At 71.6% G+C, this 226281-nt stretch carries 227 protein-coding genes, 1 tRNA gene, 1 pseudogene and 2 riboswitches (2 of these 231 running past the window's edge); of the genes and pseudogenes, 133 read left to right on the top strand and 96 right to left on the bottom strand.

Going from position 1 to position 226281, the window contains the following annotated elements:
* From FHR37_RS11560 to aroB, 11 genes are all read left to right on the top strand, one after another.
* On the top strand, positions 1–707 hold the 3' portion of the coding sequence (locus tag FHR37_RS11560) for a replication-associated recombination protein A (protein ID WP_237768715.1). 592 nt of this gene lie to the left of the window's left edge; only the last 707 of its 1299 coding nucleotides appear in the window; its start codon lies beyond the left edge, outside the window; it ends in the stop codon at positions 705–707.
* A gap of 159 nt (positions 708–866) precedes the next feature.
* A complete protein-coding gene (locus FHR37_RS11555) occupies positions 867–1286 on the top strand; it encodes a DUF948 domain-containing protein (protein ID WP_092882743.1) in 420 nt (139 codons plus the stop codon).
* Positions 1283–1582, top strand: a complete 300-nt coding sequence (locus FHR37_RS11550; protein ID WP_175542446.1) for a DUF6167 family protein — start codon at positions 1283–1285, stop codon at positions 1580–1582. The genes FHR37_RS11555 and FHR37_RS11550 overlap by 4 nt, the downstream gene beginning before the upstream one ends.
* Complete coding sequence (gene alaS, locus FHR37_RS11545; protein WP_092882744.1) at positions 1582–4260, top strand: alanine--tRNA ligase; 2679 nt, start codon at positions 1582–1584, stop codon at positions 4258–4260. The genes FHR37_RS11550 and alaS overlap by 1 nt, the downstream gene beginning before the upstream one ends.
* Positions 4261–4275: 15 nt before the next feature.
* On the top strand, positions 4276–4743 hold the full coding sequence (gene ruvX / locus FHR37_RS11540) for a Holliday junction resolvase RuvX (protein ID WP_092882745.1): 468 nt from the start codon (positions 4276–4278) through the stop codon (positions 4741–4743).
* Positions 4736–5839, top strand: coding sequence for an endolytic transglycosylase MltG (gene mltG, locus FHR37_RS11535; protein WP_092882746.1), 1104 nt, complete (start codon positions 4736–4738; stop codon positions 5837–5839). The genes ruvX and mltG overlap by 8 nt, the downstream gene beginning before the upstream one ends.
* Before the next feature lie 4 nt (positions 5840–5843).
* The gene (locus tag FHR37_RS11530) at positions 5844–6686 is read left to right on the top strand and encodes a shikimate dehydrogenase (protein WP_092882747.1); all 843 of its coding nucleotides are present in this window, start codon (positions 5844–5846) and stop codon (positions 6684–6686) included.
* Between the two features lie 55 nt (positions 6687–6741).
* Positions 6742–7461 (top strand): prepilin peptidase, encoded by a 720-nt coding sequence (locus tag FHR37_RS31480; protein WP_092882748.1) that lies wholly within the window; start codon positions 6742–6744, stop codon positions 7459–7461.
* Between the two features lie 30 nt (positions 7462–7491).
* Complete coding sequence (aroC, locus tag FHR37_RS11520) at positions 7492–8670, top strand: chorismate synthase (protein WP_092882749.1); 1179 nt, start codon at positions 7492–7494, stop codon at positions 8668–8670.
* The gene (locus FHR37_RS11515; protein ID WP_092882750.1) at positions 8667–9200 is read left to right on the top strand and encodes a shikimate kinase; all 534 of its coding nucleotides are present in this window, start codon (positions 8667–8669) and stop codon (positions 9198–9200) included. The genes aroC and FHR37_RS11515 overlap by 4 nt, the downstream gene beginning before the upstream one ends.
* On the top strand, positions 9197–10297 hold the full coding sequence (aroB, locus tag FHR37_RS11510) for a 3-dehydroquinate synthase (RefSeq protein WP_092882751.1): 1101 nt from the start codon (positions 9197–9199) through the stop codon (positions 10295–10297). Before FHR37_RS11515 ends, aroB begins: the two co-directional genes overlap by 4 nt.
* A 34-nt stretch (positions 10298–10331) precedes the next feature.
* Here the strand turns inward: aroB and FHR37_RS11505 are convergent, their stop codons facing one another.
* The 3 genes from FHR37_RS11505 to FHR37_RS33070 form a co-directional block, all read right to left on the bottom strand.
* On the bottom strand, positions 10332–10592 hold the full coding sequence (locus tag FHR37_RS11505; protein WP_092882752.1) for a Prokaryotic metallothionein: 261 nt from the start codon (positions 10590–10592) through the stop codon (positions 10332–10334).
* A 41-nt stretch (positions 10593–10633) separates the two neighbouring features.
* Positions 10634–11026, bottom strand: coding sequence for a MerR family transcriptional regulator (locus tag FHR37_RS11500; RefSeq protein ID WP_092882753.1), 393 nt, complete (start codon positions 11024–11026; stop codon positions 10634–10636).
* Positions 11027–11101: 75 nt separating this feature from the next.
* Positions 11102–11758 (bottom strand): ribosomal protein L7/L12, encoded by a 657-nt coding sequence (locus FHR37_RS33070; RefSeq protein ID WP_092882754.1) that lies wholly within the window; start codon positions 11756–11758, stop codon positions 11102–11104.
* A gap of 99 nt (positions 11759–11857) precedes the next feature.
* Between FHR37_RS33070 and aroQ the strand changes: the two genes are divergently transcribed.
* The 8 genes from aroQ to FHR37_RS11455 all read left to right on the top strand — a co-directional run bounded on the left by aroQ (position 11858) and on the right by FHR37_RS11455 (position 18819).
* Positions 11858–12292 (top strand): type II 3-dehydroquinate dehydratase, encoded by a 435-nt coding sequence (gene aroQ, locus FHR37_RS11490; protein WP_092882755.1) that lies wholly within the window; start codon positions 11858–11860, stop codon positions 12290–12292.
* A 110-nt stretch (positions 12293–12402) separates the two neighbouring features.
* Positions 12403–13503, top strand: coding sequence for a M24 family metallopeptidase (locus FHR37_RS11485; RefSeq protein WP_092882756.1), 1101 nt, complete (start codon positions 12403–12405; stop codon positions 13501–13503).
* A 101-nt stretch (positions 13504–13604) separates the two neighbouring features.
* Positions 13605–14162: an elongation factor P gene (efp, locus tag FHR37_RS11480; protein ID WP_092882757.1), complete on the top strand. Its 558-nt coding sequence runs from the start codon at positions 13605–13607 to the stop codon at positions 14160–14162.
* Complete coding sequence (nusB, locus tag FHR37_RS11475; protein WP_092882758.1) at positions 14162–14572, top strand: transcription antitermination factor NusB; 411 nt, start codon at positions 14162–14164, stop codon at positions 14570–14572. The genes efp and nusB overlap by 1 nt, the downstream gene beginning before the upstream one ends.
* A 443-nt stretch (positions 14573–15015) precedes the next feature.
* The gene (locus tag FHR37_RS11470; RefSeq protein ID WP_202818004.1) at positions 15016–15663 is read left to right on the top strand and encodes an ABC transporter permease; all 648 of its coding nucleotides are present in this window, start codon (positions 15016–15018) and stop codon (positions 15661–15663) included.
* On the top strand, positions 15656–16987 hold the full coding sequence (locus FHR37_RS11465) for an ABC transporter ATP-binding protein (RefSeq protein ID WP_092882759.1): 1332 nt from the start codon (positions 15656–15658) through the stop codon (positions 16985–16987). The genes FHR37_RS11470 and FHR37_RS11465 overlap by 8 nt, the downstream gene beginning before the upstream one ends.
* Entirely contained in the window at positions 16984–17763 is a 780-nt protein-coding gene (locus tag FHR37_RS11460; RefSeq protein ID WP_237768701.1) for an ABC transporter permease, read from the top strand. The genes FHR37_RS11465 and FHR37_RS11460 overlap by 4 nt, the downstream gene beginning before the upstream one ends.
* 15 nt (positions 17764–17778) lie before the next feature.
* Complete coding sequence (locus FHR37_RS11455) at positions 17779–18819, top strand: glycine betaine ABC transporter substrate-binding protein (RefSeq protein WP_092882760.1); 1041 nt, start codon at positions 17779–17781, stop codon at positions 18817–18819.
* A 248-nt stretch (positions 18820–19067) separates the two neighbouring features.
* Here the strand turns inward: FHR37_RS11455 and bldD are convergent, their stop codons facing one another.
* On the bottom strand, positions 19068–19571 hold the full coding sequence (gene bldD / locus FHR37_RS11450) for a transcriptional regulator BldD (protein ID WP_092882761.1): 504 nt from the start codon (positions 19569–19571) through the stop codon (positions 19068–19070).
* Between the two features lie 363 nt (positions 19572–19934).
* Between bldD and pyrR the strand changes: the two genes are divergently transcribed.
* The 16 genes from pyrR to FHR37_RS11370 all read left to right on the top strand — a co-directional run bounded on the left by pyrR (position 19935) and on the right by FHR37_RS11370 (position 37738).
* Positions 19935–20552, top strand: a complete 618-nt coding sequence (gene pyrR / locus FHR37_RS11445; RefSeq protein WP_092882762.1) for a bifunctional pyr operon transcriptional regulator/uracil phosphoribosyltransferase PyrR — start codon at positions 19935–19937, stop codon at positions 20550–20552.
* Positions 20549–21514, top strand: a complete 966-nt coding sequence (locus tag FHR37_RS11440) for an aspartate carbamoyltransferase catalytic subunit (RefSeq protein ID WP_175542447.1) — start codon at positions 20549–20551, stop codon at positions 21512–21514. The genes pyrR and FHR37_RS11440 overlap by 4 nt, the downstream gene beginning before the upstream one ends.
* Positions 21511–22800, top strand: coding sequence for a dihydroorotase (locus FHR37_RS11435; protein ID WP_092882763.1), 1290 nt, complete (start codon positions 21511–21513; stop codon positions 22798–22800). The genes FHR37_RS11440 and FHR37_RS11435 overlap by 4 nt, the downstream gene beginning before the upstream one ends.
* Before the next feature lie 49 nt (positions 22801–22849).
* On the top strand, positions 22850–24109 hold the full coding sequence (gene carA / locus FHR37_RS11430) for a glutamine-hydrolyzing carbamoyl-phosphate synthase small subunit (RefSeq protein WP_092882764.1): 1260 nt from the start codon (positions 22850–22852) through the stop codon (positions 24107–24109).
* Positions 24109–27444, top strand: coding sequence for a carbamoyl-phosphate synthase large subunit (gene carB, locus FHR37_RS11425; RefSeq protein WP_092882765.1), 3336 nt, complete (start codon positions 24109–24111; stop codon positions 27442–27444). Before carA ends, carB begins: the two co-directional genes overlap by 1 nt.
* Before the next feature lies 1 nt (position 27445).
* Positions 27446–28288, top strand: a complete 843-nt coding sequence (gene pyrF, locus FHR37_RS11420; RefSeq protein WP_092882766.1) for an orotidine-5'-phosphate decarboxylase — start codon at positions 27446–27448, stop codon at positions 28286–28288.
* Between the two features lie 42 nt (positions 28289–28330).
* On the top strand, positions 28331–29188 hold the full coding sequence (gene cysQ / locus FHR37_RS11415) for a 3'(2'),5'-bisphosphate nucleotidase CysQ (protein WP_092882767.1): 858 nt from the start codon (positions 28331–28333) through the stop codon (positions 29186–29188).
* A 169-nt stretch (positions 29189–29357) separates the two neighbouring features.
* The gene (gene mihF, locus FHR37_RS11410; protein WP_092655221.1) at positions 29358–29678 is read left to right on the top strand and encodes an integration host factor, actinobacterial type; all 321 of its coding nucleotides are present in this window, start codon (positions 29358–29360) and stop codon (positions 29676–29678) included.
* A gap of 4 nt (positions 29679–29682) precedes the next feature.
* Positions 29683–30291, top strand: a complete 609-nt coding sequence (gmk, locus tag FHR37_RS11405; RefSeq protein WP_092882768.1) for a guanylate kinase — start codon at positions 29683–29685, stop codon at positions 30289–30291.
* A 2-nt stretch (positions 30292–30293) separates the two neighbouring features.
* Entirely contained in the window at positions 30294–30587 is a 294-nt protein-coding gene (gene rpoZ / locus FHR37_RS11400; RefSeq protein WP_092655223.1) for a DNA-directed RNA polymerase subunit omega, read from the top strand.
* Between the two features lie 107 nt (positions 30588–30694).
* On the top strand, positions 30695–31954 hold the full coding sequence (gene coaBC / locus FHR37_RS11395; protein ID WP_092882769.1) for a bifunctional phosphopantothenoylcysteine decarboxylase/phosphopantothenate--cysteine ligase CoaBC: 1260 nt from the start codon (positions 30695–30697) through the stop codon (positions 31952–31954).
* A gap of 118 nt (positions 31955–32072) precedes the next feature.
* Entirely contained in the window at positions 32073–32294 is a 222-nt protein-coding gene (locus FHR37_RS11390) for a hypothetical protein (protein ID WP_092882770.1), read from the top strand.
* Between the two features lie 82 nt (positions 32295–32376).
* Positions 32377–33408 carry an Rv2578c family radical SAM protein gene (locus tag FHR37_RS11385; protein WP_092882771.1) on the top strand — a complete coding sequence of 344 codons (1032 nt, stop codon included), beginning with the start codon at positions 32377–32379 and terminating at the stop codon, positions 33406–33408.
* A 136-nt stretch (positions 33409–33544) separates the two neighbouring features.
* Positions 33545–34741 (top strand): methionine adenosyltransferase, encoded by a 1197-nt coding sequence (gene metK, locus FHR37_RS11380; RefSeq protein WP_092882877.1) that lies wholly within the window; start codon positions 33545–33547, stop codon positions 34739–34741.
* Between the two features lie 60 nt (positions 34742–34801).
* Entirely contained in the window at positions 34802–36997 is a 2196-nt protein-coding gene (locus tag FHR37_RS11375; protein ID WP_092882772.1) for a primosomal protein N', read from the top strand.
* Positions 36998–37036: 39 nt separating this feature from the next.
* Positions 37037–37738 carry an HAD family hydrolase gene (locus tag FHR37_RS11370; protein WP_092882773.1) on the top strand — a complete coding sequence of 234 codons (702 nt, stop codon included), beginning with the start codon at positions 37037–37039 and terminating at the stop codon, positions 37736–37738.
* A gap of 26 nt (positions 37739–37764) precedes the next feature.
* Here the strand turns inward: FHR37_RS11370 and FHR37_RS11365 are convergent, their stop codons facing one another.
* Positions 37765–38346, bottom strand: coding sequence for an NUDIX hydrolase (locus tag FHR37_RS11365; protein WP_092882774.1), 582 nt, complete (start codon positions 38344–38346; stop codon positions 37765–37767).
* 138 nt (positions 38347–38484) lie between these two features.
* On the opposite strand from FHR37_RS11365, the gene def reads away from it, so the two are divergent.
* The 10 genes from def to FHR37_RS11315 all read left to right on the top strand — a co-directional run bounded on the left by def (position 38485) and on the right by FHR37_RS11315 (position 47014).
* Positions 38485–39030 (top strand): peptide deformylase, encoded by a 546-nt coding sequence (def, locus tag FHR37_RS11360; RefSeq protein ID WP_237768702.1) that lies wholly within the window; start codon positions 38485–38487, stop codon positions 39028–39030.
* Positions 39031–39080: 50 nt separating this feature from the next.
* Positions 39081–40007 carry a methionyl-tRNA formyltransferase gene (gene fmt / locus FHR37_RS11355; protein WP_092882878.1) on the top strand — a complete coding sequence of 309 codons (927 nt, stop codon included), beginning with the start codon at positions 39081–39083 and terminating at the stop codon, positions 40005–40007.
* A 203-nt stretch (positions 40008–40210) separates the two neighbouring features.
* On the top strand, positions 40211–41650 hold the full coding sequence (locus tag FHR37_RS11350) for an RsmB/NOP family class I SAM-dependent RNA methyltransferase (protein WP_237768703.1): 1440 nt from the start codon (positions 40211–40213) through the stop codon (positions 41648–41650).
* A 13-nt stretch (positions 41651–41663) separates the two neighbouring features.
* Entirely contained in the window at positions 41664–42335 is a 672-nt protein-coding gene (gene rpe / locus FHR37_RS11345) for a ribulose-phosphate 3-epimerase (RefSeq protein ID WP_092882777.1), read from the top strand.
* A gap of 9 nt (positions 42336–42344) precedes the next feature.
* Positions 42345–42854, top strand: a complete 510-nt coding sequence (locus tag FHR37_RS11340; RefSeq protein ID WP_092882778.1) for a cupin domain-containing protein — start codon at positions 42345–42347, stop codon at positions 42852–42854.
* A gap of 120 nt (positions 42855–42974) precedes the next feature.
* A riboswitch (FMN riboswitch) is annotated at positions 42975–43116 on the top strand.
* A 128-nt stretch (positions 43117–43244) separates the two neighbouring features.
* Positions 43245–43931 carry a riboflavin synthase gene (locus tag FHR37_RS11335; RefSeq protein ID WP_092882779.1) on the top strand — a complete coding sequence of 229 codons (687 nt, stop codon included), beginning with the start codon at positions 43245–43247 and terminating at the stop codon, positions 43929–43931.
* Complete coding sequence (pnuC, locus tag FHR37_RS11330; protein WP_092882780.1) at positions 43928–44620, top strand: nicotinamide riboside transporter PnuC; 693 nt, start codon at positions 43928–43930, stop codon at positions 44618–44620. Before FHR37_RS11335 ends, pnuC begins: the two co-directional genes overlap by 4 nt.
* Positions 44617–45876: a bifunctional 3,4-dihydroxy-2-butanone-4-phosphate synthase/GTP cyclohydrolase II gene (locus tag FHR37_RS11325; protein WP_092882781.1), complete on the top strand. Its 1260-nt coding sequence runs from the start codon at positions 44617–44619 to the stop codon at positions 45874–45876. The genes pnuC and FHR37_RS11325 overlap by 4 nt, the downstream gene beginning before the upstream one ends.
* Entirely contained in the window at positions 45873–46394 is a 522-nt protein-coding gene (gene ribH, locus FHR37_RS11320) for a 6,7-dimethyl-8-ribityllumazine synthase (protein ID WP_092882782.1), read from the top strand. Before FHR37_RS11325 ends, ribH begins: the two co-directional genes overlap by 4 nt.
* A gap of 2 nt (positions 46395–46396) precedes the next feature.
* On the top strand, positions 46397–47014 hold the full coding sequence (locus tag FHR37_RS11315) for a SixA phosphatase family protein (protein ID WP_092882783.1): 618 nt from the start codon (positions 46397–46399) through the stop codon (positions 47012–47014).
* Between the two features lie 99 nt (positions 47015–47113).
* Here the strand turns inward: FHR37_RS11315 and FHR37_RS11310 are convergent, their stop codons facing one another.
* The 5 genes from FHR37_RS11310 to FHR37_RS11290 all read right to left on the bottom strand — a co-directional run bounded on the left by FHR37_RS11310 (position 47114) and on the right by FHR37_RS11290 (position 52189).
* Entirely contained in the window at positions 47114–47971 is an 858-nt protein-coding gene (locus FHR37_RS11310; protein WP_092882784.1) for an ABC transporter permease, read from the bottom strand.
* Complete coding sequence (locus tag FHR37_RS11305; RefSeq protein WP_092882785.1) at positions 47968–49044, bottom strand: ABC transporter ATP-binding protein; 1077 nt, start codon at positions 49042–49044, stop codon at positions 47968–47970. Before FHR37_RS11305 ends, FHR37_RS11310 begins: the two co-directional genes overlap by 4 nt.
* Positions 49045–49296: 252 nt before the next feature.
* Positions 49297–49980: a PadR family transcriptional regulator gene (locus FHR37_RS11300; RefSeq protein WP_092882786.1), complete on the bottom strand. Its 684-nt coding sequence runs from the start codon at positions 49978–49980 to the stop codon at positions 49297–49299.
* A gap of 94 nt (positions 49981–50074) precedes the next feature.
* A complete protein-coding gene (gene serB / locus FHR37_RS11295; RefSeq protein ID WP_092882787.1) occupies positions 50075–51295 on the bottom strand; it encodes a phosphoserine phosphatase SerB in 1221 nt (406 codons plus the stop codon).
* A gap of 57 nt (positions 51296–51352) precedes the next feature.
* A complete protein-coding gene (locus tag FHR37_RS11290; protein WP_092882788.1) occupies positions 51353–52189 on the bottom strand; it encodes an SDR family oxidoreductase in 837 nt (278 codons plus the stop codon).
* A gap of 133 nt (positions 52190–52322) precedes the next feature.
* Between FHR37_RS11290 and melA the strand changes: the two genes are divergently transcribed.
* Complete coding sequence (melA, locus tag FHR37_RS11285; protein WP_092882789.1) at positions 52323–53876, top strand: alpha-glucosidase/alpha-galactosidase; 1554 nt, start codon at positions 52323–52325, stop codon at positions 53874–53876.
* Between the two features lie 99 nt (positions 53877–53975).
* On the opposite strand, the gene FHR37_RS11280 is transcribed toward melA, so the two are convergent.
* Entirely contained in the window at positions 53976–54713 is a 738-nt protein-coding gene (locus FHR37_RS11280) for a hypothetical protein (RefSeq protein WP_237768704.1), read from the bottom strand.
* Between the two features lie 132 nt (positions 54714–54845).
* On the opposite strand from FHR37_RS11280, the gene FHR37_RS11275 reads away from it, so the two are divergent.
* The 6 genes from FHR37_RS11275 to FHR37_RS11250 all read left to right on the top strand — a co-directional run bounded on the left by FHR37_RS11275 (position 54846) and on the right by FHR37_RS11250 (position 59898).
* The gene (locus tag FHR37_RS11275; RefSeq protein WP_092882790.1) at positions 54846–55631 is read left to right on the top strand and encodes an ABC transporter ATP-binding protein; all 786 of its coding nucleotides are present in this window, start codon (positions 54846–54848) and stop codon (positions 55629–55631) included.
* 185 nt (positions 55632–55816) lie between these two features.
* Positions 55817–56299 (top strand): SPFH domain-containing protein, encoded by a 483-nt coding sequence (locus FHR37_RS11270; protein WP_202884514.1) that lies wholly within the window; start codon positions 55817–55819, stop codon positions 56297–56299.
* A 70-nt stretch (positions 56300–56369) separates the two neighbouring features.
* The gene (locus FHR37_RS11265) at positions 56370–56843 is read left to right on the top strand and encodes an NfeD family protein (protein ID WP_092882791.1); all 474 of its coding nucleotides are present in this window, start codon (positions 56370–56372) and stop codon (positions 56841–56843) included.
* The gene (locus tag FHR37_RS11260; RefSeq protein ID WP_092882792.1) at positions 56831–57994 is read left to right on the top strand and encodes an SPFH domain-containing protein; all 1164 of its coding nucleotides are present in this window, start codon (positions 56831–56833) and stop codon (positions 57992–57994) included. The genes FHR37_RS11265 and FHR37_RS11260 overlap by 13 nt, the downstream gene beginning before the upstream one ends.
* Positions 57991–58752 (top strand): sulfite exporter TauE/SafE family protein, encoded by a 762-nt coding sequence (locus tag FHR37_RS11255; protein WP_092882793.1) that lies wholly within the window; start codon positions 57991–57993, stop codon positions 58750–58752. Before FHR37_RS11260 ends, FHR37_RS11255 begins: the two co-directional genes overlap by 4 nt.
* Before the next feature lie 111 nt (positions 58753–58863).
* Positions 58864–59898, top strand: a complete 1035-nt coding sequence (locus FHR37_RS11250; RefSeq protein WP_092882794.1) for a M48 family metallopeptidase — start codon at positions 58864–58866, stop codon at positions 59896–59898.
* 48 nt (positions 59899–59946) lie between these two features.
* Here FHR37_RS11250 and FHR37_RS11245 read toward each other — a convergent pair whose 3' ends face one another.
* Entirely contained in the window at positions 59947–60510 is a 564-nt protein-coding gene (locus FHR37_RS11245) for a YbaK/EbsC family protein (RefSeq protein WP_092882795.1), read from the bottom strand.
* 165 nt (positions 60511–60675) lie between these two features.
* Here FHR37_RS11245 and FHR37_RS11240 point away from each other — a divergent pair, with 165 nt between their 5' ends.
* Together FHR37_RS11240 and FHR37_RS11235 are read left to right on the top strand one after the other, a co-directional pair.
* Positions 60676–61668 (top strand): DNA glycosylase AlkZ-like family protein, encoded by a 993-nt coding sequence (locus FHR37_RS11240; protein WP_175542449.1) that lies wholly within the window; start codon positions 60676–60678, stop codon positions 61666–61668.
* Positions 61669–61840: 172 nt separating this feature from the next.
* Positions 61841–63028: an MFS transporter gene (locus tag FHR37_RS11235; RefSeq protein WP_202818006.1), complete on the top strand. Its 1188-nt coding sequence runs from the start codon at positions 61841–61843 to the stop codon at positions 63026–63028.
* A 28-nt stretch (positions 63029–63056) separates the two neighbouring features.
* Here FHR37_RS11235 and FHR37_RS11230 read toward each other — a convergent pair whose 3' ends face one another.
* The 5 genes from FHR37_RS11230 to FHR37_RS11210 all read right to left on the bottom strand — a co-directional run bounded on the left by FHR37_RS11230 (position 63057) and on the right by FHR37_RS11210 (position 66493).
* Entirely contained in the window at positions 63057–63707 is a 651-nt protein-coding gene (locus FHR37_RS11230; protein ID WP_092882798.1) for a hypothetical protein, read from the bottom strand.
* Between the two features lie 40 nt (positions 63708–63747).
* Positions 63748–64596 carry a sugar nucleotide-binding protein gene (locus tag FHR37_RS11225; RefSeq protein ID WP_237768705.1) on the bottom strand — a complete coding sequence of 283 codons (849 nt, stop codon included), beginning with the start codon at positions 64594–64596 and terminating at the stop codon, positions 63748–63750.
* Entirely contained in the window at positions 64593–65531 is a 939-nt protein-coding gene (locus FHR37_RS11220; protein ID WP_139238889.1) for a phosphotransferase family protein, read from the bottom strand. The genes FHR37_RS11225 and FHR37_RS11220 overlap by 4 nt, the downstream gene beginning before the upstream one ends.
* On the bottom strand, positions 65528–66034 hold the full coding sequence (locus FHR37_RS11215) for a DinB family protein (protein WP_092882800.1): 507 nt from the start codon (positions 66032–66034) through the stop codon (positions 65528–65530). The genes FHR37_RS11220 and FHR37_RS11215 overlap by 4 nt, the downstream gene beginning before the upstream one ends.
* A gap of 87 nt (positions 66035–66121) precedes the next feature.
* Positions 66122–66493: a VOC family protein gene (locus FHR37_RS11210; RefSeq protein ID WP_202818007.1), complete on the bottom strand. Its 372-nt coding sequence runs from the start codon at positions 66491–66493 to the stop codon at positions 66122–66124.
* A gap of 103 nt (positions 66494–66596) precedes the next feature.
* Between FHR37_RS11210 and FHR37_RS11205 the strand changes: the two genes are divergently transcribed.
* Together FHR37_RS11205 and FHR37_RS11200 are read left to right on the top strand one after the other, a co-directional pair.
* A complete protein-coding gene (locus tag FHR37_RS11205; RefSeq protein WP_092882801.1) occupies positions 66597–68054 on the top strand; it encodes an amidase in 1458 nt (485 codons plus the stop codon).
* A gap of 125 nt (positions 68055–68179) precedes the next feature.
* A complete protein-coding gene (locus tag FHR37_RS11200; protein WP_092882802.1) occupies positions 68180–68602 on the top strand; it encodes a VOC family protein in 423 nt (140 codons plus the stop codon).
* Here FHR37_RS11200 and FHR37_RS11195 read toward each other — a convergent pair.
* Together FHR37_RS11195 and FHR37_RS11190 are read right to left on the bottom strand one after the other, a co-directional pair.
* Entirely contained in the window at positions 68589–69026 is a 438-nt protein-coding gene (locus FHR37_RS11195) for a DoxX family protein (RefSeq protein ID WP_092882803.1), read from the bottom strand. The genes FHR37_RS11200 and FHR37_RS11195 overlap by 14 nt on opposite strands.
* A gap of 159 nt (positions 69027–69185) precedes the next feature.
* On the bottom strand, positions 69186–70121 hold the full coding sequence (locus FHR37_RS11190; protein WP_092882804.1) for an RNA polymerase sigma-70 factor: 936 nt from the start codon (positions 70119–70121) through the stop codon (positions 69186–69188).
* A 260-nt stretch (positions 70122–70381) separates the two neighbouring features.
* Here FHR37_RS11190 and FHR37_RS11185 point away from each other — a divergent pair, with 260 nt between their 5' ends.
* The 4 genes from FHR37_RS11185 to FHR37_RS11170 all read left to right on the top strand — a co-directional run bounded on the left by FHR37_RS11185 (position 70382) and on the right by FHR37_RS11170 (position 72793).
* Complete coding sequence (locus tag FHR37_RS11185; RefSeq protein ID WP_092882805.1) at positions 70382–71149, top strand: SDR family oxidoreductase; 768 nt, start codon at positions 70382–70384, stop codon at positions 71147–71149.
* Between the two features lie 146 nt (positions 71150–71295).
* The gene (locus FHR37_RS11180) at positions 71296–71781 is read left to right on the top strand and encodes a carboxymuconolactone decarboxylase family protein (protein ID WP_092882883.1); all 486 of its coding nucleotides are present in this window, start codon (positions 71296–71298) and stop codon (positions 71779–71781) included.
* A gap of 161 nt (positions 71782–71942) precedes the next feature.
* Positions 71943–72413 carry a GNAT family N-acetyltransferase gene (locus tag FHR37_RS11175; protein ID WP_092882806.1) on the top strand — a complete coding sequence of 157 codons (471 nt, stop codon included), beginning with the start codon at positions 71943–71945 and terminating at the stop codon, positions 72411–72413.
* 71 nt (positions 72414–72484) lie between these two features.
* Entirely contained in the window at positions 72485–72793 is a 309-nt protein-coding gene (locus FHR37_RS11170; RefSeq protein WP_092882807.1) for a hypothetical protein, read from the top strand.
* 129 nt (positions 72794–72922) lie between these two features.
* Here the strand turns inward: FHR37_RS11170 and FHR37_RS11165 are convergent, their stop codons facing one another.
* On the bottom strand, positions 72923–74164 hold the full coding sequence (locus FHR37_RS11165; RefSeq protein WP_378079765.1) for an RNA polymerase sigma factor: 1242 nt from the start codon (positions 74162–74164) through the stop codon (positions 72923–72925).
* Positions 74165–74187: 23 nt separating this feature from the next.
* Positions 74188–74511 (bottom strand): YciI family protein, encoded by a 324-nt coding sequence (locus FHR37_RS11160; protein ID WP_092882884.1) that lies wholly within the window; start codon positions 74509–74511, stop codon positions 74188–74190.
* A 682-nt stretch (positions 74512–75193) separates the two neighbouring features.
* On the opposite strand from FHR37_RS11160, the gene FHR37_RS11155 reads away from it, so the two are divergent.
* Together FHR37_RS11155 and FHR37_RS11150 are read left to right on the top strand one after the other, a co-directional pair.
* Positions 75194–76078, top strand: coding sequence for a GNAT family N-acetyltransferase (locus FHR37_RS11155; RefSeq protein WP_092882809.1), 885 nt, complete (start codon positions 75194–75196; stop codon positions 76076–76078).
* Between the two features lie 607 nt (positions 76079–76685).
* Complete coding sequence (locus FHR37_RS11150; RefSeq protein ID WP_092882810.1) at positions 76686–77747, top strand: tyrosine-type recombinase/integrase; 1062 nt, start codon at positions 76686–76688, stop codon at positions 77745–77747.
* Positions 77748–77760: 13 nt separating this feature from the next.
* Here FHR37_RS11150 and FHR37_RS11145 read toward each other — a convergent pair whose 3' ends face one another.
* Positions 77761–78672 carry an alpha/beta fold hydrolase gene (locus FHR37_RS11145; protein ID WP_092882885.1) on the bottom strand — a complete coding sequence of 304 codons (912 nt, stop codon included), beginning with the start codon at positions 78670–78672 and terminating at the stop codon, positions 77761–77763.
* An 89-nt stretch (positions 78673–78761) separates the two neighbouring features.
* On the opposite strand from FHR37_RS11145, the gene FHR37_RS11140 reads away from it, so the two are divergent.
* Complete coding sequence (locus FHR37_RS11140; protein ID WP_092882811.1) at positions 78762–79439, top strand: TetR/AcrR family transcriptional regulator; 678 nt, start codon at positions 78762–78764, stop codon at positions 79437–79439.
* 60 nt (positions 79440–79499) lie between these two features.
* On the opposite strand, the gene FHR37_RS11135 is transcribed toward FHR37_RS11140, so the two are convergent.
* From FHR37_RS11135 to FHR37_RS11115, 5 genes are all read right to left on the bottom strand, one after another.
* Positions 79500–80114 carry a VOC family protein gene (locus tag FHR37_RS11135; RefSeq protein ID WP_092882812.1) on the bottom strand — a complete coding sequence of 205 codons (615 nt, stop codon included), beginning with the start codon at positions 80112–80114 and terminating at the stop codon, positions 79500–79502.
* Between the two features lies 1 nt (position 80115).
* On the bottom strand, positions 80116–80526 hold the full coding sequence (locus tag FHR37_RS11130; RefSeq protein WP_092882886.1) for a VOC family protein: 411 nt from the start codon (positions 80524–80526) through the stop codon (positions 80116–80118).
* A 5-nt stretch (positions 80527–80531) separates the two neighbouring features.
* Entirely contained in the window at positions 80532–80978 is a 447-nt protein-coding gene (locus tag FHR37_RS11125; RefSeq protein ID WP_092882813.1) for a helix-turn-helix transcriptional regulator, read from the bottom strand.
* Between the two features lie 132 nt (positions 80979–81110).
* Positions 81111–82469: a GNAT family N-acetyltransferase gene (locus tag FHR37_RS11120; protein WP_092882814.1), complete on the bottom strand. Its 1359-nt coding sequence runs from the start codon at positions 82467–82469 to the stop codon at positions 81111–81113.
* Between the two features lie 98 nt (positions 82470–82567).
* Positions 82568–83152, bottom strand: coding sequence for an NUDIX hydrolase (locus FHR37_RS11115; RefSeq protein ID WP_175542450.1), 585 nt, complete (start codon positions 83150–83152; stop codon positions 82568–82570).
* Positions 83153–83349: 197 nt separating this feature from the next.
* Between FHR37_RS11115 and FHR37_RS11110 the strand changes: the two genes are divergently transcribed.
* The 6 genes from FHR37_RS11110 to pip all read left to right on the top strand — a co-directional run bounded on the left by FHR37_RS11110 (position 83350) and on the right by pip (position 91591).
* Entirely contained in the window at positions 83350–84531 is a 1182-nt protein-coding gene (locus FHR37_RS11110; RefSeq protein WP_456237019.1) for a thiolase family protein, read from the top strand.
* Between the two features lie 129 nt (positions 84532–84660).
* Positions 84661–85284, top strand: coding sequence for a PadR family transcriptional regulator (locus tag FHR37_RS11105; RefSeq protein WP_092882816.1), 624 nt, complete (start codon positions 84661–84663; stop codon positions 85282–85284).
* Positions 85281–86519: an FAD-dependent oxidoreductase gene (locus tag FHR37_RS11100; protein WP_202818008.1), complete on the top strand. Its 1239-nt coding sequence runs from the start codon at positions 85281–85283 to the stop codon at positions 86517–86519. The genes FHR37_RS11105 and FHR37_RS11100 overlap by 4 nt, the downstream gene beginning before the upstream one ends.
* Before the next feature lie 104 nt (positions 86520–86623).
* The gene (locus FHR37_RS11095) at positions 86624–88540 is read left to right on the top strand and encodes an ABC transporter ATP-binding protein (RefSeq protein WP_092882817.1); all 1917 of its coding nucleotides are present in this window, start codon (positions 86624–86626) and stop codon (positions 88538–88540) included.
* A 10-nt stretch (positions 88541–88550) separates the two neighbouring features.
* The gene (locus tag FHR37_RS11090) at positions 88551–90614 is read left to right on the top strand and encodes a S9 family peptidase (protein WP_092882818.1); all 2064 of its coding nucleotides are present in this window, start codon (positions 88551–88553) and stop codon (positions 90612–90614) included.
* 32 nt (positions 90615–90646) lie between these two features.
* A complete protein-coding gene (gene pip / locus FHR37_RS11085; RefSeq protein WP_092882819.1) occupies positions 90647–91591 on the top strand; it encodes a prolyl aminopeptidase in 945 nt (314 codons plus the stop codon).
* 39 nt (positions 91592–91630) lie between these two features.
* Here the strand turns inward: pip and FHR37_RS11080 are convergent, their stop codons facing one another.
* The gene (locus FHR37_RS11080; protein WP_175542451.1) at positions 91631–92359 is read right to left on the bottom strand and encodes a carbon-nitrogen hydrolase family protein; all 729 of its coding nucleotides are present in this window, start codon (positions 92357–92359) and stop codon (positions 91631–91633) included.
* Between the two features lie 176 nt (positions 92360–92535).
* Here FHR37_RS11080 and FHR37_RS11075 point away from each other — a divergent pair, with 176 nt between their 5' ends.
* Positions 92536–93273 (top strand): putative glycolipid-binding domain-containing protein, encoded by a 738-nt coding sequence (locus tag FHR37_RS11075; RefSeq protein WP_092882821.1) that lies wholly within the window; start codon positions 92536–92538, stop codon positions 93271–93273.
* 71 nt (positions 93274–93344) lie between these two features.
* Here the strand turns inward: FHR37_RS11075 and FHR37_RS11070 are convergent, their stop codons facing one another.
* Positions 93345–93986 (bottom strand): hypothetical protein, encoded by a 642-nt coding sequence (locus FHR37_RS11070; RefSeq protein ID WP_139238890.1) that lies wholly within the window; start codon positions 93984–93986, stop codon positions 93345–93347.
* 234 nt (positions 93987–94220) lie between these two features.
* Between FHR37_RS11070 and FHR37_RS11065 the strand changes: the two genes are divergently transcribed.
* Positions 94221–95060 carry an alpha/beta fold hydrolase gene (locus tag FHR37_RS11065; RefSeq protein WP_175542452.1) on the top strand — a complete coding sequence of 280 codons (840 nt, stop codon included), beginning with the start codon at positions 94221–94223 and terminating at the stop codon, positions 95058–95060.
* A gap of 11 nt (positions 95061–95071) precedes the next feature.
* Here the strand turns inward: FHR37_RS11065 and FHR37_RS11060 are convergent, their stop codons facing one another.
* The 4 genes from FHR37_RS11060 to FHR37_RS11045 all read right to left on the bottom strand — a co-directional run bounded on the left by FHR37_RS11060 (position 95072) and on the right by FHR37_RS11045 (position 99494).
* On the bottom strand, positions 95072–96637 hold the full coding sequence (locus FHR37_RS11060) for an FGGY-family carbohydrate kinase (RefSeq protein ID WP_237768706.1): 1566 nt from the start codon (positions 96635–96637) through the stop codon (positions 95072–95074).
* A 3-nt stretch (positions 96638–96640) separates the two neighbouring features.
* Positions 96641–97684 carry a 2-hydroxyacid dehydrogenase gene (locus tag FHR37_RS11055; RefSeq protein WP_092882825.1) on the bottom strand — a complete coding sequence of 348 codons (1044 nt, stop codon included), beginning with the start codon at positions 97682–97684 and terminating at the stop codon, positions 96641–96643.
* An 80-nt stretch (positions 97685–97764) separates the two neighbouring features.
* Positions 97765–98682, bottom strand: a complete 918-nt coding sequence (locus FHR37_RS11050; protein WP_202818009.1) for a 1-phosphofructokinase family hexose kinase — start codon at positions 98680–98682, stop codon at positions 97765–97767.
* Positions 98679–99494 carry a DeoR/GlpR family DNA-binding transcription regulator gene (locus FHR37_RS11045; RefSeq protein ID WP_237768707.1) on the bottom strand — a complete coding sequence of 272 codons (816 nt, stop codon included), beginning with the start codon at positions 99492–99494 and terminating at the stop codon, positions 98679–98681. Before FHR37_RS11045 ends, FHR37_RS11050 begins: the two co-directional genes overlap by 4 nt.
* A gap of 163 nt (positions 99495–99657) precedes the next feature.
* On the opposite strand from FHR37_RS11045, the gene FHR37_RS11040 reads away from it, so the two are divergent.
* The 5 genes from FHR37_RS11040 to FHR37_RS33065 all read left to right on the top strand — a co-directional run bounded on the left by FHR37_RS11040 (position 99658) and on the right by FHR37_RS33065 (position 105084).
* A complete protein-coding gene (locus FHR37_RS11040) occupies positions 99658–101148 on the top strand; it encodes an ABC transporter substrate-binding protein (RefSeq protein WP_175542453.1) in 1491 nt (496 codons plus the stop codon).
* 1 nt (position 101149) lies between these two features.
* A complete protein-coding gene (locus tag FHR37_RS11035; protein WP_092882827.1) occupies positions 101150–102073 on the top strand; it encodes a carbohydrate ABC transporter permease in 924 nt (307 codons plus the stop codon).
* Positions 102070–102930: a carbohydrate ABC transporter permease gene (locus tag FHR37_RS11030; RefSeq protein WP_092882828.1), complete on the top strand. Its 861-nt coding sequence runs from the start codon at positions 102070–102072 to the stop codon at positions 102928–102930. The genes FHR37_RS11035 and FHR37_RS11030 overlap by 4 nt, the downstream gene beginning before the upstream one ends.
* Before the next feature lie 57 nt (positions 102931–102987).
* Positions 102988–104025, top strand: coding sequence for an NAD(P)-dependent alcohol dehydrogenase (locus FHR37_RS11025; protein WP_092882829.1), 1038 nt, complete (start codon positions 102988–102990; stop codon positions 104023–104025).
* 63 nt (positions 104026–104088) lie between these two features.
* On the top strand, positions 104089–105084 hold the full coding sequence (locus FHR37_RS33065) for a zinc-dependent alcohol dehydrogenase family protein (protein ID WP_092882830.1): 996 nt from the start codon (positions 104089–104091) through the stop codon (positions 105082–105084).
* A gap of 116 nt (positions 105085–105200) precedes the next feature.
* On the opposite strand, the gene FHR37_RS11015 is transcribed toward FHR37_RS33065, so the two are convergent.
* Positions 105201–107792 (bottom strand): glycoside hydrolase family 2 protein, encoded by a 2592-nt coding sequence (locus FHR37_RS11015; protein WP_092882831.1) that lies wholly within the window; start codon positions 107790–107792, stop codon positions 105201–105203.
* A 251-nt stretch (positions 107793–108043) separates the two neighbouring features.
* On the opposite strand from FHR37_RS11015, the gene FHR37_RS11010 reads away from it, so the two are divergent.
* The 7 genes from FHR37_RS11010 to FHR37_RS10980 all read left to right on the top strand — a co-directional run bounded on the left by FHR37_RS11010 (position 108044) and on the right by FHR37_RS10980 (position 115116).
* Positions 108044–109024: a hypothetical protein gene (locus FHR37_RS11010; protein ID WP_139238891.1), complete on the top strand. Its 981-nt coding sequence runs from the start codon at positions 108044–108046 to the stop codon at positions 109022–109024.
* Positions 109021–109425: a GntR family transcriptional regulator gene (locus tag FHR37_RS32410; protein WP_202818011.1), complete on the top strand. Its 405-nt coding sequence runs from the start codon at positions 109021–109023 to the stop codon at positions 109423–109425. Before FHR37_RS11010 ends, FHR37_RS32410 begins: the two co-directional genes overlap by 4 nt.
* Positions 109426–109430: 5 nt before the next feature.
* Entirely contained in the window at positions 109431–110342 is a 912-nt protein-coding gene (locus FHR37_RS11000; RefSeq protein WP_092882833.1) for a serine hydrolase, read from the top strand.
* A gap of 375 nt (positions 110343–110717) precedes the next feature.
* The gene (locus tag FHR37_RS33060) at positions 110718–112835 is read left to right on the top strand and encodes a lanthionine synthetase LanC family protein (RefSeq protein WP_139238892.1); all 2118 of its coding nucleotides are present in this window, start codon (positions 110718–110720) and stop codon (positions 112833–112835) included.
* A gap of 76 nt (positions 112836–112911) precedes the next feature.
* Positions 112912–113340, top strand: coding sequence for a PPOX class F420-dependent oxidoreductase (locus FHR37_RS10990; protein WP_092882835.1), 429 nt, complete (start codon positions 112912–112914; stop codon positions 113338–113340).
* 91 nt (positions 113341–113431) lie between these two features.
* Complete coding sequence (locus tag FHR37_RS10985) at positions 113432–114124, top strand: endonuclease V (RefSeq protein WP_237768708.1); 693 nt, start codon at positions 113432–113434, stop codon at positions 114122–114124.
* Between the two features lie 5 nt (positions 114125–114129).
* Positions 114130–115116 (top strand): C40 family peptidase, encoded by a 987-nt coding sequence (locus FHR37_RS10980; protein WP_139238893.1) that lies wholly within the window; start codon positions 114130–114132, stop codon positions 115114–115116.
* Positions 115117–115163: 47 nt separating this feature from the next.
* On the opposite strand, the gene FHR37_RS10975 is transcribed toward FHR37_RS10980, so the two are convergent.
* Entirely contained in the window at positions 115164–116183 is a 1020-nt protein-coding gene (locus FHR37_RS10975; protein WP_092882837.1) for a TerC family protein, read from the bottom strand.
* 237 nt (positions 116184–116420) lie between these two features.
* Here FHR37_RS10975 and sppA point away from each other — a divergent pair, with 237 nt between their 5' ends.
* Positions 116421–118148, top strand: coding sequence for a signal peptide peptidase SppA (gene sppA / locus FHR37_RS10970; protein ID WP_092882838.1), 1728 nt, complete (start codon positions 116421–116423; stop codon positions 118146–118148).
* 194 nt (positions 118149–118342) lie between these two features.
* Complete coding sequence (gene typA, locus FHR37_RS10965) at positions 118343–120208, top strand: translational GTPase TypA (RefSeq protein WP_092882839.1); 1866 nt, start codon at positions 118343–118345, stop codon at positions 120206–120208.
* Positions 120209–120359: 151 nt separating this feature from the next.
* Here typA and FHR37_RS10960 read toward each other — a convergent pair whose 3' ends face one another.
* The 4 genes from FHR37_RS10960 to FHR37_RS10945 all read right to left on the bottom strand — a co-directional run bounded on the left by FHR37_RS10960 (position 120360) and on the right by FHR37_RS10945 (position 122907).
* Positions 120360–121106 carry a DsbA family protein gene (locus FHR37_RS10960; protein ID WP_092882840.1) on the bottom strand — a complete coding sequence of 249 codons (747 nt, stop codon included), beginning with the start codon at positions 121104–121106 and terminating at the stop codon, positions 120360–120362.
* Positions 121007–121669, bottom strand: a complete 663-nt coding sequence (locus FHR37_RS10955; protein ID WP_175542454.1) for a hypothetical protein — start codon at positions 121667–121669, stop codon at positions 121007–121009. Before FHR37_RS10955 ends, FHR37_RS10960 begins: the two co-directional genes overlap by 100 nt.
* Before the next feature lie 111 nt (positions 121670–121780).
* Positions 121781–122575 carry a cation transporter gene (locus FHR37_RS10950; protein WP_092882893.1) on the bottom strand — a complete coding sequence of 265 codons (795 nt, stop codon included), beginning with the start codon at positions 122573–122575 and terminating at the stop codon, positions 121781–121783.
* Entirely contained in the window at positions 122575–122907 is a 333-nt protein-coding gene (locus FHR37_RS10945; protein WP_092882842.1) for an ArsR/SmtB family transcription factor, read from the bottom strand. The genes FHR37_RS10950 and FHR37_RS10945 overlap by 1 nt, the downstream gene beginning before the upstream one ends.
* A 200-nt stretch (positions 122908–123107) precedes the next feature.
* Here FHR37_RS10945 and FHR37_RS10940 point away from each other — a divergent pair, with 200 nt between their 5' ends.
* Positions 123108–123998: a hypothetical protein gene (locus FHR37_RS10940; RefSeq protein ID WP_139238895.1), complete on the top strand. Its 891-nt coding sequence runs from the start codon at positions 123108–123110 to the stop codon at positions 123996–123998.
* Positions 123999–124070: 72 nt separating this feature from the next.
* Here the strand turns inward: FHR37_RS10940 and FHR37_RS10935 are convergent, their stop codons facing one another.
* From FHR37_RS10935 to FHR37_RS10920, 4 genes are all read right to left on the bottom strand, one after another.
* On the bottom strand, positions 124071–126050 hold the full coding sequence (locus FHR37_RS10935) for a DUF222 domain-containing protein (RefSeq protein WP_330831781.1): 1980 nt from the start codon (positions 126048–126050) through the stop codon (positions 124071–124073).
* Positions 126051–126065: 15 nt separating this feature from the next.
* Positions 126066–126281: a hypothetical protein gene (locus FHR37_RS10930; RefSeq protein ID WP_092884328.1), complete on the bottom strand. Its 216-nt coding sequence runs from the start codon at positions 126279–126281 to the stop codon at positions 126066–126068.
* Between the two features lie 142 nt (positions 126282–126423).
* Positions 126424–127308, bottom strand: a complete 885-nt coding sequence (locus FHR37_RS10925) for a universal stress protein (RefSeq protein WP_092884594.1) — start codon at positions 127306–127308, stop codon at positions 126424–126426.
* A 5-nt stretch (positions 127309–127313) separates the two neighbouring features.
* On the bottom strand, positions 127314–128399 hold the full coding sequence (locus FHR37_RS10920) for an Acg family FMN-binding oxidoreductase (RefSeq protein ID WP_092884330.1): 1086 nt from the start codon (positions 128397–128399) through the stop codon (positions 127314–127316).
* A 140-nt stretch (positions 128400–128539) separates the two neighbouring features.
* On the opposite strand from FHR37_RS10920, the gene FHR37_RS10915 reads away from it, so the two are divergent.
* The 3 genes from FHR37_RS10915 to FHR37_RS10905 are packed head-to-tail and all read left to right on the top strand — an operon-like array spanning position 128540 to position 132889.
* Entirely contained in the window at positions 128540–129343 is an 804-nt protein-coding gene (locus FHR37_RS10915) for an HAD family hydrolase (protein ID WP_092884596.1), read from the top strand.
* Positions 129344–129393: 50 nt separating this feature from the next.
* Positions 129394–130284, top strand: coding sequence for an HAD family hydrolase (locus tag FHR37_RS10910; RefSeq protein WP_092884332.1), 891 nt, complete (start codon positions 129394–129396; stop codon positions 130282–130284).
* Complete coding sequence (locus tag FHR37_RS10905; protein ID WP_092884334.1) at positions 130259–132889, top strand: glycoside hydrolase family 65 protein; 2631 nt, start codon at positions 130259–130261, stop codon at positions 132887–132889. The genes FHR37_RS10910 and FHR37_RS10905 overlap by 26 nt, the downstream gene beginning before the upstream one ends.
* Here FHR37_RS10905 and FHR37_RS10900 read toward each other — a convergent pair.
* Positions 132807–133793 (bottom strand): Acg family FMN-binding oxidoreductase, encoded by a 987-nt coding sequence (locus FHR37_RS10900; protein WP_092884336.1) that lies wholly within the window; start codon positions 133791–133793, stop codon positions 132807–132809. The two genes, FHR37_RS10905 and FHR37_RS10900, sit on opposite strands and share 83 nt — an antisense overlap.
* 24 nt (positions 133794–133817) lie before the next feature.
* Positions 133818–134429, bottom strand: coding sequence for an Rv1733c family protein (locus FHR37_RS10895; protein ID WP_139239024.1), 612 nt, complete (start codon positions 134427–134429; stop codon positions 133818–133820).
* A gap of 315 nt (positions 134430–134744) precedes the next feature.
* On the opposite strand from FHR37_RS10895, the gene FHR37_RS10890 reads away from it, so the two are divergent.
* From FHR37_RS10890 to FHR37_RS10875, 4 genes are all read left to right on the top strand, one after another.
* Positions 134745–135677: a universal stress protein gene (locus tag FHR37_RS10890; RefSeq protein WP_092884340.1), complete on the top strand. Its 933-nt coding sequence runs from the start codon at positions 134745–134747 to the stop codon at positions 135675–135677.
* Positions 135678–135877: 200 nt separating this feature from the next.
* Positions 135878–136375: a pyridoxamine 5'-phosphate oxidase family protein gene (locus FHR37_RS10885; protein WP_092884342.1), complete on the top strand. Its 498-nt coding sequence runs from the start codon at positions 135878–135880 to the stop codon at positions 136373–136375.
* Between the two features lie 190 nt (positions 136376–136565).
* The gene (locus FHR37_RS10880) at positions 136566–136973 is read left to right on the top strand and encodes a YciI family protein (RefSeq protein WP_237768871.1); all 408 of its coding nucleotides are present in this window, start codon (positions 136566–136568) and stop codon (positions 136971–136973) included.
* A 52-nt stretch (positions 136974–137025) separates the two neighbouring features.
* Positions 137026–138171, top strand: coding sequence for an RNA polymerase sigma factor (locus FHR37_RS10875; RefSeq protein ID WP_092884600.1), 1146 nt, complete (start codon positions 137026–137028; stop codon positions 138169–138171).
* Positions 138172–138185: 14 nt separating this feature from the next.
* On the opposite strand, the gene FHR37_RS10870 is transcribed toward FHR37_RS10875, so the two are convergent.
* The 4 genes from FHR37_RS10870 to FHR37_RS10855 all read right to left on the bottom strand — a co-directional run bounded on the left by FHR37_RS10870 (position 138186) and on the right by FHR37_RS10855 (position 142074).
* On the bottom strand, positions 138186–139364 hold the full coding sequence (locus FHR37_RS10870) for a baeRF10 domain-containing protein (protein ID WP_092884344.1): 1179 nt from the start codon (positions 139362–139364) through the stop codon (positions 138186–138188).
* A 67-nt stretch (positions 139365–139431) separates the two neighbouring features.
* The gene (locus tag FHR37_RS10865; protein WP_092884346.1) at positions 139432–140325 is read right to left on the bottom strand and encodes a class I fructose-bisphosphate aldolase; all 894 of its coding nucleotides are present in this window, start codon (positions 140323–140325) and stop codon (positions 139432–139434) included.
* A gap of 193 nt (positions 140326–140518) precedes the next feature.
* Entirely contained in the window at positions 140519–141337 is an 819-nt protein-coding gene (locus tag FHR37_RS10860; protein ID WP_092884348.1) for a DUF4389 domain-containing protein, read from the bottom strand.
* On the bottom strand, positions 141337–142074 hold the full coding sequence (locus FHR37_RS10855) for a hypothetical protein (protein WP_139239025.1): 738 nt from the start codon (positions 142072–142074) through the stop codon (positions 141337–141339). The genes FHR37_RS10860 and FHR37_RS10855 overlap by 1 nt, the downstream gene beginning before the upstream one ends.
* A gap of 226 nt (positions 142075–142300) precedes the next feature.
* Here FHR37_RS10855 and FHR37_RS10850 point away from each other — a divergent pair, with 226 nt between their 5' ends.
* The gene (locus tag FHR37_RS10850) at positions 142301–142999 is read left to right on the top strand and encodes a hypothetical protein (RefSeq protein ID WP_092884352.1); all 699 of its coding nucleotides are present in this window, start codon (positions 142301–142303) and stop codon (positions 142997–142999) included.
* Positions 143000–143003: 4 nt separating this feature from the next.
* Entirely contained in the window at positions 143004–143819 is an 816-nt protein-coding gene (locus tag FHR37_RS32405) for a class F sortase (RefSeq protein WP_202818152.1), read from the top strand.
* Between the two features lie 80 nt (positions 143820–143899).
* On the opposite strand, the gene FHR37_RS10840 is transcribed toward FHR37_RS32405, so the two are convergent.
* The 8 genes from FHR37_RS10840 to FHR37_RS10805 form a co-directional block, all read right to left on the bottom strand.
* Positions 143900–144184, bottom strand: a complete 285-nt coding sequence (locus FHR37_RS10840) for a DUF1876 domain-containing protein (protein WP_092884602.1) — start codon at positions 144182–144184, stop codon at positions 143900–143902.
* A gap of 144 nt (positions 144185–144328) precedes the next feature.
* The gene (locus FHR37_RS10835; protein ID WP_092884356.1) at positions 144329–144775 is read right to left on the bottom strand and encodes an Hsp20/alpha crystallin family protein; all 447 of its coding nucleotides are present in this window, start codon (positions 144773–144775) and stop codon (positions 144329–144331) included.
* 117 nt (positions 144776–144892) lie between these two features.
* A complete protein-coding gene (locus FHR37_RS10830) occupies positions 144893–147493 on the bottom strand; it encodes a Kae1-like domain-containing protein (protein WP_092884358.1) in 2601 nt (866 codons plus the stop codon).
* Positions 147494–147660: 167 nt separating this feature from the next.
* Positions 147661–148626, bottom strand: a complete 966-nt coding sequence (locus tag FHR37_RS10825; RefSeq protein ID WP_139239026.1) for an Acg family FMN-binding oxidoreductase — start codon at positions 148624–148626, stop codon at positions 147661–147663.
* A gap of 101 nt (positions 148627–148727) precedes the next feature.
* Positions 148728–149237, bottom strand: a complete 510-nt coding sequence (locus tag FHR37_RS10820) for a hemerythrin domain-containing protein (protein WP_175542582.1) — start codon at positions 149235–149237, stop codon at positions 148728–148730.
* Positions 149238–149475: 238 nt separating this feature from the next.
* Complete coding sequence (locus tag FHR37_RS10815) at positions 149476–150342, bottom strand: universal stress protein (RefSeq protein ID WP_092884364.1); 867 nt, start codon at positions 150340–150342, stop codon at positions 149476–149478.
* A gap of 73 nt (positions 150343–150415) precedes the next feature.
* Complete coding sequence (locus FHR37_RS10810) at positions 150416–151084, bottom strand: response regulator (RefSeq protein ID WP_092884366.1); 669 nt, start codon at positions 151082–151084, stop codon at positions 150416–150418.
* Positions 151081–152085: an adenine nucleotide alpha hydrolase family protein gene (locus tag FHR37_RS10805; RefSeq protein ID WP_092884368.1), complete on the bottom strand. Its 1005-nt coding sequence runs from the start codon at positions 152083–152085 to the stop codon at positions 151081–151083. Before FHR37_RS10805 ends, FHR37_RS10810 begins: the two co-directional genes overlap by 4 nt.
* A gap of 393 nt (positions 152086–152478) precedes the next feature.
* On the opposite strand from FHR37_RS10805, the gene FHR37_RS10800 reads away from it, so the two are divergent.
* A complete protein-coding gene (locus FHR37_RS10800) occupies positions 152479–152955 on the top strand; it encodes a pyridoxamine 5'-phosphate oxidase family protein (RefSeq protein WP_092884604.1) in 477 nt (158 codons plus the stop codon).
* Between the two features lie 90 nt (positions 152956–153045).
* Here the strand turns inward: FHR37_RS10800 and FHR37_RS10795 are convergent, their stop codons facing one another.
* Positions 153046–153471 (bottom strand): hypothetical protein, encoded by a 426-nt coding sequence (locus tag FHR37_RS10795; RefSeq protein ID WP_092884370.1) that lies wholly within the window; start codon positions 153469–153471, stop codon positions 153046–153048.
* 902 nt (positions 153472–154373) lie between these two features.
* On the opposite strand from FHR37_RS10795, the gene FHR37_RS10790 reads away from it, so the two are divergent.
* Positions 154374–156140 carry a GAF domain-containing sensor histidine kinase gene (locus tag FHR37_RS10790; protein WP_092884372.1) on the top strand — a complete coding sequence of 589 codons (1767 nt, stop codon included), beginning with the start codon at positions 154374–154376 and terminating at the stop codon, positions 156138–156140.
* Positions 156141–156148: 8 nt separating this feature from the next.
* Here the strand turns inward: FHR37_RS10790 and FHR37_RS10785 are convergent, their stop codons facing one another.
* Complete coding sequence (locus FHR37_RS10785; RefSeq protein WP_092884374.1) at positions 156149–156673, bottom strand: universal stress protein; 525 nt, start codon at positions 156671–156673, stop codon at positions 156149–156151.
* A 672-nt stretch (positions 156674–157345) separates the two neighbouring features.
* Between FHR37_RS10785 and FHR37_RS10780 the strand changes: the two genes are divergently transcribed.
* The 5 genes from FHR37_RS10780 to FHR37_RS10760 are packed head-to-tail and all read left to right on the top strand — an operon-like array spanning position 157346 to position 163196.
* Positions 157346–158974, top strand: a complete 1629-nt coding sequence (locus FHR37_RS10780; RefSeq protein ID WP_175542583.1) for an ABC transporter substrate-binding protein — start codon at positions 157346–157348, stop codon at positions 158972–158974.
* Positions 158975–159029: 55 nt separating this feature from the next.
* Entirely contained in the window at positions 159030–160124 is a 1095-nt protein-coding gene (locus FHR37_RS10775; protein WP_092884378.1) for an ABC transporter ATP-binding protein, read from the top strand.
* Between the two features lie 8 nt (positions 160125–160132).
* The gene (locus FHR37_RS10770) at positions 160133–161272 is read left to right on the top strand and encodes an ABC transporter ATP-binding protein (RefSeq protein WP_092884380.1); all 1140 of its coding nucleotides are present in this window, start codon (positions 160133–160135) and stop codon (positions 161270–161272) included.
* A complete protein-coding gene (locus FHR37_RS10765; protein WP_092884382.1) occupies positions 161269–162234 on the top strand; it encodes an ABC transporter permease in 966 nt (321 codons plus the stop codon). Before FHR37_RS10770 ends, FHR37_RS10765 begins: the two co-directional genes overlap by 4 nt.
* Positions 162235–162236: 2 nt before the next feature.
* On the top strand, positions 162237–163196 hold the full coding sequence (locus tag FHR37_RS10760) for an ABC transporter permease (RefSeq protein ID WP_092884384.1): 960 nt from the start codon (positions 162237–162239) through the stop codon (positions 163194–163196).
* A gap of 52 nt (positions 163197–163248) precedes the next feature.
* On the opposite strand, the gene FHR37_RS10755 is transcribed toward FHR37_RS10760, so the two are convergent.
* On the bottom strand, positions 163249–164250 hold the full coding sequence (locus FHR37_RS10755; RefSeq protein WP_092884386.1) for a hypothetical protein: 1002 nt from the start codon (positions 164248–164250) through the stop codon (positions 163249–163251).
* A 479-nt stretch (positions 164251–164729) separates the two neighbouring features.
* Between FHR37_RS10755 and FHR37_RS10750 the strand changes: the two genes are divergently transcribed.
* On the top strand, positions 164730–165176 hold the full coding sequence (locus FHR37_RS10750) for an NfeD family protein (protein ID WP_092884388.1): 447 nt from the start codon (positions 164730–164732) through the stop codon (positions 165174–165176).
* A 35-nt stretch (positions 165177–165211) separates the two neighbouring features.
* On the opposite strand, the gene FHR37_RS10745 is transcribed toward FHR37_RS10750, so the two are convergent.
* Entirely contained in the window at positions 165212–165739 is a 528-nt protein-coding gene (locus FHR37_RS10745; RefSeq protein ID WP_092884390.1) for a hypothetical protein, read from the bottom strand.
* A gap of 190 nt (positions 165740–165929) precedes the next feature.
* On the opposite strand from FHR37_RS10745, the gene FHR37_RS10740 reads away from it, so the two are divergent.
* Positions 165930–167108, top strand: a complete 1179-nt coding sequence (locus tag FHR37_RS10740) for an acyl-CoA dehydrogenase family protein (protein ID WP_092884392.1) — start codon at positions 165930–165932, stop codon at positions 167106–167108.
* A gap of 34 nt (positions 167109–167142) precedes the next feature.
* On the opposite strand, the gene FHR37_RS10735 is transcribed toward FHR37_RS10740, so the two are convergent.
* Positions 167143–168126, bottom strand: coding sequence for an aldo/keto reductase (locus FHR37_RS10735; protein WP_092884395.1), 984 nt, complete (start codon positions 168124–168126; stop codon positions 167143–167145).
* Between the two features lie 177 nt (positions 168127–168303).
* On the opposite strand from FHR37_RS10735, the gene FHR37_RS10730 reads away from it, so the two are divergent.
* From FHR37_RS10730 to egtD, 5 genes are all read left to right on the top strand, one after another.
* A complete protein-coding gene (locus FHR37_RS10730) occupies positions 168304–169113 on the top strand; it encodes a hypothetical protein (protein ID WP_139239027.1) in 810 nt (269 codons plus the stop codon).
* A 281-nt stretch (positions 169114–169394) separates the two neighbouring features.
* The gene (locus tag FHR37_RS10725; protein ID WP_092884399.1) at positions 169395–170708 is read left to right on the top strand and encodes a glutamate-cysteine ligase family protein; all 1314 of its coding nucleotides are present in this window, start codon (positions 169395–169397) and stop codon (positions 170706–170708) included.
* Positions 170705–172078: an ergothioneine biosynthesis protein EgtB gene (gene egtB / locus FHR37_RS10720; protein ID WP_092884401.1), complete on the top strand. Its 1374-nt coding sequence runs from the start codon at positions 170705–170707 to the stop codon at positions 172076–172078. The genes FHR37_RS10725 and egtB overlap by 4 nt, the downstream gene beginning before the upstream one ends.
* 12 nt (positions 172079–172090) lie before the next feature.
* Positions 172091–172819 (top strand): ergothioneine biosynthesis protein EgtC, encoded by a 729-nt coding sequence (egtC, locus tag FHR37_RS10715; RefSeq protein ID WP_092884403.1) that lies wholly within the window; start codon positions 172091–172093, stop codon positions 172817–172819.
* A 186-nt stretch (positions 172820–173005) separates the two neighbouring features.
* Positions 173006–173989 carry an L-histidine N(alpha)-methyltransferase gene (egtD, locus tag FHR37_RS10710; RefSeq protein WP_237768872.1) on the top strand — a complete coding sequence of 328 codons (984 nt, stop codon included), beginning with the start codon at positions 173006–173008 and terminating at the stop codon, positions 173987–173989.
* 88 nt (positions 173990–174077) lie between these two features.
* Here egtD and FHR37_RS10705 read toward each other — a convergent pair whose 3' ends face one another.
* On the bottom strand, positions 174078–175178 hold the full coding sequence (locus tag FHR37_RS10705) for a CobW family GTP-binding protein (protein ID WP_139239028.1): 1101 nt from the start codon (positions 175176–175178) through the stop codon (positions 174078–174080).
* Between the two features lie 145 nt (positions 175179–175323).
* Between FHR37_RS10705 and FHR37_RS10700 the strand changes: the two genes are divergently transcribed.
* Positions 175324–176244, top strand: a complete 921-nt coding sequence (locus FHR37_RS10700) for a hypothetical protein (RefSeq protein ID WP_202818153.1) — start codon at positions 175324–175326, stop codon at positions 176242–176244.
* Between the two features lie 145 nt (positions 176245–176389).
* Here the strand turns inward: FHR37_RS10700 and FHR37_RS10695 are convergent, their stop codons facing one another.
* The 4 genes from FHR37_RS10695 to FHR37_RS10685 are packed head-to-tail and all read right to left on the bottom strand — an operon-like array spanning position 176390 to position 179944.
* Complete coding sequence (locus FHR37_RS10695) at positions 176390–178060, bottom strand: extracellular solute-binding protein (protein ID WP_092884409.1); 1671 nt, start codon at positions 178058–178060, stop codon at positions 176390–176392.
* A gap of 10 nt (positions 178061–178070) precedes the next feature.
* Complete coding sequence (locus tag FHR37_RS10690; RefSeq protein ID WP_237768873.1) at positions 178071–178973, bottom strand: carbohydrate ABC transporter permease; 903 nt, start codon at positions 178971–178973, stop codon at positions 178071–178073.
* On the bottom strand, positions 178974–179291 hold the full coding sequence (locus FHR37_RS33055) for a hypothetical protein (RefSeq protein ID WP_330831733.1): 318 nt from the start codon (positions 179289–179291) through the stop codon (positions 178974–178976). It lies immediately after the preceding gene.
* On the bottom strand, positions 179210–179944 hold the full coding sequence (locus tag FHR37_RS10685; RefSeq protein WP_237768875.1) for a hypothetical protein: 735 nt from the start codon (positions 179942–179944) through the stop codon (positions 179210–179212). The genes FHR37_RS33055 and FHR37_RS10685 overlap by 82 nt, the downstream gene beginning before the upstream one ends.
* A 241-nt stretch (positions 179945–180185) precedes the next feature.
* On the opposite strand from FHR37_RS10685, the gene FHR37_RS10680 reads away from it, so the two are divergent.
* Positions 180186–180818: a class I SAM-dependent DNA methyltransferase gene (locus FHR37_RS10680; RefSeq protein ID WP_237768876.1), complete on the top strand. Its 633-nt coding sequence runs from the start codon at positions 180186–180188 to the stop codon at positions 180816–180818.
* Between the two features lie 9 nt (positions 180819–180827).
* Here FHR37_RS10680 and FHR37_RS10675 read toward each other — a convergent pair whose 3' ends face one another.
* The 6 genes from FHR37_RS10675 to FHR37_RS10650 all read right to left on the bottom strand — a co-directional run bounded on the left by FHR37_RS10675 (position 180828) and on the right by FHR37_RS10650 (position 188033).
* Positions 180828–181364, bottom strand: coding sequence for an LOG family protein (locus FHR37_RS10675; protein WP_092884416.1), 537 nt, complete (start codon positions 181362–181364; stop codon positions 180828–180830).
* A 57-nt stretch (positions 181365–181421) separates the two neighbouring features.
* On the bottom strand, positions 181422–182129 hold the full coding sequence (locus FHR37_RS10670) for a type 1 glutamine amidotransferase domain-containing protein (protein ID WP_092884418.1): 708 nt from the start codon (positions 182127–182129) through the stop codon (positions 181422–181424).
* A 115-nt stretch (positions 182130–182244) separates the two neighbouring features.
* Positions 182245–185592 carry a glycosyl hydrolase gene (locus FHR37_RS10665; protein WP_092884420.1) on the bottom strand — a complete coding sequence of 1116 codons (3348 nt, stop codon included), beginning with the start codon at positions 185590–185592 and terminating at the stop codon, positions 182245–182247.
* A gap of 86 nt (positions 185593–185678) precedes the next feature.
* The gene (locus FHR37_RS10660) at positions 185679–186512 is read right to left on the bottom strand and encodes a phytanoyl-CoA dioxygenase family protein (RefSeq protein WP_092884422.1); all 834 of its coding nucleotides are present in this window, start codon (positions 186510–186512) and stop codon (positions 185679–185681) included.
* Between the two features lie 166 nt (positions 186513–186678).
* Positions 186679–187560 carry an NAD(+)/NADH kinase gene (locus FHR37_RS10655; protein WP_092884424.1) on the bottom strand — a complete coding sequence of 294 codons (882 nt, stop codon included), beginning with the start codon at positions 187558–187560 and terminating at the stop codon, positions 186679–186681.
* Between the two features lie 38 nt (positions 187561–187598).
* Positions 187599–188033, bottom strand: coding sequence for a nitroreductase family deazaflavin-dependent oxidoreductase (locus tag FHR37_RS10650; protein WP_275936397.1), 435 nt, complete (start codon positions 188031–188033; stop codon positions 187599–187601).
* A gap of 284 nt (positions 188034–188317) precedes the next feature.
* On the opposite strand from FHR37_RS10650, the gene FHR37_RS10645 reads away from it, so the two are divergent.
* The 7 genes from FHR37_RS10645 (at position 188318) to FHR37_RS10615 (ending at position 194818) form a co-directional block, all read left to right on the top strand.
* Positions 188318–190348 (top strand): elongation factor G, encoded by a 2031-nt coding sequence (locus FHR37_RS10645; RefSeq protein ID WP_092884428.1) that lies wholly within the window; start codon positions 188318–188320, stop codon positions 190346–190348.
* Positions 190349–190376: 28 nt separating this feature from the next.
* The gene (locus tag FHR37_RS10640) at positions 190377–190772 is read left to right on the top strand and encodes a PPOX class F420-dependent oxidoreductase (protein ID WP_092884430.1); all 396 of its coding nucleotides are present in this window, start codon (positions 190377–190379) and stop codon (positions 190770–190772) included.
* 120 nt (positions 190773–190892) lie between these two features.
* A riboswitch (TPP riboswitch) is annotated at positions 190893–191003 on the top strand.
* A 3-nt stretch (positions 191004–191006) separates the two neighbouring features.
* A complete protein-coding gene (thiO, locus tag FHR37_RS10635) occupies positions 191007–192173 on the top strand; it encodes a glycine oxidase ThiO (protein ID WP_092884606.1) in 1167 nt (388 codons plus the stop codon).
* Positions 192146–192346: a sulfur carrier protein ThiS gene (gene thiS, locus FHR37_RS10630; protein WP_092884432.1), complete on the top strand. Its 201-nt coding sequence runs from the start codon at positions 192146–192148 to the stop codon at positions 192344–192346. Before thiO ends, thiS begins: the two co-directional genes overlap by 28 nt.
* A gap of 10 nt (positions 192347–192356) precedes the next feature.
* The gene (locus FHR37_RS10625) at positions 192357–193163 is read left to right on the top strand and encodes a thiazole synthase (RefSeq protein ID WP_092884608.1); all 807 of its coding nucleotides are present in this window, start codon (positions 192357–192359) and stop codon (positions 193161–193163) included.
* The gene (locus FHR37_RS10620) at positions 193160–193816 is read left to right on the top strand and encodes a thiamine phosphate synthase (protein ID WP_092884434.1); all 657 of its coding nucleotides are present in this window, start codon (positions 193160–193162) and stop codon (positions 193814–193816) included. Before FHR37_RS10625 ends, FHR37_RS10620 begins: the two co-directional genes overlap by 4 nt.
* Before the next feature lie 39 nt (positions 193817–193855).
* Entirely contained in the window at positions 193856–194818 is a 963-nt protein-coding gene (locus tag FHR37_RS10615) for an NAD(P)H-dependent flavin oxidoreductase (RefSeq protein WP_092884610.1), read from the top strand.
* Positions 194819–194910: 92 nt separating this feature from the next.
* On the opposite strand, the gene FHR37_RS10610 is transcribed toward FHR37_RS10615, so the two are convergent.
* A complete protein-coding gene (locus tag FHR37_RS10610) occupies positions 194911–195474 on the bottom strand; it encodes a GrpB family protein (protein ID WP_092884436.1) in 564 nt (187 codons plus the stop codon).
* Positions 195475–195531: 57 nt separating this feature from the next.
* Positions 195532–197070, bottom strand: a complete 1539-nt coding sequence (locus FHR37_RS10605; protein WP_092884438.1) for a glycosyltransferase family 2 protein — start codon at positions 197068–197070, stop codon at positions 195532–195534.
* Between the two features lie 134 nt (positions 197071–197204).
* Between FHR37_RS10605 and FHR37_RS10600 the strand changes: the two genes are divergently transcribed.
* Positions 197205–197780 (top strand): TetR/AcrR family transcriptional regulator, encoded by a 576-nt coding sequence (locus FHR37_RS10600; RefSeq protein ID WP_092884612.1) that lies wholly within the window; start codon positions 197205–197207, stop codon positions 197778–197780.
* Between the two features lie 2 nt (positions 197781–197782).
* Positions 197783–198988 carry an SGNH/GDSL hydrolase family protein gene (locus FHR37_RS10595; RefSeq protein ID WP_237768877.1) on the top strand — a complete coding sequence of 402 codons (1206 nt, stop codon included), beginning with the start codon at positions 197783–197785 and terminating at the stop codon, positions 198986–198988.
* 51 nt (positions 198989–199039) lie between these two features.
* On the opposite strand, the gene FHR37_RS10590 is transcribed toward FHR37_RS10595, so the two are convergent.
* Together FHR37_RS10590 and FHR37_RS10585 are read right to left on the bottom strand one after the other, a co-directional pair.
* Complete coding sequence (locus FHR37_RS10590; RefSeq protein WP_092884440.1) at positions 199040–200266, bottom strand: RNA polymerase sigma factor; 1227 nt, start codon at positions 200264–200266, stop codon at positions 199040–199042.
* A complete protein-coding gene (locus FHR37_RS10585; RefSeq protein WP_092884442.1) occupies positions 200263–200634 on the bottom strand; it encodes a YciI family protein in 372 nt (123 codons plus the stop codon). Before FHR37_RS10585 ends, FHR37_RS10590 begins: the two co-directional genes overlap by 4 nt.
* Positions 200635–200750: 116 nt before the next feature.
* Between FHR37_RS10585 and FHR37_RS10580 the strand changes: the two are divergent.
* Positions 200751–202118 (top strand): annotated as a pseudogene (locus FHR37_RS10580) (MFS transporter); the annotation flags it as partial.
* A gap of 196 nt (positions 202119–202314) precedes the next feature.
* Here the strand turns inward: FHR37_RS10580 and FHR37_RS33435 are convergent.
* The 5 genes from FHR37_RS33435 to FHR37_RS10555 form a co-directional block, all read right to left on the bottom strand.
* Positions 202315–203061 (bottom strand): class I SAM-dependent methyltransferase, encoded by a 747-nt coding sequence (locus tag FHR37_RS33435; protein ID WP_092884444.1) that lies wholly within the window; start codon positions 203059–203061, stop codon positions 202315–202317.
* 81 nt (positions 203062–203142) lie between these two features.
* Positions 203143–203493 (bottom strand): VOC family protein, encoded by a 351-nt coding sequence (locus FHR37_RS10570; RefSeq protein WP_092884446.1) that lies wholly within the window; start codon positions 203491–203493, stop codon positions 203143–203145.
* Between the two features lie 80 nt (positions 203494–203573).
* A complete protein-coding gene (locus FHR37_RS10565) occupies positions 203574–204467 on the bottom strand; it encodes a carboxymuconolactone decarboxylase family protein (protein ID WP_092884448.1) in 894 nt (297 codons plus the stop codon).
* On the bottom strand, positions 204464–205735 hold the full coding sequence (locus FHR37_RS10560) for an RNA polymerase sigma factor (RefSeq protein WP_092884450.1): 1272 nt from the start codon (positions 205733–205735) through the stop codon (positions 204464–204466). The genes FHR37_RS10565 and FHR37_RS10560 overlap by 4 nt, the downstream gene beginning before the upstream one ends.
* Positions 205732–206118 carry a YciI family protein gene (locus tag FHR37_RS10555; RefSeq protein WP_092884452.1) on the bottom strand — a complete coding sequence of 129 codons (387 nt, stop codon included), beginning with the start codon at positions 206116–206118 and terminating at the stop codon, positions 205732–205734. The genes FHR37_RS10560 and FHR37_RS10555 overlap by 4 nt, the downstream gene beginning before the upstream one ends.
* Before the next feature lie 205 nt (positions 206119–206323).
* Here FHR37_RS10555 and FHR37_RS10550 point away from each other — a divergent pair, with 205 nt between their 5' ends.
* The gene (locus tag FHR37_RS10550; RefSeq protein WP_175542584.1) at positions 206324–206893 is read left to right on the top strand and encodes a GNAT family N-acetyltransferase; all 570 of its coding nucleotides are present in this window, start codon (positions 206324–206326) and stop codon (positions 206891–206893) included.
* A 164-nt stretch (positions 206894–207057) separates the two neighbouring features.
* Complete coding sequence (locus FHR37_RS10545) at positions 207058–208068, top strand: NAD(P)/FAD-dependent oxidoreductase (RefSeq protein ID WP_092884456.1); 1011 nt, start codon at positions 207058–207060, stop codon at positions 208066–208068.
* A gap of 136 nt (positions 208069–208204) precedes the next feature.
* On the opposite strand, the gene FHR37_RS10540 is transcribed toward FHR37_RS10545, so the two are convergent.
* The 4 genes from FHR37_RS10540 to FHR37_RS10525 all read right to left on the bottom strand — a co-directional run bounded on the left by FHR37_RS10540 (position 208205) and on the right by FHR37_RS10525 (position 211502).
* Positions 208205–208768 carry a hypothetical protein gene (locus tag FHR37_RS10540; protein WP_139239030.1) on the bottom strand — a complete coding sequence of 188 codons (564 nt, stop codon included), beginning with the start codon at positions 208766–208768 and terminating at the stop codon, positions 208205–208207.
* A gap of 198 nt (positions 208769–208966) precedes the next feature.
* Positions 208967–209143, bottom strand: coding sequence for a 50S ribosomal protein L32 (gene rpmF / locus FHR37_RS10535; RefSeq protein ID WP_092884460.1), 177 nt, complete (start codon positions 209141–209143; stop codon positions 208967–208969).
* A 239-nt stretch (positions 209144–209382) separates the two neighbouring features.
* Complete coding sequence (locus FHR37_RS10530; RefSeq protein WP_092884462.1) at positions 209383–209991, bottom strand: TetR/AcrR family transcriptional regulator; 609 nt, start codon at positions 209989–209991, stop codon at positions 209383–209385.
* A complete protein-coding gene (locus tag FHR37_RS10525) occupies positions 209988–211502 on the bottom strand; it encodes an FAD-dependent monooxygenase (RefSeq protein WP_092884464.1) in 1515 nt (504 codons plus the stop codon). Before FHR37_RS10525 ends, FHR37_RS10530 begins: the two co-directional genes overlap by 4 nt.
* A 105-nt stretch (positions 211503–211607) precedes the next feature.
* Here FHR37_RS10525 and FHR37_RS30865 point away from each other — a divergent pair, with 105 nt between their 5' ends.
* The 4 genes from FHR37_RS30865 (at position 211608) to FHR37_RS10510 (ending at position 213749) form a co-directional block, all read left to right on the top strand.
* Positions 211608–212015, top strand: a complete 408-nt coding sequence (locus FHR37_RS30865; protein ID WP_202884511.1) for a hypothetical protein — start codon at positions 211608–211610, stop codon at positions 212013–212015.
* Positions 211958–212266, top strand: a complete 309-nt coding sequence (locus FHR37_RS30860; protein WP_202884510.1) for a hypothetical protein — start codon at positions 211958–211960, stop codon at positions 212264–212266. The genes FHR37_RS30865 and FHR37_RS30860 overlap by 58 nt, the downstream gene beginning before the upstream one ends.
* 132 nt (positions 212267–212398) lie before the next feature.
* Positions 212399–213082, top strand: coding sequence for an alpha/beta hydrolase (locus FHR37_RS10515; protein WP_175542585.1), 684 nt, complete (start codon positions 212399–212401; stop codon positions 213080–213082).
* A gap of 238 nt (positions 213083–213320) precedes the next feature.
* Complete coding sequence (locus FHR37_RS10510) at positions 213321–213749, top strand: anthrone oxygenase family protein (RefSeq protein ID WP_092884468.1); 429 nt, start codon at positions 213321–213323, stop codon at positions 213747–213749.
* A gap of 4 nt (positions 213750–213753) precedes the next feature.
* On the opposite strand, the gene FHR37_RS10505 is transcribed toward FHR37_RS10510, so the two are convergent.
* Positions 213754–214224 carry a hypothetical protein gene (locus FHR37_RS10505; protein WP_139239031.1) on the bottom strand — a complete coding sequence of 157 codons (471 nt, stop codon included), beginning with the start codon at positions 214222–214224 and terminating at the stop codon, positions 213754–213756.
* A 284-nt stretch (positions 214225–214508) separates the two neighbouring features.
* Between FHR37_RS10505 and FHR37_RS10500 the strand changes: the two genes are divergently transcribed.
* Positions 214509–215741: an MFS transporter gene (locus tag FHR37_RS10500; RefSeq protein ID WP_139239032.1), complete on the top strand. Its 1233-nt coding sequence runs from the start codon at positions 214509–214511 to the stop codon at positions 215739–215741.
* 85 nt (positions 215742–215826) lie between these two features.
* Entirely contained in the window at positions 215827–216693 is an 867-nt protein-coding gene (locus tag FHR37_RS10495; RefSeq protein WP_202818157.1) for an aminoglycoside phosphotransferase/kinase family protein, read from the top strand.
* Positions 216694–216756: 63 nt separating this feature from the next.
* Here FHR37_RS10495 and FHR37_RS33050 read toward each other — a convergent pair whose 3' ends face one another.
* Both FHR37_RS33050 and FHR37_RS10485 read right to left on the bottom strand, forming a co-directional pair.
* Entirely contained in the window at positions 216757–217017 is a 261-nt protein-coding gene (locus FHR37_RS33050; RefSeq protein ID WP_330831780.1) for a nucleotidyltransferase family protein, read from the bottom strand.
* A 171-nt stretch (positions 217018–217188) separates the two neighbouring features.
* The gene (locus tag FHR37_RS10485) at positions 217189–217977 is read right to left on the bottom strand and encodes a nucleotidyltransferase domain-containing protein (RefSeq protein ID WP_092884476.1); all 789 of its coding nucleotides are present in this window, start codon (positions 217975–217977) and stop codon (positions 217189–217191) included.
* 184 nt (positions 217978–218161) lie between these two features.
* Between FHR37_RS10485 and FHR37_RS10480 the strand changes: the two genes are divergently transcribed.
* Positions 218162–218509: a VOC family protein gene (locus tag FHR37_RS10480; RefSeq protein WP_092884478.1), complete on the top strand. Its 348-nt coding sequence runs from the start codon at positions 218162–218164 to the stop codon at positions 218507–218509.
* Positions 218510–218589: 80 nt separating this feature from the next.
* Here FHR37_RS10480 and FHR37_RS10475 read toward each other — a convergent pair whose 3' ends face one another.
* Positions 218590–218970, bottom strand: coding sequence for a hypothetical protein (locus tag FHR37_RS10475; protein WP_092884480.1), 381 nt, complete (start codon positions 218968–218970; stop codon positions 218590–218592).
* 399 nt (positions 218971–219369) lie between these two features.
* Between FHR37_RS10475 and FHR37_RS10470 the strand changes: the two genes are divergently transcribed.
* From FHR37_RS10470 to FHR37_RS10460, 3 genes are all read left to right on the top strand, one after another.
* Positions 219370–219843 (top strand): P-loop NTPase family protein, encoded by a 474-nt coding sequence (locus tag FHR37_RS10470; protein WP_092884482.1) that lies wholly within the window; start codon positions 219370–219372, stop codon positions 219841–219843.
* A 93-nt stretch (positions 219844–219936) separates the two neighbouring features.
* Positions 219937–220599: a hypothetical protein gene (locus FHR37_RS10465; RefSeq protein WP_202818160.1), complete on the top strand. Its 663-nt coding sequence runs from the start codon at positions 219937–219939 to the stop codon at positions 220597–220599.
* 115 nt (positions 220600–220714) lie between these two features.
* Complete coding sequence (locus tag FHR37_RS10460; protein ID WP_092884484.1) at positions 220715–221620, top strand: aminoglycoside phosphotransferase family protein; 906 nt, start codon at positions 220715–220717, stop codon at positions 221618–221620.
* Between the two features lie 61 nt (positions 221621–221681).
* Here the strand turns inward: FHR37_RS10460 and FHR37_RS10455 are convergent.
* The 6 genes from FHR37_RS10455 to aroH form a co-directional block, all read right to left on the bottom strand.
* Positions 221682–221755, bottom strand: a tRNA-Pro gene (locus tag FHR37_RS10455).
* Between the two features lie 136 nt (positions 221756–221891).
* Positions 221892–223310, bottom strand: a complete 1419-nt coding sequence (gene der, locus FHR37_RS10450) for a ribosome biogenesis GTPase Der (protein ID WP_092884486.1) — start codon at positions 223308–223310, stop codon at positions 221892–221894.
* A 166-nt stretch (positions 223311–223476) separates the two neighbouring features.
* Entirely contained in the window at positions 223477–224211 is a 735-nt protein-coding gene (locus tag FHR37_RS10445) for a lysophospholipid acyltransferase family protein (protein WP_092884488.1), read from the bottom strand.
* Positions 224212–224260: 49 nt separating this feature from the next.
* Entirely contained in the window at positions 224261–224995 is a 735-nt protein-coding gene (cmk, locus tag FHR37_RS10440; protein ID WP_092884490.1) for a (d)CMP kinase, read from the bottom strand.
* Positions 224996–225027: 32 nt separating this feature from the next.
* Positions 225028–226146, bottom strand: a complete 1119-nt coding sequence (locus FHR37_RS10435) for a prephenate dehydrogenase (protein ID WP_092884492.1) — start codon at positions 226144–226146, stop codon at positions 225028–225030.
* Positions 226143–226281, bottom strand: partial view of a chorismate mutase gene (aroH, locus tag FHR37_RS10430; protein WP_092655379.1) — the 3' portion only. 254 nt of this gene lie beyond the right edge of the window; the window shows 139 of its 393 coding nt (coding positions 255–393); its start codon lies beyond the right edge, outside the window; its stop codon occupies positions 226143–226145. Before aroH ends, FHR37_RS10435 begins: the two co-directional genes overlap by 4 nt.

The following is a 226281-nucleotide window of genomic DNA, read 5'->3' as shown; positions in this document are numbered from 1 at the left end:
GCGGCGACGCCCGGCGCGCGCTGACCTACCTCGAGGCCGCCGGCGGCGCCGCGCAGGCCAAGGACTCCCGCGAGGTCGACCTGGCCACGCTGGAGACGGCGGTCGACCGGGCCGCGGTCCGCTACGACCGCGACGGCGACCAGCACTACGACGTCGCCAGCGCGCTGATCAAGTCGATCCGGGGCAGCGACGTGGACGCCGCGCTGCACTACCTCGCCCGGATGGTCGAGGCGGGGGAGGACCCACGCTTCGTCGCCCGCCGCCTGGTCATCTCGGCCAGCGAGGACATCGGGATGGCCGACCCGACGGCACTCGGTGTCGCGGTGGCCGCGCACCAGGCCACCCAGTTCGTCGGCCTGCCCGAGGCCGCGATCAACCTCGCCCAGGCCGTCATCCACCTCGCCCTGGCGCCGAAGTCCAACGCCGTGGTCACCGCGATCGGGGCGGCCCAGGCCGACGTACGCTCGGGCCGGATCGGCCGGGTGCCGGCGCACCTGCGCGACGCGCACTACGGCGGGGCCAAGAAGCTCGGCCACGGCGCCAGTTACCGCTACGCCCACGACGACCCGCGCGGGATCGTCGCCCAGCAGTACGCACCCGACGAGATAGCCGGCCGGGCCTACTACCAGCCCACCAACCGGGGCGCCGAGGGTGCCGCGGCACAGCGCCTGGAGCGGATCCGGCGCATCCTCGCCGGCGACGAGTGAGCGCCCTGGCCGCTCCCGCGACCGGCCTGTCCTACCGCCCGTCCGTCCGCACTCCTGGGCCGGCGGAAACCTCCGGGCAAACCGTGCCATGTCGACACCACGACACGGCAGCCAGGGGCGGCGCGCGCCGCGCTGTCAACCGTTATAGGTTTGGTCGCCATGACTGCCGGTGAAATCGCGGGCTTGATCGCGGCCGCGGCGCTGCTGCTGCTCGTGGGGCTCCTCGCCTACCCCATCCTCAAGCTCGGCAAGGTGCTGGACGAGACCCGTCTGCTCGTCCGGGGCGTCTCCGACGAGAGCGTACCTTTGCTGGGTGAGGTCACCACGACGGTGACGACCACCAACGCCCAGCTCGAACGCGTCGACGCGATCACCTCGAGTGTCCAGACCGTCTCCGACAACGTCGCCGGCATGAGCTCGCTGTTCGCGGCCACGCTCGGCGGCCCGCTGGTGAAGGCGGCCGCCTTCTCCTACGGCGTCCGCCGGGCGATCGCCGCCCGCGGCCGCCGCGACGTGGAGCGCCAGGTGCGTTCGCAGATGCGCGGTGGCCGGCGCCGTAAGGAGGCCGACGTCGCATGAGGCGATTGGTGTGGGTCGTCGTGGGCGCCACCGTCGGCGTGGTCGTCGTCCGCAAGCTGTCCCAGCAGGCGGAGAACTTCAGCCCCCAGGGCCTGGCCAGGCAGCTGGGCGGGCTCGGCGACGCCGTACGCGCGTTCGGCGAGGAGATCCGGGCCGGCATGGACGCCCGCGAGCAGGAGCTGCGCACCGCGCTCGCGCTGGACGCGCCCGAGCCGAACGGACACGCGGGTCTGGACGCCGAGGCCGCCGCGCGCCTCGCCCGTGACCCGAACTCGAGCTGGAGGGACGGAAACTGATGGACACGGCGGAGATTCGCCGGCGCTACCTGCGCTTCTTCGGGGAGCGCGGCCACACCGTCGTTCCATCGGCCTCCCTGCTGCTCGACGACCCCAACCTGCTGTTCGTCAACGCGGGCATGGTGCCGTTCAAGCCCTACCTCCTCGGCCAGGAGAACCCGCCCTACCCGCGGGCGTCCAGCGTGCAGAAGTGCGTGCGCACCGGTGACATCGAAGAGGTCGGCAAGACCACCCGGCACGGCACGTTCTTCCAGATGAACGGCAACTTCTCCTTCGGCGACTACTTCAAGGAACAGGCGATCGAGTACGCCTGGGAGCTGATCACCCGCCCGGTCGCCGACGGCGGCTTCGGCCTGCCGGAGTCCCGCATCTGGGTGACCGTCTACCACGAGGACGACGAGGCCGCCGGCATCTGGCAGCACCTCATCGGGCTGCCCGAGCACCGCATCGTGCGCCGCGGGATGACCGACAACCTGTGGTCGATGGGCGTGCCCGGCCCGTGCGGACCGTGCAGCGAGCTCTACATCGACCGCGGCCCGGAGTACGGCCCCGAGGGGGGACCGGAGGTCGACGAGGACCGCTACCTGGAGTTCTGGAACCTCGTCTTCATGCAGTGGATCCGCGGCGAGGGCCCGGCCAAGGAGGGCTACGAGCTGCTCGGCGACCTGCCGGCCAAGAACATCGACACCGGCATGGGCCTGGAGCGAATGGCCGCGCTGCTGCAGGGCGTGGACAACATCTACGAGAACGACGAGATCCGGCCGGTCCTCGACCGCGCGACGGAGCTGAGCGGACGTTCCTACGGCGCCGACCACCAGACCGACGTACGCCTGCGGGTCGTGGCCGACCACGTGCGCTCGGCGCTGATGATCGTCAGCGACGGCATCTCGCCCGGCAACGAGGGACGCGGCTACGTGCTGCGCCGGATCATCCGCCGGGCCGTCAACCAGATGCGGCTGCTCGGCGTCGACGAGGCGACGATGCCCGCGCTGCTGCCGGTCAGCCAGTCGCGGATGAAGCTGTCCTACCCCGAGCTGGAGACCGACTGGCAGCGGATCAGCTCGGTCGTCTACGCCGAGGAGGAGACCTTCCTCGGCACGCTGAAGACCGGCGCCCAGATCTTCGACCTCGCGGCGACCGAGACCACCAAGTCCGGTGGTTCGGTGCTGGCCGGGGCGAGGGCGTTCCAGCTGCACGACACCTACGGCTTCCCGTTCGACCTCACCATGGAGATGGCGGCCGAGCGCGGCCTGTCGGTGGACGAGGAGGGCTTCCGCCGGCTGATGGCCGAGCAGCGCACCCGCGCGAAGCAGGACGCCGCCTCCCGCAAGACCGCACACGCCGACCTGTCCGCCTACCGCTCGGTCGCCGACACCCTGGGCCGCTCGGTGGAGTTCACCGGGTACGACGAGGTGAGGTCGGAAGGCCGCGTGGCCGGCCTGCTGGTGGGCGGTGAGCCGGTCACCTCCGCCCGCGAGGGCGAGACCGTCGAGCTGGTGCTGGACCGTACGCCGTTCTACGCCGAGTCCGGTGGTCAGCTGGCCGACGAGGGCGTGGTCGAGCTGGCCAACGGCGCGCGGCTGGTCGTGCACGACGTCCAGTCGCCGCTGTCGGGCCTGATCGTGCACCAGGCGAAGGTGCTCGAGGGCGAGGTCGTGGCGGGCACCGTCGCACAGGCGCTGGTCGACGTGGAGCGCCGGCGGGCGATCTCTCGCGCGCACACCGCGACCCACATGGTGCACAAGGCGTTCCGGGAGGCGCTCGGGGAGACCGCCGCGCAGGCGGGCTCGGAGAACGCCCCCGGCCGGTTCCGGTTCGACTTCACCTCCACCGGCCCGGTGCCGGAGAGCGTGCTGGCCGAGGCCGAGGAGCGGGTCAACGACCTGTTGCTCGCCGACCTGCCGGTGACCGCGGAGGAGATGCCGCTGGTCGACGCGCGCCAGGCCGGCGCGATGGCGTTGTTCGGCGAGAAGTACCCCGACGTGGTGCGGGTGATCTCGGTCGGTGACTGGGCACGTGAGCTGTGCGGCGGCACGCATGCCGGCCGTTCCGGCCAGCTGGGCGTGGTCAAGCTGCTGACCGAGTCCTCGATCGGCGCCGGTATCCGCCGGGTCGAGGCACTGGTCGGCGCGGACGCCTACCGCTTCCTCGCCCGCGAGCACGTGCTGCTCGGTCAGCTCGCCGAGGCGGTCAAGGCCCGCCCGGAGGAGCTTCCCGAGCGGGTGGCCGGCATCATCGACCGGCTGCGCACCGCCGAGAAGGAGCTGGAACGCATCCGGGTGCAGCAGGTGCTCGCCGCGGCCGGCCAGCTCGCGGCCAACCCCAAGGACGTGTTCGGGGTCGCGCTGGTCGCCCACCGGGTGGACGGCGCCTCGGCCGGTGACCTGCGCAAGCTGGCGCTGGACGTACGCGGCCGGATGCCGTCCGACCGGCCGGCCGTGGTCGCCGTCGTCGGCGCCAGCGGCGGGCGGCCCTCGGTCGTGGTCGCGGTCAACGACGAGGCCCGCAACTGGCGGCTCTCGGCCGGCGCACTGGTCAAGATCGCCGCCGGCGTGCTCGGCGGTGGCGGCGGGGGCAAGGACGACGTCGCGCAGGGCGGCGGCACCGACCCCGGTCAGGCCGACGAGGCCCTCCGCGAGGTCGAGTACGCCGTCGGCACCCGGGTCACGAGCAGCTGAGCGCGGACGGCGACGATGCGCGGCGGCGTACGGCTGGGTGTCGACGTTGGCGACGTCCGAATTGGCGTGGCACGATGCGACCCGTCCGGATTTCTGGCCGTTCCGGTGGAGACGGTCCGGCGCGGCGCGGGTGACTTCGATCGGCTGGCCGCGCTGGCCGAGGAGTCGGAGGCGGTCGAGGTCGTCGTCGGACTGCCGGTGTCGCTGTCGGGCCGGGAGGGGCCCGCCGCCGCGAAGGCGCGCGAGTTCGCCGGTGAGCTCGCCGAACGGCTCGCACCGGTCCCGGTGCGGCTGTTCGACGAACGCCTGTCGACGGTGGGTGCACAGCAGGGGTTCCGGGCGCAGGGGCGGTCCACCAAGAGCACCAGGGACCGCATCGACCAGGCAGCGGCAGCGGTCATCCTGCAGAACGCGCTCGACACCGAGCGTTCCACCGGAAAGCCGCCGGGCTCGACCGTAAGGAGAAGGACCGCCAGTGAGTGAGCTCGGGTTCCAGACCTCCGGCCGCGTACGCCACCGCCGTGGGCGCGGCTGTATCGCCGTTCTGCTCGCCATCGCGGTGATCGGCGGGCTGGGGGCGTTCGCGGTGGTCAAGGGCCGCGCCATGCTGTCGGACGTGTTCAGCGTCCCGGACTACTCCGGTTCCGGCGACGGCGAGGTCGTCGTCCAGATCGAGCAGGGGGAGTCCAGCACCGACATCGCCGACACGCTGGAGCGCAAGGACGTGGTGAAGAGCGCCGAGGCGTTCACCCGGGCGGCCCGCAACGACTCCAGGGCGCTGTCGATCCAGCCCGGCTACTACCGGCTGCGGGAGCAGATGGCGGCGAAGAACGCGCTGGGCCTGCTGCTCGACCCGGACGCCAGGATCATGGAACGCGTGACCGTGCCCGAGGGCCGGCGCGTCTCCCAGATCGTGTCGATCCTCTCCGACAAGACGAAGATCCCGAAGTCGGAGTTCGACAAGGCGCTGAAGGACCCGTCCTCGCTGGGGCTGCCGAAGTACGCCAAGGACAAGCCGGAGGGGATGCTGTTCCCCGCGACCTACGACATCGACCCGGGGACCACGGCCGCCTCGCTGCTCAGCGACATGGCCAGGCGGCACAGCCAGGTGAGCGGGCAGCTCGGCCTGACCGACAGCACCGCGCAGTCCGACTTCGACCCGCTGCAGGTGGTCACGGTCGCCAGCCTGGTCGAGGCCGAGGCCCGCCGGCCCGCGGACTTCCCGAAGGTCGCCCGGGTGATCTACAACCGGGTGGCGAAGAACCAGCGGCTGCAGCTGGACTCGACCGTCCACTACGCGATCAACCGGTACGACACCCCCTCGACCACTCGTGCCGAGCGCGCCAACCGTTCGCCGTACAACACCTACGTGCACGCGGGCCTGCCGCCGGGCCCGATCAACTCACCCGGTGAGCGGGCGCTGAAGGCGGCGATCCATCCCGCCGAGGGCCCGTGGATGTACTTCGTGACCGTCAACCCCGACACCGGTGAGACGAAGTTCGCCACCACGCTCGCCGAGCACGAGAGGTACGTCCGGCAGTTCCAGAGCTGGTGCCGTACGCACTCCGACCGGTGCTGACGCCGTGAGACCCGAGGAGCACGTACGCCGCTGCGCGGTGCTCGGCTCACCGATCGGGCACTCGTTGTCGCCGGTGCTGCACCGCGCGGCGTACGCCGAGCTGGGCCTGCCGTGGCGCTACGACGCGTTCGAGGTGGACGAGGAGGGACTGCCCGCCTTCCTCGAAGGCCTGGACGCGTCCTGGCGCGGCCTGTCCCTGACCATGCCGCTCAAGCGGGCCGTGATCCCGCTGTGCGACGAGGTGGCCGAGCCCGCCCGGCTGGTCGGCGCGGTCAACACCGTGCTGCTGGCCGGCGGCCGGCGTACCGGCACGAACACCGACGTGCCCGGCGTGATCGAGGCACTGCGCGAGCGCGGCGTCACGTCCGTCCGCGAGGTCCTGCTGGTCGGTGTGGGCGCCACCGCCTCCTCCGCCCTCGCCGCCGCGGCGGCGATGGACGCGAGCCGGGTGTGGGCGCTGGCCCGCGACCCCGCCCGCGCCCAGGACCTGCACCGGCTCGCGGCCGAGCTCGGCGTCGACCTGCGCGTCGTCGCGTGGGACGACGCGGTGGCCGGCCTGCCGGCGGGGGTGGACCTCGCGGTGTCCACCGTCCCCGACGAGGCGGCGGCACCGGTCGCCGCCGAGGTCGCCCGGCGGGCCGAGGTGGTCTTCGACGCGCTGTACGACCCGTGGCCGACCCGGCTGGCCGAGGCCGCCGGTCGGGCCGGGCGCGTGGTGGTCGGCGGGCTCGACCTGCTGGTCCACCAGGCCGCGCTGCAGGTGGAGCAGATGACCGGGAAGACGTCGATCCCGGTGGCCACGATGCGCGCCGCCGGCGAGGAGGCCCTGCGCGACCGGGCCGGTTGACCACCCCTGTGGACAACCGGCCGCGACCCCGCGCCGGCCGCTAGGCTCCGTCACCGTGACGGCATGGGACATCGCGTTCGTGGCGGGTTGCGTCGCGGTCGGCGGTGCCGCCGGGGCGCTGGTGCCGGCCTGGGTGGCGCGCCTGCCCGATCCGGCCCGGCTGGACGACGAGCCGGACGGCGAGGAACCCGTCTCCTACGCCGAGCTCGCCCGCTGGCCGGCGCTGCCGGTGGTGGCCGCCGTCACGACCGGCCTGACCTGGGGACTGCTGGGCTGGCGGCTGGGACCCGACGCGGCCCTGCCGGCCGTTCTCTACCTCGCCGTGGCCGGGATCCTGCTCGGCTACGTCGACCTGCGGGTGCGGCTGCTGCCCAACGCCGTGGTCCTGCCGTCGTACGCCGTGGTGGTGGCGCTGCTCGGCGGCGCGGCGCTGGTCACCGGCGCCTGGTCGCGGCTGGCCTGGGCGCTGGTCGGCGGGGCGGCCCTGTGGCTGTTCCTGGCGTTGCTGGGGATGCTCACGCCGTCCGGGCTCGGCTTCGGTGACGTCAAGCTGGCCGGGGTGCTCGGGGTCGGCCTGGGATGGTTCGGCCTGCCGTACGTCCTGGTCGGCACGTTCGCCGCATTCGTGCTCGGCGGGCTGGTGAGCCTCGGCCTGGTCGTGGCCGGCCGCGCGCACCGCAAGACCGCGATCCCGTTCGGGCCGTTCCTGCTGGCGGGTTTCCTGCTCACGGTGATGTACGGCGATCCCGTGCTCGGCTGGTACCTCACGCGCTGAGCCGACAGGCGCCGTGAAAGACTTTCCGGCATGCTTCGGTGGCTCACCGCGGGCGAGTCGCACGGCCCCGCCCTGGTCGCAATTCTCGAAGGACTGCCGGCAGGCGTCCAGATCACCACTGACGACGTCAGCCGCCAGCTGGCCCGTCGGCGACTCGGCTACGGCCGCGGCGCCCGGATGTCGTTCGAACGTGACGAGCTGGACTTCCTCGGCGGCGTCCGGCACGGCCGCACGCTCGGCGGGCCGGTCGCGGTGCGCGTCGGCAACAGCGAGTGGCCCAAGTGGGAGCAGGTGATGGCCGCCGACCCGGTGGACCCCGACGAGCTCGCCAGCCTGGCCCGCAACGCCCCGCTGACCCGGCCACGTCCCGGGCACGCCGACCTGGTGGGGATGCAGAAGTACGGCTTCGACGAGGCCCGCCCGATCCTGGAGCGCGCCAGCGCCCGGGAGACCGCGGCCCGGGTCGCGCTCGGATCGGTCGCCACGGCGTTCCTGCGCCAGACCCTGGACGCGACGGTGCTCAGCCACGTCGTCGAGCTGGGCACGGTGCGCGCCGAGGCGGGCAGCGTCCCGTCGGCGGGTGACCTGGAGCGGATCGACGCCGACCCGGTGCGCTGCCTGGACCCCGCGACCAGCCAGGCGATGGTGGCCGAGGTGGACACCGCGCACAAGGAGGGCGACACCCTCGGCGGCGTCGTCGAGGTCGTCGTGTGGGGACTGCCGCCCGGACTCGGCAGCCACGTGCACTGGGACCGGCGGCTGGACGCCCGGCTCGCGGCCGCGCTGATGGGCATCCAGGCGATCAAGGGGGTCGAGGTCGGCGACGGGTTCGAGCTGGCCAGGACCCGGGGGTCGGCCGCCCAGGACGAGATCGAACGCGGTGCCGACGGCCTGCGCCGCACCTCCGGCCGCTCCGGCGGGACCGAGGGCGGCATGTCGACCGGTGAGCTGCTGCGGGTACGCGCGGCGATGAAGCCGATCTCCACCGTGCCGCGTGCCCTGCGGACTGTCGACGTGGCCACCGGCGAGGAGGCCCGCGCCCACCACCAGCGTTCCGACGTGTGCGCGGTGCCGGCCGCCGGGGTGGTCGCCGAGGCGATGGTGGCGCTGGTCGTCGCCGACGCCGTACTCGAGAAGTTCGGCGGCGACTCGGTGCCGGAGACCCGGCGCAACGTCGCCGCCTACCTCGACCAGCTGAGCATCCGGTGACCGCGCCCAAGGTCGTCCTCATCGGCCCGCCCGGAGCCGGCAAGAGCACCGTGGGCACGCTGGTCGCCGAACTCCTCGGCGTGACGTTCCGCGACACCGACACCGACGTGGAGACCGAGACCGGATCGGTGATCGCGGACCTCTTCGTCGACCAGGGCGAGGCGGCGTTCCGCCGGCTGGAACGCGCCGCCGTCCGCCGGGCGCTGACAGAGCATCCCGGCGTACTCGCTCTGGGCGGCGGTGCCGTCCTGGACGCCGACACCCGCCGCGACCTGTGCAGCCAGCACGTGGTGTTCCTGGACGTCTCGCTCACCGACGCGGCCCGCCGGGTCGGCCTGGACACCTCCCGGCCGCTGCTGCTCGGCAACGTCCGCGGCCGGCTCAAGCAGCTGATGGACGCCCGGCGGCCGCTCTACGGCGAGGTCGCCTCGGTGGTGATCTCCACCGACGGGCGCGAGCCCGCCGACATCGCCGGCGAGGTGCTCCGCACCCTGCCGGGCACCGGCCCGGCGGGGGAGTGCCGGCCGTGACCGAGTCCGTCCGGATCCCGGTACGCACCGCCCGGCCCTACGACGTCGTCGTCGGTACGAACGTGCTCGACGAACTGCCCGCCCTGCTCGGCGACGGCGTACGCAAGGTCGCCGTCGTGCACCAGCAGGCGCTGACCGCCACCGGCGAGCGGATCCGCGACCTGCTCACCGGGCGCGGCTTCACGGCCTACCTGCTGCAGGTGCCCGACGCCGAGCAGTCCAAGACCGCGGAGGTCGCCGCCCGCTGCTGGTCCGCGCTCGGCGAGTGGGGCTTCACCCGGTCCGACGCCCTCGTCGGGGTCGGCGGGGGAGCGACCACCGACCTCGCCGGGTTCGTCGCGGCCACCTGGCTGCGCGGCGTGGCGGTCGTACAGGTGCCGACCACGTTGCTCGGCATGGTCGACGCGGCCGTCGGCGGCAAGACCGGCATCAACACCGCCGAGGGAAAGAACCTCGTCGGCGCCTTCCACGAGCCGGCCGGCGTCCTGTGCGACCTCGCCTCCCTGCGCACACTGCCGGCACCCGACTACGTGAGCGGCCTGGCCGAGGTGGTCAAGTGCGGGTTCATCGCCGACCCGGTGATCCTGGACCTGATCGAGGCCGACCCCGCTGCCGCCGCCGACCCGGCCGGCCACCTCACCGCCGAACTCGTCGAACGCTCGGTCCGGATCAAGGCCGGCGTCGTCGCCGACGACCTCACCGAGACCTCGGCCACCGCCGGCGGCGGCATCGGCCGCGAGGTGCTCAACTACGGGCACACCATGGGACACGCGATCGAGCGGGCCGAGCACTACCGCTGGCGGCACGGCGCCGCGGTCTCGGTCGGCCTGGTCTACGTCGCCGAACTCGCCCGGCTCGCCGGGCGCCTGGACGAGCACACCGCGCGCCGGCACCGGGACCTGCTGGGCAGGCTCGGGCTGCCGACCACCTACCGCGGCGCCGACTGGCCGGCCCTGCTGGCCGGGATGCGGCTGGACAAGAAGGCCCGCGGCGACCTCGTCCGCTTCGTCGTCCTCGACGGCCTGGCCAAGCCGGGCCTGCTGGAAGGACCCGACACCGGGCTGATGCGCTCGGCGTACGACACGATCGCGGGCTGAACCCCCGCGAGACCCGGCTCGGTCGGCCGGCCGCTCAGCCGGGGCGTACTCCCGCGGCGTCCCTGATCTCCTTGCCGTGCGCGGCACCGGAGCCACGGGCGCAGTGGGCGCAGCAGAAGAACCTGCCGTCGACCTCCACCCCGTGCCCGATGATCCGGCAGCGGCACTGCTCGCACACCGGAGCCAGCCGCTGTACCGCGCACTCGAATGAGTCGAACGTGTGCACCGCACCGCTCCCGGTGTGTACCTCGAACGACATCCAGTAGTCGTTGCCGCAGACCTCGCAGGCGCTCATGGCTGAAAGACTTCCCGGCCGCGCGCACCGGCACACCAGGGTCAGGCGTTCCGGCCCGCCTCCGGTCGCGAATCGGGTCGCGGTTCGGGAGCCGCGGACAGCACGTGGTCCAGCATCTCCCGCGAGGTGGCGAGCTCGTCGATGGCGCGGCTGATGCGCTCGCGTTCCCGGTGAAGCCGGGCGACCAGATCGGGGCAGGTGGGGACGAGCCGGTCGTCGTCGGTGCGTACGCACGGCAGCACCTGGGCGATGGTGGCGGTCGGCAGGCCGGCGGCCAGCAGGCAGCGGATCCGCCGGACGGCCTCCACGTCGGTCTCGCTGTAGACCCGGTAGCCGCTCGGCAGCCGGTCGGGGGCGAGCAGCCCCTGCTGCTCGTAGTAGCGCAGCAGGCGCTCGTGCACCCCGGTGCGCGCCACCATCTCCTTCATCCGCATCAGCGGGGCACCTCCGGTCGACGACTCGTGCGGCTCGTTTGGGCTCGTGGGGATGCGCCGAACGTGGGTTCGGGTTCAGCCGAGCGCGCGGACGAACCGCTGCGCGTCGGCCAGGCCCATTCCGGTCTCGGCCCGGACCAGCTGGACCGCCTCGTTCTCCAGGCCCTGCGACCGCAGCGACCGGGCGCGTCCGGCCAGGTCCGCCGGCGACGGGCCCGGTGACTCCTGTGACCCGCGTGACCCGTGCGGGCCCCGGGCCGCGGTGGGCGGGGTGACGTCGACCGCGTCGCCGCGCAGCACGACCGTGGGCGGGCGGTGCCCGGCGGCGATCGCCTCGACCAGCGCCTTGGCGTCGGCGAGGCCCAGCCGGGTCGAGTCGCGCAGCTCCTTGACGGCCTTGACCTTCTTGTTCTGGCCGACCAGCGCCACCACCACGGCCACCACCATCGGGTCGACGGGCTGGTTCAGGATCCGCGCGGTGCCCGTCCGGGCGGGCTGCCCGGACGCCGCGGACCGGACATCCTGCCCGGTTTCCGAGGCGTGCCCCGGCTCGCCGGACTGCCCGGCCTGGCGGGCCTGCCCAGGCTGGCCCGGCTGCCCGGGGAGGCCGGATCCCGCGTACGGCCGGCCGCCCGGCACGGCCCGGTCTTCCCCGGGCCCGCGTCGCCGGAAGAGCACCATCCCCACGAGGACGGCGAGTCCGGCGAGGATCACCAGCAGGACGTCGTTCACGTGAGGATGCTAATGCCGTACGCACAGTCCGTCAGCCCTGGCCACGGATGCGCGGCGGCCGGGCGGGGAGACGGCCCGCGGATGCCCTAGCCTGACCGGGTGCGTGTTCTCGTCCTGAACGGCCCCAACCTCGGCCGCCTCGGTTCGCGCGAGCCGGACGTCTACGGCTCCACGTCGTACGCCGACCTGGTGGCCTCCTGCGCCAAGACCGGTGCCGAGCTCGGCCTGGAGGTGGAGGTCCGCCAGACCGACCAGGAGTCTGAGCTGGTGGGCTGGCTGCACGAGGCCGCCGACGCCTCGACGCCGGTGGTGCTGAACCCCGCCGCGTTCACCCACTACTCCTACGCCGTACGCGACGCCTGCGCCCAGCTCACGGCTCCGCTGATCGAGGTGCACCTGACCAACCCGGCCCGGCGGGAGGAGTTCCGGCACACCAGCGTGGTGGCCGGGGTGGCGACCGGGACGATCGCGGGCTTCGGGTTCGAGTCGTACCGCCTGGCGCTGTCGGCGGTGGCGGCCACCCACCGTCCCTGAGGCACGGCCGGCTCCGCACCGTCCCCGAGGCAGGTCCGGTCCGAGGCACGTCCAGGACGTGATCACCTCCGGGGCTTGCCCCGGGCGGGCCGGGGCGCAAGGGTGGAGCGGTGCCTGACATCCACGCCGCCCGCCGGGCCCGGTTGCGCGACCTGCTCGCCGCCAGGGACGTTCCCGCCGCCCTGATCACCCATCTCGTCAACGTCCGGTACCTCTCCGGGTTCACCGGCTCCAACGCCGCCCTGCTGGTCCGCGCCGACGGCACCGAGGGCGACGACGCCGCGGTGCTGGCCACCGACGGCCGGTACGCCGACCAGTCCGCGGCTCAGTGCCCGGACCTGGAGATCGTCGTCGACCGGCAGTTGCTGGCGGCACTGGCCCGACGCGCGGCCGCGTGGGGCGTGTCCCGGCTCGGTGTGGAGACGCACTCGCTCACCGTCGACGCGCTGGAGTCGCTTCCTTCGCTCGAGTCCGGCCTCGCGCCGGGCTCGCTGCACCGGGCGGTGGAGGGCCTGCGGGTGGACAAGGACAGTGTCGAGCTCGACCACCTGCGGCAGGCCTGCGCGGTGTCCACGAAGGCGCTGGCCGAGCTGTTCGCCGGCCGGCTCGTGGGCCGGTCCGAGCGCGAGATCGCCCGCGACCTGGAGGCGCGGATGTTCGCCGCCGGGGCCGAGGCGGTGGCGTTCGACACGATCGTCGCGGGCGGTGAGCACTCGGCCATTCCGCACCACCAGCCGACCGACCGGCTGCTCGCGCCGGGTGACTTCCTGAAGATCGACTTCGGCGCCCGCTACGAGGGATACCACGCCGACTGCACCCGGACCGTCGTCGTGGGGGCCGCGCCGGCGGACTGGCAGCGCGAGATCCACGACGTCGTCCGTGCCGCCCAGCGAGCGGGCCGGCACGCGCTGGCACCCGGGGTCGCGCTGTCGGACGTGGACGCGGCGGCCAGGGACGTGATCGCCGCCGCGGGCTACGGCGAGCGGTTCACCCACGGCCTGGGGCACGGGGTCGGGCTGGAGATCCACGAGGACCCGTTCTTCGCCCAGATCGCGGAGGGTAAACTCGGCCCTCGCACTCCTGTCACCATCGAGCCGGGCATCTACCTGCCGGGCCGCGGTGGTGTCCGCATCGAGGACACGTTGATCGTCCACGACGGCGAGGTGGAGGTGCTCACCAAGGCCGACAGGGACCTCCTCGTCCTGGCCTGACGGGAAGCGGCTCCGGCTGGTTCCCGCCAGGCGCGCCGGCCGGCTCCGCCCGAACGGGTCGAAGCGACACGAAACGCAGCAGCTGAGAGGCGAATACCGCAGTGGCAACCACGAACGACCTCAAGAACGGCATGGTGCTCAACCTCGACGGCCAGCTCTGGGGCGTGGTGTGGTTCCAGCACCACAAGCCCGGCAAGGGCGGCGCGGTCGTGCGCACCAAGCTGAAGAACGTGCTGTCGGGCAAGGTGGTCGACAAGACGTTCAACGCCGACGTGAAGGTCGACGTCGCCACGGTCGACAAGCGCGAGATGACCTACCTCTACAACGACGGCGACTCCTACGTCTTCATGGACGCCACGACCTACGACCAGCTGCCGATCTCCGCCGAGACCGTGGGCGACGCGGCCCACTTCATGCTGGAGAACCAGACCGCCACGGTCGCGGTGCACGAGGACCTGCCGCTGTACGTCGAGCTGCCGGCGTCGGTCGAGCTGACCATCGAGTACACCGAGCCGGGCCTGCAGGGCGACCGGTCGACCGGCGGCACCAAGCCGGCCCGGCTGGAGACCGGCTACGAGATCGCGGTGCCGTTGTTCATCACCACCGGCGAGAAGGTCAAGGTCGACACCCGCTCCGGCGACTACCTCGGACGGGTGTAGTGCCCGCACGATCGAAGGCACGCAAGCGGGCGGTCGACGTTCTCTACGAGTCCGAGCTGCGCGACCGCGCCCCGCTGACCACCCTCGCCGACCGGATCGAGCTGGCCGACCCCCCGGTGCCGGACTACACCGCGCGGCTGGTGGAGGGTGTGGTCGAGCACGCCGAGCGGCTGGACGAGCTGCTGGCGGCGCACTCGCAGGGGTGGAGCCTGGAACGCATGGCGCCGGTCGACCGCAACATCCTGCGGCTCGGTGCGTACGAACTCCTCTACGCCGAGGACGTGCCCGACGCGGTGGCGATCAGCGAGGCCGTCCGGCTGGCCCGCGAGCTGGCGGGTGAGGAGTCCCCGGCCTTCGTCAACGGCCTGTTGGCACATCTGCTGGAGCTGAAGCCGACGCTGCTGCCCTGATGCGTTTCGCGCGCGGTGCCCACCAGGTGCCCACCGTGACGCGCCACTCCGGATTCTCCCCGCGCCGCCCTGCCGCGCGGGGAGAATTTGCACTTCTGCTGCCATTTCGGTAGGAAAGACACTCATGCGCCGGGCGGCGCAGACCTGTGGGCCGTCCGCGTCGCGAACGTACGCGATGGCGCCTGGGGCACCCGTCACACCGCCCGCACCGCCGGCTTCGTCAGGACACGAGTCGGCACCGGACCAGCGCAGACATGGCTGCCGGCTCGTCCGGCGGGGTACAGTCCGCTCGCAGCAAACGCACGGGGAGTACGCCCGACCCGGGTGGCAAGGCCGGGTTGCCTGCCGCAAGCCGGGGTTGGCAGCCGGCAAGGTCGGCTTGCCTGTCGGCAAGTCCGGGTTGGCAGCCCAGGTGGCCAGTCCAACTAGGAGGAGACCGCCGCGTGAACCTGTGGGATTTCCTCGTCGACCGCCGTGAAGTGCTGGTGTTCCAGGGCTTCCAGCACGCCTCGATGGTGGCGCAGTGCCTGGTCGTGGCCACGCTGCTCGCCCTCGTGGTGGCGGTTCTCGTCCAACGCAACCGACATGCGGTCGGCCTGGCCACCGCCACCAGCGCCGTGGCTCTGACGATTCCGTCGTTCGCCCTCCTCGGCCTGCTGATCGCACCGCTCGGCATCGGGGTGGCCCCGGCCGTCACCGCGGTCGTCTTCTACGCCAGCCTGCCCATCCTGCGCAACGCCGTGGTCGGCCTCGCCGGTGTCGACCCGGCCCTCGTCGACGCCGCCCGCGGCATGGGGATGGGGCGGCTGACCACGCTCGTCCGGGTCGAGATTCCGCTCGCCTGGCCGGTGATCCTCGCCGGCATCCGCGTCTCCACCCAGATGGTGATGGGAATCGCCGCCATCGCCGCGTACGTCTCCGGCCCCGGTCTGGGCGGGCTGATCTTCACCGGCCTGTCCCGGCTGGGCGGCGCCAACTCTGTCAACTCCGCGTTGGCAGGCACGTTGGGCGTCGTCGTGCTGGCCCTGATCTTCGACGGCATCCTCGTGCTCGTCGGCAAGTACACGACATCGAGGGGTATCCGTGTCTGAGTCCACCCAGCAGTCTGCCGGGTCCACCGGCGCCGGCAGTGCCGGCAGTGCCGACCGATCCGAGCACTCCGACAACGGGCACGGCGTGCCCATCGACCTCAGAGGCGTCACCAAGCGGTATCCCGGCCAGCGGGCCGCCGCGGTGGAGGACGTCAGCATGCACATCCCCGCCGGGGAGATCGTCGTCTTCGTCGGCCCGTCCGGCTGCGGCAAGACGACCACGATGAAGATGATCAACCGGCTGATCGAACCCACCGGCGGGCAGATCCTGCTCGGCGGTGACGACGTGAGCCGCCGAAACGCCGACGAGCTCCGCCGCGGCATCGGCTACGTCATCCAGGCCGGCGGCCTGTTCCCGCACCTCACCGTGGGCGCCAACATCGGCCTGGTGCCGGGCCTGCTGCGTTGGAAGAGCTCTCGGACCGCCGAACGCGTCGAGGAACTCCTGGACATGGTGGGCCTGGACCCGGCGCAGTACCGCGACCGCTACCCGCGTGAGCTGTCCGGCGGGCAGCAGCAGCGGGTGGGCGTGGCCCGGGCACTGGCCGCCGATCCGCCCGTGCTGTTGATGGACGAGCCGTTCGGCGCGCTGGACCCGATCACCCGCCAGCACCTGCAGGACGAGCTGTTGCGGATCCAGGAGGAGCTGGGCAAGACGATCGTGTTCGTCACCCACGACTTCGACGAGGCGGTGAAGCTCGGCGACCGGATCGCGGTGCTGGCCGAGCGCTCCCGGATCGTGCAGTACGACACCCCTGCCGAGATCCTCGCCAACCCCGCCGACGAGTCGGTGGAGGGCTTCGTCGGCGCGGGCGCGGCACTGAAGCAGCTCACCCTGCGGCGCGTCGGCGGTGTCGACCTGGACGAGGCGGTCACCGCCACCGTCGGGGAGCAGGCGAACGAGGTCGCGGCCCGCACCCGCACCGCCGACCGTGAGCACTGCATCCTGCTGGACGAGCGCCGCCGGCCGGTGCGTTGGATGTCGCTGCGAGAGCTCGACCGTGAGCAGGGCTCGCTGGCCGCACGGCGCCGCGACGAGGGCATGGCGGTCGTCGGCACCCAGGCGACCCTCAACGACGCGCTGGACACCATGCTCACCTCCAGCCACGGCGTGGTCGTGGTGACCGGGCGGCGCGACACCTACCAGGGCGTCATCCGGGTCGAGACGGTGATGCACGCCATCCAGGAACTCCAGTCCGGCAACCCCGGCGGCAATCACGGCAACGACGGCGGCTTGCGGCCGCCCGCCGCCAACGGCGAGCCGGAACGCGGCCCGGACGACCCGTCCGCGGCCGGCGCCGGGACCGCCGAGGTCGCGCCGTGAGTGCCGCCACGGCAAATCCGGACGCACTCGAACTCGCCGAGGACGCACCCGGCCGGCCCGCGCGGCTGCGCTGGATCGGCCAGCCGCTGGTCGTCGTCGCGATGGTCGTGGGCGTGGTGGCCTACGTCCAGCTCGCCCACCTCGACGCGGTGGCGGCCCGTCAACTCAACCTTGCGGCACTGATGGAACGCACCTGGGAACACATCGTGCTGGCCGCGGTCTCCACCGCCGTCGTGCTGGTGATCGCCCTGCCGCTCGGGGTCATCCTCACCCGGCGGCGGACCCGGGTCGCCGCCCCGGTGATCGTCGCATTCGCCAACATCGGGCAGTCCGCGCCCGCGATCGGCCTGCTCGTGCTGCTCGCGTTGTGGCTCGGCCTCGGCTTCACCACCACGATCATCGCCCTTGCCGCGTACGCGATCCTCCCGGTGCTCCGCAACACGATCACCGGTATCCAGGGCGTCGACCCGAACCTCGTCGAGGCCGGCCGGGGGATGGGGATGTCCGCGATGCGGGTGCTGCTGCGCATCGAGGTGGTGCTCGCGGTGCCGGTGATCCTGGCCGGTGTCCGGGTCGCCCTGGTGCTGCTGGTCGGCACCGCCACCCTCGCCACCTTCATCGACGGTGGTGGCCTGGGCAGCCTGATCACCACCGGCATCACGCTTCAGCGCACCAGTGTGCTGGTGGTCGGTGCGGTCCTGGTGGCCGCGCTGGCCCTGTTCATCGACTGGCTCGGCCGGGTCGTCGAGGAAGTCGCCCGCCCCAAGGGCATGTGAAGGGAGGCCGGTCAGATGTCGCAGAAACATCCTCGTCGAACCCATCCGGGTCGCACCGGGCGCAGCCGGCCCCGGCTCGGGCGCCGCGCACCGGTGCGAGCGGTCGCGCTGGTCGTCGCGGCCGGCCTGTTGCTGGCCAGCGGGTGCGGACTCAAGGGCGCCTCGCAGTTCGCACCCCAGGCCGACCCCGGTTCGATCAAACCCGAACCCTCGCTCAAGGACGCCCGCATCGTGGTGGGGTCGAAGGACTTCACCGAACAGCTGATCCTGGGCAAGATGGCGGTGATCGCCCTGCGGACCGCGGGGGCCGACGTCGTGGACCAGACCAACATCACCGGCAGCGTCGCCGTACGCCAGGCGCTGCTGCGCGGTGACGTCGACGCCAACTGGGAGTACACCGGGACGGCCTGGATCAGCTACCTGGGCAAGACCAAACCGATCATCGGCCGAGAGGCGCAGTGGAAGGCCGTACGGCAGGAGGACCTTGCCAAGCACCACCTGGAGTGGTTCGCACCGGCGCCCATGAACAACACCTACGCGTTCGCGATCCGTTCCGAGGAAGCGAAGAAGCTCGGGGTGTCGAAGCTCTCGGACCTGAAGAAGCTGCCGCAGAAGGACCTGACGTTCTGCGTGGAGTCGGAGTTCGCCAGCAGGGACGACGGTTTCGAGCCGATGCTCAAGACGTACGGCGTCCCGCTCGGCTCCAAGGTGCCGCGCGGCAACATCCGCACGATGAGCACCGGCGTCGTCTACGACGCCACCGACAAGGGGCGCTGCAACTTCGGCGAGGTGTTCACCACCGACGGCCGGATCAAGGCGCTGGACCTGAAGGTGCTCGCCGACGACAAGCACTTCTTCCCCAACTACAACGTGGCTTTCAACCTGCGCGAGGACGTCGCCCGCAAGTACCCGCGGCTGCGTGCGGTGATGGAGCCGCTGACCGCGAAGCTCACCACGGCCACGATGCTCGAGCTGAACGCGAAGGTCGACGTCGACGGGGAGGACCCCGGACTCGTCGCCCGCGACTGGATGCGCTCCAAGGGATTCGTTCGCTAGCAGGGATCGTGATCGCATCGGGCCGGATCGGGTACGCACCCGATCCGGCTCGTCGAGATCGAAGCACGCCCTGGACGCCGTCGGCCCGGTAGCGGAGCAGAAAGCTCCGCTACCGGGCCGAACCGGACGAGCCGCGGCGTTTCGCCGCCGACTACCGCGACCTACCGTGGATCACGGCGAACCGTGGCGTTCCGCGGCGGAACCCCGGCAAACACTGTCGAGCACCCGGGCGGTGTGTTCGACGGTGCTCAGGCCTCGTCGTCGTTGACCGCCTCGGCCGCCTCGGCGTTCAGCACGCCCCAGGCGACCAGCCGGTCGGCGAGCACGCTGGGGCGCTCGTCGTAGATCACCGCGAGGGTCCGCATGTCCTCCTTGCGGATGGACAGGACCTTGCCGTTGTAGTCGCCGCGCTGGGCCTGGATGGTCGCGGCGTACCGCGCCAGGGGTGCGACCTCGACGCCCTCCAGCTCACCGAGGCGCTCCAGGTCGAGCACCAGCTTCGGCGGCGGCTCGGCGGCCGCGCCGATCGGGCCGACACCGGGGAGTAGCTCGGTGATCGGCACGCCGTAGAACTCGGCGAGCTCGGAGAGCTTCTGGACGGTGACGGCCCGGTCCCCGCGTTCGTATGAGCCAACGACCACCGCTTTCCAGCGGCCCTTCGACTTCTGCTCTACCCCGTGGAGAGAAAGTCCCTGCTGCTGCCTGATCGCGCGAAGTTTCGCGCCCAGGGACCGTGCGTAGTCACTCGGCATCCGTGCTCAACCATCCTTAGATCATCGACGGACACGATGGTGCCGCGCCCAAAATAGTCACGGAGCGTGACGGTAACCCGGAGCGACTCCCACGTCAAGCCACCCGGGCCAGGAGTTGCTCCGGACCGTGATCATCCGCGGGTCGCCCAGGCGGGGGCAGGGGTGCGCCAGGCGCCCGGAAGTGACGTGCGGCACGTGGCCGCCACCCAACCGGCGCCGCCCGCGCGGGTGCGCGTGGGGTGGGCTGCTAGTGTCGGGATCGGTCGGGCCGGGGTCCGTACGAGCAGCGCGAGCCGAGGCCGACCATCCAGTACGACGTCCTTTAACGGCCCGTCCAGAGAGGCGGGGAAGGAGGTCACCTCGATGCCTGCTGCCCGCGATCCGAACCCCCCGCCGAGCCCGGAGCCCGATCCGGACCGGCGCAACGGCCACCGAGCGGTGCTCGACGAGGCCGACATCACCAGGGCGCTGACCCGGATCGCCCACGAGATTCTCGAACGCAACAAGGGCGCCGGCGACGTCGTGCTCCTCGGCGTTCCCACCCGCGGGGTCGAGCTGGCCCGGCGCATCGGCGAGCGGATCGCCTCGGTAGAGGGCGGCTTCGGCGGCGTCGGCGCGCTCGACGTGACGATGTACCGCGACGACCTCCGGCTGCGTCCCACCCGGGCGCTCGGGCACACCGACATCCCCGAGGGCGGCATCGACGGCCGGGACGTGGTCCTCGTCGACGACGTGCTCTTCTCCGGCCGCACCATCCGGGCGGCACTCACCGCCCTGGACGACATCGGCCGCCCGCGCACGGTCCAGCTCGCGGTCCTCGTCGACCGGGGCCACCGCGAGCTGCCCATCCGGGCCGACTTCGTGGGCAAGAACCTCCCCACCGCGGCACACGAGCGGGTCGCGGTCTACCTCAGCGAGTGCGACGGCCGCGAGGCCGTGGTCATCACGAAGGAACCATCGACCGAGGGAGGTGGGTCGTGAAACACCTGTTGTCCGCGGGCGATCTCGACCGGGACGAGGCACTGCTCGTCCTGGACACCGCGGAGAAGCTGCGTGAGCTGGCCGACCGGCCGATCAAGAAGCTCCCGACGCTGCGCGGTCGTACGGTCGTCAACCTCTTCTTCGAGGACTCCACCCGCACCCGCATCTCGTTCGAGGCGGCGGCCAAACGGCTGTCGGCGGACGTGATCAACTTCTCCGCCAAGGGCTCCAGCGTGGAGAAGGGCGAGAGCCTGAAGGACACCGCGCTGACGCTGGCCGCGATGGGCGCCGACGCGGTGGTCGTCCGACACCAGGCCAGCGGCGCGCCGCACCGGCTGGCCGCCTCGGACTGGATCAGCGCCAGCGTCCTGAACGCCGGCGACGGCACCCACGAACACCCCACGCAGGCGCTGCTGGACGCGTTCACGATGCGCCGCCACCTCGGTGACCTGGAGGGCCGCCGGGTGGCGATCGTCGGCGACGTCCTGCACAGCCGGGTGGCCCGGTCCAACGTGCTGCTGCTGCAGACCCTCGGCGCCGACATCACGCTGGTGGCGCCGCCCACCCTGCTGCCGGTCGGGGTCGAGCAGTGGTCGTGCGCGACGTCGTACGACCTGGACTCGGTGCTGCCGAAGACCGACGTGGTGATGATGCTGCGGGTGCAGCGCGAACGCATGAACGCCGCCTTCTTTCCCAGCGCCCGCGAGTACAGCCGCCGCTACGGCCTGGACTCCACGCGGATGGCGACCATGCCCGAGCACGCGCTGGTGATGCACCCGGGCCCGATGAACCGCGGCATGGAGATCTCCGCCGACGTCGCCGACTCCACCCGGTCGGTGATCGTCGAGCAGGTCACCAACGGCGTGGCCGTCCGGATGGCCGCGTTGTACCTCCTCCTGGCCGGTGGCGGGCCGGCCGTCGACGACACCGTGCCCGAGCAGCGCAGCAGGGAGACGCCATGAGTGAGACCTACGTCCTGCGCGGGGCGAGCCCGTTCGGCGCGAAGCCCACCGACGTCCTGGTCCGCGACGGGCAGGTCGCCCAGATCGGCAACCGCCCGTCGGCCCGGGGAGCGACCGTGGTCGACGCTGCCGGCGTGGTGCTGCTGCCCGGCCTGGTCGACCTGCACACCCACCTGCGCGAGCCCGGCCGCGAGGACGCCGAGACCGTGGAGACCGGCACCGTCGCGGCGGCGGTCGGCGGCTACACCGCGGTCTGCGCGATGCCCAACACCCTTCCGGCCGCCGACACCGCGGGCGTCGTCGAGCAGGTCTACCGGCTCGGGCAGCAGTACGCCCGGTGCGACGTCCAGCCCATCGGCGCGGTCACCGTGGGACGCGGCGGCACCCAGCTCGCCGAGCTCGGCGCGATGGCCGACTCCGCCGCGGGCGTGCGCATGTTCAGCGACGACGGCGACTGCGTGTCCGACGCGGTGCTGATGCGGCGCGCGCTGGAGTACGTCAAGGCGTTCGACGGCGTGATCGCCCAGCACGCGCAGGAGCCCCGCCTCACCGAGGGCGCGCAGATGAACGAGGGTGCGCTGTCCGGCGTACTCGGGCTGCGCGGCTGGCCCGCGGTCGCGGAGGAGGCGATCATCGCCCGCGACGTGCTGCTGGCCGCGCACGTCGGGTCCCGCGTACACATCTGCCACGTCTCGACCGCCGGCTCGGTGGAGATCCTGCGCTGGGCGAAGAGCAAGGGATACCCCGTCACCGCGGAGGTGACGCCCCACCACCTGCTGCTCACCGAGGACCTGGTGGCGAGCTACGACCCGATCTACAAGGTCAACCCGCCCCTGCGCACCGGTGAGGACGTCGAGGCGCTGCGGGCCGCGCTGGCCGACGGCACCATCGACGCGGTGGCCACCGACCACGCGCCGCACCCGGTCGAGGACAAGGAATGCGAGTGGCTCGCCGCGGCGATGGGGATGACCGGCCTGGAAACCGCCCTCGCCGTCGTCCAGCAGGCCATGGTCGACACCGGCCTGCTCGACTGGGCCGGGGTGGCCGACCGGATGTCGGCCCGGCCGGCCCGGATCGCCCGGCTCGCGGGCCACGGCCACGACGTCGAGGTGGGCGCGCCCGCCAACCTCACGCTCTACGACCCGGCCGCTGCCTGGGAGGTCGACCCGGCCGAGTCCGCCGGCCGCTCGCGCAACACCCCCTTCGCCGGCCGGACCCTTCCGGGCCGGGTCGTCGCGACGTTCCTGCGGGGCCGGGCGACGGTCCTCGACGGGAAGCCGCAGTGAGCGCCGCCCGGCGAGGCCGCCCGGACGCACATCTGATCAGCACGAAGCCATGCGCGTGAGTGGAGGACGGTTGTCGAGGAACACCCAGCCCAGTGCCCTGCTGGTCCTCGAGGACGGCCGCGTGTTCCGCGGCCGGTCCTACGGCGCCGAGGGTGAGACCTTCGGCGAGGCGGTCTTCTCCACGGGGATGACCGGCTACCAGGAGACCCTGACCGATCCGTCGTACCACCGCCAGGTGGTCGTCCAGACGGCCCCGCACATCGGCAACACCGGGATGAACGACGAGGACCCCGAGTCCCGCCGCATCTGGGTCGCCGGGTACGTCGTGCGCGACCCGGCCCGGCTGCCGTCGAACTGGCGCTCGCGCCGCAGCCTGGACGACGCCCTGCGCGCCGACGGCGTGGTCGGCATCAGCGGCGTGGACACCCGCGCCCTCACCCGGCACCTGCGCGAACGCGGCGCGATGCGGGTCGGCATCTCCAGCACCGAGACCGACCCGGACGCGCTGCTGGAACGCGTCCTCGCCAGCCCCGTGATGAAGGGCGCCGAGCTGGCCGCGGAGGTCACCACCACCGAGCCGTACGTCGTACCCGCCGTCGGCACCCGGAAGTACACCGTCGCCGCGGTCGACCTCGGCATCAAGTCGATGACCCCGCACCGGCTGGCCGAACGCGGTGTCGAGGTGCACGTGCTGCCCGCCACCACGACGCTGGACCAGCTGCTCGCGCTCGAGCCCGACGGCGTGTTCATGTCCAACGGCCCGGGCGACCCCGAGACCGCCGACCACCCGGTCAAGGTGCTGCGCGGCGTCCTCGACCGCGGCATCCCGTTCTTCGGCATCTGCTTCGGCAACCAGGTGTTCGGCAGGGCGCTCGGCCTGGGCACCTACAAGCTGCGCTACGGCCACCGGGGGATCAACCAGCCGGTGCAGGACCTCACCACCGGCAAGGTCGAGGTGACCGCGCACAACCACGGCTTCGCGGTGGCCTGGCCCACCGGCGCGGCCGACAGCCCCGACAGTGCTGACGACGCGGGGGACGCCTCGCCGGCCGGCCGGTCGCGGCGGCACGCCCACGCCGAGATCGAGACGGACTTCGGGCCTGCCCGGGTCACCCACGTGTGCCTGAACGACGACGTGGTGGAGGGCCTCTCGCTCTCGGACCGGGACGGCCGGACGCGGGCGTTCTCCGTGCAGTACCACCCCGAGGCCGCCGCCGGCCCGCACGACGCGGCGTACCTCTTCGACCGGTTCGTCGGCCTGATGGCCGACTCCACGGGGACGACCACCCTCCCGGAAGGAGCCGCCTGATGCCCAAGCGGACCGACATCTCCTCGGTACTCGTCATCGGCTCCGGCCCGATCGTCATCGGCCAGGCCGCGGAGTTCGACTACTCCGGCACCCAGGCCTGCCGGGTGCTGCGGGCCGAGGGCCTGCGCGTGATCCTGGTCAACTCCAACCCGGCCACGATCATGACCGACCCGGAATTCGCCGACGCGACCTACGTCGAGCCGATCACGCCCGAGCACGTCGAGAAGATCATCGCGCTCGAACGCCCGGACGCCCTGCTCGCCACCCTCGGCGGCCAGACGGCCCTGAACGCGGCCGTCACGCTGCACGACACCGGCGTCCTCGCCAAGTACGACGTCGAGCTGATCGGCGCGTCCATCGACGCCATCCAGCGCGGGGAGAACCGCGAGTCGTTCAAGAAGATCGTCGACGAGCTGGGTGCGGAGTCCGCGCGCAGCCGGATCTGCCACACCCTCGACGAGTGCCTGGCGGCCGCCGAGGAGCTCGACTACCCGGTGGTCGTCCGCCCGTCGTTCACGATGGGCGGCGCCGGGTCGGGGATGGCCTACGACGAGGACGACCTGCGCCGTATCGCCGGCGCCGGGCTGCAGGCCAGCCCCACCACCGAGGTGCTGCTCGAGGAGTCCGTACTCGGCTGGAAGGAGTACGAGCTGGAGGTCATGCGCGACCGCGCCGACAACGTGGTCATCGTGTGCTCCATCGAGAACCTCGACCCGATGGGCGTGCACACCGGCGACTCCATCACCGTCGCGCCGGCGATGACGCTCACCGACCGCGAGTACCAACACATGCGCGACGTCGCCATCGGCATCATCCGCGCCGTCGGCGTGGACACCGGTGGCTGCAACATCCAGTTCGCGATCAACCCCGCCGACGGCCGGATGATCGTGATCGAGATGAACCCCCGGGTGTCCCGGTCCAGCGCGCTGGCGTCGAAGGCCACCGGCTTCCCGATCGCCAAGATCGCCGCCAAGGTCGCCCTCGGCTACACCCTGGACGAGATCCCGAACGACATCACCGAGCAGACCCCGGCCTCCTTCGAGCCCACGCTGGACTACGTGGTGGTGAAGGTGCCGCGGTTCGCGTTCGAGAAGTTCCCGCACGCCGACCCGACCCTCACCACGCACATGAAGAGCGTGGGGGAGGCGATGGCGATCGGGCGCAACTTCACCGAGGCGCTGAACAAGGCGCTGCGCTCGATCGAGAAGTCCGAGACGGCGTTCGTCTGGGCGGGGGAGCCGCGGCCCAAGGACGACCTGCTGTCGGTCGTCGCGACCCCGCACGACGGCCGGCTGCGCGAGGTCGTGGAGGCGATCCGGGCCGGTGCGACACCGGAGGAGCTGCACGAGGCGACCAGGATCGACCCGTGGTTCCTCGACCAGCTCTTCCTGCTGTCGGAGGTGGCCACCGAGATCGAGCAGTCGCCCGAGCTCACCCCCGACGTGCTGCGCGTGGCCAAGCGGCACGGCTTCGCCGACCGGCAGATCGCCGCGATCCGCGGGATGCGCGAGGACGTCGTACGCGGGGTCCGCTGGGCCCTCGGCATCCGCCCGGTCTACAAGACCGTCGACACCTGCGCGGCGGAGTTCGCCGCCCGTACGCCGTACCACTACTCCAGCTACGACGAGGAGACCGAGGTCGGCCCGCGCGAACGCCCCGCGGTGATCATCCTCGGCTCCGGGCCCAACCGGATCGGGCAGGGCATCGAGTTCGACTACTCCTGCGTGCACGCGGCCCTGGCCCTGCACGAGGCGGGGTACGAGACGGTGATGGTCAACTGCAACCCCGAGACCGTCTCCACCGACTACGACACCAGCGACCGGCTCTACTTCGAGCCGCTCACGCTGGAGGACGTCCTGGAGATCGTGCACGCCGAGGAGCAGGCCGGTCCGGTGGCCGGGGTGGTGTGCCAGCTCGGCGGGCAGACCCCGCTCGGGCTCGCGCAGGGCCTGGAGGACGCGGGCGTCCCCATCGTCGGCACCCCGCCGGAGGCGATCCACCTGGCCGAGGAGCGCGGCGCGTTCGGCCGGGTGCTCGCCCAGGCCGGCCTGCCCGCCCCCAAGCACGGCACCGCCACGTCGTACGCCGAGGCGAAGCTGATCGCGGACGAGATCGGCTACCCCGTCCTGGTCCGCCCGTCCTACGTCCTCGGCGGCCGGGGGATGGAGATCGTCTACGACGACTCCGCGCTGGAGGACTACATCGCCCGGGCGACCGCGATCTCGCCCGAGCACCCGGTGCTGGTCGACCGGTTCCTCGACGACGCGGTCGAGATCGACGTGGACGCGCTCTACGACGGTCAGGACCTGTACCTCGCCGGGGTGATGGAGCACATCGAGGAGGCCGGCATCCACTCCGGCGACTCCGCCTGCGCCCTGCCGCCGATCACCCTCGGCACCGAGGAGATCGCCCGCATCCGCCGCTCCACCGAGGCGATCGCCGCCGGGGTGGGTGTGCGCGGCCTGCTCAACGTGCAGTACGCCCTGGCCGGCGACGTGCTCTACGTCCTGGAGGCCAACCCGCGCGCCTCCCGGACGGTGCCGTTCGTGTCCAAGGCGACGGCGACGCCGCTGGCCAAGGCCGCCGCCCGGGTGATGCTCGGCGCGTCCGTGGCCGACCTGCGCGCGGAGGGGATGCTGCCGGCCACCGGCGACGGCGGCCAGCTGCCCCCCAACGCGCCGATCGCGGTGAAGGAGGCGGTGATGCCGTTCAACCGGTTCCGCTCCGGTGACGGCCGCGCCATCGACACCCTGCTCGGGCCGGAGATGCGCTCCACCGGCGAGGTGATGGGCATCGACGCCGGCTTCGGGGTGGCGTTCGCCAAGTCCCAGGCCGGCGCCTACGGCGGCGCGCTGCCCACGAAGGGCCGGGTGTTCGTGTCCGTCGCCAACCGCGACAAGCGGCACATGATCTTCCCGGTCAAGCGGCTCGCCGACCTCGGGTTCGAGATCCTGGCCACCGAGGGCACCGCCACCGTGCTCCGCCGCAACGGCGTCGTGGCCAGTGTCGTACGCAAGGCCACCCAGGGGACCGGCCCGCACGGTGAGCCCACCATCGTGCACCGGATCGCGGCCGGCGACCTCGACCTGATCGTCAACACCCCGCGCGGCACCACCTCCGGCGGCAGCCCGCGGGTCGACGGGTACGAGATCCGCACCGCGGCGATCATGGCGAACATCCCGTGCATCACCACCGTGCAGGGCCTGGCGGCGGCGGTGCAGGGCATCGAGGCGCTGCGGGCCGGTGAGGTGACGGTCCGCTCGCTGCAGTCGTGGGCGAAGGACGAGTGGGCCGACGGACAACGCGGCGACGAAGGCGACGAGGGGAAGGCATGACATGACCGAGACGTTCGGCGCCCGGCTGCGGGCCGCCCTGGACGAGCGCGGGCCTCTGTGCGCGGGCATCGACCCGCACGCCGCCCTGCTGCGGTCCTGGGACCTGCCCGACGACCCGGACGGGCTGGAACGCTTCGCCCTCACCGCCGCCGAGGCGCTCGCGCCCCGGGTCGCGGTGGTGAAGCCGCAGTCGGCGTTCTTCGAGCGGTTCGGCAGCCGCGGCGTCGCAGTGCTCGAACGCGTGGTCGCCACCAGCCGGGCCGCCGGCGCGCTGGTGCTGCTGGACGCCAAGCGCGGCGACATCGGATCCACCGTCCAGGCGTACGCCGACGCCTACCTCGACCCCGCGTCCCCGCTGTTCGCCGACGCGCTCACCGCGAGCCCGTTCCTCGGCTTCGAGTCGCTGCGCCCGCTGCTGGACACCGCCGCCAAGAACGGCAGCGGCGTGTTCGTGCTCGCGCTGACGTCGAACCCCGAAGGTGCCCAGGTGCAACGAGCCCGCGATGAGGACGGCCGTACGGTCGCGGGCGGCATCCTCGACCGGCTCGCCGCCGCCAACGCCGGAGCCGAGCCGCTGGGGTCCTACGGCGCGGTGGTCGGCGCGACGGTCGGCGACAGCGGCGAGGACTTCACCGCCGTGAACGGCCCGCTGCTGGCACCCGGGCTCGGCGCCCAGGGCGCGACGCCGGCCGACGTGCGGCGCGTCTTCGGCGCCGCGGCGCGCAACGTCGTTCCGGCCACCTCACGCGAACTGCTGCGGACCGGGCCGTCGCCGCGGGCGCTGGCCGAGGCCGCCGATCGTACGAACGACTCGCTGCGCGCCGCGCTGGACGCGCCGGGCTGAGCACCGGGCCTCGCACCCGGTCGGTCTGCCACGATAGGCGGCATGCCTGCCGACGCCGCTGACACGACCGACCCGGCCCACACCGAAGACTCGACCGGCACCACGAACTCCACCGGCCCGACCATCGCCGCCACGCTCGTCGACCGGATCCGGGCGCTCGCCGAGCGTGCCGGTGAGGAGATCCTCGCGGTCTACGCGGCCGACGACCCCGGCGCCCGGGAGAAGGCCGACCGCACCCCGGTGACCGAGGCCGACCTGCGCGCGGAGGCGGTGATCGTGGCCGGGCTGGCCGAGCTGTCGCCCGACCTCCCGGTGGTGGCCGAGGAGGCCGTAGCCGCCGGCGACGCACCGGACGTGGACGGTACGCCGTTCTGGCTGGTCGACCCGCTCGACGGGACGAAGGAGTTCCTGTCCCGCAACGGCGAGTTCACCGTCAACATCGCGCTGGTCGAGGCCGGCACGCCCGTGCTCGGCGTGGTCCACCTGCCCGCGATCGGCGTGACCTACGTCGGCGGTCCGGGACGGGCCGAGCGGCTCGAGGGCGGCCGCAGCGCACCGCTGGCGGTCGTACCGACCCCGGCCACCGGCGCGCGGGCCCTGGTCAGCCGCAGCCACCTCGATCCGGAGACGCAGCGGTGGCTCGCGGGTGTGGAGGTGGACTCGCATGTCCAGGCCGGCAGCTCGCTGAAGTTCTGCCGGATCGCCGAGGGCGCCGCCGACGTCTACCCGCGGTTCGGCCGGACGATGGAGTGGGACACCGCCGCCGGCCACGCGGTCCTGCTGGCGGCCGGGGGAGCGGTGGTCACGCCCGACGGCGCCGCGCTGCGCTACGCCAAACCCGGGTTCGCCAACTCCCCGTTCGTCGCGTTCGGCGGCACCCGGCCCGCCCCGCTGCGGTGAGTGGGTGACCCCGGTTTGCCGCACTCGTCCCCGCTGGGTAGGTTCGCGTTCATCGTGGGTGTTCGCGATGCACGGGCGGTTTTCGGGACCCCGGCCGCCGGGCACGTGGCCCACCGAGCAAGAATCGCTGCACCCAAGACCCGTCGTACAGCCTCGAGGTGACCTGTCCGTGCCGCTACCTCACCTGACCCCCGAAGCCCGGCAGGCCGCGCTGGAGAAGGCCGCACAGGCCCGGCGTGAGCGTGCTGAGGTGAAGAACCGACTCAAGAACTCCGGCGCCTCGCTCGGCGAGGTCGTCAAGCTCGGGCGTGACTCCAACGAAGTGATCGGCAAGATGCGGGTGTTCGACCTGCTCTGTTCCATGCCGGGCGTGGGCAAGGTCCGCGCCCAGCAGATCATGGAACGCATCGGAATCTCCGAGAGCCGCCGCGTGCGGGGGCTCGGAGACAACCAAGTGGCTGCGCTGAAGCGTGAGTTCGGCGAATCCTGAGACCGTGTACGACCGGACCGCGGCGGGGGAGACCCGACGTCCGGTGGCTCGGCTGACCGTGCTCGCCGGCCCCACGGCCGTGGGCAAGGGCACCCTCGCCGCGGCGATCCGGCGTACGCATCCGGAGGTGTGGATCTCGGTCTCGGCCACCACCCGCCGGCCGCGGCCGGGAGAGATCCACGGGGTGCACTACTGGTTCGTCTCCGATGAGGAGTTCGACCGGATGGTCGCCGACGGCGCCCTGCTGGAGTGGGCGGTCGTGCACGGCACCCACCGCTACGGCACCCCGCGTGAAGCGGTCCAGGACAAGCTCACCGAGGGCCGCCCGGCGCTGCTGGAGATCGACCTGCAGGGCGCCCGGCAGGTCCGCCAGACCATGCCGGACGCGCTGTTCGTGTTCCTGGCACCGCCCAGCTGGGAGGAACTCGTCCGCCGGCTGCTGGGCCGGGGCACCGAGTCGGCGGAGGAGCAGGAGCGCCGGCTGGAGACCGCCCGCGAGGAGCTGGCCGCCGAGAAGGAGTTCGACGTCACCGTCGTCAACACCGAGGTGGGCGTCGCCGCGGAGGAGTTGGTAGCCTTGATGCGCTCCTACCCATATTCTCCGGAGGCCTGAGCTTGTCTGGGACCCAGCCTGCTGCCGAGGGCATCACCTACCCGCCCATCGACGACCTGCTCGAAAAGAGCGACTCGAAGTACAAGCTCGTCCTGTTCTCCGCCAAGCGCGCGCGGCAGATCAACGCCTACTACGCCCAGCTGGGCGAGGGCCTGCTGGAATACGTCGGCCCGCTCGTGGACACCCACGTCCAGGAGAAGCCGCTGTCCATCGCGCTGCGCGAGATCAACGAGGGCCTGCTCACCGTCGAGGACATCGAGCCCACCGACGAGGGCGGCCAGCCGGCGGCGTCCTGACCGCCCGGCGACGACGCGCCGAGCGTCGCTCACCCCCCTGAACGACCCCAGCCCAACCCCAGCGGCCCTGACGACCGCGTTCTCCCGACCGGAGTTCGGAGCTGACGATGCCGGGTGCCCCCAGATCTCGCGTGGTGCTCGGCGTCGCGGGCGGCATCGCCGCCTACAAGGCGTGCTCGTTGCTGCGCCTGCTGGTGGAGGTTCCCTACGACGTCCGGGTCGTGCCCACCGAGAGCGCCCTGCGCTTCGTCGGTGAGGCGACCTGGGCGGCGCTGTCCCACCAGCCCGTCCACACCGCGGTCTGGGACGACGTGCACGAGGTCCCCCACGTCCGGCTCGGCCGGGAGGCCGACCTGGTCGTGGTCGCACCGGCCACCGCCGACCTGCTGGCCAAGGCGGCGCACGGCCAGGCAGACGACCTGCTCACCTCGACCCTGCTGACCGCCCGCTGTCCGGTCGTGTTCGCGCCGGCGATGCACACCGAGATGTGGGACCACCCCGCGACCCGGGCCAACGTCGCCACGTTGCGCGAGCGGGGCGCGCTGGTCCTGGAGCCGGCCGAGGGGCGCCTGACCGGCACCGACACCGGCAAGGGCCGGCTGCCGGAGCCGGAGCAGATCTTCGACGTCTGCCGCGGCGTTCTCGCCCGCGGCGCTGAGCCGCTGGTGAACGACCTCACCGGCCGGCACGTCGTGGTGAGTGCCGGCGGCACCCGGGAGTACCTCGACCCGGTGCGCTACCTCGGCAACCGCTCGTCCGGGCGGCAGGGCTACGCGCTCGCCCGCACAGCGGTCCTCCGGGGCGCCTCGGTCACCCTGGTGGCGGCCAACGTCTCGCTACCCGACCCGGCCGGGGTGAAGGTCACCCGGGTCGGCTCGACGCGGGAGCTACGGGACGCCGTCCTCGCCGCCGCGCGAGACGCCGACGCGGTGGTGATGGCCGCGGCACCCGCGGACTTCCGCCCGGCGGCCTACGCCGACGCCAAGATCAAGAAGGCCGACGACGGGTCCGCCCCGACGGTGGAGCTGACCCAGAACCCCGACATCCTGGCCGAGCTTTCCCAGGCCCGGCCGCGGCCGGGCCTGGTGGTGGCCGGCTTCGCCGCCGAGACCGGCGACGCCACCGGGGGAGTCCTCGACCACGGCCGGGCCAAGCTGGCACGCAAGGGCTGCGACCTGCTCGTGGTCAACGAGGTGGGTGCGGGCAAGGGGTTCGAGAGCCCCGACAACGAGGCGGTCATCCTGGGCGCGGACGGCTCCCAGACCGCGGTGCCGCGCGGCCCCAAGGAAGCGCTCGCGCACCGGATCTGGGACCTCGTGGCAGCCCGCCTGGGGCCTGGCGTACCCCCCTCCGTGCCGGGTCGCTGACTCCCCGCGTTCACCGGCCGGCCCGGCCGCCCCGGCGTTCATGGGAGTTCCCTCATCCAGCGCGTGTCCGGCGTGTCATGCCCCGGCCAGACCGGTCGACCCTGGTTAGTCTCCCGGAATGGCCGAAATCGCTTCCGTCCTGATCCTCGGTGCGGCGGTGATCGCGTTCGTCGCCGGACGGCGCTGGCAGCACTTCGTCCGTACGGTCGACGACCACAAGCGGGCCCGGGCGCAGGTCCGCCGCTACCGCGCGGCTCGCTGGCCGGCGCTGCGTACGGCGGTGATCCTGCTGGCGTGCCTGGGGGTCTACATCGTGGCCACCAGGGCAATCACCGGCTGAACGCCACCCTGTCGACCCGGCGGCCCCGGCGCGCCGGGGCCGGGTGACCACTCCTCGAACGCGCGTTCGATAGGCTGGTCCGGTGCGATGGGACAACCAACGACTCTCCGGCCGCTCCGGCGCCGGTGCCGGCCGCTCCGACGCGTCGGCCGAGCCGGCTGAGCTGACGTTGTTCGGGCTGGACGCGTGCGCCCGCACGTTCGACACCCCGGAGTTCCGGGGGATGACGTTCTACGAGATCCACGCGAAGTCGCTGCTGAACAAGGTGCCCTCGGCGGCCCGGGTGCCCTTCGACTGGACGATCAACCCCTACCGCGGCTGTGGGCACGCCTGCGTCTACTGCTTCGCCCGGCGCACCCACGAGTACCTCGACCTCGACGCCGGGCGGGACTTCGACACCAAGGTGATCGTCAAGGTCAACGCCGCGGCGGTGCTGCGCCGGGAGCTGGCCCGGCCGAGCTGGCGCGGTGAGCCGGTGGCGATGGGCACCAACGTCGACTGTTACCAACGGGCCGAGGGCAGATACGCCCTGATGCCGGAGATCATCGCCGCGCTGCGCGACGCGGGCAACCCGTTCTCAATCCTCACCAAGGGCACGCTGCTGCTGCGCGATCTGGACCTGCTGCGGGAGGCCGCGCAGGTGACCGACGTGGGGCTGAGCGTCTCGGTGGGTTCGGTCGACGCCGACCTGTGGCGGCGGGTGGAGCCGGGGACTCCGAGTCCCCAGGCCCGGCTGCGGATGGTCCGGACGCTGACCGACGCGGGCTTTCGGGTGGGGGTGCTGATGGCGCCGATCCTGCCGCACCTCGGCGACGCACCCGACCGGCTCGAGGAGACCGTACGCGCGATCGCCGCGTCGGGAGCGAGCAGTCTCACCCCGCTCGTGCTGCACCTGCGGCCCGGCGCGCGGGAGTGGTATCTCCGGTGGCTCGGCCGGGAGCATCCCGAGCTGGCGCCGGTCTACGAGGATCTCTACGCCGCCGGCGCCTACGCCCCGGCGGCCTACCGGAAGCGGATCTCCGCGACCATCGCTTTGCTCGCCCGACGCCACGGAGTGGGCACAGAACGCGATTCTCGTCGAAACGCCCCCCATAGGCGCGCTCCGTCCAGCTGACCTGGTTAGGCTTGCGGACACCGCACGATCGCGAGCGGGCCGCTCGCGGCCTCCGCGCGCCCGCCCGGACGACCATCCCCTGGCACCCCGGGCGTCCCGAAGGCAGTGCCTTGAAGACCTAGAAGAAAGGATGGCCGTGACCCGACGACTGTTCACATCCGAGTCGGTTACCGAGGGCCACCCGGACAAGATCGCCGACCAGATCAGCGATTCGGTGCTCGACGCACTCCTCGCGGAGGACCCCGGCAGCCGGGTCGCGGTGGAGACGCTGTTGACGACCGGGCTGGTCGTGGTGGCCGGCGAGGTCACCACGAGTGCCTACGCCGACATCGCCTCGCTGGTGCGCCAGCGCATTCTCGACATCGGCTACGACTCCTCGGCCAAGGGCTTCGACGGCGCCTCGTGTGGTGTCACGGTCTCCATCGGCTCGCAGTCGCCCGACATCGCCCAGGGGGTGGACACCGCCTACGAGGGCCGCACCGACGGCTCGGTCGACCCGATCGACCTTCAGGGTGCGGGCGACCAGGGCATGATGTTCGGCTACGCCTGCGACGAGACCCCCGAGCTGATGCCGCTGCCGATCACGCTCGCGCACCGGCTGTCCAAGCGCCTCACCGACGTCCGCAAGGACGGGACGCTGCCCTACCTCCGTCCCGACGGCAAGACGCAGGTGACGATCGAGTACGACGGCGACCGGCCCGCCCGGATCGACACGATCGTGCTGTCCACGCAGCACGCCGCCAACATCGACCTCGACAACATGCTGACGCCGGACATTCGCCAGCACGTGATCGAGCCGATCATCGGCGAGCTCGACATCGAGACCACCGGCTACCGGCTCTTCGTCAACCCGACCGGCCGGTTCGAGCTGGGCGGGCCGATGGGCGACGCGGGCCTGACCGGCCGGAAGATCATCGTCGACACCTACGGCGGGTACGCCCGGCACGGTGGCGGCGCCTTCAGCGGCAAGGACCCGACAAAGGTCGACCGGTCCGCGGCGTACGCCATGCGCTGGGTGGCGAAGAACATCGTCGCCGCCGGGCTGGCGAAGCGGTGCGAGTGCCAGGTCGCCTACGCCATCGGCAAGGCGCAGCCGGTCGGCTTCTACGTCGACTGCTTCGGCACCGAGGCCGCACCGATCGACGTGATCGAGAAGGCCGTGCAGCAGGTGTTCGACCTGCGGCCGGCGGCGATCATCCGCGACCTCGACCTGCGGCGGCCGATCTACGTCCAGACCGCCGCCTACGGCCACTTCGGCCGGGAGCTGCCCGACTTCACCTGGGAGCGGACCGACCGCGCCGAGGAGCTGCGCAGCGCAGCGGGCATGCACTGATCCGCTGACCCACAAGAGGGGCGGGCCACCTGTCGGTGGCCTGCCCTACTCTTTTCAGCCGTGACCGAGGACGACGGAGGCCAGCTGGCGCTGGTACGGGGCAAGGTGCGCAAGCCGCGCGCCGCGAGCCCGCAGCAGCCGGCCCCGGAGCTCCCGGTCGCGCGCGTGCTGGTCGACGTGCCGCTGGCGCACCTCGACCGGCCCTTCGACTACCTCGTGCCCGAGCGGATACACGCCACCTGCGTGCCGGGCGCCCGGGTGCGCGTGCGGTTCGCCGGGCAGGACCTCGACGGCTTCGTGCTCGAACGCGTGGCCGAGTCCGACCACCGCGGCCGGCTGATGCCCCTGCGGCGGGTGGTGTCCGCCGAGCCGGTGCTCGCACCCGAGATCGCCCGGCTGGCCCGCCGGGTCGCCGACCGTTACGCCGGCACGCTCGCCGACGTGCTGCGGCTGGCGGTGCCGCCACGGCACGCGCGGGTGGAAGGCGCCACCGCCAAAGCCACCGGCACACCCGCCGCCGGTTCCGCCGACTCCGGCGACTCCGCCGGTTCCGCTGCCTCCGTTTCCGCTGCCTCCGGCACCGCCCGGTCCACGGAGTCCGTCGACGCGGCCGGGGCTCCCGGCGGGGAAGCGGCGGGTCCGGGCGACGGCACCCAGGCTTCCGGTGAGGACTCGCTCGCCGGCCACGACGGCGGCATCCGGCCCGGGCCGTGGAGTGCCTACCAGACCGGTGTCGCCTTCATCGAGGCGCTGCGCCGCGGCGACGCGCCGCGGGCGGTCTGGACCGCCGTACCCGGCGAGGACTGGCCCGCAGCACTCGCCCACGCCGCCGCCGCGACCCTCGCCGGTGGCAAGGGCGTGCTGGTGGTCGTCCCCGACCAGCGCGACGTGGCACGGCTGGACGCCGCGTTCGGTGCGGTGCTCGGCCCGGACCGGCACGTCGTTCTCACCGCCGAGCTCGGCCCGGCCGAGCGCTACCGCCGCTTCCTGGCCGTCCGCCGCGGCACGGTGCGATGCGTGGTCGGCACCCGTTCGGCGGCGTTCGCGCCGGTCGCCGACCTCGGCCTGGTCGCCTGCTGGGACGACGGTGACGACCTGCACGCCGAGCCGCGCGCTCCCTACCCCCACGTGCGCGAGGTCCTGTTGCTGCGGGCGCACGAGACCGGCTGCGCGGCGCTGCTCGGCGGGTTCGCGTGCACCGCCGAAGGCGCTCACCTGCTGACCACCGGCTGGGCGCGTCCGCTGGTCCCCGAGCGTGCCGTCGTCCGCGAGCGCGGCCCGCGCGTGGTGGTGGCCGGTGACAACGACACCGACCTCGCCCGCGACCCGGCCGCCCGCGCGGTCCGGCTGCCGCACCGGGCGTTCGAACAGGCCCGGACGGCGCTGAGCTCCGGGCCGGTGCTGGTCCAGGTCCCTCGCTCCGGCTATCTCCCCGCCCTGGCCTGCCAGACCTGCCGGGGCCCGGCGCGCTGCGCCACCTGCGCCGGGCCGCTCCAGCTCGGCTCCGCCGGCGCACCGCCGAGCTGCGGATGGTGCGGCCGGCCCGCGGTGTCGTGGAGGTGCCCCACCTGCGGCGGTGGCCGGCTGCGCGCTCCCGTGGTCGGCGCGGGGCGCACCGCGGAGGAGCTCGGCCGGGCGTTCCCCAGAGTTCCGGTGCGCACGTCCGGTGGTCCCCGCGTGCTGTCCACAGTCGGCGCCGAACCCGCCCTGGTGGTCGCCACCCCGGGCGCGGAGCCGGTGGCCGAGGGCGGCTACGCCGGCGCTCTGCTGCTGGACTCCTGGCTGGCGCTGGCGCGCGCGGACCTGCGGGCGGGGGAGGAGGCGCTGCGCCGCTGGCTCAACGCCGCCGCCCTGGTCCGGCCGGCGCGTGCCGGTGGATCGGTCGTCGTCGTGGGCGACCCGGGCTCGCCGGCACTCCAGGCGCTGGTCCGGTGGTCGCCGCAGGACCAGGCCGCCCGCGAGCTCGCCGAGCGCGAGGCCGCTAGGTTCCCCCCGGCGGTCCGGCTGGCCACCCTGACCGGCGCCCCGGACGCCGTACGCGACCTGGCCCGGCTGGTCGAGCTTCCACCGGGGACCGAGGAGCTCGGCCCGGTGCCCCTGGCCGCCGAGGACGAGGTCGTCCGCCTCGTCCTCCGGGTGCGGTGGACGGACGGTGCCCGGCTGTCGGCGGCGCTGAAGGCGGCCCAGGCGGTACGCAGTGCCCGCAAGGCGCCCGGCCCGGTCCGGGTCCAGGTCGACCCCGCCGTCCTCGGGTAGCTCCGGCCCGGGCGAGCGCCGCGGGTAGGGTCGGCGTTCGTGACGCACGCAGACCAGCCAACCGCTTCGCCGTCCCAGGCCTCGCCGTCCCAGGCCTCGCCGTCCCAGGCCTCGCCGTCCCAGCCGTCCCGGACATCGCTCGAGGCCGTCGTGTTCGACGTGGGCGGGGTCCTGCTGGACTGGAACCCCCGCTACCTCTACCGCACGTTGCTGTCCGACGAGGCCGAGATCGAGCGGTTCCTGGCGCAGGTCTGCACTCCGGAATGGAACGCCGCGCAGGACGCGGGCCGGACCTGGGCCGAGGGTGTGGCCGAGCTGACCGGCCGGTTCCCCGAGCACCGGGACCTGATCCAGGCCTACGACGAACGCTGGGCGGAGATGGTCGCCGGCACCCTGGAGGAGACCGTCGCGGTGCTGGACACGCTGCGGGCCGCCGGCGTCCCGACGTACGCCCTGACGAACTTCTCCGCGGAGAAGTGGACGGTCGCCTGCGAGCAGTGGCCGTTCCTCGCCGACCTCGACGGCGCGGTGGTGTCCGGTGTGGAGCGGGTCTCCAAACCGGACCCCGCGATCTACCGCCTGCTGCTGGACCGGCACGACCTGACCGCGGACACGACGTTCTACACCGACGACGTGCCGGTCAACGTGCACGCCGCCCGCGAGGTGGGACTGCGTGCGGAGGTCTTCGTGGACGGCGCGACGCTGCGCGGCCAGCTGAAGGCGGCCGGCCTGCCGGTGTGACCGGCGAGCACGCCGTCACAGGGACGTCAGGAGAGCGGCGCCGGGGACGCCTCCGTCGCCGGCCGGTCGGGGCTTTCCATCTCGTCGAACGCGAGCGCGTACAGCACCGCGGTGAACGACAGCCCATCGCGCATCCGCCCGTCGCGCACGATCCGGCGTACCTCCGGAAGCGGCACCCACTCGACCCGCTCCGCCTCGCTGGGGTCGCTCGGCGCACCCACCCTGGTCGCCCCGTCGGCGAGGAAGAGATGGAAGCGCTGGTCGGCGATCCCGTTGCTCGGGTGGTACGCCGCCAGCTCGCGCAACGGCCCCGGCCGCCAGCCGGTCTCCTCGAGAACCTCCCGCCCGGCGGCCTGCGCCGGGCTCTCGCCCGCGTCGACGCCGCCGGCCGGGATCTCCCAGCCCCAGGTGTCGGTGATGAACCGGTGCCGGTACAGCAGCAGCAGACCCCGCTCGGGGTCGTGCACCACCACCCCGGCGGCCGGGCGGGGCATCCGCAGGACGTGGTGGTCGAACCGGCGCAGTCCGGGCACCTCGACGTCGACCAGGGTGAGCCGCACCCAGTCGCTGGAGTAGATCTCACGCTCGCCGTGCACGGTCCATCGCATGGCGCAGACCCTACGGTGTGGGGCGGACACACTCCCGGCGAACACCTGGCGATCTCCTGGCGAAATGGCCCGGTCGGGCCGGATCCGGGGCGTCCGTAGACTGGCGGGGACGCCTGTGAGCTGATCGAGGAGACCTGCGTGGCTGTCCAGCCCATCCGACTGTTCGGTGATCCGGTGCTGCGGACTCCGGCCGAGCCTGTGCGCGACTTCGACAAGGAGCTGCGCAAGCTGGTCGCCGACCTCACCGACACCATGCTCGAAGCGCCCGGCAGCGGCCTGGCCGCGCCGCAGATCGGCGTCGGGCTCCGGGTCTTCACCTACCACGTCGACGACGTCGTCGGTCACCTGATCAACCCGCAGCTCGACCTGTCCGAGGAGGAGCAGTTCGGGCCGGAGGGGTGCCTGTCGATCCCCGGTTTCACCTTCGATTGCCGGCGCGCGCTGCGGGTCGTGGCCAAGGGCTACGACCTGCACGGCGAGCCGGTGACCGTGGAGGGGTCGGACCTGCTCGCGCGCTGCGTCCAGCACGAGACCGACCACCTGGACGGCGTGCTCTTCGTCGACCGGCTCGACCGGGAGGCGCGCAAGGCCGCCCTGCGGGCGATCCGCGAGGCGGAGTGGGCCGGCCAGGCGCCGCCCGCGGTCCGGGTGTCGCCGCATCCGACACTGGGCCGGGCGCTGTAGTGCCGGCGGTGAACGCGGGGGAGTCCGCGGCGCCGGAGGAGAACGCCCGGATGCGGTTGCTGTTCGCGGGTACGCCCGAGGCGGCGGTGCCCGCCCTGGAGGCGATCCTGGCCGGCCGCCACGAGGTCGTCGCAGTGCTGACCCGGCCGGACGCGCCCTCGGGCCGGGGCCGCAGGCTGCATCCGTCGCCGGTCGCCGAACGCGCCCGTGCCGCCGGGATCGAGGTGCTCACCCCGAAGTCCGCGAAGGACCCGGCGTTCGCCGAACGGCTGCGTGAGATCGCTCCCGACGCCTGCCCGGTGGTGGCGTACGGCGGACTGCTGCCGGCGAGCGTGCTGGACATCCCCCGGCACGGCTGGATCAACCTGCACTTCTCGGTGCTGCCCGCCTGGCGCGGCGCGGCACCGGTGCAGCACGCGGTCCGCGCCGGTGACGACGTGACCGGCGCGTCGACGTTCCAGATCGTGGAGGAGCTGGACGCCGGACCGGTCTACGGCGTTCTCACCGAGCCGATCGGCCCCACCGACACCGCGGGCGACCTGCTCGACCGGCTCGCTCGCAGCGGCGCACGGCTGCTGGCGGACACCCTCGACGGCATCGCCGCGGGCACGCTGGAGGCCCGGCCCCAGCCCGCCGACGGCGTGACGTACGCACGCAAGGTCGAGGTGGACGACGTACGCGTGGACTGGAAGGCCCCCGCGTTCGCCGTCGACCGGCTGGTCCGCTCGGCCACGCCCGCCCCCGGCGCGTGGACGACGTTCTGCGACGAACGCCTCAAGCTCGGACCGGTCGCCGTCGTCCCGGACGCGGAGGTGCTGCCGCCCGGGCGGCTGCGGGCGGAGAAGTCCAGGGTCCTCGTCGGCACCGGCAGCGTTCCGGTGGCCCTCGGTGAGGTACGCCCGCCGGGCAAGCAGGCGATGCAGGCGGCCGACTGGGCGCGTGGCGTACGTCCGACCGACGAGGAGTCCCTCACCTGATGGCATCCGAGTCCGGCAGGCCCGGCGGCGTTGGCAGTTTTGGCGGTTCCGGCAGGTCCGGTAGCTCCGGTAGCTCCGGCACGGGTGGAAGGTCCGGCGGCGCCCGGCGTACCGGCGCCCCCGCAGCCGGCGGGCAGCGAGGCGGCGCGGGCCGGCGACAGCCCCGTCCGACCGGCGGCGCGGGCGGGCAGCGACGTGCCGGGGTGGATCCCGCCCGGCTGGCCGCCTACGACGTGGTGCACGCGGTGTCGGTCCGCGACGCCTACGCCAACCTCGTGCTGCCCTCGGCCCTGCGGGAGCGCGGCCTGTCCGGACGGGACGCCGCCTTCGCCACCGAACTCGCCCACGGCACCCTGCGGCGCGGCGGTTACGACGACGTGCTCGCCCACTGTGTCAACCGTCCCTTGACGAAGCTCGACCCCGAGGTCCGGGACGTCCTTCGCCTTGGTGCGCACCAGATTCTCGGCATGCGGGTGCCCGCGCACGCGGCGGTGGCGACCAGCGTCGACCTGGCCCGCGGGGTGGCCGGCATCGGCCCGTCGAAGTTCGTCAACGCCGTCCTGCGGAAGGTGGCGGCCCGCGACCTGCCCGGCTGGCAGGCCGAGCTCGCCCCGCCGTACGACCGGGATCCGATCGGCCACCTGGCCGCGGTGCACGCGCACCCGCGGTGGGTGGTGGAGGCGTTCGCGGCCGCGCTCGACGGCTCGCTCGCCGAGACGGCCGCCGCGCTCGCGGCCGACAACGAGCCGGCCCGGGTGACACTCGCGGCCTGGCCGGGCCGGTCGAGTGTGGCGGACCTTCGGGCCGAGGGCGCCGAACCCGGCCGGTGGTCTCCGTACGCCGTCGTGCTGACCGAAGGCGGGGACCCGCACCGGATCCAGGCGGTGGCCCAGGGCCGCGCCGGTGTGCAGGACGAGGGCAGCCAACTCGTCGCGACCGCGCTGGCGGAGGCGCCGCTGGCCGGCGGCGACAGCGGCAGTGGCAGCGGCACCGACGAGCGCTGGCTCGACCTGTGCGCCGGCCCCGGCGGCAAGGCCGCCCTGCTCGCCGGCCTGGCCGGACGGCGCTCGGCCGCGCTGCTGGCCGCCGAGCTCCAGCCGCACCGGGCCGAGTTGGTCGACCGGGCCCTCACTCCCCGGGGCCGGCGCTCGCGCGGCGTCCTCGGCACCGTGGTCGCCGACGGCACCGCGCCGGCCTGGCCGCCCGGTGTCTTCGACCGGGTACTCGTCGACGCGCCGTGCACCGGACTCGGTGCACTGCGCCGCCGTCCGGAGGCACGCTGGCGGCGGGCAGCCGGCGACGTCGCCGGGCTCACCCCGCTGCAGGCGGAACTCCTCACCACGGCGCTGGACTCGGTGCGGGTGGGCGGCGTCGTCGCGTACGTCACCTGCTCCCCGCACCTGGCCGAGACCCGCGACGTCGTGGCCGCGGTGCTGGCCGGCCGCTCCGACGTCGAACGCCTGGACGCACGCCCGCTGCTGCCCGGCGTACCCGACCTCGGCGACGGCCCCGAGGTGCAGCTGTGGCCCCACCGGCACGGCACGGACGCGATGTTCCTCGCCCTGCTGCGCCGAACCGACGGCAACGACGCCAACCACGGCAACCACGGCACCCGCACCGAGGACGGCCGCTCGTCCCAGTAGAGTCGCGACCACCATGGGCGTTCAGATAGCACCGAGCATCCTGTCGGCCGACTTCGCGCGGCTGGCCCAGGCAGCCGAGTCGGTCCAGGCGGCCGACTGGCTGCACGTCGACGTGATGGACAACCACTTCGTCCCCAACCTCACGCTGGGACTTCCGGTGGTGGAGTCCCTGCAGGCGGCGACGGACCTGCCGATCGACTGCCACCTGATGATCGAGGACCCCGACCGGTGGGCACCCGCCTACGCCGACGCCGGGGTGGCCAGCGTGACGTTCCACGTGGAGGCCGCGCACGCGCCGATCCGGCTGGCCCGTGAGCTGCGCGCGCTCGGCAGCCGCGCCGGGATGGCGCTGAAGCCGGCGACGCCGGTCGAGCCGTACGCCGACCTGCTGGGCGAGCTGGACATGCTGCTGGTGATGACGGTCGAGCCGGGGTTCGGCGGTCAGAAGTTCCTCGACCTGTGCCTGCCCAAGATCCGGCGGGCCCGGGAGCTCGCCAGCGGGCGGGGCCTGGACCTGTGGCTGCAGGTGGACGGCGGAGTCTCGGCGGAGACCATCGAACGCTGCGCGGAGGCCGGCGCCGACGTCTTCGTCGCGGGCTCGGCGGTCTTCGGCGCGGAGGATCCCGACCGAGCGGTCAACCACCTGCGCGCGCTGGCGGCGGAGGCATCCAAGCCGATCGGGTAGGAGTCCTTCATGAGCTTTCCCGAGTACGACTACTCCGACGTTCGGTATCCCGAGCCGCGCTACACCGGCACCGGCGGCGAGGTCAGCGCGACCCATCGCCCGGCGAACCACCCACCGGAGTTCACCTATCGGTCCGGCGGCAGCGTCCACTACCTGTCCACCGGTGCGTCCACCAACGGCGAGTTCGGGCTCTACCGCTGGGAGATGGGCTCCGAACCCTCCGGGCCGAGCGCGCACTTCCACCGGTCCATCTCGGAGTCGTTCTACATCCTCACCGGCACCGTGCGGATCTTCGACGGCTCCCGCTGGGTCGACACCGAGCCCGGTGACTACGTGCACGTGCCCGAGGGCGGAATCCACGCGTTCCGCAACGAGTCCGGCGAACCGGCCGCCATGTTGCTGCACTTCGCACCCGGCGCGCCGCGGGAGGGCTACTTCGAGGGCCTGCCCGACCTGTCGAGGACCGACGAGGCCGAGCGCGCGGAGTTCTTCCTCCGGCACGACACGTTCTGGGTCTGAGCGTCAACCGGACCTTGCTTCGGCCCCCGTCCGGGCGCGCGGGAGTTCGGGGAGGCCGGACTCCCGTGCCCGGACTTGGCAGGCCGTGCGAGACTGAACGTCGTACGAGCTCAAAGCTCGCTGCGTGCTCCGGGGTCGGTGAAAGTCCGAACCGGCGGTGACAGTCCGCGACCCGTGCGAAGTCGTTCCAACGGCCTCGCCCGGTTGACCAGGTGGAATTCCTGGACCGACGGTTAAAGTCCGGATGGGAGGCAGCACGCGGGCCACGGCTTCCGTACCCGCAGTGCGGGCGAGGGCACTCCTCGTCCGCGTCGACGGGTCGGCCCCTGCCGTGACCTCGCCTTTTCCCCGGTGCCCGCTCGGGCAGACCGGAAGGCGAGGGAGTAGCCGGTGTTCACCGGAATTGTCGAAGAACGCGGCGAGGTCGTCGACCTCGTGCGCCTGGGGGACTCCGCGCGGTTGACCGTACGCGGACCCGAGGTGACCAGTGACGCGCGCCACGGCGACTCGATCGCCGTCGACGGCTGCTGTCTCACCGTCGTCGAGGTCGAGCCCGGCGAGGGCCGGTTCACCGCCGACGTGATGGCCGAGACCCTGTCCCGAACCAGCCTCGGCGCCCTCGCGCCCGGCCACCCGGTCAACCTGGAGCGGTCCGTACCCGCCGGCGGCCGGCTCGGCGGCCACATCGTGCAGGGGCACGTGGACGGCACCGGCCACATCCTGTCCCGCCGGCCCACCCCCCGCTGGGACCTGGTCGAGATCGCCCTGCCGCCACCGCTGGCCCGCTACGTCGCGGAGAAGGGCTCCGTCGCCGTGGACGGGGTGTCCCTCACCGTCGTCGAGGTCCGCGACCTTCCCGAGCCGGCGTTCACCGTCGCGCTCATCCCCACCACTCTCGACGTCACCACGCTGGGCGGGAAGCAGCCCGGTGCCGCGGTCAACCTCGAGGTGGACGTCATCGCGAAGTACGTCGAACGACTCACCGCCACCGGCGCGGCCCAGCCCACGGCCCAGCCCACAGACCAGGTCGCGGACCAGGCCGGCGAGCGGTCGCACACCCAAGGAGCACACGCATGAACTGGTTGACCTGGCTGGTCGGAGCTGAGCTGCACATCGGCGGCTCCACCATCCTCTGGCGCGAGATCGTCGGCAACGGCTTCGGCCTGGCCAGCGCGCTGTTCGGCATGCGCCGCCGGGTCGCGGCCTGGCCGGTCGGCATGATCGGCAACATCCTGCTGTTCACCGTCTTCCTCGGCGGCGTCTTCCACGCCCCGCAGGACAAGGACCTGTGGGGGCAGGCCGGCCGGCAGGTGTTCTTCTTCGCCGTCAGCGCGTACGGCTGGTGGCGGTGGCGGCAGGCCCGCACCGACGCCGGTGACGGCGGCGCGGTCGCACCGCGGTGGGCGACCTGGCGCGAACGCGTCGGCATGCTGGTCGGCGCGGCGGTGGGCGTGGCGGTGTTCACCTACCTCCTCGGCCTGCTGGGCTCGTGGGGACCGCTCGCCGACGCCTGGATCCTCACCGGCAGCATCCTGGCCACCTACGGCATGGCCCGCGGGTGGGTGGAGTTCTGGCTGATCTGGATCGCGGTGGACGCGGTCGGGGTGCCGTTGCTGCTGGCGGCGGGGTACTACCCGTCGGCGATCCTCTACCTCGTCTACGGCGGGTTCTGCGTGCTGGGCTTCGTCACCTGGACCCGTGTCCGGGCACGGATCGCGGCGGCACCCCAGCCTGCGAACACCGTGGCGGCGGGTGATCCGGCATGAGCACCGAGCGCGACCCGGTCGAGCGCGCGCTGGCCGACCTCGCCGCCGGACGGGCGGTGGTCGTGGTCGACGACGAGGACCGCGAGAACGAGGGCGACATCATCTTCGCCGCGTCCGCCGCGACCCCGGAGCTGGTGGCGTTCACCGTGCGGCACACCAGCGGCGTGCTGTGCGTACCGATGGAGGGCGCCGACCTGGACCGGCTGGCCATCGGGCCGATGACCGCGGACAACCGGGACGCCATGCGCACCGCGTTCTGCGTGACCGTGGACGCGGCCGCCGGGGTCACCACCGGTATCAGCGCCGAGGACCGTACGCACACCATCCGGCTGCTGGCCGATCCGGGCGCCGGCCCCGCGGACGTCGTACGGCCGGGGCACGTGTTCCCGCTGCGCTACCGGCCCGGCGGTGTCCTGGTCAGACGGGGGCACACCGAGGCCGCGGTCGATCTGGTCCGGCTCGCCGGCCTGCCACCGGTGGGCGTACTCGCCGAGCTGGTCGAGGACGACGGCACGATGATGCGCGGGGACGCGCTCCGCCGGTTTGCGGACGCGCACGACCTCGCGCTGATCACGATCGAGGATCTCGTACGCCACCGACGCCGGCACGAGCGGCTGGTGGAACGCGTCGCGCAGACCCGGATTCCGACCCGGCACGGCGACTTCCGGGCCGTCGGGTACCGCTGCACGGTCGACGGGTCCGAACACGTCGCCCTGGTCCGCGGCGAACCCGGGACCACTCCTGATGCTGCCGGTGAGCCCCTGGTCCGGCTGCACTCCGAATGCCTCACCGGCGACGCGTTCGGCTCGCTGCGCTGCGACTGCGGACCCCAGCTGGACCGCGCGCTCGCGACGGTCGCCGCCGACGGAGCCGGGGTGGTCGTCTACCTGCGCGGCCACGAGGGACGCGGCATCGGCCTGCTGGCCAAGCTGTCCGCGTACGCCCTGCAGGACACCGGCCACGACACGGTGGAGGCCAACCTCGCGCTCGGGCTGCCGGTCGACGCGCGCGACTACTGGATCGGCGCGCAGATCCTGTCCGACCTCGGCGTGGACCGGATGCGCCTGCTCACCAACAACCCAGCCAAACGAGCCGGGCTGGAGGCGTACGGCCTGACGGTCACCGCCACCACACCACTGACGATCACACCGAACGGCGACAACGCCCGCTACCTCGCGACCAAGCGGGACCGGCTCGGGCACGCGCTGCCGGCCGAGGCCGGCGTCGTTCGGCAGACCACCGGGAGGGCTTCATGAGCGGAACGGGTGCACCGGGCGCGGACCGGATCGACGGCGCCGGCCTGCGGGTCGGCGTGGTCGCCGCGTCGTGGCACGACCAGGTGATGGGCGGCCTGGTGGACGGCGCGCTGCGGGCGCTGGCCGAGGCCGGGGTGAGCGACCCGGTGATGGTGCGGGTGCCGGGCTCGTTCGAGCTTCCGGTGGTGGCCGCGCGGCTCGCCCGGTCCGGCCTGGACGCCGTGGTGGCCCTGGGCACCGTCGTACGGGGTGGCACTCCGCACTTCGAGTACGTCTGCCAGGCGGCGACGGTCGGCCTCACCGAGGTGAGCGTGCAGACCGGCGTGCCGATCGGCTTCGGCCTGCTCACCTGCGACACGGCCGAGCAGGCGCTGGACCGGGCCGGGCTGCCCGGCTCACACGAGGACCGGGGATACGAGTCCACCCAGGCGGCGCTGCGGACGGCGGTGACCCTGCGCGACCTGGCCGGCGCGCTTCCGCCGGGTGGTGACCACCACGTGGTTCCGGTGATCGGGTGAGGATGCTCCGGACGAACCGCCGGTTGCTGCTCCTGCGCCACGGCAAGGCCGAGTCGCCGCTGGGAGTGGCCGACGCCGACCGTCCCCTGGCCGCCCGCGGCCGGGCGCAGTCCGGCTACGCCGGGCGGGAGGTACGGGAACGCGGCCTGGTCCCCGACCTGGTGGTCGTGTCGCCCTCGCTGCGGACCCGGCAGACCTGGACGGAGTTCGCCGAGGCGGCGGGTGTGTACGCCGCGGGCGGCAGCCCGGACCAGTCGACCACGTCCGGCTCGTCCACCGACTCTCGAGTTGAGGTGGAGGTCGAGCCTGCTGGACCTGAGGTGAAGGTCGAGGTGGAGGTCGACGTCGACCGGCGGGTCTACGCCAACACCGTGGACGACCTGCTCGACATCGTGACCGAGGCACCCGAGAACGTGCGGACCCTGCTCGTGGTGGGGCACAACCCGTCGATCGGGAGCCTCGCCGCCGTACTCGACGACGGCTCGTCCGGGGCGGACCGGCACGGGCTGGCCGGCGGATACCCCACCGGCACGCTCGCGGTGTTCGACGTCGCGGGCCCGTGGAAGACGGTGGGGCCGGGGTCGGGCCGGCTCCGGGCGGTCGTCCGGCAGCCATCCTGACTCTGGGACGCAAGCCTGGCCGAAGCCGGGCCCGACCCGAGCCTGCCTTCTGAGCATGGTCCGGGCCCGACCCGCGAACTCCGGGTCGGGCCCGGACCCTCAGACCGAGCGCTGGTAGGAGCGGAACGCTCGCGCCGCGAGCCAGCCCATCACGGCGACGAGCGCCGCCAGCAGCCCGAGCCGGCCACTGACGAGGCCCCAGTCCGGCGTCGCGGAGACCGCCGAGCGGGCGGCGACGGCGGCCCAGTCCACCGGGTTGAACCTCGCCACGTCGCCCACCCAGGCCGGCATCAGCGCGGGCGCCATCATCACCGAGGACAGGAACGACAGCGGCAGGATCAGGAACTGCGAGATCGCGATCAGCGCCTCCTGCTGGTGCACCAGCAGCGCGATCGCGTCCGACAGGGCGGCGAACACGACCGCCAGCGCGACGGCGCACACCAGTACGACCAGCACGCCCGGCACGCCGCCGGCGAAGCGTGCACCGGCCGCGAACCCGACGCCGAGGACGATCAGCGACTGGATCACCGTGGTCACCGCCTGGAAGGCCAGCGACCCGGTGATCAGCGCGCCGCGGCTGAGCGGTGAGGTGAGGTTGCGGTCCATCACGCCGCGTTCCATGTCCTGGATGAACGACGTGCCCGCCCAGCCGGCGGAGAACATCGCCGTCATCACCACCACGCCGGGCGTGAGGTACTCCAGGTAGGAGCCGGTGCCGAAGCCGGGGAGCCGGGCGACGTTGCGGAACAGCTGGCCGAACAGCAGCAGCCAGATCATGGGCTGGATCAGGGTGAACGCGAGGTACGCCGGCTGCCTGGTCAAGGTGCGCAACGACCGTCCGGTGAGGTACGCGGAGTGGGCCAGGAACGTGCCGGCCGAGCCTCCCCGCCGCCGGGCGCGTACGCCGGTGCGGGGATCAGGCCGGGTGTCGGAGCGGGTGTCGGGGAAGGTGGTCATCGGTTCGTCTCCTGCCGGGGAAGGGGTGCGGCGTCGGCACGGTCGAAGGATCGGCCGGCGTGGCGCAGGTACACGTCGTCGAGGGAGGGCCGGGCCACGGTGACCGCGGTGAGGCCGATCCGGGCCGCGTCGAGAGCGGCCAGTACGGCGGGCAGCGCGGCCGCACCGTTGGTCACCCGCGCCCGCACGGTCGTCTCCTCCACCGTGACGTCGTGCACGCCCGGTACGCCGCCCAGCACCGACCGGGCCGCCTCGGCCGCCTCGGCCTGCCCGGCCTGCCCGGCCTGCCCGGCACCGGCGATTTCAGCCTGGACGGTGTCCCCATCCAGCTGGGCCTTCAGCTCGTCCGGCGTACCGGCGGCGACGACCCGGCCGCGGTCGATGATCACCAGTTGGTCGGCGAGCCGGTCCGCCTCCTCCAGGTAGTGCGTGGTGAGCAGCACGGTCAGCCCGTCGTCGCGGGCCAGCCGGGCGATCTCGGCCCACATCTCCGCCCGGGCCTGCGGGTCCAGTCCGGTGGTGGGTTCGTCCATGAACAGCACCGACGGCCGGTGCACCAGGCCGGTGGCGACGTCGAGCTTGCGCTGCATGCCGCCCGACCACTTGCCGGCCGGCCGGTCGGCCGCCTCGGCGAGACCGAAGCGGGCGAGTAGTTCCTGTGCCCGGGCCCGGGCAGCCGGGCCGGACAGCCCGTGGACACGGCCGGCCAGGATCAGGTTCTCCCGGCCGGTCCCCATCGGGTCGAAGGCCGGTTTCTGCGAGACGTACCCGATCGCCCGGCGTACCAGCGCCGGCCGGCGGTGCACGTCGATTCCGGCGACGCTCGCGGAGCCCGCGTCGGCGCGGGAGAGCGTGGTGAGGATCTTCACTGTCGTGGACTTGCCGGCGCCGTTGGGGCCGAGCAGTCCGAAGACCGACCCGGCTGGTACGGCGAAGCTGATGCCGGCCAGGGCCCGGACGGCCTTGTCGCCGCTGCCGTAGGTCTTGGTCAGGCCTGCCACCTCGATGGCGGGCCGGCCGGAGGGGAGTGGTCCGAGGTCGTCGAGGACCCCGGACGCCGCGTACGCGGACATGGTGCTCCTTCGTGTGACGCCCGCCGGACGGTCGCCGGACGGGCCGGGTCACCCAGGCGTGAACCGTGGGGTGAGCCCAGGGGGTGAAGGAGTCGAGTGGTCGCGGTACGCGGATACCCTGTGCGATGGAGGCCTTGGGATCCGCGCCCGGCGACGGGCTCGACTCGAGGTTGTTCAGCCGGCCCCTGACCGTGGTGTTGCCGCACCTGGTCGGGGGCCGCGTCTTCGTCGGCGCCCAGCGCCGAAGCGGCGCTAGCCCGTGTGGCCGTCCTCCGTCCAGTCGAGTTCGTCGGGGAACTCCTCGTGCAGGATCGCCGAGGCTTCCCCGGAGGAGAGGTCGCCGGCCCGCAGCTCCGACATCCGCTGCCACAGCCGGAAGCCGCCGAGCTCCTTCGTGCGCAGGTCGTGCACGAGGGAGCGGACGAACGCGATCTCCGCGTCCAGCAGGGCGGAGGTGAAGTCGTACTCGATCATGAAGATCCGCGGGAAGTTGGGCGGTGCGGCCGCCCTGACCGCCTCACCCGCCGTCCGCTGCATCTCCAGGGCGCTCAGCCGCAACTCCAGCAGCCGGAGCACCTCCTGCGGGTCGAGCGCACCCATCAGCGACAGCGCCGCCTCGAAGTTGGTGAACTCCTTCTTCGGCACGCTGATGAGTTCGCTCAGCCAGTCGGTCATCCTGGCCTTGCCGGGCTCGCTGATCGTGTAGATCGTCCGTTCGGGCCGGTTGCCCTCCCGCAGCGTCTCCCGCGCCTCGATCAGGCCGGACTTCTGCAGCGAGGCGACAACGGAGTACAGCGAGCCGTAGTTGAGCTTGATGCTGTCCTCCTTGCGCCGCTCGCGCAGCGTGGTGGACATCTCGTACGGGTGCATGGGGCGCTCGTAGAGCAGGACCAGCACGGCCAGCGCCAGCGGGTTCGTCATACGCGGCGTGGCCATCGTTCCTCCGTCGGGTCCGCTGCCGACTCGGGCAGCGATCGTTACTCGGGCTCGTTTACTCGAACCAGAGTATTCGCCGCCGGATGGAGGTCCGTCAAGCTGTTTCGGTGGTCTCCGCGTCCGCGGCGTCCACCTCGTCCCGGGTGATCCCGAGCAGGTAGATGATCGCGTCCAGGTAGGGCACGCTGACCGCGGTGTCGGCGGCCTCGCGGACCACCGGCTTGGCGTTGAACGCCACCCCGAGTCCGGCGGCGGCGAGCATGTCCAGGTCGTTGGCGCCGTCTCCGATCGCCACGGTCTGCGACAACGGGACGCCGGCCGCCGCGGCGAACCCCCGCAACGCCTCCGCCTTGCCGGGGCGGTCCACGATCGGTCCCTCGACCCGGCCGGTGAGCCGCCCGTCGGCGACCTCCAGCCGGTTGGCGGCCACGAAGTCGATGCCGAGCTCGGCGGCCAGCGGCTCCACCACCTGGGTGAACCCGCCGCTGACCACGCCGATCTGGTAGCCGAGCCGACGGAGGGTACGGGTGAGGGTACGGGCGCCGGGGGTGAGCAGGACCTCGCGGCGTACCTCCTCCAGCGCTCCGGCGTCCACCCCGGCGAGCAGGGCCACTCGCCGGCGCAGTGACTCGGCGAAGTCCAGCTCGCCCCGCATCGCCTCGGCGGTGACCCGGGCGACCTCCTCCTCGCACCCGGCGTGCGCGGCGAGCATCTCGATCACCTCGCCCTGGATCAGGGTCGAGTCCACGTCCAGCACGACCAGGCGCTTGGCCCGGCGGTACAGACCCGTCGGCTGGACGGCCACGTCCACCTGCGTGGCGGCGGCCTCGATGGCCAGCGCCTGGCGCAGCAGGTCGGGGTCGACGCCGGACACGTCCATCTCGATGGCGACCACCGGATAGCGGGCGATCCGGACGATCCGGTCGATGTTGGCGCCGGTGTCGGAGATCCGCCCGGCGATCGCCGCGACCGCCTTCGGCCGCAGCGGCTGGCCGAGCACGGTGACGTGGCTGCGGCCACTGCGCCGCGGCCGGTTGTCGCCGGCGCCGTCCTCGGTCTCGACGTACATCCCGAGGCCCCGGCCGGTCTTCTCCACAGCCTGCCGCAGCCGTCCCACGTCGCGCGGCGCGGTCACCAGGATGCCGAGGACCAGCCGTCCACGCAGGACGACCTGTTCGACGTCGAGCACCTCGACCGGGTACCTCGCCAGGGTGTCGAACACCGCGGAGGTGACGCCGGGGCGGTCCCGGCCGGTGAGGGTGACGAGCAGGGTGGAGACGGGCGGCTTCGACGCGGGCGGATCGGTCGCGGGCACGTCGGCAACGTTAGTGGTGCCGGCCGCGCTCCCGACCAGAGCCCGGCCCGGCGCGAGCTATCCGCGGCCGACGTAGGGCATCCGGGTCGCCATCACGGTCATCGCCGGCACGTTCGCGTCCAGCGGCAGACCCGCCATGTAGACCACCGCGCGGGCCACGTGGGCGACGTCGATGGTCGGCTCGGGCCGCACCGAACCGTCCGGCTGCGCGACGCCCTCGGCCATCCGGGCGGTCATGTCGGTCGCGGCGTTGCCGATGTCGATCTGACCGCAGGCGATGTCGTACGGACGGCCGTCCAGCGCGGTGGCCCTGGTGAGTCCGCTGATCGCGTGCTTGGTCGCGGTGTACGCGGCCGAGTGGGGACGCGGCGTGTGCGCGGACAGCGAACCGTTGTTGATGATCCGGCCGCCACGGGGGCGCTGTTCCTTCATCAGCCGGACGGCGTGCTGGGTGCACAGGAACGCGCCGGTCAGGTTGACGTCCACCACCGCGCGCCAGTCGGCCAGGGACAGGTCCTCGACCGAGGCGGCGGGCGCGTTCCGCCCGGCGTTGTTGACCAGCACGTCCAGCCGGCCGTACTCGGTGCGTACCGCGCCGAACAACGCGGCCACCGAGTCGGGGTCGGCGACGTCGGTGGGTACGGCGAGCACCGGTTCGCCGGCCGAGCCTGCCGTGCCGGGGGACCGGCCGGCGTCCCGCCACGCCCGTGCGCACTCCGCCGCCGCCTCCGCCAGCGGCTCGGGCCGCCGACCGGCGAGCACCACCACGTGGCCCTCGGCGGCCAGCGCGACCGCGACCGCCCGGCCAACCCCGGAGCCCGCTCCGGTGACCACCGCCACCGGAGCGCCGTGGGTGCTGGGAGTGCTGGGGGTGCCGACCGCCTCGTCCGTCATCCCGCCAGGATGCCGCACCGTACGCCTTCCCGGCGCTGCCGCCCGCTCACTGCGCGCGGCCGGGCTGACCGCTAGTGGACGAGTGGCGGCGGGTGGGTTGTCGAGACATCAGATCTCTATCGACGCTGGTTGCATGACAACCCGAATCGCGATGCTCGGCGCCGGATCGCTCGGCTTCACCCGCCGCCTGGTGCGGGACATCCTGTCCGTCCCCGAACTCGCCGACACGACGTTCGCGTTCCACGACATCAACGAACGCAACCTCGACATGGTGACCAGGCTGATCCGCCGCGACATCGAGGCCAGCGGGCTGCCGGCCACGATCGAGCCGAGCCTGGACCGCCGCCGGGCCGTCGCCGACGCCGACTACGTGTTCTCGGTGATCCGGCAAGGCGGCCTTGACGCGTTCCGGACCGACATCGAGATCCCGCTGAAGTACGGCGTCGACCAGTGCGTAGGTGACACGCTGTGCGCGGGTGGGGTGATGTACGCCCAGCGCACCATCCCCGCGCTGCTGGACTTCTGCACCGACATCCGCGAGGTCGCCAAGCCGGACGTGCTGTTCCTCAACTACTCCAACCCGATGGCGATGAACACCTGGGCCTGCAACGAGTACGGCGGCGTGCGCACCGTCGGCCTGTGCCACGGCGTCCAGGGCGGCCACTGGCAGATCACCCGCTGCATCGAGCACTGGGCGAAGCGGGAGGGCCTGATCGGGCAGGAGGAGACGCTGCACCGCAACGAGGTCGACATCGTTGCCGCCGGCATCAACCACCAGACGTGGTACGTCAAGGCGCAGTGGCGCGGCATCGACATGATCCCGAAGATGCGGGAACTGTTCGAGGGGCACCCGACCTACCCGCAGACCGAGAAGGTCCGCATCGACGTGCTGCGCCGCTTCGGCTACTACAGCACCGAGTCCAACGGCCACCTGTCGGAGTACCTCCCGTGGTACCGCAAGCGGACCGAGGAGATCTCGAAGTGGATCGACCTGTCCAGCTGGATCAACGGCGAGACCGGCGGCTACCTGCGGGTCTGCACCGAGGGGCGGAACTGGTTCGAGACCGACTTCCCGAACTGGATGAAGGAGGACCCCAAGCCGATCACCGCGCAGGACCGCAGCGAGGAGCACGGCTCCTACATCATCGAGGCGCTGGAGACCGGACGCGTCTACCGCGGCCACTTCAACGTGCCGAACGACGGCGTGATCACCAACCTGCCGCAGGGCAGCGTGGTGGAGGTGCCGGGGTACGTCGACCGCAACGGGATCAACATCCCCGTGGTCGGTGACCTGCCGATGGCCTGTGCGGCCACCTGTGCGGCCAGCATCCGGGTGCAGGAGATGGGCAAGGAGGCGGCTGTGCACGCCGACACCACCCTGCTCAAGCAGGCGATGCTGCACGACCCGCTGGTCGGCGCGGTCTGTGACCCGGAGGAGGTGTGGCAGATGACCGACGAGATGCTGGTGGAGCAGGCGCGCTGGCTGCCGCAGTTCGCCGAGGAGATCCCGGCGGCCCGGGAACGTCTCGCCACCGCCGAACGCGACGGCACCCGGGTGAAGACCGTCACCACCGAGGGCGCGGCCCGCCTGCACACCAAGTCCGTGGAGGAGATGGCCGCGGACCGGGAGGCCGCGCGGTCCAACGCCGACGCGGCCGACAAGGCGGGCATGACGAAGACCGGCTGAGCCGGAAAGCGCCGGCCACGCCGTCCGCGCCGACCTGTCGTACGGCCGTGGCTGTCGTACGGCCCGTATGCGTACCGCCCCGGAACGTCTGCCGGACGTCTACCGGGGCGGTGCGCACGCGGCCACCAGCGCGCGGCGCGAGGCGTGTTCGAGGCGGCGCAGCGCCCGCCGCCGGGAGTCGGCTTCGTACGCCGACGCCGAGCCGCCCTCGTCGGCCAGGGCGAGCTCGCAGACCAGCAGGCACCGCCGGGCCCGGGTGGCCAGCGCCTCGGCGCGCGGCGCGTATCCGGGCGGCAGCCCGTCCTGGGACCGGCTGCCCACCTCGCGCAGGTCGATGAGCGCCTCGGCCATCTCCGGCCGCCACCGGGCGACGTCGAGGTCGGCGAGGGTGTCAATCACCTCTTGCAGGGTGTGGGCGAGCTCCAGCGAGGCGTCGCCGAACCCCTCCGGGGGAGCGGGTGTCGCGGCGTACACCCGCCACTGGACCCCGGCTCCGATCACGTGCGGCACCAGGCCGAGGCCGGCGCCCTCGCACACCACGGCCTCGCCGGCCTCGATCGCCGCCTGGGTGAAGTCCGGCGGCCCGGCCAGCCCGAGCGGGTCTCCGGGCACCGGCAGCGCGGGGGACACCGCCCGGGTGCCGAGATTGCGCAACGTGCCCAGCGACAGCAGCAATGGCACCGGCTCGTCCTGGCCCGGCAGGCCGATGACGTGGTGGGCGGCGTCGCCGGCCCGGATGGCCTCGTCGGCCTCGTCCAGGCTGGTCGCGCCGAGCAACCAGGAGTTGGCCCAGGTCGACAGCAGGACCGAGCGGGGCACCATCGCCATGGTCGACATGGGTTCCAGCCTAGGGTCCCGGCCCGGCAGACGCCGACCCGCTGGACGCCGGTCCGCGCCGATCGGCGCACGGGTGGCGCCGCGCTGATCCGCACGCGGGGACGGCGACCTCGTGCCGTAGGTTGTGCATCCATGGGGTCTGTACTCGAGCTCACCGACGTCACGATCACCCGTAACGGCACCAAGCTGCTGGACGCGGTGACCTGGTCCGTCGAGGACGCCGACCGGTGGGTGGTGCTCGGCCCCAACGGCGCCGGCAAGACGACCCTGCTGCAGATCGCCTCCGCCCGGATGCACCCGACCAGCGGCACCGCGACCATCCTCGGGGAGACCCTCGGCCGGGTCGACGTGTTCGAGCTGCGTCCCCGCATCGGCCTGACGAGCGCGGCGATCGCGGACCGGATTCCCCGGCACGAACGCGTCGACGACGTGGTGGTGTCGGCCTCCTACGCCGTGCTCGGCCGCTGGCGGGAGGCCTACGACGACGTCGACCACGACCGTGCCCGCCGGCTGTTGTCCTGGCTGGGCGTGGGCGACTACGCCGACCGCACTTTCGGGACCCTCTCCGAGGGCGAACGCAAGCGGGTGCAGATCGCCCGGGCGCTGATGACCGACCCCGAACTGCTGCTGATGGACGAGCCGGCCGCCGGCCTGGACCTCGGCGGCCGGGAGGCGCTCGTGCGCACTCTCGACGAGATCGCCGCGGACGACCTCGCCCCGGCCACCGTGCTGGTCACCCACCACGTCGAGGAGATCCCGCCGAGCTTCACCCACGTCCTGCTGCTGCGCGGCGGCAGCGTGGTGGCGGCCGGCCCGATCGAGGAGACCCTCACCTCGCCGGCGCTGTCGGAGACCTTCGGGCTGCCGCTGAAGGTCGTCCGCTCCGACGACCGCTGGACCGCACGGGCGGACCGCTGATCCGCGGGTTGTCCACAATTTGTGACCTGCCGGTACGCAGAAGAAGGCCGTGATCACCTAGTTTGATCATGGCAGTCCGCTCGCCTGGATCAGCGAACACCTGTGGGTGGCATACGTGGCGCCGGTCCCCGTGGCGAGGGCGTCACCGCGTCCGTCCATGAATCGGGGCAACCGTGGAACCGTCGATGCTCATCGCAATTCTTGTGGTCGTCGTCCTCGTCCTGGCGAGGTCGGTGAAGATCGTCCCGCCGGAGCGGGCAGGCATCGTCATGCGACTGGGTAGGTTCTCCCGCGTCCTTCCGCCCGGCGTGTCGATCATCGTGCCGTTCGTGGACAAGGTGCAGCACACCGTCGACCTGCGGGAGCAGGTGGTGTCGTTCCCGCCGCAGCGGGTGGTCACCAAGGACGACCTCGTCGTCTCCATCGACCCGGTCATCACCTTCCAGGTGACCGACCCCGTGTCCGCGATCTACGAGATCGGCAACTACACCCGGGCGATCGAGGAGCTCACCACGAACCACCTGCGCACCATCGTCGGTGGCATGGACCTCGAGCGGACCCGGGCCGGCCGCGAGCAGATCAGCATCAGGCTGCGAACGGTATTGGACGCGGCCACCAGCAAGTTCGGCGTCCGGGTCCACCGCGTGGAGCTGAAGGACATCGCCTGATCTGCGGGTTGTCCACAATTCGTGACCTGCCGGTACGCAGAAGAAGGTCGTGATCGCATAGGTTTTGACCATGGGCAACCTGCTCGCCTGGATCAGCGAACACCTGTGGGTGGCATGGGCGGTGCTCGCGGCGGCCCTGGCCGCGGTCGAACTGCTCACGCTCGACCTGGTGTTCTTGATGGTGGCCGCGGGGGCGGCCGCCGGTGCGCTGGCGGCCCTGGTCGGCGGTGGGCCGGTCATCTCGATCGTTGCCGCGATCGTCGTGGCGCTGGGAATGCTCGCGGCGGTACGCCCGGTGGCGCTCCGGCACCTGAAGGAGGCGCCGTCCATCCGCACGGGTATATCCGCACTGGTGGGCAAGACGGGCGTGGTCGTCGAGGAAGTCAGTCCCCATGGTGGGAGAGTCAGAATCGGGGGAGAGGTCTGGACTGCGCGTCCCTACGACGAGCATTCGACGATCGAACCCGGCAAGTCCGTCGACGTTCTCACGATCGAGGGCGTCACCGCGTACGTCCATGAATCGGAGCAGCCGTGGCACCTTTGATCGTCTTCGCATTTATTGCGTTCGTTGTCGTCTTCTTCCTGTACAAGTCGGTCAAGATCATCCCGCAGGCGCGGGCCGGCATCGTCGAACGCCTAGGGCGATACTCCTCCACCCTGGATCCCGGCCTGTCGATCATCGTGCCGGTCGTCGACAAGGTGCGATACACCATCGACCTGCGTGAGCAGGTGGTGTCCTTCCCGCCGCAGCCGGTGATCACCGAGGACAACCTCGTCGTGTCCATCGACACGGTGATCTACTTCCAGGTGACCGACGCGGTGCGCGCGACCTACGAGATTGCCAACTACATCCAGGCGATCGAACAGCTCACCATGACCACTCTGCGCAACATCGTCGGTGGCATGGACCTCGAGCGCACGCTGACCAGCCGCGAGCAGATCAACACCGAGCTGCGCGGCGTCCTGGACGAGGCCACCGGCAAGTGGGGTGTCCGGGTCAACCGCGTGGAGCTGAAGGGCATCGACCCGCCGCCCTCCATCCAGGACTCGATGGAGAAGCAGATGCGCGCCGACCGCGACAAGCGGGCCGCCGTGCTCACCGCGGAGGGCACCCGCCAGTCGGCCATCCTGACCGCTGAGGGGGCGAAGCAGTCGGCGATCCTCACCGCGGAGGGCGAGAAGCAGTCGCAGATCCTGCGTGCCCAGGCCCAGCGGGAGGCGCAGATCCTGCGAGCCCAGGGTGAGGCGCAGGCCATCGAGACCGTCTTCAACGCGATCCACGACGGCGAGCCCGACCAGAGCCTGCTGTCCTACCAGTACCTCCAGATGCTGCCGAAGATCGCCCAGGGCGACGCCAACAAGCTGTGGATCGTCCCGAGCGAGATCGGCAAGGCGCTGGAGGGCATCGGCTCGATGGTCGGCCAGTTCGCCGAGGAGGGCGAGTCCACCCCGCGTGCGGCCGACCGCCCGCGCCGGCGCACTCCCAAGCCTCATGCGGCCGTGGCGGCCGAGGCCGAGGAGGCCACCGTCAGCGCCCTGCAGGACGCGGAGTCGGAGGTGCAGGCGGCGATCGCCGCCGCCGAGGACGCCGCCAAGGGCGGCCTGGGCGGCGGGCGCAACCAGCAGGAGACCGGGACCAACGGGGATTCGGCGGGACCGGCGCAGCCGGCCGCGCAGGAGCCCCGGCCGGAGTGAGCGAACTCGGATATCTCGCCGTCTTCCTCGCGGGGGCGGCGGCCGGCACGATCAACGCCATCGTCGGGTCGGGAACGCTGATCACGTTCCCGACCCTGATCGCGTTCGGTATCCCGCCGGTCACCGCCAACGTCTCCAACACGATTGGGCTCGCCCCCGGCTCGGCCGCGGCCGCCTGGGGCTACCGCGCCGAGCTCAGGGGGCAGCGCACCCGGCTGATCCGGCTGGGCTCGATGTCCCTGCTCGGCGCGATCACCGGCGCGATCCTGCTGCTCACGCTCCCGTCGAGCGCGTTCGACATGATCGTCCCGGTTCTGGTGGGCCTCGGCGTCGCGCTGGTCATCCTGCAGCCGTGGCTGTCGCGGAAGCTGGCCGAACGCCGCAACGAGCCCGTGCACCGGCACCACGGCAGCTGGCTGATGATGGTGCTGGTCTACCTGACCGGCGTCTACGGCGGTTATTTCGGCGCCGCCCAGGGCGTGATCCTGATGGCGGTCCTCGGCATCGGGCTGGACGAGGCGCTGCAGCGGGCGAACGCCGCCAAGAACGTTCTTGCCTGCGTCGCGAACGCCGTCGCCGCCGTCGTCTTCATCCTGGTCGCGCACGTGGCCTGGGTGCCCGCCGTCCTGATCGCCGTGGGCTCGGTCCTCGGCGGCCTGATCGGCGCCCGGCTCGGCCGCCGGCTTCCACCGACGTTGCTGCGCGGCGTGATCGTCACCGTCGGAGTGATCGCGATCGTCATGCTGCTGCGCCGGTAGGGCGATTTCGGAGGCGGTACGCCGGGCCGACCCGCCGTCGTCGTTGTCTTCCGGGAGGCACCCGAACCCGATAGCGTTCGGGGCGAGTGTCCAGCGAATGGGGGAGCGGTCATGACGGACATCGAGGACCGGCCGGCCCGGTCACGGCTCACGCTCACCGGCGTCAGCTCGCGTGCGTGGGAGCATCCCGCCGACCGGGGCGCGCTGGTCGCCGTCCGTCAGCTCAAGGGTTTCGACGTCGTGCTGCGCAAGCTGTCCGGCCTGATCAACGAACGCGCGCTCCGGTTGATCTTCCTCGGGTCGGCGGTGCGCGCGGGAGACCGGCAGTTCCCCAAGGTGCACCGGTTGTACGCCGAGGCCGCCGCCACGCTCGACGTGCGGGAGCTGCCCGAGTTGTTCGTGATGACCGGGCCGATGCCCAACGCCATGTGCATCGGGCTGGACAAACCGTTCATCGTCGTCAACAGCGGGCTGATCGACCTGCTGGACGAGGAGGAGCTGCGGTTCGTCCTCGGCCACGAGCTCGGGCACGCCCAGAGCGGCCACGCGCTCTACCAGTCGGTGCTGGTGTTCCTCATCCGGCTCAGCGGTGCGATCGCCTGGATGCCGCTCGGCGTCCTCGGCCTGCGGGCCATCATCGCGGCCCTGATGGAGTGGTCGCGCAAGGCGGAGTTGTCAGGTGACCGGGCGGGGCTGCTGGCCTGCCAGGACCCCGCTGCCGCGCTGCGCACCCACATGAAGCTCGCCTCCGGCGGGCACCTGGAAGACGTCGACGCGACCGCGTTCCTCGCCCAGGCGGCGGAGTACGACGCCAGTGGCGACCTGCGCGACAGCGTGCTCAAGCTGCTGCTGCTGGAGGCCCGCAGTCACCCGTTCCTCGCCGTCCGCGCCGCGGAGCTGCGGCACTGGGTGGACCACGGCGACTACCGCCGCATCCTCGACGGCGACTACCCCCGGCGTGAGGACGACGCCAACGCCAGGATGAGCGACGAGGCCCGCCGGGCGGCCGACTCCTACCGCGACGCCTTCGCCCGTTCGCAGGACCCGCTGGCGAAGATCCTCGGTGACCTGGGCGGTGCGGTCGACGGCGTACGCGACCGGGTGAACGGCTGGTTAGGCAACCGGTCCGGTTCCGGCTCCAGCTGACCTCGGCCAGACTGCGCGTGCGGGCTGCTGCGGCGGCCGTGCGCAAGGTCAGGTTGACAGCCCGAGGTCGTCCAGCACCTCCGCGCCCGGCAGTTCGGTAAGCGCCCGTCCGGGCACCAGCAGCTTCGACCGGCGCAGGCCGCTGCCCACGATTACGCCCGCCGACTCGGCCACCCGCCGGTCCACCAGCACCGGCCAGTCGGCGGGCAGGCCGAACGCCGTGATCCCGCCGTACTCCATGCCGGTGCGTTCCACCGCGTCGTCCATCGGCGCGAACGACGCCTTGCGGGCGTCCAGCCGCCGCCGGACCACGCCGTTGACGTCTGCCCGGGTGGTGGCGAGGACCATGCAGGCGGCGTACCGGGTCTCACCGCCCCGTTTCCCGGCGATGATCACGCAGTTGGCGGAGGCGTCCAGCGCCACGTCGTAGGCCGCGCAGAACGCGGCCGTGTCGGCGAGTTCGGGATCGATCTCGGCGACCTGGAACTCCCCGGCGGGAATGCCGGGGTGCTCCCACTCGCGGATCGCGGCGGTGACCGGTGGGGCCAGCAGGTCGGTTCGGTCGAGCGCGGGGACGGCCTTCAGCGTGCCGAACGTGGAGTCGGTGCTCATCGTCCTCATTGTGCCGTCACCGGTTCCGGACCTCCGCGCGGCACCGCACGACCGCGGCGCGGGGCGTCACGCGAATTCGCCGTGGGCGCGCGGACGTGGGGGACCGGGGCTGTCCTGCACGGGTCGTACGGTCGGGCACATGAGCAGGCGATCGGAGTACGACTCGTGACGGCAGCCCTCCGGATCACCCGCGCCCAGGCGGTCGCCCACCGGCTGAAGGTGCACCACCTGGTCGACCGGCTGCCCGCGGGCAGCTACGTCGAGGCCGCGCGGTACGGCCTGCAGGACTCCGCCCCGCGGGCGGCGCTGGTGTCCCTGCACGCCCGGGTCGAGGACTGCGAGCCGGGCGCGTGGGAGGCCGACGGGTTGCTGCAGACCTACAGCCCACGACGGGCCGTGCACGTCCTGCCGGCCGCGGACTGGGGCGTGTTCACCGTCGGCCGGCTGCCCGACGACCCGTCCGTACGGCGCGAGGTCGAGCAGGCGGCGGAGAAGGCCTGCCGGATGCTGGCGGGTGAGCCCGTGCGGGCAACCCGGATCTCGCGGGACGAGGGCGCACTGGTGCGGGTGGGCGCCGCCGGCGGGCGGCTCGCCGTGCGATGGGACACCACGTCGCTCACCGTACGAGAGATCGCCCCGCCGGACGTCGACCCCGCCGCGGCCCGGGCCGAACTCGCCCGGCGGCACGTGCACGCGTTCGGGCCGACGGCACCGCCGACGTTGGCGTGGTGGGCGGGGATGCACCCGCGAGGCGCCCGGCAGGTGTGGCAGCAGCTGGCCGGCGAGCTGCTGCCGGTCGACTTCGAGGGGCAGCAGGCGTGGATCCTGGCCCGTGACGAGCAGGCGGTCCGCGCCGCCGGCGCCGTACGCGGGGTGCGGCTGCTGCCGGCGGAGGACCTGGGACTGCTCGGCGCGGACCGGGCGGGGCTGTTCGTGGGTCCTGCCGTACGCCGCAAGTCCACGTCGTACGACTGGTACCACCCCAACGGCGTGCTGATCGACGGTGAACTGACCGGACAGTGGGGACGGCGCGGCGGCCGGGTCGAGATCGGCCTGGACCGTGTTGTCCCCGCGCGGATACGGGACCTGGTGGCCGCAGAGGCGCTCTCCATGCCCATACCCAACGCCTCCATGCGGGTCGAGTTCCTCGACCCTTGAGCCGGAACGGCCGCCGGCATGATGGTCAGGACGCCGGCTCCGGACGTTCCCGACATGGGAGGTGGCGTGGGGGACTACACCGACCGGTATGGCTAGTGGACTGGTAGCCTCCTTCGGTATACCGATCGGTTTAGTTGAGGGGAAGTGCATGCGGCAACCTATGGCCGGGCCCGTGACGGGGACGGTGGTGCGGCTTCGGCGCCGGGCAGGTTCTGGCGGAGCCGGCGGCGCGGTCGGCCTGGCCGCGGCCGGGATGTCGCTGATCGCGGCCTGCTATGGCCTGGCCCGGTTCGCCTACGGCCTGTTCGTGCCCACGTTCCGCACGGAGTTCCACCTCGACGCCGCCACCGCCGGCGCGGTGGCGGCCGGCAGCTACGCCGGCTACTGCGTGGCGATCGTCGTGGCCACTGTTGCCACCTCGCGGTGGGGTGCCCGCCCGGTCGCGGTCGCCGCCGGGGCCTGCGCCACGGTCGGGACGGCGGTCATCGCCGCGGCACCCGGGACCGTCGTACTCGCCCTCGGCGTCGTTCTCGCCGGGTCGAGCACCGGGCTCGCCTCGCCTCCGATGGCCGAGGCCGTGGCGCGGTCCGCGCCACCGCGCCTGGAACCGCGGCTGCAGACCGTGGTCAACGCGGGCACCGGCCTGGGAGTGCTGGTCTCCGGCCCGGTCGCGCTGCTCTTCGCCGGGAGCTGGCGCTGGGCCTGGGCAGCGTTCTCCGTCCTGGCGCTGGCGATCACGATGTGGGTGTGGCTCACGATGCCGCGACCGGGCGGACCCGGGCGGGACGGTGACCGAGGTGTGGCGCCCGTCTCCGGGATCCGGGTTCCCCGAGCCGGCTGGCGGCTGTTCGCCGCTGCCTTCTCGATGGGGCTGGCCAGCGCGGCGACCTGGACGTTCGGCCGGGACCTCGTCACCGCCGCCGGCAACAGTGCCCTCACCGGCGTGACCATGTGGATCGCCCTGGGTGCCGCCGGGCTCCTCGGCGCCTTCGCCGGCGACCTCACCACCCGCGTCGGGCCGGCGCGCTGCTGGACCATCGGGATGCTGCTGCTGGGTGTGGTCACGGCCACTCTCGGTCTCGCCGCGAGCAGCGCTGTCGTCGCCATCGTGGCCGGTGCCGCCTTCGGTGCGCTGTACATCGCGCTCACCGGGCTGCTGCTCCTGTGGGGTACGCGCGTTTTTCCCGTGCGGCCCGTGGTCGGCGTCGGCGCGGCGTTCCTGCTCCTCGCCCTCGGGCAGGCGGCCGGCGCACCCGTTCTGGGCGCCGTCGCCGACGCGGTCACCCTGCCCGGCGCCTTCCTGGTCGCCGCGGCCGCGGCCGGGCTCGGTGCCGGGATCCGGCCCCGCCACCGACCCTAGACCACCCCGCCCAGGCCGGGCCCTCCGCTCAGGGCGTGTCCTGCGCCGGTGCGGCGTACCACCGCCAGCGGTCGAGTTTCGCCTTGCCCGGCAGGGAAGTCCGCCCGGTCGCCCACAGCATCGCCGTCCACGGATCATCGCCGCGTTCGACGTCGGGGAACAATCGGGTCAGGACGCGGGCACACAGGTCCGGGTCCGGCTCCCAGGTCAGGCCCAGACCAGCGGTCACGTCGTACATGTGCACCAGGACCTCGACGATGCCCATCGCGGCGAAACCCTCGGGGTCGGCGATGCCGAAGATGTGGTGCGCCCGGACCGTCGACGGGACCGTCTTCACCATCGCCGCGAGGAACGCGCCGCTGGCCTCCAGCACCTGCACCAGACCGGCGTTACCCGCGGCCGGTTCGGCGAAGATGGTGCTGGCCGGACCGCCCTCGCGCCGCGGCTCGCAGATGAACGGCACGTGCGTGTCGAGCGGAGGCCGGCGTGGTCCGAGCTGGGCGGCGTAGGCGAACAGGTCGTCCGCGGTGTGCTCGAGGGTCTCCCAGCAGGTCCATTCCAGCTCACCGGCAGGCACCTTCCAGTCCTGTCCCATTGCCTCGCCGAGGGTGTCCGCCGCGTACGCCACCACGGACTCCACGTCGGCCGCGCCGATGTTCGTTCCCACGTTGGTTCCCATGTTCGTTCCCAATTCGTCGTCAACCTCTCCTTGCGGCGGTTCAGTCGGTGCGCGGCGTCCCCGGCGGGCCGGCGAGGAACTCCCGTGCGCCGCGCAGTCGCGTACGAAGAAGACCCTGCGTACGCCGGCAGTCCAGGCGTACGTCCAGCGGCCCGGGAACCGGCAGGTCCGCCCGCAGACCGGTGGGCAGCAGCGACGGGTCCAGGCCGTCCCGCGCGGCGACCAGCAGGCCCAGCTCGTACCGGCTGACCGGGTCGGGCCCGGCGACGTGGGCGACTCCGGCATGGCCGGAGGCGGCGAGTTCGAGCAGCGCGGCCGCCAGGTCGGCCACGTGCACTGGGCAGCGCACGTCGTCGGTGAACAGCACGCCGTCCTGGACACCGGTCGCCACGGCGTGCACGAACGCCTCGTGAGGTGAGGTCCCGTCGCCGAGGATCAGCGACGTGCGCGCCACCACGGCGGTGGGATCGATCGCGGCGACCGCCGTCTCCGCGGCCGCCTTTGCCGCACCGTACGGATTCAGCGGGTCGGGTACGGCGTTCTCGGTGTAGGAGGAGGCGGCGCCGGAGAACACCGCGTCGCTGGACACCTGCACCAGCCGGGCGCCGACCTGGGCCGCCGCCACAGCCACGTGCGCCGCGCCGTCGGCGTTCGTCCGCCAGTCCGGCTTCACGTAAGCGGCGTTCACCACGACGTCCGGCCGCACGTCGGCGACCAGGGCGACCACGTCGGAACGGCGGCGGATGTCCACCGCGCGCCACCCGACGGCGGGGGAGACGACCGGCCGGCTGGCGTACGTCGCCACCACCTCGTCATCGGCGGCGACACTCTGACGGACGACCTCGGCGCCCAGGTATCCGCTTCCGCCGACGACCAGAATCCGGATCACGGCGTCCCCCACTCCTCGGCGAGCCGGCCGATGCGTTCGGGGTGCCCCAGCTCCAGCTCGTCGCAGACGTTCTCCGCCCGCAGGGCGACGACCGCGGCACGCACGTCCATCGGCCACCCCGTCCGGCGTTCGTAGGCGTCGGCCAGCCGGTGCAGGAGGTCCGGCGACCCGTCGGCGAAGTACCTCAGGTCCGCGGTCGGCCGGCCACGGGCCACGCAGGAAAAGTCCCACACCCCGGCGAGCACACCGACCGGCGCGTCCAGCACGAAGTTGCCGGCGTGGAAGTCGTTGTGCAGCAGGACTTCCGGGCCCTGAACGCCGCCGTCCTCCCAGGCTCGGGCGTACTCCTCGATCAGCGCCTCGACCGGCTTCCGGGCCGCGGAGGGCATGAGGGGCAGCTGCGCGGCGAGGCGTTCGCTCACCGGACCCTCCGGAGGTTCCGGACCCGTCGCGAGCTCCGCGCCCACCGCCGATCCCCAGGCCGCCGGAATGCCGAGCTCGGCGATCAAGGTGGGGGAGAGGCAGGTGTGCATCGCGGCGAGGAAGTCCGCCAGCGACAAGGTCAGGCGGTCACGCTCCGCGGTGGAGGCGCGCTCGTAGACGGCCGGGTCGAACCCCGCCCCGGTCAGTCTCCGGTACGCCGCGAACCTGGACCGGCGCCCGGTCCAGACCACCTCGGGGGTGGCGACCGGCAGCCGCCCGGCGACCGCGGCCAGCACCGCCAGCTCCCGCTCGAAGTCCACACCAGGCCTGGGAAAGCGCAGGATCCACCCGTCGCGGGTCTCCAGCACGAGGTTCTCCCAGCCGGTCCGCAGCACCGCGCCGGTCGGGTCGACGTCGTCGCGGCCCTCCGCGGCGGCGAGCGCCAGCAGGTCGGCGAGGCTGTGCCCGGCTTCGGGGATCGTCATGGCAGCGGGCGGTTCGGCGGCGCTCACACGCCGACGGTTCCGTCGACTCCCTCGCGGAGGAGATCGGCGTGGCCGCTGTGCCGGGCATACTCGTGGATCAGGTGCAGCATCACCAGCCGCAACGACACGTCCTCGTCCCAGCGCGGGTTGTGCACCACGACGTCGAGGGACTCAGCGGCCGCCTCGATCCGGCGGGAGTGCTCGACCTCGGCCTGCCAGGCCTCGAACGCCTCCGAACGGGTCGATCCGCTCGCGTCGTAGGCCACCTGGAAGTCACCCTCGGCGGACCAGACCAGCGGGACGTCCTCGCCGTCGATCACCCGGCGGAACCACGTGCGCTCGACCTCGGCCAGATGCCGTACCAGCCCCAGCAGGGACAGTGTGGACGGCGGCATCGACTGCCGGCGGAGTTCCTCGTCGGACAGGCCCTCGCACTTCATCGCGATCGTCCCGCGGTGGAAGTCGAGGAAGCCGCGCAGCATCTCCCGCTCGCCGGCGATCAGGGGCGGGTCGGGGCGTTCGTACGTCACCGGCGCATCCTCTCCTTCGCCGGTCGGCGGCCGCAACCCGGATAGGCGGTGGATGCGCTACGGCGAGAGCGTACGGGAGAGGGCCGGTCACTCCCCGAGCCACAGGCAGAACGGGTGCCCGTCCGGATCCAGGCACACGCGCACGTCGTCCTGGGGCTGGTGGCCGGCGAACGTCGCACCGCACTCGGCGGCGTGCGCCGCAGCCTTCTCCAGATCGTCGACCCTGATCTCCAGGTGCATCATCATCTGCTGCGCGGTGGGGGTCGACGGCCACACCGGGCGGACGTAGGCCCGGTCGTACTCGAACGACAACGCGACCCCGCCGGCCGGGTTGTCCAGCTTGACCCAGTGCGGCTCCTCGGCGGTGATCTCCCAGCCCAGCAGCCGCTGGTAGAAGCGGGCCAGACCGGGCGGATCCGGCGTGGCGAGGTTGACGGTGGTCAGGGTCAGTTCCGTCACTGCGGCCTCTTCTCCAGTCGCCTCTTGATGAGTTGGGACGTCCACCCCATTGTGCCGATCGGCATTTTATGGCCTCACGAAGAGGCCGCTACGGTCCCGACTCATGTTCACGGAACGGCATTTTCCGACCGCCGAAGAGCTCATGGCCGCCATGCGGGCCGGGGAAGTGACATCGGTGGAGCTGACCGACGAGGCGATCGCCCGTATCGAGGGTGACGACAAGGAGATCAACGCGATCTGCGTGCCGGACTTCGACCGCGCGCGGGCCGCCGCGCACCGTGCCGACCAGGCACGCGCGCGTGGTGAGGACAGGCCGCTGCTGGGTGTCCCGGTGACGGTCAAGGAGTCCTACGACGTGGCCGGGCTGCCCACGACCTGGGGCATGCCGACGTACCGGGACTTCGTTCCGGAGGAGGACGCGGTCCAGGTGTCGCGGCTGAGGGCCGCGGGCGCGGTGGTGCTGGGCAAGACCAACGTGCCGGTGGGGCTGCAGGACTGGCAGAGTTTCAACGAGATCTACGGCACCACCAACAACCCGTGGGACCACGGTCGTACGCCGGGCGGATCCTCGGGCGGATCAGCGGCGGCTCTGGCATCCGGGATCGGCGCGTTGTCCATCGGCTCCGACCTCGCCGGTTCGTTGCGTACGCCCGCGCATTTCTGCGGCATCTATGCGCACAAGCCGACTGTCGGGCTGGCGGCAACCCGCGGCATGATCGCGCCGCCGGCGCCGCCGTTGCCGGTGGACCTCGACCTCGCCGTCGTCGGCCCGATGGCGCGCTCCGCCCGCGACCTCGCGCTCCTGCTCGACGTCATGGCCGGGCCGGACCCGCTGACACACGGTGTGGCGTACGACCTGAAGCTGCCGCCCGCGCGCCACCAGCGGCTGAACGACTTCCGGGTCCTGGTCATCGACGAGCATCCGATTGTTCCGACCGGGTCCGCGGTGCGGGCGGGTGTGAACCGGGTGGCCGACGCGCTCGTCGACAGCGGCGCCCGCGTCGAACGGCACACGTCGCTGCTGCCCGACCTGACCGAAGCCGCGACGCTCTACATGCAGTTGCTGGTCTCGGGCTCCGTCGCCAGTTTTCCCATCGAAGCGCACGAGCAGCTTCAGGTCCGCGCCGCCGGACTGAGCGCGGACGACCGGAGTCTCGACGCGGCGCGGCTGCGGGGGATGGTGTTCGGCCACCGCGACTGGATCGAGGCGACCACCCGTCGCGAGCTCCACCGTCACGGCTGGCGGCAGCTGTTCGCCGAGTTCGATGCCGTGGTGTGCCCGGTCGCGCCGACGCCCGCGTTCCCCCACGACCACGACCCCGATCTGTTCGAACGCCGGATCGACATCGATGGCGTCGGGTACCCCTTCTTCGACCATCTCGTCTGGGCCGGCCTGGCCACCATGCCCGGCCTGCCCGCCACCGCCATACCGGCGGGCAGGTCCCCCGAGGGCCTGCCGGTGGGGGTGCAGCTCATCGGCCCGATGTTCGAGGACCGCACCCCGCTGCGGCTGGCCGAACTACTCGAGCAGCGGATCGGCGGTTTCCAGGCGCCGAGGTAGCCCGGGAAAGTACCCGGGAAAGTGCTCGGTAGGTGCGCACTTTGACGTCCAGGATGGTGGTCATGGTCCCGGCGCGCCAACCGCCCGGGGCCGGCCGTCAGCGACACTCACGAAGGAGACCATCCATGCTGCGAGGACTGTCGACCGTCAGCTTCTACGCCGACGACGTTTCCGCCGCCGCCGGCTGGTACGCCGACCTGCTCGGCGTGGAGCCGTACTTCCAGCGCCCCGAGGAGGGAGCGCCGGCCTACATCGAGTTCCGGATCGGCGATCACCTGCACGAGCTCGGCCTGATCGACCGCCGTTACGCCTCGCCCGGCACCGCGGACAGGCCGGGCGGCGCCGTGGTCTTCTGGCACGTGGACGACCTGGACGCGTCGGTGGACCGGCTGACGGCGATGGGCGCGACCGTACTCCAGCCGGCCACCGAGCACGGCCCGGGATTCGTCACCGCGTCCGTCGTCGATCCGTTCGGGAACATCCTCGGCATCATGTACAACGCGCACTACCTGGAGATGCTCGCGCGGTGCGGCGTCAGCGCCGGGTGAGCGCGTTCCACAGGCTCGTCGTGCTCCGCCACCGGCCCCAGGCGATCACCGCGGACAGGATGAGCAGCGCCAGCGGTAGTACGACGTTTCCACCGGCGACCGCCAGGGTCACGACGACCGCCCCGACCATGAGCGCCACGAACGCCAGCCCGGCCAGGCCGGCCAGCCGCGGAACGAACAGCGCGATCGCGCCGAGAATCTCCAGAACGCCAATGAGGTAACGGAACCAGTCCCCGAAACCGATCCTGTCGAATGTCGCCACCACCATCGGGTCGCCGCCGAACTTGCCCAGGGCGGCGACCAGGAATGTCAGCGCCGTGACGGCCTGCGCGACCCACAGGCCGATGTTCGCGGCCCGGCCGGCAGCGGCGGGCGATGCGGTGTCAGTGCTGTTCGTTCCACGCCGCGAAACGGATTCGGACATCGTGGGTGCCCCTTCTGTGCTCGTCATGGGCTCCATTCCACGGCAGACGGCACAGCGGCGGGCAGGGCTGGGCGTCGGTTCGGCGTACGACGAAAGGAGTGACCGCGAGCCCGGCGACCGACTTTCGTAGGGTCGCGGTCTCGGCATGGCCGAGCGCGCTCAGCGGCTCATCGCGGTCTCCTGCTGGATCCGCGACAGCTTCTCCGGGTTGCGCACGTAGTAGAACGCGGTCACCAAACCGTCCTCGACGCGCACCGACAGGATGCCGTCGATCTCGTCGTCCAGACGGGTGAGCAGCGCCGGGCCGCCGTTGATCTGCACCAGTTCGGCCGACATCCGGGCGCCGAACTTGCGCATACCGCCGACGAACAGGCGGGCGACCTTCTCGGCCCCGACGACCGGCCGCGGCACGGCCTGCTTGATCCCGCCGCCGTCGCCCATCGCGACGACGTTCGGCGCGAGCTGGTCCAGCAGACCCTGCAGGTCACCGGTCTCGACCGCGAGCTTGAACGCCTCCAGCGCGCCGCGGGCCTGGGCGGCGGACACCGACTCGCGGGGGCGGCGGGCGGCCACGTGTGCCCGCGCACGGTGGGCGATCTGCCGGACGGCGACCGGCGTCTTGTCCACGGCCTCGGCGATCTGGTCGTACTCCACGGCGAACACCTCGCGGAGCACGAACACCGCACGCTCGGTCGGTGTCAGGGTCTCCAGCACCAGCAGCATCGCCGTCGACACGCTCTCGGCCAACTCGACGTCCTCGGCCACGTCCGGCGCGGTCAGCAGCGGCTCGGGCAGCCAGGAGCCCACGTAGGACTCCTTGCGGCGGCCGAGGGTACGCAGGTGGTTGAGCGCCTGCCGGGTGGTGATCCGGACGAGGTACGCCCGCGGCTCCCGTACCTCGTCGAAGTCGACGCCCACCCAGCGCAGCCACGTCTCCTGCAGCACGTCCTCGGCGTCGGCGGCCGAGCCGAGCATCTCGTAGGCGATCGTGAAGAGCAGGTTCCGGTGGGTCACGAAGGCCTCGGTGAGCCGGCCGGTCCGGTCGCCGGCGCCGGTATCCGTTGCCGGCGGCGAATCCGTCCTTCGCTCGGGCATGACCTGCTCCTCTTGTTCGCGTTCGTGTCCGTCTGTCCGTCTGTCCGTCTGCCCGGCCGCTGCCGACCAGGACAGGTCTGACACGTCTCCCCACACGATGCCGGTCGTCGGCGTCCTGTGACAGCCGCGTCGGGTGAGGTACGTCACATTCTTCTGCCCGGGTGTGACGTACGGCACGCCCCACGAAACGTCTGTCACAAACGGCCCGGTCGGCGCGACCTAGGGGACAGCACTCACTCATCGAACTCCGGAGAGCTGTCATGAACGAGCACAGCACACACCAGTTGGTCGCCCTCGTCACCGGTGCGAACAAGGGAATCGGCCGCGCGATCGCCGAACACCTCGCCACGCTGGGGATGGCGGTCCTGATCGGTGCCAGGGACCGGCAGCGCGGCGAAGAGGCCGCCGCGGCCCTGCGCCACGCGGGTGGCGACGCGTACGCGGTGGCCTTGGACGTCACCGACCCGGCCGGCGTGGGGGAGGCGGCGAGGTGGATCGAGGAGCGCTTCGGCCACCTCGACGTCCTGGTCAACAACGCCGGCATCACCGGCTCCGGGCAGGTGTCGCCAGAGGACGCCGTCGACCAGATTCCGAGCACCGTCCACCTGGACATGGTCCGTGCGGTGTTCGAGACCAACGTCTTCGGCGTGATCACGGTGACCAACGCGATGCTCCCGCTGCTGCGGCGCTCACCGGCACCGCGGATCGTCAACCTCAGCAGCGGAGTCGCGTCGCTGACCATCGCCGGCGACCCGTTCGGCCCGCTGGCCGGGCTGCCGGCCTCGGCCGCGTACGCCCCCTCCAAGACCGCGCTGAACGCGCTCACCGTGCAGTACGCCAACGAACTGCGCAAGGACGGCGTTCTCGTCAACATCGCCGACCCCGGCTATGTCGACACCGACATCAACAACCACAGGGGATTCCTCACCCCGGCGCAGGGAGCCGCGGTCGTGGTCCGGCTGGCGACGCTCGGACCGGACGGGCCCACCGGCGGTTTCTTCAACCAGGACGGGCCGTTGCCCTGGTAGCCGGCCCACGCTCGGGCCCGCCGGATGGTGGCGGTCGCGGTCTGGTGGCGTACGTCACGCGACTGCGCCCGTCACACACCCTGGTCCGCCGGCGTCTTGTGGTCGTCCAGTACGCAGCACCCACCACCGCGAGTGAGGACGAAGTGATGGAACCACGTCTGAACCTGTTCGAGAACGAAATCGGCGCCGGGTTCGCCAAGCGGTTCGCCAACGCCGGCATGTTCATCGAGAAGTCGCCCCTGCCCAAGGCCACGCAGGAGTTGGTGTCGCTGCGTGCCAGCCAGATCAACGGCTGCGGCTGGTGCATCGACATGCACACCAAGGAGGCCGCGGCAGCGGGCGAGACCGCGGTCCGGCTTCACCTGGTGGCGGCGTGGCGGGAGTCCACGGTGTTCACCGATGCCGAACAGGCCGCGCTGGCATTCGCCGAGGAGGGCACCCGGCTCGCGGACGCCTACCAGGGTGTGTCCGACGAGACCTGGGCTCTGGTACGTAAGCACTACGACGACGACCAGGTCGCCGCGCTGGTATGCCTGGTGGCTCTGATCAACGCGGCCAACCGGATGGCCGTCATCCTGCACCAGCAGGGCGGCTCGTACGAACCCGGGATGTTCGCCGCGGCGACGAGCTGATCGACGGGGAGTTGATCGGCGGGGAGCCGGGGGCCGAAGCGGCCCGGCACGGTTCAGGTGAGTCGTGCCGGGCCGGCACGGAGAAGTCCGGCCTTCCGAATTCACTGGAACGGCAACGTACGCATCATCCTCGACGGCGGCCTGTCTGCCAGACTGACGGGGTGATCGTCAGACTGGCGCGGGAGCAGGACTTTCCTGGCCTCCTCGGCTTGGCAGCACAGGTCGAGCAGTGGTTCGGGCCGATGGTCGACAACCCCGGATTCCACCGTGCGGTGGACGAGCACATCCGCCAGTCGGCTGCGCTCGTCGCACTCGACTCGGATTCGGGGCTGGATCTCCTCGGCGGCCTGCTCTTCGGTGCGACGCCGCCGACGTACCACGTCCACTGGCTCGTCGTGTCGCAGAGAGCACGCGGGATGGGCGTCGGCCGTGCGCTGATGGCGGCCGCGACCCGCAGGTTCGTGCAGGGGCCGGGCAGCATCGAGGTGGTCACGTTCGGGGCCGACCATCCGGGCGCGGTCGCCAGCGGCGCCCGCGTCTTCTATGAGGCGTTGGGTTTCACTCCGGCCGAGGCCGCCGATCCAGGCCCGGAAGGCGGCTCCCGGCAGGTCTATCGCCGGGCCGTCACCTGATCGACGGTGCCGGCCCGGCGACAGATCTGTAGCCGGACGAGGGCTCAGCGCACCGAGTAGCTGAGCCGGTAGTGGACGCCACTGCGTTTGAACGAGAGGATGCCCTTGTCCTTGCCCGGCTTGAGTTTGCGCTGGCCGAGGTAGTCGTCGCGGTCGGGAGAGTCCTTCTCGTACAGCTTGATCCGGGCGTTGCCGGTGAACTGGAAAGTCTTGTTGATCCGCTTGCGCTGGCCCTGCTTGATGCCGATCGGCCCACCGATCTTCTGGCCCTCGACGTGGATCGAGATCTCGTCCTTGCCGAAGAAATCCTCCTGGTTCTTGGAATGCAGCGGGCCCAGCCGCAGCGTGCCGCCGGGCCCGGTGAGAATCTACGGTCGTAGAGGTAGGAGGCGGACGGTCCGTCGTACTTCCGTGCGGACTTGCCGCTGCGGTCCTTCTCGCACCGGATGGGCGGCCGCAGCCCTGTGCACGTGCGTTCTGGCGCAGGCGGGTTCTGCGCGGTCCCGGCCCTACCCCAGTTGGTCGCGACGCCTTGTCAGGTAGGCGATCTCGGCTGAGTTTCCGGTCAGCTCGATGGCCCTTTCGTACGCCGCGCGTGAGTCCCTGCTGCGGCCCAGCCGGCGCAGCAGGTCCGCGCGGGTCGCGTGGAAGGCGTGGTAGCCGGACAGGCTGTCCTCGAGCCGGTCCACCGACGCCAGCGCCACCTCGGGGCCGTCGAGCTCTGCCACCGCGACCGCCCGGTTGAGCGCGACGATCGGGGAGCGGTCCAGGCGTACCAGCTGGTCGTAGAGGGCGACGACCTGCGACCAGTCGGTGTCACGGGCGTCCCTGGCGAAAGTGTGTACGGCGTTGATCGCCGCGAGGATCTGGTAGCGACCAGGAGGCACCCCCGACTCCAGCCGCTCGCGTACCAGCCGATGCCCCTCCGCGATGAGCGCGGCGTTCCACGCCCCGCGGTCCTGTTCGTCCAACGAGACGAGTTCGCCGGTCGCGGAGACCCGTGCGGTACGGCGCGCCTCGGTGAGGAGCATCAGCGCCAGCAACCCGGCCACCTCGCCGTCGTCGGGCAGGAGGGCACGGATCAGGCGGGTGAGCCGGATCGCCTCCGCGGTCAGCTCGTGGCGTACGGGATCGGAGCCGGGGCCGGTCGCAAGGTAACCCTCGTTGAACACCAGGAAGAGCACGGCGAGTACGCCGGACACCCGGGCCGGGAGGTCCTCCGCGGACGGCACGCGGTAGGGGATACGAGCGGCCTTGATCTTGGCCTTCGCGCGAGTGATCCGCTGCCCCATCGCGGCCTCCTGCACCAGGAAGGCCCGGGCGATCTCGGGCACGGTCAGCCCGCCGACCATGCGCAGCGTCAGCGCGACCCGGGTCTCCATCGCCAGCGCGGGGTGGCAGCAGGTGAAGACCAGCCGGAGCCGCTCGTCGTCGATGACACCGACAGGCTCGGGCGGGTCGTCGTCGGACAACATCTGAGCCTCCCGGTGCTTGTCGTCGCGCTTGTTCTCCCGCCGGAGCCGGTCGATGGCCTTGCGGTTGGCTGTGGTGGTCAGCCAGGCGCCGGGGTTGGGAGGAACGCCGTCGGCGGGCCACCGCTCGACGGCGGTGGCGAACGCCTCGGCGGCCGCGTCCTCGGCGATGTCGAGGTCACCGAAACGGCGGGTCAGGGAGGCGACCACCCGCGCCCACTCCTCGTGGTGGGCCCGGGTGATCGCCTGCTGTACGTCGGCCTCGTTCACAGAACTCACAGGACTCACAGGGCTTACGGGACTCACAGGAACGGCCGGACCTCGACCTTCCGCTTGCAGGCCTTCGACCCTGCGGCCGCGAGCTTCAGTGCCACGTCGAGGTCCGCGGCCTCCATGACCCAGAAGCCGGCGAGGTGCTCCTTGGACTCCAGGAAGGGCCCGTCGGTGAACAGCGTCTCCTCACCGCGGTTGTCGATGACGGTCGCGGCGCTGGGGGAGGCGAGGCCGCCGGCGAAGACCCAGTGGCCCCCGGCGCGGAGCCCGTCGTTGAACTCGTCGATGGCCGCCATCTCGTCGGAGTCGGCGGAGCCGGTCCGGTCGTCGATCACCGAGACGAGGTACTGCATGCCGATCATCTCCTCTGGTCCTGGGCGCCCGTCGTGAGCGGCCGTTCACCCTTGCTACGAACGCCTCGGCCCCGATCCGACACCACGTCCAGGAGTACTTTCAGGAACCCTCTGGTACGCACCGGCGGCGGGCCGGTCGTGAGCCCTTCGACAGCGACGTTATCCGGCGGCGGATTCGCCTTCGCCGCGGCTCCCGTGGCGGGAGAACGGCGCTCGGCGCGTACCCGGCGGTGCGCGGATCGGCCCACTGGCCGGAACGAACGCCTGGCTCGCTCCAGCCGGTAGGCCTTCTCCGCCTCGATCAGGTCCGGGGTCAACCGTGTGCTGAAAATGGTTCCTCACCTCAGTGGTCCTGGCGCCTGTGGTGGAAGGCGACGCACTTCTGCGACGAACGACCCACGGCGGATTCGACAACGCCTCGTGAGTTTCGTTCGGCTTCGGGGGTGGCTGCCGGCATGCCCATCCTTCCGGTGCGGGAGTGCGCCACATTTGATCGTCGTTGCGCACCGTCGACGCGGGGGAGAGGTGTGCCCTCCTCGGGTCCCCGATGTCTGCATTACACGACGTGGACCTCCGGGCTCGGGGCCGACGTGGCGCCCCGCTGTCAAGGCCGGGTTGTCAACCGGCGGGCAGGTTCGAAAACCCGGTGGCTTCGGGCTGTGATGTCGGGTTGGATCGGCGCATGTCGATCACCCTGCAGTCCGCGACGCCCGCCACGCTGGACGAGATCGTCGAGGAAGTGGCGCGCTGGCAGACCGAAGGCGCGCCGGTCCAGCTGCATTCCGGTGACCTCGGCTGGGCCTGGAGGTTCGGCGCGCAGGCGCTGGCCGAGAAGGTTCGCGTGTGGCACCGTGACGGGCAGTTACTGGCCGCGGGCATGATGGACGGCGAGGACGGGCTGATCCGGATGGCCGTCGCGCCGAGTGTCGACCACGACGAGGCGCTCGCCGCGCAACTTCTGGCCGATCTGTCGGACCCGGGGCGTGGCGTGCTGCCGGCCGGTGGTGGGTCCGTCGAGGCCCGGTTTGGTGCCGCGTTCCGAAAACTCCTGCACCACGGCGGCTGGGCCGCCGACGAGCCGTGGACACCGCTACGTCGCGACCTGGCCACGCCGGTGGAGGACTGTGGCCTCCGGATCGAAGTGCTCGACGCGGATCATGTTGACGATCGGATCGTGCAGGATCGGGTCGCGGTGGGGCTGGCCTCGTTTCCCAACTCGACGTTCACCGAGGAGCGCTGGCGCGCGCTGGCGGCGACCTCGGCGTACCGCCGGGCTCGCTGCCTGGTCGGTTACGACGATGCCGGCAACGCGGTGGCCGCGACGACGGTGTGGTCGGCAGGGGCCGGGCGTCCCGGCCTCATCGAACCACTGGGCGCCCATCGGGATCACCGCGGCCGCGGACACGGCCGGGCCATCACGGTGGCAGCCGCCGGCGCACTGCGGCAGCTGGGGTCGTCCAGCGCGACGGTGTGTACCCCGACCAGCAACGTCGCCGGTGTGGCGGCGTACGTGTCGGCAGGCTTCGACCGGCTCCCGGACGTCACCGACTTCCGCCGCCCCGGATGACCACCACGGTGGTGACGACCGGTCCTGTCGGCGCTCCGGGGTAGTGGGTCCATTGTCCTTGATTGACATAATGTTCATTATCGGCGTTGTACGGAGAGCGCTGAGAACGGCCGAGAGGGGCTCGTTCGTACGGCACAGAAATCGGTCTGGAGCCACAGGTCGCGTTCTCGCTCGACGTCGCTCGGCCGGCCTCGGCTTCGAACCACTCGTCGTGTCGCCGCGTTCCATGCACGTTGGCTGTCGTACGCGGAAGAGTCGTCGACATGCGCACTGACGCTGTACGCAACGAACCCGACAGCACCAGAACGTCAGGCCGCGAACGGTTCGGGATCCTGACGTTCCGGTGTTCGCTCCAGCGTCGGCAGCCAACCGCCGACGCCCGACTGCCGCCTGTGGGTCCGAGCCCCCGGACCAGGCATCGTCCCAGGTCGGCGCGCTGGTCCCTGGCCTGCCACGCTGAGATACCTACATGCAGCTGACGTCAGCAGAAGGTGGCACAGCACCCTCGGGTGGTTGTGACCGAGCGTCGGAAGCGGGTTCCGCACCGTCATCCTGGTCGAATTCATGTCGTGTAATAGCACTTACACGACATGGTAGGTTTCCGGCCATGAGCGAGCCGAAAACGTCGTCCACGGTGACCGTGCACGACGCCGTGCTGGAGTATCTCGAAGTGCTCGAGCGCCGCGTGATGCGTTCCCAGCTCAGCGCCGCCACGTTGCACGCCTACCACCGCGACCTCACCGACTTCACCTCTCTCCTGGGCCCCGGCACCGTCCTCGACACGATCGAGTCCGACCATCTCGAAGCCGCGCTGACGGCCATCGCCAAGGCGCCGGATCGTCGGTTCACCAAAGGGCTGAAGATCGCCGAGGACGGCTCCACTCCCCCAGGTCGCGGCCAGCATCTCCTTGCCCGCTGGTTCGCCGCGGTGCGCGGGCTGTTCCGCTGGGCCTCGGACAAGGGTTACGTCCAGGTCGACCCCACCACACGGGTCGCCGCGCCGCGCACCCCGCGGCGAGCGGTGGGCGCCCGGCTCGGGCTGCGGGTCGACGAAGCCCTGCTGCTGCGGGCTTCGCCGAGCCGCCGGGCGCAGGAAGCCCTGCGAGCCGACCAGAAGCTGTCCGTCCGCGACGAGGCGATCCTGCGGCTCCTGGTCGAGTCGGGACCACGGGTGTCGGAGCTGTGCGGCGCCAACCGCAGCGACATCCGGCTGCACGAGGAGACCCGCACGCCGGTTCTGCACGTACGCGGAAAGGGCGGAAAGAACCGCGACCTGCCGCTGTCACCTGCGACCTTCCGGACCATCGAGAGATACCTGTCCGAGGAGCGTCCGCCACCTCCGCAGCCGACGTCACTGGACCGTGCGGAACGCATCAAGGTCGACGACGCGGCCAGCGCGCTGTTCGTATCCGTACGCGGGAAGCGGCTCTCCCCACGAGACCTGCAGCGGATGGTGGAGCGTTACACCAAGGAGTTTCTCGGCCGGCGGGCGACACCGCACTCCCTGCGGCACACGGCCCTGACGGTTCTCGCCCGCGCCGGTGTGGACATCGCGACGGTCGCCCAGATCGCCGGGCACTCCAGTCTGGCCACGACGTCTGTCTACATGGACGAGTCGATGAGCGCCGCCGCCGAGGCCATCGACAGTTCGCCCCTCGCCAGCGACTGAAAACGCCTGCCCGTCAGCGGTGTGCGGCCCCGTCGACCTCGTGGGCGCGGTCGGCCAGCGCGCGCACCTCGCCGGCGTAGGTGGCCCAGGTGTCGCGGGTGAGGAAGTGGCCGACTCCGGGGAGGGTGCGCAGCCGGGCACCGGGTACGGCATCGACGATGGCGCGTGCGGCGGACGGGCGTATCAGCGGGTCGCCCTCGCCGTGCAATACCAGGGTCGGCGCGGCGATCTCGGCCAGGGCTCCCCCGTGCCACTTCGCGCCGACCTGACGGCTCTGCGCCTTCGTGTCCCGCAGGCCGGTGGCCTGGTGGGCCGCGTCCTTGTCGACGAACTCGCGTACGTCGCGTTCGTCGACGTGCTGACCGGGCGCGGCCAGCACGCGGACGACCGCCACCGCCAGGTCCAGGTTGCCCTGCGGGGTGTCGGGGTGGTGAAGCCGCGCGAGCCGGGGCAGGCACCCGAGGCGCACGTAGCGCAGGACGCGCAGGCCGCCGGCGTCGCTGGGAACGGCCGAGGAGGAGGTGAGGCTCAGCACGCGCCCCGGGTGGCGGATCGCGGTGCGCTGTGCGACGAGCCCGCCCATCGAGTGACCGAAGACGTGGGCGCGTTCCCAGCCGAGGGCGTCGAGGGCGGCGACCGCGTCGTCGGTGAGGTCCTCGGCGCTGTAGGGCGGAGCGCCACGGTGCACCATGGCGCCGATCGGTGAGCCGTCGCGGCGGTCGGGCAGATGGGTGGACTCGCCCGCGTCGCGCTGGTCGTAGGCGGCCACGTGGAAGCCGCGGTCGACCAGTTCGGACACCAGGCCGTCCGGCCACCAGAACCGTGAGGTGCCCAGTCCCATGACCAGCAGCAGCGGGTCGCCGCCCGCTCCGCCAAGGTCCTCGTAGGCGATCGTGATCTCGCCGTTGTGCGTGAAGCGCGTCATCGGGTCTCCGTTCACCGGCCATGTTTGCGTACGATGTTCGCGAACACCGTACGCGATAGGTAGGGTCGGGTCGACACGGGAGGTGACGGATGGCGGGACAGCAGGAGCCGGTGATCTGGATGCGGCCGGAGCAGGCGCCACTCGGACGCCGGGCCGAACGCAGCCGCGCCGAGATCACGGCGGCCGCGGTGGAGATCGCCGACCGCGAGGGCCTGGAGGCCGTTTCGATGCGCCGCGTCGCGTCCGCCCTGGGCACCGGTGCCGCCTCGCTCTACCGCTACGTGGCCACTCGCGAGGACCTGCTCGACCTGATGACCGACAGCGTCGGGAGCGAATACGATCTGCCCGCACCCAGTGGAGACTGGCAGGCGGACCTGCTCGTCGTCGCACGTCAGGCCCGGCAGATCATGCGCCGCCATCCGTGGCTGCCCACCATGGTCGTACGCCGCCCCACTCTCGGCCCCCACGGGATCGATCTCATGGAGCACGTTCTCGGCGTGCTCGCCGACCATCCCGCCGCGGCGGCGCGCAAGGTCGAGGCGTTCGCTCTTCTCGGTGGGCTGACCGCGCTGTTCGTCCAGAACGAGCAGGCCGCCGCGGACACCGGCGCACCCGGCCGCTCCGCCTACCTCCGCCACGTCGCCGCCGCGGGAAGTCACCCCCAGGTGTCCGCCCTGCTGGCGGCGGCCCCGGCCGAGGGCAACCCGCGCGACCAGTTCGACGAGGACGCCGTGATCGTCCGCGCCCTGGTGGGCGTACTGGGGTGACTTCGCCGCGGCCCGGCCACGCCACACTCGCCACGGCGTCGGGACAGACCCTGGGCTCCCTCAGGCCGGGGCCGGCTCCCAGGCGAAGCCGTCCGGGTCGGTGAACGGACCGGCGTCGGTGCCGATGACGACCCGGTGCGAGCCGGAGCCGTCCGGGTCGACGCCGACGTCCCTGGCCGCTGCCTTGCGACCGTAGAGCGCCAGCTTCACCGACGAGGACGAGCCGTCGAACTCGACGTACTTCCTGCCGAAGCTCCTGCTCACTGTCAAACCGTGGTTGACATAGAACTCCTTGCTGGCCTTGACGTCGTTCACGCCGAGCAGCAGCACGATGTCGTCCACGTCCCTGGTGACCGGGCCGGTGTTCTTCTTGGCCGAGGTCGCGACCTTCCAGATGGTGCCGTCGGGCGCCTGGACAACTCCCCCGTATCCCCAGAAGCTCTTCGTGGCCGGCTTGAGGGTGGTGGCTCCGGCGTCGATCGCGGTGCCGATCAGACTGTCGACGGTGCCGGGCTGCGACACCACCAGCGACAGTGCGCATCCGCGAAAGCCCGTGGTCGCCGCTTCCCCGGCACGGGTCCGAATCGTGCCGCCCAGCCCGAAAGCCCTGTCGTAGAAGGCGTTGGCCGCACCGGGATCGGGCGCCTCGATGGTGATCGCCTTGATGGCGGCCATGTCAGCGAACCTCCTGGATGCGGACCATGTTGCCCGCGGGGTCCCGGAAGGCGCAGTCGCGTACGCCGTAGGGCTGGTCGGTCGGCTCCTGTACGACCTCCACGTCGCCCGCCTGGACCTTCTCGAACGTGCCGTCAAGATCCTTTGTGGCAAGGAGAATCCAGCCGTAGGTGCCCTTGGCCATCATCTCGGCGACCGTGCGGCGCTCGTCGTCGGTGATGCCCGGGTCGGCAAACGGCGGCGCCAGCAGGATCGAGGTGTCGGGCTGGCCGGGCGGTCCGACGGTGATCCAGCGCATGGTGCCCTTTCCGACGTCCTGGCGGACCTCGAAGCCGAGCCGGTCGCGGTAGAAGGCCAAGGAGGCCTCGGGGTCCTCGTGCGGGAGGACGCTGGTGTGAATGGTGATGTCCATGCCGGTCACGCTAGTTGCGACCCCACCAGCCGTGCTTCTTGATTCCTGATCGGTCTGGTCACCTGTTTGGCCACACACGCCGGTAGCTGCGCACTTCCCTGTGCCGCCTCGCGTTTGTAGACGCTGGGTGGCATTCCGACCAGTTCGGTGAATCGGGTACTGAAGGTCCCCAGCGAGGCGCAGCCGACCTCGAAACACACCTCGGTGACGCTGAGGTCGCCGCGGCGCAGCAGCGCCATCGCCCGCTCGATCCGCCGGGTCATCAGATAGCCGTACGGGGACTCGCCGTAGGCCAACCGGAACTGGCGGCTCAGGTGCCCGGCGGACATGTGCACGCCGCGGGCGAGCGCCTCGACGTCCAGCGGCTGGGCGTACTCCCTGTCGATCCGGTCGCGGACGCGGCGCAGCAGGGCGAGGTCACGCAGGCGGTGCTCGGACGGGGTGCTGCTCACCTTCGAGATCCTGCCATGCCGGGCCGGAACCGCCCAGCAGGCCGGCCCTCCGACCGCTCGACGTCTCCGGCCGGTGAACGTCAAGGCCGGCTTGTCACTGCCCCGTGTGACCGCATTGCGAGGTTCGGTGGGTCAGGGCGCGAACAGGCGGGACGGCCGCTTGGGGAACAACGCGTTCACCAGCGGCCCGGCCGTCCCGTCGGCGCCGACGTCGGGGTAGCCGGCGCGGAGCTCCTCCAGCGACGCGTGCCCGAACAGCGACCGCAGGAACACCAGTGGCGGGAAGCTCGCACGCGGCGACTTGTCCTGCCGGTCGGTCGGCCCCTCGTCACGCGCGTCGGTGAGCCGGCCGTCGGTGAAGGTCAGCCGTACGGACGAGCGGTAGAAGTCGAGCAGCAGGTCGCCGCCGTAGCCGGCCATGGCCGAGTCCGCCAGCCGGCGCTCGAGGACCGGGGCGATCCGGCGCAGGACGGCAGGCAGGTCCGGCACGCGGACGTACCACGCGTACGGCGGATCCAGCCGGGGGCCGTACTCGGCCGGAATCATCGGGTAGAACGGATGGTCCCGGCCGAGCTCGAAGACGAGCCTGCCGAGCGGCTCGGTGTCCGGCGCGTTCGGGAGCTGCTGGCCGGCAAGCTCCACGAGGCCCCGCAGCAGCGAGGGCCGCATTCCGGCCAGGTTGGTGCCCGCGGCGAACTCGAGCAGGCTGACCCGGAAATGGGCGCCACTCCCCTGCGTCACCGCCAGACCGCGGAACTCCCCGTCGACCGACTCGATGATGCGCACCCGGGCATAGCCGCGGCGCGGATCGGGGTCGTTCTCGGCGTCGATGTTGTACGACCAGTACTTCTCCGCGAGCCGGGAACTCACCAGACTCCCCCGCTGGCCCTGCTGGTAACAGGCGATCAACGCGGGAACGTCTTCCCTGGTTGCCTTTCTGAGCCGGTAGGGCAGCGTCTCACCGGCCTTGGCCTCGGGCAGCAGCGAGACCGGAAACGAGAGCGTGCCGCCGAGGTCGACGGCGTACTCGTAGCCGAACTGCCGGTAGAAATAGGGGATTCCGGTGATCGACTGGACCAGTTTTCCGTCCCGGGCGCACCGGTCGTGGATGACGCCGAAGATCTTCCGGACGAGTCCGCGCCGGCGGTGTTCCGGATCCGCCGCGACGATCTCGGGCCGGCCGACCGGGAGCGAAACCCCGTCGTAGGTCCACTCCTCCTGCTGGTAGCACGCACAGGCGACGAACCGTTTCCGGTCGGCGGTGGTGTCCTCGACCACGACGTAGTCGGTCGGTCCGAGGAGTGGGTGGTCGCCGCGCATGTGGCGGCGTACGACGTCCATGAGGACCTGGTTGGGCTGCTCGTCGCCGTCGTCGCGGAACACCGCACCGGCCAGCTCGGCGAGGGCGTCGGTGTCCTCGGGGGTGGACCAGCGCAGCACGAGACCGTCGCCCAGGTCCCGGGTGTCGTTCGTCAGCACGATCGAAGTCATCGACGTGAGACTAGGGGTCCACGCGGCGTGCGGCTACCGCATATCCGCGAGCAGCACTCTGTCCTGGGGGCGGGAGGGTCAGGCGTGGGGCGGACGGTTCAGGCGCCGACGTCGCGGGGCGGGTTCTCCCAGCGACCGGCGAGGATCTCCGGGAACAGCTCCGGCAGCCGGCGGGGCGCGAACACGGCCGCGTCGGCGGGACCGGCCTCCAGGTCGCGCCGGCTCCACCACCGGTAGGCCTGGTGGCCGTCGCGTGCCGACCACGGGTCACCGATGGCGTGGATGGCGGGAGTGTTCGGCGCGCGGTAGACGAAGAACTGCTCCCGCTGGTCCAGGAGGTCCAAGGCGTCCCCGGCGTCCAGGTCGTCGTAGGCACCCTTGTCGCTGCCGGCCCGCTCGCCGCCGGCCGTGCCCGGGTCGTCGGCGTGAGCGAGGGGTACGACGTGCCGGCGGGTCCACACCGGGCCCCGGATGCGGTCGGGGTCGACGTGCAGACCGGTCTCCTCGTTCAGCTCGCGGGTGGCCGCCTGCAGCGCCGACTCCCCTGCCTGGACGCCGCCGCCGGGACAGAACCAGAATCCGTCCGCGTGGCCCCGTCCGGGATTGGCGTGGAAGAGGAGGAGCCGGTCCAGCGGGTCGACGACCAGCAGGCGCACGGCGGAACGTATGCGGGATCCGGGCACGTGCCGAACGATATAACCAAGATCAACTTCTCCCGAAATCCGACGCGCCGGGCTCGGCTCGACACCGGCGCGACCGGCGGCGGAGGATGACCGGAGACCGTGAACCGCCTGTACACACAGGGATGCGCTGAGCTATGAGCCGGGCGTATGAGCCAGGCGGTCATCGATGGTGCGACGGGCAGGAAGGAGCCGGTGCGGTGATCCACGAGGTGTTCGTGCTCGATGCCGTGCGTACGCCGATCGGCCGGTACGCCGGAGCGCTGGCCGGCGTACGCCCCGACGACCTCGCCGCGCACGTCGTCGGCGAGGTCGTACGCCGCAATCCGGGGCTGGACCCGGCGCGCGTCGACGACGTGGTGTTCGGTGCCGCCAACGGCGCGGGCGAGGACAACCGCAACGTCGCCCGGATGGCCGTGCTGCTGGCGGGGCTGCCGGCCTCGGTGCCCGGCGCCACCGTCAACCGGCTGTGCGGCTCGGGGATGGAGGCGGTCATGACGGCAAGCCGTACGATCGCCGTCGGCGAGGCGTCACTATGCGTCGCCGGCGGGGTGGAGTCGATGAGCCGCGCGCCGTGGGTGCTGCCCAAGCCCGAGCGTGGCTTTCCGCGTGAGTCGCAGACGCTGCACTCGACGACGCTGGGCTGGCGCATGGTCAACCCGGCGATGCCGCCGGAGTGGACGGTGTCGCTCGGTGAGGCGACCGAGGCGCTGGCGGGCGAGTACGCCATCTCGCGGGCGGCGCAGGACGCGTTCGCCTGCCGCAGTCACCGGCGGGCCGCGGCCGCGTGGGCGGGCGGGGAGTTCGCCGGCGAGGTGGTGGCGGTGCCCGGCTGCGACCTGGACCGCGACGAGAGCATCCGGCCGGACACCACCGTCGAGGCCCTCGCCGCGCTGCGGCCGGCGTTCCGCCCGGACGGGACGATCACCGCGGGCAACTCCTCGCCGCTGAACGACGGTGCGGCGGCGCTGCTGCTCGGCGACCTGGACGCGGCCCGCTCGGTCGGGGTGGAGCCGCTGGCCCGGGTGGTGTCCAGGGGCGTCGCGGCGGTCGACCCGCGGCGGTTCGGCGTCGGTCCGGTGCGGGCGGCAGAGCAGGCGCTGGCCCGGGCCGGACTCGGCTGGGCCGACCTGGACGTGGTGGAGCTGAACGAGGCGTTCGCCGCCCAGGCGCTGGCCTGCCTGGCGCACTGGCCCGACCTCGACCCCGAGATCGTCAACCCGCGCGGCGGTGCGATCGCCCTCGGGCATCCACTCGGGGCGTCCGGCGCGAGGATCGTCGCCTCGCTGGCCTGGCAGCTGCGCCGTCGTGGTGGCGGGCGTGGACTCGCGGCCCTGTGCATCGGGGTCGGCCAGGGGCTCGCGGTCGTGCTCGAGGCCTGACCCCTTTGCCCGGATTGCCGGGTTGTCACTGTCGCCCGCCGTCGCCTGGGCCTGTCCGAGCATTCCGTCTGACGCCTCAGGGATTAGTCAGGGTTGACTACAACCACTCGGATAGTCGATCCTGACCAAGTGAAGAAACGCAAGGTCAACAACCTGCTGGCGCTGGCGGTGCTGTCCTACCTCACGCAGCGACCGATGCATCCGTACGAGCTGAGCAGGTCCCTGCGCGACCACGGCGACGACCGCAGCATCAGGTTCACCCACGCCTCGCTCTACATGGTGGTCGGGCAGCTCGCCCGGGCAGGGTTCGTCGTGGAGCACGAGACCAGCCGCGAGGGCGGGCGGCCGGAGCGGACGGTCTACGCGCTCACCGACGCGGGGCGGGAGGAGCTGCACGACTGGATGCGCGACCTGGTCGGGGAGCCGAACCACGAATACCCCCAGTTCGTCGCCGCGCTCTCCCTGATCGCCGCCCTGCCGCCGCAGGAGGTGCTCGGCCTTCTCGACCATCGCCTCGCCCGGCTCGCCGAGCAGCGGGCCGAGATCCGCGACCTGGTCGACCGGACCGTCGCGAGTGGCGTACACCCGCTGTTCCTGGTCGAGGAGGAGTACCGCCTCGCGCTCCTGGACGCCGAGGCCGGCTTCGTCCGCGACTTCGTCGCACGCATCACCGATCCCGAGGCCGGCTGGGGCCCGATGTGGGCAACCTTCCACGGCCGATCCACTCATCAGGACGAAAGGCAGGAGCCGTGACACCTCCCCGTACGGCCCTGGTCATCGGCGCCGGCATCGCCGGTCCCACGGTGGCCATGGCCCTGCAGAAGGTGGGCATCGAGCCCACCGTGTACGAAACGCATCCCCACGACACCGACGGACTGGGAGTCTTCCTCACCCTCGGCTCCAACGGTGTGCACGCCCTGCGGGTACTCGACGCGGACGAACCCGTGCTGGCGCTGGGTTTTCCGACCCCGGGCATCACCTTGCGCAACCACCGCGGCAGGCGCCTGGGCAGCACCCGCACCGGTGTGCCGTTGCAGGACGGCACCACCAGCCAGACCGTCAGGCGCGCCGACCTCTACCGCGTACTCCACGAGACCGCCGCGGCCCGCGGCGTCGCGTTCGAGTACGGCCGGCGGCTGGTCGCGGCGCACGACACCGGTGACGGCGTGCGCGCGGAGTTCGCCGACGGCAGCGAGGCGGCAAGCGACCTCCTTGTCGGCTGCGACGGCATCCACTCGACGGTCCGGACGATCATCGACCCGGCCGCCCCGGCGCCGACGTACGCCCGGCTGGTCGGCACCGGCGGCTACGCCCGCGGTGTCGCGGTGGACGTCGAGCCGGGCAGCTACGAGATGGTGTTCGGCCGGCGGGCGTTCTTCGGGTACGCCCGGGAACCGGGCGGTGAGGTGTGGTGGTTCGCCAACCTGCCGCGGCCGAAGGAGCCCGGCCGCGGCGAGCTCGAGGCGATCACCGAATCGCGGTGGCGGGAACAACTGGAGTCGGCCTTCGCCGGCGACCACGGTCCCCTGCTCCCGCTGATCCGGGCCACGCCGCGGTTGCTGGGCACCGGGCCGATCCACGCCGTTCCGCATCTGCCCACCTGGCATCGGGGGCGGATGGTCGTGGTGGGCGACGCCGCGCACGCTCCCTCCCCCACGTCCGGCCAGGGCGCCTCGCTCGCCGTGGAGGACGCGGTGGTGCTGGCGAGGTGCCTGCGCGACGTGCCGGATCCGGCGGCCGCGCTGCGGGAGTTCGTACGGGCCAGGCGGCCCCGGGTCGAGCGGATCATCGCCCAGGCGGCCCGGATCAACAACGCCAAGGCGCCCGGACCGGTCGGCCGGGTCGTCCGCGACGCGATGCTGCCGCTGGTGCTCCGGCTGACCGCGGACAGCAAGGCGGCCCGCGAGACCTACGGGTACCGCGTCGACTGGGGTGCACCGGTGACGGCGCCCGGGTCCGCTTCGGCCGGCCTTGGGGGTGGCAGCTGAGAAGGTGCCGGAACCGACGGGCTACGACTTGCCCTCAACCTTGGTTGGGGTTCTAGTGTCGCCCTCGACGGCAGAGCCACCGAGGCGAAGGGGACCGAGCGGGCATGGACATGGAGACCACCGCGTGGATGTCGCTCTACCACGCGATGAACGCCGAGGACGAACGCCGGCCGTTCTCCCGCGCGACCCTGCGGAGGATCGGCCGGTTCGCCGCGCCGCACCGTGCCCAGCTCACGAAGTTCCTGCTGCTCAGCGTGGTGACCGCCGTCCTCACGGTGGCGACACCGGTGCTGGCCGGGCGGGTCCTGGACGCGATCGTGCAACGCTCGCCGCTGCGGGTCGTCCTCGTCATCGCCGCGGTGATCGCGGTCATCGCCGTGGCCGAGGCGGGGCTCGGGATCCTCACCCGGCTGCTGTCCGCCCGCATCGGCGAAGGGCTGATCCTCGACCTGCGCACGGCCGTGTTCGACCACGTGCAGCGCATGCCGGTGGCGTTCTTCACCCGCACCCGCACCGGCGCCCTGGTGAGCCGGCTCAACAACGACGTCCTCGGCGCCCAGCGTGCGTTCAGCGACACGCTGTCCGGGGTGGTGAGCAACCTCGTCACCCTGGTCCTCACCCTCGCGGTGATGATCGGCCTGTCCTGGCAGGTGACCGTGCTGGCGCTGGTGCTGCTGCCGATCTTCGTGGTGCCCGCGCGGCGGATGGGCAACCGGCTGGCCCGGATGGAGCGCGAGGCGGCCAACCACAACTCCGCGATGAGCACCCAGATGACCGAACGCTTCTCCGCGCCGGGTGCGACCCTGGTCAAGCTGTTCGGGCGGCCCGCGAACGAGTCCGCGGAGTTCGCGGTGCGTGCCCGCCGGGTGCGTGACATCGGCGTGCGCAGCGCGATGGTGCAGTGGGTGTTCATCGCCGCGCTCACCCTGGTCTCGGCGCTGGCGCTGGCGCTGGTCTACGGCCTGGGCGGCTACTACGCCCTGGCCGGCTCCCTCGACCCCGGCGACGTGGTGGCGCTGGCGCTGCTGCTCACCCGGCTGTACGCGCCGCTGACCGCCCTGGCCAGCGCCCGGGTGGAGGTGATGAGCGCGCTGGTCAGCTTCGAGCGGGTCTTCGAGGTGCTCGACCTGGCGCCGCTGATCGACCAGAGGCCGGATGCCGTACGCGTGCCGGACGGGCCGGTGTCGGTGGAGTTCGAGCACGTCCGGTTCGGCTACCCCGCCGCCGACAAGGTGTCGCTGGCGTCGCTGGAGGAGGTCGCGAAGCTGGACGCCCGGGGCGGTGAGGAGGTGCTGCACGACGTGTCGTTCCGGGTCGATCCGGGTGCCATGGTGGCGCTGGTCGGTTCCTCCGGCGCGGGGAAGTCGACCATCGCGCAACTGATCCCCCGGCTGTACGACGTGGACGAGGGAGCCGTACGGCTGTCCGGTGCCGACGTACGCGACCTGACCTTCGACTCGCTGCGCGACACCATCGGCATGGTCACCCAGGACGGCCACCTCTTCCACGAGTCGCTGCGCGCCAACCTCCTGCTGGCCCGCCCGGAGGCCGGCGAGGACGAGCTGTGGGAGGCGTTGCGCCGGGCACGCCTGGACGACCTGGTGGCCGCGCTGCCCGACGGCCTGGACACCGTGGTCGGCGAACGCGGTTACCGGCTGTCCGGGGGCGAACGCCAGCGGCTGACCATCGCCCGGCTGCTGCTCGCCCAGCCGCGGGTGGTGATCCTGGACGAGGCGACCGCACACCTCGACTCCACCTCCGAGGCCGCCGTTCAGGCCGCGCTCGGTGAGGCGCTGGCGGACCGGACCGCCATCGTCATCGCGCACCGGCTGTCCACCGTCCGGGCCGCAGACCTGATCCTGGTGCTCGAGGCCGGCCGGGTGGTCGAACGCGGCACCCACCACGAGTTGCTCGCCCGCGGCGGTCGCTACGCCGAACTGCACCGTACGCAGTTCGCCACCGACGAGAGCACCGAAAGCCTGGAGTCCGCGGCGGCGAACGTCGCGACCCCGGCCGGGTAATGTCGGCGCCATGCCGACAGCACCCCGCCCCGAGCAGCGTCCCTTCGTCCACCGCCACCACGGTGACGAACGGGTCGACGAGTACGCCTGGCTGCGCGACCGCGAGGACCCGGCCGTGCTCGCCCATCTGCAGGCCGAGAACGCCCATACCGAGGAATCCCTCGCACATCTGGCCGGTCTGCGTGAGGAGCTGTTCGAGGAGTACCGCTCCCGGATCAAGGAGACCGACGAGGACGTTCCCGCACGCGACGGCGCGTGGGAGTACTTCACCCGTACGCAGGAGGGCAAGCAGTACCCGCTGTTCGTACGGCAGCCGGTCGGTGCCGAGGGCGGCGGCGAGGACGGCGGCGCCGAGGAGGTGCTGCTGGACTGCAACGAGGCGGCGGAGGGCACCGACTACTTCGCGCTGGGTGCGTTCTCGGTCTCCCAGAGCGGCCACCTGCTCGCCTACTCGGTGGACACCGACGGCAGCGAGGAGTTCCGGATGCGGGTGAAGGACCTCCGCACCGGCGAGCACCTGCCCGACACGATCAGCCCGACGGGGTACGGCGCCGCCTGGTCCGCCGACGAGGCCTTCCTCTTCTACACCACCCTCGACCCCGCCCACCGGCCGTGGAAGCTGTGGCGGCACCGGCTCGGCACCGACCAGGCCGAGGACGTGCTGGTCTTCACCGAGGAGGACGAGTCGTTCTTCCTCGGCATCTCCCGCACCCGTTCGCGGGAGTGGCTGGTGCTGGACCTGCACGCCACCGAGTCCAGCGAGGTGCACGTCCTGCCCGCGGGCGAGCCGGAGGGGCGGTGGCGCCTGGTCGCCGCGCGCCGGCCCGGTGTGGAGTACAGCCTGGAGCACCACGCCGACCGGTTCCTGTTCGTCACCAACGACCAGGGCCCGGACTTCCGGCTCGCGCAGGCGCCGGTGGACGACCCGCGCCCGGAGAGCTGGACGGACGTGATCCCGCACCAGGAGGGGGTGCGGATCGTGTCGGTGGACGCGTTCGCAGACCACCTGGTGGTGGCGTTGCGCTCCGACGGGCGCACCGAGCTCGACGTGATCTCCGTCGCCGACGCGGAGCGCCGCCGGATGGTGTTCGAGGAACCCATCTACACCGTCGACGTCGGCACCAACCGGGAGTTCGACACCTCCACGCTGCGGATCGACTACACCTCGCTGACCACGCCGAACTCCGTCATCGACGTCGACCTCGCCACCGACGCGCGCAGGCTGCGCAAGCGGCAGCCGGTGCTGAACGTCGACCTCGACCGCTACCAGTCGACCCGGGAGTGGGCCACCGCTCCGGACGGGACGAAGGTGCCGATCTCGCTGGTGTGGCGCGACGACCGGCCCGAGGGCGGACCCGTCCTGCTGTACGGCTACGGGTCGTACGAACACTCGATGGATCCGTGGTTCTCCACCCTGCGGCTGTCGCTGCTGGACCGCGGGGTGGCGTTCGCGGTCGCGCACGTGCGCGGCGGCGGGGAGCTCGGCCGGTCGTGGTACGACCACGGCAAGCGGCTGGAGAAGGCAAACACCTTCACCGACTTCGTGGCCGCCGCCGACTACCTCGTGGAGACCGGCTGGACCACCCGGGACGGCCTGGCGATCCGGGGCGGGTCGGCGGGCGGCCTGCTGATCGGTGCCGTGCTCAACCTCCGGCCGGACCTGTGCGCCGCGGCGGTGGCCGAGGTGCCGTTCGTGGACGCGCTCACCACCATCCTCGACCCGTCGCTGCCGTTGACGGTGCGGGAGTGGGACGAGTGGGGAAACCCGGTGGCCGACCCGCGGGTGTACGCCGCGATGAAGGCGTACGCGCCCTTCGACAACGTCTCCGCCAGCCGCTACCCCGCGATCTATGCCACCGCCGGGCTGAACGACCCGCGGGTGAGCTACTGGGAGCCGGCGAAGTGGGTCGCGCGGCTGCGTGACCGGATGACCGGCGGCGGACCCGTGCTGCTGAAGACCGAACTCGGCGCGGGCCACGGCGGACCGTCGGGCAGGTACGACGCCTGGCGGGACGAGGCGCAGGTGCACGCGTTCGTCCTCGACCAGGTGGGCCTCGCGAAGACGTCCGGGTAGGCCGCCCGCTGTCAGTTCTGACGGGAGGGCGGATGTACCCCCAGCTGGAGCCCTACGACCACGGCATGCTCGACGTCGGCGACGGGCACAGCGTGTACTGGATGGCGTGCGGCAACCCTGACGGCAAGCCCGCGCTGTACGTGCACGGGGGCCCCGGCTCGGGGTGCGGCACGCGTTCCCCCGGCCAGTTCGACCCGGCCGTCTACCGCATCGTCTCCTTCGACCAGCGCAACTGCGGCCGGAGCACCCCGCACGCCGGCGAGCCCGTGGTCGACCTGTCCACCAACACGACCGACCACCTGATCCGCGACATGGAGCGGTTGCGCGAGCACCTGGGCATCGACAGGTGGCTGCTGTTCGGCGTTTCCTGGGGCTCGGTCCTCTCGCTGACCTATGCGCTGCGCCACCCGGAGCGGGTCTCGGAGCTGGTCGTGACCGCCGTCGCCACCGGCAGGCACTGCGAGGTCGAGTGGCTGATCCGCGGCTTCGGCGGCCTGGCCCCCGAGGCGTACGAGCGCTTCCTCGCCGGCGTCCCCGATCCGGGCGAGGACATCTCGGCCGCCTACCACCGGCTGCTGATGGACCCCGACCCCGCCGTGCACCGCAGAGCAGCCGAGGCCTGGTGCGCGTGGGAGGACGCCATCGCCACGATCCCGCCCGGCCGTGACGTCGAGCACGAGCCGTGGGAACCCCGGTTCCAGCTCGCCTTCGCCCGACTCGTCACGCACTACTTCAGCAACAGGTGCTGGTTGGCCGACGACGAACTGGCCCGCAAGGCACACGTGCTGAAGGACATTCCCGGCGTCATCGTGCACGGGCGGCTCGACCTCGGCGCGCTGAGCGGCAATCCATGGGTCCTGCACAACGCCTGGCAGGGCTCCGAACTGGTGATCGTCGAGAACGGCACGCACGCCACCGGAACCGCGGAAGCCGTCATCGCCGCGACCGACCGCTTCGCCACATCCCCCGTTTCCTAGGGGCCGGCGGAGGGTCGCACATCAGCCGGCGGACACGGGTCACGGACCTGGTGCCGGATCACCGGACGAGCCGAGCAGCTCGACCTTGCCGAGCCGGGTTCGTATCGTCGGCGCCTGGCGTGCTCGCCACGCTCGTCCGGAGTCGTAGGCCGGAAGCACGGTCCGGTTGTCCGGGTCGAGGTCGGCGAACACGACCTGGGGCGTTCCATCGGGTACGCCACGAGCCAGCCAGCGGTCATCCGGAGCGGCGACTCCCGACGTCGTGGCCCCCGCGACGGCGCCGGGAACGGCGAACGCGATCCACATCTCCGTCAGCAGCGCGTACGCCAACGGCCGCCGGTCATCCAGGGACTCCGACGGCGGTGCATCGCTGTAGCTGGCGAGCAGCACGCAGTCCACGCCCCGCGACTCGTACTCGGTGAACACTTCCGGCACCCGCGCTTCCACGCAGATGGCACAACCGAAGCGCATCCCGTCGACGGTGACGACGGTTGCGTGGTCACCTGCCTCGTACAGGACCGCCGCCTCGCGGGAAGACAGGAACCGCTTGTCGTACCGTCCGGCCAGGACGCCGTCGTCCCCGATCACGTAGAGACTGTTGAACGGCCGTTCGGCACCGGGCTCGTGGTGTATCGCGCCGACGACGGTCCACAGCCCGAGCTCCCCGGCATGCTCGATCGTTCGTTGCCGCTCCGCCGCGAACAGCGGCCAGTCGACCTGTGACCAGTCCGCCTCGCCCGGCCGGCGCCAAGTTGGGAGGCCCGTCAACGCCGGCACCCTGCGCCACCGCGATCCTCACCACCGACATGGTGCCGGATCATCGCACGGCCACTCCCGGCCTCGACCAGGACCGACGGGCGGGACCGGCGGCCAGGCTTGGTCGATTCCGCCCGCACGGGGTCCGTGTGGGGGTAGCCTCCCGCCAACCGTGAGGAGGTGGCCGCATGGATCCCGACGTACACCGGTCCCTGGTGTGGTGCAAGGACGCCGGCGCTGAGCTCGCCGAAGTGAAGCTGGCACGCGGGCACCTGTCCGCGGTTGGTTCGGCGATCGGCGCGGACCCGGTGCCGTACCGGCTGGAGTACGCCCTCACCACCGGCGACGACTACGCCACGTCGTCGCTGCGGGTGCACGCGTTCGGCGTCGGCTGGCGGCGGGTGCTGGAGCTGCGCCGTGACGGCGCCGGACGCTGGGAGATCTTCGCCGACGCCGAGGGCCACCTGGACGCGCCGTCGCCGGGCGGGGAGGCACGGCTCTACGGCGACGCGCTGGACTGCGACCTCGGGCTGTCCCCGCTCACCAACACTATGCCGGTGCGCCGGCACAAGCTGCTCACCGGAGGCGGCCCGGTCGAACTGCTGACCGCATGGGTGTCGGTCCCCGACCTGTCGGTGCACCCCAGCCGCCAGCGGTACACCCACGTATCCGCGAACGGTGACGGTGCCGGCGACGGTGCTGACGACGGTGCGGTGATCCGGTTCGACAGCGACGACTTCACCGCCGACATCGTCTTCGACCGGGACGGGCTGGTCGTCGACTACCCGGGAATCGCCCGCCTCGTCGGACCGGCGGCTTCGGCAGCGGCCGGGATCGACGTTGCCGGTACGGCGGACCTCACGAAGAGGGCTCAGCGAGGTGACGAGCCGGACGGTGCGGCGGGAGACGTCCTCGCGGCGACCTGAGCCGGCAACGGTCCACGGCGGCGGTGGCCGGATTCTTCCGCGGAAGAATCCGGCCACCGCACCGATCCCCTCTAGTTGGTGCCGCTCTTCGGTGCCGGAGCCTGTTTCTGACCGGGGTGGCGCCACTGCTTACCCATCCCACGGTCTGCCAGGTCGACGATCTGGACGGCGGTCGAGGTGGTGCCGCTGACCGTCGCGACGACCGCGACCTGCTGGTCCTTCTTGATCGACCCGATCCCCTCCCGGAGTGCGTTCACCCGGGTCTTGGCGTCCACGACGTAGGTGTGGGTGTAGCCGTCGGTGCTCTTCACCGTGACTGCCGTGGAGCTGACCGACTGGACGCTGCCGCGCTGGCTGGCGACGGTCTGGTAGCCGCCACCCGGCTTCGCGACGACGAACTCACCGTGCAGGGCGCGTCCTGCGAGCCCGAGCCCACCAGGCCCGAACCCACCGGGCCCGAACCTTCTGGGTCCGAAGCGGTCGGACTCGCCAGGCAGACCGGGGTGCCGCAGGCCGCCGCGTTCCCCGGGTGCCGGCGCGGCCGTCGGCTTGGCGGTCGGTGTGGCCTGTGGCTGGGCGGCGACCTGGGCCTTGGGGCCGGAGGCGTTGTCCGCCAGCGCGATGCCGCCCACCACGAGCCCGGAGACGGTCGCCGCGGCGGCGGCCACTCCGACAACGGTGGTACGGCTGACGGTGCGTCCTGCAGGACTCATGTTCTGCTCCGTTCGTCGGGCGCCCGGCATTCGGGCCGCCTGCCCGCGCGGCAGCGCGGCGCGGGGTCGCGCACCACTATTGGCCCCGAACCTGGGAAACACCTGAAGAGAACCTGGGATTTTCGCTCCGGAGTGGCACCGGTCCCGTCCGGGCGTACGCGGCACCCAGCACCCGGCATCCGGCACCCGATGCGGGCCGGACGAGGGTGCGGCGATACGGCATGCTGGGCGGTCATGCGTTCGGTGTATCTGTCCCACGTCGGCTCCTGGGTCCGCTACCTCGACCTGCCCGGTGCCTCCCCCAACGATGACACCGGCGACGACACCGGCGACGCGGCTGGTTCCCCGGATCCGGTGTTCGTCTACGTCGCCGGTCTCGGCGCGGCCACCTCCGCCGACTTCCCGCACGTGGTCGCCCACCCGGCGCTGCGGCGGCATCGCTCGCTGCTGGTCGACCTGGTGGGCACCGGGTGGAGCGACTCGGCCGACCCCGCGCGGTTCGGGTACACCGTGGAGGAGCACGCCGACGCGGTCGCGGCCGTCCTGGACGCCGACGGGCTCGAGGGCACCACGGTGGTCGGCCACAGCCTCGGCGGGTCGGTCGCCATCGTGCTCGCCCACCGCCGGCCCGACCTCGTGGGCACCCTGGTCGCCTGCGAACCCAACCTCGACCCCGGCGTCGGCGACCTCAGCGCGCACGTCGCCGCCCAGACCGAGGAGGCCTTCGTCCGGCGCGGCTACGACGCCCTGCGCGCGGTCGTCGCCCGGGACGAACACGCGGCCGGGAAGTCGGTGTTCCACGCCACCACCGGACGCTGGACGCCGGTCGGGATGCACCGTACGTCGGTGTCGATGCTGGCCGACCGGGAGCCGACGTTCCGTACGCAGCTCACGCGAGGGCTGATGCCGCGCGCGCTGCTGGTCGGTGAGCACACCGCCGGCTTCGACCTGGGCGGGCTGGAGCCGGCGGGGGTGACCGTGCACGTCGTGCCGAGCGCCGCCCACGTGATGACGTACGACAATCCGGCCGGCTTCGCGACCACCATCGCAGCAGCGGTGCAACCCGCTCGCTGAGCCCCCGTCTGTCAATCGCGGCTTGCGGCGTGCTGGTCGTCCCACCACGGGCCCAGTGCCCCCGCCACGGCGACGAACCGGCGGTAGGCGTCGGCGAGCACCTCCCGGCGAGCGGGATCGGGCACGTGCCGGCGCACGATGCGTGCCGTCTGCGCGGTCTCGGCCAGCGAGGAGTACCACCCGACGCCGAGCGCCGCCAGCAGCGCCGCGCCCCGCGCACCCTGCTCCGTGCCGGCGGCCACCTCGACCTCCAGGTCCAGCGCGTCGGCGAACATCTGCGACCACACCGCGCTGCGCGCCGCGCCACCGGACAGCCGGGCGACGTCGGACAGCGCGAAGCGTTCCCGCAGCGCGTCCACGTGCACCCGGTGACCGAGGACCACGCCTTCCAGCAGGCCGCGCACGAGGTCGCCGCGGGTGTGCCAGCCGCGCACGCCGAGGAACGCGGCACTCGCGGTCTCGCCGTACGGCGATCCGTACAGGAACGGGTGGTAGATCAGCTGGCTCGGGCCGGACAGCGCGCCGGCGGCCTCGCGTTCCAGCGTGGCGTACCCCTCGTCGGTGCCGGGCACGCCGAACGCCGTACGCCACCAGTCGAGGTTGGTGGCCGAGGAGGCGGAGGTGGACATCGCCAGCCAGCGCCCCGGTTCGACGAAGGTGCGCGCCTGCCAGCGTTCGTCCACCACGACGTCGGTGCTGACCACCTGGTTGATGCTGAACGTTCCGGCCACCAGGCTGAGCAGCCCGGGTTCGACCGCTCCGAGGCCGACCGCCGTACCGTCCACGTCGTGCGCACCGGTGACCACCGGCGTGCCGGCGGCCAGGCCGGTGGCGGCCGCACCGGCGGCACTCACCTCCCCCGCGATCCCGGCACTGGGCAGCAGCGGCGGCAGCCGGTCACGCAGACCGCCCAGGCTGTCCAACCCGTACAGGTCGAGGACCTGCGGCGCGTAGTCCTGGGTACGCACGGACGTGAACGCGCAGCTGGCCTCGCTGGGGTCGGTGGCGATCGCCCCGGTGAGCCGGTAGCGCAACCAGTCCTTGCAGAACAGCACCCAGCGGGTGCGGTCGAGCACCTGCGGGTCGTGCCGGGCGAACCACGCCAGCAGCGTGGACGGCGAGCCCGCGTACGGCACCTGACCGGTCAGTTCCAGGGCACGCGCCCACACCGGGCCGGCGCGCCAGTCCCGCAGCACGTCGTGCGCGCGGGTGTCCATCGCGGTGACGGCCGGGCGCACCGGACGGCCGGCCTCGTCGAGGAGGTACAGCCCGTCGTTGTGGCCGACGATGCCGACCGCGCCGACGCGGGCGCCGCTCACCCCGGCAGCCGTCAGCGCCGCGCCGATCGCGTCCACGGTCGCCGCCCACACCTCGTCCAGGTCGCGTTCGACCCAGCCCGGCCGCGGGCTGTGCACCCGCACCCGGGCACTGCCGGCGCCGAGCTCACGTCCCTCGCGGTCGAAGACGCACGCCTTGGTGACGGTCTGCCCGGCGTCCACCCCGAGCAGCAGGTCGGCTGCCCCAGCTGCTCCGACTGCTCCGGCGCCGGCCGCGCCGCCCGCACGAGTCACTGTCACGGGTCAGCCCCAGCCGAGCGCGGACGCGTTCACCGCCGACGCGACCCGCCCGGTGCGGTGCAGTTCGGCGATCGCCTCGGCCACCAGCCGGGCGGAGCGGGTGTTGGTGGTGTGGGTCTCCCCGCCGAAGTGCGTGGTGAGCGTGACGTTGTCCAGGGAACGCCAGGGGCTGTCGGGCGGCAGCGGCTCGTGGTCGAACACGTCCAGTCCGGCGCCGGCGATCCGGCGTTCGGCCAGCGCGTCGTACAACGCGTCGTGGTCGACCAGCCGGGCGCGGGAGGTGTTGACGAAGTACGCGGTCGGCTTCATCAGCGCGAACTGCGCGGCGCCGACGAACCGCTCGGTCTGCGGGGTCAGCCGGGCCAGCACGTGCACGAAGTCGGACTCGGCGAAGACCGTGTCCAGGTCCACCCGGGTCGCCTCGTGGGCGGCGAGCACGTCGTCGCCGACATAGGGGTCGGCGACCAGCAGCCGTACGCCGAACCCGCGCAGCCGCCCGGCCAGCTCCCGGCCCACGTGCCCGAACCCCACCAGGCCGACGGTGCTGCCGCCGATCTCGGTGCCCGGCCCGCCGAAGTCCTTGCGCCACCCGCCGGCCTTCACCGAGGCGTCGGCCCGGGCGAGGCTGCGGCCCTCGCTGATCATCAGGCCGATCGCGAGCTCGGCCACACCGGAGGCGTTGCGGCCGGCGACCGGCACCACCGCGATGCCGCGGGCGGTGGCCGCCTCGATGTCGACGTTCTCCAGCCCGGCCCGGGCCACCACGACCGCTCGCAGGTCAGAGCCCGCGTCCAGCACCTCGGCGGGTACGGGCGCGAAGTGCAACGCCAGTGCCTGCGCGTCACCCACCGCGGCGGCGATCTCCGCGGGTACGGGTACGGCGCCCGGCCCCTCCTTCTCCATCCGCTGCTGGGCAGCGTGCTGGTCGGCCTTGCCGCCGGACCAGTCGACGGTACGGACGCCCGCCGGGTCCAGGCCGGCGCCCGCGAGGGCCTCGACGTAGGCGGACGCGGGAATGTAGTGGTCGCCGATCACGAGTGTGCGCACGCCCGGAACCTACCCGACCGGGGTGCGGCCGGCCGTGATCACCCGAGCCGGCCGAGTCACCCGAGCCTGCCGTAGGAGAGTCAGCCGAGTACGACCAGCGCGCGGTCGTCGTCGGTGACCGGCCCGGCCAGGCTGCGTGGACTGCGTACGGCAGCGGTGCCCCACGCCACCGCCTCGAGTAGCCGCCGGGCGGGCGGGCCGTCCACCGCGAGGAAACCTGCCAGCAGGTTGTCCCCCGCCCCGACGGTGCTGGCGACCCGCACCGGCCCACCGGCCCGGGCGTGCAGCGGCGGCCCGTCACCGACCAGCACCGCACCTTCTTCGCCCAGGCTCACCAGGACGTCGGCGCCGGTGGCCCGGCGTACCTTCGCGGCGGCGGCGAGCACGTCGTCGAGGGTGGGCAGGGTGGTGCCGGTGAGTTCGGCGAGCTCGTCCAGGTTGGGCTTGACCAGTGCCGGCAGGCCGGCCAGTCCCTGCCGCAGCGCCGCGCCGCTGGAGTCCAGCGCGAACCGCCCGCCGGCCTCGCGTACCCGCTCGGCGAGGTCGGCGTAGAAGTCGTCGGAAACCCCGCGCGGCAGCGTGCCCGCGCCGACCACCCAGTCGCCGTGGCCGAGGTGGGCGAGCACCGCCTCCGCGAGCGCCTCGGCCTCGCCCCAGCTCAGGGTGGGTCCGGGCTCGTTGACCTTGGTGACGACACCGTCAGGGGTACGCAAGGAGATGTTGACACGCACCGCCTCGGTCACCGGCACACCGACGTAGGACACCGACTCGTCCTCCAGCAGCCTGCGCAACTGGTCGCCCTCGGTGCCGCCGAGCGGCAGCACGGCCCGGGACCGGACGCCGTTGGCGGCCAGCGCGCGGGTGACGTTGACGCCCTTGCCGCTGGGCTCGACATGTCCGCCGCTCGCGCGGTTGACCACGCCGGGCACCAGCGACGCGACGTCCAGGGTGCGGTCCACGCTCGGGTTCGGGGTGACGGTGAGGATCACGGCACTCACGCCCGCACCACGGTGGGGCCGGCCGCCTCGACCTCGGCCGCCTCCGCCTCGCCGAGCTCGGTGCCGGTGACCACCACGTCGAAGTCCGCCAGGCCGGCGAACCGGCAGAAGCTCGTACGCCCGAACTTGGAGTGGTCGGCGAGCAGCACCCGCCGCTTCCCGGCCGCGACCATCGCGGCCTTCACCGCCGCCTCGGTCGGCAGCGGCGTGCTGAGCCCGTGCCCGGGCGTCACGGCGTTGGTGCCGACGAAGGCCACCTCCACCGACAGGTCCTCCAGCTGCCGGCGGGCCCAGTCGTCGACGGTGGCGTAGGTGCGGCCGCGGACCAGGCCGCCGAGACTCCACACCGACAGCTGGGGCTGGTCGGCGAGCAACGTCGCGATCGGCAGCGAGTTGGTCACCACGGTGAGCTCGCGGTCGGTGGGCAGCAGCCGGGCGAGGGCCTCCGGGGTGGAGCCGCTGTCGAGGAGCACCGCGCCCTCGGCGGGGAGCTGGTCCAGTGCCGCCCGGGCGATCCGCGCCTTCTCCTCGCGCTGCTGTTCGCGGCGGGTGGCGAGCCGGGGTTCGTAGCCGAGCCGCTCCACCGGGATCGCGCCGCCGTGCACCCGTCTGAGCAGGCCCTGGCGTTCGAGCACGGTGAGGTCGCGCCGCACCGTCTCCTGGGTGACCCGCAGCGCGTCGGCCAGCCCGGCCACCTCGACCCGCCCGTCCGCCCGGGCCCGTGTGAGGATCTCCAGCTGGCGCTCCTCGGCGTACATCCCGGATGCCCGGCCGAGCCCGAGTCTGTCCGGTCGGTCGTCTTGCTGGACCATCACTCGACCATCACCCGCCGAGCATGACGGAAGTGGCAGCGCTCACACAAGACCATGCATGTGGGTTTCGGTCCGGGTTTCTGTGGTTGTGTGGGTCATCGCTTGACTCTGGTACGTAGTGGGTGGATGGTCGGGGCCTGCTCGTACTACGGAGGTTCGGACAATGAGCGGAGCCACCCCCACAGCCAACCCACCACCCCCGGCCGCCGGGATCACCACCCGCCGCACCCTGCTCCGCGGCCTCGCCGGCGCGGCCGGGGCCGGTCTCGCCGGCGCCGCGATGTCCGGCTGTTCCTCACCCAAGGACGTCGCCCGCGCCTCGACGAGCGATCCGTGGCGGCAGTTCGCCGGGACCACGCTCAACTTCGTCTCCGAGAACACCGCGCCCACCGCGGCCATCGCCGCCAACCTCGCGCCGTTCACCGAGCTCACCGGCATCCGGGTCAACATCGTGACGCTGGAGCTGTCCGCGCTGGTGCAGAAGGTCGCCCTCGACCTGGCCTCGGGCCAGTCGCAGTACCAGGTCATCTACGCCGACCCCTACCAGGTGCTCGCGCCGTACTCCAAGGGCCTGGTCGACCTGCGCGAGCTCGCCGCGGACTCCTCGGTGCCCCACCTGACCGGCGGGTTCGGCGACTTCATCCCCACCCAGCTGGAGGCGGCGGGCAAGTTCGGCGACCGCGACAAGGTGTTCGCGCTTCCCTACGACTGCCCGACGATGATCTGGCACTACCGCAAGGACCTGTTCGACAAGCACCACGACGCGATGTCGAACGACCTGGGCTTCGACCCCACACCGGGCGCGGACACCACCTGGGACCAGTACGCCGCGATCGCGAAGTGGTTCAACGACAAGACCGACGACATCCCGTACGGCACCGGCCACCAGGCCAAGCAGCACGACTCGCTGATGTGCGACTTCTCCAACGTGTTGTGGTCCTACGGCGGCGACTACTTCGACAACGGCAAGGCCGTCGGCAGTCTCGGCGCCACCGACCCCGGAAAGTGCCGGCTGGACAGCGACCAGGCCGCGGAGGCGGCCGCGTTCTACGACCGGCTGCTGGCGTCGGCCGACCCCGCGTCGCGCACCTGGGACTGGGACGGCGTCGGCGCGGCCTTCCGCGCGGGCCGGATCGCGATGTGCCCCAACTGGCACGAGTTCGCCGCCAGCAACGAGGCCGCCATGCCCGGCAAGGTCGGCTACGCCCGGCTGCCGAAGGGCCCGGCCCGCTCGGCCAGCCACTACGGCGGCACCGGCATCGGGATCAGCGCCAACACCCTGCCCAACGAGCGCCGGGCCGCGTGGCTGTTCACGGTCTGGGCGACCGCGCCGCGCACCCAGCTCGCCAACCTCAAGAGCAAGGCCGGCGGCGGGACACCCACCCGCACCTCGGTCTACGAGCTTCCGGAGGTACGCAAGGCGGAGAAGCGGCCGTCGGCGATGCCCAACATGCTCACCGCCGACGCCGTCAACGAGGCGTGGAAACCGGCCAACATCGGCCTGCGGCCGAAGATCCCGATGTGGAACGAATGCGACACCGCCATCTACACCCAGCTGTCCCGCATGCTGCTCGGCGACGCCAAGCCGGCGCAGGCGATGGGCGACACCGCCGACCGGATCGACCGGATCGTGGCCCGAGGGTGGGTGAGCTGAGATGAGCGACACCCTCACCGACGTCTCCGAGAAGAGCGCCTCGCGCACCGGCCGGCGTCAACCCCGGCTTGCGTTCGAGGGGCGGCTGATGGCGCCCGGCGTGATCCTGCTGGCCGCCCTGTCGATCGTGCCGTTCCTCGCGATCATCTGGATGAACTTCTCCCAGGTACGCCTGCTCGGCGGGGTCGCCACCAGTTGGGTGGGCCTGGACAACTGGGCGCGGTTCTTCAGCGACCTCGACATGGCCGCCAACTGGCTGCGTACTGGCGCGTTCTTCGTCCTCACCGTCGGCCTGGAGATGGTCGGCGGCGTGGTGCTCGCGCTGTGCCTGTGGCGGGTCGTGCGCGGCCGCAACCTCGTCCTCAGCCTGCTCCTGCTGCCGATGTTCGTCGCACCCGTCGTCGTCGGCCTGCTCGGCAGGTTCCTCACCGACTCCACGTTCGGCCTGTACGCCTGGCTGCTGCGCGGCACCGGCTACACCGGCGACATCCTCGGCGGGAAGTACTCCGCGTTCGCCGCCGTGGTGGCAATGGACGTGTGGGAGTGGACGCCGCTGATCGCGCTGATCACCCTGGCCGGGCTGTCCTCGGTGCCACTGTCGGTGCGCGAGGCGGCCTCGATCGACGGGGCCAGCGGCGCGCAGTCGCTGCGCCACATCGTGCTGCCGTCCATCTCCAACGTGTTGCTGGTGGCGCTGCTGATCCGGTCGATGGACGCCATCCGCTACTTCGACATCATCTGGGTCACCACCAACGGCGGCCCGGCCGACGCCACCAAGACTGTCCCGGTACGGCTGTACGAGACGGCGTTCCGGTTCTTCGACCTCGGGTACGCCGCGACCATCGGCCTGGTGATGCTCGCGGTCTCGATCGCGATCGCCCGGATCTTCGTCCGGCTCCTCGACCAGAAGGGACTCACCCGATGAGCGCCGCCGCTCCCACCAGCCCGCTGGAGCGGGGTACGAAGAGTTCGCGCACGCTCGCCTGGGTGCTGCTCGCGGTCGGCCTGGTGTGGACCCTCGTCCCGCTGGTGTGGATGCTGTCGTCGTCGCTGAAGTCGAAGGCGGACGTGACGTCGGGTACGCCGAAGTTCCTCTTCGCCCCCACGCTGGACAACTACCGCAACCTGTTCTCCGGCGCCAACGACCTCACGCCGTACCTCACGCACAGCATCCTCGCCGGCGGGGTGTCGGCCGTGCTCGCCGTGGCGCTCGGCGCCCTCGCCGGGTACGGCCTGTCCCGCACCCGGATGCGCGGCCGCCGGCACCTGTCGTTCTGGATCATCTCCACCCGGATGGCGCCGATCGCGGCCGTCGTGCTCCCGCTGTTCCTGATCTTCCGGCAGCTGGACCTGATCGACTCGGTGTTCGGGCTGGTGCTGGCCTACCTCACCTTCGACCTGCCGTTCGCGATCTGGCTGATGAGCGCGTTCTTCGCCGACGTGCCACCCTCGCTGGAGGAGTCGGCGCTGGTGGCGGGCTGCTCGCGCTGGCAGGCGTTCTACCGGGTGGTGCTGCCGCTGACCAAGGCCGGACTGGTGACGACGTTCGTGCTGTGCCTGGTGTTCGCGTGGAACGACTACGCGTTCGCGCTGGTGTTCAGCGGCCCCAACTCCCAGACGCTGCCGATCGCGGCGAGCCAGTTGGTGACACAGACCGGCATCGACTGGGGTCAGCTGTGCGCGATCGGTACGTTCGTGGTGGTCCCGATGATGCTGGCGGGACTCGCCGTCCGCCGGTGGCTGGTCACCGGGCTCACGCTCGGCGCCGTCACCGGAGAATGAGCCGGAACCACAGCTGACCTGAGCTGACCTGAGCTTGAACCGAGAGGAAGTACGACGATGGGCGAAGCGGTTCCCCCGACCATGCGGGCCGCGGTCCTGCGTTCGGTGAAGGACCTCGCCGTGGAGGAACGGCCGGTCCCCGAGCCGGGCCCGCGCGAGGTGCTGATCCAGGTGCGCTCGGTGGGCACCTGCGGCTCCGACGTCCACTACTACGAGCACGGCCGGATCGGCGACTTCGTCGTCCGCGCGCCGCTGGTCCTCGGGCACGAGTCGAGCGGGGTCGTGGTGGGGCGCGGGTCCGAGGTCACCCGGCACGAGGTCGGGCAGCGGGTGTCCATGGAGCCGGGCGTGCCCTGTTTCACCTGCGCGCAGTGCCGTGCAGGCCGCTACAACCTCTGCCCGGACATGCGGTTCTTCGCCACCCCGCCGATCGACGGGGCGTTCTGTGAGTACGTCGTCCTGCACGAGGAGTTCGCTCACCCGGTGCCGGACTCGATGTCCGACGACGCGGCGGCGCTGCTGGAGCCGCTGTCGGTCGGGGTGTGGAGCTCGCAGAAGGCGCGGGTCGGCCCGGGCACCCGGGTGCTCGTCACCGGTGCCGGGCCGATCGGGCTGGTCGCGCTGCAGGCAGCACGGGCGTTCGGGGCCGCCGAGGTGGTGGTCACCGACGTACTCCCACAGCGGCTGGAGACCGCGCGGGCGCTCGGCGCGACCACGGTGAACGTGGCCGAGACGTCGCTGGCCGACGCCGGTGTCGAGGCGGACGTGCTGATCGAATGCTCCGGCTTCCCGCCCGCGATCGGCGAGGCGATCCGGCGGGTGCGCCGGGCCGGCCGGGTGGTGCTGGTCGGCATGGGCGGGGACGAGATCCCGCTGCCGCTGGCGCACGTGCAGAGCTTCGAGATCGAGGTCACCGGCACGTTCCGGTACGCCAACACCTGGCCGACCGCGATCGCGCTGGCCACCGGCAAGGAGGTCGACCTGGACCGGCTGGCCACCCACCACTTCGGGCTGGACGCCACCGAGCAGGCACTCACCGCGCTGGCCCGCGACGAGAACACCATCAAGGCCATGGTCCACCCGGACCGGCCGTGAGCCACGCCGGACCCGCGAGACCCGTCAGGCAGTTCCCAGGTTCAGCCCCGAGGAGGAGTTCCGGTGAAAGCCGCCGTCATCAGTGCACCCGGTGAGGTCAGTGTCGAGAGTGTCCCGGACCCCACCCCGGGGCCGCGCGACGTGGTGGTCAAGGTCGCCGCGTGCGGGATCTGCGGCACCGACCTGCACATCCTGGAAGGCGAGTTCGCCCCCACCCTGCCGGTCGTACCCGGCCACGAGTTCGCCGGCGAGGTGGTCGCCGTCGGTACGGATGTCACCGAGTTCGCCACCGGCGACCAGGTGGCGGTCGACCCGTCCCTGCACTGCGGGGAGTGCCACTACTGCCGCCGGGCACGCGGCAACCTCTGTGAGAACTGGGCCGCGATCGGGGTGACCACCGCCGGCGGCGCGGCCGAGTACGCCCTCGCCCCGGTGAAGAACTGCTACCGGCTCCCCGACGGTGTCTCGACCGGTGACGCCGCGCTGATCGAGCCGCTGTCGTGCGCGGTCCGCGGGTTCGACGTACTCCCCCGCATGCTCGCCGACCACTACCTCATCTACGGCGCCGGCACGATGGGCCTGATGATGATGGAGCTCGCCAAGCGGGCCGGGGCGGGCAGCGTCAACGTCGTCGACCTCAACTCCAAGCGGCTGGAGACCGCCCGCGAACTCGGCTGCTCGGGCACCGCCACCAGCGCCGACGAGCTCACCGGGGGCTTTCCCCGCGGCTGGGACGTCGTGGTCGACTGCACCGGGGTCGCCGCCGCGATCTCCGACGGGCTGTCGCGGGTGGGTCGCGGCGGGACGTTCCTGCAGTTCGGGGTGGCCGCCTACGACGCACGCGTGCAGATCGAGCCGTACAAGATCTACAACCAGGAGATCACCATCACCGGCTCGATGGCGGTGCTGCACAGCTTCGAACGCGCCGGTGACCTGTTCGTCAACGGCGCGTTGCGCCCGGACGTGATGATCAGCGACCGTTTTCCGCTGGCCGACTACGCCACCGCACTCGACCAGTTCAAGGCCGGTGTGGGCCGCAAGATCCAGATCGTCCCCTGAGCCGCCGCCCGGACGGGTGAGGCGGTTTCCCCGACGGGCCGAACGTACGAAGGTCCCGGCCATCCCTGGAGTGGGATGCCGGGACCTTCGTGTTGGCGTCTACCGGATCGTGCGGCTCACGAGGCCGAGGCGACCGTGTCGTTGGCGCAGCGCAGCACGGGCCGGCCGCTGACCTCGGCCACGTCCACCGGCCGGGTCAGCCCGGTGATCTCGAACGTGTGCGACTCCCCCGGCAGCAGCGTGACCAGCATGTCGTCCACGACCGCGGCCGGGTCGAGCCGGTCGGCGAACAACGCGAGGTCGCGCACCAGCGTTCGCGTCGTGACGGTCACCCGGGTCACCGGGCCGTCGGCGCTCACCTCGACGTCCCAGTCCGGGGCGGGGTAGGCGAGGTCCTTGTCGGCGGCGAAGAACCACGTGGCCCGCCGGTCCCCGGCGGTGACCACCAGGTATTCCGTGGACGGGTCGGTGGTGGTGGCCACGTCGACCGGCACCCGCACCGCCGCCGTGGCGCCCGGCTGCACGCTCACCGAGGTCGACCAGTTGGCGAGCACCTCACCGGAGAACGTACGGCGTTCGACCGACAGGCCGGTCTCCCACACCCCGCCGTCCCCGAGCGCTTCGCCGGCCCCTGTCAACCCCTCGTTGACAAGGAACGCCGTGAGGCCCTCCGGACGGGGCTGGACGGTGACCAGCCGCGGGTCGTACACCTTGCGCAGCGCGTACCACAAAGGCTTGGGCCGGGCGTCGCCGTCGACGGCCGCCCAGGAGGTCACCGGCCAGCAGTCGTTGATCTGCCACACCACCGTGCCCATGCACCGGCCCCGGTGCGAGCGGTAGTGCTCGATCCCGACGGTGAGCGCCCTTGCCTGGTTGAGCTGGGTGAACCAGTGCCAGTCCTCGACGTTGCCCGGCTCGGGGAAGTGCGGTGCGATGCCGCGGGCCAGCTTGGCGTTGCCGTCGGTGGCCTTCTGGTGGCTGAGTACGCCGGGCGAGTCGGCCGCCAGCGGCTCGTCGTGCACCGCGCGGGTCAGTGTGGCCCAGGTGGGCGGGCCCTGCCAGCCGAACTCCGCCACGAACCTCGGGACGTAGTCGCGGTAGACGGAGTAGTCGACCTGGTTCCACACGTCCCAGACGTGCTTGCAGCCGTGCTCGTCGACGTTGGGGTGACGGTCCATCGAGCCGGAGTAGGGGCTACCGGGCCAGTACGGCCGGCTCGGGTCGGTCTCGCCGACCACCCTGGGCAGCAGGTCGAGGTAGTACCCCTCGCCCCAGGTGCGGTCGCCGACCTTCGGCTGCCAGCCCCAGTCGAACCACGCCCAGATGTTCTCGTTGTTGCCGTTCCACAGCACCAGGCTCGGGTGCGGCATCAGCCGAGCGACGTTCTCCCGCGCCTCGGCCTCCACCTCCTCCGCGATCGGCGACTCCTCCGGGTAGGACGCGCACGCGAACAGGAAGTCCTGCCAGACGAGGATGCCCAGCTCGTCGGCGGCGTCGTAGAAGGCGTCCTGCTCGTACAGGCCGCCGCCCCACACCCGCAGCAGGTCGATGTGGGCGTCCCTGGACTGCTGGAGCCGGGTGCGGTAGCGGGCCGCGTCGACGCGGGACGGGAAGCAGTCGTCGGGGATCCAGTTGGCGCCGCGGGCGAAGACCGGCACGCCGTTGACCACGATCGTGAACGCCGAACCCGCCTCGCCGTCGGCGGCGTTGTCAGGGTCGGCAGGGCCATCAGGAGTGGTGTCAAGCTCCACCTGACGGAAGCCGACGCGGCGCGACCAGCCGTCCAGGCCACCTCCGGAGCCGTCCGACAGCTCGACGGCCAGGTCGTACAGCGGCTGCTCGCCGTGCCCGTGCGGCCACCACAGCCGGGGGCTGTCGACGCTCAGCTCCACCTCGGCGCTGGTGGCACCGGCCGGAATCCCCACCTCTGCCTGGGATCCCGCCACGCTCGCGGCCAGCGTCAATCCGGACTTGACGCCGGCCGCGCCGCCGTCACCGGCTGCGGTCGCGGTCCCGGCGTACTCCACGTCGGCGAGTACGCGGACCCGGCCGGCGGTCGCGACGTCGCGGCCCTCACCCAGGTCGACGTCCACCACGGGACGGACCCTGGCCAGCCGGGCGCCGCTCCAGCTGTGCAGCCGGATCGACTTCCAGATGCCCGCGGTGACCAGCACCGGGCCCCAGTCCCAGCCGAAGTTGCAGGCCATCTTGCGGATGAAGTTGAACGGCTCGGGGGTGGCGGAGTTGGGGCCGGGCAGGTCGCCGAGCTTGTCCCGCAGCTGCTCGGCGTACTGCTGCGCCGACGCGAACGTCACCACCAGTTCGTTGCGGCCCTCCCGCAGCTTCGCGCCCACGTCGAACCGGTAGGAACGGTGCATGTTCTGGGTGGTGGCGACCACCTCGCCGTTCAGCTCGACGGTGGCCACGGTGTCCAGCCCGTCGCAGACCAGGTCGGTGCGGTCCGAGCCGTCCGGCGTCCAGTCGAACGTGGTGCTGTAGCGCCAGTCGGCCCGGCCGATCCAGCCCAGGTCGTACTCGTTCCGGTCGAGGTAGGGGTCCGGGATCAGGCCCGCCGCGAGCAGGTCGGTGTGCACGCTGCCCGGCACCGTTGCCGGCACCGTGGCGTCCGCAACCTCCCGGGGAACGCCGTCGGCCTCCCCCACCACCCGCAGCGTCCAACCCTCGTGCAGTTCTCGCCACTGACTCATCCGCGAATCCTCCTGCCCGCTCCACCGGCCCCGGCCGACGGACCGCCGACCCGGCTTGCCTCGAGGTCGCGACCGACCCGGTCGTCGTCGACCGGCCGGTGATCGACCGCTCCTACCTTCCCGCATCCGGGCCGGGAGCTTGTCACCGGGCAAACCCCTTGCGCGCCGGTTGCGCCCGGCGCACTATTGTGCCAAGTTCTCGGTACAAAGAGGTCCGGCACGAAGCCGGCCCACAAAACGGGGGTTCGACGATGGGTTCTCTTGGAGTGACGGAGCTGGTGATCTACGGCGCCGTCGTGGTGCTGCTCGGCGTACTCGTCTGGAAGTTCGCCTTCCGGGTCGGCCCTGTGCAGGGCTTCGTGATGCTGCAGCGGTGGGGCATCGCCGAGCCGACCCGGGAGCAGAGCGAGGCCGCAGCGGACTACCTGCGTGAACGACGGCGCCTCTACCCGCTGGTGCTGATCGTGCTCGCGATCCTGCTGACCTTCGCCTACCGGCTTGCCGGACAGGGGACGGTCGGCACCATGGCCGTTCTGCTCGGCGCTCTGGTCGGCACGCTCCTGGTCGGTGAACTCGTCGCGGGTCTGCGGCGCCCGGCGTCCACCGCCCGGGTCGCCACCCTGGTGCCGCGACGGCTGACCGACCTGGTGCCACGTGCCTGGCTGGCGGGCGCTGCCGCAGTCTTCGTACTGGCTGCCGCCTGCGTCGTGCCGGCGCTCGGTGTACAGGCGTGGGCGGACGACGTCCACGCGTGGGCCGATCGCAACCCGGGCCGGATCGGCCCGCACGGAGTACTCACGCCGGACGCGCTGAGCTCGCTTCCACGCGGCAGCGGTGCGATCTGGCTGACCCTGGCCCTGCTGGTTCTCGTCGCCGTCAGTGTCGCGGCGGTCGTACGGCTGACCCTGACCCGCGCACCTCTGGCCGCGGACGCCGCCGTCGACTCCGCCCTGCGGATCCGTACCGCACGGCTGGCCACCGGAACGGCGGTACTGCTGGTTCTCGGCCTGTCCGGGACCTTGACGGAGCGGATCGTCGAAGGCACGGACCCCATGACGACTGGATCGCCGCCGGTCGCTCCCGGCTTGCCCGTCCTCGACTCCTGGCTGATGTCGGCCTGGTCGGTCGTCAACGCCGTCAACATCGCCTACATGCTTGCCGGTCTGGTCGTCTGGTGCGGCCTGATCTCGCCGTGGCGACGCCGGCAGCGGTTGGTCGAGGCCACCCGGTGAGCTCCTCCTCCCCCTCCTCCTCCTCGTCCGGTCCGGCCGCGTGGATCACCGTCGACGTGGCCGAGGGCGTCGCGCCCTGGCGTCAGGTACGCGACCAGATCCTCGGCCTGGTCGAACGCGGTCAGCTTCCGATCGGCGCCCGGCTGCCCGCGATCCGTCAGCTCGCCACCGACCTCGGCATCGCTCCCGGCACGGTCGCCCGCGCCTACAAGGAACTCGAGGGCGACGGCATCCTGGCCACCGCACGCCGGCACGGGACGGTGGTCGCCGCCGCCCCGGCCGGCGCGGCCGACCCGCTGAGGTCGGCGGCGCAGGACTACGTCGACGCCGCACGCGCCCTCGGCGCCGACGCCCGCACCGCGGTGGCCATGGTGCAGCGGCTCCTCGATCGGCCAGACTGATCGACATGCCGACCGGAGCGTCCCAGTCCACCTCGCAGCTCGACCTGTCCCAGCCCCCGGCCCAGACCTCGGCCCAGCCTGCCGTGGCCGCGGTCGGCCGGGACCTCGACGCCGACCTCGACGCCCTGCCCGGCCGGGCCTCGGTGTGGTTCGGCCGGCCCGGGCATCCACCCGCGTACGTCCGCGAACCCGACGCCACCCACTACGCCGCCAGCACCATGAAGGTCGCGGTGCTGGCGGCGGCGTACCGGCTGGCCGACGAGGGCCTGCTCGACCTGGACGAGCAGGTACCGGTGCACGACGACTTCGAGTCCGCGACCGGCGACGGGAGCAGCTACCACGCCACCGCCGACTACGACAGCGATCCCGAGCCGTGGGCGCTGCTCGGGCAGTCGGCGAGCCTGCGCTGGCTGGCCCGGCGGATGATCGTACGTTCCAGCAACCTCGCCACCAACCTCGTCCTGGAACGAGTCGGACTGCCGGCCGTGGCCGCCGCGTGGTCGGTCGCCGGGGCGCGCCATTCGGTGGTGGCCCGCGGAATCCAGGACTACGGCGCGGAGCAGGCAGGCCTGTCCAACCTGGTGACCGCTGCCGACCTCGCCGGCCTGCTCACCGCCCTCTACGACGGAACCCTCGCCTCTCCCCAGGCGTGCGCGCAGATGCTGACCGTGCTGCTCGGCCAGGAGGTGACCGAGGACGTCGTGGCCGGGCTGCCGGCCGGCACACCGGTGGCGCACAAGAACGGCTGGGTGGACGGGGTCCGGCACAGTGCGGCGCTGGTGCTGCCCGGCGACGCGCCGCCGTACGTCCTGGTGACGTGCGTCAGTGCCGACCTCGACGAGGAGGCCGGATGCGCGGTCGTGGCGAGAGTGGCCGCCGCGACCTGGACGGTGCGGGCGAACGCCACTACCGCCTGAGCGGGTGCCGCGTCCCCCGTTCCGCGTGACTGATAACTCCCTGTTACTGAATCTCTGAAAAATGTCACGGAAAGTCTTGCGCGCGGTCGCGTGCTGTTGGTAGTCGTATGAACACCTGAAGTGTGCGTGGGTTTCGACGGAGGAGGGAGCCGCCGATATCCGCCACGACCGGCAGGTGGCACGGTCGCCGAAACCCCGGGCGGCACCGGTCCACCTGGGTTCCCGGGTGCGCGCGTTACTGCGGGAGGACGAAACACCGGTGACGTCACACGAGGACGACCTGCCCGAGGTGCTCTCACGACTGCGGCCTCGAATCCGGCCAGAGCTGGGGTTCCGGTGCCCGGTCTCGCTCCGACGTCCGGGGAGGTGCTGACTGTGTACCCACCCGACGACGCGGTATTCGCCCGAATCGATGTGGTGTTCACCCGAATCGTCGCTCCGACGGAGGTGCCCGGCCCGCGCAGGCTGGTCCCGTCGGCGGTGGACCCGCGATCGGGCGCCGGTTCTGGTTCGGGCTCGAGCGCGCCGGATGCCGCCGAGGGCGGCCTCCGGGTCCGGGAGTCCGCCGGGGAGGACCCGGCCGAGGAGCCCCCACCGGGTGAGACCCTTCGGCAGTGGGTACGCCGCCACTCCGCCGGTAGTGCGGGCGTACCCGCCGACCTGGCCGTGGCGATGGCCCGCCGGCTGGTCGCCGCCGTCGGCGCCGCCCACCGCGCCGGCTGCCCACTGGGCGACCTGTCACCGGACCGGTTCGTGGTGCACGTCGACGGCTCGCTGACGGTCTCCGACCCGTGCCCGTCGACCGCGTCCTTGGCAGCGGGATCTTTCGCGTACGCCGGGCCGTTCCGCGACCCGGCATCGGACGGTTCGGGTTCGGTCGCCGCCGACCTCTACGGCCTGGGCTGCCTGTTCTTCCTGCTCGCGACCGGCACCGATCCGCTGCTGCCGGCCGACGACCCCGACGGCACCACCGGCACCACCGGCACCACCGGCACCACCGGCACCGACGATCCGCAGGCGCTCCGCCGCTGCCGTCGCGACCGGTTGGCTGCCTGGCTGGCGGTGATCGCGCCGTACGGCGACACGGCACGGCTGTTCGCACCGGCGATCGGCGAACTGCTCGCCCCGCGCCCCGCCGACCGGTGCGACCTCGCGGCGCTCGAACGCCTGCTCTGCGACCCGGTGCCCGAGCAGCCCGTGACGCCCATGCCGGCACCCTGCGTACCCGCGACCGGTCAGCCCGGCGGGGACGAACTCCTCGCCGACGGGCTCGACCACCTCACCACCCGGATGCGCCCCGACGGCGACCGGCTGTGGCCTACCGGCACCGAGGGATCCCGCACCGATCCGTGCGACGTCCAGCACGGCGCCGCCGGCGTCCTCGCCGTACTCCTGCGCGCGCACGGGCACGGTGCGTCCTTCGACCTCGCACCGGTCACCCTGGACGCCGCCGCGCGCAAGGCCGCCGGGTGGCTGGCCGAGCGGGCCGAGTGCGCCGGCCGGACGGGCCCGCCGCTGCCCGGGCTGTACTCCGGGCGGGCCGGGGTGGCCTGGGTGCTGGGCGAGGCGGCGGCGGTTCTGGGTGAGCCCCCGCTGCACACCCAGGCGGAGCGGCTGGCCCTGCGGTTGCCGACCAGTTGGCCGACCGCCGACGTCGCGCACGGGCTGGCCGGGGCGGCGCTGACCCACCTGCACCTGGCCGCGCTCACCTGTGACGACGCCAGGCCGACCGTCCGGGACACCCGGTTCGGTGCACGGGCCGCCGGCTACGCCCAGGCGCTGTGGTCGGCGGCCGAGCCCGGGCCGCACGGCCCCACCTGGCCCGCCCGCGTCTCCTCTGCCGGACCCGAACCCGCCGGTGGGCCGTACGGCTTTGCCCACGGTGTCGCCGGCATTGGCTACACCCTGCTCGCCCTGGGCACCGCGCTGGACGACTCGGCAGCGCTCACCCTGGCGGGCGAGGCCGGCGACGCGCTGTGCCGGGCGGCGCACACCGACGACGACGGCGCGGCCTGGTGGCCGGCCGGTCCGCACGAGGCCGGCTGGCGGCCGCACTGGTGCAGCGGTTCGTCCGGCGTGGGCACGTTCCTGCTCAGGTTGTACGCCGTCACCGGTGAGCAGCGCTTCGCCGAGTACGCCCGCGCCGCGGCCGGCGCCGCCTACCGCGCCCGCTGGACCGCGTCACCGGTCGCCTGCCACGGGCTCGCCGGCGACGGGGAGTTCCTGCTGGACGCCGCCGAACTCCTCGACGACCCCACCTACCGGGCCTGGGCCGAGGACCTCGTTCCGCTGCTCGCGGTTCGGCACTGCCGGCGCGGCGGGAAGGTGCTCGTCGCCGACGACACGCTGACCGGAGTGGTCGCCGACTACAACGTCGGCCTGGCCGGGGTGCTGGCGTTCCTCACCCGGCTGCGGTACGGCGGCCGGCGGATGTTCCTGGTCGACGAACTGCTGGTGGACGACCACCTCTGGGGCCGGTCCGCCCGGCGGTGATGTCACGGGCGCGGCGGGTGCATCGTCCTGGCAGGCGTACCCCGTACCGACGTGAGCATCCGGAGGAACGCAGACCATGGCCGAGAAATCCTCGGGGACATCCTCGAGCACCGTGGGGGCGCCGTTCGCGCGGTTCGCCCGCCAGCGCACGGTCGTGCTGACCACCTTCCGGCGTGACGGCACCCCGGTCCCGACGGCGGTCCACGTCGTCGTCGACGGCCCGCACGCCTACTTCCGTACCTACTCCGTTGCCGGCAAGGCCAAGCGGCTGCGGCGCGACCAGCGGGTCGAGATCGCGCCCTCCACCACACGCGGGCAGCCGACGGGCCCGGCCTCGGAGGCCACCGCCCGGCTGCTGACCGAGGTGGAGGCCGGCCCGGTCCGCCGGCTGCTGCGCCGCAAGTACCCCCTGCTGCAGGGGATCGCCGTGCCGATGACCCACCGGCTCGCCCGCTACCACACGCTGCACTACGAGCTGACCACGCGGGAGCAGTCGGCCGCCTGAGCGGTGCGGATCCGCCCGCCGGGACTCGTACTGCTGGAGTCGCGTGGCAGAAGTCGCGTGCCGCGGGGGGGCGATCTGGTCTGCTGGACACGTGGGTGTGCCCGAACGCTGGTGGCCGGACGGCCCGGCCGAACTCGCAGCGGTCCAGGCCGAGCTCGGCGCCCGCTCCCCCGCGCCCTGGCGGCCGCCCGCCGATCGCCCGATCCGGATCGGCGGCTGCTTCTGCTGCTTCCCCCGCGGGGTGGAGGGCTTCGGCGAGCGCGGTGATCCGCTATGGGTCGCCGCGGTGACGTACGAGGACAGGCGGCGGATCGCCTCGGCCGTCCGCGGCGACCGGGCACGCGCCCCCTACGTCGCCGGGCTGCTGGCCATGCGGGAGGGCCCGGCACTGGCGGCCGCGGTGTCGGAGCTGTCCGTCCTCCCGGACGTCCTGCTGGTGAACGCGACCGGGCGCGACCATCCCCGCGCGGCCGGTCTGGCGTACCACCTGGGCGCGGCCCTGGACCTGCCGACGGTCGGCGTCACCCACCGGCCGCTGCTGGCGACCGGCGACTGGCCGGCCGACGAGGCGGGCGCCGCCGGCACGCTGACGCTGGCGGGTGCACCGGTCGGGGCGTGGGTACGCACCCGCGCCGGTCGCCGTCCGCTGGTCGCCCACGCCGGCTGGCGAACCGATCCCGGCACCGCCGTGGAGGTCGTACGACAGGCCACGGGAACCGCCCGCACTCCCGTCCCGCTGCGGGAGGCGCGCCGACTCGCCCGACGCGCCCGGGCACTACGGTGACGGGCATGCCCGCTCCGGATCTTTCCGTCTCCGCGACGTCGGCCGTCCGGGTCGCCGCCACCTGCCTGTGGACCGGCCCCGACGCGCCCCGCGAGATCGACGCCCCGATCGTGGCCGCCGTACCCGACCCGCGCGGCTGGGCCGCCGGTCTGGACGTGCCGGCCCGCCGCGACCTCGACGACCGGGTGCTCACCCAGCTGCTGGCCGGTGAGCCGGTGGAGGTCCTGGAGGAGCGCGGTGACTGGCTACGGGTGGTCGCGCCCTGGCAGCCCTCCGACCTGGACCCGCGCGGCTACCCCGGCTGGGTGCCCCGGGCACACGTGGCGCAGGCCGCAGCCCCGGCTCGCAGGGAGGCGGTCGTCACCGTCGAGTCCGTACACCTCGAGCCCGACCCGGAAAGCGGCCGGGACGACCTGCCCGCCGAACTCACCTACGCCACGATCCTTCCCGTACTCGCCGAGCCCGGCGACGCCGAGAGCACCGGATCGACGCAGGCCGGGTCGACAGAGGCCGGGCTCGGCCCGCGGGTGCGGGTCGCGCTGCCCGGCGGCGGTTCCGGATGGGTGGACGCACGGGCCTGCACGGTCCGGCCGACCGGTGACGGCGCACAGGTCCGGGCCGAGGCCGTGCTCGCTGAAGCTCGGCGGTTCGTGGGCCTGCCCTACCTGTGGGGCGGCATGTCGGCGTTCGGCCTGGACTGTTCGGGGCTGGTGCACATCGCGTTCCGCGCCCTCGGGCGGATCGTCCCCCGCGACGCCCACGACCAGGCCGAGGCGGCGAAGCGGGTCCCGGCGGGCGAGGCCCGGCCGGGTGACCTGTACTTCTTCGCCCGCCCGGAGAAGTCGATCCACCACGTGGGGTTCGCCGACGGTCCCGGCTCGGACGGGACGCTCCTGCACGCACCCGGCACCGGCCAGCAGATCCGGGAGGAGCAGATGACCGCCGACCGGCTGACCACGCTGCTCGACCTCGCCGGCCGGCTGGCCGACTGAGCCGGGACGACCGGCCGGCGTCGGTCGGCCGGTCGCGTGAGCCGGCGTCAGTCGGCGGACCGGCCGCTGCGGGCCGGCTCCTCCTGCCGCTCGCGGCGCTCGGTCCGGCGGCTCTTCGCCAGGCTGGCAACGGTGGTCACCAGCAGCGTGCCGACGATCACCGACAAGGACACCGCGATGCCGATGTCGGGAACGGAGTGCAGCGGCTCGCCGCCGTTCAGGAACGGCAGGTTGTTCTCGTGCAGCGCGTGCATGATGAGCTTGGCGCCGATGAAGCCGAGGATGACCGCGAGCCCGATCGGCAGGTAGACCAGCCGGGTGACCAGACCGCCGATCAGGAAGTACAGCTGGCGCAGCCCCATCAGCGCGAAGACGTTCGCCGCGAAGACGAGGTAGGGCTCCTTGGTGAGGCCGTAGATGGCCGGGATGGAGTCCAGCGCGAACAGCAGGTCGGTGGTGCCGAGCGCGATCATCACCATCAGCATCGGCGTGACCAGGCGCTTGCCGTTCTCCACCAGGGTGAGCTTCACGCCGTTGTACTGGTCGGTCGCCGGGAGGTGGTTCTTCGCCCAGCGGATCAGCACGTTCTCCTTGTAGTCGGAGTCGTGGTCGTTGCCGCTGCGGACGAACTGGACGGCGGTGTAGATCAGGATGGCGCCGAAGATGTAGAAGACCCAGGCGAACGTGTTGATCGCCGCGGCGCCGAGCGCGATGAAGATGCCGCGCATGACCAGCGCCAGGATGATGCCGATCAGCAGCGCGGTCTGCTGGTATGCCCGGGGTACGCCGAACCTGGTGAGGATGACCAGGAACACGAACAGGTTGTCGATCGACAGGCTGTACTCGGTGATCCACCCGGCGAAGAACTCCCCGGCGTACTGCCCACCGGCGAAGAAGTAGACGCCGATCCCGAAGACCACCGCGAGCCCGACGTACATCCCGATCCAGGTGGTGCACTCCCGCATCGACGGCTCGTGCGGCCGGCGGCCGATCACCAGGACGTCGACGAGCAGAACGGCCACCAGGACGCCGATGGTGGCGAACCAGACCCAGGGTTGGATGGTCACGCGCTGAACCTCCGAGAGAAGAAACGATTGCTCCCTCGGAGGTCTCTTCCGCCCGGACTGCGGGCCGACGGCACCGGGCAGGCCGACGCGGAGGCCGACTGACCGTGATGACGATGCCGCCGCGAAGGAATACTCCCCTCACGATGCGCCCCCATTGTCACGTACCCGGGGCGATCAGGCCAACCGGGGCCCGGGAAGCCCTCCTGGGGTGAGTTGCGAACGCCCTAAAGTGGGGCCATGACCTCCACGGTGCTCGAACTGGACCTGACCGTTCCCCTCCTGGAGTCGCCGCCGCAGGACCCCATCGGCGCGGTACTGCACCGGCGCCGCCCGCTGCTGCGGGACCTGGTGGAGGGGTTGCGGCTGGCGGCCTACGACCCGTCGGTGACCGGTCTGGTCGCCCACGTGGGCGGGCAGGGGCCGACGTTCGCGCAGGTGCAGGAGCTGAGGGCGGCGGTGCGGGTGTTCGCCGACGCGGGCAAGCCGACGGTCGCCTGGTCGGAGACCTACGGCGAGTTCGGTCCGGGGACGCTGCCCTACTACCTCGCGTCGGCGTTCGACCAGGTGTGGCTGCAGCCGTCCGGTGACCTCGGCCTGACCGGCATCATGGCGGAGGCCGTTTTTGTCAAGGACGCGTTGACAAAGCTCGGCGTGGTGCCGGAGATGTCGCGCCGGCACGAGTACAAGAATGCCGCGGACACCTTCCTGGCAACGCAGATGAGCGACGCGCACCGGGAGGCGGCCGGGCGGCTGGCGGCATCGGCGATGGAGCAGGTCGTCGACGGGATCGTCACCCACCGGAAGCTGTCCTCCGTGCAGGTACGCGAGCTGGTCGACCGTTCGCCGCTGTCGGCGAAGGACGCGCTCGCGTCGGGGCTGGTCGACCGGCTGGGATATCGCGACGAGGTCTACGCCGACCTGCGCCGGCGGCTCGGCGAGGTCACCTTCCGCTACGTCCAGCGCTACCGCCAGGCCCGGCAGCTGGAGCCCCGCCAGGCGCTGGCCCGGCTCCAGCGTTCCCCCGGCGTCGCCGTCGTGCACGGCACCGGGCCCATCCACCTGGGCCGGTCGAGCCGCCGTGGCCTCGCTTCCACCTCGATCGGCTCCGACACCGCGGCCGGGGCGCTGCGGGCCGCCGCCGCCGACCCGAAGGTCCGCGCGGTGGTCCTGCGGGTGGACAGCCCGGGCGGCTCCTACGTCGCCTCCGACGCCGTACGCCGGGAGGTCGTCCGGGTCCGGGACGCGGGCAAGCCCGTGGTGGTGTCGATGGGCACAGTCGCCGCCTCGGGCGGGTACTTCGTGTCGATGGCGGCCGACAGCATCGTCGCCCAGCCGGGCACCCTCACCGGCTCGATCGGGGTGTTCGGGGGCAAAGCGGTCGTCCGCGACATGCTGGACCGGGTGGGCATCGCCCGTGACGGAGTGACCGAGGGCCGCAACGCCGCGATGTTCTCCGCGTACCACCGGTTCACCGCCGACGAGTGGCGCCGGCTGGAGGACTGGCTGGACCAGGTGTACGACGACTTCACCGCCAAGGTCGCCGTCGACCGCGGCCTGTCGCGCGACCACGTGGAGAAGGCCGCCCGCGGCCGAGTCTGGACCGGCGCCGACGCCCGCGAGCGTGGTCTGGTCGACGAGCTGGGCGGGTTCGAACGCGCAGTGGAGATCGCCTGTGCGCGGGTCGGGATCGGGCGGGAGGAGGCCGCGCTGCGCTACCCCGCCCGGGTCGGGATGGTCGAACGCCTGCGCGGGCCGGAGTCCAGTGAGCGGGCCGCGACTGCCGCTGCCGGGCTCGGGGCGGGTCTGGCCGCGCGGCTGGGTGCCGGCCTGGGTGCCGGGCTGACCGAGGGTCTGGGGCTGCCGGCGACGTCCGGCCCGGCCCGGATGCTCGCCGAGCTGACCTCGGCGTTCGGCCTCGGCCACGCCGGCGTGCTCACCGCGCCCGTGCTGTGGGAACTGCGCTGAGGAGCGCCGGACGACCGGAGCGCCGGGCGACCGTAGTGCCCAGCGCGGGCGGGACGAACGACAGAGGTGGCGAGGCGTAGCGAGGGGCACCAGGGAGCACGGTGAGTGCCGAACCCGGCCGGTGATCGACAGGTCGCGGCGTTCGGGGTGACCCGTGCGCGCCCCGGCCCCGCGCGTCAGGGAAGATGGCGGGCATGGCAACCCGCTCCGACCTCCGTAATGTCGCGATCATCGCCCACGTCGACCACGGAAAAACCACCCTCGTCGACTCGATGCTCTGGCAGTCCGGAGTGTTCCGGGACAACCAGGACGTAAACGAACGAGTCATGGACTCGATGGACCTCGAACGCGAGAAGGGCATCACGATTCTCGCGAAGAACACCGCGGTCCGCTGGCAGACCCCCGACGGCCCGGTGACGCTCAACATCGTCGACACCCCGGGCCACGCCGACTTCGGTGGCGAGGTCGAGCGAGCCCTGGAGATGGTCGACGGCGTGCTCCTGCTGGTCGACGCGTCGGAGGGCCCGCTCCCCCAGACCCGGTTCGTCCTGCGCAAGGCGCTGCGCAAGGGGCTGCCGGTGGTCCTGGTGATCAACAAGGTGGACCGGCCCGACAGCCGGATCGCCGAGGTGGTCGACCAGACATACGAACTCTTCCTCGACCTGCTGGACGACCCCTCGACCGACGCCACCGCGCTGGACTTCCCGATCGTGTACGCCTCGGCGCGGGCCGGCAAGGCCACGCTGGAGCAGCCGGCCGACGGGACCGTCCCCGACACCCAGGACCTGCGGCCGCTGTTCGAGACGATCCTGTCCACCGTGCCGCCGCCCACCTACACCGAGGGCGCGCCGCTGCAGGCGCACGTCACCAACCTCGACGCCTCCCCCTACCTCGGCCGGCTCGCGTTGTGCCGCGTCCACCAGGGTGAGCTGGTCCGCGGCGCGACGGTCGCCTGGTGCCGGGCCGACGGGTCGGTCGAACGCGTCCGGATCAGCGACATGATGATGACCGAGGCGCTGGACCGCGTACCCGCCGACAAGGCCGGCCCCGGCGACATCGTGGCGATCGCCGGCATCGCCGACATCACCATCGGTGAGACGCTGGCCGACCCCGACGACCCGAAGCCGCTGCCGGTGATCCGGGTCGACGAGCCGTCGATCTCGGTCACCATCGGCATCAACACCTCGCCGCTGTCGGGTCAGAGCGGGGACAAGGTCACCGCGCGGCTGGTGAAGAACCGCCTGGACGCGGAGACCATCGGCAACGTCTCCATCCGGGTGCAGAACACCGAGCGGCCCGACACCTGGGAGGTGCAGGGCCGCGGCGAGCTCCAGCTGGCAGTGCTCGTGGAGCTGATGCGCCGGGAGGGGTTCGAGCTCACCGTCGGCAAGCCGCAGGTCGTCACCCAGGAGGTCGACGGCAAGCGGATGGAGCCGGTGGAGCGGGTCACCATCGACGTGCCGGACGAGTACGTCGGCGTGGTCACCCAGCTGCTCGGCCTGCGCAAGGGCCGGCTGGAGCAGATGGTCAACCACGGCACCGGCTGGGTACGCCTGGACTACCTCGTACCCGCTCGTGGCCTGATCGGGTTCCGCACCGAGTTCCTCACCGAGACCCGGGGCACCGGCCTGATCCACCACGTGTTCGAGGGGTACGAGCCGTGGGCCGGCGACCTGCGGACGCGTCCGCGCGGCTCGCTGGTGGCCGACCGGCGCGGCTCGGTCACCGCGTACGCCTGCTTCAACATGCAGGAGCGTGGCACGCTGTTCGTCAAGCCGGGCACCGAGGTCTACGAAGGCATGCTGGTCGGGGAGAACTCCCGGCCCGACGACATGGACGTCAACGCCACCCGGGAGAAGAAGCTGACCAACGTCCGCTCCTCCACCGCCGACGAGCTCGAACGCCTGGTGCCGGCGCGGGAGATGGCGCTGGAGCAGGCGCTGGAGTTCTGCCGCGAGGACGAGTGCGTGGAGGTCACCCCGGCGGCGATCCGGCTGCGCAAGATGGCGCTGGCGCAGACCGACCGGGAGAAGCTGCGCGCCCGCGCCCGCCGCGGCTGAGTGCGGGACCGACCTCTGTCGCCGCCGTACCGCGTCCGCGTGGAACAACCTGCGTAGACAATCTGGCCAAACGATCCACCTCGAACCGGCCCGGCTGAACTGCCGGGCCGGTTCGACGCTTACGGGACACTTACCGGAATCACTGCCGGGGTTACTCCGCGAGGGCGGCGTCGACGGCGTTGCGGAAGTCGTCGTAGGAGCTCGGCGTCAGCTTCCTGCCGTTGAGGAAGAACGTCGGAGTGCCCGAGACGCCCAGCGCCTCGCCGTCCGCGACGTCCTTCCTGATCCGCTTCAGGGTCGCGGGATCGTCGTAGTCCCTGTCGTAGCGGGCGAGATCCAGGCCGAGGTCCGCCGCGAATCCCCGGAAGGTCTGGTCGGCGGGTACCTGCCGTTCGCCCCACTGGGTCTGGGTCTCGTACATCCGCTTGTACATCTGCTCGAACTTCCCCTGCTGCGCGGCCGACTCGACCGCACGTGCGGCGCGTTCGGCGTTGAAGTGGGAGGGGATCGGGAAGTAGCGCACGACGAACGTGACCCGCCCGGCGTACTCCTTGCGCAGGTCCTCCACGATCGGGTAGGCGGCCCGGCAGGCCTCGCACTCGAAGTCGAGGAACTCCACCAGCGTGACGTCGCTGCCGCGTGCCTCCGAAAGCCGGTGGCTGTCGGCGCGAACCAGTCGGGAGTCCGCCGCACTGCCGGCGCCGCTGCTTCTGCCGGTGGCGATCGTTCGTCGTTCGTCGCCGTCGCTCAGCCAGGCGATCGCGAGCACGGCGCCGGCCACGGCGACGAAGGCTCCGATCACCGCGAGGGCGACAGTGCGGCTCTTCTTTCGTTGCTCGGCCGCTCGCAGCGCCTCCAGTTTGGCGCGGCGGGCGGCGCGGTCGTTTCCTTGCGACATGACGTACGTCCAATCTCGTCCATGGGGGTCCGGCGGCCGGGTCGTGCTCGGCGTGCCGGCGGGCCGCGCAGGGCACGGGCGTCCGCGTCGAGACGGACCCGCGGCTGGACGGGAGAGACGTAGCAGGGGCGGGTGGAACTCCGGATCGGTACGGGAATCGCCACCAGGCAAGGGATCCGGGTTTGGGTGACGAGGTGGACCAGAGCCCACCAGATGGTGTCGGCGTGTGCTGCCAGCACGGCGAGTACGGCCGCGACGGCCAGATGGGCGGTGAGCAGGTGGGTGTCCGGCAGCAGCCGGTCACCGGAATGGCCGACCAGTACGAACGCTGCGTGGAACAGCAGCTGCGAGCCGATCGCGGCAAGCAGGAGGTGCACCGGTCCGCGCTGTTTGCCGGCGAGGGCGGCGAAGGTGGCTCCGAGCAGGACCGCCGTGGCGAGGAGGTTCGGCAGGGGCGGAAGGTGCCCGCCTCCGGCGAGGTGACCGGCGACCGCGAGCATCCCGGTGAGGGCGGCCAGCAGTGCGCCACGTGCGCCGCGAAGTGCGCCGGCTCCCGGGTTCATCGCATCGGACCTTCGTGCTGCCGTCCTGGTTTCACCGACGTCCCCGACTCCCGTCGCCTCGCCCGCCTCAGCGCCTGAGCGCGCCTGTAGGTCTGGACGCCTCCGTCGAGCCTAACGATCCGGCCCCGCGGAACGCTCCGAACCACAGCACTCACACCCGGGTCCGCAGCCGCACGCGTCCTCCGCCGGTTGGCCGGCCGGGTCGACCTGGACGTCGGCGAGGCGGGTCACCGGCACCGCGCAGCACGCGTCACCGCGCCAGGCCTCTCGTCCCTCCTTGACCGCGACCGCGGCGATGACCAGCGCGGCGAGCGGGTCGGCCCACCACCAGCCGAAGAGGCTGTTGACCGCGAGCCCGACCAGCAGGACGGCGGACAGGTAGGTGCACAGCAGGGTCTGCTTGGAGTCCGCGACCGCGCTCGCCGACCCCAGTTGCCGGCCGGCGCGGCGCTGTGCGTAGGACAGGCCCGGCATGACGGCGAGGCTGAGGGCGGCCAGGACGAGCCCGACGGTGGAGTGCGCGGCCTGTTCGCCACCGACCAGGGCGCGCAGGGACTCGACGGTGACGTACGCAGCGAGGGCGAAGAAGGAGGTCGCGATGATGCGCAGGGTGACCTTCTCGCGGGACTCGCGGACGGCGTGGTCGCGGGCGGAGAATTGCCAGGCGACCGCCGCCGCGGAACTCACCTCGATCACCGAGTCGAGCCCGAAGCCGATCAACGCGGTGGAGGACGCGGCGTGCCCGGCCGCGATCGCCACCACGGCCTCGATCACGTTGTAGGTGATCGTCGCCGCGACCAGCAGCCGGACCCGCCGGGCAAGTTGGCTCCGGTGTTCGGTGTCGGAGGCCACCGTCAGCCGGCTGGTTAAGACCCTGTCGGCGATCCGATCGGTCAGGGCCGCCATCAGCAGCACCCTTCGGTGTCGGCGTCGGGGCAGGCCGCGGGGTCGACCGCCAGCACCAGGCCGAGCAGGTCGCCCAGTGCGTGGCCAATGCTCGGCTCTGCGAGTTCGTAGCGTGTCCGGCGCCCGTCGGGAACCGCGGTGACCAGGCCGCAGCCGCGCAGGCAGGCAAGGTGGTTGGACATGTTCGTACGCGAGACGTTGAGCAGCTCCGACAGGTCTGCCGGGTAGCCCGGGCCTTCGCGCAGAGCCAACAGGATCCGTGACCTGGTGGGATCCGACAGCGCGTGCCCGAACCTCGACAGCACCTCGGCGTGGGTGGCGACCTTGAGCATGTTCGGGACAGTACACGGAACTGTGAACTCAGCTCAAGCTGAACTCAGCCCCGCCGGGCGTTGCGGCTCCGCGCTTCTGGCTCGGCTCTTCCAGGGCTCGGCGGTTCCCGACTCGGCTGCTCTGGGCAGCGGTTACGGACTCGGCTGTTCCGGGTCCCACAGTTTCACCAGCCCCGGTCCGGGGGAGGTCGGACCCCGGGATGCGAGATCACCGACTGCTGCTCACCGTACTGGTGCTGCCCGGCCTGCTCGCGGTGCTCGCCACCGCGGTCGTCGCCGTGACCGTCTATCACCCACGCCGCGCCAGCCCAGCGGCGGTAGCCGCCGATTCGTGTACCGGACCGGCCCGCCCCGACGCCGTTGGTGTCGTCGACCGCGACGTCGACGCCGGCTCCGATGCCGATGCCGATGCCGATGCCGATGCCGATGCCGATGCCGATGGGAGTGTCGACGGTTGGGCCTGTCCCGCGCCCGAGGCCGCCGTCGATGCCAATGCGGCGTTGACACTTCGCCACGGACCGGTGATGGCCTCGCTGCTGACGAAGTACGGCGAGCGGCAGTGCCTGCCGGTCGGTTGCTGGACCCGGCTGTCCCAGCAGTGGGCCGAGGGCGACTTCACCATCCGGTACGGCATCGACGACCACGGCCGCCGCGTCACGCTCGGCACGGTGACGTTGTTCGTCGAGGACCGGCTCCAGGGTCCGTTGACCGTCAGCCGGCGACAGGTCCTGACGGCCAGCGGTCCGGGGATCCGCGACGCTGGGATCGAGGGTGAACGGTTGTACCTCTCCGGCCGGTGCCCGCAGGGATGTGCAACCGGGCACGGAAGGACCTACGCGTGCCGCGCGCCGGTCGCCCGGCGGGACGGGCGGTTCGTCTGGACCGGACCGGCCTATCAGGGCGCGGCGGACGTGGCGTACGGGAGCATCGTGCACGAGTTCACCTGGCGCGACGCGGGCGGGCGGCCAGGTCGGTGGTTCTTCTGGGTGAAGGGCGTCACCGTCCTCCGCGAGGACAATGCGGACTTCCTGTACGCGAGTCCGGACAGGCTGCCGACGTCCCCGTACCAAACCGCATGGCGCCCCGACTGACTGCGCCCGGCCCGACGGTGCCCGACGGGCACTCCGCCCGGTCCGCCGGTGCTCAGACATGCGTGCGCACGTTCACGGTCGCTGAACTTTCTGGTGGACGTCCACCCACTCGGGCGGGATGTACTCGGGGTGGCCGTGGCTGCCCATCCGCACCTGCCAGCCCTTGTGGTGCACGAACGTGTGATGGGACTTACACAAGAGCACTCCGTTCGCGAGATCGGTCGGCCCGAAGTCGTCCCAAGCCGTCATGTGGTGGGCGACGCAACGTCGTTCTGGCACCTGGCATTCGGGGAAGTGACAGTGGGACCCGTCGCGGACGGCAAGGGCCCGGCGTTGGGCTTCGGTGAAGAACCGGTCGGCCATCCCCACGTCGAGGACCTCCCCGTCGCCGCCGAGGACCACCGGGATGACGTTCGCGTCGCACGCCATCCTCCGGATCGTCGCCACCGAGACCGGCTCCCCGCGCAGGCCGGAGATGCGGGCCGATCCGCCACCGCCGCACTTGTTGCAACCGTCGCGGGGATCGATGGAGCCGTTGTCGATAGGGGTGCCGCGGTCGTAGCCGTCGGTTGAGGCGTGGGGGTCGAGGGCAGCCTCCGGTTCCGCCGCACCCTCCTCGAATTCGGGTTCGGCGTCATCGTCTTCCGCTCCGAGGTTGCAGTCCTCGGGTCCGGTATGTGGTTCCGGATTCCCGTTGTGTGGTTCGGGTTCCGGGTCGTGCCCGGGTCCCGGTTCAGCTTCGGGGGCGGTTCCGGTGGCGGTGTTCGGTTGTGGGGGCTGGCCGGGTTCTCGCGGTGCGGGTATCCGCTCCGCCGCCCCGGTCGGCGGGTCCGGCTGGTCGGTTGGTGGTTTCTCGTTGTCTGGTTGATCTTTCCCGGCAGCCGCTGTGGTCTCCGCGGCAGTGGGAGCCGCCTCCGGAGCATCGGTACCGGCCGGGCTGTTGGCCTGGACGGGATCGCTGTTCACGTCCGGGTCGCCGAAGTCGGCAGCCTCGGCGGTTTCGCCGGGGCCGCTCGTGCCGTCGGCGTCGTCGGCGGTCTCGCTGGCCTTGGCCTTGCTGGGCTCGGCGTCCTCAGACGTGGCGGCCTCGGTGCCGGGACTCATACCCGGCTTGGTGGTCTCGGCCTTGTCGGGCTTGGCGCTCTCGCCATCGCCGGCACGCTCGCCGGGTTCGGCGTCTGTGGTGCCGCCGCGACTCGCGCCCCGCCCGGACTCCCCGGACTCCCCGGACTCCCCGGACTCCCCGGACTCGGAAGTCTTGCTGCGCTTGGCGTTCTTGCGGGCCTTGCGCTCGGCGTTCTGGCGCTGTGCCTGGCGTTTGGCGTCGGGGGTCTGGCAGCCACACGGCATGGGGCGGACGGGGTTGAGGTCGTCGATGGTGCCGAACCCGATGCCGTTCATGAGTTGCTGCAGGTGGATCAGGACGGTGACGCAATCGCGTCCGCGGCCACGATTGGGTGAGGCTTCCCACTCGGCCATCGCGGCGACGAGTTCGGCGAACGCGTCACCGCGGCGTTGGTCGAGCGGCCGGTCGTCGGGTTCGGCGCGCTTGTCGGCGGCGACGAGTGCTTCGATGATCTTGCGGAGTTGTTCCATCTCCAGCACCGGCAGCCTGATCACCACCGTCTCCGAACCCGGAACACCGTTGGGCCGGTAGAACAGGGACCGGCTGCGTTCGGCGGCACGTTCGGCGGCGTCGAGTTCCTTCCCCAGCCGCTCCTCCCACTCCTCCGGTGCGATGACCCGCAACAGGTGCCAGCCGAGGATCCGCACGTCGTCGGGGTTACGCCGCCGCGACTCCGCGATCAGGTACTCCTCGGCCGCCGCGCGTTGTTCGAGGCTGACCCACTTGGGCAGGTCCTTGATGGCCCCGGCGATGACCTGCGCATGCCGAAACGACAACTCCCCGCGGGCCAGTGCCCGGGCGGTGAGGGTGATGGTGCGGTCCAGGTCACGGGCCAGCGCGACGGTGGCGTAGGAGTCGTTCTTGCCCATCCGCTGACTGTTACGCAGCCACGCCGCCGTGGTCGCCGCACCCGTGGTTTTGCCGATGTCACAGGCCTCGGCCTATCGGACCAGCTGCAGCTTCAGCGCGGACATCATCGCCTCGTCGGCGCTGTGCAGGTCGAACAGCCGGCCCATCCGCTCGGCCCGCAACGACAACTTCGGCGCGGCCAGCGCGTCACCGAGAACGGCGTGGACCTCGAGCAGCGCAGCCTCCAGCCGCTGTTCGGCGTCGATGCCGCCGTCCCAGCCCGGAGGATCCTGCACTGTCGAACTCATGCACGAATGCTACCGACCACCACCGACAGGGATCCGTTGTCCACAAAAGAGACCCCGAAACAGCGCCGATCCGCTACCTGTGGACAAAACCTGGTCGAGGCAAGGTCGGAAAGCCGGCCCGGTCGAACAGGAGGACGCCGCCCTACGCGGCGGCGGTCGTGCTGGCGCGGCACTCCCGCGTGAGAACGACGACCGGGCACTGTGCCTGGTGCAGCAGCGCCTGGCTCACCGAGCCCAGCAGCATTCCGGTGAAGCCGCCACGTCCACGCGCACCGACCACGACCAGGCCGGCGGATGCGGACAGTTCGATCAGGTGCCCGGCGGCGTGGCCCATCAGTACCCGCTCCTCGATCGGCAGGTCGGGGTACTTGTGCCGCCACCCCGCGAGCGACTCCTCCAGCAGGCGCAGCCCGGCGGCGGTGTCGGCGGCACCGGACCGTGCGCCCCGCCCCTGCCGGACCACGTGCACGGCGAGCAGTCGTGCGTGCCGGCGGGCCGCCTCCTGCACCGCCGCCTCGACCGCGACCGCGCCGAGCGGAGATCCGTCCACCCCGACGACGACGAGGTTGTCGGCGCGTTCGGGTGACAGGGTGCCGCGGACCACCACGACCGGAGCCTGGGACCGTGCGGACAGCTCGATGGTGAGCGAACCCGCCAGGGCATCGGCCACCGAACCACGGCCGGCCGTACCCACCACGACGTACGTCGCGTCGCCGCTCAGATCCACCAGCAGGGGAAGGGGAAAGTCCGTCTCCACCGTGGTCGCGATCTCGATGTCGGGTGCCGCGTCCCGCGCCGTTCGTACCGCCTCCTCCACCAGTGAGTCCGCGTGGGCGCGCAGCCCACCCTCGGGACCCATCTCCCACATCGCGGTGGGGATGTGCAGCAGCGGCCAGGCGAACGCGTGCACCAACCGCAAGGGCGCCTTGCGCAGGGCCGCGGCGTCGGCCGCCCAGGCCACCGCGTCAAGCGAGCCTTGCGTACCGTCGACGCCGACCACGACCGGTTTCGGTGTTTCGGTGGACATGCGGGTCACTCCTCCGGGTCCTGCGGGGCTCGCGGCTCGGGCACGCTCTGCCCAGGTGTCTGCCCGGTTGTCTGCCCGGGCGTGCCGGGGCCGGCCGGATCGGGCGGCGCCGGGTCGGGGTCGCGTTCGGCCAGGATGAACTCCGCCACCGGCCGGCGTGGGGTCGGCGGAACCTCCGGTCCGTACCCGAACCGCAGCACGATCTGCGGCTCGGTCCAGCCCGACCGCGGGTCGCGGACCAGCCAGCGCAGGTCGGTGTGCTCGATCGGCTGGTTCAGCAGGGATGCCGCGACGCCGTGCGTGGTCGCGGTCAGCAACACCCGCTGCAGAGCCTGTCCGGCGGTGACCCAGTCCTGTGGGGTGTCCCGGGTGGTGGACAGGACGGCGAGGGTCGGCGTGTCCTCGAACTTCCCCTTCGGGCGGAGCCGGTCACCGGGGTCCACGGCCAGGTCGCGGACCGGGGAACTGCCCTCCGCCCGCGGCCCGAGCGCACTGGACGGAACGCCGCTGCTGGTGCGCTGCCCGCCCACCCACACCTGACGTTCGACCAGCCGGCGCGGGTCGTCGGCCTCGGCGATGTCGGCGTCGGTGGCCAGCTCCATCAGCCAGCGCTGCCGGTCGCGGTCGTCGATCCATTCCAGCCGTACGCCCTCACCGGCGGCCGCCTGGCCGATGTCCGTGCGTACCTCGTCCGGAACCGCCCGCTCGGTGAACGGCTGCCGGTTGGTACGCCGCCTGGGCAGGAACGGGAACAACGCGGCCAGCTGCCCGGCGTCCTCACTCGGGCTGCCCACGCTCACCAGGGCGACGAGGGTCGGCCGGTCCGGGTCGGGGAACAGCAACGTCGTCGTGTGCGCCCCGATCGCGGCGGCGGCCACCCGCAGGTTGAGCAGCGCCGTACCCGCCCCGATCAGCGTCATCCGACCTTCCGGGTCCTCCGCGGCGAGTTCCCGGGAGGGGTCGCGGTGGACCTCCACCGACCGGCCACGGAAGCGGAAGCACCACGGCTGGGCGTTGTGCATGGACGGAGCGAGCACCGCCGCCCCGACGAGCGTGTCCCGCTCGGTCTGGTCGAGATCTCCGACGAGCAACGCACACCTCCACTGTTGGCCGGCCCGTTCTCAGGGTCGTTTCGCACGACACCGCTGGGCAGCGGGCGAAGGTCCCGGTGGCCCATGACCGAAGCCTCTCGTCCGCTCCGCCGGTCGGCCGCCACGCTGAGCGGGTGCGGATGAACTCGCCCACCCTCCACCTGGACCGGCTCGACGCCGCGGTGTTCGGGCTGGACGACGTGGTGGTCGACACCGCGCTCCTGCACGCCACCGCCTGGCAGCGCACCTTCGACTCTTTCCTGCGCAGGCGGGGGCGCCGGGCCGGGCTCGAGGCGGATGGTCCCGGCGGCGGGTCACGGATCCCGCCGTTCGAACTGCCCGGTGACTACCTCCGCTACGCCGCCGGCCGGACCACCACCGAGGGAGTACGCGGCTTCCTGACCGCCCGCGGCATCACGCTCGCCGACCACTCCCCCGAACCCGGTGAGGAGACGGTGCGCACGCTGGCCGACCACAAGGACGCCTGCTTCGGCGAGGAGGTACGGCGGGTCGGCGTCAGCGCCTATCCCGCCTCTGTCGACCTGCTGCGCGACCTTGCCGCCCGCGGCGTACGGCTCGCGGCCGTGACCGGTGATCGGGGCTGCGAGCAGCTGCTGGCCGCCGCGGGGATCGCGGACCTGTTCGACGTGTGCGTGGACGGCGGTGACGCCGCGCTGCTCGGCCTGCCGGCGCAGCCCGACCCGGGCCTGCTGCTGGAGGCGACCCACCGGCTGGGCGTCTCCCCGCGGCGTACGGCGGTGCTGAGCGGCAGCCTGGTCGGGGTGGAGGCCGGCTGGCACGGGTGTTTCGAACCGGTCGTCGCGGTCGACAGGTACGCCCGCGCCGACGACTTCTACCGTCGCGGCGCGCACGTCGTGGTGCGCGACCTGGCCGAACTCGTACTCTCCGGGCGATGCCGGCAGGAGTTGCTCGCCCATCGGTGAGAAGGCCCCCTTTCGCCCGCCCGACGAAGCGGACCAGGAGGTACGCGCCGATGACGTCCGAGCCGACGGTTCTGCGCCTCGACCGGATCGGGGCCGTGGTGTTCGAGGTCGACGTCGTGGTACCCGACACCGCCAGGACGCACGCCGCCGCCTGGAAACGCTGCCTGGACGCCTTCCTGCGCCGGCACGGCCGCACGGTGGGGGTGGCGTTCGCGCCGTTCGACGTACGCGAGGACTATCTGCGGCACTTCGCCGGCCGGCCACGGATCGCGGGGCTGCGGGGCTTCCTCGCCGACCGGGGCATCGACCTGCCCGACAACGGTACGGAGCACAGCGTGTCGTCGCTGGCCGACTGCCAGACGCGCAGCTTCCTGACCGAGATCGCGCGGTACGGCGTACCTCCGCATCCGGTCGCGGTCAAGCTGCTGTACGAGCTGCGTGCCCGCGGCGCGCGGACGGCAGCGGTGTGCACCGGCGGCCACTGCGACGAGATCGTGGCGGCGGCGCGGGTACGCCGGCTGTTCGACGCGGTCCTGGACGGTGCGCGGGCCCGCGCCGGAGCCACTGCCCCGGGGTCGTCAGGTGGCGGGCGGGTGGTGCCGGCGGGGGTCTTCCGCGGCGGATCCGAGGTGTTCGCCGCGGCGGCCCGGCGGCTGGCGATCCCGCCGGCTCAGGCCGGGCTGCTGGTGGCCTCGGCCGACGGTGAGCGGGCCGGACGGAGGGCGGGTTTCGGGACCGTGCTCACGGTCACCGGCCCCGACGGCCCCGCACCCGACGGCCCCGCACCCGACGGCTCCGCGGCTCCCGACGGTTCCGGCGGCACCGATTCCGGCGACAACGGGTTCGGCTCCGGCGACACCGGGTCCGCGATCACAGCGGCGGATCTCGCGCAGGTGCGGGTCATCGGGAGACGACGTGAGCCATTCGGCCTTGACCTATGACCGGTGGGACCCGGCGCGGGAGGGGCTGCGCGAGGCGCTGTGCACCCTCGGCAACGGCTACGTCGCGACCCGCGGAGCCGCCCCCGAGTCCCAGGCCGACGGTGTGCACTACCCCGGCACCTATCTGGCCGGCTGCTACGACCGGCTGGAGTCGTGGGTCGCCGGCCGGGTGGTGGAGAACGAGGACCTGGTCAACGCGCCCAACTGGCTGCCGCTGACCTTCCGCCCCGTCGGCGACCAGGACGTCCCGGAGACCCCGGAGACGCCGGAGACCCCGGAGACCCCGGACGGCACAGACGGCTCGTGGTTCGGCCTGGACCGGGTGCACGTCCTGGACTTCCGGCAGGAGCTGGACATCTACCGCGGCGTACTCACCCGGCGGGTGCGGTTCCGCGACGACGCCGGGCGGACCACCCTGCTCGTGCAACGGCGGTGGGTCTCCATGGACGACCCGCACCTCGCGGTGCTGGAGACCGTGCTCGAACCCGAGGACTGGTCCGGGCGGATGCAGGTGCGCGCCGCGCTGGACGGCACCGTCGCCAACCGGGGCGTACGCCGCTACGCCGACCTGGCCGGGGACCACCTGCTGCCGGTGACCGCCGGGTACGACGGGCAGGACCTGCTGTGGCTGCAGGTAGAGACCGCGCAGTCGCGGGTACGGATCGCCGAGGCGGCGAGAGTACGGGTGCACGGCGCGGCCGGACCGGTCGGCGGCGTGGGCGGCGTGGGCGGCGGGGGCAGCAGGGGCAGCGTGGGAAAGGTGGAACGCCGGTTCGAGGAACGGCCGCGCTGGGCGGGCCTCGACCTGACCTTCGCGGTGGAGCGCGGCGAGGCGGTGACGGTGGAGAAGACGGTGGCGATCCACACCTCCAGGGACCGGGCGATCACCGAGAGCCTGACCGCCGCCTGTGCCGCCGCGCGCCGTGCCGGCCGGCCCGAGCACCTGCTGGCCCGGCACGAGCTCGCCTGGTCGCGGCTGTGGCGTGGCTGCCGGACCGTGGTGGACGGCGGGCCGCAGCAGACGCTGGACCTGTACGTGTTCCACATCCTGCAGACGCTGTCGGAGCACACCGTCGAGCTGGACGTCGGCGTACCCGCTCGCGGGCTGCACGGCGAGGCCTACCGGGGGCACGTCTTCTGGGACGAGCTGTTCGTCTTCCCGTTCCTGCTGCTGCGGTTGCCCGAGGTGGCCCGGGCGCTGCTGATGTACCGCTGGCGGCGCCTTCCCCAGGCGCGGCTGGCCGCGCGGGCAGCGGGCCACCGCGGCGCCATGTATCCCTGGCAGAGCGGGAGCGACGGCCGGGACGAGACGCAGCGGGTGCACCTCAACCCGCTGTCGGGACGCTGGGTTCCGGACAACACCCACCTGCAGCACCACGTCGGGCTGGCGGTGGCGTACAACGTCTGGAAGTACTACGAGGCGACCGGCGACGCCTCCTTCCTCGCCACCCACGGCGCGGAGATGCTGGTCGAGATCGCGCGCTTCTGGAGTGGGCTGGCGACCCGCGACGCGGCCGGCGGCCGGTATGAGATCCGGGGCGTGATGGGGCCGGACGAGTACCACGACGCCTATCCCGATGCCAGCCGGCCGGGCATCGACAACAACTCCTACACCAACGTCATGGCCGCGTGGGTGCTGCGCCGGGCGCTGGACGCGCTGGCCCTGATCCCGGCCCACCAGCGCAGCGAGCTGTCCGCGCGGCTCGGGCTGCGGCACGCCGAGCTGGACCGGTTCGACGAGGTGAGCCGGCGGCTGCGGGTGGTGTTCCACGACGGCGTCATCGGGCAGTTCGAGGGGTACGACGAGCTCGCGGAGCTGGACTGGACGCGATATCGCGCGAAGTACGGCGACATCCGCCGGTTGGACCGCATCCTGGAGGCCGAGGGCGACTCGGTCCGGAGGTACCAGGTCTCCAAGCAGGCGGACGTTCTGATGCTGTTCTTCCTGCTCGGCAAGGACGAGTTGACACAGGTCATGGACCAGCTCGGATACGACCTGGACCCGGCGACGATCCTGCGTACGATCGAGTACCACCTCGACCGCACGTCCCACGGGTCCACCCTGAGCGCCGTGGTGCACGCGTGGGTCCTCGCCCGCACCGACCGGCACGGCTCGTGGGCGTTCTTCCTGCAGGCGCTGGGTTCCGACGTGCGGGGCGGTGCGCAGGACACCACCGCGGAGGGCGTCCACCTGGGTGCGATGGCCGGGTGCGTCGACCTGTTGCAGCGTTGCTACACAGGGATCGAGACCCGCGACGACGTGCTCCGGCTCAACCCCCGGCTGCCGCGCGAGCTCGCCGACCTCGAACTCCAGCTGCGCTACCGCGGCCACTGGGGAGTCACCGTGCACTGCACCCAGGACGAGGTGCGCATCGGGCTGCGGCGGTCCGCCGCCGCGCCGATCACGGTGGCGGTGAAGGACGAGCAGACGACCCTGCGCCCCGGACAGTCCTGGCGGGTACGCCGGCCCGGCCGGCCCCGCGGCGCGGGCCTTCGCGGCGTGGGTGCCGGCGGCGCGGGTGCTAGCGGCGCAGCAGCTCCGCCACCGGCCGCCGCGGCGTCGGAAGGGGCAGCCCGGAGACCGGACGGCCGAACCGCAGGATGAGCTGGGCGAACCCGGGCAGGTCCAGGTCGTCGCGGACGCGGGTACGCAGGTCGGGCAGCTCCAGCGGCTGGTTGAGGTACGACGCGGCCAGGCCCTCCACGCAGGCCCACAACAGCATCCGCATCAGCGCCTGGCCGGCGCGCAGCCAGTCCACCGGGCGGTCCCCCTCGGTGAACAGGATCGCGATCACCGGATCGCGCTCCGGCCGGCCGGGTGAGGCGGACAGCCGGCGTCGGCCACCGGCGAAGTCCCGCATCGGGAAGTCCGCCTCGTGGCCGGCCTTGGCGGACACGCCGAGAACCGCCTCGGGCAGTCCGGTGCCGTACAGCGGCCCCTCCCCGCCCACCCAGCGGGCCAGCTCGTGCCGGAACTTCGGGTCGGCCTGCTCCCGGCGTTCGGCGGCGGTGACCAGCCGGGACAGCACCCCGCGTTCGGCGCGTTCGGTGATCCAGCGCAGCCGGGCGCCCTCCAGCTCGGCCTCCCCCGCCAGCACGCTCCTCGTCCGCGCCGGTACGTCCGGATCCAGCCGGGACCTGATCGTGCGCCGCAGCGGCACGTGCTGGAGCAGACGGGTCTCGGCCATCGACGGCAGGTGGTCCGGGCCGAGGGAAACCACCGCGGCCAGGTCGCCGCGTTCGTCCCCGGGCATCAACGACACGGTGGGTTCGGACCCGAGGGCACTCACTCCCAGCCGGACCGCGAAGATCGCCGCACCGACACCGATCAGCATCTGCCGGTCGTCGGGGTCGACCACCGCCACCGCACGGGAGCGGTCGACGTACACCTCCACGCTGCGGGCGTTGACCCGGAAAGCCCACGGCTGGGCGTTGTGGAGTGAGGGCGCCAGCCGGGCCGTGCTCACCAGTTCCTCGGCGTGCTTACGCAGATCCAGAGTCACGAACATCCCGAGCTCCTCGTCAGCGGCGATTCAGTGGTACTTGCGGCTCCAGCGCGGCGCGACGCGTTCCCACTCCTGCCCCCAGGCGGCGAGCCGCCGCCGGTCCAGCGACCAGCGGGCGAGCAGCGAACAGACGACGATGCCGAGTTCGAGACCCATCAGAGCGGTGATCGCGGTGGCCACGCCCTTGTCGGACAACTGGGACGGTGTGAGCGGCGGCTTGGTCACCTGGCCGGCGGCGTCCACCCAGACCCGCACCGTCGAGCCCGCGTCGGTGCCGGCCCGCACCGGCACGTCCCCCTCCGACCAGGAGCCGTTCGGTCCCTGCCAGCGCGCACGGGCGTAGGTGGTCACCGGGTTCGGCGCGTCCTGCCCGGGGTCCACCGAGCCGGGCGCGGACTCCAGCAACTTCGCCGTACCCCAGTGGCCGGCCTCCTGCTGGGCCGCCGACCTGGCCGCGCCGTCGTCGTAGGCGCCGCGGCCCATGCCGATCGCGACCGGTATCGCCAGCAGCGCCGCCATCAGGGTCACGGCGATCAGCAGACCCTCCACGCGGTCCGACGCGCGGCACATCGGGTTCCGGCTCCAGCCCAGCCGCCGAATGGCGAGGACTGTCCACCGCCTCAGCCGGCCTCGCGCCATGCGGACCTCCCCGGGCGCGTCCTGCGCGCGATGCGCGTCCTGTCCGCTGCCTCCAGAAAACGACTCGTGCGGGTAACCGGCCCGGTGGTGTTCGCCCGGCGGCTCCACACCTCTCCACCGTTCAGGGTCATCAGTGGGACGGTGCACCACCCAGGGCACTTGGTCCGTGATCTCGCGCCGACCGTCCCGGGCCGCGAAGTCTGCGTCACCTCGCCCGGAATCTCCTGCCAGGGTTGAGCTGAACGTCGATCGGAGCGTTGATCGGGACGTCGATCGAGAAGGTGTCCGGAGCGCCGGGCCGAGGGGGACGCACAGATGCCGCGACCGGGGAACAACCCGGCCATCGTGGTCGGGATCGACGGATCCGACAACGGCCTGCGCGCGCTGGACTGGGCGCTGGAGGAGGCGGCCGCGCACCGCTGCCCGGTCCGTCTGGTGTACGCGTACGTGCCCTCGGCACACCGGCACGCCGAGCGCGCTCACGGCGCCTCCCCGCGGATGATCGCGATGTACGAGGAGGGCCGGGAGGTGTTCGCCGCGGCGCGGGCCCACCTGGCCGGGCACCGGCACGCGGACCTCGTGGTCGGCACGGCGTTGTACGAGGGGGCGCCGGCGCGGGTCCTGGTCGAGATGGTCTCCCGGGCCCGGATGTGCGTGGTCGGCCGGCGGGGGCGGAGCGGCCTGTCCTCCCTGCTGCCCGGGTCGACCTCGATGAGCCTGGCCGTGCACGCCCGGGTCCCCCTGGTGGTCGTACCCGCGCAACTCGCGGCGAACGGGGCCGGCGAGGCGAACGGCGCGAACGGGCCCCGGGTGGTGGTGGGTGTCGACCTGCCGTCGGCCGGTGAGACGGCGGTGGAGTTCGCGTTCGAGGAGGCGACGGCACGTGGGCTGCCGCTGCTGGCCGTGACCGCCTGGGACCTCGCCGACCCGTACATCTACAACCCCGCCGCGCTGGCCGAGGCGGTGGCCGAACGCGAGGCCCGGGTGACCCGGTCGCTTGCCCAGACCCTCACGCCGTGGCGGGAGAAGTACGCCGAGGTGCCGGTGACCACGCTGGTCGAGCGGTCCCATCCGGTGTCCGCCCTGGTCGGGGTCAGCGGCCCGGCCGACCTGCTGGTGCTGGGCGGCCGGGTGCATCCGCGGTCGGAGGTGGTCACCGGGTCGACGACCCGCGCGGTGGTGCGCCGGGTGTCCTGCCCGGTGGCCGTCGTCCACGACCCGGAGCTCCCCAGGGTGCCGCGCACCTAGGCCTGTCCTAGGGATCTCCCGGGGTGAGAAGAAGTTTTTTCGAATCCGCACGCGTCGGGTGTCGAGAACGCCGACCGGGCTCCGTCCCAGGACCACCAGCGCCCACCACGGGCGGTGCGAACGGGCCTGAACGAAGGTCCGGCGTACGTCTGACGAACCTCCGGCCACAGACGAACGTTCGACCAGAAGGAGAACCGACCGTGCAGCCGAACGAGATCACCGAGATCCTGAACCACCCGACCAGCCGGGAACTGCTGGCCCGCGACCTGACCCGGCTGGCCTACGTCGCCAAGGACGGCACGCCCCGCAACGTGCCGATCGCGTTCACCTGGAACGGCACGCACATCGTCATGTGCACCTCGAAGAACGCACCGAAGCTCCCGTCCCTGCGCCACAGTCCGGCCGTGGCGTTGACGATCGACACCGAGGTGCACCCGCCGAAGATCCTGCTGATCCGTGGCCGGGCCGAGTTGGACGTCGTGGACGGCATTCCGGAGGAGTACCTCCAGATGAACGGCAGCTACCAGATGACGGCCGAGCAGCGGGTGGAGTGGGAGGCCGAGGTGCGTTCGCTGTACGACGGCATGGTCCGGATCGTGGTGACCCCGACGTGGGCGAAGCTGATCGACTTCGAGACGACCCTCCCGAGCGCTGTGGAGGAGCTGGTCCGGGAGCGCGCCGAACGCCAGAACGCCTGAGTACGGGACGCCCGGGTGCGGCACGCCCGAACGCGCCGCCGGGACGCGCCGCCGGGACGGGTCGGACAGAATCAGCCGCGCCCTGTTGTCGAGAAGTTGTCGAGAACGACGCGACGGCTCCGTCCCGGGAACGACCGACCGACAAGCAACCGACAAGCAACGAGAAACGCCGAGACGAAGGAGAACGAACGTGAAGTACCTGCTGCTGAAGCACTACCGGGGTGGCCCGGCCCCCGTCGTCGACCACGGGCCGATGGACCAGTGGACGCCCGAGGAGGTCGACGCGCACGTGCAGTACATGCGCGACTTCGGCGACCGCCTGCAGGAGAAGGGCGAACTCGTCGACGTCCAGGCACTGACGCCCGAGGGTACGTTCGTACGCTTCGACGGCGAGGGACGCCCGCCGGTGACCGACGGACCGTTCGCGGAGACCAAGGACCTGATCGCCGGCTGGTACATCATCGACGTGGAGTCCTGGGACCGCGCGGTCGAGGTGGCCGGGGACCTGTCCGCCGCCCCCGGGCCCGGTGGGAAGCCGATCCACGAGTGGCTCGAGGTGCGGCCGTTCCTCACCGCGCCGCCCGCGGTCACCGACTGAACGAGCGGCTGCACACACATGGGTGGTGTGAACGAGTGGTTGTGAAGTGGTGGTGAACGAGTCGCTACTGCGGGAGCTCGTCCCCGCGGTGATCGGCGTCCTCGTCCGGCGCGGAGCCGACTTCGCCTCGGCCGAGGACGCCGTGCAGGAGGCGCTGATCCGGGCGCTGGAGACCTGGCCGGACGACCCGCCGCGGGACCCGAAGGCCTGGCTGGTCACCGCGGCGTGGCGCAGGCTCCTCGACGCCACCCGGGCCGAGGCGTCGCGGCGGGACCGGGAACTCGCCGTGGAGGTCGAGCCGTCCGCCGGGCCGGCACCGGCCACCGACGACACGCTGCGGCTGTACTTCCTGTGCGCGCACCCCACCCTGCCGCCGGCCTCGGCGGTCGCACTGACGCTGCGCGCGGTCGGCGGCCTGACGACGCGGCAGATCGCGACCGCCTACCTCGTCCCCGAGGCGACCATGGCGCAGCGGATCAGCCGGGCCAAGCGGCGGATCGCCGGGCTCCCGCTGGACCAGCCCGGTGATCTCGGCACGGTGCTGCGGATGCTCTACCTCGTCTTCAACGAGGGGTACGGCGGGGACGTCGACCTGGCCGCCGAGGCGATCCGGCTCACCCGGCAGCTGGTCGCCCTGACCGGCGAACCCGAGGCCGCGGGGCTGCTCGCGCTGATGCTGCTGCACCACGCGCGCCGGGCCTCCCGCACCGGCCCGGGAGGCCGGCTGGTGCCGCTGGCCGAGCAGGACCGGTCGCGCTGGGACACCCGCCTGATCGCGGACGGGGTGAGGGTCCTGCAGACGGCGCTGGCCCGCGACCGGCTGGGCGAGTACCAGGCGCAGGCCGCGATCGCCGCCCTGCACGCGGACGCCCCGACGACCGAGGAGACCGACTGGGTACAGATCGTGGAGTGGTACGACGAACTGCTCCGCCTCACCGGCAGTCCGGTGGTGCGGCTCAACCGCGCGGTCGCGGTCGGGGAGGCCGACGGGCCGCGGGCGGGAATGGCGGCGCTGGCCGGGGTGAGTCCGCGGCTGCCGCGCTACGCCGCGGTGACGGCGTACCTCCACGAGCGGGCCGGCGACCTCGAGCAGGCCGCGAAACTGTACGCCGAGGCGTCCCGGGCCGCCACCAGCGCGCCGGAGCGTGACCACCTCACCCGGGAGGCCGCCCGGGTGCGCCACCTGCTGCGCGGGTGACGGCCGGCCGGCGGTCAGCGATCCGGGCGGACCAGCCGGCTACGCACCATCGCGCTGACCGGTTCCCCGGCCGGACCGACCGAGCCGGGCTCGCCGGAGCCGCCGGCTCCGCTCACCTGGTCCGCGAACTCCACCTGACCGCCCTGCTGCACGACCCGGGCGAGCAACTCGTCCACGAGGTCGTACACCGGGCGCAGCGGACCGCCGCAGTGCGGGCAGGTCGCCGCCGCCTTCGGTGTCAGCTCGCCGCAGGTCTCGCAGTCGAAGCCCGCGACGACGGCGTCGTCGCGTACGACGAGCATCGCCGCCTGCCCGCGGTTGACCGCCTGACCGCACGCCTCGATCCCGCTCACCGCGAGTCCGTTCGCCTCCCGGTCGGCGACCTCGGCCAGCACCCGGAGTTCGTGCTCGCGCCTGCGTCGGTCACGGGCCCGGGCGCTGAGGTCGCGGACGTCGCCCGCGGTCATCGTGTGCGGGTCGACCACGAACGTGCCCACCAGGCGCCGCCGCACGGCGTCGGGCAGCTGGCCGACGAACTCCACGATGCCGACCTCGTGGCCGCCGACCACGAGGTCGCGGCCGTTGGCCGCCAGCAGCTTCTCCACCGTCGCCGCGGTGGAACGGTAGTGGCGCCGGGCGAGCTCGGCCGCCCGGTGGCGGGTGTTGTACTCCTCATAGCCCGCCCAGCCGGCGTGGGAGGAGTCGCGGACGCCGTCCCCGACCAGCTTGCTGACCGACTCGATGCTCTCGCCGTCCACCCGGAAGATCCACGCCTCGCGACGTTCCACCACCACGACGTAGTACGGCCGGGCATGGTGGAGCGCCGACAGCAGCGGACGCACGTACGGACGGCGGTCGGCCACCACCCGCGTGTGCACCGGCCACGACACCGGCATCGCCTCGTGCAGGCCGAGCGACGGTGCCGCCAGCAGGGCGACGCCGTGGCCGAGCCAGTCCCGCACGTGCGTGGCGAGTGCCTCCCGTACCCACGTACGCGCCTCGGCGAGCTCCCGCCGCACGGTGTGCGGTGCGTCCCGGGCCGCGTCGGCCTGCTCGGCGAGCAGGTTGTCCACCCGTACGAGCATCTCCCGTATCGCGACCGGCTGGGCCGGTACGTCGACGTAGAGCGAGAGCACCGCCCCGTCCGGATCGCGGTAGCCGAGGAGCCGTTCCACCTGCCTGGCATCGATCATGCTTCCTCCCGGAAACCTTTGAGAGGGTCGAGAATGTCTGCCGGTTCGCCGGATTCGGGTGAGTGCGTCACGGCGCCGGATACTTCGCGAGGATCACCTTGAGCTGGTCCACCAGGGCCAGTGCCTCGTCCCAGGGCCGCTGCCAGACGTTACGGCCGAAGATCAGCCCGAGCGCGCCCGCGTCCATGGCCATCCGCGCCTTGTCCAGCATGGCCGCGTCGCCGGCCTTCTCCCCGCCCGAGACCAGCACGTAGGTGCGGGCGGCCGAACGCACCACGGCGTCGATGGCCTGCGCCGGCGAGATGTCGGCGTCGTACTCCGCCCGTGCCCCCTTCCGCAGCTCCGGATGGGGAAAGTTCACCTTGACGATGTCGGCGCCCAGCTCGGTCGCGGTGCGAGCGGCGTAGTCGACGGCGTAGAAGGAGTCCTTGCCACCCTTGGCGTCGACCGCCGAACCGCGTGGGTAGGCCCACACGATCAGCGGGAGGCCGTAGCGGTGGGCGTCCTCGCGGACCTGCCGGAACTGCGCGAAATCGGCTTCCTGCGCGGGCGATCCGACGTACATCGTGTATCCCACGGCGTCCGCGCCCAGCCGTACGGCGTCGGCGACGTCGGCGTTCAGCGGCGACAGCGGATTGTCGGCCGCGGGGATCTCCGTGCGCCCGTTCAGCTTCAGGACCAACGGAACCTCACCGGCGTAGTCCCAGTAGAACTTCTCCGCCAGCCCGACCTGCACGGCGATGCCGTTGAAGCCGCCGCGCAAGGCGAGCTTGACAATGTACGCGGGGTCACCGGCGGCCGGGTTGGCGAAGAAGTCGCGCGGGCCGTGCTCGAGCCCCTGGTCGTAGGGCAGGAACATCGCGGTGCCGTTGCCGACGCCGTGCTGGAAGAGAATGCGGTGCAGGCGGGCCTTCTTGCCGGTGCTCAGGCCGAGTTGGCGAAGCTGTGGGCGGCTGGCCATCGTGGTGATCCTCCCCGCTGTGTCGATCTCAGTGGATCTCAGTCGGTCTCAGTCGGTCCCAGGTCCCGCGGAGGACCTGGTTCTTCTCCAGGTTTCTCAGCCGATGCCCCTGTTGGGACAGGGGCGAAGGTCCGGTCCGGCCCGGGCGTGGCCGCGACGTCCGGGTGGGCGGCCGAGCGCTCCCGACCGCCGCTCAGGCCGGCCGGGCGGGCGGCTCACCGGTCCGGTCCGGCCGGTCCGCGGCCTCGGCGGGCCCGCCCGGGTCCTCCCCGCCCTGATCGAGCCGGAACGGCGGGTACTCGTCGCGCAGCAGCAGGACGTACGCACTGACCCGGTAGCCCCAGCGCTCCATCCCCATCATGAAATCGAAGATCCCGCCCGGGTAGACGCGGCGGAACAGCAGCGAGATCGCGGCGAACAGGACCAGCAGCCCGATCAGCCCGGGCCCGACCCGTCCGTAGCCGTACTCCGCTCCCCCGCCGGGCCACGAGCCCCACCCGTGACCGTGCGAGTCGAGCGTCACGGTCCGGCCGCTGAAGACCGCGAGGACCAGGTAGTGCGGGATGGCCAGCAGCCACCACTTCACCAGCACCAGCCCGCGCGACAGCCGCCACGGGTAGTCGATCGAAAGGTCGGCCGGATAGCTGGGATCGGACTCGAACTTGAACGGCGGATATTTGTCACAACCAAGTACGAGCGCGTAGAACGCCACCCGCCAGCTCCATCGCAACACACCCTCGGTGAACCCGAAGATCGGCGGCGGATAGCGCCCGGTGATAAGCACGGCAATTCCCGCGACAACGGTCAGGACCAGCAACACAATCCACAGAATCCACAAGACGATGAAATGGGGAATGGCCAGAATCCACTTCACCAGCCACAGCCACCGGGACAGGTCCGGCTGCAGGTGCCCCTCGAGCCGAAGTGGATAGGGCCGATGCGCCGAATGCGAGTGTTCTGGCTTTTCTGGCTGTTCTGGCTGGTCCGGCCGAAATGGCTGGTTCGGGCCCATCACGCATCTCCTTCCTGGTCGGCGGACGCGGCCGGTGACGACGTAGGGGTGACGCCGGTCGGGCGGGACCCCGGCGGAGAGCGGTGGAGAACGGTCAGGCCCACCGCCGCGAGCAGGGCGCCTCCGGCGAGGAACGCGGCGAGCACCGGCCACCGCGGCCACGACGGCGTACCGACGGACATCCGTACGTCGACACCCGGGTCGGCGTCGGCGTTCATCACCACCAGTTCCCACCCGCCGGGGCGCAGCGGCCAGGTGAGGGTCCGGGCGCCGGGCCCCACCGACCAGGCGGCCCAGATCCCTTCCCTGGTGGGGAGATCCACCCGGCGACCGGCCGCCACCGGCGCGTACGACACGTCGGCCGGAGACGCCCGGAGATCAACGTGCGCGACCCCCGTTCCCCGGAGGTACCTCGCCCGGTCCGCCGACCTGGTGATCCCGATGAACACCGGTCCGCCGTCCACCCGGACGGCGGTGATCCGGGCCGCGCCCGACCGCCGCGAGGTGAGCCGGTCGAGGAGGCGCGCCGGCCCTCCCAGCTCGTGCTGCCCGGTGACAAGGGCGGTCGAGGGCACCGCCAGCCGGGTGCCCTGCTGGCCGCCCGGTGAACCCGGCCGGCGCCCGAGCTCACCCGAGGCGGCCAGCAGACCGGTCAGTGCCAGGGCGAACCCGGCGAACAGGGCGAGACCGGCTGGAACCGCCCGCCGGACGCGACCCCGGCTCCGCACGCCGGTCACCGAGATTCCCACAGAACCCAACCCTCACAACACCGCCGAAAGCGGCTTAGTGTCCGTGGAAATTGCGTACGAACATGGACCCACGCTATCGACCGGGACACCGGCACCGGGAGGGTTCCTTTTCAATCCGAATTCAGTTTGTTCACGGACGGACCGAGGGGAGCTTTCTTGAGGTCAGCGAAAGCTGAGACCGGCCTGAACAGGTAACCAAAGGGAGTGACACAAAGTGTCGAAGAAATACCTCGGAAAGGTCGCTGCCGGTGGCGCACTCGCCAGCGCGGCGCTGCTCGTGGCCGCCCCCGGCATCGCGTCCGCGAGCACCACGCCGTCCACCTGGGGCGGCGACCACAAGGAGGACCACGGCTACATCAAGACGTACCCGAAGTGGGTGCGCCCCGGTGACGAGGTGAAGATCATCGAGGTGTGCTCGGAGGAGCAGGAGTACGCCAAGGTCTGGTCCAAGGCGACCGGCAAGGTCGAGCTCGAGCGCTGGAAGCCCCGGCCGCACGACGGCGGCAGGATGGACGACGCCGCGCCTGAGGACGGCTGGGGCCAGGACCAGGCCGACGGCCAGGACCACTGGAGCCAGGACGGCCGCGACGGCAAGGGCGACGAGCACGGCCGCGACGGCAAGGACGGCAAGGACCACAAGAAGCACTACGTCTACGTGGGCGAGGCCTACGTCAAGGAGTACGTGCACCCGGGCTGGTACAAGGTCAAGGGTGAGTGCGGCTACGGCAAGATCCACGTGGTCGAGGCTCCGGGGGACGCCACCGACCCGCAGGGACCGGTTGCCGGCGGTGACGGCGGCCTGACCGGTGCCAACACCAACCTCGCGGCCGGCGGTGCCGCGGCGCTGGCGGCGGCCGCGTTCGGCGGCGTCTTCATGGTTCGCCGGCGGCGAACCGATGGGGCGCAGGTCTGACCCGGTGACGAGCGAGGCCGGTGGCCGGCGCGGGAAACTGCGCCGTGCCGCCGGCTTCGGCCTCGTCGCCGTGCTCGCACTCGCCGGAGCGGCCATGCTGGTCGCGGCGTTCAACCTGCCCGCGGAGCGGCCACCGATGCCCGCGGGCGACGCCGCGCCGGCGTTCCTCTCCACTCCCACCGCCAACCCCACGTCCGCGCCGACTGCCTCGCCGACGACCACGTCCCGCTCGGCGGCCAGGCCACCGGCACAGGGCGCCGAACCCGGTGGAACGCCGGCTCCGTCGACAACGGAGACAACGGAAACACCCACCGCGACGCCGAAGCCCACCCGCACCGGGGAGCCCCCGTCGATCCCGATGAGCCTGACCATCCCGCGCATCGGCGTGAACACCCGGCTCATGCAGCTGGGACTGAACAAGGACAAGACCATCCAGGTGCCCACACCCGATCGAGCCAACTTCGCGGGGTGGTACAAGTTCGGGCCCAGCCCAGGTGAGATCGGCAACACGGTGATCGTCGGGCACGTCGACTCGGTGAAGATCGGCCGCGCCGTCTTCTTTCGGCTCGGTGAGCTCCGGCCGGGCGACCTGCTCACCATCGTCCGCAAGGACGGGTTGACAGTGCCGTACAAAGTGGACGGTGTGAAGGCGTACCCGAAGTCGAAGTTCCCGACCGATCTGGTGTACGGCGACTCGGACAGGTCGACGCTGCGCCTGGTCACCTGTGGCGGTCCGTGGTCGAAGGCGACGTCCTACCAGGACAACATCATCGTCTTCGCCACCCAGTACGCCCCCGCCCGGAAGGTCGCCGGCAAGTAGCCCGGGTACAGGCCACAAACCACCCAGCCGCCCACCCCAGCCGCCCGCCCGGCGAGCCGGACCGGAAGCGCCGAGCAAGCTCAGCGCCCGCGGTCCCCGTCCGGGCGGGCGGTGACGCCCTCGATGTCGTCGGCCGCCGCGTGCAGCAGCCGGTGCGCCAGCTCCGACAGCGCACGGGCGACCGCCAGCTCGTCGCCGATCTCCGGCACACTCGGGTCCGCCGGATTACGGCGTGCCCGGCCGGCGCCGGACAGGTGCGTCCGGTCACCGGACACCAGCCGTGCCTCCGCCCGGGTCTGGCCGTCGTGCTCGTCGATGAAGATGTCGACGTTCCAGTGCTTGGTGACTTGTGCGGTGTCGGTCATCGTGTCCTCCTGCGAGTCCTCCGGGTCCTGCGACTCCGGGGCCGGGGCAGACGGAAGCCGAGGGGAACAGGTGCGGCCCGTGCGCGCGGGCCGCACCTGCCGCATCGGACGCCCCCCGGAGCCGATGCGGGTCCCCCCATCCCCTCAGCCGGTGCGCTGCACCGGAATCGCGCGCGCCTCCGGGCGCTTCTCGCTCACCGGCATCCGGACCTCGAGGATGCCGTCGGTGTAGCGCGCACTGACCTCGGACTCGTCGGCGCCCTCGGGCAGGGCCAGCCGGCGGGTGAACTTCCCGTAGCGGAACTCGGTGCGGCCGCGCTCGCGCTTCTCCTCCTGGCGCTCGGCGCGGATCACCAGCATGCCGTTGTCGATCTCGAGGTCGATGTCCTTGCCAGGGTCCATACCGGGGAGCTCGGCGCGGGCGACGAAGGTGCCGTCCTCGTCCAGGAACTCCTCCACGCGGATGCCGCGCATGCCCGCGGGCGCCGGCCAGTTGGTCCAGGTCAGCGATTCGGGAAGGTTCTCCGCCCAGTCGAGCAGGTCTGGCAGCGAACGGCGTTCGCGCCGGACCTCGGGTGTCCCACCTGCCATACCGATCGCCTCCTCAGTCGTACCTCAGCCCATCACCCGGGCACCGCGTTCAGCAGAGTCGACCGGCCCGGGAGTGTGGGTCCTTCGCCCGAACGGTCCCGATGTCCGGTAAGTCGGTCACCCGGCCGCCATCCGCGCCGCCGCGACCGCGGCCTGGCCGTAGCTCACCCCGCTGTCGTCGGTGGGCACCCGCTCGGGGACGAACACGTCGAAGCCCTCGCGCTCCAGCCCGTCCACCACGCCGCCGAGCAGCAGCCGGTTGGTGAAGGTGCTGCCGGCCAGGCACACCGTGCGCACCCCGGCCTCGTGGCCGGCGTCGACGCACAGCGCGACGGTCACCGCGACGAGCGTGGCGTGGAACGCCGCCGCGAGCCGCCCGACGGACACACCGTCGGCCATGCCGGACAGCACCGCCGCCAGGGTCACCACCGGGTCGTACACCCGCACCCCGTCGGCGGTGACGATCCGCCACGGCAGCTCCTCCTCGCGCCGGCCCCTGGCCGCGGTCTCCAGGACGGTCGCCGCCTCCCCCTCGTACGCGGCGTCCTCCCGCAGTCCCAGCAGGCCGGCCACCGCGTCCACCAGCCGGGCGGCGCTGGACGCCGGTGGGCTGTTCACGCCACCGGTGACCATCCGGCGTACGGTCTCCAGCTCGCGCGCGGACAGGCGTTCGGTGCGGGCGCCGAGCAGGTCCGGGTCGATCGGCGCGCCGCCGAGACGTTCGCCGGCGAGGAGGTAGCCCAGTGCGGTACGGATCGGGCTGCGGGCGGCCAGTTCGCCTCCGGGAAGCGGCGCGCGACCGAACCGGCCGGCCCGGTGGTAGCCGCGTAGGTCGGCGACCAGGATCTCCCCGCCCCACAGCGTGCCGTCGTCGCCGAGGCCCGGGCCGTCGTAGGCGACGCCGAGGAAGGTCCCGGTCACCCCGTGCTCGGCGGCGCAGGCCGCGACGTGCGCGTGGTGGTGCTGTACGGCGATCCGCCGGTCCTGCGGCCAGCGCCTGGCGTACTGGCTGGCGAGGTAGCCCGGGTGCAGGTCGTGCGCCACCGCCGCGGGGGTGCCGCCGACCAGCGGGACGAGCCGGTTGAGCTCCTGCTCGAACGCGTCCAGCTTCGCCGGGCTGGTCAGGTCGCCGAGTTGTTCACCCACGTACGCCCGCGAATCCCCTGCCAGCGTGCAGGTGTGGGACAGTTGCGCACCCACCGCAAGCACAGGTTGACGGGCCGCGAACGGCAGCGGCACCGCGGTGGGTACGACCCCCCGGCCGCGCCGCAGGACCGCCGGGCGGCCGCGTACGACCCAGTGGACGGAGCTCCTCGTCCGGGTGCGGATCGGCAGGTCGTGCCCGAGGAAGCCGTCGGCCAGCCCGGCCAACCGGGCCGGGACGAGGGCGTCGTCGACCACCACCGGCTCCTCGGCGGGGTGCGCGCCGGTCACCACCAAAGGACGGTCCAGATCGTGCACGAGGAGCGCCTGCAGTGGGGTGGCGGGCAGCGCCAGGCCCACGTGGTCCGAACCCGCGCTGACCCCGGCGGCGATCGGCAGCCGGCTGCGCCGCAGCGGGGCGAGCACCACCGGGCGCGATGGTGAGACCAGCAGGTCGACCTCGGCGGTTCCCAGGTCGGCGACCGCCCGGGCCACCGACAGGTCCGGAGCCAGCACCGTGAGCGGGCGGGTCCACCGGTGCGTCCGCGAGCGCAGCCGGGCCACCGCCCGGGGAACGGTCGCGTCACAGACCAGCTGGTAGCCGCCGGGCCCCTTCACCGCCACGACGCCACCGGCCGCGACCGTCTCCACAGCCGCCGCCAGCGCCTCGGCGTCGGACCGGCGGTCACCCGAGGTGCCGCCGGCCCAGAGCCTGCCGCCGCGGTCGCCCCAGCCGCTGCCGTCGTCGCCGTCGGCCCGGGAGGTACGCCAGGTGAGGTGCGGGCCGCACTCAGGGCAGGCCGTCGCCGGCGCGTGGTGGCGCCGGCCTGCCGGGTCCTCGCGTTCGGCCGTGCAGGCGGCACACGGCGCGAACCCGGGCAGACCGGGCAGGCCGGGCAGGCAGTCGTCAGGTCCTTCGCCGAAGGCGCTGGGCCGTCCGTACGGCGGAAGCTCGTCCAGGAGCGACTGCCGCGGGCCGCAGAGGCGGCACGACAGGAACGGGTAGCGGTACCGCCGGTCGGCGGGGTCGAACAGCTCCCGCAGGCAGGCCGGGCAGATTCCCCGGTCGGCCCAGGGCGACGGCTCACCGGACGGCTCCGCGCCGGACGGCTCCGCGCCGGACGGCTCCGTGGCGGACGGCGGCCGGCCCTCGTGGGTGGTGCCGGAGACGTGGCCGTACGTGTGACCGGTGGTGTGGCCGGCGCGGGAGGTACCGTCCAGCCCGGCCGCCATCGGCGGGTCCACGTCGTCGAACAGCACCCGAAAGCCCGTACCCGGGTGCGGGGTCATCCCCTCCAGTTCCACGACGTCCACCAGGCTCACCCGGGCCGGCCGCGGCGCCTGCGTACTGACCCGGTGGACGAACTCCGCCAGCGCGGCCGGCGGACCGGCCACCTCGACCACCACCTGGTCGCGCACCGTCCGCGCCGTACCGTCGAGCCCACACTCACCGGCGACCTGGCTCAGGTGCCGGCGCAGCCCCACGCCCACCACCGAGCCCGCGACCAGCACCCGCTGCGCCTGACGGGCCGGTAGCTCACTGTCGGGGACGGGACGTGTGACCGCCCCGCTCATCGCCGCCCACCATTACGCGAGGCACGGGTGTACAACGCCGGTCCGGCCATGGTCTCCCCCTCGTTTCCCCGTCGCCCCGCAGATCCAGCCCGCAGATCCAGCCCGCAGACTCACCCAGCAGGTTCACCCCGCGGTTCCGCCGGACAGTTCGCGCCGCCGGACCGTCCTCACATCACCTGGTCGGCCGGCCGGCGCGGTGTCGGTACCGCCTCACCACGGGGATACCCAAGTCGCAGCACCATCTGCGGATGGTCCAGCCCCGGCGCCGCGCTGCGCAGGTGGCCCCGCTCGTTGAGCTCCTCGATCGGTGCGTTGAGGAAGGACGCCACCACGCCGTGCTGGCCCGCGGTGAGCAGAACCCGCTGCAACGCCATCCCGGCTCGTACCCAGTCCTTGTGGGCGTCACCGGGGGTGGACAGGACGGCGAGGGTCGGCCGGTGCTCGAAGATCGCCACGTCGCGGGGGCCGGCGTGCCGGTGGGGGTCCAGGTCGCGGACCGGGGCCCGGGAGTCCGCCGACCGGGGGCCGAGCGCTCCGACCGGGATGCCGTCCGCGCTGTCCCGCGCGCCGATCCAGGGCTCCATCTCCTTCTCCAGGGCCTCGTCGGGCTCCTGGGCCCGCTCGGCCTCGGCCACCAGGTGGCGTACCCGCTCGACCTCGCTGGAGGTGAGCACCCGGATGTGGCCGCCCTCGGCCTCCGCGGCCTCCTCCAGCCGGGTCACCAGCGAGAACGGCAACCGCCAGTCGCGGTAGGGCCCGCGGTTGGTGTGCCGCTGCGCGATCATGTCGTACCGCGCGAGGTCGTCGGCGGCGATCGGCCGGCGGACACCGAAGTGGACGACCGCGGCGAGGAACGGGGTCTGCGGCCGGGGCTGGGCCTGCACCCACGCCTCGTGCCCGGCGTACCGGACACCGAGGAGTGCGTTGTACGTCGCCGCTCCACACGAGATCGCCATGAACCGGCCCGCGGGATCGGCCGTGGTGAGCTGGCGCGCCGGGTCCGCCCAGATCTCCAGTTGGTCGTCGCCGAAGCTGAACCGCCACGGCTGGGTGTTCAGGACCGACGGGGCGTGCACCGCGGCGTCCACGATCAACCGCTCCTCGCGGTCGGTCAGAACGTGGCGTCGGGGCATGCTTCGAGCGTCACGGCCACGCCGGCCCGCTCCCAGAGTCCTCGGCACCTGCGCCCGCAGGCCAAAGACCCGGTGGTCGCCGTCGCCGGTCCGGCGGGTGCTCATGCCTCCTGGAAGTCCAGGGAGCTCTGCGTGTTGTGCACGACAGCGCGCACCGCGTCCTCGAGTTCCTCGGCGTCGCGGGCGTCGAGGTCGGCCTCCAGCAGCGGCAGCACGATCTCGTCCTCGACGGTGAAGTGCAGGCGGGCGACGGCGTACAGCCCGTACAGCGCCTGCCGCACCTGGCGCCAGGCGTCTTCCTCGCCGAGCGGCAGGGCGCGCCGTGCCTCGTCCAGGTCGGCGGCCAACCGGTCGATCTCGGCGTGGTGGGCACGAAGGACGTCAATCGGGGTGGCGGTCTCGGCGGCCACGGTCAAGGCGGGGTAGAGGATCTCGTCCTCGACCGAGATGTACGGCACCAGGTCGTTCACGAAGAAGGTCACGTGACCGGTGATCCGGTCCCACACCTCCAGCATCGTGGCGTCGTCCATCCAGGCAGCAGTCGCCTGCAGAGCCTCCACCTCGGTACCAAGCTCCATGTGTCGACTGCGCAGCCACGTCAACTCAGCCATACTTCCTCCCAGCAACATCCCGTTAGATCTCTCTCAGGATGTGCTGTGGACAACCCCCCGCGCGCTGGGCGATGGTCCCGGCCGGACCGACGATGGTCCCCGCTGACCTGACGATGGTCCCGGCTCGGGCGGAATCCCCGGCCCACGGTGGCCGGATGTGTATCCGCCGCGACGCGGAGTGGCCGTGAATTCCTTGCCGCGGTCGTGATCCCGGTTGTGATCCCGGTGTCGGCGGCGGTCACGGAGCGGGGTGGACGACCGCAACCGGGACGGACGCCTCCCGCAGGACGCCCTGGCTGACCGAGCCGAGGAGGGTGCCGGCCAGGGCGTGCCGGCCGCGGGCCCCCACGACGAGGAGGCGTGCCCCCGCCGACTCCTCGACAAGTCCGTCCACCGGCCGGCCGCGTACGACGATCCGGTCGGTCCGGACATCGGGGTACTTCTCCCGCCAACCGGCCAGCGCCTCCGCGACGGCCCGGGCGGGCTCGTCCGCCTCCGAACCAGCGTCCGACCCGGCGCCCGTCGTCGAGCACAGCACCGCCCGCAGGCCGACCCCGTGCCGGGCGGCGTGTTCGAAGGCGAACGCCAGCACGGTGTCGGAAAGGTCGGTTCCGTCCACGCCCACCACGACCGGGGCGTCCGGTGGGCCACCCGGGCCGCGCACCACGACGACCGGGCAGTGGGCTCGGGCGGCCACTCCGGCGCTGCAGGACCCGAGAACGCCGCGCGCCAGCCAGCCCCGGCCGCGGGTGCCGACGACCACCAGGGCAGCGGACGCGGACTCCGCGAGGAGCACCTGGACGGCGTTGCCCTCGGCCGTCACCTCGACCACCGGCAGGTCGCCGACCTCCGGCGCGGCCTCGGCCACGGCGCCGGACACGACCTCCTGGGCGGCCTCGTCCAGGGCGTAGACGTCGTAGTCGCCGGGCGGGTACGCCGCCGGCGCGATCGGCAGCTGGTACGCGTGCACCACCCGCAGCGCGGCGCCGCGGGTCCGGGCCTCGGCAGCGGCCCAGCTCAGTGCCTGGACGCCACCCGGTCGCCCGTCCACGCCGACGGTCACCGGCCGGCCGGCGTTCGGGTCCTCGCCCACGTGCTCCCCCATTGGCTGCCGACTGGCTGCGCTGTGCCTACCGCGGAATGTGCCTACCGCGGAATGTGCCTACCGCGGAATGTGCCTACTGCGGAGGCGGGCCGACAGCGCGTTCCTTCCGGCTTCGCTCCACGGCGAAGACGGCCGCTTCCGTACGGCGTTCCATGCCGAGCTTGCGCAGCATGCCCGACACGTAGTTCTTCACCGTCTTCTCGGCCAGGAACATGGTCTGGGCGATCTGCCGGTTCGTCATGCCGGCGGCGATCAGGTCGAGGATGCGCCGCTCCTGGTCGGTCAGCGCCGCGTAGCGGGGGTCCTCCTGGTCCGGGCCGCGGCGCAGGCGTTCCAGGACCGCCGCGGTCAGCGCCGGGTCGACCATCGACTCCCCCGTCGACAGCCGGCGGACCGCGCCCACCAGGTCGTTGCCGCTCACCTGTTTGAGGAGGTAGCCGGCGGCACCGGCCATGATCGCGTCGAAGAGCGCCTCGTCGTCGGAGAACGACGTCAGCATCAGGCACGCCGGCGGCGGCTCCATCGAGGAGCGGATGTCGCGGCAGACCGTCACCCCGTCGCCGTCGGGCAGCCGGACGTCCAGAACCGCCACGTCAGGACGAAGCGCGGGCACCCGGGCCCGCGCCTGTGCAGCGGTGGACGCCTCGCCGATCACCTCGATGTCGTCCTCCTCCTCCAGCAGCTGGCGCAGGCCGAGCCGGACCACCTCGTGGTCGTCCAACAGGAAGACCTTGATGGTCATCCGGTTCCTCTCTCCCCTGGTGCGGTCACCAGCGCTGTCCCCCAGTGTTCAGCCAGGTGTGCACCTGGGTGACCACCCCGTTCGCCCCGATCCCCTCGCTCGCTCCGTGGCCGGCGCGGCCGTGGGCCGCCGACCAGGTCGCGCTCGCGCACCGGCACCACCGCGATCGGGGACCCCAGCCCGCGCAGCAGTCCGGGTCCGAGAACCCTCGCCAGACTGGCGGCCGGCGGCGGCTCCGCGACCTCACCGGTGGCGCCGGAGTACGCCACGACCGGTCCGCCTACCCCGATCCCGGCGTTCTCATCCCCGGGCCTACCCACCACGAGCAGGTCAGCATCCTGCGCTGCCGCCGACAGCGACTCACACCCTGCCGGTGAGGACCGGGCGAACGCCGCCATCGGGACTTCGCGGACCTCGCTTCCCCAGGCGAGCGCCTCCTCCCTGGCGAACCGGCGTACCTCGTCCGCGGACCGCCCACCCTCGGCGGCCACCACGACGCGGCCCGCGACCCCCCGGCGCGGGCCACGTCGATGGCGACGCGGCCGCCGTGTCAACCCGCGCTTGCGGGCCGGTACGGCGACCACCGGGCACGGGCCGAACGCCCCGCCCCACTGGCCGAACGAGGCGACGAGCTCTGCCGCCTGCCGGCCCTCCCCCCGGACACCGACGACCAGGAACTCCGGGTCGGGCACCGCCCCCACGAGGACCTGTGCGACCGATCCCTCCAGCACCCAGGGCACCGCACGTACCCCCGGCGCGGCCGCCGATGCCTGACGGACGCCGTCCCTCGCGGTCCGCCAGGCGCGGTTGCGGGCCGCGCAGTGGAGTTCGTTGTCGCCGCCCGGGGCGTCGCCACCGGTCTGGTAGGCGTGGCACACGACGAGCGGGAGCCGGCGTGCCCGCGCGGCCAGCGCCGCCCAGCCCACCGCACCGTGGGCCGAGGCTCCCTCGCTCGCTCCGACGACAACCGCGCCCGTGAGCGCACCACCAGGTCCGATCATCAGTGCCTTTCCGCAAGCCCCAAGCCCCAAGCCCCCGGCCGGAGACCCAGCCGCAACCCTTCCGTGCCACACAAACCGGGGGCAGGGCACAAAGTCCCGATCAGGTGGGTACTTCCCCGCTGCCGGTCCCGTCTCGGTACTCCGGGGCAGGACCTTCGCCTCTGCGCGCCGCCGGGAGCAAGGCGGCAACGTGGAGGCACCGAGGGCATGACCGGTCCTGGGAGTTCGGTGTGCCCGGTAAGTGCCCGGTAAGTGTCCGGTAAGTGCCCGGTGAGTCCGGCGTACCAGACGTGCCATGGGTGTACGCCGGACGTGCGGGAGCGCTGGACGTGGATCCGACGGATGCCGACGGATGCCGACGGATGCCGATGGATTCCGACGGATGAGGAGCAGATGTTCGACAGCAAGGGCCTGGAGGTGCTCCCGCCCACGGAGTGTCTGCGGCTGCTCGGCCAGGCGCCGATCGGCCGGATCGTGTTCACCGAACAGGCACTGCCCGCGGTCCAGCCGGTCCACTACGCACTGGACGGAGACTCGGTGGTGATCCGGACCACCGTGGGCTCCAAACTCGCCGCCGCGGCGCGGAACTCGATCGTGGCCTTCGAGGTCGACCAGATCGACGCCGGCCACGAGGTGGGCTGGAGCGTGACCGTCGTGGGACATGCGGAGATGGTCACCGAGGCCAAGGAGATCGACCGGCTCGCGGGTCTCTCCCTCCACTCGTGGTCGCCGGCCGAGCCGACGCACTTCATCCGGGTCCGGATGGAGATGATCCGCGGCCGCCGGCTCGTACCGCACCCTCCGGCGCACGAGGCCGCACAGGAGCCCACACAGGAGGCCGCGCAGGAGCCCACGACGGGGACCGCCTGAACCCGGCTTCGGCACCGTCACCGCTCAGCGCAACCGGGGATTGCCCCTCGCAACCGAAGGTTGACGCCCAGCGCAACCAGAACTTGACGCTCAGCGCAGCCAGGGGTTGCGGCGTACGACCGGGTGGTTCGCCCAGGTCCGCCCGAACCCCCACACCTCACCGGCCGCGGTGCCGGCACACACCATCAGCGCCACCACTGCCAGGAGACCGGGAACGAGCCAGCCACCCGTACCGGCCACCCCGAGCACCAGCGCACCTCCCACCAGTGCTGCACCCCGCAGGCACACGCCGAGCAGCACCGCCGCGGCGACCGCGGCGAGTCCGGCGAACACCGCGACCCGGAACCAACCGGACTCTCCTACCCAGCCGACATGATTCGGGGCGATCCCCGCCGGGTATCGGCTGGCGAGGGCGTCCTCCACGAGCATCCAGACACACAGAGCACCGGTCGCCAGACGGAGCACGGCAAGCCAGCGCCCCGCGCCGGCACCCGGCCGCGGCCGGGAGGTGGCCATGGGGACCAACCGCGACTCCGTTCGGTGGCCTGGTCGCGCCGGTGCGGCGGACCGATCGGCGCGCCACTGCGCCCCACCGTGGGTCCCGCGCCCGCCGGGTCCGCTCTGGCTTCCCCGTCTGTCCTGCCCGGCCTGCCCGTCCTGCCCGCTCTGCCGGGGCGGCCCACTCTGCCCGGCCCGCACCCCGCGCGGCCGTCCCCCGCGTCCAGGGCGGCTCGGCGCCGGCCGGGTGACGGCTCCGGCCGTACGCACCGACTCGACAGGAAAGTCGCGGGTTCGTTGCCGGGGAATCGTCGGCCGTGCGGTATCCCCACCGGAAGCGGACATGACCCCTCCTTCGGCCCGTGGGCGGTACACGACAGGACAACTCTGGGAAAGTCCGGGTCTGTGGCGCCGGTGCCCAAGGTCACAGGAAACGCGCCGATGGTCCCCCGGCGGGTCCTGCGCCCGGTGGTGTCGCCGCCCAGGTCACGCCGCCGGGGCAACGGAGTTCGCGGGTAGCCTTGGCGATAGAACGCCGAAGGAAATCGAGTATTTCATCATTTCCAGACAATTCTGGCCCGAGACAAGAGTACCGGCGGAGCAATTTTGCGCTCTCGCCGGTTCTCATACTGCAATTTGCTCCGTGGCCGAGTTGAGGCGCCGGTACGTGGATATATCCGAACCGACACGATCGCATACGGAGTTCCGGAGCACACCGAGCCTTTTGTCCGACAGATTGTCCACGGGACGGTCGACCAGGCTGGTCACCGGTTTGTCGGCCGGATTGCCCGATGGATTTCCGGGTGGATTGCCGGGTGGATTCCGCAGAGACAAGGCAGCGCACTCGTGCCGTAGTGACCGACGTCGCGAAATGCGGGTGTGGTCTAGCCTGAGATGTGGCTTCACCGGGAGGAGGCTCGATGGACGCGGAGACGACGCCGGGTCCTGAGCGACCCAGGGAAGTCCAGTCCGCACAGGACCTGTTGCTGCCGGACCTCAGCAGGCTTCGCCTGGAAACCCTGCTGCGTGAGCTTGTCGACCGCGCGGACCAGTTGGTCGAGAACGAACGCCGGGTGCACCGCCTTCTGGACGCGGTCGTCTCGGTGGCGAGCAACCTGTCCTTGCCGGAGGTTCTGGAACGAATCGTGCGTTCGGCCTGTGATCTGGTGAGCGCGCGTTACGGCGCACTCGGGGTGATCGGTCCCGACCGCACCCTGAGCGAGTTCACCTACACCGGCTTCACCGAGGAGATGCGCCGCAACATCGGCCACCTGCCGACCGGCAAGGGAATCCTCGGGCTGCTCATCAACGAGCCGCACCCCATTCGGCTGCACGACCTTTCCCGGCACCCGAACTCCTCCGGTTTCCCGCCCAACCACCCGCCGATGAGGTCATTCCTCGGCGTTCCGGTGATGGTCCGCGGAGAGGCGTTCGGCAACCTTTATCTCACCGAGAAGGTGGGCGGCGGCGACTTCACCGACGAGGACGAGGAAGTCGTCGTCGCGCTGGCCGCGGCCGCCGGTATCGCGATCGAGAACGCCAGCCTGTACGACATGTCCCGGCGGCGTGAGGCCTGGCTCATCGCGTCCACCGAGATCACCGCCCACCTGCTGTCCGGCGCCTCGCTCGGGGAGACTCTCGACCTGATCGTCGAGCGTGCCCGCGCGGTGGCCAGCGCCGAGCTCGCGATGCTCGCCCTGGTCGACGAGGAGGGCGGCGACCTGGTGCTGGAGGCGGTGGCCGGCCCGCAGGCCGACCGGTTGCGCAACGAGCGGGTCTCCACCGTCGGAACCCCGATCGGTGACGTCCTGCTCACCAGCCGGCCCTACGTCTACGACGGCGACGCGGCCTCGCTCGGATGGGACGACGGCGGCGGGCGGGCGGCCCAGCTCAAGGGCGGCTCGATGCTGTTCGTCCCGCTCGCGTCCGGTCCGCACATGCTGGGCGTGCTGATCGTCACCCGGCCCGACGGCCAGGCCGGCTTCGACTCCACCGACATGCACATGGTGACGACCTTCGCCGGGCACGCCGCGCTGGCGCTGGAGTTCGCCCGGGCGCAGGAGGATCGCGGCCGGCTGGCGGTGTTCGAGGACCGCGACCGGATCGCCCGCGACCTGCACGACCACGTGATCCAGCGGCTGTTCGCGGTCGGGCTCGGGCTGCAGGGCATCTCCCGCCAGGTGGTGCGCGTCGACCTCGCCGACCGGGTGAGCGGGTACGTCCGCGACCTCGACACCACGATCCAGGAGATCCGGCGGACGATCTTCTCCCTGCAGGAACGCGCCACCGACCGTCGCAGCCTGCGCGGTCAGGTGCTGGAGATCGCCCAGGACGCGGCCTCCTCGCTGGGGTTCGAGCCGCGGGTGGCGCTGGAGGGCCCGCTGGACTCCGCGGTGCCCGACAGCCTGCGCCCGGAGGTCCTGGCCACCCTGCGCGAGGCGCTGGCCAACGTCGTACGCCACGCCCACGCCAGCCACGCCGACGTGCTGATCCAGGCCGACGTGGGGCACCGGATGTTCCAGCTGCACGTCACCGACAACGGCGTGGGCATCCCCGCCGACCCGCCGCGCCGCAGCGGCCTCACGAACATGGCAGAGCGCGCCCGCCGATGCGGCGGCAACCTCACGGTGGAGCCGGGAGCCCAGGGCGGAACGGTGCTCATCTGGCAGGTGCCGCTCAAGCAGTAGGTCCCCCCTCAGGCAGCGGGTCCCGGCCGGCCGCCGGGTGGCGGGATGATCACCACCGGGCAGTTGGCGCCGCGCGCACACCGCTGGGCCACCTCGCCCAGCAGCAGGCCACGGTGCCTGTCGGCGCCCTCCGCGCCCACCACCAGCAGCTCCGCGTCCTCCGACGCCCTGATCAGGACCTGGTCGGCGGTGCCCTCCTCGACCTGGCCCTCGGCGTCGACGCGGCGGTCCCGCAGCTGGTTCACCTGCTCCCACAGGTCCCCCACGGTGTCACCCACCGACCGGGCCCGGTAGCGCCGGGACTCCACGGTGAGCACCGAACCCACCACCGGCTCGCGGACGTGCAGAAGGACCAGCCGGGCGCCCCTGCGGGCACACTCCTCGGCCGCCCACTCCACGGCGGCCTCCGCGGAGGCCGAACCGTCCACCCCGACCACCACGAACGGGCGCCCGGCGGTGGAGCCGGCGACCACCGGCGCGTCCTCGGGCCGGGCCTCGCGCCGCGCCGCCGGGACTGCCGTGGTCTCGCTCATGGTCGCCTCCCCCGCAGGACGGATCCCCCGCGCCACCACCTTCCCGCGGGATGCGTACGGCCACTCAGAGCCCTAGTGCCCCACCGGGGCACGCCGATGGTCGCCGGAGGGGCGTGGCTCCGGCGAGCGGACCGGTCGCGCTCCGGTAACGAACGGGAGGCGGAACGAGGGGCGAAACAGGTGCCCCCGTAACGGTTCGGCCAAAACTCACTTCGCGATGAGCCGCTCACCGAACGTCGATCCGCTCCGGAGTCACACTGTCCACGTAGGGATGCGGTATCCGACGGTTGTACCCTTCGCCCGGTGCCCTGCGAGATGGACGCCCCGCCGGAAGGGGTGCCTGATTTCTCACTCGGGACAACAGGCCTTACCGTGTTCCAGTTCAATCAGCTCGACATTGTTGTGTCCGCGTTGCGCGCGCATGCCCACATGCGAAGGCGTCCGCCGGCACCGCAATGCCCCCATAGGAGGTGACAAGGCCGTATGTTCGCTTCACGGAACGGCCAACGTCGATACCGGCATTGGGCGGCCGTGAGTGGTTTGTGCGTCCTCGCTCTCGTGGCTGCTGCGTGCAGCCAGGGCACAACGCCTTCTGCTCCGACGACCACTGCTGCCGGAAAGCCCGTCAAGGGCGGCACGCTCAACATGTTGGGCTCCGGCGACGTTGACTACATGGACCCCAACATCAGCTACTACTCCGTCGGCTACCTCGGCCTGCGGATGTGGAGCCGGCAGCTGTTCACCTACCCCGCCGAGAACGGCAAGGTGACCACCTCGGTGCCCGACCTGGCGGAGGCGATTCCCACCGCCGACAACAAGGGCATCAGCGCCGACGGCAAGACCTACACGATCTCGATTCGCCAGGGCGCGCAGTGGAACAGCTCGCCGGCGCGTCAGGTCACCGCGGCCGACGTGGTCCGGGGGGTCAAGCGCACCTGCAACCCCGTCCAGCCCTTCGGTGGACTGCCGAACTACGCCGACCTGATCGTCGGCTTCCAGAAGTTCTGCGACGGTTTCGCCAAGGTCGGCCAGAAGCCCGCGGATCTGGCGAAGTACATCAACGACACCCCGCTTCCGGGTGTCGTCGCCAAGGACGAGCGCACGGTGGTCTTCAAGCTGAACCACCCCGCGAGCTACTTCGTGGACATGCTGACGCTGCCGGCGTTCTCCCCGGCGCCGAAGGAGTTCCTGAAGTACGCCCCGGCCAGCCTCGACCTGGCCAAGAACACGCTCTCGAACGGTCCGTACGCCATCAAGTCGTACTCCCCGACCAAGCAGATCGTGTTCGAGCGCAACCCCGCCTGGAAGGCTTCCAGCGACCCGGTGCGCAAGGCCTACGTCGACAAGATCGTCGTCAACCAGACGGTCAGCCAGGAGTCCACGCAGCAGCAGCTGCAGACGAACAGCCCGAACGCCGACATGGAGTGGGACAACTACCCGCCGCCGTCGACGCTGCCGCAGCTGATCGCCAAGAAGGACCCCAACCTCAACCTCGGTGAGACCGGTTCGTCGAACCCGTACATCGTGTTCAACACGGTGTCGCCGAGCAACAACGGCGCTCTGAAGAAGCCCGAGGTTCGCCAGGCGCTGTCGTACGCCATCAACCGTACGAACATCATCCAGTCGCTCGGTGGCCCGAAGGTCGACCCGCCGCTGACCCACGTGCTGCCGAGCAGCATCGTCGGCAGCAAGGACTTCGACCCGTACCCGCACAACGTGGCCAAGGCGAAGCAGCTGCTGGCCAAGGCGGGCTACAAGAACGGCATGACGCTGAAGTTCGTGTACCGCAACGCCTCCGAGGGCGGCCGCAAGACGTTCGCGACCGTGCAGCAGGACCTCAAGGCGATCGGCGTCACCGTCAAGGGTGTCCCGGTTCCCAACGCGGACTTCTACACGAAGTACATGCAGGCGCCGAGCGTCACCAAGCGCGGTGTCTGGGACGTGTCCCTGGCCGGATGGGGTTCGGACTGGTACGGCAACGCCGCACTGTCCTTCTTCGCCCCGCTGTTCTCCGGCAAGCCGTCGTTCCCGCCCGTGGGCAGCAACTTCGGCTTCTACGAGAACCCCGCGGTCAACAAGCTCATCACGAAGGCCTCGACCGCCAAGGACGAGTCCACCGCGGGGAGCCTGTGGGCGCAGGCCGACCAGCAGGTCATGAAGGACGCGCCGTTCTTCCCGATCACCAACCCGGTGCAGGCCAACTACCACGCATCGCAGACGAAGAACACCGTCTACCTTCCGTCCCTGCAGAACTTCGACCCGACCAACATCTGGTTGGAGCAGGGCAAGCAGGGCGGCTGACCCCCCACGGAGGAGGGCGCCCGGCCGAACCGGCCGGTGCGCCCTCCTTCGCCTGATGGAGATTCCCGTGGTCGACAACATCGACAACTCCGCCAACGCCGCGCCGGACACCCACCGGAACGGCACCTCTCCGCTGCTTTCCGTCCAGGACCTCAAGGTGTCCTTCAAGACCCCGGACGGCGTCGTACAGGCCGTACGCGGCATCTCCTTCGACGTGGAGCGCGGCAAGACCCTCGCCATCGTCGGCGAGTCCGGTTCGGGCAAGAGCGTCTCCACCCAGACCGTCGTGGGCCTGACCCGGGGCGCGAAGGTCAGCGGACAGGCGCTCTTCGAGGGCCGTGACCTGCTCACCATGAGCAAGGAGGACCTGCGCCGGGTTCGAGGCGCGAAGATCGGCATGATCTTCCAGGACTCCCAGTCCAGTCTTCACCCCTACTACCGCGTGGGCTGGCAGATCAGCGAGATGATCCGCGCCCACGACCGGTCGATCTCGAAGTCCGCGGCACGCGAACGCTCGATCGAGCTGTTGCGCCGGGTCGGCATCCCCAGGCCCGACCGCCGCGTCGACGACTTCCCCCACCAGTTCTCCGGCGGTATGCGCCAGCGCGCGATGATCGCGATGGCGATGGCGCTGGATCCCGTGCTGCTGGTCGCCGACGAGCCCACCACCGCCCTCGACGTCACCGTCCAGGCGCAGGTGCTGGAGGTCATGGCCGACCTGCAGGCGGAGTTCGGCACGGCGCTGATCATGATCACCCACGACCTCGGCGTGGTCGCCGACGTCGCCGACGAGGTGGCGGTGATGTACGCCGGGCGCATCATGGAGCGCACCGGCCGGCGGGAGCTGTTCTACCGCCACCACCACCCCTACACCGAGGGCCTGATCGGCTCGCTGCCCGCCGAGAGCGGTGAGCGGCAACGGCTGCGGCCCATCTCCGGCGCCCCGCCGAGCCTGATCAGCCCGCCGTCCGGCTGCCCCTTCCACCCGCGGTGCCCGTACGCCTTCGACCAGTGCCGGTCGGAGACCCCGCCACTGCAGGAGGTGTTCGGCGACCGGGCGCACCACAGCGCGTGCTGGCTGCCGACCGACGAGGCCGGCCGCGGCGAGGCACGGGCCGCCCTTACGTCCAGCACGACGAGCACCAGGTGAGGCGATCGGTGAACGCCAGCGACACATCGAACAGCACGCCGAGGGCCACCGCGACCCCACGCGGAGGTACCGACCACGACGTGCTGCTGGAGGTGAACGACCTCCACAAGTGGTTCCCGGTCCGATCCGACCGGCTGTTCCGGCGCGGCAAGGAACACGTGCAGGCAGTCGACGGCGTCGACCTGCAGGTGCGAGCCGGTGAAACGCTCGGCCTGGTGGGTGAGACCGGCTGCGGCAAGTCGACCCTCGCGCGGTGCATGACCCGGCTGTACGACGTGACGTCGGGCCGGATCACCTTCGACGGAACCGACATCACCTCCCTGTCGCGCCGGGAGCTGCGGCCGATGCGCCGGGAGATCCAGATGATCTTCCAGGACCCGTACGGCTCGCTGAACCCCCGCCGCCGGGTCGGCTCGATCATCGGCGACCCGTTCTCCATCCACGGCGTCGGCGACGGACCCGAGCGCAAGCGCAAGGTCCAGGAGCTGATGGAGCTCGTCGGCCTCAACCCCGAGCACTACAACCGCTTCCCCGCGGAGTTCTCCGGCGGCCAACGCCAGCGCATCGGCGTGGCCCGCGCGCTGGCGATGCGGCCGAAGCTGATCGTGTGCGACGAGCCGGTCTCCGCGCTGGACGTGTCGATCCAGGCGCAGATCATCAACCTGCTGGCCGACCTGCAGCAGGAGTTCAACCTGACCTACGTCTTCATCGCCCACGACCTGTCGGTGGTACGCCACGTCAGTGACCGGATCGCGGTGATGTACCTCGGCAAGGTGATCGAGGTCGCCGACGCGGACAACCTGCACGCGGCGCCGCGCCACCCCTACACCAACGCGTTGCTGTCGGCGGTTCCGCTGGCCGACCCGGACCTCGCCGACCGGCGGGAGCGGATCATCCTGCGCGGCGACGTGCCCTCGCCGCTCAACCCGCCGTCCGGTTGCCGGTTCCACCCGCGCTGCCCGAAGGCCGCCGACACGTGCGCCGGCGAGGTGCCGCCGCTGATCACCCGGCTCGACGACGGTCCGGACCACCTCGCGGCCTGCCACTTCCCGGTGCAGATCGGCGAGAGCCTCGTCGAGGCCCGGCCGACGATCGCCGCGGAACGCACCGAGTTCGCCCCCGAACTGGTGAACGGAGACCAGTCGTGAGCACCACCGAATCCCCGTACGAGCTGCAGGCCGAGCAGCCCAAGGCCTCGATCGAGGGCCGCAGCCCCTGGCGACTGGCCTGGGAGCGCCTGCGCCGCGACCGGGTGGCGCTGATCTGCTTCGTGGTCATCGTGCTGATCGTCGCGATCGCGATCTTCGCACCGCTGGTGGCGGCGATCACCGGTCACGGTGTCAACACGCAGTACCGCACCAACGGCCTGACGCCGGACGGCATGCCCAAGGGGCCGAGTAGCGAGTTCTGGCTCGGCACCGACGACCTCGGCCGCGACATCCTGGTCCGGATCGCCTACGGCGCCCGGATCTCCTTGCTGGTCGGCGTCGTCGCGACCGGCATCACCGTGGCCATCGGCGTGGTGGTGGGGCTCGCGGCCGGCTACTTCGGCGGCGTCGTCGACACCCTCCTCGCCCGGCTGGTCGACGTGGTGCTGTCCTTCCCCTTCATGCTGTTCGCCCTGGCGCTGGTGTCCATCACCGGCCCGAGCCTGAAGGTCGTCATCATCGCGATCAGCGCGTTCAGCTGGGCCTCGGTGGCCCGGATCGTGCGCGGCCAGGTGCTGTCGATACGAGAACGCGAGTTCGTCGAGGCGGCCCGCTCCCTCGGTGCCAGCGACAGCCGGATCATGTTCGTGGACGTGCTCCCGAACATCCTGGCGCCGGTGATCGTCTACACCACGCTGCTCATCCCGACGGTGATCGTGGTGGAGGCCACGCTGTCGTTCCTCGGTATGGGCGTGCCCGAGCCCACGCCGACGTGGGGCGGCATGCTGAACGAGTCGATCGCGTACTACCAGGTCGCGTGGTGGTTCATCATGTTCCCCGGGCTCGCCCTGCTGGCCACCACGCTGGCGTTCAACCTTCTCGGCGACGGCGTGCGCGACGCCTTCGATCCGAGCTCGGACCGACTCCTCGTCACCAACGAGCAGAACGCAAAGGGTGAGTGACGATGGCCCGATTCCTCCTCAAGCGGATCCTGCACGGCGTGCTGGTGCTGTTCCTCATCACCGTCGGCGTGTTCGCGATCTTCTTCGTGGCGCCCAACAACGTCGCCCGCACCCTGGCCGGTAGGCAGGCAACACCGCAGACCGTGAAGCTCATCGAGGAGCGGCTGGGTCTGGACCAGCCGGTCTGGAAGCAGTACCTCGACTTCGTGTGGAACGGGCTGCACGGCAACCTCGGCTACGACTACTACCACCAGGTGCCGGTGACCCAGATCATCGGCGGCGCGCTGCCGGCCACCATCGGCCTGGCCCTCGGTGCGGCGGTGATCTGGATGCTGCTCGGGGTGTTCAACGGCGTCGTCGCGGCGGTCCGGCCGCGCTCGATCGCAGACCGGGGCATGACCGGGTTCGCGTTGTTCTTCTACTCCATGCCGACGTTCCTGCTCGGTCTGCTGTTGCTGTACTTCCTGTACTTCCAGCTGACTCTGAAGGGTTACCCGGTCTTCCCGGCGGGCGGCTACGTACCGATCACGGAGAACCCACTGGAATGGGCGCGCCACCTGGTGCTCCCCTGGCTCACCCTGGCACTGGTCCTCGCCGCGACCTACACCCGGCTGACCCGTGGGTCGATGCTGGACGTGCTCGGTGAGGACTACATCCGTACCGCGCGGTCCAAGGGAATCTCCGAACGCCGGGTCGTCTACCGGCACGGCCTGCGCAGCGCGCTCACCCCGGTGGTGACGCAGTTCGGCATCGACCTCGGCCAGCTGGTCGGCGGTGTGGTGGTCACCGAGACGGTGTTCAGCATCGACGGCCTGGGCAAGACGGCGATCGACGCGATCAACCAGCAGGACCTGCCGGTGATCATCGGCATCGTCATCTTCGCCTCGGTGGCGGTCATCGTCGCCAACCTGCTGGTCGACATCGCCTACGCCGTCCTCGACCCGCGGGTACGCCTGAACTGACGAGTGCCGCGAACGCGCCGGGCGAACCCGCCCGGCGCGTTCGCGCTTCGCCTCATCGGTTGAACAACACCATCGCGTTCGAGTATCTCGGCCCGTCGATGGTCACCGGGTTGCCCGAGACGTAATTCACCACGGCCGAGACCCGCAGTGAGCCCCCGCAGCTCGCGGTCTGGTTCACCGGCACGCCGGTGACGGTGACGTTCGCCTTCAGGTGGTGCAGGTCGTTGGTGATCACCTTGCGGTCGGTGGTGCTCCTGGTGGCGGCGCACGGCTGCCCACTCGAGTCCAGCGCCGTCGCCTGCGCGGTGACGTCGACGGTCGACGGGCCGCCCGGGTAGGCGCCGTACTCACGCGACAGCTGGACGTCGGTCAGCACGCTCGCCGACGTCGCCCTGTCGGTGTCAACCTCGCGTTGCAGGACAGTGACGGAGTTCCGGGCGACGGCACACTGCGGCACCTCGGGATCGGGTACGGCACCGACGCAGCTGTCGCTGTCCATGAACCACTGGGTGGAGGTGCGCCCGACCGGCGTCGCGGACAGGATCGTCGTCCGCTGGTCGATGTCCAGCCGGGCGATGTCCGGCTGGACGATCGTGGTGGCCACCCCGTACATCGTGCAGGTGTAGCTGGTGGAGTTCGGCGCCTTCCACAGCCACCGCAGCCGTTCGGTGTTGACGCCGTACGCCTGTCCCAGGTGGTTCTGCACCGTCCACACCGAGCCGCCGCCGCCACCCTTCCCGAGACAGATCATCCGGGTGCCCATCATCGGCGTGCGGACGATGTTGCTCCGGCCGCCCATCTGCGCCACGAGGTACTGCGCGTCGCCCGCCTGCATCGCCAGCGGGGGAAGCCGGAGCACGGCAACCGTCGCCGTGGAGTTGGGCAGGGTGGTGGCCAGCAGGTCCTGGGTGAACACCGCGCCGCCGGCGGAGGGTTCACCCGGCACGGTCGGGACGTTCCGATGCGCGTGGATCAGCAACCCGATCCCCGCCAGCACGAGGAGCGCCAGGAGCAGGACGAGGGCCGCGGTGCGCCGGTTGATCGCTGCGGGCATCGCGGCCTCCCCTCCTCCTCGCCCCACCGGAACCCCACCAGAACCGCCGCACCGAATTCGCCCCGCCGACTTCGGTGCGACACCCAGCAAAGCCCGCTGACGTACGACGCGGCAGGTGCCGGGAGTCCCGGCACCGGCACCGGACTCCGGCGCGGATCCCTTCCGGGCAAGGAGGATCGGCGGACCCGCGCGGGGCGGAAGTCCTCGATCGCGCTGCGGACGGTTTGTTGCTCGCGGGAGCTACCTGCGTGCCGCACAAGGTGTTCGGGACCAGGTTTCGCACAGCCAGGGTCTCGCACCCAGGTTTCGCAACCAGGTTCCGGCAGCTGGTTTCGCGGCCAGGATCCCTGGTGGTCAGGCCTTTCGTGGTCGGCAGCGCACGCTCGCGGCGCGCCCGGACTTCGCGGTCGGCTCCCTCGGCAGGTGTGAGCGGGGATACCGTCGGAAAGGAGCCCGGAAAGACCTGTGGGCAGGTGGGCATGGACGCGTGGGTCGTGTGGCTGGTCGTGGCGCTGGTTTTCGGCATCGCCGAACTCCTCCGGCTCACGCTCCATCTCGCCCTGTTGTCGGGGGCGGCCCTGATGACGGCGCTGGTGGCGGCCACCGGCCTGGGTGTGTCGTTCCAGCTCGCGACGTTCGCGCTCGCCGCCCTGGCGCTGATGGTGTTCGTCCGTCCGCTCGCCCAGCACGCGCTGCGCCGGGGCCCGGTGATGCGGTCGGGCACGGCGGCCCTGGTGGGCCGGGAGGCGCTGGTCCTCCGCGAGGTGACCAGGCACACCGGACGGGTTCGGATCGGCGGGGAGGAGTGGAGTGCACGGGCGTACGACTCGACGCTGGTGATTCCCTCCGGCGCCACCGTGGACGTGATCGCGATCGAGGGCGCGACAGCGCTGGTCTACCCGCGAGAGGATCCCTGGTCGACCTGATTCCGGAGTCCCCGCCGGCGATCAGGTGGGCGCGGCTACTGGCCCGGGCAGGTTCCCGCGATCGTGGTCTTCAGCGACTCCGCCGCGGTGGCGACGCTCATCGCCGCGGTGGTGATACCGTCCACCGCCGGTGAGGACGTCGCGTTCCCCTTGCCGACCTGCTTGATCGCGGTGCTCAGCCCGCCCAGGGCGGCCGACAGCGCGTCCAACTGGGGCCGCCAGGCCGCGGACGCGGCCGACCGCAGGCCCTTCAGGTCGGAGCGGACGGCGTTCAGTTTGCGTTCCACGCCGTTGGTTCCCTCCGCGCGCACGTCGACGTTCTTCAACGCGGTCAGCGAGGACTGCAACTGCTTCGCCTCCCTGCACACCGCGGCGTTCGCGGTGCCCGACGGCGACGCCGAGGACGCGGACTCGGTGGCCGGGCTCGCCGTGGACGACGAGCCGCCCGAGCCGCCGCAGCCGGCGAGGACGATCGCGCACAGCAGAATCAGACCGGCCGGCGCCGCGAGGCGCGCCGCCCGTCGCGGCCCGGCCACGGCCGCGCGGGTCGAGGATCTCCGCATGTCGGGCTCCTTTCCGCGGGGTCCCCGGCACTCGCACCATCGGCGTGACCACCCGGAGACACACTCCAGACCGCTGATACCCAGGCTGCGGCGTGCCGACCCCTCACGCAGCCGCGGTCACCACCCCAGCCATGTCCAAGCCACCACCCCGGCCGCCACGGCGAACCGGAATCTGCGCGAGGATCTGGGCATGAGCCGACAGCCCGGGCATCCCGACCCCATCGACCTGCTCGACGTCGCCGCCCTGCTCACCGAAGAGGAGCGGGCGATCCAGGCGACCGTACGCCGCCTCCTGGCCGAGCACGCCGAGCCCCACGTCGGCGAGTGGTTCGAGCGCGCGGAGTTCCCGCGGGCGCTGGTGCCGCGGTTCGCCGAGCTGGGCCTGCTCGGCATGCATCTGGACGGCTACGGCTGCGCCGGCACCAACGCGGTGAGCTACGGCCTGGCCTGCCTGGAGCTGGAGGCGGTCGACAGCGCCCTGCGCAGCTTCGTGTCCGTGCAGGGCTCGCTGGCGATGTACGCGTTGTGGCGGTTCGGATCGCAGCGCCAGAAGGAGGAGTGGCTGCCGGCGATGGCCGCCGGAAGGGCCATCGGGTGTTTCGGCCTGACCGAACCCGACCACGGAAGCGACCCCGCCGCCATGGCCACCATCGCCCGCCGCACCGACGCCGGCTGGCTGCTGAACGGCACGAAGATGTGGATCACCAACGGCGGCATCGCCGATGTGGCGATCGTGTGGGCACGTACGGAATCCGGCGTGCGAGGCTTCTGCGTACCCCGCGACACCCCCGGCTTCAGCACCCGCGACATGCACCACAAGCTGTCGCTGCGGGCGTCGGTGACCTCGGAGCTCATCCTGTCCGACTGCGAGCTGCCCGAGGACGCGATCCTCCCGGAGGCGGCCGGCCTGCGCGCTCCCCTGGCCTGCCTGAACGAGGCGAGGTTCGGAATCGTGTGGGGTGCCCTCGGCGCAGCGCGGTCGTGCCTCGCGACCGCGGTCGACTACGCCCGCGAACGCACGCAGTTCGGCCGGCCGGTGGCGGGGTTCCAGCTCACCCAGGAGAAGCTCGTCGAGATGGCGCTGGAGCTCAACAAGGGGATGCTGCTCGCGCTCCACCTCGGCCGCCGCAAGGACGCCGGGGAGCTACGACCGGACCAGGTGAGCTTCGGCAAGCTCAACAACGTCCGCGCCGCGCTGCAGATTGCCAGGACCGCCCGGACCATCCTGGGCGCGAACGGCATCTCGCTGGAGTATCCCGTGCTGCGGCACGCCAACAACCTGGAGTCGGTCCTCACCTACGAGGGAACCAGCGAGATCCACACGCTGGTCCTCGGCGAGGCGATCACCGGGTTGCCGGCGTTCCGCTGACGCGCTGACGGGGTTGGGCCGGCCCCGCGTCCGGTCACCAGCGGTCGTGCACCTGCGGGCGGATCAGCTCGTCGTACACCGCGCGGATCTCGTCGTGCGCCCCGGCGGTGAGCCGGGGCAGCTCGGCGGCGCCGGCGTTGGACCACACCTGCACGGGATTGCGGGCGCCCGGGATGACGGCGCTCACCGCCCGCTGGTCGAGGATCCAGCGCAACGCGACCTGGGCCAGTGACGCCTTGGCCGGCACCAGCGGCTCCAGCCGGCCGGCCGCCTCCACCCCGGTGGCGAAGTCGACGCCGGCGAACGTCTCACCGACGTCGAACGCCGAGCCGTCGCGGTTGTACGTACGGTGGTCGTCGTCGCCGAACCGGGTGGACGCGTCGTACTTGCCCGACAGCAGCCCGCTGGCCAGCGGCACCCGCGCGATGATCCCCACCCCCGCACGGGCGGCGGCCGGGAGCACCTCCTCCAGCGGCTTGCGCCGGAAGGCGTTCAGGATGATCTGCACGGTCGCCACGCCCGGCCGCTCGATCGCGGTCAGCGCCTCCGCGCAGGTCTCCACGCTCACGCCGTACGCCTCGATGCGTTCCTCGGCCACCAGGGTGTCCAGCGCGTCGTAGACGGCGTCGTTTCCGTAGACCGGCGTCGGCGGGCAGTGCAACTGCACCAGGTCGAGCCGGTCGACGCCGAGGTTCTCCCGCGAGCGGTCGGTCCAGGCACGGAAGTTGTCGAGGGTGTAGTGGCTCGGGTCCAGCGGTGCGCGCCGGCCCATCTTGGTGGCGACCGTGATGTCCGCCTCGGGCCGCTGGCGGAGCAGGCGTCCGATCACCCGCTCGCTGCGGCCGTCGCCGTACACGTCGGCGGTGTCGATGAACGTCACTCCGGCGTCGACGGCGGCGTTGAGCACAGCCAGCGCCTCGGCCTCGGTGACCTCTCCCCAGTCGCCTCCCAGCTGCCAGGCCCCCAGCCCGACAACCCCCACCTTGCGACCCGTTCGTCCGAGATTACGAAGTTCCACGGGCGAGAGCCTACGGCCCGGCGAACGTACTCGCAGGTAGCGGAGGGAACCCCCGGCGCCCACCGATCGTTGCGGCGCCCGCGCGGACAGCCTTCCCGGCACACCGCGGGCAGGACCTTCGGCACTACGCCCGATGGTGGCCGCGCACCAAGAATCGGGTCGCGAGGGGGGATGGACATGACCGAGACGCAGGGGAACCCGACCGGATCCGGCACCCGCCAGGAGACCGGCCGCACACAGCCGGCCGGCAAGCGTGCCCCGCGCAGGACGGCTCCCGGTAAGCGGACCACGAGCCCCGCCATCCCGGGTCAGCGGGCACCGCACCCGGAGGAACACCGCACGTCGCGCACCGGCACCGGCACCGGCACCAGGAAGGCGGCCGGCACGCAGCGGAAGGCCACTGCCAAGAAGGCCGCCGCCAAGGGAGCCGCGAAGAAGACCACCACCCGGAAGACGGCGGCCCGGAAGACGGCCACCGGAGGCACCGCGACCAGGCGGACCACCCGGAAGACCGCCGCGACCCGCACCCGGGGCGCCGGCCTGCCGGGTCTGTCCGGGCTACCCGGGCTGTCGGGCCTGAGCAGGCTGCCCGAGGTCGCCGGCCGCGCGCACCTCCCCGAGGTGCACGCCCCGAAGAACCTGCCCACCCCGTCGCTGCCGTCCATGCCCTCGTTGCCGTCGTTGCCGTCGCTGCCCGAGGTCACGATCGACGAGAAGACCGGCCGGATGCTGTGGTACGGCGGGCTGGCGGCGGCCGCCGCGTTCGGCGTGGTCGACTGGCCGGTGGCCGGCCTGGTCGCGGTCGGTTCGTTCGTCCTCAACCGGCGGCTGCGGGCCGCCCGCGAGGAGCAGGCACGTGGGCGGCGTGCGGGCACCCGGGCGCGCTCACGCACCCGCCCGCAGAGCAGCGGGTCCCGCAGGCCACACAGCCGGTCCCAGGCCGGGACCGGAAGCCGCCGGGGAAGCCGGACGGCGCACGGGGCCTGACCACACACCCGCGGCGCCCGGGGCCTGACCACACCCGCGGCGCCCTGGGGTGGACATGCGACCCGAGGCTGGTTCGCTCGGCAGCCCGCGTGGGTTCGAAGCCGCTTTCGCCCGCGTTCGGCCAGTGTCGGTGCTGTTTGGTAGATGTTTGATCGACGCTGTCCCCAATGTGACATGGACCTCAGTAGCTTTTCATCGAGGGACTGGCACGCCAGGATCGGAGTTCGAACATGACCACGAATCCGGCGCGACCCGCAGTCGGACGACCGCAGGAGAAACCCATGACGGACACTGCCGAGGTCGTCTCGTGTGATTCGGTGCACGGCCACATCGGGCGGATCTGCTTCAAGACCGGGCCCCCCACCACGGTCGGCACCGAAATCGAATGGCTCGTCGTCTCCCCAGATCATCCGCGTGAGCTCGTCCCTCTCGACCTGCTCCGCACCACGCTCGACCAGGCCGGGCCTCCGCCCGGCGGCAGCACCGTCACCTTCGAACCCGGCGGCCAGGTGGAGCTGAGTTCAGCTCCCGCCCCCGGAGTCACCGCCTGCTGGTCCTCTCTGCAGGCCGACATCGACCACCTGCGCGCGGCCCTGGCCACACTCGACCTGCGGCTGCTGTGGACCGCCATCGACCCCTTCCGCGAACCCCGCCGGCAACTGTCCCATCCGCGCTACGACGCGATGGAGGCCTACTTCGACCGGCGCGGCCCCGAAGGCCGGCTGATGATGTGCTCGACCGCATCCGTCCAGGTCAACCTGGACGCCGGGACCGACGCCGCCGACATCGCGCGGCGGTGGCGGATCCTGCACGCGATCGGCCCGGCGCTGGTCGCCGCGTTCGCCAACTCTCCTCGCTTCGCCGGCCGGCAGACCGGCTGGAAGTCCGCCCGCCAGGCGGTGTGGCAGCGACTGGATCCCCGGCGTACCCGCTCGCCACACGGACCCGACCCGGTGGCCGCCTGGGCCGACTACGCCCTGGACGCACCGCTGATGATGCGGCGGGACGGCGACGGGTGGCGCAGCGACCCGGGGCTGACGTTCCGGCAGTGGCTGCACCCGGACGACGGGCACGCCCGGCACGACGGGCACGCCGGGAGCAACGGGCACGTCGGGAACGGCCGGGTGGACGGCATCGCCAACGGCCACGTCGCCCACGGGACCGACGGTTCGCCCACCACGCAGGACCTCGACTACCACCTGACGACGTTGTTCCCGCCGGTCCGCCCACGCGGGTGGTTCGAGATCCGCTACCTCGACGTGGTGCCGGCGGCCTACTGGCCGGTCCCGATGGCGGTGCTGACCGCCCTGGTGGACGATCCGCGGGCCGGCGAGCGCGCCCTGGCCGCCACCGAGCCGGTCGTCGAGGCCTGGTGGAACGCCGCCCGCGACGGGCTGGACCACCGCGGGCTGGCCCACGCCGCGCGGTGCTGCTTCGAGGTGGCGCTGGAGGTGCTGCACCGGCAGGGTGCCGAGCGCGCCGTGGTCAACCTCGTCGACGACTACCGGCTCCGCTACGTCGACCGGGGCCGATGTCCGGCCGACGACGGCACCGACCCGCTCACGTCCGATTCCGACCGGGAGGAGTCCCGATGAGCCAGTACGCAGACCTCCGCCCGTCCGCCCGCACGGCCGCCCTGCTCGCCGACGACGACCACGTGGACCCCGGCGAGTTCAAGTCGCTGGTGGCCGCGGAGCTGGAACGCGCCCGCGGGCGCAGCTTCGGGCTCACCACCGACGTCCTGGACGAGGCCGACCTGGTGGCCCAGCACTCCCGGCTGATGTCCCCGCTGGTCTGGGACCTCGCGCACGTGGGCAACTACGAGGAGCTGTGGCTGCTGCGGGCCGCCGCCGGGATCGATCCCATGCGTCCGGAGATCGACAGCCTGTACGACGCGTTCGAGCATCCCCGGTCGGAGCGGCCCACGCTGCCGCTGCTCAGCCCGGCCGAGGCCCGCGGCTACATCGACCTGGTTCGCCGCAAGGTGCTCGACTCACTGGAGTCGGTCCGGCTCTCCCCCGACAAACCGTTGCTGGACGCCGGTTTCGTCTACCGCATGGTGATCCAGCACGAGCACCAGCACGACGAGACGATGCTGGCCACCCACCAGTTGCGCCGCGGTGAACCGGTCTTCCCGCCCACCGACCAGGCGCCGGCGCCGCACGATCGCCAGGTGCTCGCACCGGAGGTGCTGGTGGAGGCGGGCGAGTTCGTCATGGGCACCTCCACCGACCGCTGGGCGCTGGACAACGAACGCCCGGCGCACACGGTGTCGCTGCCCGCGTTCTGGATCGACACCACCCCGGTGTGCAACGCCGCCTATCGCGCGTTCGTGGACGCCGGCGGCTACGACGACGAGAGGCTGTGGGACCCGGCCGGCTGGCAGTGGCGGTGCGCGTCGGGCAAGCGGGCACCGGCCTACTGGGTCCGCGACGGCGAGACCTGGCTGCGCCGGCGCTTCGGCCGGCTGGAGCCGCTCGTCGGCGACGAGGCGGTGCAGCACGTGTGCTGGTACGAAGCCGACGCCTACGCCCGCTGGGCCGGGCGCCGGCTGCCCACCGAGGCGGAGTGGGAGAAGGCCGCCTCGTGGGACCCGGTGCACGGTGTCAAGCGGCGCTTTCCCTGGGGTGACGAGCCGGGCGGGCCGGGGCACGCCAACCTCGGCCAGACCCGCTTCCACCCCACACCGGTGGGATCGTTCCCTGCCGGGGCGTCGCCGGTCGGCGCGCGGCAGATGCTCGGCGACGTCTGGGAGTGGACCTCGACCGCCTTCACCGGGCACCCGGGGTTCTGCGTCTTCCCCTACCGCGAGTACTCCGAGGTGTTCTTCGGCAACGACTACAAGGTCCTGCGCGGCGGTTCGTGGGCCAGCGACCCGGTGACCGTGCGAACAACCTTTCGCAACTGGGACTACCCCATCCGGCGGCAGATCTTCGCCGGGTTCCGCTGTGCCCGAGACGCCTAGGAGGGAGGTCCCATGTGTCGTCATCTCGCCTATCTCGGGCAGCCACGTACGCTGCAGGAGCTGGTCCTCGACCCGCCGTACTCCCTCGGAGTGCAGGCGTACGCGCCACGCCGGCAGCAACACGGCACCATCAACGTCGACGGCTTCGGGGTCGGCTGGTACACCCCCCGCCGGTCCGAGCCCGTCCGCTACCGGCGGGCCCAGCCGATGTGGGCCGACCAGTCCTTCGCCAGCCTCGCGCCCACCGTCGACGCCGGCTGCGTGGTGGCCGCGGTGCGCTCGGCCACGCCCGGCTACCCCTCGGAGGAGTCCGGAGCGGCGCCGTTCACCCACGGGCGCTGGCTGTTCAGCCACAACGGCGCGCTGGGCGACCTACCGCTGGCCCGCAAGGCGCTGCGGGACGAGGTGTCGTGGGTGCCGGACGCGCTCGCCCCGGTCGACTCCGCGCTGCTGTTCGGACTCGCCGTGGCCCGCTGGGAGAGCGGGTGCGGTCTCGGCGACGGGCTGGCCCGGGTCACCCGCGAGGTCGCCGAGCTGGGCGGTGGCCGGCTCAACCTGCTGGCCGGCGACGGCGAACGCGTCGCGGGCACGACGTACGGCGACACGTTGTTCGTGCACGAGACCGCGGACGGTGTGCTGCTGGCCTCCGAACCCTGCGACGACGACCCGGCCTGGGCACCGGTCCCGCCCCGGTCCCTGGTGGAGGTCGACCGGCATGGTGTGGTGGTCACCTCGCTGTAGTGCCGGTGGTACGAAACCCCAACCAGGCAAAGGCCGCGCAACCGGCGAAACCCTGCCCTGACGGAGTGCGTCCTGCCGGCAGGACCGGCTCAGGAACGTTCGCGCCGAGATGTACGCACCGAGACGTACGCACCGAGATACGCACCGAAAGTTCGCCTTGACGAAGGCCCGACGATGGAGGCCCGCGTGACCGTTTCCCGTGAAGCACCGGAGATCACCCGCCACCTCACCGCCGCCGACCTCGAGGCGAGCCTCGCCCACGACGTCGCCGAAGGCCTGAGCCGGACGCCGAAAACCCTTCCACCGAAGTACTTTTACGACGCGCGGGGAAGTGAGCTGTTCGAGCAGATCACCACGCTGGAGGAGTATTACCCGACTCGTACCGAAGAGTCGATCCTCGCTGCCCAGGCAACCGAGATCACCAAGCTCGCCGACGCCGACACCCTGGTGGAGCTGGGATCGGGCTCCTCGACCAAGACCAGGCTGCTCCTGGACGGGATGCGCTCGACCGGCCGGCTGGCCCGCTACGTGCCCGTGGACGTCAGTGAGAGCGCCCTGCTCGGTGCGATCGAGTCCCTGCGGGCCGACTACCCCGGGATGGCCATGCACGGCGTCATCGCCGACTTCGAACGCCACCTGGGACTGCTCCCGCAGGAGGGCACCCGCCTGGTGGCCTTCCTGGGCGGCACGATCGGCAACCTCGCACCGGCACAGCGGGCCCGCTTCCTCGGCGCGGTGCGGTCCGGGCTGGGGCCGGCCGACCGCCTGCTACTCGGCACCGGCCTGGTGACCGACCTGACGCGGCTGGTGCGGGCCTACGACGACGCGTCCGGTGTGACGGCGGAGTTCAACCGCAACGTGCTGCGGGTCGTCAACGACTCCTTGCACGCCGACTTCGAGCCGGAGGCGTTCGACCACATAGCGGTGTGGAACGCCGAGGAGGAATGGATCGAGATGCGCCTTCGGTCACGGAAGGCGCAGACGGTCCGGGTCGCCGACCTCGACCTGACGGTGGAGTTCGCCGAGGGTGAGGAGATGCGCACCGAGATCTCCGCGAAGTTCCGCCGCGAGGTCGTGGAGCGCGAGCTCACCGAGGCCGGGTTCACGCTCGAGGCGTGGTGGACCGACCCGCAGGACGACTTCGCGCTCTCCCTGGCCGCGCCCAACTGACCGCGCCGGGGTCGGCCAAACGCTCGGACCTCAGGCCGGCTCAGGCGGGCAGCACAGGGAGCAGCTCAGGCCGGCTCAGAAGCCGGGCTCAGGCGGCGCGGTCGTCGTCGCCGAGCCACGGCGAGAAGCCGTCGTCGTGCCGCTCCCAGTGGTCGAGCCCCCGGGCGAGCTCGGAGTCGGTCATCAGCACGGCGTCGAAGGCCGCCCGCACCTGCTCCTGGACGTCCTCGATCCCGGTGACCAGGATCCGGGTCTGCCGGTCACCGGCCTCCCACCGGCCGACCGTGCCGATGCTGAGTTGCCCGCCGGCGTTGTCCCAGCCGCACACCGCGTGCGGGCGGGTCGGCAGCCAGAACCACCCGCGGCTGCGCTGCCGCCCGCCGGCGAGCTCGCCGATCCGGTCGTGCAGCCGCGCGGGGTGGACCGGCCGCCACGAGGTGAGCTCCAGCGTCCACACGCCGTGGTTGTCGGCGGCGCCGGAGGGTGCGGCCCGGCGGTAGTCGCCCCGCTGGGGGCCGCAGCCGCGCGCGGGGCGGTCGAGGGTGCGGGCCAGGTCGAGGTTGTGCAGGTCGGCGCACACCGCGCTGGGCGCGGTGAGATGGCGGAGCACGGCGAGCTCGCGGGCGTCGGGCACCCGGTCGGCGCGGGTGGCCACCACGTCGGCGCACTCGATCTGGTGCGCGAGCGCCTCGCCCACCGCACGCCGGTCGTCGTCGGTCAGGGCGATGCCACGCTCGGCCAGAAGGTCGTCACCGAACAGGTCGTCGACCAGCCGGCTGAGGTCGACGACGGTCAGGACCCCGGCGAACGTCACGAGATCGGCAACCTGGCTTCCGCCGACAACGGACCCGCGCAGGGCATCGCGCACCAAACCGGGCTCGGCGGTCACCGGCAGGGACACCACGATGCGGTCCCAGCGTCCGCTGCGCGCGAGCCGCACCACGGTGGGTACGACATCCTCGCGCAGGGCGCAGCTGAGGCAGGCGTGGTCGAGCGGGACGCCGGTGTCCTCCAGCACTCCCCCGACGTCGTAGACGAGCCGGTGGAGCAGGTCGTCGTGTCCGGTACGGGCCAGGTCGTGCTGCACGACGACGCCGCGGGGGAAGTCCCACAGCACCGCCGAGGCGGCGGTCTGCCGGAGCACGCCGTCCATCGAGGCGACGACGTTGACCGGCAGTCGTTCGGTCATGAGCACCTCCAGCCCGGGCTTGCGTCGTGGGCCGCCTCGAAAAGTGTCGGACGGCAATGGGTTCAGTTTCCAGCGACGTCCACTGCCACGCAAGGCGCGACGGCACACCGACCGCGGCAATAGCCTGGACGCGAGGCGGGGGGCCATGATCGCGACAGGCGTGGCGTTGTGGGCGGGCTTGCGTGCGTGGGCAGGCGTGCCGGCGCAGGCGGGCGTGCCGGCGTGGGCAGACGTGCAGGCGCAGGCGGGCGTGCCGGTCCGGCCGGGCGGACCGGCAGCGGTGAGCGTGCACACGCCCACCGCGGACGTCGACCTCAGGCTGACGCTCGGCGGGCGCGAGACGGTGCTCTGGATGCTGGTCTCGTTCCTCGTCACGTTCATGGTGACCCGCACGGTGACGCGGCTGATCCGCTCCGGGCGCGGGCCGTTCCGGGACACCCAGCTCGGCGGGGTCCACGTTCACCACGCGGTCTACGGGATCTTCTTGATGATCGGCGCTGCCACCGCGGAGTTCGCCTACCGGCCGGAGCCGCCGGCCCAGCAGGTGGTGGCGGTGATCTTCGCCGCCGGCGCCGCGCTCACGCTGGACGAGTTCGCGCTGTGGCTCTACCTGGAGGACGTGTACTGGACCCGGGAGGGCCGCCGCTCGGTGGACGCCGTGCTGGTGGCCGCCACGATCGGGATCCTGCTGTTGCTCGGCGCGAGCCCGCTGGACACCACCGGAGCCACCGGGACAGCAGCCGCGGCCGTGGCGATCGCGACCAACCTGGCCTTTTCCCTCGTCGCCATCGCGAAGGGGAAGCTGAGCACCGGCCTGATCGGGGTGTTCGTACCGTTGGTGGCCATGATCGCAGCGTTCCGGCTGGCCAAGCCCAACTCACCCTGGGCACACCGCCTGGACGCGGAGGACTCGCGGCGGCGCGCCCGGTCCCGGGCGAGATATCCCGCCGACCGGCGCACCTGGTGGGACAACGTGAAGGACGTGATCGGCGGCCCGCCGTCTCCGCCGCCACCACCTCCGAATCCGAATCCGCCGACACCGCCGCCCTCGGCAAGCGAGGGTTGACAGGCCCACCGAGCCGCTCAACCGCATCGCCACTCAGCCGCACTGCCACTCAGCCGCACTGCAACTCAGCCGCACTGCAACTCAGCCGCACTGCAACTCAGCCGCACTGCAACTCAGCCGCACTGCAACTCAGCCGCTCAGCCGCTCAGCCGCTCAGCCGGGCCAGCGCCTCCTCGTACTCCGTGCGGATCTGGTCGCCGCCGCGCTCGCGCCAGCCCTTCCGCCACTCCGCCAGGGCGCGGATCGGCTCCCGGCCGGTGACGATCCCGGTCTGCCGGTCGGAGTTGTACTGCGACAGCGCGGCGCCGCGGCTGATCGCGAGGTTGGACACCAGGCCGAGCGTCGGGTTGGGCACCGACAGCTGGACCGCCTTCTTCAGCATGTCCTGGGCGAGGACCGCGTCCTCGGGAGCGCCCGGGTAGTAGAACGCGTTCTCCATCGTCTGGCACATGTAGCTGAGCGTGCTCCAGTTGGCCACCCGGTCGTCGTCGACACTCACCGGGTTGCCCTGTCCGTCGTAGCGGAACTGCCGGCCCTCGATGCCGTACGTCATGAAGACGTACTCCTCGCTGCCGAACGGCGCGGCGTAGTAGTCCAGGACCCGCAACAACTCCTTGGCGCGTTCGGTGTTCTCCCCCACCTTCGACGGGATCGCCATGAAACCGAAGTACCCCGGTCCCTGGAAGATCCGCGGTTTGCCGCCGTCGTGGCCCGGCGGGAGCAGGGGGTAGGCGTCGGCGTGCGGCTGGGTCTTGCGCAGGCCGCCGCGGGTGCCGGTGCGGCCGAACATCGGGATGTACCCCTGCGCGAAATAACCTGTCCGCCCGGACATGAACAGGTCCTGCACCTTCTGGAACTGCATGGTCGCCGCGTCGGGGTGGTAGACGCCGGCCTTCCACATCCTCGACAGGAAACGCAGCGCCTCCTCGAACTCGTCGGTCTCGATGGCGTTGACCAGCCGGCCGTTCGAATCCTTGCGCCACACGTTCGGCACCCCGAACATCTGCTGGACGAGGGTGGTGTCGACGTTGCCGAAACCCCACGTCTGCACGCGGGAGTTGCCGTCCGGGTCGCCCTTGGCGTACGCGGTGAACAGCTCGAGCACCTCGTCGGCGTTGGCCGGCGGGTCGGGGTAGCCGAGCTTGCGCGCCCAGTCCCTGCGGTACAAGCCGATCTGACCGTTGACGATCGGGATCACTCGCGGCACGCCGTAGATGCCGCCCTCGATGGAGGAGTTGCGCCACATGTACGACGGAAGCCGGGCGAGGTTGGGGAACTCCTTCACCGCGTCGCCGCCGATGTAGGGCGTGAGGTCGGTGAACGCACCTTGCCGGATCACCCGCAGCGCGGCGGGTGCCAGGCCTAGGTGGACGTAGGTCAGGTCGGGCAGCTGACCGCTGGCGATCGTGGTCTGCAGCTTGTCGCCGAGACTGGCGTCCGGCACCAGCGTCGGCCGGATCTCCACGCCGAGCCGGCGGTTCAGCTCCTGCCACCACGGGTTGTGCTCGAGCGGGGTGGGCGGCGGGCCGTAGAGGATCTGGAACGTCGTGACCGGGCCGCCGCTTCCGGGTGTGGTGTGCACCGAGCGGTACGGCGGGGAGACGAACCGGCGGTACGCCGTGGGCACGCCGTCGACCCCGCTCGGGATCGCGCCCCGCACCGTGGGCTGCGGTGCCTCCAGCGGCAACCGCAGCGGGTGGCTGTGCCGGAAGCCGCCGGCCGCCTCGCCCGAACACCCAGCCAGGGCGCCCGCGGCACCCAGTCCCGCCGCGGCCAGGAACCGCCGCCGGCTCAGCCCCTCCCTCAGCTCCTGCATCCGCGGCCCCTCAGCCCTTGACGGCGCCGGTCAGCACGCCCTTGGTGAAGTACTTCTGCACGAACGGGTAGACCACCAGGATCGGCGCCGTGGCCAGCACCACGATCGCCATCTGCACGGTCTGCGCGGGCGGCGGCTGGGCGTTCGCTTCCTGCCGTACGGCATCGGCCAGCGGCGAGCCCTCCAGGACGAACTGCCGGAGCACCAGTTGGACCGGCCACTTGGCGGTGTCGTTGAGGTACAGCAGGGCGTTGAAGAACTCGTTCCAGTACGCAACCGCGTAGAACAACGCGATCACCGCGATCACGGCCTTGGACAGCGGCAGCACGATCCGCACCAGGATCTGGAGCTCGTTGGCGCCGTCCATCCGCGCGGAGTCGTACAGCTCCATGGGGATCTCCATGAAGAAGTTGCGGATCACCACCAGGTTGAACGCGTTGATGACGCCGGGCAGGATCAGCGACGCGTAGGTGTCCAGCAGGCCGAGCTGCTTCACCAGCAGGAAGTTCGGGATGATGCCCGCTCCGAACAGCAACGTGCCGAGGACCAGGATGAGAATGAACCTGCTGCCCGGCACCTCCCGGGTCCGGCTCAGGCCGTACGCCATCAGCACCGTCATCGCCATGCTCAGCGTCGTTCCCACGAAGGTGACGCCGAGACTCACCACCAACGACCGGCCGACCACGCTGCTGCCACCGAGCACCGCCTTGTACGCGGCCAGCGTGGGGTTGGCGGGGAAGAGGATCAGCCCGCCTTCCCGCACGTCCTGTGGCGAGGAGAAGCTCACCGCGATCACGTAGACGAACGGCGCCAGCATCACGACGGTCAGCAGAACCAGCACGACCGTCTTCGCCGTCTGTGCCACCGCCGACGGTTTCTCCATCCAGGGTGGGCGCATCGTCGTCGACGCCATCTAGAACACCCCTCCCGTGCCGGCCCGCTTGGCCAACCGGTTCGCCCCGATCACCAGCACGGTGCCGATGAGCCCCTTGACCAGACCGACGGTGGTGGACAGTCCCCAGTCGCCGCCGAGAACGCCGCGGTAGTAGACGAACGTGTCCAGGACCTGCGCGGCGTCGGCGCCCACCGCGGGCTGTTGCAGCAGGATCTGCTCGAACCCGACGGTCAGCACGCTGCCCAGGCGCAGGATCAGCAGCAGCACGATGACGTTGACGATGCCGGGCAGCGTGACGTGCCAGATGCGCCGCCACGCGTTGGCGCCGTCGACCACCACCGCCTCGTACAACTGCGGGTCGATCTGGGTGATCGCGGCCAGGAAGATGATGGTCCCCAGCCGATCTCCTTCCAGATCACCTGGGCCACCACCAGCAGCTTGAACGTCTCCGGGTTGGACATCCAGTCGATCGGGCCCGCGCCGAAGGACTGCAGGATCTGGTTGACAAGGCCCGCACCGCCGAGAATCTCCTGCCACAAGGAGATCAGGATGACCCAGCCGATGAAGTGCGGCAGGTAGACCACCGACTGCACGAAGCGGCGGACCCGGCAGCTCATGATGCTGTTCAGCAACAACGCCAGCAGGATCGGCGCCGGGAACGCGAAGACGATCTGCAGCAGGCTGATCACCAACGTGTTCTTCAACGCGATGGCCACGTCGGGATCGGTGAACAGGTTGACGAAGTTCGTCAGGCCGACCCAGGAGCTGCCGCTGAAACCGAGGTAGGGCGAGTAGTCCTGGAACGCCGCGACGTTGCCCAGCAGGGGCAGGTAACGGAAGACGACGAAGTACAGGAAGCCCGGAAGGATGAAGAGGTACATCCAGCGTTCGCGCCACATCTGTGCCCACACCGAACGGGTGGGCCGTGGCCGGCCCGCACGCACGGTGCCCGGCCGGTCGGTTCGGACCTGGGTCGCCGTCGCCCCCACCTCCGCGCGGTGTCGTCGTCGAGGTCTGGCTGGCGAACTGCCACGTGCAAGTGGATCGATCGCGCCCCATCGACGTCAACCACGCGTGCCCGTTGGGCAAACCCGGCCGACATGCTGCCAAGATCGGCACCCGCGTTGTGGGTACGCCGTCCGCGGTCCCCGTGGTTGGATCGAAGCCATGACCGTGACTCCCCCACCGCCGGACGGCGGCCCTACGCCCGCAACGCGTGCAACGCCGGCGGTGCGCGCGGACCGTGCGGCCGCGCAGGCCCGTGCGTTCGACCTGATCGGTGCGCACTACGACGAGGTGTTCCCCCACAAGGAGGGGCAACGCGAGGCGGGTGACTGGCTGGCCGCCCGGCTCCGACCCGGCGCGCCGGTGCTCGACGTGGGCTGTGGCACCGGGCGCCCCACCGCCCGGCAGCTGACCGACGCGGGGCTTCGGGTGACCGGCATCGACATCTCCGAACGGATGCTGGAACTCGCCCGGGAGGCGGTGCCGGAGGCGACCTTCCACCGGGCCGACGTCACCGACCTGGACGGCTCCTGGGGCCCGTACGCCGGGGCGGTGGCGTTCTTCTCGCTGCTGATGCTGCCGCGTGCGGAGGTGGCGGCGACCCTGCGGCTGCTGCACGCGCTCCTCGAGCCCGGCGGCCACCTCGCGCTGGCCATGGTCGAGGCCGATCTCGACGACGTGGAGCTCTCGTTCCTCGGCACTCCGGTACGCCTGACCGGCTACCCGCGGGCAGACCTGCGCGCGGTCGTGGAGGACGCCGGGTTCGAGGTGCTGGAGGTGCGTGACCACACGTACGCGCCGGCGAGCACAGAGGCCGACCCGGAGACGCAGCTGTTCGTGTACGCCCGGCGTGGCTGACGGCGCTGCCTACCTGTTGCTCAGCCGGTCCACCAGCACGCGCGGGTCGGTCTCGACGACCAGGGCGTCGCGGTAGGCCGGCCGCAGGAACTCCTCGGCCACCATGTGGTCGAGGAAGGCGAGCATCGGCTGGTAGTAGCCCGCGACGTCCAGCAGGCCGATCGGCTTGTCGTGCAGGCCGAGCTGGGACCACGTCCAGATCTCGAACAGCTCGTCCAGCGTCCCCGCGGCGCCGGGCAGCGCCACGAACGCGTCGGACAGGTCGGCCATCCGCGCCTTACGTTCGTGCATGGTGTCGACGATCTCCAGCCGGGACAGTCCTTCGTGCGACACCTCGCGGGCGACCAGGTGACCGGGGATCACGCCGATCACCTCACCGCCCGCGGCCAGGGCGGCGTCGGCCGCGATCCCCATCAGGCCGACATTCCCCCCGCCGTAGACCAGGCCGATGCCCTTGTGGGCAAGGAGGACGGCCAGGTCGGCCGCGGCCCGGCGGTAGATCTCCGTACGTCCCGGCGAGGAGCCGCAGAACACACATACCCGCATGTGCCCTCACGGTAGCGGCTCGGCGCGGCACCTTCGGTCATCTTCGGACCGCGAGCGCTAGCGGTGGACGCGGACCGCCTGCAGCAGCTCCTCGGCGAGTTCGGCGGAGGACGAGGGGTTCTGGCCGGTGTAGAGGTTGCGGTCCACGACCGTGTGCGGTGCGAACGGCGGCGCGCCCACGAACCGCGCACCCTCCTTCACCAGCCGGTCCTGCAGCAGCCACGGCGCCTTCTCCGCCAGGCCGACCTTGGCCTCCTCGGCGTCGGTGAAGCTGGTGAGGCGGTAGCCCGCGAACGGCCAGCTGCCGTCCGGCCTGCGCGCCGCCAGCAGGGCGGCCGGAGCGTGGCACAGCACGCCGAGCGGCACCCCGCTGTCCAGCACCCTGGTCAGCAACCGGCCGGACGCCTCGTCGACGGCAAGATCCTCCATCGGGCCGTGCCCGCCGGGGTAGAAGACCAGGTCGTACCCGTCCGGGTCGACATCCTCCAGCCTGGCCGGATGGCTGAGTTCGTCCTGGATGGTCGCGAGGTAGGCGACCATCGCGTCCGCGCCGTCCTCGCCGCCGTTGGCGTCGGGAGCGAGACTCGAGCGGTCCACCGTCGGGGCCACCCCGCCGGGGGTGGTGAGGGTGATGTCGAGCCCGGCCGCCCGAAACGTCCGGTGCGGTACGACGAGTTCCTCCGCCCAGTAGCCGGTGGGGTGCCGGGTGCCGTCCTTCAACGTCCAGTGGTCAGCGCCGCTGATCACGATGAGTGCTGCGGTCATGGTGTCTCCTCAGCCGTCGCGGTCTACCCCCCATCCTGACCCCGGGGGCCGCCCGAAGCCCAGCACGGGGGGGTCGGACCCGGCCGGCTGATCACCCGGCCTCGGCGAATCAGGCTCAGCCCGCGCCCAGCCTGATCGGCCGGAACAGCGCGGAGTTCTTCTCCCCGCCGATCCCGGACCCCCACTCGATCCAGCCCTCACGGCCCGCGCCGTCGTTGTCGTTGACGAGGAACGACAGGCTGAGCAGCCGGTCGTCCGGTTGGATCGGCGCGAGGCTCGACCAGGGCAGCGCGACCTCGTAGGTGGTCTCGTTCCTGGCCTCGTCCCGCGTCACCGCGACGTCCACTCCGGTGACCTCGCCCGGCTGTCCCTGGGCGGCCAGCCAGCGCCACATCCGCGGGCCGGCCGGGGTCAGCGCCACGCCGTACTCGTCCCACCGGGCGCTCTCCCCCGGCATCCCGGCGGCGACGCTGAACTGGAAGCCGTCACCGGCCCAGATGCGTTCGCCGGTCTCCGGCTGGGACTGGGTGTCGTCGTGCACCTTCGCCGAGAGGTACAGGTGGCCGGCGTCCCACGTCCACCACACCGAGCCGCTCAGGTCGTCCGCGCCGCCGTAGCCGGGAATCTGCACCTTGCCCTCGCCCGCCAGGTCGATCGGGGTCACACCGCTCAGGTCGTCCAGCGTTCCGTCCACGGTGACCGGCTTCTCCACCAGGGTGCGCAGCTGGTCGGCCGGCGGCAGGACGAGTTGGCCGGCGGTCACGGCGTCGGTGAGGCCGGGTGAGCTGAGCCGTAGCTGCAGTGGGTACGTCTGGCCGCGGGCGAGGTCACCCAGTGGGAGCTCGGCGGTCCGGGTGGCGTGCGCGGGCACCGGCGAGGCCAGGTCGAGCGTTCCGGACCGCTCGCCGATCGTCCACGCCAGCCGGCTCACCGGCAGGTCGCGGTCGGCGCGGTTGGTGACCCGCACCGCGAGCACGTCCTCCCCGCTCCGCAGGACGTGCGCCGAGCTCAGCCGGAACGGATGCACCACCTCGACCCGGGTCCGCAACCGGGCGACGGGCTGACCGCGCAGCACGACCTCGCCGGTCAGCACCCGGGAACCGGCCAGGCTCGCCGCGGGTACGCGGACCGGGATCGTGGCCTCCGTACCCGCCGCGACCGACACCGGCACCGACGTGCCCGCGATCTCGAACGTGCCACGCACCGCGGCGCGCGGCGGCTGGGTGGTGTCCACGGTCAGCGTGAGCGGGATCGGGTCGCCGAGCACCGCCTGACCGTCGCGGTCGGACGTCCACCCGAACCTGGCTGTCAAGGCGACCTTGACATCACCCGCGACGTAGATCGGGTCGCCGGACAGCGACAGCTGGACCCGGCCCGCCTGCGGGTAGTACGTGCGGGTGGCACCGGTCAGGTCGGTCACCGCCACCGGGTGGTCGGTGGTCACGTCGACCACGGCCGGCGCGCCGGACCACAGCACGCGCAGCGGCCCGTCGGCGCCGTCGAAGACGTAGCTGGAGACACCGCCGCCGACGTCCTCCGTACGCTCGAACGCAGCACCGGTCAGCTGCCGGGTCATCGCCGCGTAGGACACGTAACCAGGCTTGGGGGTCCAGCGCCCGGCCGGGTCCGCGGTGTTGTGCAGCAGGCCGAAGTTGTGCTCGTTGTAGGCGGGGTCGAGCCCGTCGTTCATCACGTCGTACCAGAAGTAGCGCTGGACGCCGTGGGCGAACGCCACCACGTGGGCGCGGACGACGTAGGCGGCCTGGGTCTGTTCGCTCACCCCGTTGCCGGCGTCGTGGGTCGGCCAGCCCTGCTCGGTGATCCAGATGGGCTTGGGCTTTCCGCCGTTGTAGCGCCGGATCAGCGCGTCCAGGTCCTCCAGGCTCTTCGCGGCCTGCTCCGGCTCGGACGGGTAGACGTAGGGGTGCACCGACACGACGTCCATGTAGCGCAGGCCGCCGAGCTTGAAGAGCGCCTCCAGCCAGTCCAGCGGAACGCCCGCGGTGACCGCACCCGCCACCGTCGCGTCCGGCGTACGGGCCTTCACCTGCTGGTAGGTCGCCTTCAGCAACGGGAAGTACGACTCCGGAAGACTGTCGGCCGGCCCGTCACCGGCGTCACCGAAGCCGATGTTGAACTCGTTGTAGACCTCCAGCCACTTCACCTTGCCGTCGTAGTGCTCGGTGGTGGCCGCCGCGTACTTCGCGAACCCGGCCCGGCCCTCGTCGGTGTAGGGCGTGGCGTTGTTGTCGTAGAACGGGTTGATGTACGCCGCGATCGGCAGCCAGCGCATGCCGGCCTTGTCCACCGCCGACACGAGTGGGTCGTAGCGGCCGAAGTCGTAGCTGTCCTTGGTGGTCTCGATCGAGCTCCAGAACGCGTCCTCGCGGAGGTTCTTGGCGCCCGCCTTGCCCATCAGTTCCGCCACCCCGAGGTTCTCCGTCCCCGACAGGTGGGCGGCCATGCCGAACGGCGAGTCCGCCACCGCGCCGACGTCGAACGCCGTCAGCCTCGCCAGCGTGGTGTCCCTGGTGGCCAGGACGGCTCCGTTGCTTTCCGCCGTCACCGTCAACCGGTAGTAGCCCGGCGTGCCGATCGGCAGCGACAGGTCGGCGGCACCGCCGGTCACGTCCGCGCGGCCCTGCCCCACGGGGGTGCCGTCGAGGTCGTACGCCGACCAGCGCACCGCGTCGCCCTTGGTACGTAGGGAAATGCGCGCCGGTTGCGTTCCCACGAAGATGTTCCCGGGCTGGGTCTGTTCGAACGCCAGGTCGGGCGGGGTGACCGTCATCGTCACGCCGTCCAGGTGCATGGCGCCGGTGACCTTGCCGCCGGTGAGCAGTCCCCTGTCCAGGATCAGCGACACCTTGGTGGCCGGACCGTGCCAGGTGCCGTCGTCGGCGCCGCCGAAGTGGGAGTAGCTGTCGCCGCCGTCGAAACGCGTCGCGGTGAGCTGCTGCCAGGAGCCGTCCGCGGTCAGGTGCAGGCGCTGCTGGTGTGCCTGGCCGGTGCTGTCGAAGACCCGCAGGACCACGGCGGACAGGTCGCTGGAACGCGCCCACAGGTGCAGCGCGGTGGCGTCCAGGTCGACCGTACGGGAGATGTCGACGTAGTTGCCGCCGCCGGTGAAGTCACCGGTGAGTACGCCGGACCGGATGCCTTCCGCGTGGTCGGTCCCGTCGAGGTCGAAGCTCCCCTTGGCACCCGGGAACTCCGCGCCGAGGCCGAGCTGCCATCCCTCGCCGGAGGACTCGAAGCCGCCGATCACCTGCTCGACTCCGGAGACCGCCGCCGGGTCGGCGATCGGCGCGCCCGCCGGCGTGACGGGCGTGGCCGTACCCGCCAGCGCGGCCGGGGCGGCGGCCGCCGCCACCACCCCGGCCGCCAGCAGCGAGCCGAGCACCCGGCCCGACCAGCGGGTCCGCCACGTCCGTGTCCAATGGGTCCACCGCGTCCACCTCATGCTGGCCCTTCCCCGTGCACCGAGAACCGAACACCAGTGAGCGGGCCGCCCGCGCTACGTGGAACGCCCTACGTCGTACGTGAACCTCAGCGCACGTCCTGCGGGCTGTGCTCCTTCAGCCAGCCGCGCAGCGGAGCATCCTCGTCCGTCGGCGAGTAGTGGCCGTTGGCGTTGAGGGCGTGCCCGAGCAGCTGCCGGCGGATCGGGTCGCTGCTCGGCCACAGCTCGTTCACGGTCATGTCGTCCTTGGTACGGATCCAGCGGTAGCCGTAGCCGTAGAAGAGGACCTTGCGGGTGACGTCGGACCAGTTGGGGCTGGCCGCGTGCCACAGCCGCCGGTCGAAGAACACCGCGGTGCCCGGCTTGGCGAGCACCGGCACCGCACCCTCGGGCTGCCCCTTGCCGTCCGGCACCTCGATCCGGTCCCTGCGGTGACTGCCCGGCACCACCCAGAAGTTGCCGCGTCCCTCCTCGCTGGTGTCGGACAGGAAGTAGGCGACCTTGATGGAAAGCCGCGGCCGAGGGGTCTCCTCCATGTCGAAGTTGACCCGGCCGGAGTCCTGGTGCCAGCCGAACGTCTTGTCGGTCCGCTCCTGGCCCGACGGCGGGGTGACGATGAGGTGGGCGTGGTAGAGGTAGATGTTCCAGCCGAGGATCCCCCACACCTTGGGGAGGATGCGGTCGTAGTCGACCAGGTCGGTGTAGAGCGGCGACACCGGAACGAAGTTGGGGTAGAACATCGCCGCGTCCGGCTTGGCCCGGCCGGCCGCCGACTCCTGGGCGTGCAGCCTGTCGGTGGTCTGCGTCAGCTCGGCGAGATGGTCAGGGGAAAGCGCGTTCTCTATCTGCAGAATGCCGGTCTCTTCGAACGTACGGCGTTCACTGTCGGTGAGCCGGTGTTGCAGACACGACGGGTCCATGGAACTTCTCCTCCACACAGGGAGCGGGCGACGGACCTCGGCATCGTCGCCGAAGTGAGGAAAGGGCTTTCTGGCGAAGCTATCCGGGCGGCTTCGACAGGGCAAACATCCGGCGCGGTTGTGTCACCTTCCGGCAACCGCTCCGGGTGCTTCGGTGTGCGGGTCGCTACTCGACCTCGAGGCTGCCGGTGACCCGGAGCTTGCGCCGGGCCCGTTCGTAGAACGTCGTCCGGCCGAACCGCACCACCAGCGCCGCAGCTCGCACCGGCGTGACGTCGAGGCGTACGCCGGGACCGACGTACGCCTCGACCCGGCCGTCGACCTCCACCGCCAGCTGTCCCGACACCGGCAGGACCAGGAGCGACGGCCGCTCGTCGGCGGCCAGCACCAGGGCCCGGTCGAACGTGGAGTGCGCCGACGCGGCCACCACGAGCACCGCGTCGACGGTGGGCGAGACGATCGGGCCGCCCGCGGAGAAGCTGTACGCCGTCGAACCGGTCGGGGTGGACACGAGGACCGCGTCGGCGGCGTACCGGACGAACTCCTGCCCCTGCACCGAGGTGGCGATGGCGGCCGAGGCCTGGCCGGGGATGCGGACCAGCGCGAGGTCGTTGAACGCGAGCACCGGCTTGCCGTCCGGTTGTTCCGGGCCGTCCGGGACGACGGACCGCAACGCCATCCGCGGCTCGACGGAGTAGCGCCCGGCGTCGATGTCGGACAGCGCGGTCGGCAGGTCGCACACGTCGATCTCGGCGAGGAAGCCCAGCCGGCCCAGGTTGACGCCCAGCACCGGGGTGGCGTGGCCGGCGACCAGGCGCATGCTGCGCAGCATCGTCCCGTCGCCGCCGAGGCTGATCAGCAGGTCGGCGCGGTGGACGAGCTCGTGCGACGGAACCGCGACCGCGTCGCAGACCAGCCGGTCGATCTCCTCGGGCAGGCCGAGCACGGCGACATCTCGGCCACGCGCCCACTCCACCACGGCGTCGACCGCCGCCTTCGCGTCGCGTTCGGGGTGAAGCACCAGACCGATCGCGTGTAGCTGCCCCATCGCCTCACTCTAGGCGGGCGCGACACCGGCTCTCGAGGTCAGTCCTTGATCGGCTCGAGGACGAAGACCGGGATCTGCCGGTCGGTCTTCTTCTGGTAGTCCGCGTAGTCCGGGTACGCCGCGACCGCGCGGTCCCACCAGATCGCCTTCTCGTCGCCGCTGACCTCGCGCGCCACGTAGTCCTTGGTGACGGTGCCGTCCTGCAGTTCCACGTGCGGGTCGGCCGTCACGTTGTAGTACCAGACCGGATGCTTGGGGGCGCCGCCGAGCGAGGCGACGATCGCGTACACACCCTCGTGCTCGACCCGCATCAACGGCACCTTGCGGAGCTTCCCGGTCTTCGCGCCGCGCGTGGTCAGCAGGATGACCGCCCGGCCCTTGATGTCCACGCTGTCGGTGGTACCCGTCTCGAAGATCTTCTCGGTCTGCTCTCGCACCCATCCGCTGGGGCTCAGCTCGACTTCACCTGTCATCGACATGCCGACCTGCAACCGAAGGGGTCGGGCTCGTATTCCCGTACGGCCCTCCGCCACCGACGTGCGACCCGCCCGGGACGTCCTGAATCCGTTGCGAATGTCCGACCGGAAATCGGTTGTGGCGGACCCGGCCGGTCTGTTTCACTCACCCCGACCGGCGGCCGGCCGGCGCCGGTCCGGCCTGCGACAGTCGAGCCGACAGAAAGGCGAGCCCCCGATGCGTCCAGCGTTCGTGTCCTCCCAGCGGAAGATCGCTTCCTACTCCAAGGACATGACGCCTCGTGAAACTGATCAACCTGGGGATCCTCGCACACGTCGACGCCGGTAAGACGAGCCTGACCGAGCGGCTGCTGCACGCCGCCGGGGTGATCGACGAGATCGGCAGCGTCGACGCCGGCAACACCCAGACCGACTCCCTCGACCTCGAACGCCGCCGCGGCATCACGATCAAGTCCGCGGTGGTGTCGTTCGTGCTCGACGGAGTGACGGTCAACCTGATCGACACACCCGGCCACCCGGACTTCATCGCCGAGGTGGAGCGGGTGCTGAACGTCCTCGACGGCGCGGTGCTGGTGGTGTCGGCCGTCGAGGGGGTGCAGGCCCAGACGCGGGTGCTGATGCGCACCCTGCGGCGGCTGCGCATCCCGACCCTGCTCTTCGTGAACAAGCTGGACCGCCGCGGCGCGGACGCCGAGCGGGTGTACGCCGAGATCGCCGAGAAGCTCACCCCCGCGGTGGTGCCGATGGGCCGGGCGTACGACCAGGGCACGCCGCACGCCGGCTTCCTGCCGTACGGACCAGACGACGGGGCCTTCGCCACCGCCGCGGCCGAGGTGCTCGCCGACGCCGACGACGGGTTCCTCGCCGCCTACGTCGACGGCGACGGAGACGTCCTCACCGACGGGCGGCTGCGGCACGAGCTGGCGACCCGGACCGCGCGGGCGCGGGTGCACCCGGTGTTCGCGGGTTCGGCGATCACCGGTGCGGGGATCGCCGCGCTGGTGTCCGGGATCCGGGACCTCCTTCCCACCGCCGGCGGGGACCCGGACGCGCCCGCGTCCGGGTCGGTGTTCAAGGTCGACCGCGGTCCGGGCGGGGAGAAGATCGCCTACGTCCGGATGTTCGACGGCGCCGTGCACCTGCGCGACCAGGTGCCGGTCGTACGCCCGGGCGGGAGCGGCGGCGCCACCGGCGGCGTGGATGGCGGCGTGGACGGCGGTGGGAGCAAGGTCACCGGAATCCGGGTCTTCGACCAGGGCGCGGCACCCGTCCGCCCGGTGGTGCGCGCCGGGCAGATCGGCAGGCTGACCGGCCTCGCCGACGTCCGGATCGGCGACACCGTCGGCGTTCCCCGGCCCGGTGGGGCCGCCCATCACTTCGCCCCGCCGACGCTGGAGACGGTGGTCGTCCCCGTGCGGCGGTCCGACAAGGGCGCCCTGCACCTCGCGCTCACCCAGCTCGCGGAGCAGGACCCGCTGATCAACCTGCGCCAGGACGACGTACGGCAGGAGATCTACGTTTCGCTCTACGGCGAGGTGCAGAAGGAGGTCGTCGCGACCACGCTGGCCGAGGAGTACGGCATCGAGGTGGAGTTCGCGAGGACGTCGGTGATCTGTGTCGAGCGGCCGATCGGCAAGGGCGCCGCGTACGACCTGATCGGCACCGACGCCAACCCCTACTTCGCCACCGTCGGCCTGCGGGTCGAACCCGCACGGCCGGGCGACGGAGTTTCGTTCGGGCTGGACGTCGAACTGGGATCGATGCCACCCGCGTTCTTCACCGCGGTCGAGGAGACTGTCAAGGAGACCTTGCGCCAAGGCCTGTCCGGCTGGGAGGTCGGCGACATCGCGGTGTTCATGACGCACTCGGGTTACTACGCCCGGCAGAGCCACTCCCACGGCACGTTCGACAAAAGCATGTCGAGCACCGCCGGCGACTTCCGCTACCTCACTCCCTTGGTGCTGATGGCCGCGCTGCGGCAGGCCGGGACCGTGGTGTGCGAACCCGCGCACCGCTTCCACCTGGAGTGCCCGGCGGACACGCTGGCGGCGGTGGTGCCCGCACTGGTGCGGCTCGGCGGCGTGCCGGACTCCCAGCAGCCGAAGGGTTCGGGCGCGGTCGTGGAGGGCGAGATCCCGGCGGCGCGGGTGCACGAGCTGCAGCAGCAACTGCCGGGGCTGACCCGCGGTGAGGGAATGCTGGACTCGACGTTCGAGCGGTACCAACCGGTGCGCGGGCCGGCACCGACCAGGCCGCGGACCGACCACAACCCGCTGGACCGACGGGAGTACCTCCGCGTCGTGAAGCGCTAGCGCGCACGTCGGCTGTTACGGTCTGACCGTGACCGACGCCCCTGGCCTTGCCCTCCTCGACGACGAACCGTTCGTCTCCCTGACGACGTTCCGCCGCTCCGGCGAGCCGGTCGCCACCACGGTGTGGATCGTCCGCGACGGCGACGCGCTGTACGTCACCACGGGCGAGACCACCGGGAAGGTCCGCCGGCTGCGCCGGGACCCGCGGGTCACCATGCGGCCCTGCACCCGGATGGGCCGCGTCGCCGAGGACGCGCCGTCGGTGCCCGCGGTCGCGGAGGTCGTCACCGACCCCGAGGTCACCGGGCGGGTCATGTCGGCGTTCCGTACGAAGTACCGCACGCAGTTCCGACTGGCCATGGCCCTGGAGCGCTTCCGGAAGAAGGGCGGCGGGCGCGTCCTGCTGCGCATCACCTCCGGCTGACCGGCGCAACCCGCCATTGACGCGGACGTGGACGCGGACGTGCACGTCCCGCTCGGGCGTACGGAACATCCGGTGCCCCGGCTCGTCGGCCGGGCAGGATGCTGATCCCGTGTTAACGTCGAACCTCCACGCGGGAGCCCGCCGGTAGCGGGCTGAGAGGGAGCCGACACCGCTCCGACCGCCGAACCTGATCCGGGTCATGCCGGCGAAGGAAGTGAGGAGCCGACGGTGCCGATGAGGATCGCCGTGCTCGGCGCGGGCATCGTCGGGCTGGCCTGCGCCGCCGAACTCCTCCGTGCAGGCCACGACGTCCGCGTCTTCGATCCCGCTCCGGCCTCGGGCGCGACGCACGCCGCTGCCGGGATGCTCTCACCGGCCGGGGAGGCCTGGCACGGCGAGGAGAACCTCCTTCGTCTCGGCGTGGAGAGTGCGGGACTGTGGCCGGAGTACGCCGCCTGGTTGGAGTCCGCGTCCGGTGTCGACGTCGACCACCGCCGCGCCGGAACGCTGCTCGCCGGCCGCGACCACGACGACGTTCAGGTGGTGCGCCGCACCCTCGACCTGCTCGCCGCACACGGCATCGAGTACGAGGAACTCCGGCAGCGCGACCTGCGCGAACGCGAACCCGAACTCTCCACCCGGGTCTGCGGAGGGGCTTACCTGCCAGGTGACCACAGTGTCAACCCGCGCAGGGTTTCCGCTGCCCTGCTCGCCCTCCTCGGAGACAGGGTCGAGCACCGAAACGCCGCACCGTCGACCACGCCGTCGCCCCTCCTGGCGCCGGGCGAGGACCGGCCAGCCTCGGTGGAGGGCGTGCGCACCGAGGACGGGCGGCTGGTGCGCGCCGATGCCGTGCTGGTGGCGACCGGCCACCAACTGCCGCCGCAGGTGCCACAGCGCCGGCACGTTCGGCCCGTGCGCGGTGAGATTCTGCGGGTACGGCCGCCGTCCGGGCAGGCGCCCACACAGACGATCCGAGCCCTCGTACACGGCGAGCCGGTGTACGCCGTGCCGCGCGCCGGCGGCGAGGTGGTCGTCGGCGCGACCCAGGAGGAGCACGCCGGGGATCCGATGCCGACCGTCGGCGGGGTGGCACGTCTGCTCGACGCCGCACGCACGTTGCTGCCCGGCCTGGAACGCGCCGAGATCCTGGAGGTCCTCGCACGCCACCGCCCCGGCACCCCCGACAACGGCCCGATGCTCGGCCCGACCGGCGTCCACGGCCTCTATCTTGCCGCCGGCCACCATCGCGGTGGAGTACTCCTGGCTCCGGTCACAGCGCGGATCCTGCGTGCCCACATCGAGTCGGGTTCCCCCGACGCAGCGAACGCGTTCTCCCCGAGCCGGTTCGACACGTCGGAAAGGATGAGCCGATGGACGTCACTGTCAACGGCGAACTGACACAGGTCCCGAACGGCATCGATGTCGCCGACCTGGTGCGACGGCGACTGCCCGACCCCAGGAGTGTCGCGGTCGCCGTCAACGGCGCGGTCGTACGCACCGGTGACTGGGAACGCACCCAGCTCAGTTCGGGAGACGCCGTCGAGATCGTCACCGCACGACAGGGAGGCTGAGGTGGTCGACATGGCCGCGGTGAACGCCGGCACCAGCCCGGATCGCCTCACGGTGAACGGAGCCGAGATCGCCTCCAGGTTGTGGATCGGGACCGGCGGGCTGACCAACCTGCAGACGATCGTGGACGTCGTACGCACCGCTCGTCCGGGTTTTGTCACGGTGTCGATGCGGCGTACGTCCGACCTGGGCGAAGGATCGCTGCTGGACGCGCTCGCGGGCGTACTGGAGGAGACCGGCGCCCGCCTGCTGCCGAACACCGCCGGCTGCCTCAGCGCGCGGGAGGCCGTCCTCACCGCGAACCTCGCCCGGGAGGCGCTGGGGACCGCCTGGGTGAAGCTGGAGGTGATCGGCGACGAGCGGACCCTGATGCCGGACGTGGTCGAGCTGCTCGACGCGGCGGAAACCCTGGTACGACAGGGATTCACCGTACTCCCTTACACCACCGACGACCCGATCGTCGCGCAACGTCTGGTTGACGTCGGGTGTGCGGCGGTGATGCCGCTGGGCTCCCCCATCGGCTCGGGCCTGGGCATCCGCAGCCCGCACGCGATCGAGGCGGTCCGCGCGGCGGTCACCGTGCCGGTAGTCCTGGACGCCGGTGTCGGCACCGCCAGCGACGCCGCCCAGGCGATGGAGCTCGGGTGCGACGCCGTGCTGGCCGCTACCGCGATCACCCGGGCCGACGACCCGGCGGTGATGGCGGAGGCGATCCGGCTCGGGGTACGGGCAGGGCGCCTGGCCCGGTCCGCCGGGCGGATTCCGAGGCTGACCGGTGCCCGCCCCTCCTCGCCGATGTCCGGACGGGTGAGCGGGTGACGTCAGCGGCGCGGGCGCTGCCACGGATCCTGCTGCTCACCGACCGGTCCCAGCTTCCGCCGGGAGCCGACCTTGTCGACACGGTCGTGCGGTGCGTGCGGGCCGGGCTTCGCGCGGTGGTGCTGCGCGAACTCGACCAGCCGGACGTCACCCGCGACCACCTCGCGAAGGAGATCCGCCGCCGCACGCGCGGAGCCGACGTCATCGTGGTCTCCGCACACCGTCGGCTCTCCCACACCCACGGCGTGCACCTGTCGGCCGGCCGGCCCAGCCTCGAGAGCCGGTCCGAGGAGCTGCTCGGGCGCTCGTGTCACGATCGCGAGGAGGTACGCCGGGCGGTCGCCGAGGGTGCGGCGTACGTCACCGTCTCCCCGGTCGCGCCCACGGAGTCCAAGCCCGGTTACGGTCCCGCCCTCGGCGTGGACGGACTGCGCCGGCTGGTGGATGAGGCGCGCGGCACACCGGTGTTCGCCCTCGGCGGCGTCACGGCGGCCGGCGCGGCCACGATGCCGGCAGCCGGTGCGTACGGCGTCGCCGTGATGGGTGCGGTGATGCGCAGCGCCGACCCGGCCGCGGCGTACGACCGGATCCGGGACGCCCTCAGCGCCGGCATCCCCGACACTCCGGCGAACCGCGGGGACGTCGGCGGGTGACCACAACGGTTTCGCCGGCCGGAGGACATGATGATGGCCATGGCTTTGTCGACGGTGTTCACGGAGATGTTCGGCATTCGGCACCCGGTCGCGCTGGCACCGATGGGCGGGTCGGCCGGTGGTGCGCTCGTGGCGGCGGTCTCGGCGGCCGGCGGGCTGGGGATCCTCGGCGGCGGGCATGGCGACCTGGAGTGGCTGGATCGCGAACTGTCGATACTCACCCGGCACACTGACCGAGCGTGGGGCGTCGGCTTTCTCACCTGGGCGGTCGACGCCGCCGTGATCGAGTGGACGCTGGAACGCGGGCCGGCCGCGGTGATGCTGTCCTTCGGCGACCCTGTTCCGTTCGCCGAACGGGTCCGCGCGGCAGGCGTCAAACTGATCCTCCAGGTCGCCGATCTGGAGGAGGCCAGGCAGGCGATGGATGTGGGTGCCGACGTCATCGTGGCGCAGGGCACCGAAGCCGGCGGACACGGCGCCCTGCGCGGGCGGTCCACGCTGACGTTCGTGCCTGCGGCAGCCGACCTGGTGGCACCGTTGCCCGTGCTGGCGGCCGGGGGGATAGCCGACGGACGCGGGCTGGCCGCGGCGTTGGCACTCGGTGCGGCCGGAGCACTGGTCGGTACCCGTTTCCAAGCCACGTGCGAGGCCCTGATCGACCCGGCGACCGCCAGGGCGATCGTGGAGGGACGAGGGGACGACACCGACCGCAGCCGTGTCCTCGACATCGCCCGTGGATCCCGATGGCCCTCGACGTACACAGCCCGCACCCTCGGGCACCCCTACCTCGACCGCTGGCGCGGCCGGGAGGCCGAACTGGCCGCCGACACCTCCGCTGTCCAGGCGTACCAGGCCGAGGTCGCCCGGGGCGAGCTGCCGTCGCTGCCGTTGTGGGCCGGCGAGGCCGTCGACCTGATCGACAGCGTGGAGCCCGCGGCCGATCTCGTGCAGTCGATGGCCGTGGAAGCCGAGACGGTGCTGGCCCGTGCGGGCAGGATGTGACGGCCGACCGTGGTGACGTCCGCAAGACCCGGTTGACGTCCGCAAGACCTGGTTGACGGACGCGATCCCCCTGTCAGTGCGGTGAACACCGGTCAGGATCGGGACCGACGCCGCTCCCGGGCCCTGGCGAGAATCTGTGCGATGACCTCGGACTTCGCGTCAGCGTAGTCGTTCATGTCCGTCCACTCCCGTCGCGCGAGCTCGTGTTTCGTCGCGGCGTAGAGGTCACGGTCGGCGTCGTCGAACCGCAGCCAGTCGCGCAGGTCGAGATAGTCGGTGACGGCCTGGTCGTCCGGCTCGTAGACGTGGACGTGCACGTCCCGCTCGGGCGTACGGAACATCCGGTGCCCCGGCTCGCGGACCCGCAGGACGAAGCCCGCTTCGTACATCGGTGGTGCGTAGTCGTCCTCGGCCTCGATCTTCGCCACGGTCAGCAGAACGTCGACAATGGGCTTCGCGGCCAGGCCCGGGACGGACGTGCTGCCGATGTGCTGCACGTCGAGCGCCCGCGCTCCGAGCGCTTCGGCGACACGGGCCTGCAGCGACTCGAACCTGTCCGGCCAGGAAGGGTCGTAGTCCGCTACGACGATGGTGACGGGCTCCCGGCCACCGATCAGAACCGTGTCCAGGTAGGCGTCCCGCTCTTCGTCGGACATGCTCGCACTCTAGGCCATGCTTCGAGGCGACCCGGAAAGGTGGCCCGGGCAGACGGCCTAGTTCCTCACCTGGACGCTGAGGTTGCCGAGCCCGGTCCAGTACGGCCTGGCGACGAACGTGCCGCCCTCGCCGTCGAAGGTCCGGGTGCTGTCCACGGGCGGCTTGCCGGACGGGAACTCCGCGGAGCCGCCCAGCCGGCGTTGCGGACCCCAGCCGCAGCTGTCGGCCCGGACGAGGAGGTCCCAGGTTCCCGCGTCCAGTGGCCGGCCGAGCTTGCCGGTCGCGGGGTCGATCCGGGCCGTCCCGACCAGCCTGACCCGCAGGGCGTCCCCGTCGGCGTCGAGAGTCAGCTCGCTGCGCGTCGGCACGGAGTAGGCGCCCTTGTCGTCGCGGTTCTGCACCACCAGCTCCAGGCGGCTGTCGCCGATCAGTCCGGACACGTCGAACGCCTCGTCTGGCAGAGCCGTCCGGAGATCGCAGGGTGGGTTCCACAGCAGCCGGTCGCCCGCGCGCCGGAAGGTCACCGGGCGCCCGTCGGCATAGGTGAGCCGCCCGCGCGCCCGCACCTCCAGCGCATCGCCGTCCCAGCCGACCTGCTCGAGGTCGGCGGCGACGGTGAGCCCCCGCTCGGCGGCGGCCAGCCGGGCGATGTCGGCGTAGGCGTTCCGGCGCAGCAGCCACGACCGCACCCGCATCGAGAGCGGCAACCAGGCGTCCACCGGGGTGGGAAACCTTTCCCGCACGAGCCGGTGGATCTCGCGGTACCAGCGGTAACGGCTGTAGGGCACGGGCCGGCCGAGCAGCACCGGCCAGGTCATCAGGCGCAGCATCTTGCCGTGGTACCAGTGGGCGTACATCCGGTCCCGCTCCGCACCCGGCAGCGTGTGGGCGTCCACGATGTCGAGGACCTCCCGCAGCGCCTGGTAGTACGCCACCGGGTCGAACCGCCGGGCGGAGTGGTGGGCTCGTCCGGGACGTTTCAGCCAGTGGCAGCACACGTCGTCGGCCAGCACGCTGATGGTCCGTGCCCTGAAGTACGCCTCGACGACGAGGCGGTGGTCCTCCAGCCAGGCGGGCCCCTCCGGGAACCGCAGGTCGTGCTGGAGCAGAAAGCTTCTGCGGAAGAGCTTGTGGGGCGTGAGGAACCCGAGCAGGTGGTCGTCGAGGATGTCCGCGTGGTCGCGCGAGGCGGCGAAGGTGTTCCTCGCCACGCCGCGGCCGTGGCCGACGACCTTGCCGAGCACGATGTCGGAGTCGCACCGCGTCGCCATGGCGTACATGCGTTCCAGTGCACGCGGAGCCAGCCGGTCGTCCTGGTCCAGGAAGTAGACGTACTCACCCGCCGCCTGTTCGACTCCGGCGTTGCGCGGCGCACCGGGTCCGCCGCTTGGGGGATGGTGCACGGCGCGTACCGCCTGCTCCCGCTCGGCGAGGGCAGCCAGCAGCTGTGGCGTCTCGTCGGTGGATCCGTCGTCGACGAACACGAGCTCGTAGTCGCCTCGCGGCATCGTCTGGGTGAGCACGGACTCCGCGCACTCGCCCAGGTAGTCCGCGCCGTTGAAGACAGGGACCACCACGCTGATCTTCACCCCCATGAGGAAAGAGGTACCGGCTGACCCCGCCTCGAGGCAACACCCACGTACCCACGGCGTGGCGAACGCCGGACACCGTACCCGCTCCCTAGAGCTATTAGGGACTGCTGTAGTGTCTATCGGGAAGGAGGGTGATCATGGTACGAGCAGGCCTCACGCCCGAGCTCCTGGTGCAGGCAGGAGCGGAGCTGGCCGACGAGAAGGGCTTCGACCAGGTGACGGTCTCGGCGCTGGCGAGGCGGTTCGACGTGAAGGTCGCCAGCCTCTACTGGCACCTGGACAGCTCCGAAGGGCTGAGGACCCGGATCGCCCTGCTGGCGTTGGAGGAGATGGCCGACCGGGCCGCCTCCGCACTGGCCGGCCGGGCCGGCAAGGACGCGTTGACAGCACTGGCGAACGTCTACCGCGACTACGCCCGCGAACACCCCGGCCGCTACGCCGCCGCGCAGCACCGGCTCGACCCGCAGACAGCGGCGGCCAGTGCCGGAGTCCGGCACGCGGAGTTCACCCGGGCCATCCTGCGCGGCTACGACCTGACCGAGCCGGACCAGACCCACGCCGTCCGCCTGCTGGGCAGCTTCTTCAACGGCTACGTGAGTCTGGAGTCCGGCGGCGGGTTCGACCACAGCTCCCCCGACAGCCAGCAGAGCTGGGAACGGCTGCTGGACGCCCTCGACGCACTGCTACGCAACTGGCCAAGGAACCCGAGGTAACGATGACCATGCACGAGCGAAACGACCTGATCAGCACGCCGATCGGCCCCGGCCTCCTGCGCGGTGCGGTGGAGTGGGAGCGGACCGAACGCGGCCTGGCGCCGCACCGGCTCCCCGCGTGGGCCCGCGCCCAGTGCGCCGACCCGCAGCTGGCCATGGCGGAGTCCCAGCCGTCCGGCGTACGACTGGTCTTTCGTAGCGAGGCCACCGTCGTGGAACTGGACGTGGCGCCCACCAGGCGGGTCTATCCGGGCGCACCGCCTCGCCCGGACGGCGTCTACGACCTGCTGGTCGACGGACAGCTCGCCGGCCAGGCGGTCGCGACCGGTGGTGACACCATCACCGTCGACCTGGCCACCGGCACCAGCGAGCACCGGACCGGGCCCGCCGGCACCATCGTCTTCGACGGCCTGCCCGCGCGGACGAAGGACGTCGAGATCTGGCTGCCGCACAACGAGGCCACCGAACTCGTCGCCCTGCGTACGAACGCGTCCGTCCAGCCCGCGCCGGACAACGGGCGTCCGGTGTGGCTGCACCACGGAAGCTCCATCAGCCACGGATCCAACGCCACGAGCCCCAGCACGATCTGGCCGGCGCTCGCCGCATCTCTCGGCGAGGTCGAGCTCACCAACCTCGGCTTCGGCGGCGGCGCACTCCTGGACCCGTTCACCGCACGGGTGATGCGGGACAGCCGCGCCGACCTGATCAGCGTCAAGCTCGGCATCAACCTGGTCAACGCCGACCTGATGCGGCTGCGCGCGTTCACCCCCGCTGTGCACGGGTTTCTCGACACCGTTCGCGAGGGCCACCCGACCACTCCCCTGCTGGTGGTGTCCGCGATCCACTGTCCGATCCAGGAGGACACTCCCGGCCCGTTGGCGTTCGACTTCGAGGCCCTCGCCGCGGGAGAGGTGCGGTTCCGGGCCACCGGCGATCCGGACGAACGCGCCGCCGGCAAGCTCACGTTGACAGTGATCCGGGACGAGCTGGCCCGCATCGTCGCGCAACGGTCGGTCGACGACCCCAACCTGCACTACCTCGACGGCCTGAAACTCTACGGTGAGAAGGACTTCGCCGAGCTCCCGCTCCCCGACGGGGTGCACCCGGACTCCGCGACCCATCGCCTCATCGGTGAACGCTTCGCCCAGTTGGCCTTCGGCGAGGGCGGGCCGCTGGCGAAGGAGCGCGCGCGTCCCGAGCGGCCCTGAGCGGTCCTGAGTGGCCGAGCGCAGTCGTCCATCGAAGTACCGAGACCGTGTCTACGGTCCGCCTGGCCGTGGCCTCAGTCGGGCGGCGCGCCCTTGCAGGTAACGCTGTTCGGCGAGGCTCGCGGTGGCCTTCGCAGCGCGCCGGTAGTGCTCGTACGCCCCGGCCGGGTCGCCGGTCTTCTCCAGCAGATGTGCTCGTACGGACAACAGCCGGTGGTGGCCGGCCATCCGCGCGTCGCCGTCGAGGGTGGCGAGCAGGGCCAGCCCGGCCGTGGGACCTTCGGTCTCGGCGAGCGCGATCGCGCGGTTGAGGGTGACCATCGGGTTGGGCGCGATGCGTTCCAGGATGAGGTACAGCGCGTGCACCTGTGCCCAGTCGGTGTCCGCGGCCGAGTCCGCGTCGGCGTGGGTGGCCGCGATCGCTGCCTGGAGCTGGTAAGGCCCGAGCGCCGGGCCGGCCAGTGCGGCCTTGACGAGTGCGGTTCCCTCGTCGATCAGGTCCCGGTCCCACCTCGTGCGGTCCTGTTCGTCCAGCGGCACCAGGTCACCGGCCGCTGTCGTCCGCGCCTCCCGGCGGGCGTGGCCGAGCAGCATCAGCGCGAGCAGCCCGGTCACCTCGTCGTCGTCGCGCAGTTGTGCGTGCACCATGCGGGTGAGCCGGATCGCCTCGTGCGCGAGGTCGGCCCGGTGCAGTTCGCTGCCGGAGGAGGCGGTGTAGCCCTCGTTGAAGATCAGGTAGAGCACGTGCAGGACCACCCGTAGCCGCTCCTCACGCTCAGGCCCCGACGGCAGCGTGAACGAGCTGCCCGCGGCCCTGATGCGCTGCTTGGCGCGGCTGATCCGGACCGCCATCGTGGCTTCGGGCACCAGGAACGCGCGGGCGATCTCGGCCGTGGTGAGGCCGCCGACCGCCCTCAGCGTCAGGGCGGTCTGCGAGGACGGCGTCAGCGCCGGATGGCAGCACAGGAACAGCAACACGAGCGTGTCGTCGGTGTCCGGCAGCTCCTCGGGCACCACCTCGGTGGCGGTCGCGGACTCCCGCTCCCGGCGCGCGTGGTCGCTGCGCAGATGGTCGATCAGCCGGCGGGACGCGACGGTCACCAGCCAGCCGTACGGGTTGTCCGGTACACCGTCGGCCGGCCACTGCACGGTGGCGGCCAGGACGGCCTCCTGTACGGCGTCCTCGCAGTCCTCGAACTGGCCGTGCCGACGTACCAGCGCGCCGAGGACCCGCGGCGTCAGCTCACGCAGCAGGTCCTCGACAGCCGGTGCGGTCATGCGTCCAGGTTTCCGTCGGCGAACATCACCTGCCGCACCTCGACTCCCAGCCCCTCGATCGCGGTGTCCGGAATCTGGGCGGCGAGTTCGAGTGCACGGTCCTTGCTCTCGCAGTCGATCAGGTAGAAGCCGCCGAGGAACTCCTTCGACTCCAGGAACGGTCCGTCGGTCACCGCCGGCTGGCCGTTTCGTACCGACACCACGGCCGCCTGGGACGGGTCGACCAGCGCCAGCGTGTTGATCAGCTCACCGGACTCCTTCAGCCCCTGGATGAACCTGCCGTGGCCCTCGCCGATCGCCGCCTTCTCCTCCTCGGTCAGCGATTCCAGGACCGCGGGGTTGATGTGCATGCTGATCAGGAACTTCATGTCGAACTCCTCGTGCTTCGCGGGCCCCGGGCGGGCCCTTCGACCGGTTGGTCGGAGCCGCAAAGGCCGTCTTGACATCCCCGGACAGAACTTTCGCACGAGTTTCCGCCCGCCCGGTGCCCGAATCGGTGCGTTTCGCCCCTTCCCGCGGACCACACCGCGAACCGAGACCGACTCGAGCCGATCGTTCCACCGCGTCGACGTCAAGGTCGACGTCAAGAAGGTCCCGGCCGCTCCGACAGACGGGCGACAGCACAGAACATCGAGATAACGCGGAGTTCAGAATGCGAATCAACCGGGCGGCGCTGGGGCTGGGCGTCCTCGTGCTGCCGGCACTCTTCGTCGCCGTCGACCAGACGGCGCTGCTCCTGGCGCTGCCGCAGCTGAGTGCCGACCTGGGCGCCACCAACGTCCAGCAGTTGTGGATCAGCGACAGCTACGGCTTCCTGGTGGCCGGACTGGTCATCACCATGGGCACCCTCGGCGACCGGTTCGGCCGCAGGCGGCTGCTCATGATCGGCGGAGCGGCGTTCGCGGTGATGTCGGTCGTGGCCGCGTTCGCGTCCAGTCCGCTGACGCTGATCATCGCCCGCGGGTTGCTGGGCGTGGCCGGCGCGACCCTGGCACCGTCCACGCTGGCGTTGATCACCACCATGTTCGGCGACGACCGGAGACGGGGACAGGCCATCGCGGTCTGGGCGGCGTGCCAGTTCACCGGTGGCGCCCTCGGGCCCGTGCTCGCCGGACTCCTGCTCCAGCACTTCTGGTGGGGGTCGGTGTTCCTGGCCGCCGTGCCGGCGATGGTGATGCTGCCGCTTGCCGGACCGTTCCTGTTGCCGGAGTTTCGCAGCGACCGTGCCGGGTGGCCGGACCTGACCAGCGTCGGACTGTCGTTGCTGGCGGTGCTGACGACCGTGTACGGAGTCAAGCAACTGGCCGTGGAGGGCGTTCGGGGCGTACCGGTGGCGGCTGTCGTCGTCGGCGCCGTCGTCGGATACGTGTTCGTACGCAGGCAACTTCGGCTGGAGTCGCCACTGCTCGACCTGCGACTGTTGCGCAACCGGCCGTTGACGGCCGCTCTCGTCGCCCTCGTGTTCGCCGGTGTCGCCATGGCCGGCACGGGCCTGGCGGTGACGCAGTACCTCCAGAGCGTGCTGGGCTTGTCTCCGCTCGCGTCGGCGGTGTCGTTCGCCCCCATGGGCCTGGCCGTGGCGATCGGCACCCTGGCCGCGCCGGCGCTGACCCGGCGGGTGAGCCGCACCTCCGCGATCGCCGGCGGCCTGGTGGTGTCGGCGTCGGGCGCTCTGCTCCTGGTCGCTGTCGGCGGCGTGTTCTCCCTGCCGCTGGTGATGGCCAGCATCGCCGTACTGGCGCTGGGCACCGGCCCACTGTTCGCGCTGGGCACCGGGCTGGTCGTCGGATCCGTGCCACCGGAGCGCGCCGGGTCCGCGGCGTCGATGTCGGAGACCGGAAACTACCTCGGCGGATCGCTCGGGTTCGCGGTGCTCGGTGTGGTGGCCGCGGTCGTCTACCGCGCCGGGATGGACGGTACGTCGGACTCACTGGCCGGTGCGGTCGCCCAGAGCCGGCACCTCCCCGCCGGCCAGGGCGCCGAACTGCTGCACGCAGCGAGAGAGGCCTTCACCTCCGGCCTGCACGTCACCGGTGTGCTCGCCGCGGTCATCTTCGCCGGACTCGCCGTGCTGGTCGCGACCATGCGCCCCGCGAGGCGGTCGGTCGACCTCGGCCGGACGCCGGCCGGGAGGGCCGGTGCCAGACCAACGTGTAGCGCCAGAACAACCGGCGACGGAGTCGTACGCCGGGCAGGGCGGCGCGGGCCTGGCGAGTGATGTCGGCGAAGGTCATGCCCGCCGGACGTGTCCTGGCGGCCATGGACGCAGGTCCGGGATTTCGCCGGAGTGCGCGTGTGTTCTTGAGCAGGCCGATGACGAGGTTCAGCGGCACGGACGCGGCGCCGAGCAGGTGGTCCCCGAGCGTCCGTTCCTCGTACAGACCGACGATCACCAGCGTCCCGCCGGGAGCAAGCCGCCGGCGGAACAGACCGATCGCCTCGGCGAACGGCAGATGGTGGACGGTCGCCACACAGGTGATGACGTCGAACGACCCGGGCGGGACGTCGGTGAGTGCATCCCCGGCCGAGAAGCTCACTCGGGCGCCCGGTGCGGTCGACTCCCGAGCGGCAGCGATGATCTGCGGGTCGGAGTCGATTCCGTCCACGGCTTCGGAGCGCTCGGCCAGGAGCCTGGCAAGCTCACCACGCCCACAGCCCACGTCCACAGCGGTCCCGAACCTCCTGGGCAGCCGTCGCAGGATCCACCGGTGGTAGTGGGCGTTGTGGTCCCAGGGGTGAGCGCGGTTGAACCGGTCGATTGCCTCAAGTGCGCGATGCGTCGGTGGCACGGACATGCCCGGTAGCGTAGGCACGGTCACGCTGCCTCGATCACCGGGCGCCCTCGTCCGGCCGGTGATCGAGGCAGCCCCGGTCGGTCAGTTCTGCGGCGCGGGTTCGAAGAGGCTGAACGGCGTGCCCTGATCGTCGTGACAGTGCGCGATCCGCCCGACGCCGGGAACGGCATGCACTCCCTCAGCCACGCCGCCGAGATCGTGGACCTGCTTGACCGAGGTGTCGATGTCATCGGTGGCGAAGTACACCCGGGGATGGGCGAAGCCGTCCTCCCGTGGGGCGATAGCACCCTCCGGTCCGTTGCCGATCACGTGGTAGTCGCCTGGGAACTCGCTGGTGTCCCAGCCAAACAGGTTCCCGTAGAAAGCACGGGCCTTGGCGGTGTCGGCGGCAGGTAGTTCGATCCAGTCGATCTGTCCGGGGACTGTTGGCATTTGTCGTTCCTCTCGTGCAAGCGTCGGTTGACACACCGGAGGACGAACGACAAGGACCGTTCTCGACAGTCCTCGACAACTCAGCGCCTGGTCTCCTGCGCCAGTACCTTCCGGCCGGCGTCGAAGCTGCGGAGCGCGGCGCCGAGTGCCGCCGCGACGGTGACCTCGAAGATCTGGTCCTGCGAGCACCCGGCCGTGAGGAGCCGGTCGACGTCGGCATCGGTGATCCGGTACGACGCGTCGCGCACCGCGCGGGCGTAGGACTGCCAGTGCTCCGGGATCGGCCCACCAGCCGCGACGGCAGAGCGCAGTGCAGGGGCGGTGGTGACCGGTGCGTCCAGCACCGAGTGGCGCAGGTTGGCCACGTCGTCGCCCTGATCGACCGCAGGTCCGTCGGCGAGCAGGAAGGACGGGAAGCGGTAGCCGAACCGGTGCAGCGCGCGGGTCCCGCTGTGCAGTTGACCTTCGCGGAGCACGAAGCCGAACGCGTTGGCGAGGCGGTTGACGACGTTCCACACCAGGTTGACCCGCAGTGCCTGCAGCACCGCGTCGTCGGGAATGCCGGCCATTCCTGCACGAGCTTCGGTGGCGTTCACGTCGTCCGGCGTACGGCTGACCAGATCGAGGAAGTTCCCCACCGTGCGCAGGTGCGGCCGGGCGGATGCCGGGTCGTCCGGGTCGATCTCGCCGTCGCCGGCGATCCGGGTGAGCTCGGCGTGGGAGTCGACGCAGAACAGGCACCGGTGCAGTTGCGCGGTGCGCATCGCGAGGTACTCCCGCTCCCCCGCCGTCCAGTACGACGGCCCGCGCATCGCCTCGGCGGTGAGCTCCAGCAACGGGCGGGTGAGAAATCCCGGCCGGTACAGCAGCATCTTCACGATGTCCGGACTGGCCACCCGTGACGTGGCGGAGGTGAATGTCAAGAAGAGCTTGACACGGCGGCGGTGGCCGTGGTCCAGGATGGGCAGTCTCATCGGGACTCCGTGAGGTCGAGCTCGCGCAACCGGTCGGCGAGGAACCTTCGGTCGGCGGGGTTGGTGGCGAGTTCGTGGGCACGTCGATACGCCGACGCCGCCTCGGCGGTGCGGCCGAGGCGGCGCAGCAGGTCCGCCCGGGACGCGTGCAGCAGGTGGTAGCGGTCGAGCCCCTCGATCCGGTCGACCAGCGCCAGACCCTCGGCCGGGCTGGTGGCCGCGGCGACGGCGACGGCATGGTTGAGCGCGACCACCGGCGACGGGGTCAGCGTGCGCAGCTCGGCGTAGAGGGCGGCGATGCCCGGCCAGTCCGTACGTTCGCCGGAGCCGGCCTGGGCGTGCAGCGCGGCGATCCCGGCCTGCAGTTGGTACGGACCCGGCCTGCCCACGCGCAGCGCCCGGTCCAGCAGGCCAACGGCTTCGACGATCTCCTTCCGGTCCCAGCGGGACCTGTCCTGGTCGGCCAGCAGCACCACGTCACCGCCGGCGGTGTAGCGGGTGGCACTGCGCGAGTCCTGCAGCAACAACAACGCGACCAGACCGAGCGCCTCGGGCTCGTCGGGCATGAGGGTGGCGACGAGCTTGCCGAGCCTGATTGCCTCCGCCGGCAATGTGCGGCGTTCGGGCCGGTCGTACGCGGCGGTGTAGCCCTGGGTGAAGATCAGGTAGATCACCGCGAGAACGCTGGACAGCCGCTCGGGCAGCAGCGAGTCGGCGGGCACCTCCAGACTGATGCCGGCATCGCGGATCTTCCGCTTCGCGCGCACCAGCCGCTGGGCCAGCGTGGGCTCACCGACCAGGAACGCCCGGGCGATCTGCCCGGCGGTCAACCCGGCGACGGCCTGCAAGGTCAGCGCGACCCGGGCGTCCTCGGCCAGGGCGGGATGGCAACAGGTGAAGATCAGGGCGAGGCGCTCATCTCCCATGCTGCGCAGGGTGTCCTCGCCGAACTCCGTCATCGTCGTCAGCTCTCCCGGCGTCGCCCGAAGCCGGCCGAGCTCCCCGAGCAGTGCGAGTTTCTCCTTGCCGAGCCGGGCCCGCCGCAGCCGGTCGATCGCGCTGTTGCGGGCCGCGGTGAGCAGCCACGCCATCGGGTCGTCCGGCGGTGGGTCGCCCCAGGTGCGCAGCGCGAGGGCACACGCGTCCTGCAGCGCGTCCTCGGCGAGTTCGAAGTCACCGAGGACGCGGATCAGCGCGGCGAGCATCCGGGCCCGGTGAGCGCGGTAGACCCGCTCCAGTACCGGTGCGGCGACCGGTCCGGCGTTCATTCGCCGGTGGCCGCCAGGCCCGAACGGCGGTGGTCCAGGCCCTGCACCCCGGCGATCGGGCGTACCTCGATCCCACCCAGCTCGGCCATCGGGCACATCGCCGCGAGTTCCAGAGCCTCGTCCAGGTTCCGGCAGTCCAGAACGTAGACGCCGCCGAGATGCTCGTGGGTTTCGGCGTACGGGCCGTCGGTGATCATCGTCCTGCCGTCGCGCACGCTGACGGTGGTCGCGGTGTGCTCGCCCTGCAGCGGATGTCCGTAGACGAACGCCTCGCGCCGGCGGCACTCGTCGGCGAAGGCGTTCACTCTCGCGAGGGCCTCCGCGAAACCCGGATCGCCCGGCTCGGGCCGCTCGCAGTCGTAGATCAGCAGCATGTACTGCATGTGTCCTCCACTCACCCGGAGACTTTCTGCCGGAAGGGCCTGTCGGAGAGGATGACGAACACGCAGACCGTATCTCGACATCCCGGCCCGCCTTCTTCGCGACGCGGAGTGGCGCCCGACACAGCGGGCGTCGCGGGCGCGTCCACGCTCGATCGCACCCGAAGGGACGGCGGCGAATCTCCGATCGCCCGATACGCTGCCGGGCGTGCTCCTCACGTTTCCGGACCCGGCATTGGCCGCCGCCGGCATCGTCCTCCGGCAGGCCGAAGCCGGCGACGCGCCCTGGATCACCGCGGCCTGCAGTGATCGCGAGTTGAGCCGCTACGTCCCGTCCATTCCCTACCCCTACTCCGAATCGGATGCCCGGACGTTCATCGACCGTGCCGCCGAGGACTGGGCGCAGGGACGCGCCGCGCTGTTCGTGATCGCCCAGGCAACCAGCGGGGAGAGCCTCGGTGCCGTTGCCCTCCACCCGTCCCCGCGCGACTCGGAGGTGGCCGAGGTCGGTTACTGGCTGCGCCGGGAGGCACGCGGCCGCGGCGCCGCGACGATCGCCGTACGACTGGTGGCCGGCTGGGCGTTCGGGCACCTCGGCATCAAACGGCTCGGCCTGCAGACCCACCCGGAGAACTCCGCCTCGCAGCGCGTGGCGCACCGCGCGGGCTTCACTCGGGAAGGACTGCTCCGGGCCTGGATGGCGACGCCGAACGGGCGGCGCGACAGCGTGATGTTCTCGCTGCTGCCCGAGGACGACGGAGGCGGCATCCGGCCGTAGGTTCGCCGGCGGCTCGGCCGGCGCGACGAGCGGTCCAGGCGACGCGCTGGACCGGCTGACGTCGCGTCAGGGCGAACCCTCATGTCCTGCGGGCAAGCTGGGAGTTAGCGTCGGACGCAGAGGGCCCGTTCAGCGGAGTCCCGGCTCGACGAAAGGTACGAACCATGCCAGTGCAGGCCGACCCTCCCGCGAGCGACACGCTGCCGGTCGGGACCGTCGACGCCGTGGTGATCGGCGGCGGTGCGGCGGGCCTGAACGGTGCGCTGATGCTCGCCCGCTCCCGCCGTTCGGTGGTCGTGATCGACAGCGGCACTCCCCGCAACGCACCCGCGGAGGGCGTGCACGGGCTCCTCGGGCTGGACGGCACCCCGCCCGCCGAGTTGTACCAACGGGGACGTGACGAGGTCCGCCGCTACGGCGGCCTGGTCGTGTCCGACGAGGTGACGTCCGCCCTGCGCGCCGAACCGTCCGCCGGCGGCGATCTCCGCTTCACAGTCGCTCTGGCCAGTGGCCGAACCCTGACCGCGCGCAGGCTGCTGGTGGCGACCGGGCTGCGCGACGTGTTGCCGGACGTTCCCGGTCTGGCGGAGCACTGGGGACACGGCGTCGTGCACTGTCCGTACTGCCACGGCTGGGAGGTGCGCGACGAACCCATCGGCATCCTCGCCGTCGGTCCCGCCTCACTCCACCACGCGCTGCTGTTCCGCCAGCTGACCGAGGACCTCGTCTACTTCACCCGAGGCACCGACCTCGATGCCGGAACCCGTTCGCGGCTCGCCGCACGGAACGTCCGCGTCGTCGACACCCCTGTTGCCGAAGTCGTCACCGCCGACGACGGGAGGATCTCCGGCGTACGACTGACCGACGGCGAGGTAGTCCCCCGCAGGGTCCTCGCCGTCGCGACCACCATGCTGGCCCGCACCGCGGGCGTCGACGGCCTCGGCCTGGCGATGGAGGACCTGTCAAACGGCATGGGACGTCGCTACACCTCCGGCGTGGCCGGCGTCACCGACGTGCCCGGGGTGTGGGTGGCCGGCAACGCCACCGAACTGACCGCCCAGGTAGGCGCCTCCGCCGCGGCGGGCGCTCTCGCCGGCGCCCAGATGAACGCCCAGCTCGCCGTCGCCGACACCGATGCCGCTCTTGCCGCGACCGGGAGCGCCGTGCACGCCTGAGCGCGTGCACGGCGCCGAACAAGACCGCGTCCGGAGCGCGAGTCTCGTTGTCCACAAGGGCGCGTGCCGATGGCCCGGGCGGAGACGATCTCCACCCGGGCCACCCGCACGACGTGTCAGTCCGTGCCGAGCCTTCTCACCGCACCGCGGGAGCCTGGCCGTTGTACCACTTGACGCCGAACTCACCCGACCGGCACGTCGCCGTCGCCGCGACGAACCGCCAGCCGCTGTAGTCGGTCTTCGAACACGCGTGATAGGTGGAGAACACGCGCCACTCCTGCGCGCCCACCCGAGCCGCCGGAGCCTGGCCGTTGTACCACTTCACGCCGAACTCACCCGACCGGCACGTCGCCGACCCCGGGACGAACCGCCAGGCGCTGTAGTCGGTCTTCACACACGCGTGGTAGACCGAGAAGACGCGCCACGTCTGCACACCCACCCGAGCCGCCGGAGGCCGGCCGTTGTACCACTTGACGCCGAACTCACCCGACCGGCACGTCGCCGTCGCCGCGACGAACCGCCAGCCGCTGTAGTCGGTCTTCGAACACGCGTGATAGGTGGAGAAGACGCGCCATTCCTGCGCAGCGACCTGCGCCGATGCCGACGCCGACGCGGGTGTCGCCATCGCCAGCAGGAGTCCACCCACAGTCGTCAACGCCGCGACAGCGGCACGTACGCCCATCCTTTTCCAACGACCCACGACGTCCTCCTAAGCAGAACCGGCACATGAGGAGATATCCGCACGAGCTGAGCACGTGCTCGGTAGGTGGATGCCGCGTCGGCCTTCCTTCAAACACAAAGGGAACGAAGTCTCAGGCAGCGCACCGGTTGTGGGATTGAAGGACTGCCCGACCCGGGCGGCGACGATACGTCGCCGCCCGGGCACTCCTGGCGCAGATCAGTTTGTGACCGACCTGTTTCCGTACTGGCCGCACGTGGGACAGGCCCGATGCGCGAGCCTGGGTTCGCGGCATTCCTTGTTGCTGCATGGGACCAATGAGGGTGCGGTCGCCTTCCACCGCGCTCGGCGAGACCGCGTTCTCGAACGTGACTTCCTTCGCTTCGGTTCCTGCATTGCGTCGCTCCCGATGTGTGGTCCGCGAACCACCATCTCCGGATGCCGGACACACGTCGCCGCGGTCTCGAAGCAGAACAGAACAGCATGCGGCGAAGATCGCGTCCAGCCTTGCCGGTAAGGCGGATCGCGGTGGTGGACCTGGCGCTGGATGCTCGCTCTACAGCGAGGGCATCCGGCGCGACTCGGCCACATACACATGGGTACGCATGGTCGACACCATATACGCACGGCACATCTCAGTTGTCGGGGAGCAGGCCGGCCTGGCGGTAGATCTGGCGAAGGTAGCGTCGCATCTCCGCGCGGTCGGGCGGGTCCGGCTGGAGCACCCGGTAGACGACCGCGCCGGCCATCATGTCGATCAGCACGTCCAGGTCGGCATCCGGTGCCAGTCTGCCCGCCTGTTTCGCGTGCTCGAGCATCGCGCTCGCGGCTTTCCTGCGGGGCAGGACGTAGTGCTTCCAGTACGTCCTCATCAGCGCGGGGTGGCTCACACTCGAGCCGAGGATGCGCGCGACCAGGGCGCGGAAGTCATGGCTCGCGGCCAGTTCGGCCGACTCGTCCAGCATGTTCTCCAGGAGTTGTTCTGGCTTCACCTGTTCCACTTCGGCGTTCGAAGGCCGGTCGCGACGGCTTTCGACCATCCACTCGATGGCCTGGGCCGCCAGTTCCTCCTTCGACGCCCACCGCCGGTACACCGTCACCTTGCCCACCCCGGCCTGCCTGGCGACCTGTTCGATACTCATCCCCTCGACGCCGCGTTCGATGAACAACTCCAACGCGGCCTGCAGGATCGCGCGGTCGACCTCCGGATCGCGTGGGCGGCCGCGACCACGTTGCTGCGTCACCGGGAGACCTGCCCGCGCCGCAACGTCCCATCCAGCCACCGCTCCAGTCCGGCCGGATCGCTGCCTCTCCAGGCCAGGTGGGCATCCGGGCGTACGAGCATCGTCTGCTCCTCGTCGTGCCGAAGTACCCCGAGATGCTCGCCGAGCCGTTGCCTGGCGACGGTTTCGAGTTCGTCCGCACCGACCTGCGGCACCACGAGTGCCCAGCGCCCGCCGAGCTCGGCATGCAGACCGGAGGCGCTGCCGTCAGCGCGTACGACAGCGCGGTCGGACACCCGATCACCCGGGCGGGGCCTGGCGCCGCGACCGCCATCCCCCAGCGGCCCCTTGCGATAACTCACCCACAGCTGCGACGTGGTGTAGGTCGTCCAGCGTTGGACGATCGCCAGGTTGAACAGCCGCACCAGCACGTGGTCCCGCAGGAATCGCCCGACCGAACTGCTGGCGATGTTGATCTTTGTGACGTTCGCCGTGCCGCGCAGCACCTCGGTCGCGAGCGGGCGGCGTTCGGCCTCGTAGGTGTCGAGCAGCGCCGCATCCGCCCTGCCCCGAACGACGAGCGCGAGCTTCCAGGCGAGGTTCTCCGCGTCGCCCACGCCGGTGAGCATCCCCTGGCCGCCGAACGGTGCGTGGGCGTGCGCGGCGTCGCCGGCGAGGAAGACGCGGCCGCTTCGATAACGCTCGGCCAGCCGGCGATGGATGGTGAACTGCGAGACCCATTCGGCTTCGCCGATGCGTACGTGCCTGCCGGTGCGCTCCGGCAGGATCCGCCGCAGCCGGTGCAGGATCTCCTGCTCACCGGGCTTGTCGTGGTCGCCGGCTCCCGGGTCGTAGGCGATCAGCCGCCACAGGTCGTCGCGGCCGCTCACCTGGTCGGGCATCGGCATCGCACCGAGCATGCCGGCCGGGTGAATCCAGCCGCTGGTTCCGCTGCGATCGAGGTCCCAGTCCAGGCGCAGGTCGGCCAGCAGGAAGCGCTCGCTGAGCTTGACACCGGGGAAACCGACACCGGCCAGTTTGCGGGTCGTGCTTCCGGTGCCGTCGCAGCCGATCACCCAGCCGGCGCGAACCACCTGCCCGTCGGCCAACGAGACGGTGACACCGTCGGCGTCCTGGTCGACGTCGACGAGCGCGGTGTTCCACTCGGGCGCGCCGCCGAGGTCTGCCAGCCGGTCCCGCAGAGCGGCTTCGACCTTCGCCTGGGACACCACCATCGGCGGCGCTGCCGTCCTGCCGCCGGGGTCGCCGAACCTCAGCGTCATCACCGGGCGGTCGCCCAGATATGTCGTGATCCGCATGGCCCGCAGGGACTCCTCGGGCAATGTGCCGAGCGCGCCCAGCCGGTGCAGTACTTCCGAGCCGCGAGCATGCAGGAAGTTGGCCCGGGAAGTGGTGGCCGGTCCGGGTGCCCGGTCGACGACGCGGACGGCGACTCCGTGCAGCCGGAGTACGCACGCCAGCGTCAGCCCGGTCGGCCCGGCGCCGACGACAAGAACCTCGGTGGTGTCCATGGCGGCTCATTTCATTTACGAAACGGTATCGGTTCGTAACCGTACCCCCATCGAGGTGGTTCTGCTAACTTGCGCGGCATGGAGAGCGCCGAGTCCGGACGGTGCGTGGACGTGCCCGGATCGCGCGGCGGGTGCACGGACTCGGGCGATGTCGCCATCCATTGGCTCCGCGACGCGCTGTCGCGTCTGGCACAGGAGACCCGTGCACGCCCCCGCAACGGCCTCGCACATCACGGTGCCGACGAAACCGTTGGCACCGTCGGCACCGACGACGCGGTGGGGTTCGATCCACTGCCGCTGCTCCGGGCGCTGTACGAGTTCGGCGCGCACGTCGTCGTCATCGGACAGGTCGCCGGAATCATGCACGGTTCGCGTGAGCTGACCGGGGACCTGGACCTGCTCTGGGACGGCCACTCCGTTCAGGCGGACGCGATGGCCGCCGCCTTCGCCTCGGTGTGGCCGAGCTCACCGACGACGACGGCGCTCCTCTGCGCTGCGAGCCGGCTGCGTTAGGGCTGCCGAAGGTGCTGTTTCGTACTCCGGGCGCAAGCGGCGATTGCTGCACCCCCGCTCTGCCGTGGGGTGATCTGCCGATTGCCGAATTCCTTACCCAGTACGAAGTTGCGAGGGCCGACGGGTTCGAGATCCGCTACCTGGATCGCGTGGACCTGATTCGGATGCGTCGGGCTGCCGGGCGGGCGAAGGACCATCGGCGCGCCGACGAACTCGAACGACCGGCCTCGAACCGTCAGCCGAAGAAGTGAAGTGCGCGGTCGATTCCGGCGCGGTAGTGGTGTCGAAGATCTCGCTGTCGCCGTACGACCGTCGAGCATGACCGGCCCGCTGTCGGCCGGCAACGTAATACTGTGGGCCACCGCCGAGGAAGGGACGCGATCATGCCTGCTCCGGAACCCGCTCGTGCCGATGGGATGGCGGGAGAGTTCGTCACCGAGTCCTTCGATTACAACGGCGGACGCCAGGTCACGGTCTACGTGCCGCCGGAACCGCCGGAGGCGGTCGTGTACGCGGGCGACGGTCAGCTGATCTCCCGGTGGGGCGTGGATCTCGAGTCGGCCGACGTTCCGCCGACGATGATCGTCGGTGCCCACCGGACCGACGACCAGGACGAGATGGTGCGCATCCGGGAATACTCGCCGCCGTTCGACGAGAAGCGGTTCGCGGCCCACGAGAGGTTCTTCGTCGAGGACGTCGGCAGCCGGGTGCGGACCCGCTTCGGCGTCAACCTGCCGGCCGGACGCACCGCGGTGTGCGGGGTGTCGGCGAGTGGAGAGCTCTCGCTCGCGATGGGGCTTCGCCACCCGGACGTCTACGGCGCGGTCTTCTCCGCCTCACCCGGTGGCGGCTACCGTCCGCCCGCGGAGCTGCCGAAGCCGTTCCCGCGTACCTACCTTGTCGCCGGCACGGAGGAGCCGTTCTTCCTCGAGAACGCCACACGGTGGGCGGACGCCCTGCGTGACGCCGGTGTGGATGTCGTGATGACCGAGCGGGCCGGCAACCATGGCGACCCGTTCTGGCGGACCGAGTTCTCGTTGATGGTGGCCTGGGCGTTCGGAGGCTGAGGCGATGATGACCCCCGCCGACCGCTGTCCACGCGAAGCGCGGGTCGTCGAGCAGAGCGCAGCCAGCCCGTGCGGTTGGACGACCACACATGCTTGTGAGCGTCTCAAGCATTCTCATCGTCCAGCCGCTACGGGCATGGTGGATGCATGACGGTTTTCACCACCGGCGGCGAATTCGGCCGCGCACCACGATCGCTGGGCAGCTTCCTCGCCAACCGCCCCTCCGTGAAGGCACACCATGGCTGAGCTCGTCCTGGCCGTGGGCCGGGTGCTCACCGGCCTTCTCGCCGGCGTCTACCTGGCCTTCCTCCTCGCCGTGATGCCCGCGCTTCACAGCCAGCCGGACGATGTCTTCGTCAAAGTCATGAACCGGATCAACGTCGTGATCGTCAATCCGATCTTCATGGTGCTCTTCCTCGGCGCGCCGATCGTCACCGCCGTCCTGCTCCGCTGGCACCGGGACGTCCTCACGGTGTCGGCGGTCGTCGCGGCCGTGCTGGCCGTGGTGGTCACCGTCGCCGCGAACATCCCGCTCAACAACGCACTCGCCGACGGCGGAGCCAGGGCGGCCTTCGAGACACCGTGGATCACCTGGCACGTCGTACGCACCGTCCTGGCCTGCGCGTCGTTCGGCCTCCTCGTCCTTCCGCGAACGACGGCCGGTTGAGCGATCAGCCCACCCAGGCAGCCCACTGCTCGCCGGCGTCGCGTTCCAGCGCCTTGAGATAGACACTGAGCTTGCCGTAGAAGATGTACACCGCCTCGCGGTAGACCTGATGCTGGACGAAGGGCGAGGCGACGAAACCGCCGCGGTCGATCCGGTCGATGTGCAGCTCCTCCTCCGTGAAGCGGTCCAGCGCCGCTTTCATCGCGTCGTCCTGCGCCTGGAACCACGCGCGCAAACCGGCGGTGGTGATCGGCGCCGGTGGCGGCGGGAGCTGCCGGTGCGCCCAGTCGAGAGTGAACGCCTCGAACGAATGGGTGTAGACGCCCTGGAGGTCGCCCAGCTCGACCAGCAGCTCGCCCAGCGTCGGGTTGTAGCCCGGCAGCTTGTAGCCGAGGTCGGCATCGGACACCACGCTCAGGAGGTGGTCCCGCATGCTGTGGTGCCCACGAATCTCCTCCTCGAAAAGACTGTTCATCGCCTGTCCCTCCATGGCCCCGGCGATCGCCGGCAAACGCCTCGACCGCCTGTGCGATTCATGGCGGTGAGGATGGCAGACGCCACCGACAAGCGCACGGTCGCCGCCGCTCCCCCGGGTTGACGACGTTCGGCTGCCGGCGAACACGATCCGCTGTCAGCGAAGGTGATGGACATCGGCCGCTGCCGGTTCCAAGACTTGCGGAGCGTTGATCGGAGTCAACGAACCGAACCGGATCGGCAACCACCGGAGGCGCTGTGCCAGTCCCCCACGCGGTGACACCCTTGCGAAGGAACCGCGACTTCATGGTGCTGTGGACCGGGCACGCGATCTCGGCCCTGGGATCCAGCATCGCGATGATCGCCTATCCCCTGCTGGCGCTACTGGCGACCGGCTCCGCGCGTACGGCCGGCCTGATCGCCTTCGTCGGTATGGCCGCCGGGGCGGTGCTGCGGCTGCCGGCCGGAGTGTTCGTGGACCGGCTGCCGCGCAGGGCGCTCCTGGTCACCTGCGACGCGATCAGGGCGGTCACCACCGCATCGGTCGCGCTGGCTGTCGTGACCGGCCGGCTGAGCATGGCGCACCTTGTCGTCGCGGCCGTCGTCAACGCCGCGTGTGACGCGTTCTTCGATCCTGCCCAGATGGTCACCGTCCGGCAGGTCGTGCCCACGGCGCAACTGCCGAACGCCATGGCGCAGAACGAGGCCCGCGGTCACCTGGCCGCACTCGGAGGCCCGCCACTGGGCGGCCTCCTCTTCGGTGTCGCGGCCGCCCTGCCGATCGCGGCGCAGGCCGCAAGCTTCGTGACCAGCGGTCTCCTCATCGGCTCGATCAGGCAGAAACTGCACGGCGGGCAAGGGCAGCGGGCGAACCTCCGTCCGCTGCGCCATGACCTCCTCACCGGCATCCGGGTGGTGTGGGCCAACACGTTCCTGCGGGTCACCCTGCTGAGCGCGGCGGGGTATTCGTTCATCTTCCCCGCCGTCGTCCTGGTGGTGATCGCGTCGACCAGGGCCCGGGGAGCACCGGCCGCCGAGATCGGCGCGGCCCTCTCCCTTGCCGGTGTCGGCGGGATCCTGGGCGCCTGGCTGTCGCCGCAACTCCAGCGAAGGCTGCCACCTCCGGTGCTGGTGTACCTCTTCTGTACGACCACGACCCTCGCGCTGGGCGCCCTGACGTTCGCGTACAGCCCCTTCCTCATCGGTGCCCTGCTGGCACTGACGTACTTCACCTCTGCCCCGGCCAACGGAATGCTCGCCGCGGTCCAGATCAGCATCACCCAACCGGAGCTACAGGGACGGGTGCTGAGCGCGGCCATGCTCGTGGCCGGCCTCGCCGCGCCGCTGGGCCCGCTCGCCGGCGGATGGCTGCTGCAGGACTTCGGCGTACGCGCGACCTTCGTCGTCCTCACCTGCATGTCAGCGGCCCTCACCGCTGTAGTGCTTCTCAGCTCCGCCATCAGGCACATGCGCCCGCCCTCCGCGATCGATCGGGAAAGCCATGCCGAAGGTCGATAGTGCCGGTGTGGTTGGATCGCTCGGGTGATCGAGCCCGAGGTTGATCCGCGGATCGCGGGCGTGGTGCCGGCAGGAGCTGGGCGCCGTGCCCGTCGGAACCCTTTCCACGCCTGGGATGCCGGACGCCGGGGGCACCCGTCTCGACGACGGACGTACGGTCTTCATCAAGACCCGCCCTGACCCCACCAGGCGGACGACCACCTGCGTCGGGGTCCAGCGCCGCGTCGCCGACGCGGGTTTCCCCTGTGCTCGCCCGCTCACCGACGCGACCTACGTGGACGGGCACGCAGTCCATGCCGAGGAATGGCGGCCTGGTGGCGAAATGCTGCGGGGAGACGGCCCGGCGATCGCGGAGCGCTCGGCGCAGCTGTTCGCCGAGCTCACCGCGATCACGGCGCGCATCGAACTCCCGCCGCCGCTACCGAATCCCGAGTGGGTGCACTGGGATCACGCCGGTCCCGGCATCTGGCCGTCCAATCCGCGTCACGACACCCGACCGGGTGCGGATGATCTCCCGGGTGAGCTGGTGAAAGTCGCCGCCCGTGCTCGTGCCCGGCTGACGATAGCCGACGAAGGCCCGCGCGTCCTGGGCCATGCCGACTGGGAAGCACAGAACCTGCGGTGGAGCACCGAGGGCATCCACACGGTGTACGACTGGGACAGCATCGCCTGGCTGCCCGAAGCCGCACTTGTCGGTGCGGCGAGCGGGTCCTTCGCCAGTGCCGAGATTCCCACGCTTGCACCGGTCGACAGCTCGGAAGCGTTCATCGCGGCGTACGAGGATGCGCGCCGACGGCGATTCACCGTCGAGGAGCGGCAGGTGGCGTGGGCGGCGAGCCTGTGGCCGGCCTTGCACAACGCGCGGGCCGAGATCCTGTGGTGTCAACCGGCCGTTGCGCTGGCCGAGATTCTTGCGCAGGGCGAGGAACGTCTCCACCGCGCCCACGCCTGAACCGGCCCTTCGGAGACTCCGTGTCCGGCCGGTCGTGCCATCTCGCTGACCTCGTGCAGGCTTTCAGCCTGGGTAGACCTCGTGGCTGTCCCCCGCGACCGACGCGGCGAAGTACGGGTTCTCCGGGGCGACGGGAGAAACAAGATCGACTGGGCGGCCGAGCAGAGATTCGAGTGACTCCTTCAGACCGAAGTAGGCGTCGAAGCGGCTCGCCACGTCGTCACGAAAGTCGACGAGGAAGTCGACATCGCTGGCCGTCTCGTCGAACCGTTCGTGACGGCGGAGCCGAAGAGGACGAGACGCTTGACGCCGTACCGCTCGCAGACAGCGGCAATCGCGGCACGGTCGAACACGAGGGGCCCAGACACCAGCCTCATTCCCTCGCGGCTGCGGGAACTCACGAACTCAGCTTGAGTGATCGTTCCTCCAGGCGAACGAAGCGGGCTGATCCCGGTCGACAGGTCTCGCGGATCGAGGCAGCTCGGCTCTTGCCGGTCAGCTCAGCTCGGGCGGGAGTATTCCGGTGAGCCAGGCGAGTTCGTTGTCTCGAATGAAGATCGAGGCGCCCGTCGCACGATCCACCGGCCAGGGGTGAATGGATTCCAGTGCCCGCACGTATGCGTCTGCGCTTTCTCGGCTGGGTTGGGTGAGGAGCTGCCGAGCGAGGGTGCTGTATCCGTCCGGTATCCGGTCCAACGTGGCGAGCGTGGCGTCGAGATACCTCGGCCCGCGAAAGAGCGTCCGGTTCAACGCGAGTAGGGCCCGCCCGCCGGCGCTCACCGTGTGCACAGCGGCGTGATGCAGCAGGAAGGTGTTGTCCGACAGGACAGCCTGTGGCAGGAAGTCCGTTCCGTGCCACCAGACCTCGGACATGAACGAGATGGCCCGGCTCTCCCACACGTTCGGCGGAAGCTCAGGGATGGCGGCGACCCGCTCGGCGACGTCGTAACCATCGCGGACCCAGGCCACCCGGGCGCCTTCGAATGATGCGCGAACAGGATCGTCCCCACGCTCGGCGGCGGCATCCAGAAACGCGACAGTGGCGAGTTTGACGTCGACACAGCCGCCTGGATACGTCGCGTCGAGGCGTTCGTCGAAGATCACCCGATGAGCGGCGACAGCCGAATCGAACACGTCGTCGGGCACCACGAGATACACGTCGACGTCGGAGTCGGGTCGTTCCGTACCACGAGCCACCGATCCCACGAGGATGACCGCGATCGCGTTCGGATCGGCCTTCACCCGTCGGACGTACGTATCCAGCGTGTCCTCGTGATGCCGCATAGAGGATTGAACCTATCCGTACGGCAGATCCCGTTACAAGATCCGGGCAGGATCGTACGAGCTGGGGCCCGCATTGGTCCGCACCTGGATCGGCACGACTGTCACCGCTGAGTTTCGAGGCGGGCTCCGGTCTGTGTTCCGGTGCCCGAACCGGTCGGGTCCGACGTCGAGTGAGGAGACAGGCATGGCGGTCGGAGTGTTCGCAGGCATCCCGGTGCGGGACTACGCCAGCGCGTTGGAGTGGTACAAGCGGCTGTTCGGTGCCGAACCGGCCTTCTATCCCAACGACATCGAGGCGGTCTGGCAGCTGGCCGAGGACCGGTACGTGTACATCATTCAGGATCTCGGCAGGGCGGGCGGGGCCGTCAGCATGATCTGGGTCGACGATCCGACCGCCGAGGTTGCGAGGATCTCCGGACAGGGCCTGGAGCCCGTCGACGTCGAGAAGCACGGCTCGGTCTGGAAGTACGTCTTCCACGACGGCGACGGCAACGAGACCGGAATCGGCGGCGAGGTCCCGACGACCGGGTGACAACCCACCCGCGAACACGTCGATCGACGACCGGTCGGAGGCGTCGGTCTCAAGCATCGCAACGGCGTCGGCCCGGTCGACTACAGCATCCCAACCGGTGCGATCAGCACCTCGTCCACCGGGCAGATCCACACAGCTCGGCGTTCGTGGGCCGAAACCACGAGCGGATGCTTGTCCGGGTGGTGTGGACATGGAGGCCAGTTCGTCGGTACCCATCGTCCCTCGATCGCGATGTCCTGAAGTTGATCAGCCACCATCGCGACGCGCTCGAACTCGGGTGCGGAACCGTCCGCCCAGATCCCGGTCGCACCGGTGCCGTCAGGGTCCAGCACCATCCCCTCGCCGGCACCCGGGCTACTCGTCGGGTACGGCCAGTCGTCCACGACGCGCGGCAACCTGATGCCGGCACTTCGTAGGTCGCACAAAATCGGCTCCAGCGCCTGCCTCAGCACCTCGTCCACAGCCCCAGTCTCCCGGTTCGGCGGCCGTGCACCTACACGGACGGGCGGTTTTTTCCCGGACCGCGCTAGGCTGCGGGCAGCGAGTGACCCCGCGAGGAGCTGAGGAATGCCCGGTCGTTCAAGCGCGCGTTGACGTCGTAGGTCCTGAGTGACCTGTCATCGCGTGCTGCCCTTGATGTGCGGCACAGCGAGCCTTGTCCGCCTGCACTGCCGGAGTGCCTGTCGTACGCCGGGCAGTGGCCTCGTTCTCGCTAACCCGAAGGGGTCTCCGTGTCGTCTACTTCCTCAGCTGTATCCGATTTTGATCGAACTGCACCGCCAGGACGCCGCATCATCGTGACCGGGCAGGCCGGGGCCGGCAAATCCACGTTGTCACACGCCCTTGCGGCCAGGTCCGGCTTGCCCCTCATCCATCTCGACCTCGCGTTCTGGAAGCCCGGCTGGGTCGAACCGTCGGAAGCCGAGTGGCGCGAGAAGCAACGTCGCGTCCTTGCGGGCGACGCGTGGATCGCCGATGGCAACTACACGGAGACGCTCGATCTTCGTCTCGAACGCGCCGACACCGTGGTGGTCCTCACCACGCCATGGTGGCGGTGCGCGGGACGAGCGTTCCTGCGCGGCTTCCGGATGCCTGGCCAGCTACCTGAAGGATGTGAGTACTCCGCCTGGCAACGGTTGCGCGACGAATGGCGCCTGATCCCGGCCATCTGGCGGGACCGGCGCGCGAACGAAGGCGAGCTCTCGATCATTGCCCAGCACGGGCAGCACGCGACCCGTCACGTGCTCAAGTCCAAGCGGGCGATCAGGGAGTTCCTCGGCGGGTTCGACACCGGCCACCGCCCGGCGGGGCCGCCCTCGTGCGGCTGCCGGTGACGCGTCATCCACTGCAGATCGTGACGTGGTGTCACATCTCTCGGTGACACCACGCCACTGCACGCTCGGCGGACGATGAGATGCGATAGGGGCGTGACAATCGAACAGACTTCCCTCGACCACCCCACGCGCGCGGCGTTCTGGCGGCGACCCTTCCGGCTCATCCGCGAGAACAGGCGCGCCTACCTCCTCATCAACGCGGCCGCCTACGGCCTCGTCCTCGTCGGGATCGTCGTCGGCCTGGCCTTCCCCGATCTCATCGCGGCGCGAGCCACGGCCCTGGAGGACGACGGGACCGGCGAGCTGGTACGCCGGCTGGTGAACATCCCTCCGCTGTTCGCGCTCACGATCCTCGGCGTCAACGTCTTCCGGCTGAGCCTGCTGACCATCGTTGTGCCGTCGCTCGTCGTGCCCTTCGCCGGGCTCGCCTTCTTCGGCTACTGGGCGTTCCAGACCGGAATCACCATGGCGCCGACATCTTCGCTGGGGTGGGTGGCGCTCATCCCGCACTCTCTGACGATCGTCATCGAGCTCCAGGCGTACGTGCTCGTCCTGCTCGGCGCGTACCTTCTCGGCAGGCACTGGCTGTTCCCCCGCACCGTCGACGCGAAGAACCGGCGGCAAGGCTATGTCCGAGGTCTGCAGCGGCTTGGCCTGCTCGCGTTGCCCGCACTTGCCCTGCTCATCATCGGCGCGGTCTGGGAGGCGTACTCGCTGCGGTACTTCGTGCACCCGCTCAGCCAATGGCTCCTGTAGCCGGTTGACTCACCGCACGGTCGGGCCCCAGCAGGGGCCTCGGTGGATCACGTGGGACCACTCGATCCGATACCGGGTTGACAGCGGACGGGTCCGACCGTTCGGATGGGCGCTCGTGAGTTCCGGCAAGATCCACGCCCACCAGGCCGACATCGGCACGCCGCTCGTCCGCGAGCTGGTGGCCGCGCAGTTCCCGCAGTGGGCCGCGTTGCCGGTGGAGCGGGTCGACTCCGGTGGACTGGTGAACGCGATCTACCGCCTCGGTTCCGACCTGTCCGTACGGCTGCCGCTCCGGCCCTCGGTCACCGACGAAGTCCGGCGGGAGCAGGAGAAACTCGCGGCACTCGCGCCGTTCCTGCCTGTGGCCATCCCTTCTGTCGAGGCGATCGGCTCACCCACCGACGACTTCCCGGGCGAATGGTCCGTCCACCGCTGGCTCGCCGGTACGCACCCCTCCCCCGACGCGCTGGTTGATCCGCGTGGTCTGGCGACGGACCTCGCGGCGTTCGTCGACGCGTTCCGGCGGATCGACCTGCCGGACCGGCCGCCGGCGTATCCGGGCGAGCGCCGGACGCGCGCTCCGATGGCCTCGATGGACTTCTCGACCCGGAAGGCGATCGGCGAGCTGGACGGCCTGATCGACACCCGCGCGGCACTGGCGTCGTGGGAGGAGTCGCTCGCGGCGCCATACGACGGGCGCGAGGTGTGGGTGCACTCGGACCTGACACCGAGCAACCTGCTCGTGTCGGCGGAGGGCCGGCTGACCGCGGTGCTCGACTTCGAGACGAGCGGTGTCGGCGACCCGGCGTGCGACCTGTTCCCCGTGTGGCACCTGCTGCGCGCGAACCTCCGCGACGAGTTCTGTGCGGCGCTGGACGTGGACGACGCGACGTGGCTCCGCGGACGCGGGCGCGTGCTGTCCCAGGCGCTGATCGTGTCGGCGGACCACAGGAAAACCAACCCGGCGATATCGAACTACGCGCGGAACGTCATCCGCGAGGTGCTCGCAGCTCCCCGATGAGGTCTCTACTGCTCGCGGTGACGGCTTCTCAACTGCGACGGACGTTCGTCTACTTCGTGTGTCGGGCTGACAGGATTTGAACCTGCGACCCCTTGACCCCCAGTCAAGTGCGCTACCAAACTGCGCTACAGCCCGTGGCCGGCGACTCCGCCGAACCGACCGAAACCTTACCGCATGGGCCGCTGACCATCTGCCACCGGCTCCACTCCCCCGAGCGCCGCGACGGGAGCGGGCCGAAGCCCGGCTCCCCGTCGCCGCACACGCGGAGAACTCAGGCCTTCTTCCGCTTCTCCCGTACCTTCACCGAGATCATGATCGGCGACCCGGCGAAGCCGAACTCCTCCCGCAGCCGCCGTTCGACGAACCTGCGGTACGACGCCTCGATGAAGCCCGTCGTGAACAGCAGGAACTTCGGCGGCGACGTCTGCGGCTGGGTGCCGAACAGGATGCGGGGCTGCTTGCCACCACGGACCGGGTGCGGGTGCGAGGCGACCAGCCGGCCGAGGAACGCGTTCAGCTGCCCGGTCGGGATCCGGGTCTGCCAGCCGGCCAGCGACGTCTCCATCGCCCGGACCAGCCGGTCGACGTGCCAGCCGGTGCGGGCGCTGACGTTGATCCGCGGCGCCCACTGCACGCGTACCTGCCGGTCGAGTTCCTTCTCGATCCGCAGCCGGCGGTCCTCGTCCACGAGGTCCCACTTGTTGAACGCCAGCACCAGGCCGCGGCCCGCCTCCACGACGGTGGTGATGATCCTCAGGTCCTGCTCCGACAGCGGCTCGGCGGCGTCCAGGAGTACGACGGCCACCTCGGCGCGGTCGATCGCGGCGGAGGTACGCAGGCTCGCGTAGTACTCGTGCCCGGACGCCTCGCGGACCCGGCGGCGGATCCCGGCGGTGTCGATGAACCGCCAGGTCTTGCCGCCGAGGTCGACGAGCTCGTCCACCGGGTCGACGGTGGTGCCGGCCACGGAGTCGACGACCACGCGCTCCTGCCCGGCGAGCCGGTTCAGCAGGCTGGACTTCCCGACGTTCGGCTTGCCCACAAGGGCGATCCGGCGCGGGCCTCCGGTGCCGGGTTCGCGTTCGGCCGGCGCCTCCGGCAACACCTCGAACACGGCGTCGAGCAGGTCACCGGTCCCCCGCCCGTGCATCGCCGACACAGCCTGCGGCTCGCCCAGTCCGAGCGACCACAAGGCGGTGGCGTCGGCCTCGCCGCGGTGGTCGTCGGCCTTGTTGGCGGCGACCACGACCGGCTTGCCCGAGCGCCGCAGGATCTTCACCACGGTCTCGTCCACGTCGGTCGCCCCGACGCTGGCGTCCAGCACGAACAGCACCACGTCGGCGGCCTCCACGGCCAGCTCGGCCTGCGCGGACACCCGCGCCATGAAGCCCTTCGCGTCCGGGTCCCAGCCGCCGGTGTCGACCAGCGTGAACCTGCGCCCTCGCCAGTCGGCGTCGTAGGCCACCCGGTCGCGGGTGACGCCGGGCAGGTCCTCCACGACCGCCTCGCGCCGCCCGAGAATGCGGTTGACCAGGGTGGACTTGCCGACGTTCGGCCGCCCGACGACGGCCACCACAGGTACGTTCTCGGCCGCCTCGTCCTCGGCCTCGAATGCCGTTCCGTCGAACTGCTCGAACCCGTCGAGATCATCGACGTGGTTCTCGACGCGGCTCTGCTCCTCGTTACTCACAAAAAGTCCTCTATGTCGGGCCCGGTGTCCCCAGGCCTTCGTCGCGGGCGCATCAGGGTGCCCCGCGGTGGTGCTGAACGGTCGAGCTGTGCGAACTGCCCGTACGGCCGGTCCGCGCCCGGCTCGGCCCCCGCGTGGGGTGGTGGGCGCGCACCGGTGTCCCAGGCTACGGCGTGACCACCGGACCGGTTTCGGGCTCCGGGTGCGCGACCGGTCCGGGCAGCTCCCGGCCGGTCAGTTCGCAGGCATAACGCAGATGACCCACCAGCCACTTCTGCAGCCACTGAGCCTGCTCGCGGACGACGTTCTGGCGGCGCGGCCAGTCCGTGCGCGGCAACGTCACCGCCGGGCCGAACACCAGATCGACCGGCGACCGCGCGGGCGGCACCGAACCGATCGAGGATCCCGTCAGCCTGGTCCCCAGGCACACCACGGGGATCACCGGCGCACCCGTGCACAGCGCGAGATAGGCGACTCCGGACTTGATCACCGTGAAGTCGCCGGCCCCGCGAGCGCCCTCGGGGTAGATCGCCAGCGCGTCCCCGCGGTGCAGCACCGCCAACGCCGCCTTGACAGCGGCCGGGTCGGTCGCGCGCCGGTCGACGGGGATCTGCCCCATCCCGCGCAGTGCGCGACCGACGGGGCCGCGGAACATCTCCTTCTTGACGATGGCGTGCACCGGCCGCCGCGCGACCGCGCACAGCAGGGGGCCGTCGAGGATGCCGACGTGGTTGGACGCGAGGATCACCGGGCCGGTGGAGGGCACGTGGTGGTCGTCGTGCACCCGGACCTTCCAGGTCGCGCGTACCAACCTCTCCACCAGAGGACGCGACACCGCCAGACTGCGCCGGGGTGGCCCGGGCACGTCTCGCCAGTACGGAGTCACAGCCGGCTCACTCATCGTCGGCAGCCCATCAGTCAGCTCGCTCGGTCGGCGTCGGTCGGCTCGGTCAGCGCCGGCCGGGCGTGCCGGCGCGCTCGTCGGCGAGGGCGCAGATGCGCTCGATGACCTGGTTGAGGTTGAGCTCGGTGGTGTCCAGCACGATCGCGTCGGCCGCCTGGTTGAGCGGCGAGGTCGTTCGCGTGGAGTCCAGCCGGTCCCGGACGGCGAGCTCCTGCTGGGTGAGCGTCACCTCGGCCTTCGCACCGCCCAGGCCCTCGGCGGCCCGGCGGCGCGCGCGCTCCTGCTCGTGCGCTGTCAGGTAGACCTTGACAGTGGCGTCGGGCGCGACGGTCGTCCCGATGTCGCGTCCCTCGACGACGATCCCGCCGTCCCCGATGAGTTCGCGCTGCATCGCGACGAGGCGCTGCCGGATGGCCGGGACCGCGGACACCGCGCTGACCGCGTTGGTCACCTCGCGGGACCGGATCGGCCCGGAGACGTCCATGCCGTCGACGGTGATCGTCGGGAGGTCGGGGTCGGTGCCGACCCGCAGGTCGGGCTCACCGGAACGCGCGGCCACCTCGTCGGCGTCGTCGACCGGGGTGCCGGCGCGCATCATCCACCAGGTGATCGCGCGGTACATCGCACCGGTGTCGAGGTAGCGCAGGCCCAACCGGCGCGCGGCGCCGCGGGCGGCGCTGGACTTGCCGGAACCGGACGGCCCGTCGATGGCCACCACGATCCCCGCCGTGCCGGCTTGGTCGGCCTGGTCTGCTCGGTCGGCCTGGTCGGCTCGCTCCACCTGTCGTCTCCCTCCGGGTACTCGTGGGGAGGCTACCCGTGCACGTCCCACCCGTGGTGAGCCAGGGCCTCCAACAGGGCGGGAACGGCATCCTCGTGGACCCAGAGCTCGACCAGGCCGGCCGGGGTGTTCGGGCTGTGATCGATGCGTACGTCCTCGATGTTGACCCCGGCGGCGCCCACATCGGCGAACAGCCGCGCCAGCTCCCCCGGCTGGTCGGGCAGCAGGACGGGTACCGGGCTGAACGCCTCCGGTCGCGCTCCGTGCTTGCCGGGCAGCCGGCGTACGCCGGTCGCGCCGCGTTCCAGGGATGTACGCAGGTCGGCCAGCCCGGCCTCGGCCGCGTCCCGCTTCTCCAGGGTGTGCGCGACCCGGTGCAGGTTGTCGGCGGCCTCGTGCAGGAGCCGGGCGACCGGCTCGGCGTTGGCGGACAGGATCTGCGTCCACAGCTCCGGGTCGCCGCCGGCGATCCGGGTCACGTCCCGCAACCCCTGGCCGGCGAGGACGAGGTGCCCCTCCGCGGCGGTGGTCAGCAGGCCGGCGACCACGGTCGAGGCGACCTGGGGAAGGTGGGAGACCAGCGCGACCGCCTCGTCGTGCTCACCTGGTGAGAGCTGGACGGGAAACGCTCCGCACGTACGGGCCAACCGCTCCACCGCGGCCACCGCGTCCGGACGGCTGTCGGCGTGCGGGGTCACCGCCCAGGCCCGGCCGTCGAACAGGTCGGCGCGGGCTGCCAGCGGACCGGACTGCTCGCTGCCGGCCATCGGGTGCCCGCCGACGTAACGGTCCAGCCCTGCTTGCGTGGAAGCGTGTGCCCGGGTGCCGGCGAGGGCGGCGGCCTTGACGCTGCCGAGGTCGGTGACGGCGGCACCGGGGAAGCGGGTCAGCGCGTCGGCGATCACCGTGCCCAGCGCCGACGGGGGTACGCCGACCACCACCAGGTCCGCGGAGTCCGCCGTGTTGTTGGCCAGCGCCTCGGCCGGAGTCACGGGCACGCCGGCGCCGAGCGACACCGCGACCCGCAGGTTGCCCGGGTCGGCGTCCTCCAGCAGCACCTCCACGCCGTACCGGCGCAGCGCCAGCGCGACCGAGGTGCCCATCAGGCCGGCCCCGATCACCACCACGCGGCGGAACGGCGGCTCGGTCATGCCTGTGTCTCGTCGGGTACGGCGTGCACGTGGGCCAGGTCGCGTCGCAGCGCGGCCGCACCGTGCAGGTAGACGTGCGTCACCTCGTCACGGGTGAGGTCGGTCTCCACGTGGGCGAGCAACCTCACCACCAGC

The organism is Actinopolymorpha cephalotaxi (genome assembly GCF_013408535.1).
In the GTDB taxonomy this organism is placed as follows: domain Bacteria; phylum Actinomycetota; class Actinomycetes; order Propionibacteriales; family Actinopolymorphaceae; genus Actinopolymorpha; species Actinopolymorpha cephalotaxi.
The sequence above is the reverse complement of the archived record's forward strand: the minus strand, read 5'-3'. Positions and strand labels throughout refer to the sequence as shown.

Bases quoted from the DNA above. Each gene is read 5' to 3' on its own strand.
- FHR37_RS11190 (WP_092882804.1), bottom strand. From the start codon at position 70,121: ATGCCCGAGCGAAGGACGGATTCGCCGCCGGCAACGGATACCGGCGCC.
- FHR37_RS10750 (WP_092884388.1), top strand. From the start codon at position 164,730: ATGGACGCGTGGGTCGTGTGGCTGGTCGTGGCGCTGGTTTTCGGCATC.
- coaBC (WP_092882769.1), top strand. From the start codon at position 30,695: ATGCCGGGTGCCCCCAGATCTCGCGTGGTGCTCGGCGTCGCGGGCGGC.
- FHR37_RS11390 (WP_092882770.1), top strand. From the start codon at position 32,073: ATGGCCGAAATCGCTTCCGTCCTGATCCTCGGTGCGGCGGTGATCGCG.
- FHR37_RS10915 (WP_092884596.1), top strand. From the start codon at position 128,540: ATGAACTCGCCCACCCTCCACCTGGACCGGCTCGACGCCGCGGTGTTC.
- FHR37_RS10555 (WP_092884452.1), bottom strand. From the start codon at position 206,118: ATGCAGTACATGCTGCTGATCTACGACTGCGAGCGGCCCGAGCCGGGC.
- bldD (WP_092882761.1), bottom strand. From the start codon at position 19,571: ATGCCGAGTGACTACGCACGGTCCCTGGGCGCGAAACTTCGCGCGATC.
- FHR37_RS10725 (WP_092884399.1), top strand. From the start codon at position 169,395: ATGACGGACACTGCCGAGGTCGTCTCGTGTGATTCGGTGCACGGCCAC.
- FHR37_RS10830 (WP_092884358.1), bottom strand. From the start codon at position 147,493: ATGAGCGGGGCGGTCACACGTCCCGTCCCCGACAGTGAGCTACCGGCC.
- FHR37_RS10955 (WP_175542454.1), bottom strand. From the start codon at position 121,669: ATGAACCCGGGAGCCGGCGCACTTCGCGGCGCACGTGGCGCACTGCTG.
- FHR37_RS10570 (WP_092884446.1), bottom strand. From the start codon at position 203,493: ATGCCAACAGTCCCCGGACAGATCGACTGGATCGAACTACCTGCCGCC.
- FHR37_RS11435 (WP_092882763.1), top strand. From the start codon at position 21,511: ATGAGTGAGACCTACGTCCTGCGCGGGGCGAGCCCGTTCGGCGCGAAG.
- FHR37_RS10675 (WP_092884416.1), bottom strand. From the start codon at position 181,364: ATGCGGGTATGTGTGTTCTGCGGCTCCTCGCCGGGACGTACGGAGATC.
- FHR37_RS10820 (WP_175542582.1), bottom strand. From the start codon at position 149,237: ATGGCTGAGTTGACGTGGCTGCGCAGTCGACACATGGAGCTTGGTACC.
- FHR37_RS10815 (WP_092884364.1), bottom strand. From the start codon at position 150,342: ATGGGGGAGCACGTGGGCGAGGACCCGAACGCCGGCCGGCCGGTGACC.
- FHR37_RS10660 (WP_092884422.1), bottom strand. From the start codon at position 186,512: ATGGACCCGTCGTGTCTGCAACACCGGCTCACCGACAGTGAACGCCGT.
- FHR37_RS11550 (WP_175542446.1), top strand. From the start codon at position 1,283: ATGAGGCGATTGGTGTGGGTCGTCGTGGGCGCCACCGTCGGCGTGGTC.
- thiO (WP_092884606.1), top strand. From the start codon at position 191,007: ATGAGGATCGCCGTGCTCGGCGCGGGCATCGTCGGGCTGGCCTGCGCC.
- FHR37_RS11000 (WP_092882833.1), top strand. From the start codon at position 109,431: ATGCCGACCGGAGCGTCCCAGTCCACCTCGCAGCTCGACCTGTCCCAG.
- FHR37_RS11325 (WP_092882781.1), top strand. From the start codon at position 44,617: ATGAGCACCGAGCGCGACCCGGTCGAGCGCGCGCTGGCCGACCTCGCC.
- FHR37_RS11155 (WP_092882809.1), top strand. From the start codon at position 75,194: ATGTCGATCACCCTGCAGTCCGCGACGCCCGCCACGCTGGACGAGATC.
- typA (WP_092882839.1), top strand. From the start codon at position 118,343: ATGGCAACCCGCTCCGACCTCCGTAATGTCGCGATCATCGCCCACGTC.
- FHR37_RS10665 (WP_092884420.1), bottom strand. From the start codon at position 185,592: ATGAGGTGGACGCGGTGGACCCATTGGACACGGACGTGGCGGACCCGC.
- FHR37_RS10560 (WP_092884450.1), bottom strand. From the start codon at position 205,735: ATGAACGCCGGACCGGTCGCCGCACCGGTACTGGAGCGGGTCTACCGC.
- FHR37_RS10700 (WP_202818153.1), top strand. From the start codon at position 175,324: ATGATCGCGACAGGCGTGGCGTTGTGGGCGGGCTTGCGTGCGTGGGCA.
- FHR37_RS11130 (WP_092882886.1), bottom strand. From the start codon at position 80,526: ATGGACATCACCATTCACACCAGCGTCCTCCCGCACGAGGACCCCGAG.
- FHR37_RS11010 (WP_139238891.1), top strand. From the start codon at position 108,044: ATGGGTTCTCTTGGAGTGACGGAGCTGGTGATCTACGGCGCCGTCGTG.
- cysQ (WP_092882767.1), top strand. From the start codon at position 28,331: ATGCCTGCCGACGCCGCTGACACGACCGACCCGGCCCACACCGAAGAC.
- FHR37_RS11150 (WP_092882810.1), top strand. From the start codon at position 76,686: ATGAGCGAGCCGAAAACGTCGTCCACGGTGACCGTGCACGACGCCGTG.
- FHR37_RS11305 (WP_092882785.1), bottom strand. From the start codon at position 49,044: ATGTCCGCGTACGCGGCGTCCGGGGTCCTCGACGACCTCGGACCACTC.
- melA (WP_092882789.1), top strand. From the start codon at position 52,323: ATGACAACCCGAATCGCGATGCTCGGCGCCGGATCGCTCGGCTTCACC.
- FHR37_RS10590 (WP_092884440.1), bottom strand. From the start codon at position 200,266: ATGACCGCACCGGCTGTCGAGGACCTGCTGCGTGAGCTGACGCCGCGG.
- FHR37_RS10435 (WP_092884492.1), bottom strand. From the start codon at position 226,146: ATGACCGAGCCGCCGTTCCGCCGCGTGGTGGTGATCGGGGCCGGCCTG.
- ribH (WP_092882782.1), top strand. From the start codon at position 45,873: ATGAGCGGAACGGGTGCACCGGGCGCGGACCGGATCGACGGCGCCGGC.
- FHR37_RS11145 (WP_092882885.1), bottom strand. From the start codon at position 78,672: ATGACGCGCTTCACGCACAACGGCGAGATCACGATCGCCTACGAGGAC.
- FHR37_RS10485 (WP_092884476.1), bottom strand. From the start codon at position 217,977: ATGCGGCATCACGAGGACACGCTGGATACGTACGTCCGACGGGTGAAG.
- FHR37_RS11300 (WP_092882786.1), bottom strand. From the start codon at position 49,980: ATGGCCACGCCGCGTATGACGAACCCGCTGGCGCTGGCCGTGCTGGTC.
- FHR37_RS10810 (WP_092884366.1), bottom strand. From the start codon at position 151,084: ATGACCATCAAGGTCTTCCTGTTGGACGACCACGAGGTGGTCCGGCTC.
- FHR37_RS10510 (WP_092884468.1), top strand. From the start codon at position 213,321: ATGGCTGAGCTCGTCCTGGCCGTGGGCCGGGTGCTCACCGGCCTTCTC.
- FHR37_RS11455 (WP_092882760.1), top strand. From the start codon at position 17,779: ATGTCGCAGAAACATCCTCGTCGAACCCATCCGGGTCGCACCGGGCGC.
- FHR37_RS10595 (WP_237768877.1), top strand. From the start codon at position 197,783: ATGACCATGCACGAGCGAAACGACCTGATCAGCACGCCGATCGGCCCC.
- FHR37_RS10870 (WP_092884344.1), bottom strand. From the start codon at position 139,364: ATGATCGATGCCAGGCAGGTGGAACGGCTCCTCGGCTACCGCGATCCG.
- FHR37_RS10840 (WP_092884602.1), bottom strand. From the start codon at position 144,184: ATGACCGACACCGCACAAGTCACCAAGCACTGGAACGTCGACATCTTC.
- FHR37_RS10670 (WP_092884418.1), bottom strand. From the start codon at position 182,129: ATGACCGCAGCACTCATCGTGATCAGCGGCGCTGACCACTGGACGTTG.
- FHR37_RS10930 (WP_092884328.1), bottom strand. From the start codon at position 126,281: ATGAGTTCGACAGTGCAGGATCCTCCGGGCTGGGACGGCGGCATCGAC.
- ruvX (WP_092882745.1), top strand. From the start codon at position 4,276: ATGCGCGGCGGCGTACGGCTGGGTGTCGACGTTGGCGACGTCCGAATT.
- FHR37_RS11200 (WP_092882802.1), top strand. From the start codon at position 68,180: ATGCTGCGAGGACTGTCGACCGTCAGCTTCTACGCCGACGACGTTTCC.
- FHR37_RS10960 (WP_092882840.1), bottom strand. From the start codon at position 121,106: ATGTCGCAAGGAAACGACCGCGCCGCCCGCCGCGCCAAACTGGAGGCG.
- pyrF (WP_092882766.1), top strand. From the start codon at position 27,446: ATGACCGAGACGTTCGGCGCCCGGCTGCGGGCCGCCCTGGACGAGCGC.
- FHR37_RS10515 (WP_175542585.1), top strand. From the start codon at position 212,399: ATGCCTGCTCCGGAACCCGCTCGTGCCGATGGGATGGCGGGAGAGTTC.
- FHR37_RS10755 (WP_092884386.1), bottom strand. From the start codon at position 164,250: ATGCCCGCAGCGATCAACCGGCGCACCGCGGCCCTCGTCCTGCTCCTG.
- FHR37_RS11265 (WP_092882791.1), top strand. From the start codon at position 56,370: ATGGGCAACCTGCTCGCCTGGATCAGCGAACACCTGTGGGTGGCATGG.
- FHR37_RS10525 (WP_092884464.1), bottom strand. From the start codon at position 211,502: ATGGACACCACCGAGGTTCTTGTCGTCGGCGCCGGGCCGACCGGGCTG.
- FHR37_RS10650 (WP_275936397.1), bottom strand. From the start codon at position 188,033: ATGACAGGTGAAGTCGAGCTGAGCCCCAGCGGATGGGTGCGAGAGCAG.
- FHR37_RS10730 (WP_139239027.1), top strand. From the start codon at position 168,304: ATGACCGAGACGCAGGGGAACCCGACCGGATCCGGCACCCGCCAGGAG.
- FHR37_RS11555 (WP_092882743.1), top strand. From the start codon at position 867: ATGACTGCCGGTGAAATCGCGGGCTTGATCGCGGCCGCGGCGCTGCTG.
- FHR37_RS11040 (WP_175542453.1), top strand. From the start codon at position 99,658: ATGAGCGGAGCCACCCCCACAGCCAACCCACCACCCCCGGCCGCCGGG.
- FHR37_RS11280 (WP_237768704.1), bottom strand. From the start codon at position 54,713: ATGTCGACCATGGCGATGGTGCCCCGCTCGGTCCTGCTGTCGACCTGG.
- FHR37_RS11140 (WP_092882811.1), top strand. From the start codon at position 78,762: ATGGCGGGACAGCAGGAGCCGGTGATCTGGATGCGGCCGGAGCAGGCG.
- FHR37_RS10780 (WP_175542583.1), top strand. From the start codon at position 157,346: ATGGACCCCAACATCAGCTACTACTCCGTCGGCTACCTCGGCCTGCGG.
- FHR37_RS11270 (WP_202884514.1), top strand. From the start codon at position 55,817: ATGCTCATCGCAATTCTTGTGGTCGTCGTCCTCGTCCTGGCGAGGTCG.
- FHR37_RS10800 (WP_092884604.1), top strand. From the start codon at position 152,479: ATGTTCGACAGCAAGGGCCTGGAGGTGCTCCCGCCCACGGAGTGTCTG.
- FHR37_RS10895 (WP_139239024.1), bottom strand. From the start codon at position 134,429: ATGGCGCGAGGCCGGCTGAGGCGGTGGACAGTCCTCGCCATTCGGCGG.
- FHR37_RS11310 (WP_092882784.1), bottom strand. From the start codon at position 47,971: ATGACCACCTTCCCCGACACCCGCTCCGACACCCGGCCTGATCCCCGC.
- FHR37_RS11365 (WP_092882774.1), bottom strand. From the start codon at position 38,346: ATGCGATGGACCGTGCACGGCGAGCGTGAGATCTACTCCAGCGACTGG.
- FHR37_RS10980 (WP_139238893.1), top strand. From the start codon at position 114,130: ATGCCCGCTCCGGATCTTTCCGTCTCCGCGACGTCGGCCGTCCGGGTC.
- FHR37_RS10705 (WP_139239028.1), bottom strand. From the start codon at position 175,178: ATGACCGAACGACTGCCGGTCAACGTCGTCGCCTCGATGGACGGCGTG.
- rpe (WP_092882777.1), top strand. From the start codon at position 41,664: ATGGGCGTTCAGATAGCACCGAGCATCCTGTCGGCCGACTTCGCGCGG.
- pip (WP_092882819.1), top strand. From the start codon at position 90,647: ATGTACCCCCAGCTGGAGCCCTACGACCACGGCATGCTCGACGTCGGC.
- FHR37_RS11065 (WP_175542452.1), top strand. From the start codon at position 94,221: ATGCGTTCGGTGTATCTGTCCCACGTCGGCTCCTGGGTCCGCTACCTC.
- FHR37_RS11245 (WP_092882795.1), bottom strand. From the start codon at position 60,510: ATGAGCACCGACTCCACGTTCGGCACGCTGAAGGCCGTCCCCGCGCTC.
- aroC (WP_092882749.1), top strand. From the start codon at position 7,492: ATGCTTCGGTGGCTCACCGCGGGCGAGTCGCACGGCCCCGCCCTGGTC.
- FHR37_RS10950 (WP_092882893.1), bottom strand. From the start codon at position 122,575: ATGGCGGCCCTGACCGATCGGATCGCCGACAGGGTCTTAACCAGCCGG.
- FHR37_RS11230 (WP_092882798.1), bottom strand. From the start codon at position 63,707: ATGGGAACCAACGTGGGAACGAACATCGGCGCGGCCGACGTGGAGTCC.
- FHR37_RS10785 (WP_092884374.1), bottom strand. From the start codon at position 156,673: ATGAGCGAGACCACGGCAGTCCCGGCGGCGCGGCGCGAGGCCCGGCCC.
- FHR37_RS10585 (WP_092884442.1), bottom strand. From the start codon at position 200,634: ATGAAGTTCCTGATCAGCATGCACATCAACCCCGCGGTCCTGGAATCG.
- FHR37_RS11315 (WP_092882783.1), top strand. From the start codon at position 46,397: ATGCTCCGGACGAACCGCCGGTTGCTGCTCCTGCGCCACGGCAAGGCC.
- FHR37_RS10945 (WP_092882842.1), bottom strand. From the start codon at position 122,907: ATGCTCAAGGTCGCCACCCACGCCGAGGTGCTGTCGAGGTTCGGGCAC.
- FHR37_RS11025 (WP_092882829.1), top strand. From the start codon at position 102,988: ATGGGCGAAGCGGTTCCCCCGACCATGCGGGCCGCGGTCCTGCGTTCG.
- FHR37_RS10565 (WP_092884448.1), bottom strand. From the start codon at position 204,467: ATGAGACTGCCCATCCTGGACCACGGCCACCGCCGCCGTGTCAAGCTC.
- FHR37_RS10890 (WP_092884340.1), top strand. From the start codon at position 134,745: ATGCCGCGACCGGGGAACAACCCGGCCATCGTGGTCGGGATCGACGGA.
- FHR37_RS10805 (WP_092884368.1), bottom strand. From the start codon at position 152,085: ATGATCGGACCTGGTGGTGCGCTCACGGGCGCGGTTGTCGTCGGAGCG.
- FHR37_RS10865 (WP_092884346.1), bottom strand. From the start codon at position 140,325: ATGGCCAGCCGCCCACAGCTTCGCCAACTCGGCCTGAGCACCGGCAAG.
- FHR37_RS11135 (WP_092882812.1), bottom strand. From the start codon at position 80,114: ATGGCCGCCATCAAGGCGATCACCATCGAGGCGCCCGATCCCGGTGCG.
- FHR37_RS10760 (WP_092884384.1), top strand. From the start codon at position 162,237: ATGGCCCGATTCCTCCTCAAGCGGATCCTGCACGGCGTGCTGGTGCTG.
- thiS (WP_092884432.1), top strand. From the start codon at position 192,146: ATGGACGTCACTGTCAACGGCGAACTGACACAGGTCCCGAACGGCATC.
- FHR37_RS10610 (WP_092884436.1), bottom strand. From the start codon at position 195,474: ATGTCCGACGAAGAGCGGGACGCCTACCTGGACACGGTTCTGATCGGT.
- FHR37_RS10690 (WP_237768873.1), bottom strand. From the start codon at position 178,973: ATGGCGTCGACGACGATGCGCCCACCCTGGATGGAGAAACCGTCGGCG.
- FHR37_RS11030 (WP_092882828.1), top strand. From the start codon at position 102,070: ATGAGCGCCGCCGCTCCCACCAGCCCGCTGGAGCGGGGTACGAAGAGT.
- FHR37_RS10900 (WP_092884336.1), bottom strand. From the start codon at position 133,793: ATGTTCGTGACTCTGGATCTGCGTAAGCACGCCGAGGAACTGGTGAGC.
- FHR37_RS10740 (WP_092884392.1), top strand. From the start codon at position 165,930: ATGAGCCGACAGCCCGGGCATCCCGACCCCATCGACCTGCTCGACGTC.
- FHR37_RS10825 (WP_139239026.1), bottom strand. From the start codon at position 148,626: ATGCCCCGACGCCACGTTCTGACCGACCGCGAGGAGCGGTTGATCGTG.
- FHR37_RS10940 (WP_139238895.1), top strand. From the start codon at position 123,108: ATGCGAGATCACCGACTGCTGCTCACCGTACTGGTGCTGCCCGGCCTG.
- rpmF (WP_092884460.1), bottom strand. From the start codon at position 209,143: ATGCAGGAACCGAAGCGAAGGAAGTCACGTTCGAGAACGCGGTCTCGC.
- FHR37_RS10600 (WP_092884612.1), top strand. From the start codon at position 197,205: ATGGTACGAGCAGGCCTCACGCCCGAGCTCCTGGTGCAGGCAGGAGCG.
- FHR37_RS33435 (WP_092884444.1), bottom strand. From the start codon at position 203,061: ATGTCCGTGCCACCGACGCATCGCGCACTTGAGGCAATCGACCGGTTC.
- FHR37_RS10745 (WP_092884390.1), bottom strand. From the start codon at position 165,739: ATGCGGAGATCCTCGACCCGCGCGGCCGTGGCCGGGCCGCGACGGGCG.
- FHR37_RS10775 (WP_092884378.1), top strand. From the start codon at position 159,030: ATGGAGATTCCCGTGGTCGACAACATCGACAACTCCGCCAACGCCGCG.
- FHR37_RS10615 (WP_092884610.1), top strand. From the start codon at position 193,856: ATGGCTTTGTCGACGGTGTTCACGGAGATGTTCGGCATTCGGCACCCG.
- pnuC (WP_092882780.1), top strand. From the start codon at position 43,928: ATGAACTGGTTGACCTGGCTGGTCGGAGCTGAGCTGCACATCGGCGGC.
- FHR37_RS11500 (WP_092882753.1), bottom strand. From the start codon at position 11,026: ATGCGGATGAAGGAGATGGTGGCGCGCACCGGGGTGCACGAGCGCCTG.
- FHR37_RS11185 (WP_092882805.1), top strand. From the start codon at position 70,382: ATGAACGAGCACAGCACACACCAGTTGGTCGCCCTCGTCACCGGTGCG.
- FHR37_RS10910 (WP_092884332.1), top strand. From the start codon at position 129,394: ATGACGTCCGAGCCGACGGTTCTGCGCCTCGACCGGATCGGGGCCGTG.
- FHR37_RS11505 (WP_092882752.1), bottom strand. From the start codon at position 10,592: ATGAGCGCCTGCGAGGTCTGCGGCAACGACTACTGGATGTCGTTCGAG.
- FHR37_RS11180 (WP_092882883.1), top strand. From the start codon at position 71,296: ATGGAACCACGTCTGAACCTGTTCGAGAACGAAATCGGCGCCGGGTTC.
- FHR37_RS11275 (WP_092882790.1), top strand. From the start codon at position 54,846: ATGGGGTCTGTACTCGAGCTCACCGACGTCACGATCACCCGTAACGGC.
- fmt (WP_092882878.1), top strand. From the start codon at position 39,081: ATGCGGTTGCTGTTCGCGGGTACGCCCGAGGCGGCGGTGCCCGCCCTG.
- FHR37_RS11045 (WP_237768707.1), bottom strand. From the start codon at position 99,494: ATGGTCCAGCAAGACGACCGACCGGACAGACTCGGGCTCGGCCGGGCA.
- FHR37_RS11205 (WP_092882801.1), top strand. From the start codon at position 66,597: ATGTTCACGGAACGGCATTTTCCGACCGCCGAAGAGCTCATGGCCGCC.
- FHR37_RS11070 (WP_139238890.1), bottom strand. From the start codon at position 93,986: ATGAGTCCTGCAGGACGCACCGTCAGCCGTACCACCGTTGTCGGAGTG.
- FHR37_RS10445 (WP_092884488.1), bottom strand. From the start codon at position 224,211: ATGAGTGAGCCGGCTGTGACTCCGTACTGGCGAGACGTGCCCGGGCCA.
- FHR37_RS10790 (WP_092884372.1), top strand. From the start codon at position 154,374: ATGGACGCGGAGACGACGCCGGGTCCTGAGCGACCCAGGGAAGTCCAG.
- FHR37_RS10480 (WP_092884478.1), top strand. From the start codon at position 218,162: ATGGCGGTCGGAGTGTTCGCAGGCATCCCGGTGCGGGACTACGCCAGC.
- FHR37_RS11090 (WP_092882818.1), top strand. From the start codon at position 88,551: ATGCCGACAGCACCCCGCCCCGAGCAGCGTCCCTTCGTCCACCGCCAC.
- carA (WP_092882764.1), top strand. From the start codon at position 22,850: ATGCGCGTGAGTGGAGGACGGTTGTCGAGGAACACCCAGCCCAGTGCC.
- FHR37_RS10695 (WP_092884409.1), bottom strand. From the start codon at position 178,060: ATGCAGGAGCTGAGGGAGGGGCTGAGCCGGCGGCGGTTCCTGGCCGCG.
- sppA (WP_092882838.1), top strand. From the start codon at position 116,421: ATGACCTCCACGGTGCTCGAACTGGACCTGACCGTTCCCCTCCTGGAG.
- FHR37_RS10835 (WP_092884356.1), bottom strand. From the start codon at position 144,775: ATGGCAGGTGGGACACCCGAGGTCCGGCGCGAACGCCGTTCGCTGCCA.
- FHR37_RS11095 (WP_092882817.1), top strand. From the start codon at position 86,624: ATGGACATGGAGACCACCGCGTGGATGTCGCTCTACCACGCGATGAAC.
- egtC (WP_092884403.1), top strand. From the start codon at position 172,091: ATGTGTCGTCATCTCGCCTATCTCGGGCAGCCACGTACGCTGCAGGAG.
- FHR37_RS10860 (WP_092884348.1), bottom strand. From the start codon at position 141,337: ATGGGCCCGAACCAGCCATTTCGGCCGGACCAGCCAGAACAGCCAGAA.
- FHR37_RS11015 (WP_092882831.1), bottom strand. From the start codon at position 107,792: ATGAGTCAGTGGCGAGAACTGCACGAGGGTTGGACGCTGCGGGTGGTG.
- egtB (WP_092884401.1), top strand. From the start codon at position 170,705: ATGAGCCAGTACGCAGACCTCCGCCCGTCCGCCCGCACGGCCGCCCTG.
- FHR37_RS10925 (WP_092884594.1), bottom strand. From the start codon at position 127,308: ATGTCCACCGAAACACCGAAACCGGTCGTGGTCGGCGTCGACGGTACG.
- FHR37_RS10795 (WP_092884370.1), bottom strand. From the start codon at position 153,471: ATGGCCACCTCCCGGCCGCGGCCGGGTGCCGGCGCGGGGCGCTGGCTT.
- alaS (WP_092882744.1), top strand. From the start codon at position 1,582: ATGGACACGGCGGAGATTCGCCGGCGCTACCTGCGCTTCTTCGGGGAG.
- FHR37_RS10990 (WP_092882835.1), top strand. From the start codon at position 112,912: ATGGCCGAGAAATCCTCGGGGACATCCTCGAGCACCGTGGGGGCGCCG.
- FHR37_RS11195 (WP_092882803.1), bottom strand. From the start codon at position 69,026: ATGTCCGAATCCGTTTCGCGGCGTGGAACGAACAGCACTGACACCGCA.
- FHR37_RS10505 (WP_139239031.1), bottom strand. From the start codon at position 214,224: ATGAACAGTCTTTTCGAGGAGGAGATTCGTGGGCACCACAGCATGCGG.
- FHR37_RS11290 (WP_092882788.1), bottom strand. From the start codon at position 52,189: ATGACGGACGAGGCGGTCGGCACCCCCAGCACTCCCAGCACCCACGGC.
- FHR37_RS10545 (WP_092884456.1), top strand. From the start codon at position 207,058: ATGCCAGTGCAGGCCGACCCTCCCGCGAGCGACACGCTGCCGGTCGGG.
- FHR37_RS11075 (WP_092882821.1), top strand. From the start codon at position 92,536: ATGGATCCCGACGTACACCGGTCCCTGGTGTGGTGCAAGGACGCCGGC.
- FHR37_RS10625 (WP_092884608.1), top strand. From the start codon at position 192,357: ATGGCCGCGGTGAACGCCGGCACCAGCCCGGATCGCCTCACGGTGAAC.
- FHR37_RS11035 (WP_092882827.1), top strand. From the start codon at position 101,150: ATGAGCGACACCCTCACCGACGTCTCCGAGAAGAGCGCCTCGCGCACC.
- FHR37_RS11250 (WP_092882794.1), top strand. From the start codon at position 58,864: ATGACGGACATCGAGGACCGGCCGGCCCGGTCACGGCTCACGCTCACC.
- FHR37_RS11340 (WP_092882778.1), top strand. From the start codon at position 42,345: ATGAGCTTTCCCGAGTACGACTACTCCGACGTTCGGTATCCCGAGCCG.
- pyrR (WP_092882762.1), top strand. From the start codon at position 19,935: ATGCCTGCTGCCCGCGATCCGAACCCCCCGCCGAGCCCGGAGCCCGAT.
- FHR37_RS11120 (WP_092882814.1), bottom strand. From the start codon at position 82,469: ATGACTTCGATCGTGCTGACGAACGACACCCGGGACCTGGGCGACGGT.
- FHR37_RS11160 (WP_092882884.1), bottom strand. From the start codon at position 74,511: ATGCAGTACCTCGTCTCGGTGATCGACGACCGGACCGGCTCCGCCGAC.
- carB (WP_092882765.1), top strand. From the start codon at position 24,109: ATGCCCAAGCGGACCGACATCTCCTCGGTACTCGTCATCGGCTCCGGC.
- FHR37_RS10605 (WP_092884438.1), bottom strand. From the start codon at position 197,070: ATGGGGGTGAAGATCAGCGTGGTGGTCCCTGTCTTCAACGGCGCGGAC.
- FHR37_RS10655 (WP_092884424.1), bottom strand. From the start codon at position 187,560: ATGGGGCAGCTACACGCGATCGGTCTGGTGCTTCACCCCGAACGCGAC.